Here is a 230,686-nt window from a genome sequence, read left to right as displayed (position 1 = left end):
TCGTCATTAATATGCATAGTGAATAAGAATAATGTATCCACTATGCATAGGCCCTATACTTTTTTGCGTTCATTGCCACCCATTGTTGCTTTAATTGTTGTGATAATAAATAAACTACCAGTGCATATTGAGGACTTGAATTATAGCGAGTAATTACAAAGAAGTTTGGATAAGCAATCCAATATTCATTGCCTTGAGCTGTAATTAACTCCATCAGTGCTGCACGTGACGGATGATTATGCGCTGTAGTTACTGGTTTTACCCCATTTGCTGCTAACTGTGAATAATTGTAATTCGCAGTTCTAGGATTTATCTGAATGTTTTTGTACCGTGTTCCTACAAGTTTCGCGTGTTGCGCTACACCTGCATTAGTCTGCCAGCCATGGGCCTTGAAATAATTAGCAATACTCGCAATGGCATCGTCATTATTATTCACTAAATCACGTTGGCCTTTATTTTGGAAGTCAACCGCAAAATTTCGGTAGCTGCTTGGCATAAACTGAGGCTGACCTATCGCACCAGCATAAGAACCTTTGTATTGAGTTGCAGGAATCTTATGTTCACGACAAAGCAGTAAATATTCTTTTAACTCATGTTTAAAGTAGCGGCTACGCTTGGGATAATCAAAGGCTAGAGTTGCAAGGGCATCGAGTACTCTGTGGTCACCTTGACGTTCACCATATAAAGTTTCTACGCCTAAAATAGCCACGATAATTTCTGCAGGAACGCCATATTTTTGTTGAGCCTTCTCTAAGGTCTTTCTATTGGCAGTCCAATAATCAATACCGCCTTTCACACGAGCAGAGGTTAGAAATATATCTCGGTAAACATCCCAATTTTTCTTCTCATATGGTTTTTCCATGGATTCTATAATTTGCGGCTGCAACTTGACTTGGTTCATCGTGGCGGTCAGTTGTCTGGCATTAAAATGGTGTGTTTTAACCATTTCTTGAATAAATTGCTGTACATCTTTACGTTTGGTGAAGGCAGTATCTAGTGCATACGACGCAAATGAAAAAAGAGCGAGCATTAACGCGGTAAAACCCATTCTGATTATTCGTTGCATTGTAAGTCTCATCTATATTGAAGCGGAAGAAAAAAATTCTATTAAAAAAGTGGAATATTAGCAAATTTTTGTAATCACTTTAAGCTGGCGCGTATTTAAGCTAAAATGCGCTATTTGCAAAAAAGGTTAGCTGAATTGAGTGATTTAAAGCGGATTCGCAATTTTTCAATTATTGCCCATATTGACCATGGAAAATCGACTTTAGCAGATCGATTTATTCAGGTGTGTGGTGGGTTGACTGAGCGTGAAATGAGTGCGCAAGTACTTGATTCCATGGATATTGAGCGTGAGCGCGGTATTACCATTAAGGCTCAGTGTGTTTCATTAAATTATAAAGCCCAAGACGGTAAGACTTACCTACTGAACTTTATTGATACTCCAGGACACGTAGATTTTAGCTACGAAGTATCGCGTTCACTAGCCGCTTGTGAGGGTGCCCTCTTAGTAGTTGATGCGGCTCAAGGGGTTGAAGCACAGACTGTAGCGGTGTGTTATACCGCGATTGATCAGTCTTTAACTGTATTGCCTGTACTAAATAAAATTGACTTGCCTCAAGCTGAACCCGATCGCGTGATCGCTGAAATTGAAGATATTATTGGTGTGGATGCCCATGATGCCATACGCGCCAGTGCGAAAAGTGGTTTGGGTGTTGAAGATGTTTTGGAAGCTTTAGTTGTTAATATTCCTCCACCAGAAGGTAATATTGATGAGCCTTTGCAAGCTCTGATTATTGATTCGTGGTTTGATAGCTATCTGGGCGTGGTTTCTTTGGTACGTATTGTGAATGGTTCCATTCGCAAAGGCGATAAGATGCGAGTGATGTCTACTGGCCGTTCTTATGAAGTGGATCAAGTCGGTATCTTTACCCCTAAACGCACTAAATTAGATGCGTTAAATGCCGGTGAAGTGGGTTATGTTGTCGCTGGCATTAAAGAAATTCAAGGTGCTCCAGTAGGGGATACATTAACTTTGGAAAAAAATCAGGCTGCTAGTGTTTTACCTGGATTCCAACGTGTTAAACCTCAGGTATATGCGGGATTATTTCCAATTAGTGCGGATGATTTCGAAGCGTTCCGTGAAGCATTAGCTAAATTAAGCCTGAACGATGCCTCTTTATTTTACGAACCTGAGTCTTCAGAAGCTTTAGGTTTTGGTTTCCGTTGTGGCTTCTTGGGTATGTTGCATATGGAAATTATTCAAGAGCGTTTAGAGCGTGAATATAATCTTGATTTAATTTCAACAGCACCTACAGTGGTTTATCAAATTGTTACCCAAAAAGGGGAGACCTTATTAATTGATAACCCATCGCATTTACCTCCTTTACCACAAATTAAAGAAATGTATGAGCCTATTGTGCGGGCTAATATTTTAGTACCCCAAGATTATTTAGGGCCCATTATTAATTTATGTATTGAGCGTCGTGGTGTGCAAGTCAACATGACTTATAGTGGTCGCCAGGTTTCTGTTACTTATGATATACCGATGAGTGAGGTAGTTTCTGACTTTTTTGATCGCTTGAAATCAGTCAGTCGTGGTTATGCTTCTTTGGATTATAATTTCTTACGCTTCCAGGAAGCGGATTTGGTAAAAATGGATATCTTAATTAATAGTGAACGAGTTGATGCGCTTTCTGTTATTGTTCATCGTTCCTCATCTCATAGTCGTGGAAAAGCGATTGCTGAAAAAATGAAAGATTTGATCCCAAGACAAATGTTTGACGTAGCAATTCAGGCTGCCTTAGGAAGCCATATTATTGCGCGCCAAACCGTTAAAGCCCTACGTAAAAACGTGACTGCAAAATGTTATGGAGGAGACGTATCACGTAAGCGTAAATTGCTAGAGAAGCAAAAGGCAGGTAAAAAACGCATGAAGCAGGTTGGTCATGTCGAGATACCTCAAGAAGCGTTTATGGCGGTATTCCAGACAGACAAAAAGTAATGGTCGTGGGAAATTAAGGAAATTTTGCAATGACTTGTAGGTTGGGCCCATGGCCCAACATTAAGTTCTGGTGTGGCTCAATGTGTTGTTGGGCCATGGGCCCAACCTACATTTATTAGGATGTGATTTATGAATTTTGCTTTAATATTGGTTATATTATCGTTAATCAGTGGGTTAATCTACCTATTAGATATCATCTTTTGGGCTAAGAAACGTACACCTGATGAAAAACCCAATAAGATTATTGAATACGCACGTTCGTTCTTTCCCGTATTTTTTGTGGTGTTGATTCTGCGCTCTTTTCTCATTGAGCCGTTCCGTATTCCTTCAGGATCACTAGAGCCAACATTATTAGTAGGGGATTTTGTTGCTGTAAATAAATTTGCTTACGGTTTCAAATTACCTGTTATAGAAAAAAAGGTAGTGTCTATTGCTGATCCTAAAACGGGTGAGGTTGCTGTGTTTCGTTGGCCGCCCGATCCTTCTTATGATTATATTAAACGAGTTATTGGTGTTCCGGGCGATCGAATTAGCTATCACAACAAGGTATTGACCATTAATGGTAAAGAAGCAAAACAGACTTTTGTTGAATATGCTATAGATGAAAGTTCAGGTAAACCTGTGTCGAAATATACAGAAGATTTAAATGGTGTGGTGCATAATATTTTCGTGCGTACGGATGTTCCTGCAATAGACTTTGACATCGTAGTCCCAGAAGGAAGTTATTTTATGATGGGCGATAACCGAGATGACAGCGCCGACAGTCGTTTCTGGGGATTTGTTCCTAATTCTTATTTCAGAGGAAAAGCCTTCTTAGTCTGGATGAGCTGGGATAGTAAAACGGGTACAGTTCGTTGGTCTAAGATAGGTAAAATGATTCATTAAAGAGGTGTACTAGGTAGTGAAAATTAATTTAGAAAGATTATGCAGGCGTTTAAATTATCAATTTAGTAACCAAGCTTATTTGAAGCAAGCCTTGACGCATTGTAGTGTTGGTAGTGACAATTATGAACGCTTTGAGTTTCTAGGCGATTCCATTTTAAGCTTCGTCATTGCTAATGAATTATTCCATCGTTTTCCCCAACAAAGCGAAGGGCAGCTCAGTCGCCTCCGTTCTTTTTTAGTTCGGGGGGATATGCTGGTTGAAATTGCCCGAGAAATTGATTTAGGTGATTATCTCTACTTAGGCCAAGGTGAATTAAAAAGCGGCGGATTTCGCCGCGCTTCCATTCTTTCTGATGCTTTAGAAGCGGTATTTGCAGCTATCTTTTTTGATGGTGGTGTGGATGCTGCTAAGGATGCAATTTTAAAGCTATATAAGTCTAGGCTCGAAGATCCTAATTTAAACGATTGTTTAAAAGACTCCAAAACCCAACTTCAAGAATATCTGCAAGCTGAGAAACTGGCACTTCCTGAATATGCTTTGACCAAAGTTGAAGGGGAAGAGCACGATCAAATATTTTATGTTACCTGCATCGTTGATTCGGTAAAGCAAATGACCCAGGGCCAAGGCCCCAACCGCCGCAAGGCAGAGCAAATAGCAGCAAAATTAATGTTGGAGCAATTAAAATCTAGGGCCAAAAGATAAAGTGTCGGGCCATCGACTTGAGGGATCCTCAACTTTTTATTCATACAGGATCCCCCAATTCTCCTATTGTATTTTCATAAGAAAATGGATATGTTAATTTTCTTCTAATGATTTGGCATCCCAGGAAAAAAATGAGAGCACTCCTCGGTGCCGATAAGACCTGAAAGTGATAGTGGAGGTTTAATAGTTCCGCTGAATAACCAACAATCTAAACAATATAAGGTTGTGCATCGAGAGTGACATTCTCATTAAAACTTAGGCATATCGTTGGCTTTTTAACATCTCGAGCTTCTTGCCTGCTTTATTACGGTGCCCTCGATCTTATTACTGCATTTCGTGTAATGATTTTTTGCAAAGCCACATTGTTTACTCCTACAAATCGGTTCATTTTTCAGGGACAATTTTTTTTGCGATGATCGGAGTGGTAATTATTTTCAGTGAAAATACAACTGTTAATCAAACAACCTAAAGATTTCATCAAATTAATCACTAATTTCTCACCAGATCCAAAACGATTCATCTCCGTATAACAAATTATTTTAGGGTGTTCCTAGCTTTTGAATAAAGAGGTATATAATCAAAAGCTTGGGGACTACTCTCTGAGCCACATTCATCGTAGGTATTATCGGCACAAAGAAAAAATTCCTCTGCTCCATATTCTGCTGCTTGAGACATAGCCTCGCCAATAGAGTCGAAATGTCGTAGATCTTTGCCTTCATGAATAAATTCATCAGAATTTTTAGCGATAATTTCGACAATATATTCATGAAGCTCGATTGGTGAGTAAATTAAAGCAATTGCTTTAGAGCCACTCTTAGCCTGATTAATTAAACCCTCTCGCGTTTGATTTGCCATAGTTCTATCCCTCATGAAAGACTATTAGTTAAATTATAGCTGCCATTTTGCTTATGCATTGGCAATTATCTAATGGAAACGCGTCTCTAGAAAAGAATAAGCATGTAAGGATATATCGGTAACAAAAAGTTTTGATTTTGGAAAATAGAACTTTCTTAATTAGAAACTCAAACAAAATTAAGCCAAAACAAATACATTATGTTCAATATGTGGTCTGATATTCGGGGTATGAGAGGAAAGTTAGCATTTTTCCTGACATCCGAAATCCAATCTAATCGATGCAAATTAAAACACCATGTTACAATGTTGATCGAATTGACATCTAGCCCGGAGGTAGCTATCAAGCTATATGTAATATCAACTAAACGAATAAAGGATTTAGCGGGTTCTGAGTGAGTACACAATTAACATTACGATATAACTTTTCTGATTGAAAATTAATGTTGTAATTTGGAGTATTAAAATAATTGAGGTTAGCAGCATGCGAATAAAAGTCGATCCAGCCTTTGTGCAAAAGAAAAAAGAACGGAAGTTAATTAAGGTAGAGCTAATAAGAAAGAAAGTCGAAGTTTACAACTACCAAATTCAGAGTATTGAATCAGATATCACTTCCCTGAATGAGTCTTTAATAAGTCTCAATCTCGTAGAAAATATTGATGTAAGTGCGATAATTGAAACTATAAATTCTAAATTATATTCTCTAACATTAGATAAATATTCTTTGGAAACAAAATCTTATAGACAAAATCAAAAGATTTCTGAGTTACAAGGACAAATTGAACGATTATCCTCACAGTTGTCATGGGTGAAAGATGGCGAAGATGAGGAGCTAAGACCTAGTTCTATAAATAATATTACTGGCCTTGAAAAGCTGCCCTTAGTTGGAGATTGCGAGGAAACGGATGAAGAGGGCGAAGAAGTCCCTACATCAATGGAGCATAGCGATCCGGACCAGGTTCAATTTATGTCATTGACTACTGCTGCCCCACAGCATCCTTACCCCTTTACCCCCCCCACTTATACGCTAGAAGAAAAAACAAAGATCTTAAGTCTAGCAAGCTATGTCACTACTGATAAAAGTCCAAGATTAAGTTATGATCTTCATACGGGTGTATCCGTATTGGTTCCGTTAGGTGTAACCATATATTGTACTAATGATCGACCCAACCAAAAAAAATATTTTGCCAAACATGGAGATGAAACCATATTACAGGTCTTTACCCATAATGCGATTCGTAAACGGCAACTATTTCAGAATGATATGAGTGGTAGGCCGATAGATATGAGTACGGTTAAAAAAGTTCATTTTAAAAATGAACAACTGCATCGAACACCTTATGCTATTGATCTGATTGATGGTACTTGCAATGTTTCAGTGATAACCAAAACTCACTTTTGGTGGAAAAAGAGTGGTAGCCATTCAAATAAAAGACAACGAACTGAAACTCATTCAACTTCTAAAAGTCCACGTAATGTTGCATCAGAAAGCTTAAGAAGTGTAGCCACGTCATTACACGCTGATCAACCATCGACGATGACGATTAACAGAAATAGTTTCTTTCAGAGAGTAGTTAATGAGGGTATTCTCACTAGATCTATCGAATCAATATCCGCGATTTCCGGGGTTCAACAAACTGAAAGTACTCAAAACAATTGCTCTTAAAGGGCATCATTTTCATAGGGAAGTAAACGGTGCGCCCCTCCCGTTATATTTCCCGTATTATTGACTATAGGCTTTAACCTATAATGAACAGGAGAGCTCCTGTGGTTTAATAGAAACGACATACACCTTCGGTATTGGCATCAATGATAGTACTGTGGCAGAAGGGGCCTATGTTATCAAGATCCGGGTCGATAGGATAAAAGGAGCGTGTCATAACAATATGAGGGAATGAATAGTCCAAAGTCAGGGTGAACCTACTCGCGCATTTTTTGCTTTTGAGTCAGAACGGAAAGGTTTTTTATTGTGCGGGCAATAAAATGGGCAATGATAAACTATTTTATGATAAAACTTTTCCACTAAATCCTTCTAAGACATTAACTGTAGCGGTTAATTTTTTAAATTTAAAAGTTGACGATGCTGTACAGGTATATAGGTCAACATGTTTTTTCCATAATCATTTTAAGAAATCCAGAACAACTTAAGGTTTAGGTAAGAATTATTTAGTACAATAAGTATATATTTTGCTCTAGGTGATTAAAATGTGGAAAAAAGCGGAAAAGGTATTTATACACTCATTAAAAGATAAAGCGCTTTCGGCAGCCAAGCATAGTTGGGCTTTGTTTTCGGTAACAGCCTTAACCGGAGTTAGCGCAAATTTTTTTAATACAAAGGAGGAGTCTTCATCTCCTGTTGAATCGCTTCCAACACGAAAAAAAGGGCCCATATCATACTCCATCATGGCTTCAGGTAGTGCTGAGGAAATTCGTATGCTCGCTGAAGATTATGCTCAAAACCAAGCTGAAGAAGAATTTAACGAGTTGCTAAAGACGACTACATGTAGAGGCAATAATCCCTTGCATCTTGCTGCACAACACAATACATACGAAGGAATCCTTGAGTTATTAACTATAAAGGGGGAAGAGATACTCCCTTTAACGACACAAATCAATCATTCAGGAAATCCGCCTGTTCGCTTACTTAACCAAAATAAAACATTAGCCACCAAAGACAAAGAAGAGATTGATAAATTAGCTGGCATGATGTTTACGCTGACTCGGAGTGCACCAACTTCGGAATTAACGCAGTTAATTGACCCTAATGCATTGCTCTCTGAGCGTTACTCACATATTGAAAACGAGCATTTCAAATATAATTTAAAAACGACTGTAGATGTCATTAATGAAATACGGGGGATTGTTAAAAAATCCTCGACGCATCATGCAGTTAATTTACCTTATTCAAAAACAAAGCAAGATGAAATGAAAGAGGTTACTGGAGCAATTATTTCTATGCGCCGACGAGCTATTTTTTCGAGTATATTCTCCTTTAAAGAGCCAGTAGAAATTATATCTGACTACGCGCTTCAAAGAGAGGTTGGAAATTGCGGTGAATTAGCTGCGCTTGTTCATGTCAGTTTAAAGAGAAAAGGATTTAATTCTTCTTGTGAAATTTTTCAGATTACAAATGGTGATCATATGTTTAATGTGATTGATCGCATTCCTGGAAGTGATATAAATGATCCAAGCACTTGGGGAGAAAATTCATTAGTGGCTGATGCATGGAGTGGAGATGTTTATCTGGCAAGTGAATTGCCTCTTCGTCTAAAAGCATATCATTCTGTTGATTATATGAAAAAAGAGCAGTACTACCTTGCACCATTTAATCCGTATTTTCATAAATTTAAAATTCATAATTCATATTATCCTGATGTAGAAAAAAAAGAACATGCTGAAAATCCAGATTCTACAGTAAATAGAATTTGATAAAACATCATGAATGCCGACAACTTTGCTACTTGTAACGGCTTGTAATTAGCACATGGAATCCGTCGCGAATTAATTGCTAACACTGGGAATGATGAGTTTAATAAGTCAGAGTGTATTAAGTTAACTGACTTTTAGATTGGTTTTTTGTAATGGTGCGGCTCTAGAGACGCTATAAAATATAATAAGTTGGGTTAATCGGAAGATAGGGGGGCTTCGCAGTATTCGCTGATCATGTCAAAACACAATACTGTGTCCATTAGCTCCTATGCCGCTCATAAAAAAGCATCCCATTAATGCAGTATACAACGCAGGGCCTCACCAATTTGATAGATGAGCAAGGGAATATAAGTTTTTCAGTGGTGTGTCGCAGTGAGTTTGTTATTTTTTATAAAGCGTGACACTAGGTCCCTGAGCGTAGGGAATTCATAAATAACGCTCACGAATATGCATTAAATAATACTGCGGATTGAGCTCCTCACCGGTTGCCTGGTGTAAAAGCTCCTGATACGGCAATAATCTGGCTTTTTGATGGATATTCTCCCTTAGCCACAGCAATAAAGCTTTAAAATTGCCTTGTGCAATATGCTGTTTAATATCAGGGATTGCCCTTTTTACTGACGAAAATAATTGCGCAGCAATTAAGGCACCTAAGGTATAAGCTGGGAAGTAACCAAAAATTCCTGAGGGCCAGTGTACATCTTGCATAACCCCATTTTTATCATCGCCTTTAGTTGAGAGGCCTAGATACTTTTGCATATAGGAATCCCATACCTCAGGCAAATCATCAATCGTAATATCACCAGAGAATAACAACTGTTCTATTTCATAGCGTAGGATTACATGTAAAGGATAAGTAACTTCATCGGCATCAACACGAATAAAATCAGGTTTCACCTGGGTATAATGATAAAACAGATTCTCTTCTGTAATATTTTCTGCTTCGCCAAAATAATTTTGTGTCAAAGGCACTAAGAAGCGCATAAATTCAAAGCTACGGCAAATTTGCATTTCCATAAATAATGATTGGCTCTCGTGTACCGCCATACCTAATGAATGCCCAACTGGTTGAGTCAGCCACTCTTTTAACAAACCCTGCTCATACAAGGCATGTCCAGTTTCATGGGCAATTGCCATAAGTGCTGAGAGAAACTCATGCTCCTTATAACGTGTGGTGATGCGAACATCCGTAGAAATTCCACCACAAAAAGGGTGATGACTTACATCCAGGCGTCCATAGTTAAAATCAAAGCCTAAGCGAGACATAATGTCTAGGCCTAACTGCTTTTGGGTTTCAAGCGCAAAACTCCCGGCGATGGGGGTTATATTACGAGACTTTTGCTTTTCCATAATTTGGGGAATCAAGGTTGGTAATTCTTGCTTCAGAGAATTAAAGATAGGTGTAATTGTTTTGCAGTCTAAACCGGGGGAGTATTCATCAATCAATACATCTATGGGCGATTTTGTAAACAGCTGTGATTTGATTTCGGCAATGGTTTTTACCTTACCAAATAGCTTTTTTAAATAGGGTTGAAAGGTTTTCCAATCATTTTTTACTCGCAACTCTCGCCATGCCTGAGAACAAATCAATGACTCATTTGTAAACTCTTCTACCAGTATGGAGGGGATGCAGGTTGCTTGTTGGTACTGTTTTTCAATCCAATATACATTCCTATGTTGCCAGTGGGAAAGCTCTAAGTCTCGGCATTGCTTAAGCCATTCACCTACGATTTTATCCGTTAACCAATCGTGCTGTATTGTGCTTAAGGTGGCTAATGCTTCTGCACGTGCCGGACCACCGCCAACAGGCATCATGGCTGCTTCATCCCAAGAAACGATCGCTGCAAGATTTTCAAAGTCGTAATATTTTTTAAAATGCTGCTCTAATTTTTGGTAAGCATTCATTTCTAGCTCCTTCTTAGGATGTAACCGATCGGTGAAACTATTTCATCCTGAAGAGTTAACTGCGAAGGAGCTCCTGAATAGGGGCATTAAGCTCATTTCAACATCTAGGTCTCATTCAGGAGATCGCTCACTGTGTTCAGGATGATTTTTTTATGCCCTTTAGTACTTAGGTTAAATCTTCCAAAGTTTCACTAATTTCCAACCATTCTTCCTCAACCTGAGCCAATGAAGAATGAGCCTGTGCACGTTTTTCCACCAATTGATTTAGCTTATTCTGTTGGGTGCTGTCTTCATAAAGACTAGCATCACCAAGTTGAAGATCCAGTTTTTCTAGCTCTCCATGGTATTGTTCAATCATTTGCTCTAATTTTTTTAAACGATTTTGCAATACCTTTTTTTCTTTATAATCATTTGCAGGACTCGAGGTAGTATTAGTGTTTTCTTTCACTGCATCTTTAGATTGTAGCCAAGTATAATAATCATCTAGGTCGCCATCGAAGGGCTGTACTTTCTTTTGATAAACCAGGTAGAAATTATCTACGGTGGTTTTGAGCATATGTCGATCATGAGAGATGAGAATTAAAGCCCCCTCATAACTTTGTAGTGCCAATTCGATGGCTGAGCGCATGCCTAAATCCAAATGGTTGGTTGGTTCGTCAAGCAATAATAAATTAGGTTTAAGCCAAACCAATTTTGCTAGAGCCAAACGGGCTTTTTCTCCACCAGAAAAATGATGAATAGGCTGTACTGCCATATCTCCCACGAAATTAAATCCACCTAAAAAATCCCGGATGCTTTGTTCCCGTGCTTCTGGAGATAAGACTTGAATTGTTTCTACAGGACTTAGTTTGCAGTCTAATTGCTCCAACTGATGTTGTGCATAATAACCGATTTGTAAATGTGTGGAGCGGTGAATCGTCCCATTTAGAACGGGCAAGGAACCAGTCAATGTCTTAATCAGGGTGGATTTACCTTCACCATTTGGACCTAATAAGGCAATGCGGTCTCCCGGACTAAGCGATAGATTAATTTTTTTAAGTATTGGGTCTTGCCTGGCATATCCTGCATCAACTTGATTACATTGGATTAAGGGATTACCTGCGCGAGGGCAGGGGAAAAAATCAAAAGAAAATGGCGAGTCTGCTTGAGCTGCAGCAATAACTTCCATGCGTTCAATTGCTTTGAGACGTCCTTGCGCTTGCTTGGCTTTCGTTGCTTTAGCTTTAAAACGGGTAACAAAACTCATCATATGGTTAATTTTGGTCTGTTGCTTGTCATACATAGCTTGTTGTAAGGCTAATTGCTGAGCATGAGTTTTTTCGAAGCAACTGTAATCGCCACCATAAAGGGTCAAGTTTTGCTTTTCAATATGAAGAATATGGCTAACAAAGGCATCAAGAAACTCTCTATCGTGAGAAATCAGGATAATCGTGCTGGGACTTTGTTTTAAAAAGCGTTCCAGCCAAAAAATAGCCTCCATATCCAAATGGTTGGTTGGCTCATCAAGTAATAATAAATCAGCTGGTTTCATGAGACAACGCGCCAGGCTCAGACGCATACGCCATCCGCCGGAAAAACTATTCACCGAGGCATTTTGTTCATCACTACTAAACCCCAAACCAGACATAATTGTTGCAGCTTGTGCAGGTTTACTATACCCACCTGAGTGACTTAATTCTTCATGACAGGCGACTACCTCATCATGATTATCTTCTTTTTCTGCTTTTTCTAAACGTTGTAATAGTTTGATGTATTCCGAATCACCACTAACGACAAAATCCAGGGCTTTTTCGTCACTATCAGGTAATTGCTGCGATAAGTGGCTGATACGCAGGTGAGGATTAATTAAATACTCCCCTGTGTCTGCAATAAGCTTACCCAGGAAAAAATCAAACAAAGTGGATTTACCACAGCCGTTATGGCCGATAAGACCTATTTTTTGTTTTTCATAAAGAGTGACGCTGGCTTTGTCCAGCAAGACTTTATTGCCGCGTGATAAGGTGATTTGGCGTAGAGTTAGCATTTTTAATTATTAGCAACAAAAGAAGAGGAAGAATTCTATCATAGATATAAAAATATAGAGTCTAATAAAATGAAAAGAAGAATGTAAATTTATACGAGATACCGCCATACGTTGCATATCAGTCTCACTATAAAAAGCAAAATGACGTGTTTGTTTTCATGCATTATAATTAATATTATATCAATATGGATAATTTGATTCCCTTTCTTGTTTGCATTTGGTTTTTTCTTGGAGATTTAAGATGCAATCGAAACCCCAGCTAATGGATGGCGTGGAAGATGATGCGGGTCAAGAAAAACCAACGTTATCTGCTAGTCCCCCCGCTAATGCATCTGTCGCCGCCAGTGCTGCTCCTGTTGCCAATGCTGTTTCTGAGCCTGCCGCCTCCGGGACTAGCACTGGGGCTACCGCCGCTGCTGCCGCAGGGGCTGGTGCTGGGGCGGCTGGATATCCATTAAAAAGGAGCCCAACGCAGATACAAATAACGAACAATTTAGCAACAAAAAGCAATAGCGTATTTATCGATGTTTCTGGTTTATCTGCACTAATAAAACCTGAGCAGCGCCTTTGGGTAGGCAATACTCCTGCTCCCAATGTTTGGAAATGGACAGATGGACTTAAAATAGCGGTGTTCTCTCAGGAGGCTTCTCGGCATTTTTCTATTAAATATTGGGTTTCCGGAGCAGGACGCTATCAACCCCATAGTGGGAGCGCTAGGTGCTCTATGGATCAAGCCGCTCAAGATACATTAATATCAAAAATTGGTTATTACACTAATGTAAGTACCTATGATGATGCATTAACAAAGTTATTTGAAAATAGAGGGATTCCTCATGTCGTTGCTATTATAGAAGGCAAAAAAGATAACCTGCCAGAAGAATTTAGTTTGACGGGGTCTCAATACCCCGCTAGTGTTGCTTCTGCTACTACGGTAGCTACTTATAAATTACATGATCGCGGGGTCCAAGGAATAAATTGTCGGGGTTTTAAGGATGCCAAACAAAATATGCATTTTTATGTAAGAGATGACATGGTAGTGGCAATTACACCTGAGGAAGTAAGGATAACTGATAATTTTAAAGTAGGTGAGGTCCACTTTGAAACTGGCAGCGGGAAATACAGTGTTCTAGTTCCTCATATCCCTAATGATATCGCAAAAAACGCAAATAATGCGGATAAATTATTAAGAGCCTATGCTCAACAAGTAGCATCAGAGAGGACTGTGGTGGGATATATAGGAGATACCAATTATAAGAAAATGCTGCAAGAACATTCTAGTCCATCAGCGGGGGGGCAACAAGCTGGAGTTTTTATAGTCCCAGCCTCTTCTGGTGCCGGAACATTTTCCTATTTCATGCAAGCAGCTACTTTCGGTCCTGACCAGGGTAATACTTTTCGTATACAACAGCCTACTCTATTAAATCATGTAGAACTTCGGCTTGGTGAGAATGATAAGACAGCAACGGATCATCCTTCTATTCAAACCACTATTTTTCTCGACAGTGCCATAAAAAAAAGAATCTATTCTGATATTGGTGTTCATCCTAATACCGTTCGGAATTTGCAGTGCCAATTAAAATATTCGGCCGCAGTTGTAGCCGCAGCTGTTGCTGCTCCTAATACCGTTCAGTATGCACATCAGTATTTTCATCAAGCGGTCGTAAATGCTGCTGCTTCTGCTAATGGACTTCAGAGTCTACCACCGCATTCTCAACAAGCTGCCGCATCTGCTGCTACCTCTACTGCTAATCCTACCGTGGTTGCTGCTATTGCTAATCTTAACACAGTTCAGTATGCACATCAGTATTTTCGAAATTCAGTTGTAATTGCTGCCACAGCAGCTGCTAATTCTAAACCATTTCAAAATCTACAGTCGCATTCTCAACAACCTGCCGCAGCTGCCGCTTATCCTAATCCAGCTCAAAATACGAATGATATATTTCGACGGTATAAAGCAGAACTCCAAGCTCAATGCGGTAATCGACAGATAGCAAAAGATAAAGGAAATAACCATGATGACGAAAACGGAAACAGTGACGGTTGGGCTCCTATGTTGTGAACCTCCTATCACAGACCTTTTCATCAGCATATGTATCTTCTGATGCCTTATTATTTCGGCGCAGTTGTTCCAGTGGGTACTAATACTGGCCCATGAGAAATTTGGATTTTCATCATGTGCAGTACTATTGAATATTTATCAATGTCTCTGGCCCGTGACCAGCGCTTGGCGTCGAAAATCGAGTAGACCTGAGAGGTCACGATTATTCCTCAGTAGATATCGGATCAATAACTTTATTTCTTGCTGAACGATAACGCTCTTGTTTTTCAATATCAATATAACGATCTGTAGTAGCACTGGAGCTATGGCCGGCATCGTCACGCACGTGTTCACGAGGACGGATTTTTACATCCTCTGAAATTCCGGTATGTCTTAACCAGTGCACCGTTGCTGCAGCGAGGTTATCGGCCTCTTCGCGCTTGCCTTTTATACGAAGCTCTTCCGCGGCCAAATCAAAACAATGCTGAATGATGCGGCGGATGGGGGCGGTGTCACTCATAGGACCATTTCCTCTAATTTTAGGAATTAGTGGGGAGTTATCCGCTGCTGAGGGGAGTGGGGTTAACCCAAGAAAACTGCGCCAGCGCATTAAGCTATCCAGCATGGCATCACTAACGGCAACTTGGCGTTCTTTATTTCCTTTTCCTACCGTAGTAAACCACCAATGACCATTACTATCTTTCGCAAAGTCATTCATGCTGGGAATCCAGCGGTCATTTGCTACCAATTCGGAAATACGTAAGTACATCCCGAAGAGCATACTTAACATAAAGCGTGTGCGCTCATGCTTTTCAGGCGATTCCTCCGCCAATGTTTCTGCAGCATTAAGTACAGCACTCCATTGATCAATACTTAGCCGACGAATAGGGGCGTTTTGCTGGCGCTTACGAATGAACTTACTTTTTTGACGAATAAGGGCTACTGGATTCGAGACTAAATATTCTTCTGCAATTAAAAAATTAAATAAGGTACTTAATATAGCAAATATCTCTTGTGTGGCACCTTGAGATAGACTGAATTGTTCTATTTCCGGTTTCTGCCCATTTTTTATCGCTGCTTTACTTAGTGTAACCACAAATGGGCGCCATTCTTCATTAGGAATGCGTAGTCCTGCTTTTTCAATAAAACGGGGGACTTTTTTTAAGTTTATCCAATTTTTAGGTGGGTTTTGGCAAAAACGAATGTATTGTTCGATGTCATCTCGTTTTAATTCGGTGAGCGGGGTGCCTTTAACATGCCATGACCATTGCAACAAACGTTCAGCCTCACGACGGTAACTATTAAATGTTCCTTGACTACCAGTATAGCTTTTTAAGAAATTTAAGGTGTAATGGAAATCATTTTTAAATTGTGGATCGGGTAATACCGCATTTTCGTGATTCTTATGTAAATGGTTTAAATTATCAAAAAGGGGAAGCAACTTAAATTTCATGGTGTTTTAAATGAAATAAATGATGTCGCAATGCTATCTGAAAAACTATTAATATGTAACTCTCTATTAGGTTTGGATTACATTTTATGGCAAACAAGGTAGAGATTTATTAAAATAAAAACCAACTGAGTCGCAATTTGTTCAATATGGTTATTTTTGCGCTAAGCAATTTAAAAATATTAAAAAAATGTGATTTTAGGTATTGACCTTATGCGTCTAGATTAGTACCATGTGCGCACTGTCCTCGGGACGGGTAAGTCGGGGTATAGCGCAGTCTGGTAGCGCGCCTGCTTTGGGAGCAGGATGTCGGGAGTTCGAATCTCTCTACCCCGACCAAATTAAGCGCCCGTAGCTCATCTGGATAGAGCATCGGCCTTCTAAGCCGAGGGTAGCAGGTTCGAATCCTGCCGGGCGTGCCAGCCCATAGTGAAATCTGATGGCAATTTATACTAAGTTATGGTGAGCGTAGCTCAGTTGGTAGAGCCCCGGGTTGTGATCCCGGTTGTCGTGGGTTCGAGTCCCATCGTTCACCCCATGTGATGAAAACTAAGGTTTTTCGCTAAAGATTCATCTGAGTCTTTACAAGACCGAATTACTGATTGATAATCCAACCTGATTGCGAAAGTGGCGGAATTGGTAGACGCACTGGATTTAGGTTCCAGCGGGGTGACCCGTGAGAGTTCGAGTCTCTCCTTTCGCACCATTTCATTATAAAAATCCAAGAGGTGAATTGATGCAAGTTTCTGTTGAGACCCTAAACGGTTTGGAGCGCAAGGTAACTATTTCTGTGCCTACAGCGAAAGTTGAGGAAGAAGTAAGTTTGCGGCTCAAAGATCTGGCTCATAAAGTTAAAGTTGATGGTTTCCGTCCTGGCAAAGTACCTATGCACATTGTTACCAGCCGTTATTCAGATAGCGTTCGCCAAGAAGTTGCTAGAGAAATGGTTCAATCAACCCTATTCGAAGCTTTACAACAAAATGAATTAGTTCCTGCAGGGTACCCATACATCGAGCCTGAAGAAATAGAAAAAGGTAAAGATTTTAAATACACGGCTACATTTGAAGTAATGCCAGTGTTTGAAGTTGCTGAATTAAATCAAGCGACTGTTGAATTAGCTCGTTCAGAAGTAACTGACAAAGATCTTGAAGAAATGTTAGATAAACTACGTGAGCAAAATAAAGAATGGCATGATGTTTCACGTGCTGTTAAAAAAGATGATAAAGTTGTTATCGACTTCCAAGGCTTCTTGAACGATGAATTATTTGATGGTGGTAGTGCAGAAGGACACGAATTAATTATTGGCTCTGGCGCAATGATTCCTGGTTTCGAAGATGGAATTATTGGCGGTAAGAAAGACAAGCCTTTTGACATTAAAGTTAATTTCCCAGAAGATTATGGGCATAAAGAATTAGCGGGTAAAGAAGCTGTATTCAAGATTACTATTCATAACATAATGGAAGGTAAGTTACCTGAACTTAATGATGCTTTTGCTGAAAAGTTTAACATTAAGGAAGGTGGTGTTGATGCTCTGAAGAAAGACATTAAAGAAAACATGACTCGTGAGTTAGAGCGTCGTGTTAGTATGATGAACAGAGAGAAGTTATTTGATAAATTAATGGAAGTTAATGCTATTGATTTACCATTAGCCTTAATCGACAAAGAAATCGAACACTTAAAACATGACATGTATCATCGTCTATTTGGCCATGAGCATCATGAAAATGAAAAGATTCCTGATTTCCCAAGAGAATTGTTTGAAGAGCAAGCTAAACGCCGTGTTCATCTTGGCTTACTGTTCTCAGAATATGTTAAGAAACATCAAATCGTTGCAGACAAAGACAAAGTGAATGCAATGATTGAGAAATTTGCTGGTGCTTACGAAAATCCTGATGAATTACGTGCTTGGTACCAAAGCAGCAAAGAACATCTTGCTGAAATTGAAGCGTTAGTCATGGAAGAAGTAGTTGCAGATAAAATAGCAGCTGATGCTAAGATTAAGCATAAATCTATGGACTATGATTCAGTGATGAATCCTAAAAAGGCTGAGAATACAAAAGGAGAGTAATTATATGTCGGGATATTCAGATAACATAATTCGCAATGCCAGTGGATTGGTACCAATGGTTATTGAACAAACTTCACGTGGTGAACGTTCTTATGATATCTACTCAAGATTATTGAAAGAGCGTATTATCTTTCTATTGGGTGAAGTTGAAGATCATATGGCTAATTTAGTGGTTGCTCAATTGCTGTTCCTTGAGTCTGAAAACCCTGAAAAAGACATTTCTCTCTACATTAATTCTCCGGGTGGTGTGGTAACGGCTGGTTTAGCAATTTACGACACCATGCAGTTTATTAAACCTGATGTCAGTACTTTATGTATCGGTCAAGCCGCAAGTGCCGCGGCTTTACTGCTTTGTGCTGGTGCTGATGGTAAGAGATTCTGTCTGCCAAACTCACGTGTAATGATTCACCAACCTTTAGGTGGTTATCGAGGTCAGGCAACTGATATTGAAATTCATGCTCGTGAAACATTGGCCGTAAGAGAGCGCTTAAATAACATTATGGCGCAGCACACTAAAAAAACTCCTGATCAAATTATGCGTGATACAGAGCGTGATAATTTTATGAGTGCTACGCAAGCAGCTGAATATGGTCTTATCGATAAAGTCCTTTACGATCGAGAAGTAATAAATAGTTCAGCAGAGCAGTTGTAATTCTCACTTGCTGCCCCAATATGCAGTGAGATCTCTTGATTTTAGCTTTTTAAATCAAGCTTTAACCAGAGATTGATATGTTATTGCGGGGCGCAAAATAAATTTGTTCTTAATTTGTAGTGGCATATCTTTTTCTGATTGACTAATATTTTACATGTGTTACCTATTTCCCGGTAATGGCTGTAAGAAGGGGTTGGATATGAGTAAATCCAGTAATGGAAGTGGTGATAAGGTTCTTTATTGTTCTTTTTGTGGTAAAAGCCAGCATGAAGTAAAAAAATTAATTGCTGGTCCTTCTGTATTTGTGTGCGATGAGTGCGTTGAATTATGCAACGACATTATTCGTGAAGAAACACACGAAGCTCATGAAGAAGCAGAAGTGCATTTACCCTCACCAAAAGAGATTTCAAAATTCCTTGATGAATATGTCATCGGTCAGCCACATGCCAAAAAAGTGTTGTCTGTTGCCGTGTATAATCATTACAAGCGATTGCAGCATAAAAACGAAGATGGCGTAGAGCTTGGAAAAAGTAATATCTTATTGATTGGGCCGACGGGTAGCGGTAAAACTCTTTTAGCGCAAACTTTGGCGCGAATTTTGAATGTTCCTTTTGCTATGGCTGATGCAACAACGCTAACCGAAGCAGGATATGTCGGTGAAGACGTTGAAAATATTATTCAAAAATTATTGCAGAAATGTGATTACGACGTTGATAAAGCGCAGCAAGGTATTGTCTACATTGATGAAATTGATAAGATTTCTCGGAAATCAGACAATCCATCAATCACTCGAGATGTTTCTGGGGAAGGTGTGCAACAAGCCTTACTAAAACTCATCGAAGGAACAATAGCTTCTGTTCCACCACAAGGTGGCCGTAAACATCCGCAACAAGAATTCTTGCAAGTCGATACCTCAAATATTCTATTTATTTGCGGTGGAGCATTTGCTGGTTTGGATAGAGTAATCAGAGAACGTAGCGATAAATCAGGTATCGGCTTTTCAGCACAATTGAAAAATAAAAAAGATACTAATGATGAAGTATCGAAAGTATTAAGCCAATTAGAGTCCGATGACTTGATTAAGTATGGATTGATTCCTGAGTTTGTAGGTAGATTACCGGTGGTAACTACATTACAAGAACTGGATCAAGCCGCGCTTATTGATATTCTTACTAATCCCAAGAATGCACTTACTAAACAGTTCCAATCGCTTTTCAAAATGGAAGATGTTGGACTAGAATTTAGAGAAGAGGCTTTGGTTGCGATTGCTAAAAAAGCCTTAGAGCGAAAAATGGGTGCTCGCGGTTTACGTGCAATACTTGAAAATATTCTTTTAGACACCATGTATGAATTACCTTCTCTTGAAGGAGTAAATAAAGTTGTAATTGACGAGGGTGCAGTGAACAATTCGTCGAAGCCTATACTTATTTATGAACATGATGAGATGAAGAGTGCAGCAGGTGGTAAAGAATAGCTAATTAATTTTGCGACTATTCTCTATGTTAGTCTCTGCGCCTTTATCCAGTTACTGGTTCAGAGACTTAAAATGTTGAATAGTTGCATATGTCTTTTTATTTAATCAATTAAGTCTTTCAAACAGGTAGCTGATAGGGCGCTTGTATCTAATTTAGATAAGTTGTCATATTAATTCCCCATTCTTATTAAGTACTTTGTTCATTTCCTTAAATACCGTTATACTCAGTTAAAGAGCAGTAAAAATTTGTTGTAAAATTATAACTATAGCTTTTGTTTGAATAAGGGTTCGTTATGTCTATTGAAAATAAAGTGACGCCTAATGAGACTGAAAATGTGTCTATGATTCCAGTGCTACCACTGAGGGATGTGGTGGTTTATCCTCATATGGTTATTCCCCTTTTTGTTGGCCGAGGAAAATCCATTAAAGCCCTTGAAGCCGCTATGGTTGATAGTAAGCAAATTTTTTTAGTCGCCCAGAAAAAATCATCTAATGATGATCCATCTCCTGAAGATATTTACCATGTAGGTACTTTATCGAGCGTTTTGCAGTTGCTTAAGTTACCTGATGGTACTGTAAAAGTTTTGGTTGAGGGAGAGCAGCGTGCGCAAGTTAAAGGATACAGCCAGGAAAAAGGATATCTGGAAGCTTCTCTAGAAGTTATGGAGGAAGTGAATGTTGCTGTACAAGAACCTGAAGTTGGTATCTTAATGCGTTCTTTAATGTCGCAATTTGAACAGTACATTAAATTGAACAAAAAGATTCCTCCCGAGGTATTATCTCCTTTAGCAGGAATAGAAGAGCCAGGTCGTCTGGCAGATACCATTGCTGCACATTTAACTTTGAAAGTTGATGATAAACAAGAATTATTAGAGACCTTAGATGTTGGTACGCGCCTTGAACGTTTAATGTCAGCCATTGAAACTGAAATTGATTTATTACACGTTGAAAAGCGTGTGAGAGGTCGTGTAAAACGCCAAATGGAAAAAAGTCAGCGTGAATATTACCTGAATGAACAAATGAAAGCTATTCAAAAGGAGTTGGGTGAGCTTGGTGAAGAAGGTAATGAAATTGAGCAACTTGAAAAATCTATTGATAAAGCTGGCATGCCAAAAGAAGCTAAAGAAAAGGCGATGGCCGAACTTCATAAATTAAAAATGATGTCACCAATGTCTGCTGAAGCAACAGTCATCCGGAATTATCTTGACTGGATGCTGATGGTTCCATGGAAAAAGAAAAGTAAAATTCAATTTGACTTGCTCAAAGCAGAAAAATTATTGGATAAAGAACATCACGGTTTAGAACGCGTGAAAGAACGCATTATCGAATATCTGGCAGTTCAACAACGAGTAAAACGTTTGAAAGGACCAATTTTATGTTTAGTTGGACCTCCAGGGGTGGGTAAAACTTCCTTAGGACAATCGATTGCGAATGCAACAGGTCGTACATTCATTCGTATTGCTTTAGGTGGTGTACGTGATGAAGCAGAGATCCGCGGCCATCGTAGAACCTATATTGGCTCAATGCCTGGGAAAATAATTCAAAAGTTATGCAAGGCTGGCGTGAAAAACCCATTAATTATGCTTGATGAGGTTGATAAGATGGCTATGGACTTCCGTGGTGATCCCGCCTCTGCGCTACTTGAAGTATTAGATCCAGAGCAAAACCATACGTTTAGCGATCATTACCTTGAAGTTGATTATGATTTAAGCGATGTAATGTTTATTGCAACTGCGAATTCATTAGAAATTCCTGCCCCTCTATTAGATAGAATGGAAGTCATTCGTCTAGCAGGTTATACAGAAGATGAAAAAGTCAGCATTGCTGAACAATATTTAGTGCCTAAGCAGATTAATCTTAATGGTTTAAGTAACGATGAGATTCATATCAGCGAAGGAGCTATTCGCGAAATCATCCGACACTATACTCGTGAGGCTGGGGTTCGTAATCTTGAGCGGGATATCGCTAGTGTTTGCCGTAAGGTAGTGAAGGAGATTTTATCAAACAAGAAAAAGTCTAAGCGTTTAACTGTTACTGTAAATAATATTGAAAAATATTTGGGTGTTAAAAAATACAGATATGGTCTTGCTGAAGAGTTTGATCAAATTGGCCAAGTAACTGGTTTAGCTTGGACGAGCGTGGGAGGGGAGTTGTTGACTATTGAATCTTCCATGATGCCTGGTAAAGGTAAGGTGATTCATACAGGGCAACTTGGCGAGGTAATGCAGGAATCAATACATGCTGCAATGACCGTTGTCCGTAGCCGCGCTAAAAAACTACAGCTTGCTGATGATTTCTTTGAAAAAAATGACTTCCACGTTCATGTTCCTGAAGGAGCGACACCGAAGGATGGTCCAAGTGCTGGTATTGGTATGTGTACCGTATTAGTCTCTGTTGTTACGCAAATTCCTGTTAAGGCAGATGTTGCCATGACAGGGGAAATTACTTTGCGGGGACAAGTATTACCCATTGGTGGACTAAAAGAGAAGCTATTAGCAGCTCATCGGGGTGGAATTAAGCATGTAATCATCCCTGAGGAGAATGTAAAAGATCTGGAAGAGATACCTGATAATGTGTTGCGTAAGCTAACAATACACCCAGTGAAGACTATTGAGCAGGTGCTTGAGCTGGCTTTACAACGCAGTCCTTGGATAGATAGTCCAGATAATATACAGTCTGCCGTTTTAGCGGGTAAAAAATCAAAAAAAATTAAAAATAATGATTTACATACCCATTAATTAAAGGTATATTTCCTTTCGTGGCCCGCTACTGGCGGGCGTTGCAAGGAAGTAACTACTTGACTGGTTAATTTGATTAAGTTTAAGTTAGATTAGCTTGGAGTATGGAAGATTAACTGTATAGGGGAAGCAATGAATAAGAGCGAATTAGTTGATGCTTTAGCAAGTGGTTCTGGTTTAACTAAGGCAGATGCAAGCAGAGTGCTTGAGACTTTTACTAGCACTATTACTGATGCCTTAAAGAGTGGCGATCAAGTGGTAATACCTGGATTTGGATCGTTCTCTACTGGTAACCGTTCTGCTCGTACTGGCAGAAACCCACAAACTGGGAAGGTCATTGAGATCAAAGCATCAAGAGTAGCTAAATTTAAAGCAGGAAAAAACCTGAAAGAAGCGGTTCAAGAAGCTTAAAGATTTGGGGTGCTTAGCTCAGCTGGGAGAGCATCGCCCTTACAAGGCGAGGGTCGTAGGTTCGATCCCTACAGCACCCACCATAATTGGAGTGGTAGTTCAGTTGGTTAGAATACCGGCCTGTCACGCCGGGGGTCGCGGGTTCGAGCCCCGTCCACTCCGCCATATTATTAAAACGCGCTCAAAAGCGCGTTTTTTATTATAAGTGAGAGCACCAAGTTTATGCAATGCATAGTTGGTGAGTAGAAAGCGAAATTTATAAGATTTCGGGTGCTTAGCTCAGCTGGGAGAGCATCGCCCTTACAAGGCGAGGGTCGTAGGTTCGATCCCTACAGCACCCACCATATTGGAGCGGTAGTTCAGTTGGTTAGAATACCGGCCTGTCACGCCGGGGGTCGCGGGTTCGAGCCCCGTCCGCTCCGCCACATCCTAAAAGATGCCCTCAAGTCTGGGGGCATCAATCAAAAAATTAAAATAGTATAGTTATGGTTGATTACAGCCTAGCATTCATTATTAATCGCACATTTGTCACAGCCATTACTGTTCATGGGAAAACTTGCTGCTAGAACAGACTACGCGGAATCGTCAACTTAACTTTCGCTAACGAAAGAACGAGTTCTTATCGAATTTTAGGCTCCAAGAATTTCAGAAGATGCTTCTTACCAAATTTCTTTAGCCTTTTGAAATTGATTTCTTCGTTGATGAGCGCAGTAGGTGTAACGCCTAACAGCGACCGCGAAGATATTTTTGTTTTCCCCTGAGTGTTATGACGCATTTTTCTTTTCTGCATGGTATTTTCACCCCGTTATTGAGTCCTTTATGTGAGCGATGCTCGCGCTGCCTTGACACATCTGCCGAATTGGTTTTGTGTAACTCATAGTTTGTTCGTTATTATAACCTGGGGTTGGGATAGGCGTTTAATAGACCAGCCCGGAAGCGAATTGCAGCCTATTTATTGCGCCGATTTTGTAGAAACACTTCCAGTTCATAACCGTCTTCATCAATGGCACGCCATAAATATAGGTCTCGCCATGGATGCGTAGCTGTTGCTCATCTAAAAGGCATTTATCTGATGGCCTGGCTTTGCATTTATTAATCACGTTTTTAAAATGAGGGCCAAATTTAATGCACCATTGACGTACTGGTTAATAACTCACTTCATTGCCCCAATACAATAAGCGCTCCGAAACATCTCGATAACTGTCGTTAAAACGATGATAGCTCCACAGCGCAATGCTTAGCAGAGCCCCTTGGTACCAGGTATCTTTCGGTTTTCTTTCCCGTATGACGAGCTTCCTGCAAATAAAATACAGTCTAGGTTAAAGGTTAAGTAGACGATGCAATTAGCATTTCTCTTAAAATCATGCTCAACAAAAGGGGTTCAATATTAACTCCAATCAATTGTTCAGGCATCAGAGCTTAAATTAAAGTATCTTATTTTGAGGCTGCTCCGGTTGTAGTTCTCCTTGTTTGACTGGTGGTGGTTGAAATAAAGAGAATGAATGGTATGGTTCTTCAGTATCCATTCTTTCATTGTTTGCCCTTGAGTTCTCATCAGCTAAATTTTTATACATTATTGCATGAGAAGCAGGGACTTCTTTTTTCACAATATGAGTTTCCTCTTTGGGGGTAATCACCCACCGGAAGAACGCCTGCTGACTGAGCAAATTTCTAAATGACAGTTGTCCTGCCCACCATGCACGAAAATTAGGGAATAGAATTCCCTCTCCTCGCCATGCCGCACGGAAATCAGCAATAAAGCTGCTGATCAGGCTTGGATTTTTTACAATTTGAACACTACCCGCAGCAGTAGGATCATAATGCTCTTGCAGACGTACTTTTTTCACATCGTCCACAATTACAGAATCCTGTTTGATTTGTTGCAATTCACTGAACCATCGCTTTAACAATCTGGGTGTTTTGATGTTTTGAACTGGACTGATTTGATCCAAAGTTTTTTGTTCTTCAGGCAGGTGCTCGGCAAAGACTGCCCAGATTTCCTGTGCTTTTTGATTATGTTGTTTTAGTTGCTCTTTGATAATCTCGATGTTGGGATTATTTTGTTGCAATTGTGCTTCGATTACCTGAAGAGTCAGATCTTTACTGTGATTGTATTGTTCTAAAAACTCACTCCAGGTGTGGGTTAAATCATTATCTTCGGTTTGCAGTGCTGAGTAACGCTCTGAAAAATAGTATAAGTAGTTATCATAGGCACGGTGAAACAAACGTCGAAGCTCTTTAGTATGGGTTGCAAAAATTTGCAGCTTTTTAATAAAGTCTTCGGGATTAAGATAAAAATCAGTGTTCACCTGGTCAATACCAAAATCTTTTTTAAGTTCTTCCAGATTTAGAACCATTTGTGTTTCACCTATAGCTGAATATCTGCCCGAACGGCCGATAACTTGCCCATAACTTCGTTCTCCATGGGGAAGATAAGTCAGTAAGACTTTAAGTCCGGCATTATGCGCATTTTCTTTTAGTTCAATATCAACTCCGCGTCCTTCCATTTCAGTCGTAATCGTTACCTGACCTGGTTTACCTGCTTCGTTTTTGATATAGCTTGCTTCTGATATGGATTCATCATAGTCAATTCCCGCATGGATACGAGTTAACTTGGGTAATCCATTTTGATCGCGCTTTGACTTTAAGCGTTCTTCTAGTTTTTCATTTAGTATCTTGGATTCATTATCATTTTTACAAATCAACAGTATGGGTTGGTTTTTCTTTCTTGCTTCCAGAATATGTTCAACCAATGCATCTAATTGTTTGACTTCATTTTGAGTAATGCGGGTAGGGCGATCAAAACGACGTAAACCTTTATGTCTTGGTACATGGATGAATTGTGTCCCAAATTCAGACTGAGCTTCTTTTTGCTCCATTTTTGAGCCTATAGTCCCAGTTACAGCATGTAAACTGCCCTGGCCATATGCTTTAAGTAAGGTATTAGACGAACTACTAAAGGTGATCTTTCTTATAGGATCAATATTAAAAAAGCGCTTCTTGTTTTTACAGAGTTCAATCGCTTCTTTTAAATAGGGATTTTCTATGGTGGGGTTTTGAGCTTTTATCAGACGATTCAGCTCAGCATGCAAACATTGATGCACGCCATCATCAAAATTGGAATTCTTACTAATACGTGAGCCGATAAGGCACATTGCCGCAGCTACTTTTTTATCGCCAAACGGAGTGGGTTTGGTAGCCTCAGATACAATGGTATAATCATCATTATATTCCAGATGGCGAGCTGTATAGGCTGCATCTTGCCATTTTTCGAGTTGTGCTATGGGGATTGATTTTATCAGCTGGAATAACTTGGGATTTCTTGCCTCAATGAATGACAGTAGTTGCTCATTGCAGCGTTGCTTGTTTTCTGCGTAGGTTTTTTCCGTGTCACTCTGCGCAAAAAAATCCATGAGTAATGGGAATAAGGGGAGTAGCTCGATATTTTGCTTGGGTAGTGTCGATGAGTAATTGTATTTTAAGTTGGCAACATCAAAATAGGTTACATCGGCCTCATCTAGCAGTAACGCTCTTTGTTCCGGATCTTTATTCAGAACCAGATCCGATTTGTTTTGGCTAAATGCTTTATTACGAAACAAGCAAAGGTTTTCAGGATCAGAGAAATTAATCCCGCCCATTTTATAATCTTCAACATTGGATGAGGACGTAATGAAATTAACTTCAGCACCCAGAGAATTAAAGAAGGGTAGCGATTCCAGATAGTCGCGCTCGGCAAGAGCTAAATTGCTCGTCAGGAAATCTACTGTTTTGCCTTTAAGGAACTGGCAGGCATTCAAAATCATCATGATTCGTGATTTGCCTTCGCCCGTGCCTATTTCAGCGGTGACTTTATTCCCGGTTTCAAGAAGGGACAGGATGGCTATAATCTGAGTGGTATTTAACTCATAAGAGCGCCCTGGTACATGGCTTTTACCGACAAACTCTGGGGGACGTCCTTTGCATCGATGTAATAATTCAGCGGCAAGCATAACCATAGCAATATGGTTTGCCGGTGGATTGTCTTTAAATGTCTTCAGTTGATCCAATATTTGTCGGGTCGATAAACTTTTTACCCTTTCTTGCTCCTCTGTTACTTTGGCAAGATAGTCCGAGGTAAATATTTTTTGAACTTCAGGCATTTGCGACAGTGTTTTTTTCGCTGCATCAAGCTTGAATCCATTATTTTTTTCACGTCCGTCATGTCTATTGATGGCGCAAGGGTTTTTGTCGAAATATTGATATTTTTCATCAACAGCTTGAAGAGACTGCACTGAGCGCGAATGCACAGATTTGCTCCAAAGCATGAAGATAGTCAACGGTGGATATGGGGCATGCTGGTAATAATTGTGCAAAAATTCGGTAATGGAGCTATTTTCCTGATGTTTATGAATAAATTTAAGGAATGTATGAACATCTACTTTGCTGCATTTCACCGAATTATTCATTTGGGTGATGATTGCATTAATAAAATCTTTTTGCAGATTTTGCGAGAGTTCATTGTATTCCCTGGAGTTAAACAACTCGATTAAATCTTTAACACCGCGATCCGCCAGTCCTCCCGAATAGTGGTACATAAGACTTAAAACAAGATTTTGATGATCCAGAGCGACAAACTTATCGATCAGCTGACACATATCGTTGTGGTTTTTACTTACATCATCGGGTGAACCCTTTAATGCCTTGCTGATATAGTGATTCGCACGCGTAGCAATATTGCTGTATTTTTGCGTTAACTCTCTTTTTTTCGCCTGAAGATGAAGAACAACATTTTGGAAACTATGATTTTCTTTATCTCTGATTGCCTGCAACTCTTTGTAGGTATCTGATTGTTGTCCCACCAGATCAAGGTCAAGACCTAATGATCGTAGGCTATTTAATTCTTCAGGTGTTGCATCATCTTCGGTAGAAGGGTTATTCCAGAAATAGCTGAACATAGTTTGCAGGAAATTTTTATTTTTTTGTTGGGGGGTACGCTCTTCTACAGCTATAAGAATGTCAGTAATACGTTCATTAATTGCCCGGCATTCTTTAAAGTACTCGTTGTTATTTACCGCAAGCAGTAAAATAGCATCAATATCCTGCTTAATGTTTTTTAATTTATCGAGAGCCTTAAGGTCGGAGTTAACGTTATCGATTAAATCGACAATCGAGTCGTTGAGATTGTTTAACTCTTGTGGATAATCGACCGCTGCAGCTACTTTTGCTTGAGCATGATATTCATGGAGGGCATTGGCTTTAGTTAAGCACACGAGCTCGGCTGAAAATTGGAATGCTTCTTTTCGAGAGATGGGGCCTTTCATCAATTGTGGGTAAAGAACATCCAGTAAGTAGCTGCATTTTGACAGGGTGTTGCTCACATCACCTTTATTGGCACGATGTTCCTGAACAATATTCATATACTGTTCAAACTCATCAAAAGAGTTATTTGTGATAATGCTTTCAACAAGACCTTTAAATTGAGTCAGATAGCCAGGAGGCCCTGGATGTTGGGTGCGCGAGAGAATACCATTCGTTTTAAAAGCTTCCTGACAGAACTCAAAAAATTGTATTTTTTGAGCAGGGGTTAACCTTTTGGTGAGATTTACCAAACTTCTGACCAAGGGTTCATGCTGATCTTTTTCTTCCTCATTATCAAAATTACCCACCAACTGCTCAATTGCAGCGCATGTTTCTTTTTGCGTGCAGTGAAGCTCCCCAAAAAGGGCGCTAAAATTAACCGCATCTTTAAGATCGAGTAATATTGTGCCGCTAAAATGCTTTCCATAATGCTGATGCATCCACTCTCTGATGTCTTTTTTAGTCGTTGGTTGCGCTCGGCAAATAAGTTTTATTAAATCATCCTGGATTTTATTCAGGACGGTATAGTCGAGCTTATTGGGGATTGTTCTATTTTCAAGCAATTGCAGTAACGATAACCCATAGGGTAATAAGTTATTAATTTTTTCCTGATATTGGGCGATATTTGGATTAGTGAGCCTTTTTATATAAGGAGTTATGACGTCATTGGCTAAGCGGATGCTATTTTCATATTCCAAATGAAATGAGGTCAGTAAAGGCAGCAACACTTCTTTGGGGTTTAATCCCGGAGGGTTCATGCTATTGTGGTTGGGTGCGAGCAATGCTTCACAGGCGCTAATGAATTGTTCCAGTAACGTGATATCGTGAGGTTCGGGAAAATATTGGCCATTACTATTGGCTGTAATTGTTTCTGTTTTTATCAGGCGAATGGCATACATCATGCTTTCTGGATAATCTTTATAAAGCAACGCAGCCTTATCCATTTTGACCATCATGTCTGTTTGAACTTTTTGTAGTTCAAGCAAGCTTAATTTGGGATCGAGATATTTATATTCAGAAAGCTTTAACAGCTTATTTAAATAACTCATGGGTGGCGTCATAGGCATATCCATTATTGGTTTCAAGGTTTGAATCCGTGCAGCCGGAATTCCTCCTTGTGCCTCGATACCTTTGGTAAATAATGCCTTACCTATCGCACTGCGATTTGCTTTAATGCGCTCAAGAGAATCAAGCTTAATCATTCTTATCTGAAAGCTTTCCCATTCTTCAAGTACTACTTTGGAATCAAAACCGGTTTTGGCGCTGGTGCTGGTTGATTTGGCTAAAATATAAAGTAAGCGTATTTTTGCTTCATTATTGAGCTCGTGATTTGACAACAACTCATCAATAATTCGTTTATATTGCTCCAAAGGCAAATGTTGCTCCTGGGTGGCAAGATAACGATAAAAAGCCGGTTTAACTAATTCGGGATTGCTGTTTTTATCTTGGGCTAATAGTCTTTTTATCCATTCAATATCCCCTCGCTCGCCTAAATTAGCTTCTGTTTGCATTTCCGGAATGATGAAATGGAAATTATTAGGCTCAGGTATGCTGATTTTATTGATACATTCCCATTGAACAGCTTGATCCTGTGGGTGGCATTTATTTAACAGCGCAACCATATCAGTCAATGCGAGGGGAAGAGTTTTTTCCTCTTTGATGCTGGTGATCTCGTGAAAACTTAACCCCATCTGTTCGATGAGGTTTACGGTATCAGTAAACTGTTTAAATAAACCGTGCAAGTCGCTATAGCCTGTTTTACGGCCATGACTCTGGATGAGCGCCATCCACCAGCTACGATGTTCTTTACTGAGGTTTGCTATTTTAGCAAGGGTATCCTGGAATTCCTGATTCTCAATAAAGGGTAGAAACGTAGGCATATATTTTAAAAATGAAACATAGGTATCAATAAATGCTGGTCCTTTATAGGGATCCTGATTGTATTCATCCCAGGTGCTGAATAATTGTTTTAAACCTGGCGCCCCATATTGCCCATAAACGTCGAGAAGAGCATTGTATTGTTCTTTTTCAAATTTAAGTTTGTTGTCCCACATTGTAAAACTTTGACTTAACTCCCCATCCTTTTTAACAAGTTCAGGAAGAGGGTGGTTCTCTTTATGAAAGAGGTTGCCTAAATCTTTTTTAAATTGTTGTGCTTCGTTGCGGTTTATTAATTGATTCCAGCGCGACAGATATGCTTGTTGACCGGGTAGTGACAAACTCTCCGTGATCACCTGGGCTGCTATCGGTGAGCGCTCCAGTATGGGAAAATCATTGGTCAGCTGTATGGCGGATGGCTCTTCTAACTCGTTCATGGGCACAGGATCTGGATCAATGTCTGGCTCCTCATGCAGCGTAATTTCAATTTTGGGTATGATCTTGCCTTTAGGAAGTATTCTTCCTTCCGGTTTTTTCGTAGACTGAACAGTTTGGGGGAGATTATCGGCCCATTTTTGTTTATTTTTTTCCAAACGATGATTGGAACTAACATTATCCAGTTCAATCTGAATTTTCGTATTTTCCAAATGCTCCGGCAGATGAATACTTTGGATTATCTGTGGATGGGTTTTTAGATAATCTGCTATTTTTTGTGCCTGAAGGGCGGTCATTTCACCACCCTGAATTATTAGATTTTTTGCAGGGTTGTCGATAAGAGCGGTTAATGCCTGAGTGATGTATGTATCAATATCAGTGGATACTTTGCTTAAATCCAGTAATGCATCATCGTTGTGATATTGGAGAAGTTCATGATCTGTTTTCTCAAGCATATGTACTCCTATTTGAAATAGACAATGATGGACACATGTTTATTATATTTATTATTTATTAACTTAGCCTTAAGATTGAGCAAACTAACAAATAAAAGTTCTTTTTTTGATTCCCTTTGAAATAAATAAGATGTAACTGAGTGATTTTAAATTAATTTAACATGCTGGCTTATATGCTCATTTTTCAATATTGTAAACAGATGCTTCTTAAATCGTATGGATTTTTGTTATTCAGTGCAGTTGATGATGTATAACCCCTCTTTAATATTGCCGCTTATAAAGGCCATGTTGATGCAGTTGAATTCCTTTGCACGTTAAAAACGGAAAGCAATGGAGGCAGCAGCTCAAAACGATCACGCAGTAGTTATACGTCTATTACAACAGCTGGTGCAGATTTGAATATACCTAGTTTCCAGGGATTAACTCTGGCATATATTTCTGATCAAAATGGTCATTCAGAAGTCATCTGGGTTTTATATAAAGCTGGTGCCGATATTGATTTGACTCTTGCTGAAAATAAAATGGCACCTATAAGTATTGCTGTGGATGTGGGATCCAGACAAACAGTTCGAACTTTAGCTGAATGTGGTGTTGATTAAGCTAAAGCCGTGAAAGGCAAAATAGTACTCGAATTAGCAAAAGAACAAGGGCATGAAGAACGCGTTACATATCAATGAATAGTACCAAAATAAGCAAACTCAAATATCTGAGTCGTCTTGCTCCTTTTTCTCAAAAAACTAGCGCACTTCAAAAAAGAGCCTCATTAGGCATAACAGCAACGAACATCAAGAACAGCCAAAATTAATAAGTTATTATATAAAATAAACGTTTTGACAAGGATACAAACCGCAGAACTTTGGCGTGATATATTTCAATAATTGGTTAACTAGTTCGTATCTTGATGTTTTGATACACTTCAATCATGCTATTTAAATTTCCTGCTAAATAAGTGGAAAACTTACACCTAAGCATTCACTTTGATATTCATTGATTTTTAAATGGAGAATCTCACCCCTGCAGTTATTTGTAAAATTTAGCGGTTATTGTTTAGATTTTTGTCCGATTAGGTTACAATCCAACTTCATAAAACTTTGTTAATACTAAATGGATCTCGGGACATGTTGCAGAAGTTAAATGAGCGCATACAAGGTGTTGTTGCTTGGCTGGTTGTTATTTTAATCGGCATTACGTTTACTCTTTTTGGGGTTGATTACTATTTTCAATCGCATCAAACGTCAAATGCGAAAGTGGTTGTTAATGGTGAATCTTTAACTTATCAAGCGTTTGAAACAAATTACAGACGTGCACGCGGCATGCAAGATGCGGCGCATATGACTGCTGAAGATGAGAAAAAACTACAAAGCCAAGTCCTAGATCAAATGGTGGCTAATGAAGTGATGGTGCAAGCAGCGCGTAAAAATGGGTTTGATGTTAGTGCAAATCAAGCGAACGCAGCCATATTAAGTATTCCACAATTTCAGGAGGATGGGCATTTCTCTGCTGAAAAATATCAACAAGCTCTTAGTGCAGCTTTATTTACTCAATCCAGTTTTCAAAATGAGGTAAGTCAAGGCATGTTGTTGAATCAACAGCGATTTGCTTTTATAGGTACTTCATTCGCGTTACCTGATGAAGTTGAACGTTTCGTTCGCTTATACATGCAAAATAGAGATTATGATTATCTAGTTGTTCCTGCTTCGCATTTTGCAAAACAAATTAATGTATCTTCTGAGGCCGTGGCTGATTATTATAAGGAACACCAAAAAGAGTTTATGGCTCCTGAGCAAGTAAGCCTTGAATATGTAACTTTGTCTATGAATGATATTAAGAAGCAAGTAAAAATATCAAAGGATGATGTAAGTCGTTTTTATAAAGAAAATCAAAATAACTATTTAACTCCAGCACAATGGCATGTTGCTCACATTTTGTTTGCAATTCCTGAAGGTGTTTCCAAAGATGAGCTAGACCAAATTCAGAAAAAGGCTGACGATGCCTATGCTGTGTTACAAAACGATCCTAGCCAATTCGATAAGCTTGTTGCTTCGCAGTCTGATGATAAGCTTTCTATAGCAGATAAAGGAGAGCTTCCTTGGATTACGGCCGGACAAAATGATTACGATAAAGCTTTATCGAATCTAACTAAGGCTGGTGAAATATCTGCTCCGGCTCAAACCAAACACGGTTTTGAAATTTTTAAGTTAATTGCCTATAAACCAGTAACCATCAAACCTTTATCTGAAGTAGAGACAACGATTAAAGAACAATTGATGACTGAAATGGCTCAAGCTAAATATGCTCAAGCTTTAGAGCAATTATCTGATTTAAGCTATCAATCACCAGATTCTTTGAAGCCAGTTTCTGATGCAATGAAATTAAAAATTGAAACGACACAACCTTTCTCTCGTGCTGGTGGTCAGGATAACTTAACTAAAAATCCCCAAGTCATTAATGCTGCATTTAGCCATGATGTATTAGAGTTAAGTAACAATAGTGAACCTATTCAATTAGACAATGACTCGGTTATTGTTGCACGTGTTAATGAGCATACTCCTGAAAAGGAACAATCATTAAATGAAGTAAAGAGTCAAATTCACAATACATTAATAAAACAGGGTGCGGAAGCTAAAGCTAAAGCCTTTGGAGTGAGCTTGCAAAATCCGGTTGACGACAAAAAGCATGAAGAGCTTCTTAGTGCCAATAAACTATCTTGGATTACAGTAGAACAATCAGCTCGAGATAGTGATAAAGCAGATCCACAAATTAACGAATTGGCATTTAACTTATTACGACCAGAAAACCGTGATGGCGCAGTATTGCCTAATGGTGATTATGTTGTTGTAAGACTAAAGCACATTAATGATGGAAAATTAAGTACTTTAGATAAAGAACAACAGGAAAGCCTCATTCAACAGATCGAAGCTAGTTATGGCATGATGGATTATGATTTGTATGCAAAAAGTTTAATTAATCAAGCCCAAATTGAAAGGCATTAGTACGAGTTCTATTTAATTTTGACTGGTATGAATATGAAAGGGGCTGAATTTAGCCCCAGTCAAAAGCAAAGGACTGCTGAATAAGGGATGCAATAAAATGCAAAAAAACCCTAAGTTAAATGGGATTAGTGCTACTTAATTTTAGGAGTAGCTATGGCAAATATACGTAAATTTACTGATCATAATTTAATGCTATTTTATGGCAATGTCTTACAGCATTATAAAGATTGTACCACTCGACATAATGATGTTACATCAATTTATAATGAATTGTTTCTTGCTGTACAGTTTTCCCTTGAATCACCCCATGGTAATCTTCACTACTTAGACTCTGTCGAAAAAGCTAAAGTTTATAAATTCTTTAACGCTATTTTTTATGCTCTACCTATTTATAAAGATCTTTCTGAACGAGAGCAAGAAAATTTTAAACCAGAACTTCCCAAGTTTAACGCGGAAATTAAATTTGTGTATAACAATTATAATCACAATTGCCATGATTCATTTTTGTTTGATTGGTTGCTGATAAATTCAATTATTCACGATTGTCACGGACATCCTGGATTTCCTCATGGCGGATTTCCCCATGGAGGATTCCCTGCTGACCATGGCCATGGTGGTAATTGTTTTGACACTGATTCAGAGGTTCTCGCTGCATTGGCATTATTGATTATGGCTGCGGTTGCTGCTGTGTTGGCGAGCATCGCGGTTTATTATATGCTTAATCAATTCTTGGAAGGTGCTGAGCGTTTTTACTATAACGAAGGTTGGTTAAAAGCGGCATTAGTATTGGCGAATTCGCTTGCTTTTGGTGCGGGCTCTACAGTTCTTTCTCTAACGTTTGCGGCGGCTCCTTTAACTAGTTTGGCAATTATGGCTGGTTTTAATCCTGCCATTGTCGTTGTAACTGGTGCAGTTCTTCTAAGCATTATTGGTGCTGGTATCGGCGCATTTGCAATGAACCTACTGTATAGACCTTTGCAAACGGATAAAAATGCCATAGATCCTAATGATCCACTTCGTTTTAGGTTAACGGCTAATGAAGAATATAATTTAGCCAGTAACGGAATTGATCCCTCTATGGTGAAATTAGCTATCGTTGCTCTGCGCTCTGAAATCGCTAAACATTTAAATAGCAACAATGCGGAAGTCCCATCGTTCTTTTCGCGTAAAGATAAGGGTATGGCTAAAGTTAATGAGTGTCTTCAAAAGGTTAGGGGGCTCCGTAGTGGTACTTTAACTTGTGTTGAAGTGGGTGGTTTGATTTTTGATTGCCAATTAAAAACGCAGTATTACTTACCGCCACAAGTATATGTATATGTCCCCGTGGTAGAACAACGTTTTGTATCAGCTCCCCCACAATCTTATTTAGAACAAGAGCAAAGCCATAGTGTACTGCAGGAGAATAGAGGAGTTTTTGATATACAATATCAAAGTGTGGACGGTATGCCATTACCAACAGCACCAATTATGGATGAGCACTTTCCCCCTCCGTCGTATTCTAGTACCTCTAACGGTCAGTTCGGATATTCACAATAAGCTGTTAAAGGGTATGCTGGGCTTTTAAGCCCAGCATACCCTCATCTCCCTAGGTAAAATCTTCCAATTTCCAAACTTCATATGCAGGTGTTTCATAAGGATGAGCATTTTTTAAAGCTACAATCACTTCATGGATGCAATTAGAAGCACAAATCATTTCAACCTTATATTCGGAAACTTTTTCTACTTTATTTATTTGACCAATAAATGGTTCACTTCCATTTAATGGCATAAATTGGCCTTCACCTAAAACTTCCCATGCACATTGAGAATAATTGCCGATAGTGCCTGCTCCAGCGTTAAAAACAGCTTCTTTAACCCTACTTACATGGGATGCAGGGACGTAAAAACACAGTTTATACATGGGTTAGATCCTCCTGTAGTTGAATATAGGTCTGGTTGCAAATAATTAATAATTTAAGGGAAACTAAGATAACTATTATGTGGGTATAATATAAGACTGAATTATTGCGGTTTGACCGCAGTAATTCGAGCGCATATATGGAACAAGAAAACCTTAAATTAGGGCATTAATTATTTGCAACTGATATTTTAACTAGGGCAAAGTAAGGCTTCCATCAAAGGGTTCTATAGAAGTTTCATCTTTCAACTCATGAATTTCTTTACGTAATACCATTGTTGGATTAAATAAGGTTTCAGCTTTTTTAGAGCTAAAAACAATGGCAAATTGATAGATGATTTCATCGATTAGCCGCTTAAATACATTGCTCTGGTTGGATTGGATTGTATGTTTTATCTCTTTATCGCGATAGCTATTTTTAAAGGCGGTTAATTTTTCAAATGGAGATTGCTCTTCATTAGTACAGCTAATGGTGTTTTGTAGTGTTTGGACTGCGTCATAGCTTTTAGCTGCTGCTATTAATGCAGGGCTAGGATTGCGTAGCTCGTTATTTAGTACCTGAGCTACTATAGCGGTTGTATCGAGGGACTCCACAGCATCAACGCTCTCATCTCCATCTATTTCTAAGAGCTGAATATAACACTCATTTTGCTTCTTCATTTCATCTAAAATTTGTTTGCTTAGATATTCGATGCAATCATCACATCGTGTATTAAGACTTTCAATCATCGATAAGTACTTTTTCTCGTGTTGATATTCTTTATTCGTATAGTATTTAAAGTAATTTATAACCTTGTCTTCATGTCCTTCATTGAGCCAGGCTAAACATTGATTTGAGGTAGATTTTGATATTCGTTGTACTTTTTGCACCAGCCCTTTAAGTTCAACCTGTTCCCGATTTCTTTTAATGCAGTTGATTATTTGCCCTTCAGCAATATGGCGTAATACCAGATTAGGTGAGGTTTTTTGGGCATAAATGCTGTCTTTTTGTAAATTCTCAATTAACTTATCTACATTACTATCTTCCCAACTAATGCCAGAACTTAATGGAGTATTCTCATTAGCGTCGGCATGATGAATGAGTACAATTTGTTCAGGATTATGTGACATTGCCATTTGCTCCATCACACTTAAACCACCGCCACGGGTAACAACAATATTGCTACGAGTCATTAAGGCAGAAATTTCTTTATCGCTTTGATTGTCCAAACGCACAATGCGATCTTTATATTCTTGATGCGAATTAATTAACTCCTCGATTTTATCACTAATACTTTTATTTTTACCGCCAAATACGAATACACGTTCTATTCCGCATTTGAGTAGCGGTTCAATATATTTCACTGTATCAGCACTTGCCTGACTTCCAAGCATAATTGATGCGATTCGTTCCTCGGGGGCAATTGTGGATGGTACCTCTTCTTTTTGAAATCTTAGCGTTACTTCTTCATGAAATTTGTCGCTGTTGTCATAAGCACTATCTTTAAATGCCACGCGAACCATAGGGTTTTTACTGGCAGGTACATTATAAATTTTATTGAAATGATTACCGTGCGGGAAGAAATGTTGAATGACATCATCTTCCATGTTCACCCCATATAATCTCATTTGTCGTTGTTGAGTTGGTGTTAATGCCGCAAGAACATTAAAAAAATGTACTGCCCCTAAAGTAGGGAGATCAGTGAGATATTGATTTATTACTATATGATTTTCTGCGGGGCGATTGGCATTGTAATCATTAACCACATTACATAATGCAGGAAGTGCCATAGCTTGGGTACTAATTATTTCAGTGTAAGGTGCTCCCATTAATTCTGCATCTTGTAATTTTTTCATGAAATAATCATATACAATCTGGTAATTGAATGTATCGCTCATGCTTTGGAGGGCAATTAATTTTTTCAAGGTGCTGGTTTTTTCATTACGTTGTAATATATTCCAGACCGCCGCACTTTCATAACCTTCAGGATAAACATCAAGTAGCATGTCAATATAGCAACGTAAACCATTGGCTTGCTCTTTTTTATTTAGGCTTCTAATCTCCTCATCTAATGCATTGGTATGAGGCAATAGAGGGATAGGAGTTAATTCAATTATTTTTTGAAGAGGTTTTCCTACTCCATACGCGTGCATAATATTAGCACCAGTATGGATCGATGCGGCTGGAGGTTTGTGTTCCGCTAGGACTGGTGTATACAATGGAAGTTCTAGTTTATCCGAATCATAGGTTTGTTTAAGTGATTGTTCAATACCGAGGATTGCAGATATATGGCCGCCACCGCCACTGCATCCTATCATTAATGGTTTTCTTTGTTGGTTTTTATGTTCCTTGCTCAACTTGATATTATAGTAGGGTTTACTATGGTTACTCATCGACACACCTCAGGATTTAAAAAACAGGCAAATTAGTCTTATTTCAACCACAATGTACCATTATTTTGTTAAGGTTTTATTAGGTTAGGACTATTATGCATCATTTAAACGCAAATTTTACAATCAATCCACATAAGTCCTAATCATAAAGGCCAGGTGTGAATAAGTACAATTGTTAGTAGTTAATAAAGTGATATTGGATTTATATGATACAAAGGGGTTTCTCCAAGCGCTGCGTTTGGCTTTAAAAGAGGACTCTAAATTGAACACGCCAATTTTCTAAAGATAACTCATACCTTAGAGCAAATCCTTGGACGCAACTTTGGAGCTCAATGTCGGAACGATTTTCGATTTGCCAAAGAATGTTTCTATTTATGTCCGGTAATACAGGCTTTATTTGATGCATTTGCAAGGTTTAATTAAGGCTATGATGGGTCTCGAATTTCTTTGTTGTTTACCTATATTTGATATACTGATTTAGGATTATATGAATTTAAGGTAGGCAGTTGGCGGAGAGACAGGGATTCGAACCCTGGGAAGGTTGCCCTTCAACGGTTTTCAAGACCGCCGCATTCGACCGCTCTGCCATCTCTCCGACAGGCGAGAATACTATCGCAACATAAAAAAATTTGCAAATACTTTTTTGATTTCATTGCAAATTAAATCCGCATAAGAATGTTCTCAAATTAGATAGTCCTAGGTATAATGGTCCAAATTTTTGTTACTGTTTGTGGATGCGGCAGATATAATTCAATAGGTGTAGTTTATGAAACGAATTCAAGTGTTATTCCTGGTTGGTCTTCTGATTTCTTTATCTTCCTGTAAGACCTGGTGGAATAAGGATGATGACGATAAAAACCCGTTTAAAGGCATGAGTGCTGAACAGCTTCATGAAGAGTCGCAAAAGGCTATGCGTAAGAAAGAATACGTTAGCGCGATTAAGCGATTAGAGGCAATGGAAACAATGTATCCCTTTAGTGATTATACTGAAAATTCACAAATGGATTTGATTTATGCTTATTATCAAAATGAAGATTATCCTTCTGCTGCAGCGACGGCGGAGCGATTTATTCATCTGTATCCCCGTGCAAGACATGTGGATTACGCGTATTACATGCGTGGCTTAGCAAATTTTCAACAAACCCGCGGTGTCTTTGCTAAAATGTTGCCAATGGATGAGTCTTGGCGTGATCCTGGAACTCAGACGCAAGCATACTCTGATTTTGCTGTCTTTATTCAAAAATTCCCTGAAAGTAAATATCGCGCGAATGCCTTACAACGTATGATCTATTTACGTAATATGTTTGCGCAAAAGGAATTAAACATTTCTAAGTTTTATTTCAAACGTAAAATGTATGTCGCGGCCATTGAGCGGGCGAGTTATTTAGTAAAGAACTACCCTCAAGCACCAAGTGCACAAGAGGCATTAGTCGTGATGTATGAGTCTAATGTTGCTTTGGGATTAAACAGTGCAGCTGAAGAAGCTAAGAAAGTTTATGAAGCCACTTATCATACAATAAAAATGAAAAAAGTGTCTTAGAGATATAAATATGTAACCTGGTTGCGTGCAACCAGGTTTTCCTAACCATACAGCTCTTGAATACGCTAAGCTGTATCATGGCTCCGAAAATCCAACTAACGTTATCGTTTTACAACTACATAGCACTCTGGTCTTCTTCCGAAGTATCCTGCCTACTCATTTTACGATGTTTATGTCTAGCACTCTTTTTCCTCATTAAGTTCTATAATTTCGTGTTGATTACAAACTATTAATTGGTTGACAATATTGAATGCACAGCGGGATTGATGTAACTAAAATACTCCCATTGAGAAGTGCTAATGTGAATGGGTAAATTAAGGGTATTTTTGATGATAAGGAGACATACTTAATTACAAGGATAGACCCAATAAATTAGATTTTGAACAACTTGGTTTATTAGTGTAATATATTCAAATTTAATGGCCGTTGGTTATAATGAAAACTCTATGTTCTATATTGGACCACAAGTCCGCTGAGGAAAAATTCGAATTTCTCTATAAATTATTTGAGATACTCAATACAGAGGTAAAACAAATTTTATCATTCGGTCCTAGCAATACGGTGCAAGCCCAAAAGGCTAATGATTTATATCATTTTTTAAAGGATAGGAAAAATTTTTTTCCAATCCAACTACACAAAGATGAATTTGCGAACCTACCTACTGTATTTGCGCAAAATCTACTTTATGCAAATGATTTAAATAAAGCGGATAAAGCGAATAAAACGGATAAAGCGAATATTTATGAACATTATTTGCAACTAGCGCTATATTACGGAACAGGGACGTGCGAATTTTTTTCCATAGTCGGAGCGTATTTTCTAGCTAAAAAATATGACATAAATCTATCCATTGAAACGATCTTTTCTGATGAAAGTCATACCTACATTCGTCTCCATACCAATCCTGAATACATCCTGGACTTTTGGTCCGAAATGGTATGTGAATATGATGACGAGGTTACCTGGCTGGAGGTTTTGGGACCGAATTACCAACGTAAGGACGCTACCTTTAAAACTGAGTTGATATTGAATAGTAACGATTTAATAGCCATGGGTGACCGTGTATTCACGGAACAGAATGCGCGTATTCGTTTAGAAATACAGCATATTATCGAGAATAAAGTAGCAAATTTTCTCTCTTCAAATTCCGGTATTTCTTCGGAAAAAAAACAGTTTTCTTTCCTTAATCGTTTTCAAGTGGATGAGGAGAGTCCAACAGATTTCGATCTGGCGTCAAAGGGACTTTGAACCATAATCATCCAAGCTCTAAATCTATATGAATGATGCCTTAGGTAGTTCTTACATTGAATCAATGAATATTAGTACTACCTGAATGGGTTTTTGTATTCCAAGATGCTCTACGCTTTCAAAAGGTGGGGGATGATTTATTGAGTCCTAATCTAACTCGCTATACAGATGTGAAAATCGAAAAGCAGCTTATGTGATTGAGGTTAAAGTTGCTGATAAGAGCTCCTACGAATAAAGATTATCAAATATGCTGGATGGTTAATATTTGGTTAATATTCCTATTGTATGATACCTCAAATGCTAGTTCGTTGAGGTACTTAAATGTTTACAAAGTTTACAAAATCGCCAATGTGGTCAAAAAGATCGACAACGCTAGGGGGTAATACCACTATTGTTCGGTTTTACTCTAATTACGATTGGCAAAAACATAACGAAAGTTCTTGTTCTCTTGAAACGAGACTTCTCTTAGACAAGCAATTGTATCCCGATATATTTCAAACAAGCTCTGTCGAATTTACAGTTTTAACCCATGCGGTCCAAACGACAGAAGAATTAGTACAGTTACTGAAAGGCTTTGGACGCTATAATAATCATTCTGGTAAATCCGTAGCTGATTTGATTCTTTTTGAAATGGAACGGCGCTCCTTGCAAATAACAGGCGCATTAATCCCGCTGTTATTAAAAACGCCGGCTAAAAATAATGATTTTGGCATTTTTGTGCGTGATTTTCATTCACAATATATTTTTAGAGATCTTCCTAATATAGATATGCGAATTGAGCGGAAAAAATATTTGGACTTGATCTATTCATTTGTAAATGAAAGCAAATCTAGGAAAGAAAATCCATTGGTATTAATGCGTTTTAATCAATGCATAGAGATACTTACCAAGCGAAGGGAAGAAAAGACTATTGATTTATCAAATTCGGAAATCACCGAGTTGGCTTTATGTCATGTGGCAGATGAGTTGCTTAAAGAGGAAATGGATAGGAAACTGCATGATATTGCAGAAGAAAAAATAGATTCTCTTATTCAAAAAGGAGTATTTGAGTCACTACCTTTAGTTTCTGCAATCGAAGCAAATACGTTCATTGGTGTGCCCGAAAAACCGGTTACAACTTATCCTAATCGCTTTACTGTCTTAATGGCAGGAGGGCCTGGGAGTGGTAAATCAATCTCAACGGAAAGCTTGGCGTTGCAATTAGAAGAAGCAACAGGATATGGGTTAGACGACTTAGCTCTACTTACTGTTGATAGAAAGCGAACCATTTATTATGCCGATGAGTGTGTCAAAGAAACAGAATCAAAACATATTGGTACCTTAACTCACGATGAAGCTGTTTTGACTTACAATATGAGTGGTCAATTTCTATCGAAGCGCATGGATACTGGTAAAAAAGTACCGAATGTTTTTAAAGAAATGTGTAACATCTGGTCTAGTTGGCTTGATATCGGATTAAAAAAAGATGGTACTTATATGATAACAGTTTCAACAAGAAAACCTGAGAATGCAGTTGATGGGGTTATTGCCAGAGGTCTTGCCCATAATGATTTTGTTACTCCTCCAGAGTATGTATTAGAGTCATATCGTAGTGTTAGTGAGCGTTTTCCGTTGGTTGTTCAAGAAAGCCAGTCAAAAAAAGTAATAATTAATGTGGTCAATACTGAAATGGCTATCGCAAAAAAATTCAGCAACGAACAGGAGCTAGAACCGGAGAATAGTAAACCATCTGTTGTTGTTGATTGTGAGACAAATACAATCTACATAATAAATTTATTAGAATATGTGGATTTCCTGAATCAAAGCCAGCTCAATAGCAAAGCAACTAATCCGCAACAACTACACGAGAATGCAGATATTTCAATTGTAAGCAGCATCAATAGAGCCATTGATCCAAAGAAATTTGGTTCTGCTAAAATAGCTTTGGTTCGGCAAGATATTGAGTCAACATCGATTAATTACTTAGAGGATAACGTAGTAGGAATTGTTCAATATAGCGAACTTGAGATTTATGATGAGGAGCAGTTCGAGAAGTTGCGTTCAAAAGCACCTGAGCATTTTGAGGCATTAGAAATGTTGACACATCATAAAGCCTCAATTTCGTATACTAAACTATAAGAGCGGAAACTAAGGATAGTTTCTTTTTAGTACAGGCTCTTGAGTATCACAAGATGAACTATTTTCAAGTTCATTTACAATAGTTTGAGATGATGAACTCAATTTCTTCCCGTTAGGATTGGTTTTCGTCAAAGACCAATTTATGTCTTTAAACCCTGGAGTTTTACTTTTTGGTATTTCTTTTATGAGTTGCGAGGAGCGTATAATTTTGAAAAACATGATAAACAATCCTTAGTTTTGGTAAAAATAGTACAGAATAACTTTCATATGCAATCGCATAAAATGAATTTAATGGCTCAAAATTGAGTTATAAATTTTTCCTTCAGATTTATTTGCTCTTAGTTATGCATGAGGTGAGTCTCTGCATTTTTTATCCTGATGGAGTGGCTTATTATTATTATATTGCGGCCTTTCGTCCAGCTCTTTTTGCCAGACCGCATATTTTTATCAATTCCCTTGATCATAAAAAGAGGCCTTTCGGTTAAACCGAAGGGCCTCTTTTTCTATTAATTCTCTTTAAAAAGTAACACTTAGCTCTTATTGTTGTTATTTTCTGGATTTAACTCATCTTTATTCGGAATAGGGTTTTTATCTAGCTCATTAGCGATTATTTGGATATTTTTGCTGAGTGAGTGTATTCTTTTTTTATCAGAGGTTATATTCCAATTAATCGACTTGCTAAAATTCTTGCGTATTTTATGAGACATTTTAATTAACTCCAAAGCCTGTTGTGCTCAAATCATGGAATATGGTCTTTAAATTAAGCATTTTATTATGGTCGATCCAAAATAGAACTATTTGTTTATTTTATCACATTTCAATGCTTGATGTTTCCATGGCAGAAAAAAAATTTGTCCACCTATTTTCTTCTGCTTTGCCCGCGGGACGCCGGTAGATTACCTAGGCTTAAGAAGCCCTGGTTGCAAACAACCAGGGTATGTGAATTAGATTGCTTCTTCCAGAGCTTTAGTTTTTACTGCGAATGCAGCTAAAAGATCATTCGTTAATTCGCGTAACTCGCCAGCTAACAAGGTAAGTGCGGCATCTCGTTGTTGTAGTTCTTCGTCTAGTGCTTTAATTTCATTAAAATCGTCAACTAAATAGTCAAGGCTTTTCAATTTTTTAAAGGTGAAATCATGAGTTAAGGTAAATTGAATACGTTCCTTCCAAATTAATGAAATTTCGGAGGTGACCATGCCTTGCTCAAGCAAAGTCAAAATTTCATCTGCAGGTAATTCATAACCTTTGCAATGAATTCGTTTCTTTTCATTATCTAAAGAAAAGAGGACACAATCAGAAGCTAATTGGAAATTTGCGGGAAGCGTAGCAGGGGACTGTATCCATTCTGCAAAACGTACTGCCAGATTTTCAGTATGAGTGATTGGGTCAATGCTAATACCTGGAACTGATTTACGTAGTAATGATGTTAGCTGTGATGCTTGGTTATTACTGGAGGCATTAATAATAATTCGTTTACTTGCCGTATCCAAAATGGCTAGTAATCTTTTTTGAATACAAAATGACTTAGGAAGTAATTCAAACTCAATATCTTCTGCCATTTGTGCTTTTTCGGCACGCTTAATCATACGACCATGTTGGTTTTCAAGTGTTTGTACGCGTTCTGCAAGCATTTTATTAACCACGCCACGGGGTAGTAAGCGCTCTTCTTTGCCCATACAAATAAGAGAGGTTCCAGCAACTTCCTGAACTAATTCATCAGAAAAAACTGGACTCCAGCCATAAATAAACCGTGCATGCGGGGGGCAGGGTTTGAGAATATTTTCAACTAAAGACGCTTCTAAAACGCTTGCGTCCTCAAGTTCGAATTGATAAATAAGTGCGTTATTGAACCACATGAACAACTCCTGATTTACATAATATAATAAGTGCCAATTGCCATGGTCCTATTATACGGAAGTTTATAAAATTCGATATTTAAATTGGCAGAATAATTACGAATTAAGAAAGCAAACAACTTTTCTTGCCAGAAAAAGGTTAATGATTTCTTGCTTTTTGAAGCCAAAATATTAGGAATTTCAACCATATAGGTTGCTCGATCTTTATTAAACTTGAATGGCAAAATATTTTTATCAGATGCTCGTTCTATAGCACGAGGAATGGAAACATTTTCCATAAATCCATAATGCAAGGTTAAGGAATAGACTCGCTCATCAAGACAGGTTACTTCATAACGCTGGCTGTAATGTACATAAGGAATATTATCCACAATGTAATTTACAATGAGCACATGTTCAGGCACTGAGCGACTGAGTTTTAGAAAATGCAGAAAGCTGCCGCCGCTTTTATCATAGACATCGGTAATAAAAATTGCTGTTAAATCAGGAAGTTGATTTAAGTTTTTATACTGAAGTTGCTTTAAAATTTTAGAAATATCTTCTTTATTCATATAGAAATTGCAACGGAGATATTCCAGTCCGTATTTCCAGGTGTACATAATGCTGGCTAATATGAAGGCAAGGGTTACGGGTACCCAGCCACCGGTTAAGAACTTGTGTGAGTTCGAGCCTAGGAAGGCGAAATCGACAAGAAGGAATAAACCAAAAATGGCCGAGGTTTTAATTTTTGACCATTGCCAGATGGAAATCGCGGTATATGCGACCATAAAATCAACCATGAGCATATAGGCATTCACAGCTATTCCATAGGCATGTGCCATTTTGTCCGAGGTTTGGAATGCAAAGGAAAGGGCTATGGTGCCTACGAATAAGATGAAATTGATTTGTGGAACATAAATTTGCCCTGAATGTTCTTTTGATGTTTGTACTATAGGTATACGTGGGCATAGACCTAACAATACGGCCTGTTTGGTTAAGGAAAAAGTTGCAGAGATTACCGCTTGTGAGGCAATGATGGTAGCAAGAGTTGCCAGAATGATTAATGGCAAATAAAACCAACTTGGTGCAATCATATAGAATGGATTGCTAATGGCTTCCGGGTGTAAGAGCAAATTAGCGCCTTGGCCAAAATAGTTTAATACCAGGCAGGGTAGGACAAGGAAAAACCAACTGGTGCGAATGGGATTCTTTCCAAAATGGCCAATGTCTGCATAAAGGGCTTCACCCCCGGTAACAACAAGAAAAATACCGCCTAATAATAAATAACCCTTAAAACCGGTCTCACGTAGCATCACAATGGCATAATAAGGATTTACTGCCTTAAGCACTACGGGGGCAGAAATAATTTGAATAATACCTAGTATTGCAATGGTTAAGAACCAGATGAGGGTTAATGGGCCAAATAAATAACCTATACTGGAGGTGCCTTTTGATTGAATCATAAAGAGAAAAACCAAAATCACCGTGGCTGTGGGTAAAATATAAGGCGTAAATGAATGGGATAAGGTGCTCAACCCTTCTACAGCACTAATGACTGAGATGGCGGGGGTGAGCATACCATCTCCTATGAGCAGCCCTGCGCCAAACATAGCGAGGATGTAAAACAGGGGGACGTATTTAGCATCTTTATGCTTGAGCAATGCCAACAAGGCGAGTATACCCCCTTCACCATCATTATCGGCGCGAAAAATCATTATTAAGTACTTAAATGAAATAATAATAATTAAGCACCAGAAAATAAGTGATAAAACCCCTAAAATATGCCCCTCATTTACAGAGAGGTTTTCTAAAGTTACCTTTAATGCATATAAGGGACTGGTCCCTATATCGCCGAATACAACACCTAAAGCAGCTAGTGTAAGTCCATAGGAGAATTTATTTGTTTTTTCCATAAAAGCAATGCACCTTGTTAACAGAGACTATTCTCATGTTTTATTACCAATAAGCATTAACAGCTAATACATAAGCCATGAAGTGCGAAGTATTTTTCCCGGCAACCGGAAACCACACACCACCAATAATACCTACATTAGAATTAAAATTATATTCAAGTGCTGGAGCGAGCCCATATTCAACATATTGTTGGGAGCCAATCGCTGCTAAATCATTGTTCACAATATCTAAAATACCATTAAAGCGGCTTGCTTGTCCCTCAGAATAATAACCTTCCATTACGGCGACCCAGTTTTGCGTCAGGGTATACTCAAAAGCTAAATCTACGTTATCTTCAGCACCAGGATTGATCCGGCCACGTGTATTGGCTGTTCCGCCAAAGCTATTTATTCCTGTAACATTTACAGAAGATGAGTAGAGGCGTGAGACCATGAAACGAGTCCGTAAATAATGTGAATCATAGATTTCTTTTAGGTATTGAAAGTTTGCTGCAATGAGTGTTCTGTAGCTGCCTAATCCGGTGGCATCAGTGCCTAAAAATGCGGGGTTTAGCATATCATAGGTTCCAGTAGGGAATGTTTCTTGAACAAAAAAACGAATGTCAGGGAGCCATTTTGATTTTTTTTGTTCGACTAGCTGAACTCCCACACCTACAGAGCTATCTGTAACTCGGTTATAGTGTACTCCCCGCGTGCTGTTAAAGGCATAGGGTACTGAAAGTTGTATATCAAGCCAGTCGGTAAATCCATGGGTCAGGAGCGGGTTTAAAAGTACGCTGTTAAATAGAGGGGTTCTGCGAAACTTTCCGGAACCGTTATAGAGGCCATCGGTTTCTACATCAATACCGTAAAATTCAAAGTTGGTATGGCCCTTGGGTACGGTATGTCCTGCTGGAGCTAAGATGGGACCTGTGAACCAGGGACCGGCATAAGTGATTTCGCTAAGACCAGCACAAAGGAACAGAACGAATATTTTTACATAATGTGACATAAAAGCATCCCTATATTTTTTTTATTTAGCAAATTGCGATAGCCTGATGAAAAGACTAACCATTATCTTAGAAAAAGCCATTTAGCGAGTGGCGCCATTAGGTGTTTTTTAAGTAGTGAGCTAGCCTGGGAGTACTTGTTTCGAAGTATATCTATTGCAGGTCTACGGTTCTTTGTGTAGATTAGCCGATTTTTGTCCGTTGGGAAATAGATAATGAATGCAAAAGTCATTTTGCTTGCTGCAAAGCAAAGCACCGTATTACGTGGCCATCCCTGGATTTTCCCTAAAGCAATAGCACGTACTTCTGGGAAACTTATTACGGGTAACCTAGTCGATATTTATAACGCTGATGAAGAGTTAATTGGAGTGGGGGCTTATAATGAGCACTCCTTATACCGAGTGAGAGTTCTAGCATTAACGAATGAACACATTGATCGAAGTACTTTTTATACTTTAATTACCCATCGTCTAAAACAAGCGCATTTAGTAAGACAAAGTTTAAATTTACCTAATGAGCAAACAACTGCATATCGTTTCTTTAATAGTGAAGCAGACGGATTATCTGGGTTAACTATTGATCGGTTTAATCAGTTTTGTGTGGTAGCAAGCTCGGCTTATTGGGTTGAAGCAAATAAGAATGTGATTAGCAAAGCTTTACAAGAACTATTTCCCAATGATCAAATTATTTGGATGTCACAAGCTAAGCCTTTGGGGCAAGATGGTTGGAAGCAAGTAAACTCTCAAGTAGTGGAGCAGAGTGCTCAGGTGCTTGAGGCCGGTGTTCTTTATCAAGTTGAATTTGCTAATGCGCAAAAAACAGGTTTGTTTATTGACCAACGCGAAAATCATCAACGTATTGCTCAATTAGCTAAAGGGAAAAAGCTATTAGATTTGTATAGTTACACCGGCGGCTTTGCTTTACATGCTGCTAAAGCTGGAGCATCTAAAGTAACCGCGGTTGACAGCTCTGCCCAAGCAATAGCGCAGGGAGGTATTAATGCCGCGTTAAATGGTTTGGATAATATTGAATTTATCGAAGCTGATGCACGAGATTATTTGATGAAAGCAGGGGAGTATGACATTGTTGTACTTGACCCACCAAAGCTGGTTCCATCTCAGCAACATGTTCAGCGGGCAAAAAACTATTATCGATTTTTACATCGCGAAGTGTTTAAGCACATGAACTCCGGTTCTTTATTAATGACCTGTAATTGCTCTTCGGCGCTTTCATCACAAGAGTTTTGTGCTTTAGTCAGTGCTCAAGCAGGGGCGGTTGGTAAGCAAGCACGTGTTTTAGGGGTTTATGGCCCAGCAAGTTGTCATCCTACTTTAGCTTCTTTTCCAGAAGGAAATTATTTAACGGCTGTGTTGTTAGCTGTAGTCTAAGAAACGTTTTAGCCCGTATTAGACGAGGTCGTAATACGGGATCTTGTAGTATATGGGGTGTGACAATCATTGGAGTTGGGTAACTAACCCCTATTATTGGGAGCAGTTCTCTAAGAACCGTGCATGCAAGTTTCCTCGCACACGGCTCAATTTTTTAAGGCCGCATTGGCATCTGCGCACGAAGTATGTAAATTACTTCATTGCGAACAAAGTGAAGCCCCTGGAGTTCAGAGCACGGAACCTTAGGGTGCTTCACTTTGTTCACCATGACTGCTTTTTAAAGTAAAGAATGTGAATTTCTTTAGGTATGAACAGCCCTATCCCGTTTTTTTAAACATTCTAAAACATCATAAAAACTCAATTCACTGGCTTTTAAAAGGACTAATAAATGGAATATTAAATCTGCGCTTTCATTAATAAACTCTTCATTATCCTGATTCACGGCGGCAATTACGGTTTCAACAGCTTCTTCCCCAACTTTTTGTGCACAGCGGTTAATTCCTGAATCTAACAATTTTGCCGTATAGCTATTTTCATCTTGCGTCTCGGCGCGTTCATTTATGATGTCAATTAATTCACCCATAAAGCCCAATGCACTATTGCAGTCGGGTTGATAGCAGCTGCTAAAACCTAAATGGCAGGCTGGACCTTTGGGGAGGACTAAAATTAATAGGCTGTCACTGTCGCAATCTGTACTAATTTGTTGAACGGACATCGTGTTGCCGGACGTTTCGCCTTTACGCCACAAACGTTTGCGGCTGCGGCTATATAGAGTAAGTTGGCCTGTGGTCACCGTAGCAATTAATGCTTCTTCACTCATGTAACCGAGCATTAATACCGTACCTGTTTCCGCATTTTGAATAATGGCAGGTAATAAACCATTCATTTTTTGCCAATCTAAGGCGCTAATTTCCAATTGATTCATAATCGTACCTCAATATTTTGTTTCTTTAGTGCAGATTTAACTTCCGTAATGGTTCGTATTTTGTCATGAAAAATACTGGCTGCTAAAGCACCACTAACTCCTGATTGCATAAACACTTCACTGAAATGTTCTAGAGTCCCTGCACCCCCAGAGGCAATAAGAGGGACCTGGCATAAAGAACGCATTTTGCGTAATTGCTCGATATCATAACCAGTCCGTACTCCATCGGATTGCATGCAATTGAGTACAATTTCTCCCGCCCCTCGCTCTTGAACTTCGCTTATCCATTCACAGGTTTTGCGTTTCGAGTTTAAGGTTTTGCTCTCATCGCCGGTGTATTGGTAAACATAATAATCATCATTAATCCATTGACTATCAATACCAACAACTACGCATTGAGTACCAAACTGGCGACTTAATTCATTAATTAGGCCTGGGTTTTCTAACGCTGGGCTATTAATTGATACTTTATCTGCTCCAGCATTTAAAATTGATTTTGCCTGATTGCTCGAACGAATTCCACCAGCAACAGTAAAGGGAATATTAATTGTTGCGGCTACTTGGTTAACCCAGTCTGGGCAAACAGCCCGTTGCTCGGCACTGGCGGTAATGTCGTAAAACACTAGCTCATCTGCTCCGCCCTCAGAATAGTAGGTGGCCAATTCCAATATATCGCCAATAATACGGTGATTGCGAAATTTTATGCCTTTAACCACTTGATTATCGCGCACATCTAGGCAAGGAATGATTCGTTTGGTTAACATCATTCATACTCCTTGAGGCTTTGCGCTAAATCAAGAGTACCTTGATACAACGATAATCCTAATATTGCTCCTGCGACACCTAGCTTATTTAGGGTGGCAAGATCCTCTTGGTTACGAATTCCTCCAGAGGCTTGCCAGGCAATATTGGGAAAACGTTCTACGGCTTCTTGATAGAGCTGAAAACTTGGTCCTTGCATCATGCCATCACAAGCGATGTCAGTGCATAGGATTTGTTGGATTCCTAGCTGTTGATAATAAGCTACCACATCCCATAGATTGGTGTTTGATGCTTCTTTCCAGCCATGGGTTGCAGGAATAGGTATACCATTGATAATGCGGACATCCAAAGCCAAAATAATATTTTCAGGGGCAAGTTCAGCACTAATTTTGGTGGTTAGATTACGGTCTGTCAGGGCAATGCTGCCAATAACTAAATTAGAAACACCCGCAGCATAACAGTTCCTTGCTTGTTCTAAAGAACGAATCCCACCGCCTGCTTGAACTTTAACACCTGTATTTTGCATGGAGCAAATTAAAGGAAGTTGCTGCATGCTGCCGGTTTGGGCTCCATCTAAATCCACAATATGTAAGCGTTTTGCTCCTAACTGAGCAAAATAGGCGGCGCGTTCAATTGGTGATACCTCAAAGGAGGTAACTTGATCAAATTGTCCTTGTTTGAGACGTACGCAACGCCCATTTTGTAAATCAATTGCTGGAATAAGAATCATATAGTCTCCAGTTCTAAAAAATTTTTAAGCAAGAGCATTCCTGTTTGTGCCGATTTTTCGGGGTGAAACTGCATTCCCCAAACGTTATCTTTGTTTACAATCGCCGTAAATGGTTCATTGTATTCACAGCGAGCAAGCGCATATTCTTCACTACCTAGGGCATAACTGTGAACAAAATAAACGTAATCCTGTTCATTTAAGCCACGCTGCAATGGTGAATCTTGGCACCATTGCAGTTGATTCCAACCCATGTGGGGTACAGGGAAATCATTTTTTTGAGCGAATCGTTTTACTCTGCCTGGAATTAAACCCAAACAATCAACTTCTGCTTCTTCACTGGAGTCCAATAATAATTGCATGCCCAAACAAATCCCTAGCAGTGGTTGTGTTAATGATTTGAGTACCTCCACTAAGCCATGGCTTTGCAATGAGTTCATGCCATATTCTGCAGTGCCAACTCCTGGAAGAATCACATGGCTGGCATTAAGGATTTGGTGAGCATCATGGGTTAATACATAATTAAATCCCAATCTGCTTAAGGCGTTTCCTAGAGAGGTCAGATTATTGCCACTGACATCAATTACCGCAATCATAAAATCCCCTTGGTGGATGGCATGGCATTATTGGTTTTCGTACATGCTTGCCGCAGTGCTCTTCCTAATGATTTAAAGCACGCCTCAATCATGTGGTGGTGATTTTTCCCACTAACTTGCAGGTGCACAGTAGCCCCTAGAGCACAAGCCAGAGACTGAAAGAAGTGGGAGACCATTTCAGTCGCCATTCCACCAACAAATTCTCGCGTAAATTCAGCTTTAAAATCACAAAAACCGCGACCACTAATATCTATAGCAATGGAGGCTAATGATTCATCCATCGGCAGGGTAAAGCCATAGCGATTAATACCCCATTTATCACCTAGAGCTTGTTTTAATGCTTCTCCTAAGGCTATCGCCGTATCCTCTATTAAATGGTGGTCATCGACTTCTACATCGCCCATCGCTTCTAAAGTCAGATTAAATCCACCGTGTTTGGCGATCTGCTCCAGCATGTGATTAAAAAAGGGCAGTGGCGTGGCAATAGAGCCTTCTTGATCAGTATCTAAAACTACCTTTAAGTTGATCTCGGTTTCCTTCGTTTTTCTTTGTATCGTTGCTGAACGGCTCTGATTTAAAATTTTCTGAGCAATTATTGTCCATCCATGCTCCTCAGAAACAGGTAAAAATTTAAGACCTAAATTATCAGCTAATTCACGATCGGTATCGCGGTCCCCAATGACCCATGATGATGGGAGGCTAATCGCAGTTTCCTTCATAAATTGATCAAGCAAGCCAGTTTTCGGTTTACGACAGGAGCAATTATCTTCGGGCATGTGCGGGCAAACAAAAATGCTATCAAAAAAGATTCCCTGAGATGAAAACAAATCCAAGGTAAATTCGTGGCAAATACTAAAGTCTTCTTCGGGGAAGGAGAGTGTACCAATTCCATTTTGGTTGCTTACCATAATGAAACGAAAACCCGCTTCCTTCAACTGGAGTAGCGCGGGGATTACCCCAGGAGTTAATTTAATTTTATCCAATGAATCCACCTGGAAATCAAAAGGTTCTTCAATTAAGGTACCGTCACGATCAATAAATAATATTTTTTGCATGTTACAACCCCGAAATTCTATTTTTAAACGAAGATAAAGCAGTCATTATGAGCAGATTTTGTTGTTCATCACCTACGGTAATACGTAAGTGATTATGTAAAATTGAATTGGCAGCAAATCCTCTAATGCTGATGCCCTGTTGGCTTAGCCAATTCACTAACTCTTGGGCATAAGCTGTTTTCACCAAAATAAAATTGGTTTCTGATGAGTAGACTTTTTCAATTAACGAATTTGCAGCTAAATCAGCACTCAGCTTCAAGCGCGCCTTTTTAATGCGTTCGATTGCCGTAGTAAACCAGGCATCATTACTAAGTGCTTGTTGTGCTAAGCGCATCACCACGCTGGATAGAGGATAGGGCGCCATAATGTTATTTAAAGCCTGAATGACCTGCGATTGCGCAATTACGATCCCCAAGCGTAAAGCAGCTAAGCCATATGCTTTAGATAAAGTGCGCAACACAATCAAATTATCAAATTGCGAAATCAAAGACACTGCACTTTGACGATTAGCAAATTCAATATATGCTTCATCCACCACAATAACTGAGCGATTTTTATATTGTTGGCACAGAGTGGCAATGAACTCTAAATCAATGGCATTTGCAGTAGGATTATTAGGGCTACACAGCATAATCATTTTGCAATTTTCTTGCCAACATCCGTTGATTTGCTCAATGCCTAAGACAAAATTATTTGCAGGATCTAAGGGGCATTGAATTATTTGTGCTTGCTGCAATTGCACATAAAATTCATACATAGAAAAAGTTGGGGGAAATTGCATGAAAGCATCTTGTCGGGCTTTTAAAAATAAACGCACTAGAAGATCAATGCCATCATCAGAACCTCGTGTTAATGCCAATTGGTCCGATTTTATTTGATAGCGTTGAGCTAACTGCTCTTGTAGCTGTATTTTATATTCTGCTTCCGGATAAAAATTTAAATCAATAGAATCTGCATTGATTGCTGACCAAGGCAATTCATTAGCGTGCAGCCGATTTTTTATTTGCTCAGTGCCTGCAATGTACGTCGGAATTTTCAAAAGTTCAGGGCGTATTAAATTAAGTATGGACATTCAAACCTCCAGAGAATTAAGTCTAATTTCTACCGCATTCGCGTGTGCGCTTAATCCTTCAATTTGTGCTAGCGTAATTGCTGCTGGTCCTAAATTTTTAATCCCTTCCTGGTTAATTGTTTGCACGCTAAAACGAATTAAAAAATCTGCGGTGCTAAGGCCATTATGATTTCTAGCAAAACCATTTGTAGGTAATACGTGATTGGAACCAGTTACATAATCGCCTAAAGTTTCTGCTGCCCATGAGCCTAGGAACACTGTACCTGCTGCATTGATTTGTTGTATCCAAGTATCTGCATCCTGGCGGTTAATAATTAAGTGTTCAGGTGCATAGCTATTAATAATATTAAGTTGCTCATTTCGTTGATTACATAAAATGATGAAGCTATTCGCTAATGACTCTTTAATAATTTGTGTACGTGTTAATGTCTTGAGCTGTACTTCTAATTGTTGATTCACCTGTTGGGCTAGAGGTTCACTTTCACAAATTAAAATGACTTGAGAATCAATACCATGCTCGGATTGGGCTAATAGATCAGCTGCAATAAAGGCAGGATTTGCCTCATTATCCGCAATAATCATTACTTCTGATGGCCCTGCAGGCATGTCAATTGCAGCCCCTGCAGGATCATTAGCAACTAAAGTTTTGGCTTCAGTCACGTGACTGTTTCCAGGACCAAAGACTTTATCAACTTTGATAACACTTTCGGTCCCATAAGCCATAGCGGCAATCGCTTGCGCTCCACCTAAGGTGTAGATCGTATCAATACCGCATAAACGTGCAGCGACTAATAAGTGCTCATTGATGCCACCGTTTGCATCCGGAGGTGTGCAAAATACTTTAACTGGACATCCTGCAACTAATGCGGGTATAGCTTGCATTAATAAGGAGGAAATCAGAGGTGTTTTATTACCCCCAGGAACATATAAGCCCACACGTTGAATAGGGCGATACACTGTTTGGATGTTTACTCCATTTGCAGTGCATATATTTTGGCTTTCTGGCAAAAGAGACTGATGGTATCGAGTAATGGTTTCGATGGCAGTATTTATTGCTGTTAAAGCGGATTGGCTTACCCGTGCCTTTTGGATTTTTGTCGTGGGTATTTGTAGTCTCTCTAGTGTAATCCCATCGAATTTTTGGGTTAATCCAATAAGTGCCTTATCACCGAAGTTTTGTACCTGTTTAATGATCTCTAAAACCCCATTTTTAGCTGCTGAGGTTTGCGGGGGACGTGCCAAAGCTAATTTTTTTTCTGCCTCAGTAAGTGATTGCCAATTTTTAATTGCTAACATTGTGACTACTCCAACATCTTTTCTATTGGTAAAACCAGAATGGAACTGGCACCTAATTCCTGAATGGTTTCCAGGGTGTTCCAAAAGACCCGCTCACTGGAAACGACATGCACAGCTACCTTATCCTGACTACCTGGTAAGGGGAGTATCGTTGGTGATTCTGCTCCGGGCAGTTTTTCAGCGATACGCTCCAACGCAGATTTAGGTGCATGAAAGACAATGTATTTGCGTTCTTGGGCTTGCTGCACGGACTGAATGCGACGCGCTAGCATGGCAAATAAATCTTGAAATTGAGGTGGGCATTCGAGCTCGCTTTGGATTAAGACTGCCTGGCTTTGGAGTAGGGTATCTACTTCATAAAGCTTATTGTCTTCCAGAGTTTGTCCACTAGATACCAAATCACAAATGGCATCGGCCATGCCCATGCGGGGGGCTACTTCAATAGAGCCCGATAAAAACAGAATTTCCGCACAAATTTTTCGTTCCTGTAAATACTGATTCAGAAGGTTTGGGTAACTGGTTGCAATTCGTTTGCCATCTAAGCAGCCTGGACCTTGATAATCAAAAACTTCAGGGACGGCAAGCGATAAGCGGCAGGTACAACTTCCTAGTTTTGCAGTGGTTCTATATGATTTGCCTGGATTAGCCAGTGAGGATTCAAATAAGACATTTTCCCCAACAATTCCACCATCACAAAGTCCATCAAATACCAGAGTAGGAATGTCATCATCACGGACAAATAATAAGTCTATAGGAAAATTATCTACATGAGTAAGTAAGGCATTAGGCTTGATACGAAACTTTAAGCCACAACGTTGTAACAAATTCAGCGATTCTTCCGATAAGCGCCCCTTTTTTTGTAGTGCTAAACGTAAACGATTTTTCACAGCAACTCCGATCGATTTGCGATTAATTCATAACCGCCAGTACCAAAACTTAAACAGCGTGCAACTCGAGTGATGGTTGTAACACTGACTCCAGTTTGTTCATGTATGGTGCGATAAGGAATACCTTGTCGCAGAAGGGGAACCACCTGCCAACGATCCGCCATTGCTTCTAACTCAGCGGGGGTACAGAGGTCAGTAAAAAATTGCAGTGCTTCCTCTTTATTTTCCAGCAAGCTGATTGCTTGCATTAAATCAGGAAGAGCAGAATGTTTTACAGTAGTATGTGTTTTCATGGTAATGTATTAGCGTAGTGTAACATTGTTACGATATTAGGGGAGAATTGAGAGGCTGTCAATAGAAGTGAGATAAAACAGTGGCCTGTACTAGTTGAGGATATAATATAGGAGTTTGACAAACAAACTGCCCAATTAAGTCAAAATGAAACTTAAAACTACGTGGATTTACTGTATGTTGGGCCATGGGCCCAACATACAAAGAACAAACTGAGATGATACACGCGAATTTTTTGGTATTTAATAACCATAAACCTGTTGGTACTCTTCTAATCTTTTCACTTGTTCTAACTCATCGGTTGCTTTTAAATAATCAATTAAATCAAACAAATTAATAATCGAATAGACATTAATTCCCTGGGCTTTAATTTCAGAGAGTGTGGACTCATGAGTTAGTCCGCGTTCACAACGATCGAGTGCTATGACCACGCCGGTAAGATTTCCGCCATGTTCTTTAATTAATTTCTGTGCCTCACGAAAAGCAGTTCCTGCAGTGATTACATCATCAACAATAATGGTATTACCCGTTAATGGTGCACCAATTAATTGACCACCTTCACCATGATCTTTGGCTTCTTTCCGATTAAAGGTCACGGTTGTCTCTTTGCCTAATTCTGATAAGGCAATGGCGGTTGTAGTTGCTAGAGGTAATCCTTTATAAGCAGGACCAAATAAATGTTCGAATTCAGCCTGATGTTCTAATAAGGTTTGGGCATAAAATTGGCCAAGTTCGTGGAGCGCGCTGCCTTGATAAAATAATCCCGCATTAAAAAAGTAGGGACTTTTCCTTCCTGACTTTAAAGTAAACTCGCCAAATTTTAAAACTTGGCAATTAAGCGCTAATTTTATAAAAGATGATTTCGTATGGTTCATAGTGTTTTTCCAGTAGCACGAAAAGAGGTTAATTATATTGAATTTAATAAAAAAATCTTAACAATACATAAAAAACTGTTATGCTAATCTAGCTGTACGAAATTCTTGAGTACAGAGTAAATGTTTATTATAACGCAGTTCTCTTTAGTGAGTTAACTTTTTACCACTTGAGCTTGCGTGACAATAAGCATAAATAAGTAAAAAGTTTAAAGACAAAGGGGATACTAATGTCACAGAGAGAGACAGGCCATGTAAAATGGTTTAATGAAAAAAAGGGATTTGGATTTATTATTAATCAGCAGGGTGATGACATTTTTGTACATTATAAAGATATACAAGGTGTAGGTTTTAAAACTTTGCACGAAAATGATCCTGTAACCTTTGTTCTTGATAAAGGACCTAAAGGCTTAAAAGCTCAAGACGTTGCATTAATTAATGAAGCTGAGTAAGTAAAAAACCGAGTACATTATTAGCTATCGCCGAGCGTTTTTTTTCAGCATAGGCGGAGGTTCGGTTTTAATGTTGGGTTAGTTATCCTAAATTAGGGTCGTCCTTTCGCTTTTGCCTTTTTTATCTATATATCTGTCTATATAAAACGCGGTTGTTGAACGTGCTGTGCTTGAGGCTCTGTTATTACCTGATTTACAGGTATCAATTTTTCGTCTAATTTATCTATTACCTCCTGACGTTGTTCTTGTTGGGGCAATTGGGTGTGTATTTTTTTAAACAAGTTTATTTGATATTGGCTCAACTCCGAACCGTTGAAATTTTGCTGATCAAGCTCAAGCAAATTTTGGGTAAATGCCTCAACTAAGCTATTAGGTATTGATACAATTCCTTGTCTTAGGATTTGAGAAATATTCTCGGCATAAGTCTCTAATAACTTACATTGCTTTTTATTGGGATGAGATGAACGATGAAAAAGTGAATTTGATTCTGCAATAGATACTTTTATGAATTTATCAGCGAGCACTTTAAGACGCCCATTGATTATCTCTAACTGGGCTGGTGAAAACTCTTTATTTTCAACCAAGTTTTTTACTTTATTAATTTGCGCAAACCAGTAGTTAAAATCTACATAATCACCAATAAGAGTTTCATAGGGATGAATTTTTTTTATAAATTTTTTAAATACCTCTAAGTTTGTATCATCAAAAACTATGATTTTTGCCAAGGGCTTTGTAAAGAGGGCGAGTTCATTGCTTGTAAGCCTTCGTTGGGCAGCCAACCACTGACCGAATTCTTCTTGAGGGTTTTCTCCTAAACGTATGGCTATGTTTAAAAATCCAGTGAAATCTCTTCCATTTAATGTAGTTATCTTTTTTCTAAGCTGATTGTATCCATGGTGAATTATCTCAAGATGTTCAGGGTGAATAGCTTTCGCCTTGAATAGATCAACAATTGTATAGCTAAATCGACATACATCTCCCTCATTCTTAATCAGCAGATCCATTTGACGTTGAAGGGTATCTAATAAAAATTGGTCAACCTGACCCAATGTATTTTCATCAGCATTTAGGAGCTGCAATGATTGTTTTAAATTCAATGCCTTAGATAAGTAATTAAAAACATTAAATGAATAATCGTTTTGTCCCCATTCTTGTATTAATGATTTAGCCGATGCACATGCTATAGCGCTAATTTGTTGCGCCTCATCTTCCAAACTATATTGTTTAGCCAAAAAGTAGGCTTTACCTAGCTTATTGTTTCCCAGTTTGACCGGGCTTATCTCATTAAGCGCTGTAATTGGAGTAAAGTGTACTGTATCTTCGATAATGACATCACCGGTAAACGATGCCTCAGGTGCTGACTGAATAAAATCACGAAGCTCTTCTTTTATTTTTTGAGCACTTAATGCTTGGAGTTTAGGACTGTAAATTAGGGAAATAAAATATTCTTTTGAAAAGACAGAACGCTCATTATTATTAACTTTTTCCCATAATTCGGCTTCATGTTCAGCAATTAGATGCTGTCTTTCTATTTCAATTGCAGATGAGATTTTATCTCTTAGACCCTGGGGATAGTTTAAGTCGGCAGGTTGATTTACTTTAGCGAGATAATTTTCTTTATACTTATACATGCTTAACACCTTGATTTCATCAACACTCATTGTATAAAGCGAACTTTCCTCAATAGCCTTTAACTGCTGCCCCATAAAATCAGTACACATAGTAAGCCACATTTCTACAATGTGTTCTTCGCTTAAGTCTTTAGGATCCACCTGCACTAAGCGATTATTTTGTCCTGAATATTCATAAAGCGGTAAGGTTTTGTTAGAACCAAACCGCTCTAAGAAAAGTTTCAAGCCTTCTATTTCTCCGTATTCTATGAGAAAAGCCGCCTTTGTTACTTCATATTGCTGTTCGTATTGTTGTTGCAAATAAATAGCTTGTAACAGCGGTGAGAATCGATGGAAAGGATCTGGGTCATTATGTGCGATCTCATTAGCAATTACAGGATCATTAGTATAAAAAATAGCATCATAATGATTTATATCATACAAAAGTTCCGCATAGTTTGAAGCTGCAGTATTCGCTTTACCAAATAAACCTAACTTCATTTTTCCAATAAGCGCTGTATATTCCTCTTCTAATAAGGAAGCCGTTTTTCTAAATTCTTTTTCCTGTAAATGAGCTATTTTTTTCTTGCTTCCTCGACCACTATCAAAGTCTTCAGCAGAAATTTTTCTAATCTGTGCCACATTAGGATTAAAAATTAACATTCCAGCGGAAGGATAAACACCACTGCCGTAGCCCAAAATGGATACGGAGCGCATGGGGTTATTATGTTGCGGAATGGGTTGGGTTTTTCTTCTTTTAACATTAATTAGGTCTGAACGCATGGTTTTGCGTATCTCTTTCTCCGCCAAAGTTGCATCCGCATAGGCAGCCTTGTGAGCGCTGGTTTTAGGCTGGGCACTTGGGGTTGCAATACCACGTACTAATATGCGTCCTTCACGTAAGGCTGCTCTTAGGTTATTTCCTGATAATTCTGCTGTTTTATCAAAAGTGCTGAGGTCGATTAAGGGAGAGTCTTTTAATTCATCTTTATCTAATAATCGCTCGTATAAAGCAAAAAGAACTGGATAAGTTTCGGGATGGATGTCGGCGGTTATACTGGAATAAGCCGCCTCATGTTCGTAACGCTTTTTCACGTCTAATTTAAGTTTAATTCGCGCATCACCTTGAGTATAAATCAGGCTTCGGGCCTCCATGATGAGTTCAGCCATTTCTTCCAAGGCGATTTCATTGCCTGGTTTACTAGCGATTTCTTTATAAAAGTCGAGATAGTGCGCGTCAAATTGATTTCGTGCTCTAATAATGTCTAAGCAATCACAATCATGAATGATTTTTTGAAAAATATTTTTTTCTGGGAAGGAGTTTTCTTCGTTCTTGATAAATTGCCAAAAAATTTCACTATCTTCATGTTCAATAAGCTCAAAATATCCTTTTTCAGGGCTGGGATCTTTATTTGCAGTTGCCTCAGCCACAAATTTAGCTTTTTTGATGTCGACTCCAAGTACCCGAGTTAGGTAGTAGTATAAAAATATAGCGCTTTCATGATCCCAGTGGTCAATTTCCTCATCTTCACGCGCAGAATCATGAAAGATTAATGCGATTTGTATTAGCGTAAGATCTTCTTCACTTAAATTTTCGGCTTCTAAATCTCCATACTTCCGGTAAAGATTCGCAAAAACTTTGGCATATACGGCAGCACGACTGACGTGCTCAATTCCATGATAAATCCGGGCTAGTGTTTCATCTTGAGCACCATCAGGGTATTCATAATTATAAATATGGTTGAACGCCCAGCGCACGTGCTCACCAATGTCATCTTCCAGTTGAAGTTGATTTTCTTCTTCACTATAAAAAGTATCTTGAGGTAGATTCTTTTGGAGCAGTAATTCTTCAATATAAGGCACAGCCCATTGTTCATTCTCCTCATAAGGCTCTTCTTCTCCTGACAATATTTCTATTGGTGAAGGCTCGATAATGCTGCTTTCTCTCATGGAAAAATAATTAGAACCTTCATCAAACAGTATATTGTTTAGTAAATCGTGTAATTTGCTTGTGGGAGTAAGGGCTTTCGATGCAGGGCCTAAAATAGCCAACAATTCTAGCTGAGTATTTGCTGTTTCACCTTCTGTTTGGTAGATTTCACTGTTTTTTAATGCGTTTAAATTTGCAATTACTTGATCGATTATAACCAGGGTTTCGGGAGAATTTGACTTCGGGAGCGAATCTTTAAAAAAACCAAACAAGCCATCTTTAGTCCTACGCAAGATAGAGTGCAACCACGATGATTGCTGTTTTTCTGTGTCACTTTTTAATCGTTCTAAAGTTTCTATCAATGAATCAATCGTATCTTTCTGCTCATGGTACTTATGCTCTTGATAGATTTCGATGTATTCATTACTCATGATCGATCCTTATCAAAACAAGTTCTATATCCTATTAATTTTAGCATAGGGGTTGGTCTGTTTTTGAACATTTATTAAGAAATATTTTATTGTATTGCACAAAGATAACGATTATGTAAGCCAGAAATTCAAGCCACAGAACCTTGGGCTATTTCAATGACGAAGGGAGGATTAAAGATTAATTTATAGTTCGTTATTGCTAGGAACGAGGAAGCAAACCAGGGGGCACGCTGCACGGAAAGCATTTACTTTCCGGTAATACATGATTATTCTTAGCCAATTTTTCTGGTAGAACAGAGGGATACCTTATGGGTGTAGGTATTATTTACCTTTTTAAAGAACGGCGATTTTTGCCTTTCTTCTTTACTCAGTTTTTGGGGGCCTTTAATGATAATGCATTTAAATTAGCAATGCTTACCATGATTAGTTATTATTTAACTGATTCTCAGGCGCAGTCAGAATATTACCAAGCATTAGCGGGTGCTTTATTTATATTGCCATTCTTTCTACTTTCCGCCACTTCAGGGCAAGTTGCTGATAAATACGATAAAACAAAAGTTATTCGCATCATTAAAATTTTTGAAGTAATTTTAATGATTATTGGCAGTTTTTCGCTTTATTATGGCAATATTTTTTGGATGATGTTTACGTTAACCGGAATGGGGACTCATTCAACATTTTTTGGGCCAATAAAATACGCAATTTTGCCTGATCATCTGCCTAAAAAGGATTTGCTGGGAGCAACAGGGCTGGTTGATGCAAGTACCTTCATTGCGATTCTATTGGGAACCACCTTAGGGAGTTTAGCTATAGGCATCAAAGGTTCTACACCTTATATCGCTATTTTTATGACCATTTTAGTTGCTCTATTAGGCCTATTGTCTGCTTTGTTTATTCCTAGTGCCCCAGCCACTTCATCAAACCTCAAGATTGATATTCAGTTTTGGCGTGCCACGTATCGCTTGATAAAACAGGCAACAGAGCATTTTGGTATTTTAGTGGCAACCTTAATCTTGTCTTGGTTTTGGCTTTTGGGAACGGTTTTATTAACCAAATTACCGGATTATACCAACTATGTTTTAGGCGCTAATACTAGTGTTTTTGCTCTTTTTCTAGCACTATTTTCTCTTGGTATAGCCACTGGTTCTGTGACTGTTAATTTCATTTTTCGAGGCCGAATTGCTCTAGCTTTAGTTCCTTGGGGAATGTTTGCTTTTACTTGTTTTACCGCGGATCTCTATTGGGCTTCATCCTATGTTCAGGAACATGAATTTTTATTAACATTCAAGTCCTTTTTTAACAATAAAACTCATTGGCGTATTGCGATTGATTTGTTTCTACTGGCTTTTAGTGCGGGCTTATTTGTAGTGCCATTATATACTTATTTACAGGTTGCCAGTGCGCCAGAAAATAGGGCGCGGGTTATTGCTGCAAATAATATTTATAATGCATTATTTATGGTTTTAGGCTCATTAATGGTCATGTTGTTTCTGCATTTTAGTGCAGCCATTCCGCAAATATTTTTGATTTTAAGTGGATTGAATGCGATTGCCGCATGGCTTGCATGGCGATTTTTAAAACGTGTTCCGATAATTGGTTTGGTATAGCTGGTTGCAAGCAACCGGCTAACCCTAATAATTATTTATTAACACCCAACCAATCTCGTGGCGGAAGAAAATCGCTGTAAAGCTTAGCCTCAGAACTATTTACTTCAGGTTGCCAGTTATACGCCCAGGAGACATCAGGTGGGAGCGACATCAAAATTGATTCAGTCCTGCCTCCAGATTGCAAACCGAATAAAGTACCGCGGTCATATACCAAATTGAATTCTACATAACGTCCACGGCGGTAATTTTGGAAGGTTTTTTCTTGAACTCCAAAAGGATGTTCTTTTCGACGCGATACAATAGGTGCGTATGCTTTTATGTAGTGATCGCCGATACTTTGCATTAGAGCAAAACTATGTTCAAAGTTGATCTCATTATAATCATCAAAGAATAAACCACCGATACCTCTTGCTTCATTACGGTGTTTAATGAAGAAATACTCATCACACCATTTTTTAAAGCGAGGATAAATGTCCTCACCAAAAGGTTGGCAGGCATTTAGCGCCATTTGGTGCCAATGTCGACAATCTTCTTCAAATCCATAATAAGGTGTTAAGTCAAACCCACCCCCAAACCACCAAACTGGAGGGAAACCTTCTTTTTCTGCAATAAAAAAGCGAACATTCGCATGAGATGTCGGAATGTAAGGATTATCGGGATGTATCACCAGAGAGACGCCAAGGGCGCTAAATTTTCTACCTGCTAGCTCCGGACGATGCGCGCTAGCAGAAGGTGGGAGCTGTTCTCCAGAAACATGAGAAAAATTTACTCCAGCTTTTGCGAAGATCTTACCTTGAGTCAACACACGCGTGAGACCACCGCCACCTGCAGGGCGCTTCCACGCATCTTCAATGAATCGCGAGTGACCATCTAAATCTTCAATAATAGTACAAATATTGTTTTGTAATTGCAAAAGATAGGCTTTTACTTGTTCTATAGCATCTACAGGAAGTTCATAAGTATTTGACATGGCGAGTACTCAAATTTATATTAGATCGACTATTGCTAGATGTTGCATGTAATCTTCGAGGATTGTTGATTAGCTGCAACGGGTTATTTTCTCATTTATTTAGAATTGGCACAATGTTTGTGCTGAGGGATGTAAAGTTATAAGGGAGTATGTATGTCACGAAATCTTGACTCTTATTTTGGCATTCACGCCAAGGCCTTAATTGGGCGAGATCAGAGATCCTCATTGTTAGCCAATAACCTGGCAAATGCCAATACACCGAATTTCAAAGCACAAGATGTTGATTTCAATAGTTTTTTGGCAGAGCAAATGGCAGCAAGCGCACAGCAAATGGCCGTTACTTCAGCGAATCATATCACTAAGAACGGTGATCTTGCGGCCAATACGAAGTTTCGGGTTACGGCTCAAACTGCTTTAGATGGAAATACGGTTGATAAAGATTTAGAAACCATGGAATTTGCTCGTAACTCTCTGAATTATCAGGCAAGTTTGACTTTTCTTAATAATAAAATTAAAACTATGATGCTTGCATTGAAAGGAGAGTAGGGATGTCTATCGGTTCTATTTTTGATATTGCAGGTTCAGCGTTAACTGCTGAAACTGCACGTTTAACTAGCAGTACATCAAACTTAAGTAATGCCAACATAGAAACGGGTGATATGGATGATGTTTATCGAGTGCAATACCCTGTATTCAAAGCCATACAAGAAGGTGCAAATCAATGGATGGACGATCAGGTAAAGGCCGGCGTGCAACTAAAGGGAAACTATGTTAGCAACGCAGATCCTATTAAACATTACCAACCGGATAATCCTATAGCAGATAAGGATGGTTATGTTTATACGCCGAATGTCAATTACGCAGAAGAAATGGCCAACGTTATTTCCGCTGCCAAGTCTTATCAAATGAATCTTCAATTAGTTAGTCAAGCAAAACAATTAATGCAACGTACTTTGCAATTAGGTGAGTAAGGGGAAAGGGAATGACAACAAATTCAATAAATGGAGTAAACGGCGCGGCTCAGATGTCAGCGGGTCAAATGGCTCCCCAAAATTTGGGACAGCAGGATTTTTTGCGGTTAATGGTCGCTCAAATTCAAAATCAAGATCCCATGCAGCCGCAGGTAAATGGTGAATTTTTGTCACAACTCGCGCAATTTAGCACAAACGATGGCGTTAATAAAATGCAAGAGTCCATGCAGCAAATGGCAAACTCATTGCAATCAAATCAGGCACTACAAGCTTCTGCATTAGTAGGGCGTAAAGTTTTAGTCAATAGCGATAGCCTTAAATTGGATAAAGAAGGCGAAGTAAAAACGGCTATTGATATTCCACCCGGAGTAAGCGATATCAATGCATTTATTTATGGTGCATCGGGCGAGCTGGTAAAAACTATTCCTTTAGGTCCACAAGTACCAGGATTCTATCAGTTCGCTTGGGATGGCATGGGGCAGGATGGAAACCGCTTACCAGAGGGGCAATACAAAGTAGCAGTACATGCTAAGTATATGGGCAAAGAGGTTGCATTTAGGACGATGACCTCTGCCAACGTAGATAGCGTGAGCCTTGGCCAAAATGGCGATGGTTTAAAACTGAATGTTGCTGGGGTCGGAGCAGTTTCATTAGACCAGGTAAAACAAATAACGGTATAGGACGGAGACTAAAATGATTTTTGATACTGGTATAAGCGGACTGAACGCGGCATCAAGCCATTTGGATGTAATCGGTAATAATATTGCAAACTCTTCAACCGTTGGTTTTAAAGGGTCACGTGCTAATTTTGGTGATATTTACTCTTTTGGTGGTTATAACTCGGGAGGAAGTACCACTGTGGGTGGCGGGGTGATGCTCACCCAAGTTCAGCAAATGTTTAAAAATGGTACCATTACCAATACCAATAACACTTTAGATCTTGCTATTAGTGGTAACGGCTTTTTTATTTTGAATGACCAAGGTACCACCGTATATACACGTGCTGGGCAATTTGGCCTAGATAATCAAAATTACATTACTAATTCCACTGGCCAATTTCTTACCGGCTATTTGGCTGATGCTTCAGGAAATATCACTGGATCAACTGGTAAAATTCAAGTGAATCAGGCAAATCTGGCTCCACAGGCAAGTAGTACAGTAACTGCAGGACTTAACTTGAATTCGGGTAGTACACCCCCTGCAGCTGATTGGGCTGGAGGTGCTGCCCCTGTCAGTGATACTTATAATAATACAACCTCAATGACGATTTATGACAGCTTAGGTAATTCACATGTGTTGAGCATGTATTTCATCAAAGCGAATGCTGCGGCTGCCGCAGGAAGTCCTGATGCTGCTTCCCCTCCAGGAACTGAAAACCAATGGTATGTGGCGTTCCAGATCGATAACCAAGATGTCCCTGCCATTATGACACCAGGCAATAGCGCGAACCTCTATGCGGTTAATTTTAATTCTGATGGTTCTTTTTCATTGGCCCAAGATACCACTGGAACACCATTAGCAAGTAATTTGATTCCTTTATCAATGACATTAACTAATGGTGCTAATCCACTGAATTTAAATGTTGATTTATCAAATTGTACTCAGTTTGGCAGCCCATTTGCAGTTCAGTCAGCTAACTCGAATGGATACACCACGGGTAATTTATCAGGATTACAAGTTGCTGCTGATGGTACGGTTTCTGGAAGTTATTCTAACGGTCAAACCTTAGCTATGGGGCAAATCCAATTAGCTAACTTTGCAGATCTTGAAGGCTTACAAAATATAGGCAATGTTTGTTGGTCTGCCACAGCAGCTTCAGGCCAGCCATTAATTGGAATCGGAACAACCGGTAGTTTTGGTGATATTCGCTCTGGTAGTTTAGAACAGTCGAATGTTGATTTAACCGGGGAGCTGGTTAGTTTGATTGGGGCTCAACGTGATTTCCAAGCCAATGCGCAAACAATTCGTACTGGTGATGCCATCACGCAAACGATTATCAACATGCGTTAAGGGGCTAATTAATGGATCCTATTTTGTATAATGCTGCTAATGGCGGGCGTAGTAATTTCGCCCGTCAGGAAGTGATTGCAAATAATTTGGCAAATGTAGGCACTACCGGTTTTAGAGCCGATATGTACCAAGCACAAACACTCTATGTTCAAGGCGCCAAGGGCGGCAATAATTACGGTCAATCTTTTACTGTCCAAAATCCTTCTGCTGCTGATTTTACTCCCGGGCCCATTGTTGTAACAGGGCGCAACCTGGACGTCGCGGTTAATGGTAAAGGGTGGTTAGCCGTGCGCGGCAGTGATGGAAAAGAAGCCTATACCAAAGCAGGAAGCCTCAATATCGATGCAAATGGTTTCTTAGTTACTGCATCCGGTAAACAAGTCATTGGAAATGGTGGTCCGATTTCTATTCCCCCTGCAACCAATATTGACATCGGTACTGATGGCACCATAACGATTGTACCCACCGGAAACGGTCCTCAATCTGCTACCACAGTGGATAGAATTAAAATGGTTTCTTTAGATCCTGCCGGCATCACTAAAGGTAAAGATGGTTTATTCCAATTAAAGAATGGGGGGGTTGCTCCTGCGGATAATACCCTTAAGTTGACCAGTGGTGCGCTTGAAGGCTCTAACGTTCAGGCGGTAGAGCAAATGGTTGCAATGATTAATGCTGGACGAGATTTCGAAACTCATATGAACTTGTTATCCACTATGGGGGAAAATGCTCAAAAGCTAACCCAACTATTGGCTGATTAACTAAGTTTTTAATTTTAAGTAATGTGGATTATTTTTGAATAAATGTAGGAGATTTACATGCAACCAGCATTATGGGTGAGCAAATCGGGCTTGGAAGCTCAAGAAAAAACTATTGGTACAATTGCAAATAACTTGGCTAACGTAAACACTACTGGTTTTAAGCGTGATAGGCCTCAATTTGAAGATTTACTCTATCAAACTTCTAGTCAGGCTGGAGCTCAATCATCAGAAAATTCCATTGTCCCAACGGGTATTAATACAGGAACAGGGGTCCATTTGGTTTCTACCCAAAAAATGTTTCAACAAGGAAGCATTCAGAATACTAATAACGCCTATGATATTGCAATTCAGGGACAAGGTTTCTTTACTATTTTGATGCCAGACGGTACTCAGGCTTACACCCGTAATGGGGCGTTTACAATTGATAGCACAGGGCAGATTGTGGATAGCCACGGTTATTTATTGCAGCCTGCAATTACCTTACCTGCACAGACTCTGGGTGTTACGATTAGCCAGGATGGGGTGGTTAGCGCTACTGTAGCAGGCTCTACAACTCCCACTAATCTTGGCACAATCCAGCTTACTAATTTTATGAATCCAGCAGGACTTCAGCCATTGGGTCAAAATTTATTTGTTGAAACGCCCTCAAGTGGAAACCCAATTCTTGATAACCCTGGAAATAACGGTCTAGGTACCTTATTACAGAATAATTTGGAAGCATCAAACGTCAATGTTGTCGAAGAATTGGTGAATATGATTCAGGCTCAGCGTAGCTATGAAATTACTGCGAAAGGAATGCAAACTGTAGATAATATGTTGCAATACTTAAATCAGACTGTTTAAGAAGATTAGACCAATGAAATTACTTAACTTTTTAACAGTTGGTTGTATAACACTTTTTTTAGGCGGATGTGAGGCTTTAAATCCGCCTGTAGCAGGAAAAAGTCCCGATTATGCACCCACTTATCCCGTATCGCCTGATCCCAAACAGTTGAGAAGGCAAACCGGAGCTATTTATGATCCTGAAACTGCCCTACCTCTATTTGAGACCAATCGAGCCCGGCATGAAGGGGACATATTGACGGTGCTTTTAATTGAAAATACAAATGCGACCAAGAATGCGACACTCCAGCAAATGAAAAATGATACCAATAAGGTAACCAATAAACTATTTCTGGGGCGTCCTATTTCTCTTGGAGGCGGTTACAGTATGGATTTTGACTTAAATAATCAGCGCCAGTTTAACGGTTCAGCACAAGCGGTGCAAAATAATAAGTTGGCTGGTAATGTTTCAGTAACCGTAGCCAAAGTTTTAGCTAACGGTAATTTGGTTGTTCAAGGAGAAAAGTGGGTAAAAATAAATCAGGGCGAAGAATATGTTCGCCTTTCTGGTATTGTGCGGCCCCAAGATATTAAAGGCGATAATACGATTACATCAGATCGTGTTGCCAACGCACGAATCTCTTATGGCGGAACAGGTCAGGTTAATAATACGAATGCTCAAGGGTGGTTGGCTCGAATTATGTGGGGACCATTATTCCCAACCTAATTGTGTTATTTGGGGTTGGGCTTGCGTGCTCAACCTGATCAAGCTTGCTTGGTGGCATTAATATTTGGATATTTATAATAATGAAAGGAACAGTAATGCGGCGAGTGCTGATGGTTACATGCCTGTTCGCAATAAACCTGCTGTTAAATCAGGTTTATGCTGAACGGATCAAAGATTTGGCAACGCTGGCTGGTGTGCGTACTAACCAATTAATCGGCTATGGCTTGGTAGTTGGTTTAAATGGTACCGGTGATAAAAATGGCACACGTTATACTGAAGATAGCTTTGCAAACATGCTGACGCAGTTGGGTGTTAATATTAGACCAGGTACCAAACTTAACTCAAAAAATATGGCAGCAGTTATGGTAACAGCCAGTTTGTCTTCGTTTATGAAAAAAGGACAAACTTTGGATGTTAATATTTCCTCCATAGGTGATTCGAAAAGTTTGTTAGGTGGTACTTTATTAATGACGCCTCTAAAAGGAGCTGATGGCCGTATTTATGCAATCTCTCAGGGAAACGTCATCGTTTCAGGTATTAGTGCCTCAGGAAGTGATGGTTCGAGTGTTACAGTCAACGTTCCAAGTGGGGGGCGTATTCCCAATGGTGCGACAATAGAAGCGGATATTCCTAACCCATTTTATTTTACTAAAAACCTCACTTATAACTTACATAGCCCTGACTTTACTACAGCTAAAAGTATGTCGGATGCAATTAATCAACAATTAGGCCCAGGTACTGCTAAGGCTTTGGATGCGACTTCTGTAGTGGTGACTTCACCTGTTAAAATGTCACAACGAGTGGATTATGTTTCCGTTATAGAAAATATAGAATTTAAGCCTGCCGAGCCGATGGCCAAAATTATTATAAATTCGCGTACAGGTACGGTGGTAATCTCATCAAATGTTATTGTTAAATCAGCTGCAGTATCTCATGGTAATCTCGTATTAAGTGTTACTGAGACACCAGTAATTAGCCAGCCGAATGCATTTGCAGGTGGCAGAACAGTGGTTAGACAGCAATCCCAGGTAAATATTGCCCAGAAAAATAATCACGCGTTTGTATTACCTAAAGGCACCACACTTAAAGATATTGTTAGAGGTATTAATGCTGTAGGGGCAACACCAGCGGATGTAATTGCGATACTTGAAGCTTTACAGCAGGCTGGTGCATTGAATGCAACCTTGATCGTGATATAAGATAGGTGATTCATCCTTAGTTTTACGATAACCCTAATTACCGTGGCAAGCCGCGGTAATTAGGTTGTTTTGAAAGTCGAATAAAACTTAGGGATAATTGGAAGCCTTTCGTTTTAGGCAGAAATAAAAACGCATCAAAATACTTGGAAAAAAGAACTTGCTCTTTTTTTGAGCTAGACTTTAGGTTAATTGAAAAGGATAGTTATTATGTTACATGGCATTGCAACCAGTGATTTTTCAGCCTTGGCTGATTTAAAAGCGAAGGCAGCTACTGATGCCAAAGGAGCTGCACCTGAAGTAGCCAGACAATTTGAAGGGATTTTTATACAGTCCATGCTAAAAAGTATGCGTATGGGACAACATTTTCTTGATGACTCCAGCCCTTTTAGAGGCAAAAATCGAGAAACCTTTGAGGATATGTTGGATGCGCAATATGCGAGCAATATTTCTGGATCAAGAGGTATTGGTGTTGCTGCGATGCTTACCCGGCATTTAGAGTCGGTTAATAACCCACAAACTCCAAGCCAGAATGCGGCACCGATTGCTATGCCAACAGCATCTTCCCCCATACAGTATATAACTCCGCAGCAACTGACCACTATTGACACAAATAAACCAGCAACTACGGTAGATGATTTCGTGAAATCCATTTGGCCCAAGGCTAAAGAAGCAGCTTCTCTTATTGGCTTGGATCCAAAGATTTTAATGGCTCAGGCAGCTTTAGAAACTGGATGGGGCAAATTTATTACGAAAGATGCTGAAGGAAATAGCAGCAATAACTTATTTAATATCAAGACAGGTGCTAATAGTAACTATGATTCGGTTAATGTTAAAACAACGGAATATATTGCCGATACACCTATTAAGGTAAATGCATCATTTAGGAAATATTCTTCAATAGAGCAAGGTTTTGAGGATTACATCTCATTGATTCAGCGAGATGGACGTTATCAAGGCGCTTTAGCGAGCGCGGCTAACCCTGAAAGTTATGTACGTGAGTTACATAAAGCAGGTTATGCTACGGATCCAGAATACAGTACAAAAATTTTATCTATTTATCGCGGAGATGAATTAAATCAGGCAATCCAACGTTGCGATTTATCCGCCCAGGTTTAATAATAAAACTATGATAATATTAGAATTATTATGGTAAGCTAATAAATACTAGGGACAGTTTGCGTTTCGCTAACGTAAGGAAGACAGTTCCAAGTTTAATGGTAACGAAATAATAGGTCAGGGAGTGAACAGTTATGTCGATTTTGAGTATCGCGTATTCAGGCTTAAATGCCTTCCAATATGCGTTGGATGTAACCGCTAATAATATAGCAAATCAGAGAACACCCGGTTATTCCAAACAAAGTATATTGTTAACCGATGCGATGTCAGAGCGTTATGGTGGCGTTTATGTAGGGACAGGGGTTTCTATTACCTCTATTTATCGCAATGCCGATCAATTTGCCAATACTCAAATGAGAGCAGCATTAAGCACTCGTAGTCAATATGAGGCCTTTTATAACCAAGCAAGCCAGATTGATCAGCTAATCTCTCAAAATGGCAGTAGTATTTCTGCCGCAATGCAATCATTTTTTGATGCATTTAATCAATTAAACAACGCGCCTGACAGTGCAGCTTCACGAGGCGTGGCTTTAAGCCAAAGCCAATTATTGGTGCAACAATTTAATTTCTTGCAATCTAATTTGGATCAAATTCAAGAAAATACGACCTCCCAAATTACTATGATTGCCAATCGAATTAATCAAATCGGCGCAGATTTGGTTGCATTCAATGAAGAAATCATGGGAAATCCTACTTCACCTGAACTTTTAGATCAGCGCGATCAACTACTTAAAGAGTTGGCCGAGTTCTCCGATTTAACGGTCATCGTCCAGGATAATGGTACAGTAAATGTTGGAATTGGCTCTGGGGAAATGTTGGTCGCTGGCCCAAACCAAAGAACGTTATCTGTACAGTTTGATCCATTGAATACACTAGGTACTCGCGTTTTATTAGGCAGCGGGGCAGGCCAGTTGGATATTTCTGCTGAATTAACTACTGGAACCTTAGGTGGTCTAATGAGTTATGAGAGCAATATAATTGCGCAAACTAGCCAAACAGTAGGACTGATGGCGATTGGTTTGGCGCAAAGATTCAATGCTCAAAACAAATTAGGTATGGATCTCTATAATCAAGTCGGACAAGATTATTTTACTGACTATAACAGCAGTGCGGCGCAGTTAAAGCGTTCGATTTCTTCTACAGAGAATGCAGGCACTGGTGTATTGTCCGTGGCTATTTCTGATCTTTCACAAATGAAATTAAGTGACTATCAGTTAGTTGTTAATGATACCGGAACAAATGAGGTACGTGTTATTCGTCAGTCTGATGGCACGAGTATGACGCTTAATTGGTCAAGCAATCCACCAGCTCCTCCAGCAGGGCAAATTGAAGTTGATGGAATGACAATTACGGTCGATGACATTAGTAAATTAGTTAATAATGATTCTTACTCATTAATCCCTACACGTGGCGCTGCGCGTGATTTAGAGCTCTTAATTAGTGATCCTAATTTAATGGCTTTGGCGTCACCCGTTAGAACTTCTGCAGCCACAAGCAATACTGGAGTTGGAAATATAGCTTTAGGTACGGTATTTAATACCTCGGGCGTATCGGATCAATACGCGATTAATTTTACTTCGCCTACCGAGTTTAATGTGGTTGATGTAACTACAGGCACTACTGTTGCAGGTCCCTTACCCTTTACTCCTAACATGGACAATGTGGTACAAATTCCTGATGCAACAAACCCTTCTTATTCGGTTGTTCTATCTGGAATGCCTAATGCGGGAGATAGTTTTACTGCTGAATATAACCAAGGTGGCTTTGGTGATAACACGAATGGTTTATTACTGGCAGGTCTTCAACAAGCACAATTATTTGATGGTGGTAATGAGTCACTTTTTGATTGTTATTCGGACTTGCTTTCCAGTGTCGGTAGTCAAACTCGCCAATCAAAAACGCGGTATGAAGCTTTTGATGTGTTGTACAAACAAGCGCTTTATTTTCAAGAAAGTAAAAGCGGGGTGAACTTAGACGAGGAAGCCGCAAATTTATTGAGGCTCGAGCAGGCTTATGCAGCTGCAGGAAAGTTAGTTGAAGTTTCTAATCAAATGATGCAAGTGCTGTTTGAGATGATGAGGTGATAAATGCGTATTTCAACAAATCAGGTGTATCAGACTGGATTAAGTAGTTTATTAACTCAGCAAATGCGTGTGTCAAAATTGCAAGAAATGCTTGCCACGGGGGTTAAGGTACAATATGCCTCTGATGACCCCATTTCATATGCGCAAATTCAGTGGTTGAATCAGCGTGTGAGCACGACTGAATTATTACAGACGAATTGCGTTAATGCTCAAAATGCATTGGGTTTAGAAGAATCGCTGTTAACGAACAGTGTTAGTAGTTTGCAACGTTTACGTGATATTCAGGTTTTGGTTGGAAACGGTACTTTATCTGACATCCAACGTAAAGCTTACTGTGTTGAAGTTAGTGACATATTGACGCAATTACAAGCGTTTGGAAATACCAAAGATAATAATGGTAATTACCTTTTTGCGGGTGGCCAAACCTCTACGGAGCCATTTTCTTTAAATGCCGCAGGAGAGTATGTCTATAATGGCGACAGTACTACTCGCTATCAGGTTATTTCCGGAAGCTTACAGATCGCAATTAATGATCCGGGCAATGGGATTTTCATGAATATACCAGGTGGAAATGGTAGTTTTACTGTGAGTCAAACCGCAACCCCTAATACAGGTACTGCTTCGACAAGTACTGGATCTGTAACGAATGAGGCTGCGTATATTCCTGATAATTATACGATTAATTTTGTATCAAACTCTGCTGGTGAATTAGTTGTCATGGTGAGTGGGGCTGCAAGTGGTAATGTGATTCCTACCTCCGGCTCACCGGATGATGCACCCTTATATCAAGAGGGAATGTCCGTTAGTTTCAATGGTATGACGATAGATGTGTCTGGTATGCCAAACCCTGGGGATGCCTTTGCCATTAATCCTGCAACGAATACGTCTATTTTTGCTACGATTCAATCTATGGTGAACAATTTAAATTTGCCTTATTCTACAGCGTCAGAAAAGGCTTCTGCCGTAACTGAGAATAACCAAATATTAGCTCAAATAGATAGCGCGTTGACGAATTTTACCAATATGCTTGCAAGTATTGGTTCTCGAATGAATCAGGTTTCTCGATCATCTGATTCGAATCAGGACTTGATCGATATGAGTAAGGAAATCTTAAAGACCTTAACGGATACTAATCCTGTTGATGTTGCAACGGAGTTCAATCAAGAGTTAGTAAATTTACAAGCAGCACAAGAAAGTTTTGTGCGTTTGCAAAATTTATCGCTATTTAATTATATTTAATTTTAAATAGGCGGTCATGCCAAAGGTAGAATGCCATTGCCAACGAAGTGAGCACCCAGGATTCGAGATACGAACTCTTGGGTGCTTCCTTTCTAGCTTATACAACGGGAAACTCCTTCAACCAATAGTTAGCAATACTAATCCGCTGAGTTATCCATATATCTTCATACTGTAGCAAATAATCCAAAAACTGTTTAATCGCTTGGCAACGGGCAGGCCTACCACTGAGTCTAGGATGTAATCCTACCGTCATAATAACCGAACGGTTTTCCTCATAGAGATAATTAAAGCTAGCGATCAACTGCTCATAAAAGGCTTGTGAAGTAACAAAACCAGGATTGGTGGTAAATTTAAAATCATTACAATCAAGAGAATAAGGAATAATTAAATGCTGATCATGATAATAGGGCAACTCATCAGCATAACTATCTGAATCATAAGTAAATCCACCAATTTCTAAAAGCAACTCGCGGGTATTTTCACTCCGTCTTCCGGTATACCAGCCCTTTGGTGTTTGCCCAGTTAGTTTTTCCAAAGTTTCAATGCATAAAATGATATGTTCTTTTTCAACCTCTCGTGGTACACGTGAGTAATCAATCCAACGCCAGCCATGGCTCGCAACTTCATGATTATTTTGAGCAAGGTAAAGCGCAAATAAAGGATTTAAGAGCAATGCTTGACCGGTAACAAAAAAAGTAAGAGGAATTTGATACCGATCGAAAAGCCTAAGTAATCGCCAGAGGCCAACACGGCTTCCGTATTCATAGAAGGATTCGGCACTGAGATTACGTATTCCTTCATCTTTGGAAGCAAAGGGGAAGTCCATTCCCTGTGTTTCAGCATAGACATCACAGTTAACAGGGCTCAGCTCAGAGCCTTCCTCATAGTTAATAACGAAGTTAATCGCTACTTTAGCATTATTTGGCCAATAGAAATTAAATCCATCTGGGCCATAACCTATTAAGTCACGCATGGTTTATGCCTGTGAAGCCCTATTAATTTGATTATAGCCTTAATAAGTTAACTGCTTGAAATGAATTACATAGTCACGCTTCCATAACCAACTATGTTCATCCTCGGTAGAAAGAGCTAATGAGACGACATTCTTTTCATTTAAGTAGCTATTTTTCACATACAATAAAGTGAATTCTGTGGTATTTTCGATCAGAGGGGATAATAAAAAGCCTGATTTTGCCATATTCGCCACAATACGATATTGTCTGTTTATGCCATTTTCCAATGTAAATGTCATATATAGTTGGCTGGGTTTAAAAAGCAGTGTTGCGGCACGTCCTAGAAGGGTAGGGGTAATTTCAATTTCCACATAAATTGGGGCCTGTGCTTTTGGAACGGGTACTGACTCTCCAAGTAAATGCTGTTCTTTGGTTAATAAAGTAAGAGCATTTTTTCCCCTTACAGGAGCTTTCTTTTTTCGAAGGTATAAAAAATCATCTTTCAAATCAATTGGTTGATAGTTTGCTAAAAGCAATGGCCAGCTTTTGCCATCTTCCAAAGCAGGAATGCGCTCATCGATTGGTTCAATTTTAAAAATAATATTATCGGGCTGAGCTTTTCCTTGTAAATGTTGTTTATTTTTTTCCGCTAAACTGGCATTAAATACTGAATAACTCTGGAATACGGGCCGAGGAGCCCATCGGTTGTTTGAGGCAATTAAATAAGACTGGTTGTATGAATAGATATCCGTAGTGCCTTGAAAAACGGGAAATTCTGCTTGTTGACCCAGAAAGTTCATTGAGAGGGCAAAGTCTTGCTTCAATGAATTGGGATTGTTTATTCGATTTTTAAGTCCATGCCAGGCAGAAGAATAATTTGATTTAAAGTTATCACTAATCGATAAATGGGTATAGTGATTATTAATAACATACCAGGTATTTAGGGAAATACAGAATAAGGTAATCAATAGCTTTGTATTATTAATTAGTAAAGACAAAAATAAGGTTGCCATCATGATGGAGGTTCCCGGAATTAATGCATGCCCATAATGACGGGCGAATCCTGCTTTAAAAGACATGAATAAAAAGACAAACAAAATGCAGAATAAGAATAATTTTTTCGTTCCGCGAATATTCTTTTGCCAGACGATGCTTCCCACAAGAGCGAGCGCATTAAGGCAATATAAAATAATTTCATCCTTATTGCCGTTTACTGACATCGCTTCCGTAAAATCTGAGGCAAGAGAGAGGCTACCACCCAAAAATGAGGGGAGATTCGTGATGGATTGTCCAATGGCAATCCAAAATAACATCATAGAAAAAAGGGGGACAAACATCGCAATTAAAGCCAGCGGAGCTTTCTTATGGCTAACAAAAAATAGGCCACACAAAATGCTCATAGTAATACATAACAGTAATAATGAACCTTTGACTAAAATCATTAATCCAAATGGAGCAAAGAATAGAACTGACCAGTAGGGAATGTAAGGGGAGTGCTTTGCTGAGACTTGGGTTTTATAGCAATAGATCCCAACAAGTAAGGGATAGGAAAAAAGCAACGAGTCTCGAGCATAGACCATAATAAACAGGAAAAAGCAAAAGGATAAAGCCCAAGACCAACGAAGTTCTTTTATTAACAGAAGCAAACAAAGCCAATAGCTAAGGGCTAAATACAAGCTCCCACCAATCATTAACCTATCTAATTCAGGATGATAGGTTTTAGTATAAATAAAGGAGTATGGTCCCAAGGTAAAAATAATTTCATTACCAAAAGCAAGTCCTTGAACTACCGCCTGATTTAAGCCCACAGCCCATGACGAATCAAGTGTTGATGCGGGCATTTTGGGTGCAAAAGGAACATAGATACTGATGAGAATAAGGAGTAAAAGAAATTTTATAAATAAGCCAACAGAGTAATTTATATTCTTAGCGAAAGGGTTCATATTTTCCATTGCTCCCACAACCGATATTGGCTTAGATTAATGGCGAATCTTGACCTTAAATAAAGGGGAAGTCAATTTGTTTTAATGGAGTAGGGCTCAGAGAATAAGTAGCCATATTACGCTGTGCTAATACGGCTTACTTGGTTTTTTATCCCAACTCAAATGACGTAATTCCATAAATACCTTCAATAGATAAATCAGGAGCTCCTTTTAAATACATCCGGGCTGTAGCAAATACTTTCGTCATATCGTACTGCTCAACTAAATCAACCGCAAAAGGGTTATTTTCAGGAATATCAAGAAAGACTATTTCGCCTTGGGCATGGGCTACCAACTGCTCAAATAAATTGGTTGCAATTGCAGGGGTGTCTGCAAATAACGGACCTATTTTATATCCTTGAAAACATTTTCTAATTATGCCATAACCCCGCAGCTGACTTTCTGTGACATAGGCTAAAGCCAAAGCTTGGTCTTGTTTAATCCAATTTACGAGAAATTTATCTCTAGGAGCCGGGAAGTGATGGCGGTCGTACTCAGCCAATTGCTCAAAAGGAATTTTTTTTAAATCAACAAGATGCTCTAGAGTCTTTGGCATGATTTGCTTATTATCTAAGGCGTAACGCGCATTATTATGAGCAAAACGATAGCCAATACGTGCATAATTATCCGTCATTTCCAAAACACCATCAATACCTGCATTGCGATTACCAATATAGGCTAATCTGGCTTGAGTAAGTTGCATGCCATATCCCTGAGCACGATATTTTTCATCAACAATATAAAAACCACAAAAGGCAAAATGCTCATCATAAATGACAGCAGAGCCCACAGCGATTATTTGGTTATTAAGCTTACCTGCAAAAAAGCCATGGGGATCGGCTTGATAAAAGCATTCTGCATCATGGAGACCGGGATTCCATCCTTCCTGTCTTGCCCAATCTACAGCCAGTGTCACTTCATCACGGGTCATCTGTTCAACATGATAATTAGACATGATATTTGCAACAATCTAGATAGGTATATTAATTAAAGGATAGTATTAGGGCTAAAGCAAATAGGTACTATTTACATTGCAGATGATTCACTCATACATAATGGATTAATTTAATAAGGGCGGGAACTAAAATGCCATTGGCAGTGATTATTCTTTTTATTACCCTCGTTGCCATTGCATTACGTCGGGTTGCTAGAACAATTATTCCTATTTGGGCAATTATGGCTTTTGGCGCTATTGTCGCCTTATTATGCCAACAAATAACACCAGCGCATGGAATTGCAGCGATTGATCCAGAGGTTATGGCTTATTTATTGGGTGTTTTTTTTATCGCGCAAGCTGCCGAGGAAAGCGGGTATTTAGAACAATTAACGAATGATATTTTTTATCATGCGCATACAGGAAAACAAGCCTTATTCATTATTGTTTTTATACTCGGAACAAGTGCTGCATTACTTATGAATGATACTATTGCGATTATTGGTACGCCAATTATCCTGCAATTATGCAAATCACATAAAAGTTTAATTAAACCTTTACTCTTTGCTTTAGCCTTTTCCGTGACAATTGGAAGCGCCCTAAGTCCGGTGGGTAATCCACAAAACTTGCTTATCGCGGTTAAAGGAGGGATGTCCTCACCCTTTCTGGATTTCATTAAACCCTTAGCCATTCCAACTAGTTTAAATCTTATTATCTGTTATGCGCTTATTTATTTTGCTTATAAAGAACAACTGGATGAACCTATCGAAAAAGTAATACCTGCTCAGATTCGCAATTCTAAGGAAGTTATTTTAGTAAAGTTAAGTTTAATTATTATGCTTTCCCTGGTATTTACTAAAATTATTATGGATTTCTCTCCTTCATCATTTAGGATTAATTTCAGTTATATAGCACTTATTTCTGCAGTCCCTTTATTATTAAGTAAACAGAAATGGGTGTTTCTAAGGAACCTAGATTGGGGAACATTAATTTTCTTCGCGAGCACTTTCGTGCTGATGCAAAGCGTTTGGGATAGTGGTTTTTTTCAGGAGAATATTCATCGTTATCATATTTCGCTAACTAGTCCAATTGCGATTTTAGGAATTAGTATTCTTTTAAGCCAATTCATTTCTAATGTTCCTCTAGTAGCGCTTTACTTGCCTTTATTGTTGCACTCAGCTCACACAAGTTCTCAATTAATAACCTTAGCATTTGGAAGCACGATTGCCGGTAATTTATCCATTTTAGGTGCGGCAAGTAATATTATTATCATTCAAAATAGTGAAAAACGAGGAATTAAGGGCTTTGGTTTTTTTGAATTTATTAAATTAGGCTTACCGTTAATCGTATTGAATATTTTGGTGTATGTGTGTTTTTTTAAAAATTAGTGAGTGAAATTGATAAAAATAGAAAACCATAAATAAATCAAAAGCGCTGCTATAATTTAGTACTATATTAGACATAGTTGTTTTTAAAACTTAATTAGAGATGCAAGAATGCCTGAAGCCCCTTACTTGCCCAATGAAGAACAACGCCTTGCTGCTGTTCAAAAATCGCAGATGTTAGGTACACCTGCTGAGGAACGGTTTGATAAAATTACGCGATTAGCACGTAGGATTTTTAACGTGCCAGTGGCTGTGATTGATATTTTGGGTGAGAAAGTAGCCTGGATTAAAAGTGCTCAGGGTTTAAAGGCAATCATGGGGATAAGAAAAGACTCTTATTGCCATCATACCATTTTAGAGGAAGAGGTTTGTGTAACCTTTGATGCGCGCAAAGACCTCCGTTTTTTTGATAGCGCCTATCGCCTATACTGATACCTGGGTTTTTTATGCCGGCGTTCCCATCCATTTTGAAGGTGAACGTATTGGTGTGCTTTGTGTTGGTGATAATAAACCTCGTAGATTCACTGGAAAACAACAAGAAACCTTGCGAGATCTTGCTTCATTAGTGGAGCAGGAGCTAAATTTTCATGCGCTGTCCGAGGCATAAGTTAGACTAGCACAACAAAATGAAGAGCTCGAGCTGAAGAGTCGCATTGATCCTTTAACCCACTGTTGGAACAGAGCCGCTATTTTTGACATTGTTACAATGGAGTTAAAAAATATTCAAGATAGCTGCCTTGCAATATTGATGATTGATGTCGATTGTTTTAAAGAGGTAAACGACACTTATGGGCATCCAGCTGGAGATGAGGTTCTAAATACTATTGTGGAAAAAATACGTGCAATACTTCGTCCCAAAGATGCATTAGGACGTTATGGTGGAGATGAGTTTTTAGCGGTATTAGCAAATGCCGATCTAAACGAAGCTCTGAGAATTAGTCGGCAAATTTGTGATGTGGTTGCGGCAATTCCTTTGCCTTTTGATGGATCTAGCTTTCACGTTACATGCAGTATTGGTTGTGCAATTTTAACTCATTTAAATGATATCAATTCATTAATTAAACATGCGGATGAAGCTTTGTACCAAGCTAAAGGTGCTGGACGGGGTAATGTGGGTTTTTGATGCGCTAACTCAGGAAAGTAACCCCAATAGTCTTATTGGTGCTTCTGTCCCATCACGTACCTTAAGTGGGCAAATCATGACAAAAGCCCCTGTTGGTGGCATATTATCCAAATTTGCCACATTTTCTATCAATATTTTGCCTTTTCCTAAAAAAGCTTGATGGACTTTAAAACCATATTCCGGACAATCTGGCGATAAGGTATCAATACCCAGTGCAGCCACACCACGTTCAAGCAATAAATTAGCGGCTTCAATTGAAACAGAAGGAAACACATGGTTGTTATGGTATTTTAGTGACTCCCTCCAGAATCGTTCCCAACCTGTTTTAATCATAACGCATGTACCCTGCCTAATTGGGCCATACAGACTTTCAAAATCACTAATATCCTGAGCGGATACACGATAATGCTCATGGGCTTTACTTGAAACATCAATGACCATACAGGGCATACATAAATCGCTCACATCAAACTCATCAATGCATTTTCCGCCCGTAATACAGTGACTGGGAGCATCCATATGGGTGCCAATCCCCGCATCCATACTTAGTTTCATCACCCGGAATTTATCTTCACCATGGCAATCAGAATAATCCATTTGAACATCATGATTAAAGCCACAACCACCATCCCAAGCTGGCATGATGTTTTCTAGTACATGGGTTAAGTCAATGATTTTGTAGGGAAATTTCATGTGATGACTTACAATAGGATTCTAGTACTACATTCTACAACATAAAAAGAAGGGCGCGTAGCCCGTATTCGCTGAAGTCGTAATACGGGGGGCTCAATGATTAAGAAATAGAATCAGTTGCAGGGGGAGCGAGGTAATCTCTTACTTTAATTTTAGAGTGATTAGGTACTAAGCCGTCGAAGAAAACATCAGAAAAGATGCTTTTGGACATCTTAACGCGTACTTCATCTATTTCTACCTCATTGCTATACAAACGTAGCGTGAAGCCTTTTATAAGTAACTCTACATGTCCATATACTGATACCCAAACACTTCCATCGCTATTATTATGTATAAAGATTTCTGTTTTTGCTGGTTCTTGCTGAGCTGTTTTAACTTGATTTGTACTTGTTACTTCAGTGAAGAGTGTACTAGCATTTGCATTGAATACCAGCGATGACAGAAGAAGGCAAATAAATAGTATTTTATTTTTCATTATTATTATTCCAAATTGTGGTCAAAAAAAAGGCATCGCACTGTATCATAATTAAAATAAATATTAAATATTATTAATTTCTCATGGATCTTGGTACGTACTTCTAGTTATCAGGAGACTAACCAATAGCTATAAATGAGTTTAATTTCAACACGGTGTTTTTTATAATTCCGATATTGAAAAAAAGAACTCCTAAGTGTATTCTCCGAATTCTTCAATCTTAAACCAATATGGAAAGGCAACCCTCTGAGTCTGTTGTGAATGGAAAATTATGGAAAAATCATTTTTATTTAGCAATCTTACAATCATCTGTTTTAACTCAAACCACTCAGAAACAAACCGATACCATTCCCGAAAATGTAAATACTCTTTTATCGAAGCATGGTTTACACAGCTCAAATCAAAGTGAGGATAGCTAACCATCAGATGCTTCATCTGCAAAGAAAACTCCTACAAACATTATGAATGTAACAAATAGATTTATGTAAATTTCATTCCAACTATTAGCAAGCAAGGAACTAAGGAAAATGGCAAGCGCAATTAAAATTTTAACCATTGGCACAAATGATCTTGGAGTATTACCTCGCGAAGTAAATGGTGACTATATATCTGAGATTGATTGGTTTGAATCGAATCAGAAATATGCTCGGGCTTCAATTCAGGCTGATCAAAATGGTGAATATAATATTACGGATAGTGTAATTGGAACGAACAATCATGGGGAACTTTATGACAATGGCACTAAGATTTTAGAATGGCACTCTACTCCGGATGGAAAGTTAATAGTTCAATCTTATACTGAAAAACAAATCAATTTATTTGCTGCCCTTAAAACAAAAGAATGTTTTATTAATGCAAAAGGTCCTGTATTTATTAAAGGTTCTTTAGAGTGCGAATCAATACTAGCTATTGATGCAGAAGCGCTCTGGTTGGATGATGAAATTACCTCTCAAGGCTCTATTCTCTTAAAAGCCCGTCAAGGTATTGGTCTTTTAGCACCTGTTAAATCAGAGAATTTAGTTATCGATGCCGCTTATGTTCATCAAGCTGCAGATGTACAAACCTCGGGGCAATTTGATGTTTGTGCGCAATTTTTTAAACAAGATACTTCAGTTAAAACAGTAGTGGATAAGTTGCGCCTCATTTCTACTAAGAGTGAAATGAAAGGGGATCTTACCGCCAATAATGAATGTTTTTTAACCTCAAAATCATTAATTTTGGGACATGAAACGGAATTGTCTACCTTTAGATTTCTAGGAGCCAATCATATTCATACGGGTAATTTACATTTTCGAGGTGATACTCAGGTTCGTATCGGAAACTCGGCTCTGCCTCAGGAGGGGTTATTTCTAGTTGATGAACAATTAGTTATTGATGAACAAGCTGTAGCTCTTCTGTTTAATACAAAATCCTCTTTAAACGAAATAGAAAATAAAGGCGAGTTGGTGCTTGATCAATGTCATTTAGAAGCGCAACACGTTGGGCAGCAAGGTTTTTTTGGTGCGAATAGCTCATTAATAAAGCTTTCGGATTATTTTACTCATGATAATAAAGCACTAACAACACTTAAAAATTGTCTCTTTATTGCCCCAATAACTTATGTGCATGACAATGATTTTTCTATAAATGATAGCGTTTATAAAGGAGGGTTATGCGCTATATATGGAGGATCTTTAGAATTTAATAATCATTCAGTAATTGAAATTGCAGAGTTATTTGTGGATGAAGAGGCTGAAGCGATTATTCATGATTCTAAGCTTAAAGCACACACTTCGATAAAATCGATGGGGCGATTGTTATTTGAAAAAGCTGATATACTGCGGGGGATCTAACAGTCAACTTTGCTTTAAAAGCAGTTACTGGTTCTTTTGCCGCTCCTATTGCTTGGGGTTTAGTTGGGATAGGGGTTTTGGACACGCTGCTTTATGATGAAAAGGTAGTAGAGTTATGTATGGCTCAAAGTAAATCTTTGGGGGAAGAAGGTCTTAAACAATTAGGTGAAGGCAACTATACAGCTGCAGCAACTTTCATGCATTCTTCTCAGGTTCAAGCTCAGGCATATTGGAGTGCACAAGTAACACATTATCTAGCGGGTTTATCCTCACATATTGTTGATGGGGTAAGTCAGGTTTGGGATAAGATGAAACCTAAGCCTAGGTCTCCAGCAGTGGAACCCGTTATTCTGGAGCCTAAAAAGGTGAATAGGCATTCATTTTTTAGTTCTAGAGATGCCGCAATGGGGGATGAGCAAACGGCAGATAATCTTTCTGTAAATGAAGTAGGTAGAACATGCGAATTCAAGTAAACAAACAAATAGTTGTTGCTATAATCTTATCTTTATTTTTAAGCGAGGGCTGGGGACAAAAAACGCCTTGGGAAAATATAGATTCTCAGTATTGGGAATCTAAAAGGCAGGGCTACAGTAAAAAGGCTTTGGTGTTCGCGAAGCAAGCTTACATCATAGCCTTAAATAAAGAGATCAAACATCTACCCATGAGCTGTTTTAATTTAGGATACGCCTATTATACTCAAGGAAATTTTAAACAGGCAGACAAATTTTTACGTAAGGCTTTGCTTTTTTTTGAAAAGTTATATGGTGAGGATAGTTATTTTGCGGTTGGGGCATTAAATCTTCTTGCCAAAAATTATAGTGAACAAGGGCAATATGATAAAGCAGAATATTATGCTGTGAGAGCTTTGAACCTTTTTGATAAGAAGCATCGAAAAGATGACGTTAAGCGGGTTCCATTTTTAGCTGTTTTAGGTACCGTTTATCGAAATCAAGATAAATATGCTAATGCGGAACGTCTCTATAAAGAGGCCTTGGAAAGTTTAAATAAAGAGCCGATAAAAAACTTGAGATTACGAGCTGGTCTCTTTTCTAATTTTGCTGGTCTTTATGAAGAGATGGGTTATTACGAAAAGTGCGAACCCTTGTACCATCAAGCAGTGGCTTTGGAGGAGCAATTGTATGGAAAAAGCCATCCTGAGTTGGCATTGATTCTCAATAACCTGGCTACTTTTTACACTGCAAGCGGTTTGTATCACAAAGCAATACCTTTACTTTTACGCTCTATAAAAATTGGTGAACAATATACTGATTCTAAAAATTATACACTAACAAAAAGTCTGGATAATCTTGGCTTAGCTTATGCAGGAGTAGGAGATTATGAGAATGCAAAGCATGCCTATGAACGGGGACTGGCAATTAAAAAAGAGCTGCAAATTAATGGTCCTGATTATGCTACGAATTTAAGTAATTTGGCCGCATTATATCAATTACAAGGTCATTCTTCGGAAGCAGAAGAATTGTATCTTCAAGCTTTAGCGATCGATCAGAGGTTTCTTCCCGCAGATCACCGCTCAATTGGTGGAGATATGAATAACTTGGCGGGTGTTTATAGCGCGCAAGGGAAAGAGAAACAAGCAGAGGAGTTATACCAAAAGGGCGCAGCACTCTATCAAAATAAGCTGGGTAATGAACATCCGAGTACCGCCACCGCATTATTAAGCCTTGGGACTTTTTATGAAGAACGAGGTAATTACATAAAGGCAGAATCTTTATATCAACAGGCACTTGTGATTTATGAAAAAAAACTTCCAGCAGAAAGCCCTTTAATCGCTAATGGGCTAAACAATTTGGGGGGCTTGTATTTGGAAGAAAAGAAATACAGTAAAGCGGAGGCAATTTATCAACGCTCATTGGCTATAAGAAAGAAAGCATTAGGGGAGGAGCATCCTTTATACGCTCAAAGTTTAAATAACTTAGGCTATGTTTATGGTGAATTAAAACAATATGATAAAGCCGAGCCGTTATATTTGCAGGCTATAGCCATCATTGAAAAAAAGCATGGCGAAGACCATCCGCTTTTAGTGACGTATATGAACAATTTAGGCACGGTGTATTCTGAGCAAGGTAAGAAAGAGGCAGCAAGGTTTTATTTTGAAAAGGCCATAGCGATTGGTACAAAGAAATTAGGTGCTTCCCATGCAACTGTTTTGGCGGCTAAGAATAATTTAAGGATATTGTAATTTCCCATGCTTTCTAGTGCAGTCCGTATTATGATGTCGTCGAATACGGGCGCTCTAACTTAACTCAAAGGAAGTAATTCCCTAAATATCCTCAATAATAAGCATTCATTTTTTAGTGCTGGAGAGGTCGTAATGAGGGATGAGCCAACGACACTTAATCAGCCTGTAAACGAAATAGGTAGAGCATGCGAATTCAAATAAAGAGGCAAATAGTTGTTGCTTTAATCTTATGTTTATTTTTAAGCCTGGGTTGGGCACAAAAAACGCCTTGGGAAAATATAAATTCTCAGTATTGGGAATCTAAAAGGCAGGGCTACAGTAAAAAGGCTTTGGTGTTCGCGAAGCAAGCTTACATCATAGCCTTAAATAAAGAGATCAAACATCTACCCATGAGCTGTTTTAATTTAGGATACGCCTATTATACCCAAGGAAATTTTAAACAGGCAGACAAATTTTTACGTAAGGCTTTGCTTTTTTTTGAAAAGTTATATGGTGAGGATAGTTATTCCGCTGTTGCAACGTTAAATCTTATTGCCAGGAATTATAGTGAACAAGGAATTTATGATAAAGCAGAATATTATGCCTTAAGATCATTGAACCTTTTTGATAAGAAGCATCGAAAAGATGACGTTAAGCGAGTCCCATTTTTAGTTATTTTAGGTGCATCTTATCAAGATCAAAATAAATATGTTCAGGCTGAGCATATTTATAAACAGGCTCAGGAGATTTTAGACAAAGAGCCAACTAAGGAGTTGAAGTTAAGGGCTGGTCTTTTTTCCAACTTTGCTTTGCTCTATGAAGATATGGGTTATTATAATAAATGTGAACCATTGTACCTCCACGCGTTGGCTCTGGATGAGCAGTTACATGGAAAAAGCCATCCTGATTTAGCACTTACTCTTAATAATCTGGCTTCTTTTTATACATCCAATGGCTTGGATCACAAATCAATACCATTACTTTTACGCGCTATAAAGATTTATGAACAACATACTGACTCTAATAATTATACGCTAGCAGCGAGCCTGGATAATCTTGGAAAGGCCTATTCTGGAGTAGGAGAATATGATAGTGCAAAACGAGCCTATGAACGGGGGCTGGCAATTAAGAACAAACTGCAACTTAATAATCCTGATTATGCCACGAACTTAAGTAATCTGGCTGGCCTGTATAAATTACAAGGGCGCTATTTTGACGCGGAAAAATTGTATCTTCAAGCATTAGCACTCGATCAGAAAATTCTTCCTAAAGGTCATAGTTCAATTGGTCGAGATATGAATAATTTAGCAGGTGTTTATAGCGCGCAAGGGAAAGAAAAAAAAGCAGAGGCTTTATATCAAGAGGCAGAAAACATATTTCAAAATAAGCTAGGTGATGAACATCCAATTACTGCCTCGGCATTACTGAGTCTTGGAACTTTTTATGCAGAACGCCATGACTACAGAAAGGCGGAATCTTTATACCAGCAAGCACTTGCTATTTATGAAAAAAAACTTCCAGCAGAAAGCCCTTTAATCGCTAATGGGCTAAACAATTTGGGGGGCTTGTATTTGGAAGAAAAGAAATACAGTAAAGCGGAGGTAATTTATCAACGCTCATTGGCTATTAGAAAGCAAGCATTAGGGGAGGAGCATCCTTTATACGCTCAAAGTTTAAATAATTTAGGTTATGTTTATGGTGAATTAAAACAATATGATAAAGCGGAGCCGTTATATTTGCAGGCTATAGCCATCATTGAAAAAAAGCATGCCGAAGACCATCCGCTTTTAGTGACGTATATGAACAATTTAGGCACGGTGTATTCTGAGCAAGGTAAGAAAGAGGCAGCAAGGTTTTATTTTGAAAAGGCCATAGCGATTGGTACAAAGAAATTAGGTGCTTCCCATGCAACTGTTTTAGCGGCTAAGAATAATTTAAGGATATTGTAATTTTAAGTGAGGTTGTAATGTGAGTTTTTAGGTTGACAAAGAACTCTTAAAATAGCATTAATTGGCCGTGGCTTTGGTACGAACTTTCAGTTGAAAGTAGTCTTTATTTTTTTCAATCTGGATTTAATGTTATTACCATTGACAAAAATAAATCACCGAGGTGCGCTGCGCGTTCTCCGACCTTGATCTGAATATGGAAAAGCACTTTTTACTACTCTGCTGTGAATGGAAAAATTATGGAAAAATCATTTTTATTTACCACGCTTAAAACCAGTTGTTTTAATTTTCCCCCTATCATTGTCAAGTTATTGTCTTGATATAAAAACTATTGTGTGAGGCAGGAATGAGCAAGTTTGAGAATTTCTCCGAAGTAGAAAGAAACCATTTAAATGAATTAAAATTAAATGAATTAAAAACCAATCTATGGGAACATCCTGTAGAGTATTTTTTTCATCGTTATCGTGATTTTAATGATTTTAAAAAAATAAATTATTCCATGTGGATTGGGCAGTGGCAGTATGTGAGTTCTGGTTTTTCACTGATACTTGAAACATTCAAAATCCTCGGTCAAGTAGCAAGTTCTTTGTTGGCATTGAATTTTTCTAATGCAGCGTCCTTAGCTTATGATGCCTTTCAAGAGTGCAAGACTGCTTTAACTAAATTAACGTTAGCTCTGGGATTGTTGTGTTTAAATCTCTGTCGCGCTACGACGCTTTTTGTGGCAACTTTTTACCCTCAGCTATTATTCGCAAGTTTGACTGTATGTTCGGCTTATCTTTATTTTATGGTTTTAGGACAGTCTCTACTTGAAGCAGCCACTTTAATATCGTTTAGTCTGTTTTTAGGTATTTTTGGGGCATCTATTATAGGACCCTTAAAGGACAATAATGAAAGTAAACTCACAAAAAAAGAAAGAGAAGCACAGCATGAGTGCTCGTTTTTTATAGAGTTTTATAAAAAAATGACTGCTGAACAATGGCACGTATATGAGTTTCTTAAAGAGTTCAAAGATAAACATAAATTAGCATTCCAGGAATTAAAACAAGATCAGAAATTTTTCTCTGTTGGTGATCAGTGTTTAATAGATCAATGTATGCGCGTACATATTGAAACGACAAAGGTTTGTGTCGATCTTAGTGAATTACTTACCTCTTACCCGGAGTTTTCATTTGATTTGGCTTCAAAAGATAGGATCTATGCCAATATGACTTACAAGGAACTAGTAGAACATCATTCCAGGGTCATGAGCATAGCTGACTTATTAGCTCAAAAGATGAATAACAGACCTGAAAATGAAGCCCAAGAGCGTAATTTATTAAGCTCGATGTAAAAATGCTATCACTGTTTAAAAATAATCAGTTAGAGGTATAGTTATGAAGAAAAAAGTAAGTCCTGTACGGACCGGGAGTGTTATTAGTTTTGGTATTTTATCACTCGGAGCCGTATTAGCAGTTTGTGTTGCCCCTCCATTAGCTATACCTCTTGGCGTTAAACTTGGAACTGGCATCATCGGGATTATTGGTGTCGCTTTTTCTGCAGGGGATACTGCGATTAATCATTTTAGCAGTTGTGGCGATGGGCAAGATAAAAGAGCTGATAATGAGGAGGAGAAAACAAAGGAAGAACTAAAAGAAGAGCTAAAGGAAGAGCTAAAGGAAGAGTTAGACGAAATAAAACGCCGTCAAAACACGATAGAACTGCAAAGCAAAAAGGAGAAGAAGGAACAAAATGCCAAAATAACATTGGTTCGTGAGGACGTTGATTCGAACACTCGTAGAATCAGTACTCTTGAGCGTCGAAAAACCACTTCTCATGGAAATAATGAACCAACGACCTCCTCTAGCACCACAAGCTCTCCGACTCAAGCTATCCAGGAACAAACAGATACTATTCCCGAAAATGTGAGTACTCTTTTATCGAAGCATGGTTTACACAGCTCAAATCAAAGTGAGTACAGCCAACCATCAGATGTTTCATCTGCAAGAAAGAGAAGAAATCCAGCAAATCTGAGATTCTAATAAATAGGTTTTCTGCAACAATGCGCTGCATCTAGGCTACATTAGATTTGGACGGGATGAATGTTGGTGACATATGAGTGTGCAAAATTGCCGCCATTGCGAACTTCTTGAAGCAACCAAGATTGGAGCTCTAATTGAGCATATTCTTAGAAAGCTTCATGATTGTTCGCAATAATGATGAAATTTTTGTTTACTTAAAATAGACCTAATTCCGACGACGATGGTTCTACCTCAGTTTCAAATGTCACATCTTTTTGTATAAAGGCATCGACTTGTTTTCTAAACGCCTCTAACCCGCCATCGGTATAGGGTGGTACGTAGCTACGAAATGTTAGGCAGCGTAAAAAGTATAGATCTGCTAGGGGGGCGTTTTTTGCTTGAAGCCAATAGTTATTCCCGGCAAGCGCATGGGGATATTGTTTTCTGGTGTAATCCATAGCCTTTTTATAAGCATCCAGTTTATTCGCAGTAGTGTCTCCATTATTGTGATTTATTTTAATGATAAAGTAGTTAAATGTTGGGCTTTTGGATGGGTCGATTTTTAGCTTCATGATATCTCCTTATACAATGCTCATTTAATTTAAAGCGAATTAAGTTAATTGGCAAATACAAATAGAGATAAATTTAAGTAAGGAATGCTTAACTATTTTTAACTTCCTGATTTTAATATTATTGCCGCTCCTTTTTCTGCGATCATGGTTGTAGGGGCATTGGTATTGCCGCTAACCAACGTTGGCATAATAGAGGCATCAATCACTCTTAACTTATCTACCCCATATACTCTTAATTGTTTTGGATCAACCACAGCCATCGGGTCGACCCCCATTTTACAGGTGCCTACGGGATGATAAATGGTTTCTGATTTTTGCTTAATATACTCACGAATTTGCGCTTCTGTTTTTATTGTTTCTCCGGGCTCAAATTCTTTTGAAAAATAAGAGCTAAAAGCTTGTTGCGATAAAATTTCTCTCCCTTTTTGAAATCCAATAACCATGGCATCCAAATCTTCTTTTTCAGATAAATAATTAGGGTTGATTAAAGGCATGTCCATTGGATTAGCACTACGTAATTTAATTGTGCCGCGGCTTTTCGGATGTAAAAAACAGGTCATTAATAAATAGCCGTAATGGCAAAACAAATCCTTTAATTGGCGGGCACTATTGGTATACATGGATGCTGCAAAATGCCATTGTACATCGGGGACTGTTAATGTGGGGTTCGTTTTGGCAAAACCTACAGCCTGCGTATAATTGCTAGTTAATTCACCTTGGTGTTTAAATAAATAAAGCCCTAATGATTTAAGGTGTCGCCACAAAGCGCTCGGAAGAAAACTAAAAGAAGTATGTGTTTTATCCAGGCAGGTGATGTGAATATCCAAATGATCTTGTAAGTTTTCTCCTACACCTGGTAAATCATGTACTAAAGGAATGCCATGTTTTTCTAACTCTGCTTTTGGTCCTATACCGGACAATAATAAAAGATGAGGAGAGCCGATACTGCCTGCTGACAGAATCACTTCTTTGCGGGCTAGGATGTCCTGAGTTGTTCCTCGCCTTATAATGCGTACTCCTTGAGCGCATTTATTTTCACACAGAATTTTAACCGCATGGGCATGGGTTATAATGGTTAAATTGCTTCTTTTTTTAATTGGCTTTAAGTAACCGCGAGCATTGCTCCAGCGCTGCCCGTTTTTTTGGGCTACCTCAAAATACCCCACGCCTTCTTGCATCACTGAATTATAATTCGCTAAAACCGGATATCCTGCTTGCTCTCCTGCATGCACAAAAACACGCATTAAAGGATTTAAATATCTAGGCTCATCAACATGAATTTTTTCTTCGCGCTCAAATTTTTCAAAATAAGGTAGTACTTCTTGGTAAGACCATCCTTCATTGCCTAACTGTGCCCAGTGATCATAATCATGAGCATGTCCGCGCACATAACACATTGCATTAATAGCGGAACTCCCTCCAAGTGTTCTTCCTCTCGGCCAGTACATGCTTCGATTGTTGCAATTTGCTTGGGGTGTGGTCCATAAATGCCAATTTAACTTTTTACTCCGTATGGCCATGATAATTCCCATAGGCATACGAATAAAAGGACTAGTATCTGCAGGACCTGCCTCGAGTAGGCATACTGTGTTATGGGGGTTTTCGGAAAGTCTATTTGCTAAAACGCAGCCTGCGGAGCCGCCACCTATGATGACGTAATCAAAGATTTTAGGAATTTGGGTCATGATATGCTCTTTGCATTTATTTATATTTTATTATGGCCTAAAAAATCAGACATCTGTGATGCGTATTAAAAGCTGCCCGCAACCGCTCTTTTCCATTAGCTTTAAGTTTTAATGACCAAACAACCCTTATGTCTTGACTGCCGAAATTCGGCATACCCGTAGACAAGTTACGGACCTAGATATCTATGGATACAAGTCATCGCTGTAAGCAGCTCGATTTTTATGAAACAACATAACCTGAACCGGAGTTCAATATGTTAATTGCTCGTGCAGCGAGCATTACGACAATCGCTAAGGAGATTATTGCTTGTAGCATACACATGCACTTTGCCCAGCGAGTTAATACTGGGGTGTCTGTTGGGGAAAATGCTGTGGTAGTATTGAAGGCTAAGAATAAATAATCCACAAAATGAGGTTTCCAGTCTTTTATAGATTTCGGAACGCCTGCGGTTTCAGTTAAGGCAAGTTGTGTTTGTGGAAATAAAAAGGCAGTTGAGCCTGCGCTTTCTGGAAGCTCTCTCTGTACGGGCCCGCCAGCATCTAAGCTCCAGTACCATAAGGCAAAAACCAGGATATTGGTTGTCCATAAAATTATTGATGAGAAAAGCAAATGGTTGGGGCCAATTTGTCCCTGGAATGTGGCGATAAGTAAGCGACATACAGAAGTAATGGTATATAGCGTAATCAGAATATTAATTGATAAAGCAAGAATGCGATTAATTTGTGAGCTACCACGCCATTGGCTAATTATCAGGGGAATTAATAGTACGGTCACCAAGCCAATAAGTAAGCCTCGCGGGCCCCAATAAAAGACTTTAGGAAGAGCTTCATAGAGCAAGGCCACCACAATAAGCGCAAGCCAGGTTGGCCAGCGCGTATTGAGTTGATTGAAATGATGTGATTTTGTTTTATTGCGATGAGATCCTTTCATCATTGCTCCATTGGAGAATTATCCTTTTTTTACAAATTCTGATTTTAATTTCATAGCGCCAATACCATCAATTTTACAATCAATGTCATGATCGCCATCAACCAGTCTAATATTTTTTACTTTAGTGCCTACTTTTACTACTAAAGAAGAACCTTTTACTTTTAAGTCTTTAATTACAGTGACGGTATCCCCATCATTTAATACTTGACCATTGGCATCTTTAATGATTCGTTCCTCACTCTGGCTGTCATCCGCTTCGTGCTCATGTTTATTCCATTCATAGGTGCATTCGGGACAAATCAATAATGAACCATCTTCATAAGTATATTCTGAGTTGCATTTGGGGCAGGGTGGTAGTGTATGCATGTTTTTTTAAGTCAGTAGTGAAAAAATCAATTATAACATAAACACCTTGATTAGTCTCAGCTGACTAATGGAATGGCAGGTCTGAAGTACAGCATCGTGGCTAGAGAAAACTACTTAGCCTATGATTCATTAATACAGTTCATCCCACAGAAGTAATTGTTTGCCGCCATTCATTTTTCGTTCGAACTGGGTCACATCAAGAGCGAGTGCCGGTGTTTTATTTAAGTGATAGCGTTGGCAAGCCAAATGGAAACGTTTTTTTAATAAATTCGCGAAAATCCCTTCGCCAGACATCCTTTTACCAAATGTCGCATCATAATCTTTACCACCGCGCATTTGCTGAATTAAACTCATGATATGCGATGCCCTTTGAGGGTAGTGTTCATCGAGCCATTCTCTAAATAAATCCTTAACCTCATGGGGTAGTCTGAGTAAGACATAATTGGCATGTTGAGCACCCGCGTGGTTAGCAGCCTCTAAAATTTTTTCAAGTTCGACATCATTGATCATCGGAATGACTGGAGCAACCAGTACGCGGACGGGAATACCGTGCTCAGTAAGTTGCTTGATTGCCCGCAACCTGGCTGTTGGCATGGAGGTGCGTGGTTCCATGATTCTTTTTAACTCTTTAGAAAGCGTAGTGATACTGATTGCTACACTAACCAAGTTGTCTTTCGCCATTGCTGCTAATAGATCTATGTCACGTTCAATCAGAGAGTTTTTAGTGATGATACTTACCGGATGCTTATATTCTCTGAACACTTCAAGTAAACTGCGGGTGATTTTTAGCAAAGCCTCTGCGGGTTGGTACGGATCTGTATTAGCGCCTAAGACAATCGTTTTACAGCGATAGCTGTTTTTTTCAGAAGTTGTGCTGCGTTTTCTTTATAAAAAATTTTGGTTTCAAAGTCGATGCCGGGGGATAAATTAACATAAGCATGACTGGGGCGCGCATAACAATAAATACAACCATGCTCACAGCCACGGTAGGGGTTGATGGATTGCTCAAATGGCAGGTCAGGAGAGTCATTATGAGAAATAATGGATTTAGCTGTTTCTTCTAAGAGCAAAGTTTCAATTTCTGGCAAAGTTTCTTCTTCTAAATCCCAGCCATCATCAAAACGTTCATATTGAGTCGTTTCAAAACGGCCTTCGGGATTACTCAACGCGCCTCTATTTTTGGTTGTAAATTTATCTTCTAAGGGCATCTTTACATAATCCAATAAAGAGCAAAGCAAAGGTGTTTTTTTACCATACTGCATAGAAAAAGACAAATCTGTCTTTGCCTCATCATTTTAATCTTAGGTTCCCCACTAAAAAATCTCATGCGCTATGGGTTCTAATATTTCTTGTGTTTTTGCTCAACTTATTTCAAGATGGATTTAATTTAGAACTGAAAATCGAATTCATAAAAATGTCTGAAAAAATGATTCAGGTGGAAATAATTCCAATAACTGAAGAATACATCGAAGGATTTTGGTCGGCTGTTGATAGCGTTGCGCGTGAGCGTAAGTACCTAGCTTTTCTAGAAGGCCCGCCAATACATACTACGCGTGATTTTGTTCTCCAAAATATTGAAGGAAATTGGCCTCATTTTATTGCAGTATGTGATGGTCGCGTAATTGGATGGTGTGATATTAGTTCACTTGATCGACCCGTTTTCGCTCATGTTGGTTCTTTAGGGATTGGCATTTTAGCGGCTTATCGAGAGCAGGGAATTGGCAAGAAATTAATGCAAGCCGCAATTCAACAAGCAGAACAAAAAGGATTAACACGTATCGAGCTTACTGTGCGGGAGCAAAATAAGCCTGCTATTGCCTTATATAAAAAATTGGGATTTGAGGAAGAGGGCGTCCATAAAAATGCTGTGTGCATCGAGGGAAAATATGAAAATCATATTTTTATGGCGCTGTTATTAGATGATGCAAAAAACTAAGAACTTTGGTTTGGAAAAATAGCTTCGCGTACAGCAAAAAAATCCTACATGGTTAAGAGATTTCTGAATAGCCTTGATTCATTACCTGTTAATGAGGATATTACTCTTATTTTAAAACTAGATTGCCTTCAAGATTTTCTAAAACAAGTAGCTGAAGTGGCATAAATCTCTGAAAACTTATTTCCTCCTGGACAATTGAGCATGGCTTTTGATAATAAATGTAACCTGATAGTCGAAGGCAAGTGATTCATGCACATGATTTTATATAGGGAAGTGCGGGCTTCTATTTCATGCCGTGCCCGACTGTAATCTTGGTTACAGCCCTTAATCTACCTTACCAAACATAAGTCCTTAAATAAATTAAAAAGAAAATATTTTTGACATAGTACCCTTCTGCGCTACACTATACATATAGAACGTGCCCTTGAACATTTTATTCATAAGAGAATTACTATCACTAAATGAGTTGAAATGGTTGCCATATCAGGTTATGCATTACAAAAGAAAATGCGTAATAATCATAATATCGATACTTACTATGCAATTAGAAGTAAAGATAGGTGTCCTGTTTTATTAAAAACACCAAATAATCATCATGTTACAGCTGAAAATCTAGCCGTTTTGCAACATGAATTTAATTTGTTACAGCAACTTGATGCCCCCACAATCATCAAAGCTTATGATTTTTTACAAGATATTCCGGTACCCATTTTAATTTTAGAAAATGTCGAGGGGCTCCTTTTACATTCCTACCTTAAAGATAATCGATTAGATATCGGTGATTTCTGTAAGTTGGCTTTACAGCTAGTAGATATAATAGGTGAGCTGCATCAATTAAAAATTATCCATAAAGAAATAAATCCGTCGAATATCATCATAAACCCAGATAAGTTAACCCTTAAATTAATCGATTTAAGTGTCTGTTCTCAAATTTCAGAAGAAACTTTTGAGTATATGACATTAAATAATCTTGAAGAGGATTTGGCTTATATTTCACCGGAGCAAACAGGACGCATTAATCGCCCTATTGATTATCGTACTGATTTTTATTCTCTGGGGGTTACTCTGTACCAGATGTTAACGAATCAATTACCGTTTCAAAGTAATGATCCGTTGGAGTTAGTTCATTGCCATATTGCAAAAAAAGCACCGCCAGCATTTGAAAAAAGATCGGATGTTCCGGAAATGCTTAATGCGATTATTGATAAGCTTCTGAATAAAATGCCAGAATCACGTTATTCAAGTATCATTGGTTTAAAATCGGATCTTCAGGCATGCCAAGAGCAGTGGGAACGTCAACACTGTATTAAACCCTTTACACTAGGTTTAAATGATACTCGGGATTATTTAAGTATTTCGCGTAACCTATATGGCCGTAATGCTCAAGTCGGGCAATTATTACAAGCCTTTAATCGTGTCAGCAAAGGCAATAAGGAAATTGTGTTAATCGCTGGCTATTCCGGTATTGGAAAAACCTCTTTGGTTAATGAAGTGCACAAAGCCATGGTGCAGCATCGTGTTTATTATATCCAGGGAAAATTTGATCAGATACAACGAAATATTCCTTACAGTGGGATTGTCTCTGCATTTCAAAAATTGGTGAAGCAAGTCCTTGCTCAAAGCGAAGAGCATTTAAACGATCTTAGAACCAATTTATTACATTCTTTAGGCAAAGTAGGTCAGGTAATTATCGATGTTATTCCTGAAATAGAATTAATTATAGGAGCACAACCATCCGTTCCTAAATTAAATCCTAATGATACACAAATACGATTTAATCTGGCAGTCCAAAATTTGATTCGCGTATTTGCGCAACAAAATCATCCTTTGGTTATTTTTCTTGATGATTTGCAATGGGCGGATAATTCATCCCTTCATTTTATCGAAAACCTATTACAAGATCAGGAAACCAATTATTTATTGCTGTTAGGTGCTTATCGTAATAATGAAATTAGCGAGGAACATCCTTTACAGCAAACATTAAATAACATCAGCAATAATAATGTGGCGCGAACACAAATTACACTAGAGCCCTTAGAGTTAAAAAATATTCAGCAATTATTACACGATACATTATTAAGCTCGGTGGATAAGATTCAAGAGTTGGCACAATGCGTTTTTGAAAAAACCGAGGGCAATCCTTTTTTTATTAATGAATTCATTAAACTACTTTATCAAAACAAATTATTGCACTTTTCCTATGAGCAGGGCTGCTGGGAATGGGATTTAGCTAAAATATTGCAACAGAGTGCTACTGATAATGTATTAGACCTACTGACGACTAAGATCCATTGGCTGCCGCAGACCACACAGGAAATTTTAATGCTGGCGGCTTGTTTAGGCCATAAATTTGATTTTGCAACTTTGGTTACCATTAGTGAAAAGACGATTAGCCAAACTGCAGATGGCTTGTATCAGGCAATTAAAGCTAATTTAATTTATCCGATAGACGGAGCCTATCTAACAGAAAATCTGATGAGTTTAGAAGGCATTGTGAATCATGAGCAATTAAGTACTTTATATTATCGATTTGTCCATGATCGTATTCAGCAAGCAAGCTCTGAATTGGTAGAAAAAGATGAGTTGCCCTATCTTCATCTGAAAATAGGTAGATTATTACTCAAAGAAAAAGAACTAACAGAAAATGATGAGCGCTTGTTTGAGGTGATGAAACATTTTAATCAAGGCCTTGCTTTAATCAAAGGCTCATCCGAACGTCTGCAATTGGCCAAATACAATTTATGGGCTGGTCAGAAAGCTAAATCAGCTTCAGCCTATTATGCTGCTAATGAATATTTTTCTGCTGGTATTTCTTTATTGCCAGAAAATTATTGGCAAAATGAAGACGAGTTGGCTTTCCAACTTTATAAAGAGCTGGCTGCATGTAAATATTTGATTGGAGATTTTATAAACGCCAATGACTATTTTAATCAATTGCTTGATCAGGAAAAAAATCCTCTTAAGATTTTAGAAATCAATCGACTTAAAATTGAAATGCTGGCGACCCTAGGTAAACATCGAGAAGCGCTCAACTTAGGATTAAACGCTTTAAAAAGTTTTGGTATTCAAATTCCTAAAAACCCAAAGAAATATCATCTACTAATAGCCATTTATAGAATTAAATTTCAATTGAAAAGGACGCGACCGGAATTTATAGATTTACCTTTAATGAGCGATTTAAAACAAAAGGCGATAGTTAATTTAATCGCGCAGTTACTTAATAGCGCGTTTATTATCGAGCAAAAAATGTTTATTTTGCTTACCTGCATTAATGTACGCTTGAGTTTAAAGCATGGTTATACCGAAAGCACCTCCATGTGTATTCCTGTTTATGCATTTGTACTAATGCATTCTTTGTACTTACACGAGGAAGCACTGTCTTTTGTCAGACTTTATAATAAGTTAAAACAGAAATATGGGGCATCAAATTTTGAAGGTAGGAATCAATTTCTTTTAGGAGAATTTATTGAACCATATCAGTTACCCATGAGCGAATGTAACAAAACAATCATAAATGCCTTTAAGCTAGGCTGTGAAGCGGGTGATTTAGGTTATAGCAATTACAGCAACCTCGCATTGATATCTCATTCATTTATCATAGTCCAAACACTGGACGAAATAAAAGGTTATGTTGATGCTACCTTGTCATTTATGGCACGAACTAAGATTTCTGATTTTGGCAATGTGACACGATTTTGGGGTTATTCCATTCAATGCTTAAAAAATTTGGAGGCTATTCAGCCGGAGCAATTAGCCGCTTTTGAACAACGCATCATTCAAGGAGAGAACAAAACGGAACTGGGCTTTTTCTACTGTTCCATAGCGCGATTACATTTTTTATTCGGCAACATCGACCAAGCCGTGCAAATGGGGCAAAAGCATGAGATTTATTCTGATTATGATAAAGGATTAATAACTCATTTTGATGGTAAGTTTTACTATGCTCTGGCTTTATGCCAATACCTCCATCAATTACCGAAAAAGCAGCATAAACCGATTTTAAAGAAAATAAAGCAATTGAAACAATTGGTTGACAGGTATACTGTCTGGTGTCCTGATAATTTTAAAATGCATTCCTTATTACTTGAGGCGGAATTAGCACAGCTCAATAATCAGGATGCACTTCCTTTTTATGATGAGGCGATTAATAGGGCATTATCTAGCAAGTCGATATTAATTGCCGCGATTGCTAGTGAGCGTGCGGGTTCTTATTGCATTACTCAAAAAGTTGGGCGTGTGGCGCAACTTTACTTACAGAATGCGTATCAATTGTTTAAGAAGTGGGGGGCTTTAGCCAAAGCCCAGTGGTTGGAAGATAGCTATCCAACGTACATTACTAATGAAACTGGATTAGCCAAACCATTACTTTCTCAAAGGGGAGGCCAAAATTTGGACATGCTGGCTATGTTAAAATTTACCCAGTTACTGTCCAGTGAGATCCGTTTGGATAAATTATTACAAAAATTTATCACCATTGTATTGGAAAACTCAGGGGCTCAGAACAGTATTATTTTAACCCGAATCAATGCTAAATGGATTATTGAAGCAGAAGGAAATTCCGAGGAACAAAACATTTATTTAAATAACCTCAAAGAGACTGATCCTGGAGTAAAATATCCCCTTTCCGTTTTGAACTACGTACAGCTAACAAAAAAAGCAATTATTATCAATGATACAAATCAGTCAGATCTTACCTTCAACGATATTTATGTACAAAAAGAAAAACCCAAATCTATTCTTGCAATGCCGATTTTTTATCAAGGTCAGCTCTGTCATATTTTGTACTTAGAACATAAAGACAGCAATGATACTTTTACCTCAAGTCATATAGACAGTTTGCAATTACTTAGCTCTCAGGCTATGACTTCGTTGGAAAATGCAAAGCTTTATTATCAGGTTTCTCACGATCCGCTCACCGGTCTTGCTAACCGCAATATGTTGTATGAACTATTTCAACAAACCGCTATAAAGGCGAGTCCCTCTGGAAAGAAAATCGCCTTATTATTTTTGGATTTAGATTATTTTAAAATGGTTAATGATAATTTAGGTCATGATTATGGAGATAAACTGCTGATCCATACAGCAAAAATATTAAACTCTATTTTAATGGAAGGCGATATTGCCGCACGGATGGGGGGGGACGAGTTCGTCGTAATGCTGACCCATTTTAATTCTAAAGAATATTTAACCTCGGTCGTTGAATGGATATGTCATGAGTTATCTAAGCCTTTTCATGTTGGTGATCATATTTTGCAGACGACAACTAGTCTTGGAATAAGCATTTTTCCTGACGATGCGGAGGACATACAAACGTTGCTTAAATTTGCAGATACCGCGCTGTATCAGGCCAAAGAAAAAGGGCGAAACCAGTTCTATTATTATTCAACCCAATTACTTGAAGATTATCAACGCACACACGGCTTAGATAAAGAATTACAACGAGCTTATGAGAATCAGGAATTCTTTCTGATGTATCAACCTTTTTATGCTTTGGATACCGGAGCAATAATAGGCCTCGAGGCATTGATAAGGTGGAAACATCCTGAGAAAGGAGTTTTAGAAGCTAAAGATTTTATTACGACATTAGAATCAAGCCCTTTAATTAGCCCGGTAAGTGAATGGGTTCTTAAAACGGCTTGCCAACAAGCTAAAATATGGCAGGAAAAAAAGATTTTTTCAGGTTTTATTGCGATTAACTTATCAGCGACACAATTTCTTAATCATTCAATTAGTTCTGTCGTTGCCGATGTTTTAGCAGAAACTCAGTTTGATCCTGCCTTTTTAGAACTTGAAATTACTGAAACTATTGTTCTTACTCATAATGAAAACTTATATAAAGAAATTAAAAAGTTACAACAATTAGGGGTAAATTTAGTTCTTGATGATTTTGGCACTGGTTATTCAGCCTTATCTTATTTAAAACTTTTGCCGGTTAATAAAATAAAAATTGATAAAATGTTTATTGATAATTGTGCTGAAAACTCTTTAGATCAAACGATTATCCACGCGATTACTACCATGGCCCATAAATTAAATATGAAGGTGATTGCTGAGGGTGTTGAAAATGAACAACAGCTTAATACGCTTCATATCCAAGGGATTGACGGCTTTCAGGGCTATGTTTATTCCCGGCCACTTACCAGCGAATGTTGTGAAACCTATCTGGATTCTAAGAAAAAGAGCTGATTTGGTATCAATTTAAGAAATGTTCGTCATGCTTCATCTGAGGGAAGTGAGGATGAAGATGAGGAAGTCTTTGATATTAATTCGTTTTTATTGAACAAGCATTTGAAATAACAGGCAGTTTGAGGTGACCCTAATAGGGAGCATTTTTCTTATCAAACAAAACCGGGCCTTTAAAGAAAAAGGTCGATGATAAAATAATGAGTAAAGCAATCAAAATCCAACTCATTAAATAAAAACAGTCATCCAAAGCAAGGGCGGTTGCCTGGCGATTAAGGTATGAACTGAGCTGGGCAAAGGCATGTTTCCCGGGAAGTGGCACTTGATGTGCTTGTTTCAAAAAATCATTAGTTACGGCAGAGAACTCTGTTAAGCGGCTGCCTAAACGCTCATAATAAAATACTTGCCGACGGTGCCATAGTGTTACAAAAAGTGCGATGCCGATACCGCTACCCCCAAGCCGGATAATATGAAATAAGTTTAAACATTCATGTAGTTTTTCTTTGGGGTAAACCTGTGCTGATAAGCGAAAGAGTGGCGCGAGGAAAAGGCTAAGACCAAAACCAGTTAAAATTCGCGAAATTGCAATGCGGCTAAAATTAATTTGTGCATTAAATTGAGTGGTATATAAACTCGATGCAATTAAAAAAATCAGGGCGATAATCAACGGAAAACGCGGATCATAGGCTTTATAATGAATCATAATTGGCAGCCAGGCTCCTAAAAGCGTTACACCAATTGAAAGAAGCACCCAGAACGGGCTGTAATTAACATAGAGGTGCAGCCATAAGGAAAGCAATATAATCATGCCAAAATAGATGGCAAAGAGCAAACTCACATGCAACATTGCTAAGCAAAAGTAAGCATTTTTCAATAATCTCAAATCGATTAGAGGATAACGATGATTAAGACAACGGAGAACAAAAAATAGGGTGCTGACGCTGCCTATAATTGCTAGAGCACAAACAATAGGGGAGCGAAACCAATCCAACTCTTGGCCTGCAGCAATTACCGTGCCAAAGCAGGTTATTAACATAGCGTAGAAAAAATAACCTGGGTAATCAAATCGGACTCTTTTAACTGCTGGATAGTGTTTTCGGTAACGATAGCCCACAAAAATAATTAAAAAGAAACAATAGATGATGTGAGATAGAAACAACAGTCTCCACTGGTGGTAAAAGGCGATCCATCCCCCCCAACTGGCTGCCAGAACTGGACCTAAAGAAAAGCAGAGTAGCAATAACGAGGTGATAAAGGCTTTATCGCGATTGGGAGCCAGGTCTGGAATAAGCGTATAAGTAATCAAGATATATAAGGGTCCCGAAGCAATACCCTCTAGAAAGCGATATGAAATGAATGAGATATAGTTCGTCGCAAACGCGCATTTCCAAGAAAAAAAGATCATGAGCGCTAAGCACAGGATATAGAGCTGGATAGGTTTCAAGCGAGTACTGTTTGGTTTGCCAAAAGGCACCCCTAACATATTACCAATACAAAAGAAACTGATTGCATAAGAACTGATGTAGGTACTACCACCAAGATTATCAACAATAAAAAGCCCTGCCATAAGTGGCAAGGTCAGGTTAAAAACAACAGCTGCAAGAGAAAATACAAGAGCATAAAGGATCATTGGGCTCTCGTTTTTTTATGGGCTAATTCATTATAAGCAAAGGCGGTTTGCGCATATTTTTGCAGATTCGGATCGATATTGGCAGCAATAATATGGGTAAGTAATTCCTCGACCCCAACTTCTTCCTGTTGAAAAATATCTGTTGAATAACGCGGTGATTCAGTTGTCGCCGTATTATTGAATCCGCCGTCTAGGTTTGAGATATCCGTAGTGGCTTCTAAGGATAATCCCACCCGTAAGGGATGTTTTTTTAGTTCCTCGGGATCAAGGGACACTCGCACTGGAAGGCGCTGCACAATTTTAATCCAGTTTCCCGAAAGGTTTTCGGGAGGCAACAAGGCAAAAGCATTTCCGGCGGCACCAGGTAGGCCGGCTATCTTTCCATGAAAGACTACTGAGCTACCATAAAGGTCAGAGACAATTTTTACCGACTGCCCAAGACGAATATTATTCAACTGGGTTTCTTTGTAATTCGCATTTACCCAGATTTGGTTAAGCGGAATAACCGACATAAGTCCATCGCTGGGAGAGAGCCACATACCGACCTGCACGCTACGTTGGGCGATAATACCATTCACGGGTGCGTAGATTTTGCAACGATAAAGCTGTACCCAGGCATCACGTACTTCCTGAGCTGCAGATTGGACTAAAGGATGTTCAGTGATGGAGGTACCTTGGATAAAAGCAAGTGTTTTTTGGTAATTGTTTTGAGTGCTTTCCAGTGATGCGGCACTAGCGCGTAAATCATCGGCTGCATTTTGATAATCTTCTAATGAGACGCCTTTCATTTGGATTACATCATAGCGGTGTTTAAAGTTTTGTTTTGCTTTCATATGTTCTGCTTTTTTCATTTTAATGTCTGAGGCAAAAACAAAAACATTATGAAATGCCTGACACACATCACGTACGGTTTGCGCTAATTTTTGCTTTGCCTTCTCTAGCGCGATAATTGAGTCCGTTTCATTTAGGGTAACCAAGAGTTGTCCCTTTTTCACATAATAGCTGTCATCAGTATAAATACCGGTTACAAAACCAGGACGTAAGGGTTTAATGGTCACTAAATTGCCTTGAACATAGGCATCAGTTGTATATACTTCGAAACGCCAGATAAAGAGCCAATACAAAAAGAAGCATAAAAAAACGACGCAAAGTGCAATAATCAGCGCAATATGCTGCTGTTTAGCTTTTTTCTTCATGTTGCTGTACCAGTGGAACCTGGGATTGATAATAACCACCACCCAAGGCTTTTGTTAATTTAATTGAAGCGAGATATTGGTTATACAACAAGGTGCTATCCACCAATTGTTTTTGAATCACTTCTTCATGCAAATAATACACATCAAATTGGCTGTCTAAGCCTTTTTGTTGACGCAACCGCACCAGACGATAACGCTGTTGGGCCTGATGGATGATGTCCGCTTGTTCTGCTTTATTCTGATGAATCGTGTCGGCAAAAACCAGTGTGTCCAGGACTTCCTGAGTACTGCGTAAAAGCAAATTATTATAAGCATAAATTGCTGCATCAAATTCTGCTTGCGTAGTTTTAATATTGGCGCGAATTGCTCCTGCAGTAAATATGGGTAAATGAATTGCTGAGGTGAGGCCACCAGTGCCATTGGCAATTTCAAACAATTTGGTCCAAGTCACACTTTGCAATCCAATAAAGCCCTTTAGATTTACATTAGGGTAATAAGCAGACATTGCTGCTCCTGTTTTATAAGCCCAGGCTTTAGCCCGCCAAATTTGTGCCATTAAATCAGGCCTGCGTGCAAGCAGATCGAAGGAAATATTACGCGGGATTTCCAACTTCTTAGGGAGTTGGGGGAATGTTCGCTCTGTTGATAGGGGATGAGCTGGGCTTCGTCCTGCCAGTACATTAATCAAATGGGTATTGTTACTTAATTCTTCATTGATACTTGCCAGCCATTTTTTCGCTTCCATTAAATTTTCTGCAGCAGTAAGCGCTGGCAACTCTGAGGAAAGTCCTTTACGCACCATGAGTTTTTGCAAAGTAACTATGTTTTGCCGTATACGGACTAATTCCTCATATAAATGTTTTCTTAGTAAATTGGTTTTATAGGCGAAATAGGCCTGACTTAGGGCTGTAGTAATAATGAGCTTTACTTCTTCGGCCTCTGCTTCCTGGGCTTTGGCCTTGCCCAATGCCTCGTTCAGCAGATTTCGGTTTTGCCCCCAAAAGTCAAATTCATATATAAATGAAAGTGACAAATCTAATAACGATGTATTGAGAGGAAGTTTGGGATTAAAGGCTCGATATAATCCATGCTTGCTTAAATGCTGTTGCGTGTCTGCTGCATCAAAAAATACCAAGGGGAATAAAGTGGAACGTGTCACATTGGCTTCTTGTTGCGCCACGGTAATTCGGCTTTGTATTTCCTGAATTGATGGATTGTTCGTCAGAGATTCAGCGATTAGTGTATTTAATTCAGATGAGCCATAATTTAGCCACCATTGTTGTTGCGGCCAATTACCCATTAAAAAAGTGGTTTTATTTAGCTGCCCTTTAATTTCATGTTCGATCTTCGGTAGGGTTTTGAGATGTTCAAGTTGGCGTTTTTGCGGTAATGATACAGTGCAACCCAGGAGCACTACTCCCAGACTTAGACAAAGAAACATCCTTATGATAAACCCCATGCACGTATCCTTCGTACAAATTTCTGAGGCATGTGTCCCAGAAGTCTTCTTAATATGCGAGTTACAGTGTAAACGGATATACCGTGCGGAACAAGCGGGTCTATTTTAAGTTAAGGATTATATTTACAATAATGTAGGTTGGGCCCCATGACCCAACATGGAGTTCTGACTCGACTAGATGCCTTGTGGGGACAGGGGCTCGATCTACAAGTCATTTTTCTTATGGCATCCGAAATGTTATTTTTTTGTCAATTTTTCGGTACAATGGACACTATTAATATAATTTAGATTTGAACCAGGAATATTGCTGTGCAAGAAAAAAAATTTAGTCAATTAATTGAGGAATATAGTTCTTCAGCGGAAGAAGAAACCACTCAAGATCAAATAAAAAAAAATTATTTTCAAAGTGTTGAACAGATCGTACACAAATTAAGTCAAGTTAAGGAAGAGGAAAAAGGGGCCTTATTAAAGCAGCTCAAAGAAGTGGATCAGGTTTATCTCAATGAGCAGAAACTGGAAATTAGGGGACATGTATTATTTAGCCGCCATGGAAAAAGTGCCATCTGGGCCCAAAAACGCTTGGGCATGAGTCCTAATGCGCCTATTGCCGCATCAGCAGAATCTAGCATGAGCAAAACCAATCAAGTTACAGGGAATTTATTATTTTATCCTGATCATAATCAATCATTCATCGCAATTTCTCCCATGAATAGGGCGATGCAAACTGCTGGATTATTAATTCCCGAACATATTTGTGAGGCTGAAATATCTATTGAACCGGCATTAACAGAAAATAGTAATCATCCTTCTGGATGTGATGTTCGCTCAACAGCTGATATGAAGAAAATATATGAAGCTACTTCTTTTTGGCGAGAACCATTCAAAGTGATTCTTTGGTTCTTTTCTATGTTGTTTTGTAGCCAAAAGGATTTTAATCATCTGTATGAAAAAAGAATGCAAGCCCTGGAAAATATAAAAAAGCATGGTGCTGTTGAGCCTCAAATAATTGATGAGCGTATGGATGTAAAACAAGATTTGGGTTATGCCGGAGATAAAGTCAGTGAGATTAAGAGGCTTATCGAAAAAGCTGAGGGCCGCGATTGTTGGTTCTTTGGGCATGGGAAAAATTTCCAGACTTTTTTTGCTGATCTTTTTGGGATTAAGTCAATTTTTGCTTATGCAGAAACCCGAAGTGTTTATAAAATAAGAAATGAGCAAAATGAATTATCATTGTTTACTCCTCCTTATGTTTTGCAGGTTAACCAGGAGACAGGAGCAATTGAAGGAAAATTCACTGCTACGTTAGGCATTTCTGATAGATTTGACCTAATAAAAACAAGCCCAGATTCTTCTAAAACGATTAGTTTACTTGGAGGGCCAATAGTACAAAATAAACCGCAGCTGGATCCAAATAGTAAGGAGCAGGCATCGCCTTCTTTAGTTTTTGAACTAATGGAAGAACATCACCAAGTTAGAGCAGATTACAGCACTGGCACTGGTAATTTAGGTCAGACAAGTTAACCCTGATCTATCCGCATGCTTGGTTGCTTACAACCAGGCTACGCCTATGAGAGTCGGTACGGACCCTGAAGCCAAAAGGTGTTTATTATTTTCCCCTATAAAAGCCCATTGAATTACTGTGTGTATTAACCCCCCTTTAATGCTTATTTTAACCCTTGAATCTTACATTTATTACGCATATAGTGGAATTTAAGCCATTTATTGAGAGGGATTTATGCCAAGAGGATCACCGCAAAACACTACATCGGACTCTCTGAGTGAGTACGATGATTTTGAAGATTTAGATGACTTTGATGACTTTGATAATGAGGATGTTGATATTTATGAACTTGAGGCTGATGTTGAGGATCTTGAGCCTTATGTTGAGGAGATCAATGAGTCTGAACTTCTCAAAAAAGATCGACGTGAACTAATAAATATTTTAGTTCAAGGAGACGAGGACGCACTAAATAATTGGTTGATTAAATTGAATAGATCTTGGAATCAAGAAGAAATTATTAGTGATGTTTTATTTTTGGCTTTGCAATGCAGTTCATTTCCGTTTCTTTCATTATTATTTACAAAAGTATTCCGTGAATTAAGCCTGGCTCAGATGGATGACTCACCTATTTTTATTAAAGAATTAGATTTACTGACTTATCACTATAATGCACGTAACTTTACAATTTCCTTTAATGAATTTATACAAAAAGCTCTTTTACCATCACCTAATATAGGCCTGCTTACTATTCAAGAAGAAAATGCGATTAAGATCTCAGCAGAAGTGCTTACTGAACTTTCTGATGTGTCCAGCGCTCAGGGAGTTGCATTGGTGTTTAATACATTATTTTCCTGGGTGAAGGCTGTTGGGGAACAGGGAGAGCGATTTATGATGCTTAAAGATAGTGCATTAGATGAGGATGCATCAAGACGTCCATATTGGAGTAGTTTTTTTGGTGGAGCTACTTCTAAGAAAGAGGAAATTGATGGCTATTTTCATAAGCATGATGTGGTCACTGCTCTTGCACTTACTTTTTTTAATGGCAGGCTTACCTCAACTGCGAGCGAGCATTTGTTTTTAAAAATTATCCAAGAAATAAAAAAGGATATTAAAAAGGAGCCTGAGCTAGTTAAAGAACCAGGATATGCTTTAATTGCCTTATTTAATGAGGAGGCTCATAAAAGGTTGTATTTTAGACATTTCCACGATGCAATAATTGAGTCTCGAATTACAGAGAAAACGGAACCGAAGTTATTGTCTCAAAGTAGCCCGTATTAGCGTCGCATAACATGGGAGCAACCCCTGATTCGTGTATGGCTCCCGTATTACTTCGTACTAGCGTAGTCTCCTTCCCCTATGCTTTTAATGGCATAAAACGTCGTGGTAAAGGACCTGGCCTGGGGGGGCTCAATACCGATGTAATTCATTTAAAAAATAAGCTAAATCGATAGTGAATTGTTCGTACTCATTTTCTTTTCAAACTTTGGACTATACCCTTGGGGATGTTCCAGAACATATTCCTGTTTGGAATGTTACTGGAAAAAGAGGCATCTCGAGCTAAGGCTCCCTTCAGATTAGAAACCTATGATCTTGTTTCGATTTAACAGGAGAACGTGATGCCCCATAAAAATAATGCGATTGATGAATTATTGAGCACTGAAAAAAATTATAAAGTTGCCTTAGAGAAACTTATAAAGATTCATAATGACAACCGCAATATGCATGATGAGTTTTATTCTACTCCTCATCCGGAGACGCATAGAATTTTTAATTCGTTAATTGGTTTTGAAAGAATTTCTGAGCGTTTAATTAAAAATATAGAAAAGAGTATAAAACATAAAGATAGTCCTGAAAAAGCAGAAGGATATGCTAAACAGCGAGGATTAATATTAGACAGCTTTGTAAGTGCTTATTCTGCATATATTTCATTATATTCTACGTTTCTTCAGGAAATAGAAGATAAACCTGAGATCTTAGAATATTTTAAACTAAAGTTAGAGGCTGCCCAGAACGATGCTCTACGGGCCATTACCGCGCAGCCTTTTCAGCGTGGCCCTAAGTATCTGTTTTTATTGAAAGAAAGTTTAAGACGAGAAGGGCTAACCAATGAAAGGAAAGAAGAAATTCGTATTTTATACGGTAAACTTAAAAATGGGATAGATGCGGCTGCAGAACGGATGCCAATGGTAACTGCAAAAATAGAAAAAGATGAGTATTATGTGGGTAAATATGTGCTCACTTCCGCCTCTTCTGTAGCGTCGGCTATGGCTAACTATAGACCCGGAGATATTTCACGCGCTTTAACCTCCTTCAGTTTTTGGAATAAAAACGAAGAATTACAACAGACAGAAAATTATTCGCCTTATGAAGACGAAAATGGTTTTACTCTTTTATAAGCGCTATTTTCTTTTCCGGAGACTTGTTAGGGAGGATGGGCTCCGTTGAAAAAAAGGTTCTTTATATTCTTCCGTGTTTATCCCCAAATTAATGACGCCTTCTAACAGAATCATCAACCCCGAGCCGGATAAATATAAATAAAGCATGGTAACAAAAGAGGCATTATTTGCGTATCTTTTCTAATTTGACAATAAAGGAAGAAATCCATAGTGCAGTTCCATATAACTTGAAGTTCTTTTGACCAAGTACTCGTGATCTTCTAAAAGCGACAACTACGTTTGCAAACAGGACACAAATCTCGAACACAAATGCCGACATTGTGTTCTGTAAGCGCTTCATTCAATGACTGAGGTCATAAATGTTTTCCTGAAATAGGATGCTTATTCTTTAACGTTATTGGGCATGAACATTATTCCCGCCGGTTTAATCTTTCCTTAAACCCTGATTGCCATAATAAATGATATAGACGCATTAAAACCTCGGAGATTAACATGCCTAAACGACTCTATGCTGACACTTATTTCACTATGATTAAAGAAAATCATAAAAAATATTTAGAGCACAATATGGTAAGCCATTTAGAAGCTGCTGGAGGTGGAAATCCGGAGCTAATTGAAAAATACACAGAGAATTTAGCCTTTTATCATGGTAAGAAAAAACGTTATCTAGATGAAGCAATTCAGCAATTATCTACTAGTGCGAAGATTGGGCATGGTGCCTTAGCTGCATTAATAGGAGCAGGAACCGGCGGTTTGGCCTATTTGGCTATGAATAATAATTTTTCGCCAATAGCTTTTCTCAACCCATTAGCAGGTGCGAGTACTTTAATTGCAGGTGCATTTAGCGCTGCCTTAGGTGTTGGGGTTACGACGTTAGCCTATAAAACCTGGCAAGCGAGTGTAGAAAACCAACCTGGTGTTGATTTGGCAGACTTTCAAAGGATGATGAATGACGCGGGTTTTACCAATGAACAATATGCTCAACTATCAGAAGAGTTGGTTCGATTATTTCACTTTAGAGAATGTGTTCTTTTAGGGTTAGCCGATAATGGCGGGGTGAATATGCGGGTCGAATTTAAGAAAGAATACCCTGCGGATTACACCGATGAGGCCCTAAATGCAGCTATCGAAGTATATTTTTTAACTCAATTAAATAAGTTATTTAACAATGCGTTTCAAGACATTTACCAGATTCATGAACAAGAGATCCAGGAGGATAAAAATGAGAATCCAATTTTAAGGTGGATTAAGAGCTATTTCCAAAATCCTCAGGAAAGACATAAATTTACTCAACAAATGCAAATTGAGTTTATGGAACAATGCCTCAATTATTTAAGCAAAGAGATGTCAGAACCCAGTTTTTTTGCTAAATATCCTTCTGCAGTGGCAAGTATTGGTGGATTAATCGCCGGTGCTGCTGTACTTGGTTTAGCAATGGTTATAATCGGTGGCCCAATTACCCTAGGTATTGCCTCAATTGCTTTAGTTGTGGCTTGCCTAACTGCTGTGCCAATCTACTTCTCTATTAATAATATCGACTCATTAAAATTTACACGCAGTGCAGAAAATCGCAGTGCTATTAAAAACACTATAGAAAACATAAGTAAGGAAGTTGAGCGTTTAAATAGACTAATCCAAGAAGTTGTAGAAACTCGCCCCGAAGATATAGCACAAGCAGGGAAGTTTAAAGCTCAAGGCTCCGAGAAAGGTTGGGTAGATTATATTTTGAATCGAAATACTGAGGTAGCGATGGGAGCTGGTACGGCCTGGGTGAGGGACTATGCTTCACGTTACCGACATAGTAAAGCCATTGAAATTGATTTGCAAAATGAGCAAAAAGATATAATTAATAAGGCTGTGGATCAAACCAGCACATTACAAGATGCCCTAAAGCAAGTTCAAAGTAGCGAGCGGGCGGAGAGGATTCCAGCTAAGCTACGAGATTATATTGTTAATACTAAAGCTTATTTAAGTAAGGCAGATAATCAAGAATTCATCAAGAGTTTTGGGCTGGTGGCAAAAATTAAACAACAAGTTTTGGAGGTTGTGGCGATTGTTCCTGCTGGAGGATATATACCTCCAGATCTCATTGTTTTCTATACTAGCCCAATTGAGGAGGGTGGACTTGGTGGATTAGCTCAAGACTTGTCTCAAGTAGGTAAAATGGCATCCGTTGTTGAAGATGATGTAGCGCCAGACAAAAATCATCCATATTCTTTAATGCTGGCTGCGGCACAACGTTTCGATGATGCCTTGCATAAGATGGAGAAGGAGTTTATTTTACTTGGTGATACTCAATATCGAGCTATGTTAGGCTTGCCAATCGAGAGTCAGTCGGAGCGAGTGGAAAACAAAATAACTTCCGCCAATATAGAGGACTATCTGAATACTTCCTTTGATTTTCTTTATTCGCTCAATAAAAGCTCAAAGATTGACCCTTCAGCGAATTTAGATACCCCGTTTAACAATAGCAATGAATTCATTTTATATCGTACCTTATTAATTAAACAGCTAGCGAATTTATACGACTGGAATTCTCAGGTTGATATCGAGATACGTAGTAAAATTGAAAAATTTGTTCAGAAAAAACTACAACTTGATCCCAAGACCGTACTGGATAATGCATTAAGCCAAATGCTCTTCATTGAGTCTAATAAGGGTGGTCCTCGCATTGAAAATCCTTTGAACGTTTCGCTCTCCGTAGCACAGCTTGGTTATGTAGCAGATGCAATTCGAGTTGATTTAGCTTATGCGTCCAAACCGATCACCCCTAAAATGCTAATTGAACTTGAAGCCAGCAGTTTCTTAAGCTCCAAGGCAAAGAAAACTATTTTTAGCCATAATAATTCCTCTGATGAATTGAGAGTGATGCGAAATCCTAAATATGCTGAACTAATAAAACAAACCATTGAGACCACACATGAATTTATTTCGGCAATGTCTGAAAACAATGGATTAGTAAAATCTGGTGCATTGACGAGCTATCTCTACAGTGTTCTTCGTGAAGTTCAAGCATTAAAAGTACAAATCAGTACATATGAGCAACTGCAGTTGAAGTCCGGTCGTGAACCATTTGAACCATTTATACACGCTAAGGCATTACTGCAAGAGTATGAAAATGAATTAAATGTCATTCTTTTCAATAAGCCACCTGTCAATATGTTAAATTCCTTTCTGAACCTTAGCGAATTTGGTAAAAACTCCATTGATTTAAGTTCTCTCGTTAATGATTTCGACTTTTTAGAAGGTTCTCTAGCGTTGTCAAAAGATACTCCGAAGCAATCCGACAAGGGCTTAAGCTCTACTTGGGTATCTATTGAAATCACTGATAATTTACAAGAGGCACTGCTCCCCCCTTCAATGGAGACCAATATAGCGATGGAACTTTCGGAAAAGGTTAATGTTCAGACGCTAGACACCAACGGTTTAAGCTCGAGTGAATGGGTTATTATGAGTAACTCGGTAGTGCTACCGAAAGAGGCCACCGATGGTGTGGAGGTATCTTCAGAAAAGCAACTGGATAATTTTATAGCCTCTCTTGGAGCTTATATTGAGGCTGTTGCTAGTGAGCAGGATAATCATTACACGAGTTTCTTTGCTGGCTATAGCAAAGGAGCAAAAATAAAAAGTGCGAATCGTCTTCATACTGCTTTAAATGATCTTAGAGAAGGTAATTTTGTTGATACGACATTTCTAGCGGATAAAATTTATACGGATGGGAGATTAAACGATTGCATCCAAAATAACCTTAAACAACTAGGATGTCCCTCATTGAACCATCTTTTTGAACAACAAGTTTCCCAATGTCAATTTAACTCTTCACCTCGCTAAATTCTATTAACCCTTATCTCTTTCTGAGATAAGGGTTCACCTAGTATCTTACTCTCCGCATAAATTAAGTTTCAATTTATAGTGAATTAAATTTTACATGATCGACTTTAAATGCCACATCAATAGGCTCTGCTCATTTATATGGATTTAGGTTTGTCCAAAATTACCCGAGGGGATTTTAGTCTGGTGAGTAGGGTGGAGAAGAAGGGTTCTCTATTAATATTCTTGGATGCTCCGATCGATGAAAACCAGTATTCTCCTAGGCAGTAACCCAGACCTTGATTATAACTTACTCGAAAATTTCCTGCATACCCACCTGCAGTATTACTCTTGCAGCTGTCCACAATAAATGTCTCTGGTGTAACGTTTTCCAGATATTTCATTCATGTATTGAGAAACATTCCTATCAATTTTTCTGGAAATAAACTGAGCAATACCTAACAATATCAATATAAATAAATTTTTCAAAATCTGGAGTGATTATATTTACGATAATAGACGTATCCATTTCATGAACCGAGTACTTTTTACATCGTCGCTTAGACGTATCGAAATGGACGTATTATAACTTGAAAATAGGAAGGTATTTCGTGAAGGGAACATCAAAGTTTTGATTAATATAAATTTGAAACGCTTCATTATTTATTTATATATGGTTTAGCTCATGGCAGGAAGAACTACGTAACCGAGATATGCTTAGTTATGTCGTGATGGTAAAATTGCTAAGGATTTTTTGAAAAAAATCGGAAGTCTCTAGGTCATGGGTGGTGATTAACTCGTGGTTTTAGTTCATAGCATGCTAGGCTGTGGAATAAGTGGGTTAGATTATGGGTATAAGCATAAGCCGGGAGTTAAAAATATGCATATCGATGCGTGCTTTATTTTTATTTAGAGATACATCCCGGCATTATTTAAAAGAGAATTATTAGCTATTGTCAGATGACTCCTTACCTTGGTGAAGGAGCACAATTAGCTAAATATTCATCGTCTTCCTCTATATCAATCCTATTTGCTCTTACGGTACTGGGGTTATTGGATACTGCCTCACTGACGTTGTTGGATACTACCGCGCGAGTGTTATTAGTTACTGTCGCAGTGGGTTCGTTGGTTACTGCGACTCCATCGGTTAATGCAGAGATCATTTGCACTGTTGAATTATTAGTGCTCGCCAGCTCCCCTTGAGCTGGAGTTTGACTACTTACTCGATTTTTTATTGTTTCGTAAATAAAACTTGCTGCCTTAATACATGCAGGAGTAATGGTTAATAGGCCTCCAGTAATTGATGTTGTTGCAAGTACAACAAGACCCGCGGGAGGAAAAAAAGGAACTAAAATAAGTCCGGTCAGAGCCGCTAGAGATAAGGTTATTCCCACTGTGTTCCCAATAAAACGAGAGGCCCCTAATTCAGATAAAACAGATTCATTGCTTTGTTTAAGTTCCTTTAATTGTTTAATAGTTTCCAGCTGTTGCTTCATGGATTCGTTGTTTTTTTCAATATCGGCTTTAAGTTCCATAATTTGAGGCTCATCTAGGGCAGGGGTTTCTAGTTGAGATAGCAAATTTTGGGTATTTTTTAGTAGGTTTTCTAATACTTCACTCGTAGTTTCTATCTTGTTATTTAATTCATTAGCTTCGCGTGTGGCTTTATAACGACTGTAGATATCTTGGCCTAAAAAAAAGAGGCTTGTAGCTATACCTAAGCCTGCTCCTGTTAATGCGATTGGCCATCCTGCTACAGCAGGAGCGAGTATTCCTGCAAGTGCTAAACCAAACACAACCCCAGAATATGCCCATTTCATTGGGGTAGATATAGGAAAGGGGGGCTTCTCTCCAGTGAGTAGTGTGGAAAAATAAATAAGTGGCATGCTAATAAAATTAATACCAGATAAAGTAGCGTCAATAATGCTAAATGCGTTACTTGCTTTGGTAGCTCGGGGAAGATGTTTCAATTGGGCAATTGATATTAATCCATGTCCGAGAGTCGTGAGCTGCTGTAATAGACCAATAAAGCCAGGAATTTTTTCTGATGTTGGAGTGGTAGATAACGGGGTTCCTAGAGTTTTATTGGTCTTCGCATTTGAAATCTCTTCTGTAAGCTCCTGTGTTTTTTGTTTCAGTAAGGAGTGTATTTCTCTTGCTTGCTCATTCATATCATTCTCCGCATAGGTTTCTTATTTTTAATATTAGCGCCACAGTCTTTTGACAGGCTTAAGCTGCTTTGAATAATAGGAATGGCATGTGCTCGGAGAGAATGAGGGATTTTGGGATGGAAAATTCCTATTTTCATTATCACATGAAAATGTTATTAGCAAAGGAAAAAATGGAATGAGCTATTCTAATATTTCATGAGAATTTGAATTGAGTTTTCACTTGGAACGTCTCAAAATCAGGGACAGGATCTTGTCAAACCATTCGAAGACAATGGGGTCTGCAGTCCTGATCAAGAGTTAAGTGTAATTCCTGATGAGCATCACAGGCCCGTACATTTTGTAATGTCCTAGATTGAAATGACATGGACACTCATAAAGCAAGTAATTGTTTCAGGCTAGGAGTCATTGTCATGTGTTTATTAAAAAAGTACAGTTTCTTAATGATCTATTTATTATTAGTACTTCCCTTTATTGGCTTATATTTTAGGGGATGGTCGACTTTTTTTCCTTTTCTTATTGTTTTTGCTTTTATTCCATTCGTTGATATTTTTATTAGAGATCCTTCGAATCCCACAAAAGAACAGGAAAAGAAATTAATCAATGATAATTATTTCAAATATTTAACCTATGCTTACGTATTTGCGCAAATCATCATGCTTGCTTATGGCGCTTATATAGTGAGTACCCAGCATTTACTATGGAATGAATGGTTAGGTTTTACTATGTCACTAGGTTTAATATCTGGAGGGGCTGGTATTAATTTAGCTCATGAAATGATGCATAAAAATAACCCTGTAGCGCAATTTTACAGTAAAGTTCTATTAGTTATCGTATGTTATGGGCACTTTTTTATTGAGCATGTTAAAGGTCATCATGTTCGTGTTGCTACGCCTGAGGATCCAGCTACTGCACAATTAGGTGAAAGTTTCTATCAATTTATACCTAAGACATTAATAGGCTCATTGAAATCAGCCTATCATCTGGAAAAAAAGCGCCTTACTCAGAAAAAATACTCACTATGGGGGATTCACAATAATTTCTGGTGGATAATCGGTATTCCTGTCGGGATAAGCTTTAGCTGTTTGTTATTCGGGGGGATAGGAACCCTCATCTTTTTTTTATTGCAATCATTCATGGCCATAACGACATTGGAATTAGTCAATTATATAGAGCACTATGGCTTAGAAAGGAAAAAATTAGCAAATGATTACTATGAAAAAGTCAGCCCTTATCATTCATGGAATGCTAATCACTGGTTAAGTAATAGCATTTTATTCCATTTGCAACGCCATTCAGATCATCATACTTATGGAGCTCGTCCATATCAAATTTTACGTCACGTGGAACAAAGTCCTCAACTCCCATCGGGATATTTAGGCATGATCGTTCTCGCCTTAATTCCCCCACTTTGGCGTGCAGTGATGGATAAGCGAGTGATAGAATATAGAAAACACCTTGATCATCAAGGAGGGTGTCAGGAAAAGACGCTTCATGCTTAACTTTAATAAAGCTCGAGGGAGCGCCACGACGCTCCTTCAAAGATTAGCCTAAGCAAAAAAACTATGCGATAGCGTTAGCTATGTTGGTTTTTTTGCCATTTATTAAAATAATTAAGAAAGGTCTGAATGCTCACCTCATGGCTTCTGCGTTTTTGATAGTGGGCGTTAAAATTGAGACTGATATCTACTTCATTTATTTTTAGTTCACATAGCTTTTCAGAAGTTACATTTTTAGGTAAAAAACTCCAACCTAAACCATGTTCTACCATTGCCCTAATGCCATCTACAGTTGATATTTCATAACCTGTATTTAAATCAACAGAGTTTTCTTGAAATACCATTTCAATTTTATCGCGTAACGAAGTACTTTGCTCATTTAATACCGCTGGAAAAGGTGCTAAGTCAGAAAGCGATATTTCCTTTTGTTTTGCTAAATCGTGGGTTTTATTTACCTTAAGTGAATAAGTCTCATTCCATAGGTTGGCTGTATTAAATGCATCAGAAATCTCTCTTTCTGGACTAATTACCACATCAACTAAACCATGATTTAAATAAGTTTCCACATCATATTCGGCCATGGTTTTTATATAAACTTGTAACCGAGAGTCTGTATTTTTTAAAAAACTTATAAACTGGGGTAATACATAATGGGACACAAATACTGTAGCACCAATTAATAAATGGTGTTCAAAAGAAAGAGCTTGTTCTTTAAATGACGTGACCATATTATTATAAGCTGCAACCATTTGGCGGGCATAGGGAATAAAATGATGTGCTGCCTCTGTTAAAATTAGGCGTGCTCCATCCATAATAAACAAGCGAGAGCCTAGTTCATCTTCCAGCCTACGAATTCGCTTACTCATAGTAGATTGGGTAACATACACTCTTTTTGCGGCTAATGTATAAGAGCGGTATTCAACTACTGCGAGAAAAGATTTAATTTCTACGATATCCATCGAGAGTTCCTGAAACTATTTCTATTCAGTAATAATAGCATGGAAAACCTTGTGCAATCTCCTACGTAGGCAGTTAACTTAATGATGTTTTCGGACTCCTTTATTCAATATAAGAATGGTTCAGTATTTTCTTTCATTCCATCCTAATTTCCGCTTAAGCCTAATTGTATATTCTGTAATCTCTACGCTACATTATAAATCACAAGAGAGGTTGTAATCATGTCTGATAACGATAACAAAACAGAAGTTCCAAGAGTGTCAACAATCATGGGCACAATTACGATGAACGCATTATTTCCACGGGTTGAGCCAAACTATAAGCATACCTTTCCTCGGAGAGAAATTTTGCATGAGCAGGCCCCCCCTCATATTCAATCAGTTAACCAGGGCCTTGATAAAGAAGGAGTTGATTTACGTCAAAATCACATTGAACATTTTAAAAGAGGAATGGAAATAGATAATCACAAACCGCTAGCCAATCAGTGGGTATATTTTCATAATTTCATTAAAAATGCCAAAAGTATAAAAAATGAAACCAAAATTGCAAATTCCTTTTACGAAGAATATAAGGATGAAGTACAAAAAGAAGGTGCTAATCTAAAAACAAAGGTGTACGCTGAAGCTGGTGTACATTGCCATACCTTGTTTGGCGCAGCGAAAGCAGCTCAAAATCCTTACATAGCTCATGAAGATGATCTCGCGATAGGTGCCACTATGGATTACTATCGTAGCCATAAGTCTTAACATCATTTTAAATTCTAACTGTGAAAAGCAGTTAGAATTTTTTTAAGAGATATTAAAGAGCATTATGAGATAATTTTAAAAACATCATACCAGGAGAGTTATTTTGAATTTATGGCATACATTTTTTTCCGGTACAACTACCCAGAAGAAGACTCCTTTCACTAATCAAGGTGAAATTTTAAAAAAATATGACCAAGGCGTTAATGATAATGGTGAGTTTGTGGGAATGTGCAGACCTATGAGTAATGTTTATCTAGACCTTATTTTAAAGAAAAAAAACCCGACGGAGTATTTAGCAGACGATAAAGAGTTTTTAGTATTATCAATTAATGAGGAAAATAAAGAATTACATGCCACAAAAGCTGGGGAGACAGATATTGAGCATTTTTCCTTTAAAGAAAATAATATTTTACATACCGATATAAGCTATAAAAAAAAGGATTTAACCCAAGAAAAATTGACTAATCTTTTGGAGCATAATCAGCATCTTTTAATTACTTTTCCCCAAGAGAGATATGCTCATGAAGTATATTTAGGAAAGAAAAGTAAGCAAAGTACCACTTGTCGTTTTTTTGATGCCAATTTAAAAGGTGGGGAACGGATTGATAGCTGCCAAGATCTCATTCCGAAAGTAGTTAAATTAATAGAATCACAGTATTCGCAGGAGGATAAGCCCTTTAGCATTGGGATGGGTTAAAATGCTAAGAGATCCTTATTTTCATAAGGATCTTTCTATTCTCTTGTTGTCTATCTTTCGTGTAGTAAATACTTGGTGTCTAGGTTTTTTTACCCTGATCGAATAAAATTTGTTTTGCTTCCTCGGATAAAACTTGGTCAACGTTGATGTCTTTTTCTAAATCGTATGCACGCTGAACTGAGGGGCGTTCTTGGATTTTTAAGAACCATCTTTTTAACGAAGGAAAATCATTTAAATCTTGTTGCTGTTTTTCATGAGGGACAATCCAAGGATAGCAAGCCATATCAGCGATTGAGTAGTCACTTCCTATAAACTCACGGTCCGTTAAATGCTTATTCAAAACACCATATAATCTGGCTGTTTCTCTAACATAGCGCTCTGCTGCATAAGGTACATCTTTAACGTAAATATTGAAATGATGATTTTGTCCAGCCATAGGCCCTAATCCTGCAACTTGCCAAAATAGCCATTGCAGAACTTCATAACGAGAATGTAAGTCAGCAGGTAAAAATTTACCTGTTTTTTCAGCTAAATAAAGTAAGATCGCGCCTGATTCAAATATAGATATAGGTATCTCAGAATCTTGGGGATCTTGATCAACTAATGCAGGCATTCGATTATTCGGGGATATTTTTAAAAAATTTTCAGTGAATTGCTCTCCCTTAGAAATATTTATGGGAATAAGGTTATATGGCAAATCAGCCTCTTCTAAAAAAATAGTAATTTTATGTCCATTTGGCGTAGGCCAGTAATAAAGATCTATCATGGTATTTAGTCCTTTAATTTGCTTATATCACTACTCAATTTATATAGTACGTACAATAGTTCTAAATGTTAAATTAATTCTAGGCATGCATGTTATTTTTGTTGGCGGTAAACGGTGAAGCCAATTACTCTGAGTTGAATCTTTCATCACTAATAAACTTCCATGCTGCAGGATTTTTGAAACAATTTCATGTGTTTTTTTGTGCTTAAATGAAAATTTACGTTCTGCACCAAAACTAAGAGAGCCTATTGCCCCATTTTGCTTTAAATCTTTTTCCGCATCACTATGCCAAGCCATACCTTCGTTGCCATCATGATATAAATTAAGTAAGCATGAGTTATAGGTTTCTCCACTTTCTTTTTCCACAATTATTTTTAGTTTGTGGAGAATAGGCAGCCATGGCTGGGCTGTTTTAGTTATTTTGGAATATGTATAGGAAAAAGGCTGATCGGCATACCATGCTACCTTGCGTTTAGTAATTATTTTTTTTCCATAAATAATTGCCTCATCATTTTTCCACTCGATGGTTTGCATCAACACATCATAAAAATCATCAGCTATCTGTTGGGTCATAATAGGGCCATAATAATGCACTGTACCTTCATAAGGGAGTAAATTATGTAATTCCCCATTGATTTGTTCGATAAGATCCACGTGATTCACCTTTAACATCTATATCTCAATTTTAGCTGCTTCCCACCCTATAATTGCTTTTTTCTTAGTTTCCCCCCAAAGATATCCACTTATTTTTCCACTGCTTTGAATGACACGGTGGCAAGGAATGAGGAAGGCTACAGGATTGCTTCCAATCGCAGACCCCACTGCGCGTGATGACTTGGGTTTTCCTATATCCTTGGCAATGTCACCATAAGTAACCAATGCTCCTAAAGGGATTTTTAAAAGACTTTCCCAAACCTTTAATTGAAAGGGTGTTCCTGCTAAATGCAGTTTAATTTTATGAAGATTGTTCCAATCTTGCTGAAATATCAGTAGGGCGTCTTGTTGAAATTGATCAGTAATATAATGATATGTTGCATTGGGAAAGCGCTTTTTTAAATCAAATAAGGCTTGGTTTTCGTCTTCCTCAAAAGACATAGCACATACTCCCTTGGAAGTAGAGGCTACGATAACCTTTCCAAATGTACTTTCAGCAAAACAATAATTAATCGTTAAATCAGCCCCTCCATTTTTATACTCTCTAGGAGTCATGCCTTCAATATTTACAAATAAATCGTGCAAACGGCTGCAACTGGATAAACCTGTTTCATAAGTGACGTCGAGTAATGGCATACGATTCTTTAATAAGGTTTTGGCATAATTAAGACTAATATATTGCATAAATTTTTTGGGGCTAACTCCAGCCCATTCACTAAATATGCGTTGAAAATGATAGGGGCTAACATGAATTGCTTTCGCAATCTCATCTAATGAGGGCTGTGACTTAAAATGCTCATTAATATAATTTATGGCTATTTCTACTCGCTCATAATTGCTTTGTTTCTGTTCTATCATCCTCGTAAACTCCCTTGGCTCGTTTTTGATTGGTCTGTACAGAGCCCTTCATAGTCTTTTAATTAATGATAGGTTTTGAGCAAAGTTTATTCTATCCATTTCTTGCGAAATTGTAATTAAAAATTACATTGTGTAAGCACCTTGAAAAGGATTTAAAATTTTTATGGAGGATTGTTTTGGGAATTTTACAGCAAATTAGAAGAGATCGCACTGTAGTAGAGAGTAAAGGGTTCGTTTAATAGGGCAAAATTATTATCCTTCGGAAGATGAATTACATCAAAAATCAGAGATGATCTTACCGATTACTAAGCATAGCTTCTTCTGTATTAAAAGTTCCAGAAATAAAAACGGCTTTACCTCATTTGACTTATAAGATAATAAGTGACGATGTAAATCCAATTCTTAGTTTTTTATGGAGCATAAAGAGGACAAAAGTTATCCCGAGGGTAGCTTTGGAAAAGTTAAACAAGGCAGTTTAGAATCGTCACCATTTGCTCCAAAATTTGCCATAAAAATTTATCATAAAAATATGTTTTCTGGTAATACCCTCCATGAATTGAGATGAGCCATGCGCGCCGCTTATTGTGCCAAACAACTTGATCTCTTAATACCGTAAAAAACACGGTACTTTAAATATCTAAGGTGTAATAAAATACCAATAATGCAAATTATTAATCAAAAAAGCTGTATTGTAGTTCATTAATCAATGAATTATAGTTCGGCCGCTAGATGTTAATGTCTTTATAGGATACAAAATGCTTGATAAAAATGACCCAAGCTTAAAAAAAAACATTTCGTCTCATCCACAAGAGTTATTCTCATTAGAACCTATCACGTTAAGGACTCTAGGGAATGCGCTCCTGAGGGTGGCGTCTGTCACGGAGAGCTGCTCACCCAGTTCACTTTTATCGCATTTTAATTTAATACTTACTTAACTTTAATACCTTAAAATACCGATTTTTATCCGTTGTTTTATCACTGTAAATCTGCCAAAAATTGAGAGTAAACGCATGCCTATTATAATCAATCGCAAATTATTTAAAGATAGATTGTCTGACCAAGCAATGAGTGAAATGATTGAGCGAGTAAAAAAATTACCTGAGCCAGAAATAAGTTCCGATGAGATGCTTGTCTGTAATAAGCATGAAATTGGTTTATGTTTGCAAAGAGAATCCTTCTACCTTGATCAATATTATGCTCCTAGCGAGATAAAGTATGTGGGTTCAAAAAATGTAATAGGTTGTATTGTTGCTTACATTCATAGTGAAACCGATCATTTAATAATTCATTTTGATAATACGAATAATATTAATCTTACGGATTTAATAAAACGGTTCAATTCGAAACATGATATTAAGGTAAGCTTGGTGGGCGGCATACCGAGTAAGCAATCAGAGCAAACTTTAAATAATATAGTAAAAAATATTTTTGAAGCAGCAAAAACCTTAGCTATTAATATAGAAATAACCCACCAGAAATTAATTGAGAATAATAAATTTAGTTCAGAAGATAAACCTGCCTTTATACTTAATAAAATTATTGAAAAGGCTGATATCACGTTTCGCCGGCTTTATAACCGACCACTCAATGAACAATATATTTTAGGAAAAAAAGTTAGCGATTTGAAAAGTAAATCAGTGGAATGCACTTCTAAGTTGCAATTAATGGCTGCTATGCTCTCTCAAGCCAAAGAAGCATTTGATATGACAGATAGACATAAAATTTCTATGCTTGATGCTCTATTTAAAAAAGAGATTAAGGATGAAAAAGAGTTCATCGCTACTTTGGATTTAATGTTTAGTAGGCAGGGTTTTGAGTTATTAGATTTAGGCTATCAGAAAAACGCTTTATATGGAGATTCTAAACTTCGTGATTTTGTTTTTGATATTAATACTGGAAAAATGTTTATTATTAGTTCTCAAACAAAAACACCCAACGAAGAGATTCGAACAGTAAGTATCTACGATAGTCATCAAACATCTTTTTACTTTCTTTGCTATGATGGAAGTAAAGGCACTTATTTTATACCTGACTTAAGTGAAAATTTTGTGAGGGGTTGTCGAAAAATAAGACCTCTATTGCAATCCACTACATTCTTAGACAATAGCGCCATTCCAACAAATTTCGATGTAATATTGTCTATCCCTGAAACAAACAAGCTAATGAAATTCATAAGGTCGATGAGTGAAAAGAAACCTACGGTTAGTACTTTTTTTACTCCCTCAGCAACAATTGCCACACAAACTTATCAACCTAATGAGGTTAGTAACCAAAATCTTCTTTTAATACAAGAACTAACAGGTATTTCTTTTAAAGGAAAGTTGCGTTATTACCCTGAATATACCGTTGATGCGCTAGTGGAATGTGCTACAGAAAATGAAGCTTTGAAAGTTAAAGAAAACCTTGATGAGTTCTCTCTTAATTCTTTAGTTATAAAATATGAAAATAAATTTACTGTATGCATCCCTGCAATTAATGTAGGCCATTATGCTCAAGAGATTTACGAGAAGAAAAAATACTTAGGAATGTGATTGAGTGAGGGCGAAGGGTAAAGCTCCGCGTGCTCTTAATTTCTCAACGCTCCGATTTTTGGACGAGTTAAGTCAATCAGATTAAATTTATTTAAAAGGACAGGAGACAGTCTGGGACCGTCTCCATTGCTCTTGAGGGGTTAGAATGCGTAATTTCCACTACTACTGGCATCATTGTGTACCATCTTTTGCAAGCACAGGGATATTCATTTTATTTTAGCCTCGATGAGGATGGTCTTGTTCAGGCATTATAGACTCTGGATTTACAGTCTCATTTTCTCTGGAGGAGCATTTTTTATTAATTTCAAGGAGTTCGTACTATGTAGGCATAAATGCTCTCTTAATGATAATAAGATTATTTATGGAGCTTGTTATGCTGGAAGTAAAGTTACAAACCTATAAGCTAAAGAATAGGGGCTTCTATTTAATCGGGTGATATTGATCAATAAATGCTGGGCTTATCAGCCCAGCCTATGTTTGCTGCTGCTTTTTTGCATCCAGTGTTACAATGATCTCATCAAATTTTGTTTGGATGTACATGAAAAAGGTTACTTTGTTTTCGGCATTTTTAGGAACGTTGATTGAGGTCTATGATTTTACAGTGTTTCCTTTACTTATTCCGATTTTATCAGAAGTATTTTTTTCTTCTCAGGAAAAAAGTACTGCTATTAGTTTTACTATTTTGGCGTATGTTGTCAGTTATGTTGTTAAACCTTTAGGGGCGATTGGCTTTGGCTATTTAATCGACCATTTGGGTCGGAAACGAGTATTAATTTTTTCAACGTTATTTATGACCTTAGCTACATCAGCAATTGGTTTGCTGCCTGTGTCTATTATGAGTATGTATTATGGTGCTGGCCTTATCATTTGTAGAATAATTCAAGGATTATCCATTTCTGGAGAATATTCTTCGGCGATTATTATGTCTGTAGAGCAGGGGAAAAAATCTCCTGCTTTTTCTGGAAGTTTCGCCTTTGTTGGTGGTAGCGTCGGACTTTTATTAGCTAACCTTAGTATTTTTATTCTTCTTTATTTGGTGCCTCATGAGCAAGTTATTCAGTATGCTTGGCGCATTCCATTTGTAATTGGCGCATTGAGCTGTGTTATTTTGCTCTTTATTAGGAACCAAATTGAGGATTTTATTCCTAGTGAGGTTCAGGTAATTCCGAGTTTTAGAGATCTTATTAAAAATTATAAGCGGGAATTATTAGGAGCATTTATAGTCACCAATTTATCTGCATCTGCTTTTTATATTACTTTTATTTTTATGCCTACCTTTTTGTCCACTTCATTAAATTTATATTCTCATAAGCAATCGATTTTAATCACATTTATTGCCATTTTAACCTATCTTAGTGCTTTACCATTTGCTGGGATTTTAGCGGATAAATTTGGCGTAATGAGACAAATAACTATGGCCTCATTACTTTACTTATCCTTTTCCTATGTTGTTTTTGCCGTATTGCCTAGGGTTGATAGTACGTTTTGTATTGTTGCGTTAATTTTTTTCGCCCTCATACAAGCATTACTTAATGCTGCACTGCCGGCCTACATGGTCACACAGTTTCGATTAAGCCAACGTGGTAGGGCGCTTGCTGTCTCTTATAATCTGAGTTTGACTCTATTTGGGGGCTTGATGCCTTCGTTAATTATAACTTCTGAAAACCATTTAAACCCGGGTATTCCAATAAGCATTTGCGCTGTTTTATGCTTGATCTTTATTTATTTTACGGGGAAAAAATATGGGGATTTACGCAGTGAACTTAGCTATTAATGTGCATCATGCAGCTCGTATTACGCTGCGCTAAGACGGGCTATGTCCACTTACCTTACAAATACTCTAGTCTCCGTCGAGTGAATTCCTATATCGATGAGATAGCTCTGCTGCTCTGAGTGTGGTTTCCCAGGAGCTGATGGCGGAAAAAATCGATGTTCCAAGGTAGCTAATTTACTCAAATTGGCGAGTGTATTATAAGCATTTGTATCGGTTACATCTTGGTTGTCAATGTTCTGGCAACGTTCCCAGAATGAATTTAATGACTCCTCCTGTTTTAAGGTGCCAAGATTTTTGCTAAAACGTGCTGTTCCTGCTTTGATAAATAGGTTGCGCTCAGTAGTGGCGTCTAATAACAGAGAAGCCCAAAGCTTAAATTCGTCTTCGTCCTGATAGGCATTATTTAACAGAGGCAAATCTTTATACCAAGAACTGATTCTTTGCATGTTTTCTTCATTTAGTAATCCTGCAGATTCAAGCTTCAGGAGTATTACGAATTGGGAGTGAGGAAAGGAACCTAATTTTTTCCATTCACCCTGAGGAACTAGTTCTCCTGGCGTAATCAAGCCATACTTATGTAAAAGCTCTACTAATTTGACGTCGTTATGGGTATATAACAATTCTTTGGGGAGTTTTTCTGGAGAAGACAGCCAATAATCTAAGCCACTCATTGTTATTAAGCGCGCATCTAACAACCACTTTAATAGCGGTGCATGTTCAATTAATAGGGGAATAATGTGATTGTATTTGTTGTATCTTAGAAAAAAATCATCTGGAGAAAGGGTGTAAGCGCGAATGGCTTCATACCCGGCAATGACTGTATTGGTAGGAAATTTTTTTTTCCTTAATAACCAATCCACCAATTCTCTAGTAAGCATATTATGCTCAAACAGAGCATTTATCCCTGCCCACAGACGAGGCTCAGTCGCTAAGCGTCCCCAGATGGGGTCATAAAGCCGACTAATGGCGTATAATTTTTCAATTAAAGGTAATTTATCTGGATGTTGATTAAGAATGGAGTAAGCATATTCCTTATTCCATATATAAGTGGTTGTTTGAGAGATTAAATACCATTTTCTGAAGCTAGCAATTGGGTGAAATAAGAAATTAAGCATGTCCGTATTCGAATAAGATCCTGGATTGTCACTATAACATGAGTTAGTGTTATGACGAAATCAGTGAGTTTTCTAGCCTGGATTATACTGTGCACTGCACCTCAAGCTACAATGAATTATCCGGGTGGGGTCAGGGCTTGCTCATTACTCTCACTTAGGCTATTTTCTCTGCACATGCTGTTATTTAGCTCAGTAGATGGTCTTTGAGGTTGTATTTTTTGCGAGAATACTCCTATGGAGATAACAAGAGAGACAGTAGCTACTGTTGTTGTAATTATGGCTGCAACTAAAGTTATTGGAATCAAGTGTGGAACTGCGATGGCCAGTATGCCAACCGCTAATGCTTGCGCGCTGAGTGCGGCTAGTGCCCCCAGACACTTTAGCTGGAATGATTGGTTATAAGAAAATTGAGCATCAAAATCAATTTCATAATTTCTTCTAATTTCTTTTTGAATCGCATCGATGACCTCGGGCTGTTTTATCCCATTGCTATGTAAGATGCGGATTAGATTGGCTAACAAATTTATTTTATGTTCATAGCTCACATTGACTAATTCATTATTGTACTCATCAATGCTCTTTTTAATCGCTATGGGCAATTCATCATATTTTGATTCGCCTTTTTTGAAGACTTTTAAATAATTAGTATCTATCGTATCCAGGGGTTTAGGAATAATACCTGCATTTCTCATTAAGTCTCGAGCTTGTTCATTGAGTGCTATTATTTTGTCCTGAACTTTAGCAATGTAAGCGCTATATAAGGCCGGATCTGTTACACCGAATTTTTCCAGTTCGTGGGTGGAGCAAAAGGAGGTGATACCCCCTTGTTCCAGTAAAAAACGAGAATATCCTGAGCAATTATGATATCGACTAAAAAATTTATAATAAGTCTCATGAACGCCGTGGTGAATAATGTTTTGTGGGTTTTCAAATTTTTTTATACCACTTTCTATTCCTTTTATACTTAATCCAAATAAGTTTAGATGCTCAAGATAATCATTATCGTTATCATCTAAGGTAAGTGAATTTCCCGCGGGTATAACCCATTCTATAATAGGTAATTTACCATATATGGGCTCTTCATCACCGCCTTCTAAATCCATGCCCAGGCCTTTTTGAACTTTTAGTTGCTCAACACAGTTTAAAATGAGGTATTTTTTTTCAAGGGCAGTTTTCTCATTTTGCAGTTGCGCTATTAGAGGACGTAAGGCTTCATGCTGTTCTGCTTTAACTAAAGATTGAGCACGTTTTTCTGAGCCAGTTGTTGTATCCATTCCTAATTGCTTTAATACGTTAATTTTATTTGGCGAGGGGTCTTCATCATACCCATCTTCCAAATCTTCATCATCATCAAATACCTGATGCGCAAGCATAATTTGATACAGAGATTTTAATAGTTCTATCTGATTTTCACGAATGTAAAGTGAACAATCTTCCCAAAAATCGTCGATTATTGAAGGGATTTTGGGCTTTTTATTGTCAAACCATGTGTTAATCAAATCCTTAAGTATTTCTGGGGTATGATTGGATGTACATCGTAACTCTGAATCACTATTATGAGTAAGCGCACGGAAATTGTCAGCATGAACTATCTTACCGTTTTCGTCATACTCAGCGAAAAATTGACCATTTTCATAAGCATGTTCGGCTTGCGTAACATTAAGAGCAATATGATTTGCACTCCAATAATAGACTGTAATACTTTTTAAATATTTCATGATAAAAAATGAAGTGTTTTTCTAGTTGCTTGGATTATAACGGATTAACATTAAGGCAACATGAGCTAATTTGTGATGCGATGACTATAATGGGGGCATTGGGTTTTAATGTGATGTATCAAGGGCTTTTCAAGCTATTGCTTAATGCATCTTTAGTTTCAGGAATGTCTTCACATTGTTATAAAGTGGTTCAAAAAATTTGAATAACAGTATTAGTGATAAAACAATTAATCTTAAGCCAAGATGCCGAGCGGATGTTTTATTGGGAATAGATGCGAGCACAATCTATGAAATGGAAGCATGAATAGTATTATAATTTCTCCCATTCTTTCTTCTGTTATGTGCTGCGCCATTTGTTTTTTATCCTAAATAGCAGTCGAATTTTTAGTTTCAAATTGCAAGCCAATTATTTTCCAATCTTTAATTGGTTTAAAGTCATTTTCTTCAGAAAATACGTGAATGGTGTTTTTAGGATCGATTGCAAATAAAGGATAATTTACATTACTTTTTGCTTGATAATCTTCAAAAGAAAATTGCTCCGTAATTGTAGTGGTCTTAATTTTTGCCCCTTCAGCTAATAGCTTATCTATGTTTTGGTAGGTTAAAGTCGAATTAAAAAGTACTCTGCCACTGTTTTTAAAATTAAATTTATCTTCCTTTTGTCCTGGTTGTGGTATTACGGTTTGAATAGAAAAAATATCTTTTTCAGAGAAAATAGAGCGATAATGTTTCGCAGTAAGAATATTTAAATCTAAATAGGGAGTAATAATTAATAATTGTTTAATTTGAATTAAATTTATTTTCTCTTCAATGTATTGTGATACAGGATTCCCCCATAATGTCGCTAGATCCTTCATTCGTGCTTCATTAAGTTGATCCCATTGCTCATCAATCAGACAAGTATAAATACTATTTTCTTTAAGTTGCACCGCAATTGCTTGGGCTACTTTATTAGCACCCACAATAAGAAATCCTTGTGGCTTAGGTTCTGCAACCTTTAATTTTGTGGCTATTGTTTTTGCTGTGAGGCTTTGTAATACAATAGTTGAAATGATCATAAAAAAGGTCAGAGGCACTAATTTTTCTGCGTCAGGATAATTGAGCTGAGCTAATTTTATGGCAAATAAGGAGGAAATAGCTGCTGCGATAATACCACGTGGGGCTATCCATGATATTACATGCCTTTCAGGGATCGTTAAATCAGAACCCCAAGAAGAAATATAAACGTTTAGAGGGCGTATTAAAAACTGGATTATAAGAAAAAGAACTAAGGCCGAGTAGCCTAATTCTATAAACGAGAATAAATTAATTCGTGCGGAGAGCACAATAAATAAACAGGACACTAAGACAATACTGAGGCTTTCTTTAAAATTTAAAACATGTTCCAATTCAATTTTTTTAAAATTCGCTAAAGTTACCCCCATTATTGTTATCGCTAAAATTCCTGATTCTGAAACCAAATAATTGGCACTTGAGAATATAATTCCAATCATTGCAAGAACAGCGAAATTATGTAAATGCTGGGGAATCCAGAATTTTTTAAAAGCTATTCCTAAACACACGCCTCCTATTAGCCCGAAAAAGACCCCCATAAGCGATATTTTTACAAAAACTAATAATCCTGCAGCAATTCCTTTTGCAAGGCTATTAGAAATAAGCACTTCAAACACTAAAACAGCTAAGATGGCCCCTATAGGATCAATTAATATTCCTTCCCAATGTAATACATTGGAAATATTGGAATTGGGCCGCAATATTCTTAACATAGGAGCAATAACAGTAGGTCCAGTTACGGTCATTAATGAAGCAAATAAACAAGAAATCGCCCAAGAGATGTTCATTATTAAATGAGTACAAACTGCCACCGAAACAAATGTTATCAAGGCTCCCCAGCTAATTAAATTGCGTATAACGCTACCTAAGCCCCTAATTTTGGAAAAAGAAAGAGTCAGACTCCCTTCGAATAAAATGATAGCCACTGAAAACGAGACGAAAGGAAATAATAACTCACCAAGTTGTTTATCTGGGTTAAGCCAATGAAAGATAGGTCCTACAGAGATTCCGATAAGTAATAAAAATAAAATAGCGGGTACCTTTACGTAGGATGCGATCCACTGACATAGAAAACCCGTGACTAATATTAAGGAAAATGCAAGGACTAAAGTTTCAGACATAGGATTATGATTATTATGTTAAATTTTAAATCTATAGCTTTCATTAAATAATAGCTAGCAAATTAATATTTTAAGTTCAATTAATTATTAAGCTCTGTATTCTTCACAAGAGCACATGAGGGAAACTATTATTCGCTTTAGTAATTTCTTGAATTTATTTTAAGTTTTATTATGAAGGATAAATTTCCTTCAGCCATAGAAGTAGAAGTTCATCTGTTTTTTTTGTTTGAATATTTTTTTGGTTTTTCCTTTTCCATTGCATCAATTTTCCATTTTTTAACCATTCAAAAATTTGGGGGTGAATGTAACTTGCTTTGCAAATAGAGGGAGTATGTCCTAGTAATGTCGCAACCTCAAGCATACTATGTTTAATATGAGTTATTTTTAAATTTTTCATTTCTAATAATGAAATAGCACGAACAAAAAATTCTCTTGTGGCAATCCATGTTCTGAAATCTTTTGCAGTAAAAGGATGTTGCGTGACTCGCTGCAAATATTCATTAACATCTTGTGAAGTAATGACCGAAACATGTTGTTGTTCATTATAATATTTAAATAGTTCATATCCTGGAATATGAGTGCAATGTTTCAAAATTTGAATGAGGTTTTTTTCTGTTACGTCAAAGCTCCAAGGATGCTTGTTTTTTCCTAAAAATTCGAAAGAAACAGCATTTTTTTTGTGACGCAGATGTTTTTTTCTAAGCGTAGTAATACCATAGGTTTTATTTTGCTTAGCATAAGTATTATTTCCTATCCTTACAGAGTAATTATCTATTAAAAAAAGAACAGAACAAATGATTTGATTCTTATCAAGGGTAGGAGGTTTGCTTATCTCTTCATTGATTTTTTCTCTTAAAGTAGAAAGAAAATCACCAAAATCAAGTAGTGATTTAAACTTTTGTTCTTGCCTTATTTGCACCCATGAAGCATGGTAAATATACTGTTTTCTATTCTTATTGTCTCGTCCTATAGCTTGAATGTGTCCTTTCTCATTAGGACATATCCAGACATGTGTATACGCTGGGGGAATAGCAAGTAGTTTGATACGTTCTAAAGTTTTTGAATCGGTTATTCTTTTTCCTTTGGAATCGTAGTAAACAAAGTTTTTCCCTTGTTTTTTTCGTGTAATCCCAGAAGTCTGTTTTACATATACAAAAGAGGTATTTTTCATATAGCTTTTTCTCATAAAAGAAATTGGAGCTATTAAATAACCAAAATTAATTTTCCCTTCCCAAATATTTTAAGTTGAGGCTCCTTCTCAACTTTATATTAGGTAAGTAACTTAATAAATGCCCTGGTCTCCTTTGATAAGTATATTTTAGACTATAATAATAGTGTGGTGTATTGACTAGGAACTCGAATGTTTTATCGTATCCTTTTATCCTATTTTCGTCTTAAGCTTATTCGAATGTTTTTTGCAAAGCTCATGACTCATTCGAAAGTAAAAAACTCCAATTTACTCGTGAGTTTTTTAAGTTTGCTTGAGGTCTTTGTCTCTCAAATAGGACATAAAAAGATGAGAACAAAGTGAAGTGATGAATAGTTTTGCTCAATTACTCAGCAACTTATTTTTTACCTTCAGTCAATTAGATAAAAGGGCATTAATTGAGCATTATTTTAGGGAGATTCCTGATCCGGAGCGTGGATATGCTGTGGCGGTGATGACCAATTCGCTCACGTTTCCACATTTTAAGCGTTCTTTAATTAAAGAATTAATTGAAGAACGAGTGGATGAATTCTTATTTTCTTTATCTTATGACTATGTGGGAGATTTTGCGGAAACTGTTGCATTACTTTGGCCGGAGGAAGAAAGCTCACAAGAGTTACCTCCCCTATCAGAAATTATCATAGCGCTTCAAACATTATCTAAAACTGAAGTTAAAACCTATCTTGCCCAATTATTAAATCAAAGCAGTCCTATAGAGCGTTGGGCATTATTAAAATTAGGATTGGGTAGTTTAAGAATAGGCGTTTCTGAACGATTTTTAAAAAATACTTTAGCCCATTATGGAAACGTTCACGTACAAGAAATTGAGCAAATATGGCATGGATTACAATTTCCTTATATTAATCTTTTTGCATGGCTGGAAAACCGAGCCGACAAACCTCCTTTAGAAGATGTCATCTTTTTTCATCCCGTGATGTTATCCCATCCTTTAGAAGAAAAAGAAATAAGTTCCTTTATTCCTAGCCAATTTTATTTTGAAAGAAAATATGATGGAATTCGAGTGCAAATTGTAACAACCCCTCACAATAAAGCTCTTTTTTCTCGAACTGGAGATAATTTAAGTCATAGTTTTCCTGATGTATTAAAGTTGATTGATTCCAATGTGGTTTTAGATGGAGAGCTGGTGATTATTAAAGAGGGAAAAGCGAGCACTTTTAATGACTTACAGCAACGCTTAAATCGCAAAACGCTTTCGAAAAAAATGATGAATGACCTTCCTGCTGGAGTCATATTATATGATATTTTGTCCTTGGAGCAGGTGGATCTTCGAGACAGGCCTTTCCATGAACGAAGAAGCCTATTGGAAAAATGGTTTGCCAATCATTCTAGGCCAAATCTATTGCTTTCGGATTTACTAACTTTGGCTCCTCAGCAAAATATTCATGAATTAAAAAAACAAGTTTTGGATGAAAATCATCCCGCAGTTGAAGGATTGATGATCAAACATAAAGATAGCCCTTATTTAGCTGGAAGGCCTAAAGGACATTGGTATAAATGGAAAAGAAACCCGCTCATGGTCGATGCAGTATTGATGTATGCGCAAAGAGGTCATGGTAAACGTTCTTCTTATTATTCAGATTATACTTTTGGTTTATGGGATAAAGGGCAACTCACCCCAATTGGGAAAGCATATTTTGGTTTTACTGACCAAGAGCTGATCGCCCTTGATAAATGGATCCGAAACCATACTGTTCAACGCTTTGGTCCGGTGCGCGAGGTAACAAAAGAGCTTGTTTTTGAGGTTTCTTTTGATGCAGTTAATTACTCATCTCGCCATAAATCCGGTGTAGCATTAAGATTTCCCCGGATTAATCGGATTCGATGGGATAAGCCTGCAGCAGAGGGGGATCATTTAGAATCCTTAATTCAATTAATTAAACATTAGGAAAGGAAATGGCTCCTGCACGTCAATGGGTAGAGGTTAGAAAAGAAGGATTATATTGCCTTGCCGCTCAATGCTATATCGACCCGAGTAGTGCGGTAGAGTGTGCAATTATCACTCATGCACATGCTGATCATGCTGTTTTTGGTCATAAAAAAGTAATTGCTCATCCCGATACTCATGCCCTAATGCAAATACGCTATGGAGAGGAATACACGTGTAATATTGTCTCATTAAACTATTTTGAGAAGATTCAAGTAAACAAGGCAGAAATCTATTTGTTGCCGGCAGGACATATTCTCGGTAGTTCACAAATAGTAATCAGCCATGGGGGAGAGCGCTTAATTATATCCGGTGATTATAAACGCACCTTTGATCCTACATGTGAGCCGTTTATAAGCGAACCCTGTGATGTATTTATTACTGAAGCTACATTCGGATTACCTGTTTTTAAACATCCCCCTATTGAACAGGAAATTCAAAAGCTTGTTGTCTCGTTAGCTACCTTTCCTGAACGCTGCCATTTAATTGGTGTGTACGCTTTAGGTAAATGCCAGCGCCTTATTAAAGTTTTACGAATCTTGGGTTATCAAGACCCTATTTATTTACATGGAAGGTTAAAGAAATTTTGTGAATTTTATCAAAATAAAGGCATTAATTTGGGGAGTTTAAAGCCAGCTTCCGAATTAGATCTTAATTCTTCTAAAGGCGCACTTGTTTTATGTCCGCCCAGTGCGCTACATGATAAATGGTCGAGACGATTCGCCAATGTGTTGGTAGGGATGGCTTCGGGATGGATGCAAATTAGAGCACGAGCCAAACAAAAAAGAGTCGAGCTTCCTTTAATTATTTCAGACCATGCAGATTGGGCAGAATTAACCCAAACGATATTAGAGGTTAATCCAAAAGAAGTTTGGGTAACTCATGGACGTGAAGAGGCCTTAGTGTATTTTGCCCAAAGAGAAGGATATCAAGCCCAGGAGTTGCATCTATTAGAACACGACACCGAGGATTGATTCGGAAGAAGCTTTATAAAAGATGGTTGTTTCCAGTGTATGGAGCAAGCGTTAACAAAGCGTAGGCTCCCAGTATTTACCCAAGGGATTCCTATTCCCCCAATCCCCTTCATTACATTTATAGCTGCAAGCCCAATCAACCGGAAGTATTCCCATTTGAATAAACCGATGCATACTTGAATAGGGCCATTTAGCGTGACTAGAAACATAGTGATGTTTTACGGGATTGTAATAAATATAATTAACATGCTGTTTATAATCCTCCTCATCGCGAATACGATGCTCCCAAAATCTTCTTTGCTAAATACCTCGCTCACGCTTTTTCTATTTTTGTAAATTTAATGTGAAGTAATAAGTTGCTCTTGCAACAATAGAGCGCTTGTAGTATCGCATTGGACCTAATTTGCTGTTTATATTTCCGTTGATATTTTTATATATGGCTCATGGGGTTTTTGCAAGCGATGGGATGGATAGTGGGGGGAAATGCTGGTTTTCTTCTTTATGCTGTGAAATCACCGAAAGAGACGATCAACAACTAGCTAATTTAACAGCGTTATTAACGCTGAGCCAATTAGCTTTGTTAGAGTGTTTTAAACCGGAAATACTAAATCTTACTGCTCAAAAAGGACAGACTAAAGATGTTCGATTCCGGCTACTTACCGCGGAATGGCGTTGTTACCTGGAGAGGTATTATATCGATTCGACAGCACAGATAACACCTACCAGCCAGTGGCTGAAGTACCGCCACATTATCTGCCACAATATAGTTTTTTTGCGGTTAAGTTGTTACATGCTAACCCCCGAGGGGTTTTATATTCGCTTGATGTTGAAGGAGATGTTGTAATAGGATGGACTATGCAGGGTTCCAATTTATTCACGCGTAATTACCGTAATGAAACTACAGAAAGCTTTGCCTCCCTGGCATTCCGTTGCTTAGCTGCTGGTGGTTTTTATTCAGCATTAAAATCCAAAGCATCATCTCAAACCTCAAGTATAGTTACACCTGACGATTTGTTACGTCATGTAGTTGCTTATAAAGAAAAGGAACTACAGTCTTGCCCAGAGAGTGCTTCATGGGAAACTGATGGTATGGATATATCTTCATTTGAGAATGCTAAAGTCGCATATGAAAAAGAAGGGCTCAACGCAAATGCCGAGGATGATATTATTTCATCGTTGATGCCAACAATACCGAGATGTGTTGTACAGTAACTAAAAGCACTCGGCTTATTATTTTGACCGAGTGATTAAAAATTTGATAAAATTGGTTGCAAATATATGCTTATTAAGCATTCTGTAGGAGTAAGCTAAATGTCACAAATAAGCCATCAACAAGCAAGAAGCATGCTTCGTCAAGCGTGTACACGTTATATCAATCATAAAGAACGGCAGTTGAATAAATTAATTGGAGAAAGTCTATATCAACCTGAATGTGTTTCTTTTGAAGAAATCCTTGGCGAGGATGCACCGGAGCCTGGTTTTAATGACTGGGTACTTTGCAATTATTATTTTTTCTTGAAGAATATTTTTCGTATGTCTTCTACAATGGACTATTCAACTTACCTTATAGGCCAATTATTTATTGATACAGAGGATGGAACGCGCCAGCCTCTTAAGCCAATGAAATTGTATGGCCGCTTTGAGGAAAATCTTGAGCACAATGATCCAGATTTGGTTTTATATAATTTAGAGGTATTGGTTGAGATTTTACAGTTATTTATGAGTAAGAGTCATCGTGATTGGGCAGGAATAAAAGAGAATAAGAACTTTCAAGAAAGTGACTATACTTATTCAGATGATGCGCCATGTTCGTTAAAAATAAGCCAAACTTTAAAACACTTTCATGCACTCCTTGCTCTTATTGAAACTTTACCAAATTATCAGTCCAATCTTGATTTGTTTGTAATAAACGCCCGCTTAGGACGAGCTATGCCTGTATTTGATAGTTACCTTAAAAAGCTTGCAGCCCAAGAGCTAAAAGATATTTTAGACAACACCTCTTTAGAGGATAACGAAGCAATCGAGCAAGTTGAATTTCAACTAAAGAACCATTCGACCTTAGCTCTTTTAAATAAAAACAATCAATCTGCCTCTGAACAAAACTTAAAATTGCTATCAGTAATTGGCATCTTAATCGTTGTAGGGATATTTACTTCTTTAACGCTAATGGCAAAAAGGTTATATGATTCAGGTGGAACCAGTATTAACTTTTTTAAACCGCTATCAACAAACTTGCGTGAAGATTTAGAACATATTACGCAAAGCACAAGACCTACTCAAATAAAAGTTTGATAAGCACTCATTATGAAAAAAATACCTAGAAAAATAACTACACAGAAGAAGTTTTCGTTTTTTAGCGCTCTAAATCCAGCTTCATGTAATTCAGGAGTTACTTATCGTTTTGGTGGCAGCGATGACCCCTGTCAGGGAAAAGAAATGATTGATTCCCTGGTTTCTGAAAATATATATAAAGCTTGGAATAGTAATTTAGATTTTCAATCGGCTCTTTATGCCACCTATGATATTCTCATGGGTGAGCATTATGACTTATATTTTCATGGCCACAATGATTGTCGTGGTGGAGCTAAAGGCGCATTGGATTATTTGATTTTCCCTTTAGTTGCTCGCAAGCTAATTACTGATTTTTATTCTGAGACGAACATCACTTTATCAATTTTTAATGTATTAGTCTGGTCTATAGCCGTGCCCTTAGAAGTTGCTCGTTTTAGTGCTGCAGTAGGATTAACATTACTCCTTACACCTGTTATCGCTTTAGTTCATCTTCTTAGAGGATGTTTCTCTGAAAATATTCAGAATCCAGTAAACGAAGTACAACAAAGTGCAGTAACTGATAGTGATGTAGCCCAAGAAGAGAATATACCCAGTCAAACAGCTGAGGCCCCCCAAAAGAAGGGCTATGTACGAAGATTAAGTCCACATGTTGAGTTTGCCCGTAACCACCGAGAGCTACTACGTAAACTGAATGAGCGTAAGCATAAGCATGCTACAGTTAATTCAGAGGAAATTAGTGCATTGCCTGAAGTTCTTGATAATCCTGTGAGTGATGAAAGAAGAACTTATAACTGTTGAGCTAGAATACTTAATGCCTTATCTTTCCTATATCATTCAACCTATCTTGCTTGGGTGGAATGATATAGGCAAAATCTCCTTAAAACGCAAGAGCACTTTAGCGCGAGTGGCAAAAAAGTTATATGACACAGGTGGAACAAGTATTAACTTTTTTAAACCGCTGGCAATAAACTTGTATGTAGATTGAGAACATATTACATAAATCACAAAACCTACTTTTTAACATGATTAAATAAAGATTTTGTGAGCGCTTCTTATTATTTACCTTGATTAAAAAGAATTTTTTTCGCTTGCTCTGTTAAAATAAGATCTATCATAATATTTATTCCTTGGGGCTGTTCATATCGCTAAAGCTATTTTAGGCTTAAAAGCTGGATTTATATGCTCTTACTTTCTTTCTAGGCTCAGGCACTTCTAATGCTGTAATTTGAATAAGATGGGATAACCATTCTTGTTCATCCCATAGATCAGCGGAAATTAATAAATGGGGCTTGGCATTAGGGTAGGGAGTACCTTCAACATAATTCTTAATAAATGCTTTACCCGCATTGGTAGGCTTAATAAATAATTGGTCATCGCAAACCAAAGCAACAACTTTATTATTGTAATAGATAGCATATTCGCCAAACATTTTTTTCGCTGATACTTTTCCTGTCCCTGCAATTTGATCAAGAATAAAATCAATAGTGCTTTGTGTGGAGGCCATTTAATTACTCCTAAGTTAATCCGGTTTTATAAATTTCCATCGATGCCAGATCACTGGAGTGGCTGATAAAATTTTCTTTGTAAAAAGAATAGGATCTTCAATCGTTGTCTGAGGATTTAAACAAACTAAAGCATAGCCGTTTTGTCTTTTCATCAAACGCCGAAAATAAATGCCTTCGCCAATTTCTACAATACAATCATAGCCTGAGCATTCCTCTATATCCGAAGGATTTAGATATTGGATGCCTCCAACAAAATCACCTTTATTGTAGGTTGGCTCCATTGTGTCATCAGAAACCATAACAACCATAGGATTAGGGTTATTGGTTTTAAAAACTCAATTTCTTTTTGAATAGTATTTTCTTTAGTTAATAACGCATAATGATTCATTCAATTTGCACCCGGATAGCACTACAAAACGCGCGAATTCCAACTAGAAGTGCGACAGACAAAAATTCTGTATATTCAAATTGTTGAATAGGAGAATATCAAAGCAAAGGAGTCTGTCACATGAGGGATTATACTCATTTAACGAAGAATGATCGACAACGAGTATATACCTATCTTGATATGGGTTTATCGATAAGAGCGATATCGAAAAAATTATTAAGGCATCCATCTACATTATATAGAGAGGTTAAACGTAATAAAGAGCCTGTATATTTGCCTGTTATAGGCCATCAGAAAGCGATATCAAGAGCATCAAATGGTCGTCGAAGCAAACTGGATAAGGATGGCTATTTACGAGACTATGTATGCAGAAGTTTAAAGAAGGGCTGGAGTCCTGAGCAAATATCAGGAAGGATGAAATATCAGAAGCTCACACTATATGTTTGCCCCGAAACATATTTATCAATATGTCTATAAATCAAGAAATAAAGAACTCTATCATTGCTTGCCTTATAAACAACCTAAAAGATATAAACGCTATTCTAGAAAGCAGCATCAGTGCCGCTTTGGTGGAGATATGCGCTTAATTACAGAAAGACCTATTGATGTTAATTCAAGGACACGTTTTGGTCATTGGGAAGGAGATACCATTCAATTTATGGGTAACAAAAAACAAGTTGTTACCACATTAGTTGAGCGTAAATCGAGAATGGTTTTTCTTATTAAAAATAATAGCAAGCATTCCCAAGGTGTTATGGAAAAGATAGGTGCTAAGTTTCAAAACTTACCTCAACAAATGTTTAAGTCTATAACCTTCGACCAAGGTGTTGAGTTCGCTAATTATAGGCATCTTGAGGATAATATGAAGTGCAATGTTTACTACTGTGAAACCCATTCTCCTTGGTAGAGGGGAAGTAATGAAAATATGAACGGTCGGTTAAGACGATATTTACCAAAAACAGCTCCAATTGATAATGTAACGCAAATAGAGCTTGATTTATTAGCTGATAAAATGAACCTATGTCCAAGAAAGTGTTTGGGATTTAAAATGCCTAAGGAACTGTTTATACAGCAGTATAAAAATGACTGTCGCACTTGGAGCTAGAATGCGCCCTGATGAAATATATGTAACTTATTGATTTTATTGGCGTCCCGGAGAGGATTTGAACCTCCGACCTGCCCCTTAGGAGGGGGATTTAATTGAAGTCTTGGTGTATCTTCATGTATGGTCATGCAAATAAAATCCTTATAAATAAAGGGCTTATTAGGTTTTTTATTGCATAGAAATACATTGTTATATAACTATACGCAATTAATTTGCACCCTATATGCACCCTAAATGAAAAAGTATATACTGCCTCTATGATTTTTTAAACTGAAGATCAAAATAATAATTTATGGATAGAGACCAGTTATGAACGATTTATCACTCCAAGATTTACCAGAGTACCAGAGCTTTTTAATACAAGCTATGCAACAAATTACTCAGGCTCGCATTAAAGCAGCTTATTCTGTTAATAAAGAACTAATAATGCTTTATTGGTGGCTTGGTGAGCATATAGTAACCCAACAAAATACTTATGGTTGGGGAAAATCGTTTGTAGAAAAGTTTTCTTTAGATTTAAAAAAGCAGTATTCAGATGCCAAGTTTGGGTTCTCTCCACAAAACTTATGGTACATGCGTCAGTTTTACCTTGAATATAAAGATAAGCCAAATCTCCAACAGCTTGTTGGAGAAATTCCTTGGAGCCAGAATTTACTTATTTTAAGTAAAATAAAAGATGACAATGAAAAGTTATATTATTTATCTGCTGCGAAAGAACAATCTTGGAGTAGGGAAACACTAAGGGAGCAAATTAACTCACAAGCTTATCAACGACATTGTTTATCAGAAAAAAAGCATAACTTTAAAAACACGTTACCTCAAGATTTAGCCGCCCAAGCTCAACAGTCAATGAAAGATATATATATGTTTGACATGCTTGGTATTACTGAGCCGGTAGTTGAGGCTGAAATTGAACGTAGGATGGTAGAAAAGATCAAAGATGTTATTTTAGAACTTGGCTATGGTTTTAGCTTTATTGGTAATCAATACCGTATTGTTACGCCAGACTCAGAATATTTTATTGATTTACTATTCTATCACCGTAAACTGCAAGCACTTGTTGCTCTAGAGCTAAAACGATCAAAATTTAAGCCAGAATATGCTGGTAAAATGAATTTCTATTTAAATTTGTTAGATGATTTTGTTAAAGAGCCTCATGAAAACCCCTCTATTGGCATTATTTTATGCGGTGAGCATAGCAAGTTTGATGTGGAGTATGCATTACGAGGAATTGATAAACCTGTCGGAGTAGCAGGGTATCAATTAACACGTGATATACCCGAACAGTTGAGGGATTCTTTGCCAGATGCGGATCAATTAGAAGAAAAAATCATGTTTGAATTGGGGCTGGATAATGAAAGCCAAAATTAATAATACCCTAGTAAAAAAGCTAATTCCTGAAGACAAGGAGTATGAGGTACATGACACCGATTTAAAAGGCTTTCTTCTTAGAGTCTTTCCATCTGGCACAATGCGTTATGTCTGCCAATATAAAAGAGGGGGCAAGATAAATATTGGTACCGTAGGGGTCATTACCCCAGCCCAGGCTCGGGAAAAAGCTGTTGGGATCTTGAATGACTTTAATAAAGGGATTGATCCGAAAGCTAAAAGAGGGAATAACAAGCCTAAAACTTTAGAAGAGTTCTTTGAAAACGAATATAAATCATGGGTGTTAACTCACCATAAAAGAGGGAATAAAACCCTTGCCACAATTATACGTTGTTTTGATAAATTATTTTCTAAGCCTTTAGAAGAAATAACGTCTTCAATTATAGAGCAATGGCGCATCAAGCGTTTAAATGATGGCATTTCGAATGCCACACTAAATCGAGATATTGGTACATTAAAATCTTTATTTACCAAGGCAGTAGAATGGGGATTTATTAAAGAAAATCCATTAAAAAACTTAAAGCTCTCTAAAATAGATAGGGCACCTAAAGTGCGTTATTTATCTTTTGATGAAGAAAAAAATTTACGACAAGCTTTATTAGAGCGAGAAGAGCAATTAATACAAGATCGGAAACGAGGCAACGAATGGAGGCAATCACGGGGATATGAGCTGCTTCCTGAGCGCGAAGGAGAGGCGTTTTGTGATTATTTAGCACCTATGGTTTTAATTTCAATTAACACAGGATTGAGACAAGGTGAACTGTTTCATTTAACTTGGGAGATGATCGATTTACAAGAACACTCCATTATTATTGCTGGTCAAATTACAAAAAATAGTAGCTCGCGCTATATACCTCTAAATAACGAAGCTTACAAAATAATAAAGCAACTTTATGAAAAAAGTAACTTAAAGAAAGGATTAGTATTTCTCAGTAAAGATAATAAGCCTTTTAATAATATTAAACGATCGTGGACTACTATTTTAAAAAAAGCACAGATAACCGATTTTCGATGGCATGATTTACGACATCACTTTGCTAGTAAACTGGTTATGGCTGGTATTGATTTGAACACGGTAAGGGAGCTATTAGGCCATTCTGATATAAAAATGACGTTAAGATATGCACATTTAGCACCAGAGCATAAAATTAAAGCGGTGAATAAAATCAATTGGATTGATTAAAGTATTCTATGCCGCCTAGAACTCGCCAATGATGTGTACTAATTCTTGGCTAGGGGACCATGTGGTCTTCTCTCTTACAAAAAGCCTAAATAACTGAATTTCGATGGCATGACTTAAGGTATCATTTTGCGGTAGGCATCGATCTGAATAGTGTTCGAGAGCTATTGAGGCATTCTGATATCAAGATGACAATCAGGTATACGCATTTGGAACCGGCACGTAAGATTAAGGAGGTGAAGAAAATAGATTGGTCATTTCAAAAAAATACATAAATATAACCACTAGCTGTTAGCTATCGTAATTTTTATATGTAACTTTACTATTTAATTACTCTTTTAGCAGGAGCTAAACAGGGAAAATGTAAATGAAGTCCTATTTTTTTATAGATTGATGATTCGATGGTATTTCTATCAAATCCCTCTCCCTCTTTAATGGAAATTATTTTAAGCGAGAACAAAAATGGAAATCACGAGTGTAAAATTCGAGGATAAAATTATTATTAGTAAAAGTAATCAACATATTGTACTTACCCCATTTATAACTAATGAGCAGGGCAATATTAAGTTTGGTATCACTGCCCCCAAGGGGATAGTTATTGATCGCGAAGAGATTTATCTTTTAAAACAACAAAAACGCCACCAAGATGGACTCTCCGAAGAATAGTGATGTTTCAGTGATAGTCTAATCGTACCTTTACCATAATCTAGCGTTAAACTATAAATTTTCTTATATATCAAGTAAATGCTGAATGATTTTTCATTACTAAATTCTTTTAGATTAATATTTTACTGAAAAGTTTTGCACTATATATCTTGAAACAACACGTTTATTTTTCAGGAAATATTATTATTTTTTTTAATGGAAGAAAATCAATGGGTTAATTCTTTTATAGCAGGAATTTATATTTTTCCTGAGGCTTTTCTATTTATTTTAGTGATTAATTTTTTTATAATTGCGCTCAAATTAACACAGGGTAATGATGGAACAAAGTGTATGACAGCAGTTTTAGATGCCTCCAAAACCGGAAATTTAAATGAGTTAAAGCGACTGAAAGAGGCGGGGGCTTCATTCCAGGAAGCTGATGTCGATGGAAATACCGCGCTCTTATGGGCTGGGAGTCTTGGGCATCTAAAAGTTGTTCAGTGGTTGTTGAGTGCTGAAAATGGTAGTTCTAGTATTACTGAACGTAATAACAATGGAAATACCGTTTTACTATTAGCGGCAACATTCGGCCATTTAGAAGTGGTTCGATGGTTATTGAGCCCTGAGGGTGGGGCTAATATAGAAGAATGTAATAGCTCCAGTAGAACGGCTTTATTGCAAGCAACAGTCCATGGCCAATTACCTGTCATAGATTATTTGATCAGAACTCATTATCTCGAACAAGGGATTGATGAGAAGCTACGCCAGCAGCTCATTTTACATACAAAGCATAAATCTGTTCATTATTATTTCGAAGCTTTAGATATTTTTTCGCAAAAGAAGGTTGATGAAGGCAAGCTGTCATTATTATTAGCTAAAGCATCTTCGCAACTTAAATTTGAGGAGCTATCTTATATCTATCTTATCTGTGGTTGGATGCAGGTACTATCTAACTCAAAGATAACAAATAGTTTTAATCAAGACATTGTTCCTACTCATCAACATTTTATGACTCAGTTGATTGGAGACCATCAGCAAGAGCTTCTCATAAAGATGTTCGAACAAGGACATATCTTGCTTGATTGGTTTATTGATGAAAATAAATTAGCTGTAACAGATATTCGTTTGGATGACAGTTTATGCCAACTCATCCAAAACCTGCTTAATCAATCTGAGCATGATCGCTTTTTAAAGTTACAATCCGCAGGAAAGCAAAAATCTTTATTTCTTGATTCCTATTTAAAACCTATCTACTACTCGATGTTATCAGCTGTTCAACGCAAGTCCAGTGTGGAAAATGCTCTTCAAGATCCATATACCTACCACTTAAACTGCCATGAAGATTTGAACATTGAGCCAGATTGTGCAAAATGGACTGCATATCATTTAAGTCAACGACTTCATGCATCCATGCAAACCCATCAGAATGCTTATGGCCGTATGAGAGGGTTAAGCCGCCAGATTTATTATGATACTGTTAAAGAGGTAATGTGTGAAACGGCCTATATACTCTGTTTAAAATCTGACGATTTTATAATTAATGGAAATCATGTGGCTTTGGAGTTAGATAGGGCGGGGACACTTAAGTATGTCGTTTTTAATGCTTCAGATAGTTCGAATATTAATGGTGAAATTCCAGGAAACCTTCTGGGCTTTAGTCCTGGAGATTTGTTAACCTTTGAGCAATTGGTGGTTTTGAAATCAGTAATTTTAGAACTGATATCCAATAACGGTCACATACCGCTACAAAAAAAATCATTATTATTAACTCTAGGCAATTTACCAGAAGTAAATGGTGAACGTTTGCAATGGGCTAAAGAATTTCCTAATTGGCGAAGAAATCTTAGTCGAGAGCTCAGCACTGAAAATCATGGGCAGGATAATCTAGCTTTGATTGGAGAAGAGCAACAGGTCTCACTCCATCATCGTTTTGTCCAACAAATTTGGGATAGTGAACAACATGTACCTCGTCCCACTGAGTTTCCGGGAAATCATCCTGTTTATAAGTTAGAGCTTTCTTCTGGAAAATTTGTATTCTGTAAACTTTACCCAGGCTTACCTGGAATAAATGATTCACTTCAGTATTTGTATCGCCGACTTTTTGGGGCTCAAGGTGGATTGCCTTGGAGCGTAACTGGTCTGTTAAAAATCGATAATCAAACGATACCTGTGCTGTTCTCGGAAGATGTCGGTAGTATGGTTGAGGAAAATGATTTACGTTTGAGCAACTTAGATCGCAAAACGCTGAGTAAGCTTATTTTATTTTGCCTACTTACTAATCCTGAAGATGGAAAGCTTGCAAACCTTACCCTAATCAGAAATTTACGCGGTTCATATGATATTTTCAGTGTGGATAATGACCAAGGTCTGGTTGAACCTACTAAGGAAAATTATTCTTGGTTTGGATATTCGAAAAAACCAAGCCTCTTTGTGAAAAGTTTGCTATTTTGCTTAGATGCTATGAAAGAGCCCTTGGATGAAGAGGTCGTAAGAGAGTTTCTAAGCCTAGATTCGATGGAAACCTTAAAAGCTTGGTTAAATGATTTAATTCCAGTTGCTGAAGCGTACGAGGCTTTATTTGATGGCTGTAAGAGCCCAAATGAAGAGCCGAACCCTTATCGAAAAAGTTATTTAAACTTAGCCTTACCTGTAGTAACGGTTTTTCATATTGCATATAAAATGCAACGTATAAAAACACTCCTTGAGGAGTATGACAAAACAACACCATTAAAGCTTTTAGAATCTGTTGAGCCGGTGGTTTTTTCGTACTATGACCCCGTTTTGCAATTGCCATTATCTGCAACAGACCGCTTTGATAAGTTAGTTAAAGAAGGCAGCCTATATCGTTGGTGTGAAAAAACTAAAAGCTATAGTAGTACAGTAACTTGCGCTAATGAAGTGTTCGATTTCTTGGTGTCTGATAACCGAGGGAAGGATGTCAATCCAAAAATTGCTTTAGAAGAATTAGAGCAGTTTCATCAGCGATGGGAAACATTCGATCTAGGGGCGATAGGCGTTATAAAAGGAGAAATTGCGAAGTTACTGAGTCTCAAAGTTGAAGACCAACAGGCTTTACTGAAGCATACCTTATTGAATCAAATGAGTACGCAGCGTCGCAAACTATTGCTAGAGGTACTTGCCAAACAGAAATATTTTAACGAGCTTTATTTGCGTTACCCTCAAGATTCATTAACAGATAGTCTGTTGATGTTTTTATTAACTAATAATAAGACGCTTGAGCATTTATCTATAACGAATGGGTTAGCACTGACTTCCTTAAGTGCGTTTAATGGGGCTTCTGCTTTAACTCATTTAAAGTTGTCTCAATTGCCTCAAATTAAAGAATTCATAGTAACACTACCTAATGTGACCGAATTAGTATTGAAAGACTTACCGCAATTAAGCTTGATTCAAATTAAGGCGCCTCATCTTAGAAGTTTGCGAATTATTGATTGTATGAATCTGGAAAAAATTGAAGCTCCAGAAAGTAAGCAATTATCACATGTTGAAATACAAGGTTGTAGAAAAATTGTTTTGGCTAATTTTTATATGCAATGGCCAGGATTTCTTTGTCGTTGGCATAATGTATTGCCACAATTTCGTGAGCGGGTAGTAAATTGCATTAATTCTTTGGATATTGGGACAGTATCAAAAGAGGATGTTTATAGTATCGTTTCCGATTATTTGGAACCATTGAACCAATTCTGTCAGTCTTTATTTGTAACATTAGACTATCGCTCTCATGGACACGCCATTTTCTCATCATTGCTTCGTGGTATTACTTTCGTAAATTTAATGAACATAAGAAGAGCAGATGTACTTTATTTTCAACATAATGGTATTTCTGCATTCGCTGCACCGCAACGAGAGGAGCGACGAGTTATTAGTGAATTAAAGAAAATACTTGGGCAAGATGATCGTTGTGCAGTAGAAGCAGCGGTGGCGTTAGCCACTTTTAATGTAAATGATGAACGAATTATACCTATATTACTTCGCAGATTACGCTACTCTTTACGTAGTAGTGAGCGTATTAGCTCGGCCATAGCATTGGGGATTATTCATACTAATGATAGCCAAGTAATTCCAGCATTAATAAATGCATTGGACGATGAAATCATCAGTGTACGTATAGCGGCGATTATTTCACTAATAACACATCAAGCTAAGGATGAACGTGTCATTTTGGCTGTTAGAGAACTACTAACAGATAAAAGAAATTTTTTAGATTCTAATTATTCAGAAGAACTCATGGTTTTAGCTCAGAAATTAGATCTATCTCTGGAGGAACCAGTAGTTCAGGGGCTACTTATGGCGCTTGGAGGTGGTATAGTAAGGACGTTAATGGAACGATATATAAGCCTTGCTACACGCGTTCACAGCACACAATTGCTAAGCCTCATTGACGAGATGTTACCTAATTATCTGTTCATTGATTCTATCATTTCTTTGGTAAATTATTATCAAAAACCTGAAGCAGCTCTAATAACTCAGTTGCAGGCATTAAATCTAAAAGAAAATATAAATAAAACAGATTCAGTAATTTCCCTATCTGTAGATAATCAAATCGTTGTTGTCGATGAGGAATATGAGGGCTTTATTTTAATACCGAGCGAGGATGAAATTAGAAGCACCTCGATTATTGAAGAACATGTAGTAAGTAGTCCTGTAGCAGCTCTTGTTATGGAAGAAATTCATACTTCGCCACGGCTAATCATAGAAGATGAACAAGACGAGATAAACAGTGTTTCTCCAATTGCTCTTGTTGCCGAAAGCTCTAACGAATTCACTGTTAGTGAGCTGATGCCTAAGGGTAGTTCCCTTGAGAATAAGAATAATTTTTTCAACCGACATGGATATCATATCAAGGTAGGGGTTGGGGTTTTACCAACAGATGTTCCACCTGATTTATTTTCTATAGCAGAACGAGGTGATTTAACTCAACTCGTGAAAGATTTGAGTAAAAAAGATGCCGTTAATGTGTTTACCAGGGATAAAGAGGGAAATAGTGCTTTAGTCATTGCAGCAAAGAAAGGTCATTTGGCAGTTTTAGACCATTTAATTAGACATTACTATGTCACCTCTGGATTTGATGATAAAGAAAAGCAAGCGCTTAAGTCATCGGAGCATCTAGCAATTCGTCATTATCTTGATTTATTTGCGGCCTGTTCGGAGGCATCAGCTTACGATGATGTACTTCAATTATTAGATAAAGCCGTAGGAGAACTCGGTGAAGAGGAGCATTCATTTATTTATCTGATGTACTTGTGGATGCAGGTACATCATCGAGCACATAGCCCCTCACATGCACCTCAAATGCATCAATTGCAACGTCCTCATCAAATGGAATTAATACAATATATGATCCAGGAGGGGCATGTACTAAATGACTGGGCTATTAATTCCGAAGAGTTAGTTATTCGTGACATGACACTTGATGAACAGCGAGTCGATGCATTGGCTCCATTGTTAGAACATAGTGCGTATGAGTTTTCATTGATGGATCAGGGCGGTTTAATAGAGCCAAACAAAATCTATCTAAAACTTATTGGCCAAGCACTGCAATATCAAGTTATGACGTGTTCTGGAGCCGTTGTAACTGATCAAATTGATGGCAATCTTTTAAAGTGCAATCTAACTCATCCATTTAGCCTTGATCAATTAAAGTATATCCCTGAGCTGTTAAAAATAATATCAAGTAGAGGTCATATTCGCTCGATTATCAACATGCTAACTTTCGATAATGTTCATTTCACAGAGGGGGGGTATGAATCCTTTTTAAAACTCTTGAAAAACCCTTTATTTATTCCATGGATGCAAACACTTAAGCTAAATCATTGCCATTTGAATGATAAAAAAATTGAAAAATTATCTACTAATTTAATTAATCGTTCTGAGTTGACTCATCTCGATCTTGATAACAATAATATTACACGCAAAGGTTTAAAGGATTTATTTGATGCGTTCAGCCCGAGTGAAGCCTCTGTAAAGTTGAATACGTTATCTTTGTGCTTTAATAATATTACAATAACTGCTCTACGTACTTTAAATGACTTAGAGGTTGATGATTGTAAGATTAAGATTAAGTTAAAAGGCAACATGATTGCTGATAATGATGAACTAGGATTTGAACGTAAAAAAGCGCATAAAAGACGTGTAAATGTATTGCGGTCACTGTTTTCTCTTATATCGAATCAGGCCCCTGATTTAACTATTGATGATTTTTTAACGGCTACTAATTTATCTTTAAAGCGAGGCCAAAATGAAGATGACTATCTATTACGCTTGACTCTCAAAGATTTAAGAACTATTGAAATTCTAACAGATAGACCACTATTTGATTCCTATAATAAGCTGCTACCTATTCAAGAGTCATCTCATGATTTGCATGAAAATGTATTAGTAACTAGGGCGCAAAAAATATTTTCTTATTTAAAAGCTGGCATTATAGAGAAAGATATCCCGCAAGGATTACGTCATTTTCTTCTTTCTCAAGGTGCACAGCAAAAACGAGTATGTAAACAGCTCTTAGATTACCATCCAGACGCTCGTTTAAAGGGGCATTTAATGACACATTCTCTTTTTAGTAGCTCGAGGATTGAGGCAGCGCCTAGCTATTTGCTCCCTGAAATACAATTAACCTTAGAACAAGGTGTTGTGTATTTTTTCTCTCGTAAAGATACACAACATTCTATGTTGGGTTATGAATATTTAACAGGATATGGTCAGAGGATTTTAAAAATAGTGCACTTGAGAAAGGTAAGGGAAGAAAATGATGGTGTTATACAAGAAAAAATGAAAATTTTACTGTTTGACAGAACCGATCTACCAAATCTTATTAATACCTTACATGAAGAATGTGACATTGCTTGGATTCCTGCTAAGACTATAGGGATTAAACGTATGCGGGATACTATTGAAGAGGATCTCACTAAAAAGGCACTCAGTGGACAATATAAAAAAGCAATTATGCCCTCATCACGAGATGAAGGAGTTGAAGAAAAGGCTCAAATTAAAAATTGCGTTACTTATTGCGTTGATAAAATAAATGAACATCAGTCATTAGGTTTCAAGCTCATAGTAAGTGGCTATTGGTTTTTTGAACCAAGTAGTATTGTTAACGCAATTAAAAATGATCCAGGTAGCATAATAGAATTTAATAGTCCGATGCTTCAAATGAAACAATGAATTTGGAGACAGCGCACTCCATTAAATTAAAAGGAAATCAAAGAGTATTACGTGATAAGGACGTTTATTTTTAACGAATGAAATGAGGAGCATAACTAGATGCCAGACCAATTAATAACGAATCTAGTATTTCAAGGTGGCAGCGTAAAAGGCATTGCTTATGTTGGAGCTATGGATCGCCTGGATATGAGCAAGATCAAAAGGGTTGCAGGTACTTCTGCAGGTTCAATTACAGCAGGATTATTAGCTGTTGGTTGCACCCCAAAAGAAGTTAAGGATTTACTGGATGAATTTGACTTTGAAGCAATTCTGGATGATGGTGTTGGTGCTACTTATACAAGAGGTAAGGTTTTGAAAACTGTTGATAAGGTGTCTAATGGGAAATCAACTGTTTTAGCCGTTAAGCCTCTTAAAGTTCCTAATCCAGTGATTGTTAAACCTACATCATCAGATGAGACTGAAACGTCTAAATTAGTTAAGCCTACTGAAACGGTTAAAATGTTTAAACCTGTTAAAAAGGTTGTTGCACATCGCCTTATTCAGCAGTCTGGGTTATATGAAGGAGAATACTTACGTCTGTGGGCAGAGGAGCTAATCAAAAAACAAGTACAAAAATTAACAAACGGTGCTCATTCGGGTGAATACCTTACTTTTGCCGAGCTTCATCAACTAACACTTGATTATCCTGATGCGGGATTTCGCGACTTAAAAGTAGTTTCCTCCAATTTTACTAGAGGTGAAAAGAAAGTATTTAGTTGTGATGATGCTGAATATAAAGATGTCATTATCTCCGATGCTATTCGTATGTCGATGTCAATTCCTGGTCTTTTTAAGCCATATCAAGTCTATGCAAAAATTGATGGAGTTCGTTGCATTCTTAATGCTGAAATGTGGGAAGATGGTGGCGTTTATGATAATTACCCAATTGATTGTTTTGATGAAGAACGCTATATGGATGAGGGCGAAGAAATGTTCGAAGCTGAAGATGGGCGACGTTATAATCAGCAAACTTTGGGTTTCAGATTAGTCTCTGCTGAACATAAAAAATACTGTGAAGATTTAAGAGATAATGGAGAAGGGGAAAAACCTAGAGAAAATAAGGAAGGGTTTATTGGAGTAGTTTCTGGTTTATTGAGTGCGAGAACTCCTTTACAAGAAGAAAGGTATAATCGTAAGGAGAATCTGGAGCGTACGATTTATATTGACCATTTAGGAGTTAGTATGTTTGCGTTCAATCTTTCTGACGAGAGGAAGGCTGCATTAGTGCAATCAGGCGAAGAGGCTGTAGACGCTTATTTGGAGAGACAAGCTCCCGTAGCTATCCCAGTGTTCTAATTAAAGTAGATTGTTCAATACAAAAAATAGAGGAAAAAATATGCCTGAATTGTCAGTACATAAAAAACAGTATGTGATTATTAACATATGGACGTCTGATCGTAATAAGGCCCTTCCGGGGGCCAATGTAGGGCATATGTCATTTACGACATCAACAGGCCATGGCAGTTTATGGCCTGGAGATGCGCAAGTAGCGATACCCTATAAAAAGAAGGCCTCAAGAGGCGGGCAGAGCAAGTTTTTTGCTAGTGCACCCAACTATTTAGAGGATTATGAACAAGATTGTATGCGTGAAACCATTAGTGAAAGTGGTGAATATGAGTTTTGTTTGATGGGATATGAGCTTTGTTGGCTCGAAGAGGAAGCACTAATAGAGGAAAACAAACTCTATATAGAATTTATTAATGCTTATAGTCCCGCCTTAATGCGAAATAATGTGGATTTGGTTAAAGGCTCATTATATTTTGATCTATTAGAGGATGGTTCTCTTTCCTATACAGCACTAACGCCTTCTAATCAACGGATTGTGGGTAGCATAGATAAAGAGATTATAGAAAGCATTAGTTCTGAACTTGCCTTACTAAAAGCTCCGTTAAATGAAATTCAATTAGAACATATTCAGGCATTTTATCCTGATATAATAAGTATGATGCCCGAAGCTCACCAAGAGTTATTTGCTAATTTACTTATTCAATACACAGTGAAGGCTCCATCTGGACAAGTTGTAAAAGCAACTATCCCTGATATTCAGTTGGAAAATGGTCGCAAATTGGTAGGTGTTTTATATGAAGGTGTTGATGCCAATGAGATGCAAACCTTTCTTCCTGATATGCTGGAGATTACTTCCAAAAGAGGCCATACTCGTACGGACTCTCATGACTCTGTAATCGAATCAAGAAAAATCTATTTTGATCTTACGGAAGAGGGCTCTCTCCTTTATGCTGTGAAATCATCTAAAGAGACAGTAAGAGGGAGCATTGATAAAAGTGAGTTAATAAAAATTAATCCCCAACTTGGGAATCTGACAGCTCCATTAACAAAGAACCAATTAGCTTTGTTACAGCGCTTTACACCTGAAATATTAAATCTTACTGCTCAAAAAGGACATACAAAAGAAGTACGATTTCGGCCTGCTTATCGTGGCATGACTTTGTTGGCTGGAGAGGTGTTTTATCGATTCGACAGCGCTGATAACACATATCATGCAGTGACTGAAGTACCACCACATTATCCGCCACAATATAGTTTTTTTGCGGTTAAGTTGTTGCATGCCAATTTTCGAGTGGTTCTTTATTCATTAGATGATGAAAAAGTTGACCAAAAATTTGAAGCGTTACGACTACCAGGAGCTGTTGTAGGGTGGACTATGCAGGGTTCTAATTTATTCACCCGTAATTACAGTAATGAAACTACCGAAAACTGTGCATCTTTGGGGTTCCGTTGTTTGGAGGCAGGTGGTTTTTATTCAGTATTAAAATCCAATACCTCATCCCAAACCTCAAGCATAGTTACTCCTGACGATTTGTTACGTCATGTTGTTGCTTATAAAGAAAAGGAATTAAAGTCTTGTCCAGAAAGCTCCTCCTGGGAAACTAAAGGTGTAGATATCTCTTCATTTGAAAACGCTAAAATTGCATATGAAAAAGAAGGGCTAAACGCAAATGCTGAGGATGATATTATGCCATCGTTTATGCCGACTATACCGAGATGTGTCCTGCAATAACTATTTATTAAATGCACTCGGTTTTATTATTTTGACCGAGTGTTTAAAATTTGTTAAAGTTGATTGGAAATATACGCTTATTAAGCATTATGTAGGAGTAAGCTAGATGTCACTACTAAGCCATAAACAAGCAAGAAACATGCTCCATCAAGCATGCACCCGTTATATAAGCCATAAAGAAGAGCAGCTAAATAAGTTAATTGGGCAAAGCTCATCTCTTCCAGAAGCTGTTTTTTTTCTAGATGCGATGAATAAAAGTGCTCCAGAGCCTGGTTTTAATGACTGGGTGCGTTGCTGTTATTATTCGATCTTGGAGAATATTTTTTGGATGTCTTCTTCATATAGATTAGGAACGTATATTACTGATGAATTATATATTGAAAAGGAAGATGGAAGACCTCAGCGTTTTAGGCAAATGAAATTGCATGGATCCGATGATGCAAATTTTGATCAAAATGATCCTGCCGTGGTTTTATACAATTTAGAGGTTTTGGTTGAACTTTTAAATTTTATTATGAGCACCAATGAATCTAGTTGGGACCAACTAAAAGCGAACGGTGATTACAAGGCAAGCGATTATGATTATTCAGATGATGCTCCATGTTCACTAAAAATAAGCCAAACCTTGAAACACTTGGGTGCGCTAGCTGCGTTTATTGAAACATTGCCAAATTATCAATCAAACTTTCATCTCTTTTGCATCAGTGCTCGTTTAGGCCGATCAGCAGCTGTATTTGACAGTTACCTAAAAAAACTTGCTGCCCAAGAGTTAAAAGATACTTTAGAAAACACCTCTTTAGATGATAACGAAGCGGTAGAGCAAGTTGAATTTCAATTAAAGAATCATTCTACCTTAGCTCTTCTAAATAAAAATAACCAATCAGCATCTGAACAAAACTTAAAATTGTTATCGGTAATTACTGTTTTAATCGGTGTAGGCATATTTACTACATTAGCGCTAGTGGCAAAAAGATTATATGACTCAGGGGGAACCAGTATTAACTTTTTTAAACCTCTATCCACAAACTTGTGTGAAGATTTAGAACATATTACACAAAGCACAAAACCTACTCTTTAACATTGAAAGATCAAATAAAGGTTTTATAGGCACTCATTATAAGAAAAATAACTACCCATAAGAAGTTTTCGTTTTTTAGAGCTTTAAATCCAGCCTCATGTAATTCAGGAGTTACTTATCGTTTTGGTGGCAGCGATGACCCCTGTCAGGGAAAAGAAATGATTGATTCCCTGGTTTCTGAAAATATATATAAAGCTTGGAATAGTAATTTAGATTTTCAATCGGCTCTTTATGCCACCTATGAAATTCTCATGGGTGAGCATTATGACGTATATTTTCATGGCCACAATGATTGTCGTGGCGGGGCTAAAGGCGCATTGGATTATTTGATTTTCCCTTTAGTTGCTCGCAAGCTAATTACTGATTTTTATTCTGAGACGAACATCACTTTATCAATTTTTAATGTATTAGTCTGGTCTATAGCCGTGCCCTTAGAAGTTGCTCGTTTTAGTGCTGCGGTAGGATTAACATTACTCCTTACACCTGTTATTGTTTTAGTTCATCTTCTTAAAGGATGTTTCTCTGAAAATACTCAGAATCCAGTAAACGAAGTACAACGAAGTGCAGTAATTGATAGTGATGTAGCCCAAGAAGAGAATATACCCAATCAAACAGCTGAGGAACCCCAAAAGAAGGGCTATGTAGGAAGATTAAGTCCACATGTTGAGTTTGCCCGTAACCACCGAGAGCTACTACGTAAACTGAATGAACGTAAGCATAAGCATGCTACAGTTATTTAAACACTCCCTTCATGAGGGGCAACTAAGTAACTCTCAAGTCTCTCACTTTAATATAATGCATATTGATCAGATCTTAAGATTTCTCGGTACTCTAAAGAAACAAACTGCCGATTTACAACGGAGGGTATACATTATCTGCTGTTAAAAAATTGGGAAGTTGGCGTATTTAAAGAGGTTGAAGCCGCAAACTATATTTGTATGAGCCGTTCTTTTCTTTCTCAGGATAGAGTAAATAGTGCTTTAAAAAACAGAACTCCAGGACCTAGGTTTATTAAAATAGGCCGATCTATTCGTTATTTAAAAGAAGATTTAGATCTTTGGTTGGATCAACAAAGAAAGCCGTAGACTCAGCGGCTTTTTCATGGTTATTGCTTTAAAAAGTGAAAGTTGTTTTTGATGCTATTTATAATCCCTCTAGCTTCAACTATAGTGCTAAATAAGGTCTACTTTTTATATCGATCAATGTTTGGATTTTATCGGTAAATAATTGTGCTTTCTGAGTTAGAAGCTATTAAGTTTTTCTAATGTGTTGTTGCCATTCGGGTAATGTTTTAAAAATTCTTCTTCAAACTCAGCTTTTGAAATAGGCTTGCTACATTTACTAAAAAATATTTCTGCATTAGCATTATACCCTGGGGAAAACATATTCTTTTGTGTCGAAATATACAGAATATCCAGTTTTGGAAAATAAGAGACTAAATATGGGGCTTTATTTAGGATTCCAATCATAGCTATTTGATTTTCATCTTGAATAATATAATCTAGCAAAGCAGTATAAGACCCAGAGTCTGCTAGAAGTTGAGTACCTTGCAAAATAAATAAGGCTTTATTTTTTGAAAAATATACTAAAGGGTAGGCTCCAGAGATTTTATCTGCTGATGGTAGAAATTTATTATTTTCTAATCCAACTGAATTGGCAAAATAATAATCAATTCTTAGCCCGTTTGGATCATTACATTTAATCAAATAATCAAAGCAATTACCATTTATCGAATAAATGAGAATGGCTACCCTTATAATATTTTTCATTTTAAATTCCCTTTCATATCTAAGTATAGCCCTCATTCATCAAATAAAATTCGTAAAATATTGATCCTCCAAATCATATTTCGAAGTGAAAAATAGTAAACAAGGATATTTTATAAAAGATGTGATGAGTGTTTTTATATGTGAACGTTCATTATTTTATTATAAGGCACATTCAATTTGCACCCTGAACGCACCCTTTGAGCTTATCTTGAAATGATGGCATATATGTAACTTATTGATTTTATTGGCGTCCCGGAGAGGATTTGAACCTCCGACCTGCCCCTTAGGAGGGGGCTGCGCTATCCAGCTGTGCCACCGGGACTTAATCGAATAGTCTACCTTTATCAGGGCTAAATGACAACCTGCTTGTAAATTAATGGGCAAATATTTTACAGTTGTAGTATACTGACGCGACCCTGGATTTAGAGCGTCTTATTATGGACAAGTCTGCTGATATTAGTTATCCGTTTCATTCTCCTTGGCACTTTCTATGGCAAGTAATTAAGCCTTACCGTTGGTGGTATGTCTTGATGCTGCAAGCTCCTATTTTTACTGCGATTTATATTTTTGCTAATAATTACTCCTTTAAACTACTGGTGGATGCGTTTTCAGGGACGGATGTTTCCTCCTATTCTAACTTGCTGTTTCCTATCGTTTTATTCGTTGTGGCGCAGGTTTCTTTAGATTTGTTTTGGCGGTTGAGCGATTTTGCGGAGTGGCGGGCTGAGCCTTATGCGCGGCAGCGTTTGTTGTCTACGGCTTATGATTATGTGCAGCATCATTCTTATAATTACTTTCAAAATACACCAACGGGTACGGTCATTAGTAAGTTGAAAGGGATTTTAGATGGTTATGACAGTGTTTTTGCGAATTTGCATCATATTGTCGGTAAGCATTTTTGTGTGGTGGTTGTTTCTGTTTTTGTCCTTATGATTGTTAATCTTAGCGTATTTTTCTTTATGCTTGCTTGGTGTGTTTTGGTTATGGCGCTCATGCTGCCTATGGCTTTGAAGTTGAACACCCTCTCTAATCGAGCTGCTGAAAGTAAGCATCAGGTAATGGGGACGTTCTCTGATAATATTACCAATATCTTTTCCTTGTTTTATTTCGCGAAGCGGCGTGCGGAGTCTACGCGGATTAACGGGATCATGGCTGATGATTTTGTTCCGCGCCAAGTAGAGCTTTACCAATATGATTTTAAATTTAATCTGGTCGGCTCGGTACTGTATTGGTTTATGCTCATCTCAGTTTTTTTCTTTATGATTTATCTGCGTAAACAGGGCAGTATTTCAACTGGTGATTTTCTTTTTGTAATGCTGACCTCACTGACGATTTCTTTTGATTTGTGGACTTTGATGAGCGGTCTTTGTACTTTCTTAAAGGAAATCGGAGACTTTAAGTCTTCATTTACCATTTTGCAGACCCCGCATGATGCAGTGGATGATTCTCAAGCGCGTGCGTTTCAAATTCAAAAGGGGGCGATTGAGTTTCAACAGGTGTCATTTGCCTATGAGCATGCAGCCCCGGTTTTTTCTAATTTGAATCTTTGCATTAAACCAGGTGAGAAGATTGGCTTGGTGGGGCATTCTGGTGCGGGAAAGTCGACGTTAATTGCCCTCTTGTTAAAGAATTTTAAAGCGCCCTCAGGGCAAATTTTGATTGATGGTGAGCCTATTTTAAAAATTACTTCCGACGCTCTGCGCCAGCAAATTTCGCTTATTCCGCAGGATATTATGTTGTTTCATCGTACGATTGGTGAAAATATTGGATATGCAAAAGAGGATGCGACCTTAGCGGAAATTAAACAGGCTGCAGAAATGGCAAATATTGCCTCCTTCATTGAATCATTACCGGAAAAATACGATACCATGGTGGGAGAGCGAGGAGTTAAGCTTTCTGGTGGACAACGCCAACGGATTGCCATTGCACGCGCTTTCTTAAAAAATGCGCCTATTGTGGTGCTTGATGAGGCTACTTCAAGTTTGGATAGTATTTCTGAGCAGGAAATACAGCACTCCATTAATGCAATGCTGGAGCAAAATAATGCAACCGTAATTGTCATCGCACATCGTCTTTCCACTATTCGACATATGGACCGAATTATCGTAATGGAGGGTGGGGCGATTATTGAAGAGGGCTCATTTGATGAACTGATTCGGAATGAGCAAAGCTATTTTAAAAAATTATGGGATAGCCAAGTTAATGGGATGGTTTTGTAATATGAAAAAAAAGATTTTATTTTTTATTGTCTTGTGGGTTATAACTACACAGGCATGGACTAATGATGATTGTTTTATTGCAAAAGAAAACGGAAAGGTAGTGAAGCAAGAGGGGGCGTGCTCGTTGCATCAAGCGCCTTGTTCAACTTTTAAAATTGCGATTAGTTTGATGGGATTTAATGAGGGTATTTTAGTCGATGCACTCCATCCCGAATGGCCTTTTAAAGAAGGTTATGCTGATTATTTGGAGGTTTGGAAACAGCCCCATACTCCAACGACTTGGATAAAAAATAGTTGTGTATGGTACAGCCAGGTTATTACACACAAGCTGGGCATGGAGCGATTTAAACGGTATGTGCAGGCTTTTAATTATGGAAATGAGGATGTATCGGGGGATAAAGGGGCAAATAACGGGTTAACTCGTGCTTGGTTATCCAGTTCATTACGCATTTCACCACAGCAGCAAATTGAGTTTTTAACCCGCTTAGATGAGGGGAAATTACCTGTAAGTTCCCACGCTATGGTCATGACCAAAAAGATTTTATTCGTAGAAGAATTGCCAGGAGATTGGAAATTATTTGGTAAGACTGGTGCGGGCTATCTTTTAAATGAGGATGGTTCGAAACAATTAGATAGACAAATTGGTTGGTTTGTGGGATGGGCTCAGAAAGAGCAACGGACCATTTATTTTGTCCAATTTGTGGTGGAAAAAGATAATAAAGACTTTACTACTGGGAAGCATGCCCGAGAGTTGGTGAAGCAAAAGATTGCTCGATTGATGTGATAAAATGGAATGTTATAGGATACGTAATCTCGAGCATGGCGAAGGACCTCCTAATTGCGGCATGGAGTTGAGAGTGTGCCACATTGGAGTGAACCTTCGTCATAAACATCCCCAAGATATAACGTACCCTATCTGAGCTAGTACTTTAAATAACCTACTTTGTGAACGTAGCCTTACATTCTATGGCCATGTGTTGTTCCATGATTACCATGCACCTCTACTCTTGCTCCACCGCCATGGCTATGTACATTTCCGCTGGGGAAATGACTATGTATATTGCCACTAGAAGATGAGGGGTGACTATGGGTTGAGCTACTGGGTACGTGTATATGCCCCCCATGATTATGTACCTGCCCGTCATGATGATGTCCAGTGTGATGCACATGAACATTTGGCGAAGATCCCCAGCCATAAGATGATCCCCCCCAGAAGCTACCATATGGTCTGGTTGGAACAACTCTGACGGTCGTATTATTACTTCCACAATTATTAAACAACGATAATAGGAGAGCAAATCCAATTGCACCTATAACAACCATTGGGAGAATGGGGGAAGAGGCTGCAGCCAATGAAGATGCAAACATCATGTTGGTTGTTGCTAATCCGGATGCTGTCGCACCGAATTGCAGTACGGCAAGGGCTGTGATTGCCGCGGCTGTTAATGCGGCGACAGTGATTCCAGCCATGCATTGGAGTAGGAAATAATTATTAGTTTCATTCTGTTGGCGTAACGGTTTTCCCATTTTTTCACCTCGGGTGTAATTAATCCGTATAGAAATGTAACAGTTGTGTAAGTAAAAGGGAAGTGTAATTTGGTGGGTGTTTACGCAATAATATTAATTTAAGTATTTAATGAGTACTACTTTCGCTAATTTTGAATGTAGGCAGGGTTGTAAGGCGTAGCAATAAATTGGTGCTACTTTTTGTGCTGGGCTTTGCAGCCCAGCCTATATTTCCTGAGGAAATTTACTTATTCGTCATCATCCCAGCTTAGAGTACCGCCTGCTTGATATTCAATAACGCGGGTTTCAAAGAAGTTTTTCTCTTTCTTCAAATCTAGCATTTCACTCATCCATGGGAATGGGTTTTCAGCGCCAGGGTATTGCTCTGGTAACCCAATTTGGCTTAAGCGACGGTTAGCAATGAAGTGCAGATATTCTTCGAACATTTCTGCATTCATGCCTAAGATACCATGTGGCATAGTGTCTTTAGCATATTGGTATTCTAACTCAACGCCATGACGAATAAGTTGAATGATTTCTTCTTTGAATTCTGGAGTCCATAGATATGGATTTTCAATTTTAATTTGGTTAATCACATCAATACCAAAGTTCATGTGCATTGATTCATCACGTAAAATGTATTGGAACTGTTCTGAAGTTCCTACCATTTTATTACGGCGTCCCATAGAAAGGATTTGCGTAAAGCCAACGTAGAAGAAAATTCCTTCGAAAATAACGTAGAAGGCAATTAGATCTCTGAGTAAACGTTGATCATTTTCAAGCGTTCCAGTATGGAAGGTTTCATCTCCTAAACTTTGAGTAAAGGGTAGAGCCCAAGATGCTTTTGTTGCCACCGATGGAATTTCACGGTACATGTTGAAGACTTCAGCTTCATCAAGTCCCAAGCTTTCAATAACGTATTGATAAGCATGAGTATGTAATGCCTCTTCGAAAGCCTGACGTAACAGATATTGTCGGCATTCTGGGTTAGTGATATGTCGATATACTGCCAACACCAAGTTATTTGCAACTAATGAATCTGCCGTAGAGAAAAATCCTAGGTTACGTTTGATAATCAAACGCTCATCTTCAGTCAGTCCATTCGGATCTTTCCACAGAGCTACGTCAGCGCTCATGTTAATTTCATTGGGCATCCAATGGTTTGCACATGCAGAAAGGTACTTATCCCAGGCCCATCTATACTTAAATGGGACCAGCTGGTTTAAATCCGCACGGCAATTAATAATTTGCTTGTCATCTACGTGGATGCGAGCAGCGCCCATTTCAAGAGACTCAAAGCCCGTTGCACCTACGGCAGGGGCTGTTTTTTGTGTATCTAAATTTTGCATTCATATTCTCCTGATTTATTGGCAGGCTTCACAGTCTGGATCGAGTATGGAACATACTTTAGGCTGTTCATCGCTGATAATTTTAACCGCATTTAATGCGCCATCAGTGATGGTGGATTTTTCAGCATTCGTTGCTCCTAAACTACGTAAATAATAAGTAGTTTTTAATCCACGTATCCAAGCATGCATGTACAGTTGATCCAGTTTTTTACCGGAAGGCTGAGCCATATAGATATTGAGTGATTGAGCTTGGTCGATCCATTTCTGGCGGCGAGAAGCTGCATCCACTAACCACATTGGGTCAATTTCAAATGAAGTTGCATAACGTGTTTTTAATTCAGCAGGAATACGGCTGATTGGTTGCACGCTACCATTGAAGTATTTTAGGTCGTTAACCATTACTTCATCCCAGAGATCAAGTGCCTTTAAGTCGGCAACCAGATATGGGTTAATTACTGTAAACTCTCCTGAGAGATTTGATTTCACATACAAGTTTTGGTACGTAGGCTCAATAGATTGTGCTACACCACAAATATTGGAAATCGTAGCTGTAGGGGCAATTGCCATCACATTAGAGTTGCGCATACCTTGAGTACGTACTTTAATACGTAAAGACTCCCAATCTAAGCGCTGTGAACGGTCTTGCTCTAGGTATTTGCTTCGAGCTTGTTGCAATAAGTTAATGGAATCAATCGGTAGAATTCCCTTGCTCCATAAAGAGCCTTCATAACTTGAATAGCTGCCACGCTCTTTCGCTAAATCACAAGAAGCTTCAATTGCATAATAGCTGATTAATTCCATAGAGGCGTCAGCAAATTCAACGGCTGCTTGAGATGCGTAATCAATTTTCAACTCGTATAAGGCATCTTGGAAGCCCATTAAACCTAAACCAATTGGTCTGTGTTTCAAGTTTGAGTTACGTGCCTGTGGTACAGAGTAGTAGTTAATATCAATTACGTTATCCAACATACGAATCGCTGTGGTAATCGTACGTTTTAACTTATCCTTATCCAGCTGACCATTCTTAATGTGTGCTGGTAAGTTAACACTACCCAGATTACATACTGCAATTTCTTCTTCAGACGTGTTCAGTGTAATTTCAGTACATAAGTTTGAACTGTGAACCACACCAGCATGTTGCTGTGGTGAACGCAAGTTACAGGGATCTTTAAATGTCATCCATGGATGGCCTGTTTCAAACAGCATGGAAAGCATTCTGCGCCATAATTTCACTGCAGGGAGTGTTTTGCTATTTTTGATAACGCCTTGACGTGCCTTAGCTTCATACTCTTTGTATAGAGTTTCAAATTCTTTACCGTAGCAATCGTGCAGCTCTGGCACTTCATCAGGAGAGAATAAAGTCCACTCGCCTTCTTCACGAACACGCATCATGAATAAATCTGGAATCCAAATTGCGGTATTCATATCATGAGTACGGCGGCGATCGTCCCCAGTATTTTTTCTTAGATCGAGGAACTCTTCTACGTCTTTATGCCAGCATTCTAAGTATGCACATACAGCACCTTTACGCTTACCACCCTGGTTTACAGCAACTGCTGTGGCATCGGCAACGTTCAAGAAAGGTACAACACCCTGAGATTTACCATTGGTGCCTTTAATGTGTGAACCCATGGCGCGCACTGGAGTCCAGTCGTTACCCAATCCGCCCGCAAATTTTGAAAGTAGGGCATTGTCTTTAATCGCACTGTAAATACCATCTAAATGATCTGGTACTGTAGTTAAGTAGCAACTTGATAATTGTGGGCGAACAGTACCTGAGTTGAACAGGGTTGGTGTAGAAGACATGTAGTCAAAAGAAGAAATTAGTAAGTAAAATTCAATAGCTTTTTCTTCTTTATTTTTCTCACGCATTGCAAGACCCATAGCGACACGCATGAAAAACGCTTGAGGTAATTCATAACGTACACCGTGATCATGTAGGAAATAACGGTCATATAATGTTTGTAGACTTAAGTAAGTAAATTGCATATCACGTTGTGGTAACAATGCTTTACCTAATTTATCTAAGTCAAAATCTGCCATTTTGGCATCGAGTAAGCCTTGTTGAATCCCATGACCAATGTAGGTTTTGAAGTAGGCTGGATAAAGGGCTGACATTTCATCAAAGGTAGCATCTGCTTTAATGTTCAATTTGCCGAGTGCTTCCATACGTAAGGTGTCTAATAACAAACGAGCACTTACAAAGGTATAGTTGGGTTCTTTTTCAATTAGGGCACGGGCTGACATAATTAATGCTTTATGCACATCTTCAAATTTAGCTTGATTATAAAGATTGCGCATCGCATCTTTAATTACTGGTTCCGCAGTAACATGAGCGAGGTCACGGCATGATTCATTAACAATTGTATTCACACGCTCCATGTCTAATGGTCTTAATTCACCATCAGGCATAGTAATTAATAGTGTTTTGTTGTCGCTAGCTTGTTGGGTTAGTTCTACTTGGCGCGCAAGACGGTGTTCTTCACGATAAAGTACATAAGCACGAGCAACTTTGTAGTGACCACTACGCATTAACGCTAATTCAACTTGATCTTGAATGTCTTCAATATGAATTGCACCACCAGTAGGTAAGCGGCGTTTAAACGCTTGAGTGATTTGACGAGTTAATTCTTCGATCTGTTCATGAATACGATCTGAAGTAGGAGCAGTACCACCTTCATTGGCAATAAATGCCTTGGTAATTGCAACTTTAATTTTAGAGTCATCGTAATTCACGACTTTGCCGTTACGTTTTATGGTTTTAAGCACACCTGGAGCATTAGCTGTCAATTCCAGTTGACTCGTTAGCGGCACATCATTTACCGGATCAAGAATTGCGGACATTTTTTCTCCACCTCGTATGGTTGTTATCAGTTGTCGAGCGAATTTTATTCACTATTAATTAGATTATAGCAGAAAACCCAATATGTAGATGTTTTTCGCGCCTTAGATACAAGATAATGTGTTTTCGTGTAAGGGTCAATAGAATAAATTGGGAGTATATTGTGGATAACTTGTGTGTTTTTATATTTTTTTATTAAAGCTACAATTTATCCCCGATTTACTACTTTTGAGCTCATTCCCTCCCGCGGTTTGTCCATGGGACATCGATGTTGATTTTGGTTGAGCTCAAACCCGGGGCGGCGATTCTATGCTTTTTTTACAATAATTGCATCACTAACATTCGAAAAACTATGAACGTTGAGCTGAAAAGAACCAATATGGGCATAAAGTTGGCTTGAACTTCCACCGTCAAGATTGATGGCATCAACACAAGATAAAGGAGGGGCTTTTAGTAAATGAGCCAATTTGTTGGTAGACATGGTGGCATTAGTTGAAACGAGAATAATAACTTTTCCTTTGGCAGTGATGCCTAAGGCAGAGCGATCAGCTTCTCCTGGTTTTAGTGAAGGGATTTTGCCCTTAATTAGTAACCGAGGTCCGCTTTGCATGGCAAAGCTAATTTCATCATCTTGACGAAAACGATTAAGGCTAGAGATATAGGCTTTATTATTTTTGACGTAGAAAACTCCCCACCAGCTGATGCGTTTTAAAGGATTTTCTTGTCGATAATTATTAATTCTCAATCCTAGAGGATTAAATTGATGATCAAAAAAACCACCATTAATGCTCAGTAAGGCTTGGCTGTGTTCAGCAAATTGATCGGCTGAAGCATTTTTAAGCGATAAGGACTTGGCACTGACAATTGCCAGTTTATTTTTATTAAGATCAATGCGAAAAGCATATATATGAGACCAAGGCGCGAGTAATCCCCCCGCAAGGTCTTGATATTCAATACCAGGGCTTAATTGGTGCCAATTTCCTGCTGAATAAGAGTAAACTGGAGTCAACAGGCTGACCAGAAAAAACAGCAAATAAAACAAAAATGATTTGTTTTCAGCATAATTATTGGTTTGCGAAGACATGTTATTGTATCCTTATTTGCATCATTCAACACCATGGAAATTTTATGCAAATTAGAACGCAACATAACAATACTGAAGTACATAAGTCAACAATAGAATTAACTCAATTGATGAAAGACGTGCTGGAGCTTGCTAAAAAAGAGGGCGCAACGGATGCTGCGGTGGCTGTGAATAACGATCGGGGTTTTTCTGTCGACGTACGCATGGGGGCAGTAGAAACTGTTGCGTTTAGCGAAGATAAGGGTGTGGGTTTAACTGTTTACATTGGCCAGCGTAAAGGTGGGGCTAGCAGCACCGATATTTCACCTGCTGCATTAGAAGCGATGGTGAAGGCAGCTTGTGATATTGCTCGAGTCAGTGCCGAAGATCCTTGTTTTGGATTGGCGGATAAAGAGTTAATGACTACAGAATATCCCGATTTAGATTTATACCATCCTTGGGATATCAACCCCGAGCAAGCTATTGAGTTAGCAATAAAATGTGAGTCGCACGCTTTGTCTTTAGATAAACGGATTACTAATTCTGATGGAGTGAATGTTTCCAGCTATGAATCACATCATGGTTTTGCCAATACTAATGGTGGCTCAGGCTTTATTCACAGCACCCGCCATAGTTTAAGCTGCTCACTGATTGCTGCAGAAGGTGATGAAATGCAAAGGGACTATGACTACACCACAGTGCGTAATGCCAAAGATCTTATCGACCCCCACCATATTGCACGAAATGCGGTAGAGCGTGCTCTGAGTCGTTTAGGAGCAAAGCAGGTTGAAACACAAACAGTGCCTGTTATTTTTTCCTCGCGTGTTTCTAGTGGTTTATTTGGCAGTTTGATTAATGCAATTAGTGGTTCGAATTTATATCGCAAAAATACCTTCCTATTGGATTCAATTGACCAACAAATTTTCCCTGAATTTATAAATGTTTATGAACAACCGCATTTGCCAGGAGCATTAGGTAGTTCACCTTTTGATGGGGAAGGGGTTCCTACTCGTCCCAATCATATTATTGAAAAGGGGCGAGTAAAGCAGTATGTATTGGGAAGTTATTCTGCGCGGCGTTTAGGATTAAAAACCACGGCAAACAGTGATGGCGTTCATAATTTGACCATTGACCCTACTGCGGGTGATCTTACTGATTTATTGAAAAAGATGGGAACAGGCCTATTAGTTACTGAATTGATGGGGCAAGGGGTGAATGGGGTTACTGGTGACTATTCACGTGGCGCGAGTGGTTATTGGGTAGAGAATGGTGAAATTCAATTCCCTGTGGATGAGGTTACCATCGCAGGTAACTTGAAGGAAATGTTCCAATCTATTTTGGCGGTGGGTAATGATATTAATCCGAATATCGCAACACGCTGTGGCTCCATATTAATCGGAAAAATGATGCTTGCTGGGAAATAAGGCACAGGCATTGCGCGAAGAAAAGCAACCCAGGGTTCAGTGAGTCGTACTCTAGGGTTGCTTCGTTACTACGTTTCCTGCAATGATTGGTTATTATTGAGTGTGCCTCTAGGCTTTAGCCTCCTTGTCCTTTTAAGCTGACCTGTCATTGCGAACGAAGTGAAGAAACCCCAGAGTGGAGACCGCTGAACTTTGAGATGCTTCATACTACACTCCCCCTAAGGGCGGGATATAAACTAATATTAATAGTTTCCTTGTTTAATTTAAACCCGCCACTATTATGGGAACAAACCATTAGTAAGTTTAAATACTTGCTTTGTTGGTCCAATACTCTACTATTTTAATATGGGGACATGAATGGAGTCGGTATGCGCAATCTAATTTTCGCAATGTTATTAATGGTAAATGTTGCGTATGCAGATGAGATTGTTGGTTTTACAGCTTTTGAAAATGGAGACTACACCACGGCCTACCCCCATTTGATGCAAGCAGCTCGGGGTGGTAATGTTGAAGCGATGTATTTAGTAGGGCGTATGTTTCAATATGGACAGGGTATCAATAAAAACCCTGCAGAAGCATTAAGCTGGTATCACAAATCAGCAGAGAAAAATTATGCCTTAGCCCAGTTAAGCTTGGGATTTATGTATGATTTGGGTGAAGGAGTGAAGCAAAATTTTGATGAGGCGTTCAAATGGTACATGAAGGCTGCGCAACAAGGTAATGCTGTGGCGCAACGTAACGTAGGATTAATGTATTCTACGGGAGATGGGGTTAAAGAAAATCCTAAAAGTGCATTGCTATGGTTTAAAAAATCTGCACAACAAGGTTATGTCAAAGCTCAGGTAAATCTTGCATACGCCTACGTGATGGGTATTGGTACTGAGAAAAACGTGAATCAGGCTCTTTATTGGTATCATAAAGCGGGTGAACAGGGCGATGCACGAGCGGAGTATAGTCTAGGTTTGCTTTATACAGGGCAGCAACCTGGCGTTGCTGCGGATGACAGCTCCGCCTTTTATTGGTTCTCCCAGGCGGCTAATCAAAATCATCCTAAAGCAGCCGGCTATTTAGCTTATTACTATCTAAATGGACTCGGTGTTGAGGCAGATCCACAGAAGGCTGCTTATTGGTATCAGATTGCAGCTCAGGCAGGAGAGGCGGATGCTCAAGCGCAATTAGGACAATTATTATTGACAGGAACCGGAACTGATAAAGATTACGAACAAGCTGCTTATTGGTTTACTAAGGCTGCAGCCCAAGGTAATCCGATGGGACAGGCTAAATTAGGTTATCTGTACCTGGCAGGTCTTGGGGTAGAAAAAAACTGGGTTACAGCTTATGCATGGTATAAGTTAGCAGCTGATGGCAAATATCCTCCTGCACTTAAAGAGCTGAAAGGACTAAAAGGTAAATTATCCGAGCAGGATTTAAAAGAGGCTGACAAGTTAGTTAAGAAATTAGTCCCTCCGCCTCCTAAGGATGAGGAAGATAAGTAATAGTATTCAGATGGATGTGTAGGCCTGGGCTGTGAAGCCCAGCACCCGGAGTTGCGCAGTTTTTAGACTCACAGCCCAGCTACGGCTTCGGAATATAGGTCACCAATCCATATCGTTGATCATAAGCTTCTTGCGCCTCAGCAGATAAATCTCGCACCTCAGACAGCACCTCTCCGGGTAAATGTTGGAAAAAGCTAAGTCCTTTTCCAGTTGCCCCTTCATGGCGAATTTTCTTAATCAACAGTTCATTATTTAATTTTTGCATTCGCTCATTAATTTCAGAGGATAATCGATGCTCCATGAGTAAGGGTAATGAAAAAATGGGAACAGAGGTTTGAATGACATGCTGTACATCACGTTTGGGGGTTTCTTGTTTTAAAATTACTGAGTCAGCTAGTTCGGTTTCAGTTAAGGCGATGGCATAAGGCCCAACAAAAAATGAATCTCCATGAATCACATTACTGCCAATTTTCAGGGTATAACCAAAGGGTATTTCAAAGGCAGCAAAATCAAAAGTACCATCATGTTGGTCGACACCTAAAATTAATGCACCTTTACAGTCAGGAGATAAGGGCGCGAATACATGAGGGAATGGGTGAGTTTCCACGAATAAACCGCCACCACCTTGTAGCTTCATTACATAGTTTTGAATGTAGTCTGGATCCCAATCATATTGAACCAGGTAAAGATTTTCTAATTCTTCATCTTCTACGGCATCTAAGGTAAAGGATTGACTGAGTGGAATAAGCTCTGCTCCGTATTTTTCTAAGAACGAGGAAGGTACTGCTAACGCATTCATTGTGGGAATATCAATAGTTTTCACGCTAGGGGGGATCAGCAAGACTCCTAAATTGCCAAAAACACTGGCATTTCGTCCACTTTTGGCTGTTTCTTCACTTTTGGTTTTCCATGCGGCTTTTATCGTTAACTCTTTAGGGGGGGTAATTTTGATGTTACCACTTCGATCAGGCAATAGATCCTCAGAAATTCCTGTTGCATCTAGCATATTTATGGTAGTTCCTGCTTTAAGAATGGCATGGGCTTGGGTTGCTTTCATTAAAGGCTTACTGCCTTCTACATCAGGATCTCTTCTATCAACCATAGTCGCTTTTAAACCTTTAGTATGCTCCTGTGCGATTGCGTCAGGTATTTTACTTTTCATACATAAAGTACAACGACAAATGTCACTGTGTAGTTTAGGCTGGCTTGCTCTTCCATTTCCAGTTGACTCATATAAAGCTTTCATGATAAGTCTCACTTTATAGATTAATAAGAGTGGTCATAAAATGATCATTATATATGAATTATAGACTTCGGATGTGGGCTTTTGGGGTTTGTCATTCCCGCCAGAACAGGAATGACACTATTTTTGAGGGGAAAGAGATATGATTTTATTGATTCTTTTTAATTCGATTAATTAAACCGCGCAATACCACACCAGGGCCAATTTCTTCGAAATTATGTTCTCCAAGGGCTAGCAAGTATTCTACTCCCTGAGTCCAACGGACAGGATGATTTATTTGTTCGGTTAAATTATAATGAACATTATTTTCCTTGTACGGTATGGCATTAATATTCGCAATTACGGGTGTTTTAGGGGCTGAAAAAATAAAAGGTTGTAGAAATTCAGCAAACTGATTTGAGACGTCATCCATTTCTGGAGAGTGAAAGGCACCACTTACTTTAAGTGGAATATAGAAGGCCCCCCTATTTTTAAAAACCTCTCCAGCTTGATCAATAAGATGTTTAGGGCCTGAAAGGACGATTTGAGTATGGGAATTGTAATTAGCGATGGACAGTGCATTGAAGTTGCTTTCTTGCAAAATTTGCTCAATTTCATCCTCATTTTTTCCAATAACAGCAGCCATAGAACCATTATTTGCCGCACTCATTAGCTCCCCGCGCTTTTTAACAATTTGTAATCCGGTTGCAAAATCAAATACCCCTGAAGCGAATAGCGCATTATATTCACCTAAACTATGCCCCATAAGAAAATCCGGTTGTTTATCAGTTTCTTGTAGTTTCTTTAAAAAGGATAGGGCGTTTATGGTAAACAGTGCAGGCTGGGTATATTGAGTATTAGTTAACATTTTTTGCGGATCTTCCAAGCACAATTGGGTGATGGAATAGCCAAGAATTTCATCTGCCTCATTAATAAGATGTGTAAAATCATTGAATAAGTTTTTTCCCATACCTAGAGATTGGGAGCCCTGTCCTGGGAATATATATGTCGTCATGAGTTCTCCAGAGTAAATGATGTGCTTCATCAAGATTATTTATCAAATTGTAGTATAAATATTTTGCATTAAGGCTTATTAATTTTCTTTAAGTGGTTTTTGCAATAATGAGCTCTTGGAGTATCAATTTATTAACTTCTAGGGGAGTGAGAGAAGAGATTTGTCATAGTTTTACGTTGATATTTTAGGGCGCCCCGGTACATCGAACGGTTTTTTAGTCAATTTGGTGGACTCATTTCGGTATTTTCCGATTCAGGTTTATGAATATTGGAATTATTACTCGTATTTCTTGTTGTTGAATTGAAAAAAGAAAAGGTAGCTAAATCGGAGGAAGACAATGAATTTAATTGTTCGCTGCTTAGCATTTGCGTTAGGGTGATTCCATAGTCTGGGCTATCAGGATTGTTAGGGGACACATTAAAATCAATAGCTGTCTGTGGTTGTTGGGCTTTGAGATCTTGCAGTAAATTGATTTGATTGTGTTTAACGAGCCACCAGGCCAAGGTGACCCCATCGTCTTCGAGCTTGGAATTGGTGGGCGCCATATTTAAATTGATTACTTGTGGTTGTTGGGCAATGAGTGCTCTCAATAAATCAATTTGATTGTGTTTGGCAAGCCACCACGCCAGGGTAATCCCATGACATTGATGATTGGAGTGAGTTGGTCCGGCATTTAAATTAAGGACTGTGTCGGGATGACGATCTATCAGTGTTTGCAGTAAACCAATTTCATTGTTTCCAGCAAGCATCCAAGCCAGGGAAATGCCATGATCCTGAATATCAGGATCTGGAGGGAACGCATTTAAATCGATGATTGCGTGTGGTTGTTGGCCAATAAGGTGTTCCAGTAAGTCAATATCGGTTACAGCTAGCCACCAAGCCACATGGATACCATGGTACTGACCATTATGTTGAATTGGTGCTACGCATAAATCAACGAGTGTTTGTGGCTGTAAGATTATCAGATGTTTCAGGAAGTCAATTTGTTTGTTTGCAACAAGCCACCAAACTAGGTTAATCCCATAGCAGGGGTGATTTGGATTCGTTGGTGCTGCATTTAAGTCAATGAGTGCTTGTGGATTCAGAGCTATAAGTTCTTTCAGTAAATCGATTTGGTTGTATTTCGCGAGCAACCAAGCTGGAGTGATTCCATGGTCAGGATGATTGGGAGAGGTAGGTGTTGTATTTAAGTCAATGAGTGTTTGTGGATGTAGAGCTCTAAGCTTTTCTAGTAAATCTATTTGATTGTATTTAGCTAGTAACCAATAAAACGGAACACTGAAATCAGTTTCCTTTCGAGGCATCCAAGAAGAGTTTAGAGTAAATTCCTGGCACCAACGACTTGAAAATATTTTCTTTGTAAGAGTGTTTTTTTTAGATGTTTTACGTACAAGCTGGAGCAATTCATCGATTAGAGCGTAATCATTTAAGTGAGGGCATTTCTCCATCCAGTCAATAAATTCTATGGCATAATTAGATAACCAAGGAAGCTGTTTAGGTGATAGTTCAAGACTGTTTAGCGTATGGAGGTAATCAGCTAAATGCTGTTGTTCTACTTTTCTCAGTACTAGGTGGTTAAATTGGTATGCTATTTTTCTCTTAGGATTAATAGCGGTTAAAAGCCAAGAGTCGTGGTATTGCTCTGTGATAAAGTTTTGCCAATCCTTGCTGGAGTTAAATAGGCAAGTTAATTCCCCAACAGAAAATGTTTCCAATAATGAAGGACAAACTTGAGCGGTTTCAAGTAAAGTAAGGGATTGCAAAGTCATGAGGTCCTTTCAGTTTAAAATTTATATTTCCATCAAAATCTAATGTCTAAAAAATTTTGATGGGTCAACATAAGAAATTTTATTTCCATGCTGATTTCGCTTTGTTCTGACTAAGTATTTGTCTTAGGGGGCAGGAGTGTATCGCGCCGCCTTTTATTTTGTCAATTTATCCAATAAAAAAAACAACTTACGTAAATTTAAGCGGAACGACAAAAAAACAGGCATGACTTCGGAAGAGCATTCAATTTAAGTTGTATTGATTCTCTTCAAGAAGACATTAGTATTGCCTCGATTAGGAGATTAGCTCATTTCATTACACTAGAACTAGGCGGCCAACGGCCGAAGCTAAGGTGTGAGCTGCAGGGTTGCTCTGACACGAGCAAAGCGTGTAGGGGTGTAGGGCTGCACCAATGACTTAACGCTTGCATAAAGATTTACTCTCATCAGTTCGGGCTGTTTGTGTAAATCGTAGCCTATGCGTTTTGGCGGTAGCCTTCCTTGGCGCGCCGCGTTGGTGGAATCTATGCCATTACCTCATGGGTAATAGGAGCGAGCTGCTATGATTAGTTAATTAGACCAAAACTATCGCTGGTGTTTCATCATCATCCACCCACTTGTCTGCGTAATTCTGTAAATTACTTGCCGTTGAGGTTTTGGATTTAATACAAAAGAAGGAATAACGTGTTTGAGTCGTATTGAGGTTAAATCCTTCTTTATCCTGTCGGTGCGTTTCTGCAACCTCCATAAAACTCTTTTCACAGGTCTTGCCATCGGTAGAAAAAATGTATTTGCGATTGAGTGCTTTTTCGAAAGTAAGCGTTCCTTCCGACTGTTTAACATCCAGTTGAATTTTTTGCCATAAGGACTCTAGCACCGTACCTTTTAGATTGGCACTCACCGAATCACTTCCCAACAAACGGGAGATACTATTTTCCACTTTGATTTTTAATAAGTCATCTCCAATCGCATGGCTATCCGTATTAGAACAGCTAGCAATGCTACGAGTAACCCAAGGTACAATCAGGGCAAAAAAATGTTTTGGCCATTCCACCGTTAATTTCAAACCAAAATGAATCACTGCTTCTATAGAATGTATGACGAAATAGAAATTCGCTAACAACCAATGGCTTAATGCAGTTGAAGCCAAGGTATTAATTTCAGTAAGTGACCATGATGTACCGAAGACAGCGCTCGAAGCCGCGATCAAAGCAGCCAAAACATAACAACCCAGATACACTAATTCAAGAGTAAGGATCCCAGTTATAAAAAAAGTCGGGGCAGAAAGCGCTATAATAAATAACGCAAGATTGACAAGCGGGTTGAACTTATTATCCAACCAATTATTAATAATCACTGATCCTCCGTAAAGCTGGAGCATCCAAAGCAAGAACAGTCCTCCTGTATAGGCAGCAATACTATTGACTATAAATAGTAGGTAAGGAGTCAAATAGAAATCAATCAAAGGAGGTAACAAAGTAACCGCGTAGTTTAGGCCCAACCTTCCCAGAACAAGTAGTGATTCACCGATAGATTTCAAAAATGAAAAAGCAATCCGGCCGGTTAATTTTAATTGATCCAACACATCTTCTGATCCTGAAAACGGCTTATAATACACAGGAATTTGTTTTTGAAATGCAAAAAATGCAGTCAGCCATTGATTGGAGCGAGCAACACATCGCTGTGCCAGCTCTTTATGGTATCTTTGGTTGAAAGAAAAGTTCAGGTCTAAATGCTGACTGTTTGGTGGTATTGTGCGTTTGAAATTCAGGTAATTAGGCTCCCATCCTCTATCTCTTAGTTCCAGAGCTTCAATAAATTGATTTAATCCCTCTTCAGTCAATTCAGGTAGATTTTGTAACCCTCTTTGTTGACGTGCTTTGATTATCCATAACAGTTCACTTGGAGATAGAGATTGGGCAAGCTGAGTGAGTGTTGATAGGGACACAAATTCTGTTTCAAGCAAGCTTAAAACACTTTCGGATTTATCTATTCTCTCAACGAGACTACTATTCGCCCAATTGTTGTGAAATTCTACTCCCAAATTGATTAATTTATCTGTATTACTATTTAACTGTAATTGTCTATTTTCTGGAAAATACTTACTAACTTGTGGATTTTGTTCTAATGCATAATCCATTACCTGTTTATTATTTTGAAGTGCTGGACTTAAATATTTATAAAGAAAACCATTTTTTGCTACTAGTTTTAATGCTATTTCTATGTTGCTTAAAAAGAAAGAAGAAGAATATCCCTTTAAGAAATCATAGTTCGGTTTAATCATCATCAGCAATAATTCAATCTGAGAGTCAGTGTCATCCGCATTGCCATTTTGAATCTTTTCTTGAGTAACAAAGTCTATTTTGCCGATGAGAGAATCCAAAAAAGCACTATGATTTCTTAATGTTCCGGGTAAATAACGCCATAATTTAGGGTTAGCTAATACCGCGCTCGCGATCAAACAGGGATATTTTTCAACTAACTTCCTGTTGTCCGTTAAAATCTGTCGTATCTGTTGGGGATTATCTTGGGCGTTTTGCAGCGTTTCGTTTAAAGTGCAAAGCATTTCTACACTAATGCCTGTAGGGAGACGTAAATTATAGTGCTGGGCATTTTCTTCAGTTAGCTTGTTAAAATTAACCAGGAAGTTTTCCTGCTCTAATTTTTTTTCAACAAGTATTTTTAACTGAGCTAAAACATCACTCTTCTTAAATATGGAAAGTGCTTCCTCGTATTCAACAATAGATTGCCGATCATTTGTGGCAAAATAAAGGCTAAAAAATTCGCCAAGTTTTGGATAAATACTATTCGTCTCTGTCTCCGTTAATACCAGTGCGTTGTTATCCCAGTCGGAAAGATCGAGTTCTGCTAAAGGGTCTATTCGCAGGTTTAATAAGGCCGATTCAGCTAGATTGTTTATTAGATTGGCCTCATACTGCGTAAAATATTCTTCGTATACAGATTCAAAGTATGCAGTCATCGATTGAGTTTGAGTAAGATAGCTATATGCATCCTCGATTTCCTTTTCATTATCCACGCCCAGTGACTTATTTTTGGCCAGAGAAAACATATGCATGACCGTATGTATCGACAGAGCTTCATTGACATGGTTTATGGCATTGTATTCATCTGCGATGCGCTGAATAATGTTACAGCGTTGCTCATGAAGCTCGACTAAAATCCAATTGGTATCTGACCGATATTTTCTCAAATGCGTATTAAATTCTGTGGCAATACCAGGTTCGCATACACCTGGGCACATGGCTCTTTTTAATTCCTCAAGAAATTTAGCTTGGGTTGATTGTGAAATACAAAAATCTGCATTATCGCCGTTGTATAAAAAATAAAAATTTTCAAAAAGCACCAAGGTATCTTGAAGCGATAAATTAAATCGGTTGCCATCTACACTCTGTTTGCGTCTTTCTTTAAAGGATTCAAACAGTTCGTGGTATTCTTCTGGAACCTGTCTTTTAAACGATCCCATTAATAGGTCCCATTTGGTCTCAACTGGCATCGTTTCATCAAAATATCTTTCGCCGAATTGTGATTGAAGATAAATCTTCATGGCTTCATTATGTTTCGTAAAATCAGGCTTTTGATAGAGCATCGCCAGGGGTAAATAAAAAACCGGGTTATTCATAATAAGAACTCTAAGGGAATTTAGTAGGCATATTGTACTACAGAAAGGCTTTAAAGTCAGGGCTTCATCACTTAAGGTGGGAGGGTAAACTTAACTGTAGCTTGATATTTATCAGGATTAAAGAAATGCTGGAAAGAAAGCCGAAAGATCTCGTTAACCTTTATCACCCTGTCTCTATATTGGTCAATAATGTTTTCTCCTTGTTGAGTGAAATGGAGCAATAATCTTAAAAAACATTAAAACTTTCACGAAGAATGCTTACTGTAATTTTTCCTTTTTTATCACGATTTCTTTTAAGCAAGGTATACACAGTAAAATTAAAATTATCTATAGACGCATGGGCCACGCTAAGGAAATAAGCGCTTTCTAAAGTAATTTGGTCATTGGAGACATTCAATTTTTTTAATAAATTACTCGCTTTTTCTATGCTCTTAAAACCATTTTTTCCACGAAGCTCAATAAGTTCATCGACCTTTTGTTCATTCATTGTATTGTTTAACGACATCAGTACTTGTTTGGAGGCTGTATTGATGTTGATGGCGGTTAAGTCAGGCAGAGCTGTCATATAAGGTTGTAAAGCTGCAAAAATTTTCGGGCTCACGTCTTTAACTAAACGAAGCTCAGAGCTGCTGATCATGAATTGGCGGCTGGGGTGGTAGGGGGGCTTTTGATGTAGGTAATAAGAAAGAAAATTGTCTTCGCCTACCCCAAGCTCATAAGGGGATACCCAGTTATTAATTGCTAATGCCAAATTCATTTTTTCAGCAGCAGTCATTTGAGCCCCTGTCGCACTAACAAAATTAATAAAACCTAATATGTATTTTTTATTGGTCAGATTATTGAGGTTAAAGCGACCTTGCAAATCATAAATCCCCCCACTTAAGGTGACGGAAGGGTAGATTGAGCCCATGTTTCTGGGGTAGAAACTGACCATCCCTTCAGCGTCCACGGCGGAAAATTTTTTCTTTACATCTCCCAGTTCACTCATTGCCCAGAAAGTAACCGCTTGAGAGGCTAAATAGAGCTTGTCATGGTTGATAATCAGGCGAGTGCGGTAGATATCAACTTGGAGTCGAGAACTCATGGCAGTTGCAACAATAGCGACCAGGGTCATAATAAATAAGGCGGTAAGCAACGCGCCACCCCGTGATTTTGAGGGAGCCGTTGGAGCAGAAAATACCGGTGGTGAATTAACTATTGGCATAAAGTGCCCCAGGGATCGTAAATAATAAATTAAGTTCTCCTAGCTTTTTCACAGTAAGATTGATTTGGACTGCCTTAGGTAATGACTCTTTATTTTGATCTTGATTTACTGCATCAGCCCTCCATTCAGGAAATACTTGTAAGCTTTGGTTTAAAAAACCAAAATGGCAGTCGCTTAAATTCGAAACAAGCACTTTGTCCGCATGAGTATTTCGATCAAATGGATCTAAAGTGTCCCAGGTTCGGCGCAGCAATGAATTATTTTGGCAGACCAATGCAACTCGTTTGAGGGAGCTGCGTTTTTCTACACTTCCCGGATTTACATCACCATCTCGGGTAAATTCTACATAATCCGGGCGACCGATAAAAATCGGAAATAAACGCATATCATTACCACGAATCGCACGTTCGGCTGTTTGGCTGATATCTTGTTGAACGATGCTAATTGTAAGTTGTAGAGCACTTAGACGTTCACTTTGTTCATTAACACGAGTACGTGTATTAAAAGCGTAATATAGAGTAGATGAGGTAATAGAGGCCAAAATCGCAAATACCGCTAAGGCAATTAAAACTTCAATGAGCGTAAATCCCGATTTTTTCTTCATGGTACATACCTAAATGCGTGTAATTCTTCTCGGAAAGGCCCTGCTTTTTCCGTACTAACGGATATAGTGATGAGTTGTATCGATTTGATGGGGGTGGTGCTGGTTTTTGCGCGCCAAAACCAATGCTCACCTAGCATCGTTGTATCCTGAGTGCTTTCTTGGCTTTGATTAATTTGCAATAAGCCTAATTGCACCATAGCAACACCTTGCATCGCTACCCAATGACTTATGGTTTTTTCTTTTATACGTTGCGTATGTTCTACATTTTGCGCAATTGCTTTAAGCAATGCCGTTAGGGCTACGGCAATGATCGTAAGAGCTAATAAAACCTCAATGAGGGTAAAACCAGAGGTTTTGCGATGCATCATCATTTTGTATTTGCTGCCCTAATTGTTAAATCACCGTTACGACGACCTGTAAGTACTACCTGCTGACCTTCTTTCGTACTACCAAAACCTAAAGTAAAAGGCGTCATATCGCCCGAGGCAGTGATGATAATAGAGGGAGTGCCAATAGGAGAGCGACTAGGCGTATTCAATGTAATTAGGGTATTGTGTGGAAAATAAGTTATTTTAAAAATTCCTTTATTAGACATAGGACTCCATTGAGAACCTTGCAATTGCAGAATTTGATAACTCTTACTATCAATGCGCAAGCCTAATGTGCTTGTTTCTAAAATAGCTTGTTGTTGAGCAAGGCGCATACTATTTACTAATTGTTCCGCAGCAAATTGGATGCGCTTGCCCTCACCGAAATCACCAAAAGCGATTAAGGCAAAACCAACGGTAATGCCTATAATCACAATTACGACCATAATTTCAATTAGGGTGAACCCCCGGTTATTTCTCATCCCAGTTACCAATTTCTGCATTAATGCCTGTACCACCCGGTTGACCTTCAGCCCCATAGGTAAAGACGTCTACATCACCATGTTGGCCTGGATTTAAATAGAGGTAATCTCTATTCCAAGGATCTTTGGGTAATGATTTTAAATATTGTTTCCAATTATGAGGAATCGGGTTGGACGCTGGTTTTTCTACCAATGCCATCAAACCTTGATCCGTAGAGGGGTAATTACCATTATCGAGCTTGTATAAATCAAGGGCATTTTGAATAGCCAGTACGTCTTGTTTTGCTTTTACGCGCCGCGCTTCATCGGGACGACCCATAATTTTGGGAACAACAATGGAGGCAAGAATACCTAAAATGACCACAACCACCATAATTTCAATTAAGGAAAAACCTTTTTGTCTGTTCATGTTACTCCTGCTATTTAAATAAAACGCTATTTAGTGGAAATCCACTCTTATGTTATCAATTGTTCCATTGAGAAAATAGGTAATAATGTTGCTAAAACGATAAATAGAACAACTGCCCCCATTAGTAAAATAACTAAAGGTTCCAATAAGGTTAAAGACGTGTCAATAAGACGTTTTACTTCATTATCTAAGTGGCTCGCTGAACGTTCCATCATGGGTGAAAGCTGCCCACTTTTTTCACCACTGGAAATCAAATGAATGGCCATAGGACTAATATAGCCTGTTTCTTTCAGGGCTTCACTTATTCCAGAGCCTTCTCGTACCTTGATTGTTGCTGTATCGAAGGCTTGCCTCATTACTAAGTTCGTTACCAGACTTGCAGAAACCCGCATAGTTTCCAAAACGCTGACCCCGGCGGCAAATAAAATACCGAAGGTATGAATGTAGCGCGCGACATTAATGGTTTTTACTAAATAGGAAACCACGGGTAATTTAAGCAGAAAACGATGCCAAACTGTTTTAACTTTTATATTGCTGAGGCTTTTCTTAAACGCATAAATAAGCAAAACAATGACAACTAAAGCATATAAGCCATAGGATTTTACGAAATTACTAATACTAATTAATACTTCGGTCATTGCGGGTAGGGTTTGCCCACTACTGGTAAATACCTCAATAATTTTAGGGACTACAAAGCTGAGCAAAAAAGAAATAATGCCTATAGAAACAATGATCATAATGGCAGGATAGATCAGTGCTTGTTGCACTTTTTGTCGAGTTTGCTGCTGATTTTCAGTGTAATCGGCAAGCTTTTCCAGGACCACATCAAGGTGTCCAGTTTGCTCTCCTGAACCTACAGTAGAACGGTATAATTCAGGAAATGCTTGGGAGTATTGGGACATTGCCTGGGCTAAACCATAACCTTCAAGTACTTTGGCCCGTACGCCGATAATTAGCTCTCGTACTTTATCTTTTTCTGTTTGTTCGCTGACTCCCCGCAACGATTCTTCAACAGGAATTCCCGCAGCTAATAAAGTAGCTAATTGACGAGTAAAAAGAGAGAGGTCTGCGGCAGAGATTTTGCCTTTGCTGCCACTACTCCCGGATCGTTGTTGGGTTAACACCTGGACTTGGGTAGGAATCAATCCTTGATCGCGTAATAATTGGCGGGCATGGCGCTCTGAGTCAGCTTCTAGCACTCCTTTACTTGTGCTGCCATTTTTTTTTAATGCTTGATATTGATACGCACCCATTCTTTTTTATGCTTTAAAATTAAAATAAAACTAGAGTCTAATCTATTGGGTTTAATAAGTCACTTAAGGTACACTACATTCAGACTATCCTGGAGAATGATAAATGAGCAAAAAATTATTACTTGAGGCAATTACGGAACATGATGCCAAGTTTATAGATTTACGATTCACTGACATACGTGGAAAAGAGCAACATATTACTGTTCCTATTTCCTGTGTTGATGATGATTTAATTGATAACGGTAAAATGATTGATGGTTCTTCGTTCAAAGGTTGGCAAAAAATTCACCAATCAGATTTAGCGTTAATTCCCGATTTGGAAACAATTAAATTTGATCCGTTCTTCCAGGATAACACCTTATTTATTCGTTGTGATGTGGTCGATCCCAAAACCATGATGGGCTATGAGCGTTGTCCCAGATCACTGGCAAAACGTGCAGAAGCTTATTTGCAATCTACAGGTATTGCGGATACAGCATTCTTTGGGCCAGAACCTGAATTTTTTATATTCGATAGCGTGCAATGGCAAACAAATATTTCTGGTTCTTTTTATAAAATTGATTCAGAAGAGGCTGAGTGGAGTTCATCTAAAGAAATGGAAGGTGGAAATATTGGTCACCGCCCATCAATAAAAGGTGGTTATTTCCCTGTACCGCCAGTAGATTCATCCCATGATATTCGTTCTGCCATGTGTTTGACTCTTGAGTCACTTGGTGAAGTAGTTGAAGCGCATCATCATGAAGTAGCAACCGCAAACCAATGCGAATTGGCAACACGTTTTAGCTCATTAACGGATAAGGCAGATCGGTTACAAATTTTAAAATATGTGATTCATAATGTGGCTCACAACTATGGAAAAACCGCAACCTTTATGCCTAAACCATTGGTAGGTGATAATGGAAGCGGTATGCACTGTCACCAATCTTTAGCTAAAGACGGACATAATTTATTTTCTGGCGATCAATATGCGGGGCTTTCTGAAACAGCATTGTATTATATCGGCGGTATCATTAAGCATGCTCGTGCATTAAACGCATTTACAAATCCATCAACAAATAGCTACAAACGTCTTGTTCCAGGTTTTGAAGCGCCTGTATTGTTGGCTTATTCTGCGAGAAACCGTTCTGCAGCGATTCGTATTCCGCATGTAAGTAGTCCAAAGGCACGCCGCATTGAAGTGCGTTTCCCAGATCCTACTGCGAATCCATACCTTGCCTTTGCTGCGATGTTGATGGCAGGTTTAGATGGTATTCAAAATAAAATCCATCCAGGTCAACCAATGGATAAAGATCTTTATGATCTACCACCCGAAGAGTTAGTAGATGTACCTACAGTGAGTGCTTCTTTGGAACAAGCTTTAGATAGCTTGGCTGCAGATCATGAATTCTTATTACAGGGCGATGTCTTTTCGCGTGATTTTATTAATAATTACATTAATATGAAAAGAGAAGAGGTTGCTAAAATTAGAAGCCTAACTCATCCTTATGAGTTTGAGTTGTATTATAGTTTGTAACAGCGTAGGCTGGGCTGTAAAGCCCAGCAAACATTATTCTCAATGCCGGGCTTTACAGCCCAGCCAATGTCAAGATGGAACAGATATTTAATCATGTAGCATCAAATCGTACTCACTACATCCAGGTATTAAAAAATGCTAATTTTATTATCGCCAGCAAAAAAACTAATCAAAACCTCAAAACCTTATTCTGGTACAACCTCAAAACCCTTATTCCCTGAACAAACTAGGACCTTAGTAGAATTAATGAAATCCAAGTCAGTTGAAGATATTGCTGCATTAATGGATCTATCTAAAGATTTAGCAACTTTGAATTTTGAACGGTACCAGGAATTTGTTTTTGATGGGCATTCCCCCCATGCTTATCCAGCGTTATTTTTATTTCAAGGTGATGTTTATCAAGGGTTACAAGCGGATACTTGGAAATCAGATACTGTAACTTACGCTCAATCACATTTGCGTATTTTATCGGGGCTTTATGGTTTATTAAATCCTTTAGATGCCATCCAACCTTATCGACTAGAAATGGGCGTTCGTCTAGCTAATCCTGCAGGTAAATCATTGTATGATTTTTGGCAGAGTATTATTGCTGATACACTGAATCAACAGTTAGCAACGCAGAAAAACCCAGTCATAGTAAATCTTGCTTCTACTGAATATTTTAAGGCCGTAAATGAGAAAAAATTAAACTACCCTATATTCACCATAAATTTTTATGAGCATAAGAATAATCAGCTCAAAATGATTGGGATTCACGCTAAAAAAGCACGAGGGGTTATGGCTAAATTTTTAATGGAAAATAAAATTGACAATCTTGAAGGAATCAAAGAGTTTAATGAATTAGGCTACCAATTTAATCAAGCCAGCTCTTCGGAAACGCATTTTGATTTTGTTCGCCGTTAAGTCATGTGGAATTTATCTAGTAGAACTCATCGTTTAAATCAATTTCCTATGAATGATGTTACTTGCTATGTCAAAAGGGATGATGAATTAGGTTGTGGCATTAGTGGTTCTAAATTACGTAAATATGCTTCGCTAATGCCTTATCTTGTCGAACAAGGAATTAAGCATTTATTGATTATTGCAGGTCCTCAGTCTAATAATTTGCTCGCTGCATTACAATTAGCGCGAGAGTTTAATTTAAAAGTTACCGCATTTCTTATTAAACCGTGGAAATTAGAACGAAAAGGCAACTTTAAGTTGAGTTCTCTTTTTTTAGAAGAGCATGAAATTATTTGGGTAACTCGCGAAGAATGGGCGCAGGTAAATGAACAGGCTCAAAATTATTTAGAAACATTGAATGAGCCTGGATTTGTTTTGCTGGAGGGGGGGAGTGTTCCGCAAGCTATGCCAGGTGCGATGAGCCTTGCCAAAGATGTTTGCGACAATGAGGTATTTTTAAATTGTCGTTTTCAGCATATCTTTATTGATGCAGGAACGGGTTTTTCTGCTGCAGCACTAATAAAAGGCTTAAATGCTTTAGAGCATAAGGCCAAAGTTCATGTGCTTTTACTTGCCGATGACGAGAAAATCTTTAAATCTAAATTAAATTTATGGCTTAATTTTGAGCCTATAAACTACGATTGTTTTTATCCATCTACGGCAAAAGCATTCGGTTCAGTAAATCAGACTGTTAAAAATGAAGTAAAGCGTTTAGCGCGAGAAGAGGGGATTTTGGCTGATCCCATTTATGCGGCAAAACTATTTTATGAAACAAGGCGATTTATAGAAAGTAAATCACTTAAAGGAAATGTGCTGATTATCCACTCTGGAGGAACGTTGACTATGCCAAATTTTGATTATTACCCTTGAAATTCTGTAATAAACCCCTATATGACCTAAATAACAAGTACATATAGGAGATTTTAGATGGTCGGTAACCAACAAACGATGGGCTTTCAAACAGAAGTGAAACAAATGTTGCATTTAGTAGTGCATTCACTTTATAGCAACAAAGAAATCTTTTTACGAGAGCTAATTTCTAATGCTTCGGATGCCTTAGATAAGTTAAGATTTTTAGCATTGTCTGACAGTGCTTTATTTGAAAATGATTCTGATTTAAAGATCAGCATTCATGTTAATGAAAAATTAAAAACCATAACCATTACCGATAATGGTATCGGTTTAAGTTGGGATGAGGCTGTTGCTAATTTAGGTACTATTGCTAAATCAGGTACTAAAGAATTTATGAGCCAATTAACCGGTGAAAATGCTAAAGATTCACAGTTAATTGGGCAATTTGGAGTAGGATTTTACTCCGCATTTATTGTTGCCGATAAGGTTACTGTTAAAAGCCGACGTGCTGGCCTTAAACCAGAAGAGGGTATTGTTTGGGAATCTAACGGTGAAGGTGAGTTTTCTATTGCTTCTGAAATAAAAGCGACTCGTGGAACTGAAATTACTCTCCACATTAAAGCTGAAGACGATGAGTTTCTCAGTGACTGGCGCATCCGTAACATCATTAGCAAATACTCTGATCATATTTGCTGGCCAATTGTTATGGAAAAGCGTGGTGAAGAGAATAAAGACAAGCATGAAATGGAAACAGTGAATAAGGCTACTGCCTTATGGACCATGCAAAAATCTGAAATTAGTGAAGAAGATTATAAGTTACTCTACAAGCATATTTCTCATGATTTTCAGGATCCATTAACTTGGTCTCATAACCATGTAGAGGGTAAGAACGACTATATTTCATTATTATACATTCCTGCCCATGCACCTTATGACTTATGGCAACATGAGAACAAACACGGCCTGAAGCTCTATGTAAAACGCGTCTTCATTATGGATGATGCTACGCAATTTTTACCAAGATACTTGCGTTTTATCAAAGGGATTGTTGATGCCAGTGATTTACCACTAAATGTATCGCGCGAAATTTTACAAGACAACAAGCAAGTTGAAAGTATTCGTTCTGCATGTACTAAGCGTGTTTTATCAATGCTTGAAAAGATGAGTACACAAGATAAAGAAACATATCAGAAGTTCTGGAATGAATTTGGTTTGGTACTAAAAGAAGGCCCAGTTGAGGATTTTGCAAACCGTGATGCAATTGCTAAATTATTACGCTTTGCTTCAACTAAATCAGCTTCCGAGAAACAAGAGGTAACTCTTGAAGAATACGTTAGCCGTATGAAAGAAGGGCAAGATAAGATTTACTATATTACTGCCTCAAGTTACAACGCAGCTAAGCATAGCCCACATTTGGAAATCTTTAATAAGAAAGGGATTGAGGTATTGTTGCTTAGCGACCGCATTGATGAGTGGTTAGTTGGCTACCTGAGCGAGTTTGATGGTAAAAAACTGCAATCTATTTCTAAAGGTAAGGTAGAACTTGGTGATGAATCTGAAGAGCAAATCAAAGAGCAAGAAAAAACCTTAGAACCTATGTTGAATCATATTAAGAAGGTTTTGGATGCTAAGGTTAAAGATGTATTGGTAACCAATCGTCTCACTGATTCTCCTGCGTGTATTGTGGCTGATGAGCAAGATATGAACCTGGAAATGCAACGTATTCTTCAGGCTGCAGGACAACAGGTTCCTGAAAGCAAGCCTGTTTTTGAAATTAACCCTGAACATGCTTTAATCAAACGTCTGCATGATATTCAAGATGATAATCTTTTTGAGTTATGGGTAACTATGTTATTTGAACAAGCCGTTTTAGCTGAGGGTGGACAATTAGATAATCCAGCCGATTTTATTAGCAGGGTTAATAAATTGTTGGTTTTATCTTAAATTGTAGGTTGGGCCTCTGGCCCAACCTGTCCCTAAGCTTACTCGCCAGTGGCGAGTAAATAGTTATTTATAATCGATAGCTAATATGGTCTGTGTCTGAGCTAAAGCTATAATTTTTATCAAATGAACGCTCTTCTAAATCAAGTTCTGGAGATGTACTTGGATTTGGATAAATATTGTTTGTTTTGCTAAGAGTGACTTGATTTGCTTTGCTTCTATATAGCTCTTGTACCTTTTGTAACTCTTCGATCTTTTGTTTAAGCTTTTCTATCTTTATATGCGCTTGGCTTATCTGTATTTTTAATTCTGGTATTATAATTTTTTCTAAATTACTGATTTGCTCAGTTTGAGTTGATATTTTTTGTGAATTTTTTGTGATATTGATTTGATTCTGCTTGAGTTGATATCTATCTGAGTTATTTTGGGCTGTATAGATTAACGAGGTAACGAACAGCCCTAATGTTATTGTCGCACATAAGGCAGACGGAGTGAAAAATATAAGTTCTAGTCCCCCAATGAAGGCTAAGAGGGCTGTTATAAGAGTTAGCAGAAGTATACCGGCACCAATTTTGAGGAGTTGGTTTCTATCTTGAAGACGTGCGCTAATTGTTTGCGCTAGCTTTCTATTGTCTTCGTCAAATCGTGAGTTTTGGTTGGTTAGCATGGGGTTGGCACGTTGCAAACCAAGAAGCTCCTCTTCATTGTTACTAAGTATATTATCTAAACCCCACTTAGTTTCCTGTTCAGCTTTTAATGTAGCGCGTTTGTCTCTTACTTCATCAGCTAATCCAAGACATTTTTGCATGAGTTGAGCAATTTGTTTTAAGGAGGTAATTTCATAAAAATTTAACCTGGGTGCTTGATTCATTCGTAAAGCGTTGATAAGGCAATTAATGTATTCACTATAAGAGTACTTTTCGGCTGTCGAAATAGTTTGTTTGCCTTGGTATTCTTTTAGGGCATTGAATTTATGAATTAACTCAAACAACAATAAATAATTTTGGGGTGATAGTTGTGTTTGTATCGATTCTTGATTTAAACGAGCCGATTCACGGAGTTGTCGTGCACTGAGGCGCTCTCGTCGAGCTTGTTGTTTTTGAGGAATTTCGCTCGTCATTTTGACATTCAGTGCACATCGTTTTTGAGTTAATTTTTGGATTACACAGCTGCAATCTTCAAATTTTTTTCGTGCGGCATTATATTGAAACTCCATTAGCTCTTTTTGTAATATCAGTTGACTGTAGGCTTCTGCAGACACAAGGGGGGGAGTAGTGATTAGTTCTTTATGAGCGGGTGGGTGTAGTGAATGAGGGTGGTTATGTACCCGAGTTGTATTCGGAGGGGCGTGCTCTTGGTTTGTCTGTTGGTCGCTGTATTTATGTTGTGTATTTTTATGCCCATTCTCAGAGTGACTATATTCATGGGATGATTTAGCTGCTTCAAGTAGGTGAATTTGTTTTGATAGAATATCTATTAATGGACTCAGCTTATTTAAGAGTTCTTCTTGCTTGTTTTTCTCTTGTCGCACTAGCTCAAGTTCATCGTTAATATCAGTGAGTTCTTGATCTAATCTGATGCACAGACGTCGTTCTATTTCTGCTTCTTCAGCATCATGTCTATTTTCTTCTGTATCTTGTTGTTGCTGTCGCGAAGAAGCTATAGACAGTTGTGTAGCAATGTATTCTCTTTTCTCATTTTCAATTAGCAGGCCTACATCACTTTGAATTTGCTCTAGGATAACAGGAAGTGCTCGCTGCTCGAGGCAATGTTGGCGCAGGACGGAATAGTTTGCAACGACTAGATAAGCATAGGTTTTTATATGAATTAATTCGATAATCTTATCATCAGATAGCATAGCAGTACTCCTAATATTCTCAGGATGTATTTTATACAATCATATTAAGTAGTCAACAAATAGTTCATCTTAAATATAAGAAAGGCCCGATTATCGGGCCTTTCATTAGATGCTGTTTTTCTTCCTACTAATGAAGTGAAAACAGAGTAAGACATTAACTTATTATTCATCAGTTAATCGGAAGTACTTTGTTCCGAAATATCTTTGTAATTTCTTTCTAATTGTACCGCGGCTAATACCCAGCATTTTTGCTGCTTGTAGCTGATTACCGCGTCGCTTTTCCATTACTGCTTGTAATAATGGAGGTTCAACTTCAGACAAAATCATGTCATAAAGGTCGTCAATACTTTTGTTTTTATTTTCTGAAAGAAAACGAGTAACCAGATTATAAACCAAATCCTGGAGACCTTGGTCTTGCTTGATAATTGACTGGGTAGCTTCAGGTGTTTCAATGACATTCATCTTAACTTCCTTATTATTAATTAAATCAACAACAGTCCAATTGCTTACATATGCAATGAAAGCAACATCGATTGTACATGAAGGATAATTGATATTCTATATTTTCAAGCTAAAAGCATGCATTTTTTTCGAGCAATTCGCTCTCTACTAGGTTGAATAGCGAGCAATCAGATTCTTCTGATGACAATGAGTTCCTAAGTTTTCCTAATTGGTCCAGCATTCTTGCTTGACGTGCATGATCATTAAAAAATTGAGTCACATAGTGTGTCAACTCGTCAACATTACAATCATATTGTAGAAATTCCGGAACGATCATTTTATTTGATAGAAGATTGCATAGACCTAGAAATTTAACTTTAACGAGTTTGGCTGCCAATACGTACGTAATAAATGATGATTTATAAATAATACACATTGGTTTTTTTAATAAGGCGCATTCTAAAGAGGCTGTTCCTGAGGCGACGATGACAAAATCCGCAGCTGCCATACAACTTAATGCCTGTCCCTTCACAAAGGTTACAGGTAAATTACTTTGAGCAAAATAGTTAGTAATTTTTTCTGAGTCAATAGTTTCTGCGATAGGGATGACAAATTGCCAGTCAGGATATTTTTGGTGTAATCGTTCCGCAGTATCCCGAAGTATGGGCATGTGGCGTTCAATTTCATTATGGCGGCTTCCAGGAAGTAAACCAAAAATTTTAGCACCTACAGGAATATTTAATGCCACTCGTTGTGAATCACGCTCACCAACGGCCTTAATTTTCTCAACTAATGGATGGCCAACAAAACTTACTGGAACTTGAGCATGTTCATAAATTGCTTTCTCAAAGGGTAAGATAACTGCCATGTGGTCCACGCATTCTTTAATCAGATGAATACGCTTCGCTTTCCAAGCCCAAATTTGCGGGCTGATGTAATAGAGGATTTTAATTCCTAATTTACGTTTCGCATATTTCGCAAGTCGTAAGTTAAAACCAGGGTAATCCACTAAAATAAGCAAATCAGGTTTTTGTTGCTGTAAATGCTTTTTAATTGCCTGAAATGCTTTACGAATGACTTTGAGATGGCGAATTACTTCCGTGATTCCGGTCACTCCATAACGAGCCAAATCCGAAATTAACTCGACCCCCGCATCTTGCATGTGCTTACCACCAATACCGCTTATTTCTATATTGGGATAGTTTGCTTTTAGTTGCTTAACCAGTGCAGAGGCATGAACATCACCAGACTCTTCGCCTGCAATAATAACGACCCGCTTAGCTTTGTGCATGACGCTCCATAAGATTATTGTGAATCAATGCAGTAACTTGCTCCGCAGTAAGAAGGGCTGCAAGTCCATCTTCACCCGTAACAAGTGGGGTACTGTCTTCGTTAATGCACTTTAAGAATGCTTTTATTTCTTCAAGTAAGGCATCGCCATTTTCAAGTTCTTTTTGCTCATGGACAATATCTGGGATTCCAGGGAACATCTCGCCTGTCCCTTTTTTAAATACAGAAAGGCATTTGCTTTGATAATCAATAGATAAGAAACAATCCTCCTGAAATATTCGCGTTTTTCTAGACGAATTGAAGCTGACTCGGCTTGCTGTCAGATTGGCCACGCAGTGATTTGCAAATGTAAGGCGTACATGAGCGATATCAATGGCTTTAGTCAGTATTGGTGTTCCTTGAGCTAGGATGGAGACGATAGGACTTTTTACCATGTTTAGGATCAAATCTATGTCATGGATCATCACATCCAATATCACATTCACGTCAGCACCACGAGGTGTGAATGGGGCTAGTCGTTCAGCCTCAATGAACAGAGGCTTTTCTAAGTAGGTGTCCAGGGCCATGCGTGCTGAATTAAAACGTTCAAGATGTCCTATCTGTAGCTTTGCTTTATGCTTTTTCGCTAATTGAATTAACTCTTCTGCTTGAGCTGTGGTTTCCGTCATAGGCTTTTCTAGTAAAACATGGATGCCTTGTTCTAAAAAGGCTTTAGCAAGCTCATAATGCATGCTTGTTGTGGCTGCAATACTTACTGCATCAACTTTATCAAATAAGTCACGATAATCAGTATAAGCTGGAACGTTTAGCTCCATACCTACTCTTTTTGCTGCGTCTTCGTGTAAGTCGCATACAGCAACTAATTCGGCATCAGGAAGTAGTTGATATTTTTGTGCGTGAAAACGACCCAGATAACCAACACCAATCACGGCGCAGCGAATTTTACTCATACAATGCTCATTTGCTAATTATTTGTGCGTGATGATCGCATTTCCTGAATGATAAATCAATTTTTAATCATAAAAAGAACAGTTGCAAACGGCGTATGTCTAGGTATCATTAGGACAATTTTTAAGGCATCTGGAATGATAATGAATAAGATGAGATTGCTCGCCGGCGTTGATGAAGTAGGGCGGGGGCCTTTAGCTGGGGCAGTAGTGACTGCGGCTGTTATTTTAAAAGAACCTATAGAAGGGCTTGCTGACTCTAAAAAATTAAGTGCTAAGAAGCGTAAGTTATTGTCATTGCAAATCCAGGAACAGGCTTTGGCATTTGCTTATGGGCGAGCCGAGGTTGACGAAATTGATGCCTTGAATATTCATCAAGCTACGTTACTAGCAATGCAGCGAGCAGTAGAAGCTTTGCCTATTAAACCGGAAGAAGTACTGGTTGATGGAGCTCATGCTCCAAAATTAAGTGTACCGTGTCAGGCGATTATTCAAGGGGATGGGTTGATTCCTGAAATCAGTGCTGCCTCCATACTTGCAAAAGTATTGCGTGATGAGGAAATGGAAGCACTTGATGTCATTTATCCTGGGTATGGATTTGCTGTCCATAAGGGATATCCTACCGTTGCTCATAGAGAGGCTTTAGTCCGATTAGGGCCTTGCCTGATTCATCGCAGAAGTTATGCGCCAGTGGCGGCCTTACTCTAGGTTGCATTGAGGATTCGCATATTTTGTCAGCACAGTCCTATAGGCTTACCTATGCGTTTGTTTTATCGATATTTGTGCATTATTTATTTCGTCACCGGAATGTGTTGGCTTTCTCTCTGGCGCAAATAGAGAAAGTGGTGCCACTGAAGGTTTCTCTCTAAATCTTTGCTTGATGGCTGATGCAAGTTCGGTAAGCCCGAGTACTTCAGTGAGTTCAAGCAGTCGTTCTGGAGATGTTGTCACATGAGACTCTTTAGCATCTAATGCTACAGGCTGAGTGCTTAAATCGCTAATAAGTTTTTGTAGTATCTCTGGCACAGCACAATTCTGGGCTAAACATTCATGCCTGGCCAGTAGAGTCATAAGTAGATCTAACAGGATACCCGGCTCTTGCTTGGCAATCAGCTGAGGAGAGCTTAGTAATTCAGTAAAGCCATCAATACCAGTTGCATGTTTATGAATGTGATAGTGCGGACATACTTTTGTTCTTAATTCAGCTAAATAGAGATTATAAGCGACAGGATTGGAGGGTGCATTCTTGAATGAACGATCAGGATGTCTGTCGAGGTTCCATAAACTTCCCATAACTCGAGGTATTAATTTAACTCCTGGGCAGCCTATGCGAATTAACGGATGAATGTCAGCTCCTTCGGGTAGTTCAAAACCACGAATAGGCGGATAGAATGTACCATCGACGATACAATATACTTTTGTTCCTGTGATCCCAAAGGAGACCTTTGAACCCGAATGTGCTGGCTTGGTATAGGGATATTCCATGTGCATATCATTTTTCGCATCGAAAAAGCGGATGTTTCCGGTCGCGATATCTAGGCTAATCGATGTTGCCGTAGTTCCTGGGATAGATTTTTCCCCATCCAATGTTTTATTCGAAGTTAGGCCAATGAGTACTGAATTGAAGTCACCAGCATCAGCTATGTGTACTTCAATCATTCCTTGGGTACCTGTATTTTTATTTTGTACCGTGCAAATACGTTGCGCGGTAGTAAGTGTTGTGGGGATGAATGCTTTATTTAATTTTTTTAATTCATCAGATTTTATGGTTTGTAAAATTGTTTTATCAATAATATTTTTTTCTATATCGTGACGGTATTGAACCTGTTTATTTTCTGGTAAGGAAAAAATAAATTGTGTGATATCTACAGGCGCACCCGCAGTGGATGCATTTGGAAGAAAGTGGCTGGAAACTTTGTGTTGATGGGACGAATCAAATCCTATAAGGTGGTGAGGGCTAAGTGCCAATTTTCGTTGCTGTCGTTTAGACACTGCTTGTGGTTGACTTATAGATGTCTGTGCTGCATCAACGAGTTGTTGCATGGAGTGTACACGAGGTTTTATCGGTAACAAGGGTTTTGATTCATAAAATACTGTTTGCTGGGGCTTCGTAAAAATAATAGCTAGAAAATAGCTGATATAGAGTGATTGGAAAGAAGCATTAGTTACTTGCTCGTGTGCACGCCAAGCAAAGGATTTAAGATAACTAAGGCTGGTACGCAGCTGTTGTTGTTCGCTGTCACTCAATGAAATTTGAGCGGATTTTTGAATTAAGCGGTTAATGTGTTGTTCTAATTTTTTCTCAATGAGTTTAGTCGTCTCATCAGATAGTGATTCACGGTAACAAGGCAGGCCAAAGTCTAATAGAAGTTGAAGGTCTATAGTGTTCCAGAGCGTTAACAGTTTTGCCTCAATATCTTCTGAAGTTAGTGCATCTTGTTTAAGCCAACTGCCAAAATCGGACATGATTAACATCATCAGGATGTATTGTTGACTTTCATGGGCACTCATAGACGGCACTTCATCTCTCTGTCCCTCTTCCTTCGTCACCACATCGAATAACATTTGTGCCATTCTTTTAACATTTCTATCAAAAATAAAGCGTGTTTTAAGTGTAGCAAATTGGAACGCCATCCAAACCGAAACTTTAACTACCGGCACCAAAACACTAAGCGCGAATTTTCCATTATGATCAGCCAAGTTACTGCCAAGGTGTTTTCCTATTCCTCCTTCCAATAGGCGTTGTTGTGTTTCATGCAGGGCTTCATAATCTCCCTGATGCTCTAACTCTTGTAATAAAGCACTTATTAAATTCATCCGATTTATCCAATGCATACTTTTGGATTTTGAATCTGGATCTGTCAATTTAGACTGTTCACTTGGTATTAATAATTCAACGCTTTGGGCTAGGTGTTTGGTCATCTCTAACTTTTCTTTGGCGCTGCTGTTTTTATATAAGTTAAGTAATGCATCAGCAGATACACTGCTTATTGTTCTCGAATGATTACAGGCTACTCCCGAAAGCAGGGTTGAGAACTCGGTTGCATTCCAGGTTTGGAGTTTATCTAAACGAATCTTATGAAATGCACCAACAGTAGGTGACAGCTGCTGGAGGGACAGAGTAGGCCCCTCTTGAGTTATTTCTTGGGTGTCGGTTGACTTCCATAACTCTGTAAATGCTGCAATAAAGGCTGGGTATCTTTTTTGTGCTTCAGTTATTTTTTCAGTGAGCAGGGGCTCATGTAAATTTGGTGTTTGGGTGGCTATGTGCAAAAAGAGTTTTGCAGTCATTCGCCTGTGTATTTTATCGCGCTTCAGATCAGGAGCTAGTTCTTCAGTTAGTAATAAAGCGGAAGGACATAATTGAAATGCTAAGGGTTTATCTGAACCAATTTTTTCAGGGCTGGTAATGAAAATAGTATCCAGCGAAGGATAAAAAACAACTGTCGGAGGTAACCAATCCATTTCGGCGGTTATTTTAGTCATCAAGTCAACGAGCTGGGTCATCGTGGGCTTATACTGCTTATCATTGAGTATGGTGCGTAAGCTAATAGGTGGCTTAGCGCGAGTGGTACCTTCTGGATATTTGAAATAAAGTGTTACCTTGGGAGGTTGATTGGGGTGGGGAGGGGATTTTGTAACAGTAATAAAACCGCTCGCTTGTAAGAAAGATGGAGGGAGAGGGGTAATTGGTAGAGTGGATGTTGTCGCACAAAAATAGTGAACTGTTTGGTTAGATTTTATAATTAACGATCCCTGTTTGGGACTGGTTTGTTCAGGAGTTGATGTGAACGGCTTTATTTGTTGTTGTTGTTGAGGTGCAGCGACATAGGTCCAGGGCTTAGGTACATGCAGTTCTTCAATGTCAGCATCTTGAAAAAGATTGGTTGGGGACACGTCGCTTTGTCCCGTGGAATGAAATGCGGTATGAGAGGTAATAAACTCATTTAGTGGCTTGTGCTCGGGGGCTCTTATATTTGCTTTTAAAGATAGGTTTGCTTCGGTAATCGTTTTAGCTAATTCCTTATTTTTAGATTGTAATATATCTAGAATAACGCATCCCTCTGTGGTGCAAGAAAGCCAATATAAAGGAGGTGTATTAGCTCCTGTGCGCGGTAAGCACAAGGCTTTACTGCTGATTTCTGTAGCCAATTGAGGGTTTTCTCTCAGTAGCAGGTATAGGATTTTTTGTCCTATCTCTGACGAGCAAAGCCAGTATAGAGGGGAGGCATTTGCATAAATTACACCATTTTCCGGGCGTGCTACACACAGCATTCGACCACTAATTCCTTTGATTAATGGAGGATAAGCTTGAAGCCATTCGTACAGGAGGTCGATTCCAATATCCGAAGCAGTCAATGAATAGAGAAAAGAGGCGTATACGTTATCTACCAGGACGGTTTGGTTTAGTGATTCTTTAAAAAACCGAATTCCCTCTTCACTTTGTGAAATAAAATTAAGGATTTCCGCGCATACAGCAGGATCTTGATATTCTATTAAATTATTTAATGAGCAATTGCTTCCTAAGTAACTAAGAATCATGGGTTGGTATTCCGCATCGCCCATAAATTTCATGGCTAAGCAAGTATTGGCCAAACTTGGTGAATAAAACAAATAACGTATAGCCTGAGGATGGCTAAGTAATTTTTTCAAATTGGTTTTTAAATTGGCTTTGGCGTCATTAGTAGTTCCTTTTGCAAAAGCAGCATTCAGTTCCTTCACCACGGCAATAATTTCGAGTTGAGATAAGGTGTCTATTGAAGGGGCTGATACTACAGGAACAGTTATTGCAGTAGCTGCTGCGGAGGGAGTAGCTCCTTTTTTCGCAGCACTGGGTGTTTTTGTTGTTACTTTAGGCTGACTTGGTTTTGCTACCGGCACTGGTGCACTTTTCTTAGGCTTAGTCTGATTTTTATTTGCCTTGGGGCGTGATTCTTGGGGTAGTGAACTTGGCTCTGCAGCAGGACCTAGCTTGTGTATAATTTGTTCTTCTGTAAGATGGAGCTGATTGCGCATCAAATCAATGGCTAAGTCTTTATTCCCTTCAGCCAGATGTTCCTCAATTTTCTTCTTCCAAGCGTCATCCTGAGCTTTTTTATCATCGACCGGCGCGACTTTTAAGGCGCCATCAATAGGCAAGTTATTACCAAAGCATAATTCTCCTTTGGTGCGAAAATGCTCTTCTGGCTCATACATGAAAATATTCTCTTGCGCACGACCCAATGCGATTTGGATGGCATTAAGAGAAATCCATTGCTCCAGAGTTAAGGCGTTAATCTGTTCTTGAGCAAGCAGCTTGCGTACACAGGGGTTCAGTGAGACGGGCTTCCACAAGATGACGGTTTTAAACGTCATGCCAATGGCCTCGGAGGCGGATAGAATTTGATGGGTGCCCATTTTTTTAATAATCTCTTGGCGTTCCCGTTCGCGAGCCTTGGGTTCTTCGGGTAATTCGGCAATGACTACCGTGGAGGCATGTTGGGCATGATTTCTTAATTTATCCAAAGAGGCATTAGTCACCCAAGAGACTTGTCCTCCTGGGGCTTGCGCGGAGCGAATGGCCTGGTAAGGGCGTTTGTGGTGATTGCCTTCCCAATGGTGTTTTTGTGCCATTAAGCAATTAATCACCTCCACCACTTCTGGTCGATTACGCCAGGTTTGTTCTAGCAGGCGTTCTATTTTGGAGTAGCCTTTACTATTAAGCCGTTGTTTGACGAAGGCATAGGTAAAGGGAGAGGTTAGGGATTGCTCTGGGTCAAAGCTAATGTAGAAGTGGTTATCTTGTGCTTGTTCAATGAGATAAGCTAGGGCTGACGGGGGAAAGTTTTGTCCTTCATCGCAATAGGTTTTTACTTTAACCGCAGCAGGCGGAGGCAGACTGGTCATGGGGTCATAACTGGCATTGGCATGCAAATGCTTTTGCCAAGCCTTTAAAATAGTGATGCACTGCTGTTGCTTGGCTTTATTCCCACTGTAGTAGGTTTGTCGTGCTCCCTCCAGGCCTAAATAGGCGCTCTCACCGTAAGCCACAATCAAACTCAATTCAAAATGCACTTGCTCGGCATCATCCCCGGGGAAATTTTTGGTGAGCCATTGTTTAAATGCTGAGTGGGTTATTTTACTCTGGCCTTTAAAATGAGCGGCCAGCATGTGCTCCCAAGTGTTAAAGTGGGCTTCAGGGACATCGCATTCTTTTCTTAAAGACTCAAGTAACAGTTCGGATTGCGAAACAAACAAACTGGTGTCGGAAGCGGTGCTGGAACTGGCTTGATGGATATCTACTTCAGCACTAGTGAGGTGATTTGCCATAAAGGTTTCTAAAACCAAGGTTTTTCCGGCACCTGCAGGACCTAAGAACATGAGCGGGGTTGCGGTGTGATTTAAGGCCTGTTGTTGGGATTCATCTAAAAAAGCAATATGCGGACGTTCTTGAGTTTCTGTAGGGGGCTGCTCATCAAGGAGGTCTAGGAAACGCTCATCCACCATCTCGGCATTCACCAGCATGCTACCCACCGTGGTAATCCCGGTTGTTTTTAGCCACCGAGCGACTTCGTTATAGTCATGATGAGTTTCACCTAAGAGAAATAAACATCGTTTGCCCTGGGCGTTTCTAAGATAAGTAAAAATAAGCCTTTGTCCATGTTGTGCGCGATCAATGCGTGCACTGCCCACGCGCTGACCTTCGTATAGGGCATTTTCCAACCACTCGATATGAGGATGGGTCCCAGAAATGATCTTTTGCAGGGTTTCCTGGTATTTTATATTAGAAAGGGTTTCTCTATGGATTCGTTTCGCGTGAAATAGGACTTGGGCTTGTAGCATGAGATCTTTCATGTCGATTAAAATGGAACATATTCTATCATTTTGTTCTCGTATTATTCAATGCTGTCTTGAAATAAAATTTAAGACAGCTGCTGCATGATGCAATCAAGCTACCGCAAACAATTAAACAAAATCTTATGCGAACTAATCGACATTAACACCCCAAACCCAGCCAGAAAGGTAACCATGGCCGTTCCACCATAACTCACTAAAGGCAAAGGGATACCCACAACTGGAATAATTCCCATAACCATGCCTATGTTTACAAAGCCTGACATAAAAAATGACATGGCGAGGCTTGCTGCAAGGAGCCGTGTATAGGTCGTTTGTGCATTGGAGGCTATATTGAGGCTTCTTAATGAAATTAAGACAATTAAGGCAATAATGGCAAATCCGCCTGCAAAACCAAATTCTTCGCCACTTACAGCAAAAATAAAGTCTGTAGCATGCTCAGGTAGGAAGTTAAGATGCGATTGGCTGCCTTGTAACCAGCCTTTTCCAACAAGCCCCCCAGAACCAATAGCAATTTTGGATTGAATAATATGATACCCCGAACCTAGAGGATCTTGTTCTGGATCAAGTAATGTATACACGCGTTGTTTTTGGTAATCATGCATCACATGCCAAACAGCGGGGATTGCAGCACCAATTAAGAGGATTAGCATTAAAATTACTTTAAAGCGAATACCGGCGAGGAATATAACGCAGAAACCTGCCGCTGCCACCATAATTGCAGTACCTAAGTCGGGTTGTTTCGCAATAAGTAATGCGGGGATGCCAATGATAATGCCTGCAACGGAAATCGCTTTTAAACTGCTAGGGCGGGTTTGACGATCAAAATACCAAGCGGCCATCATTGGGACGGCTAACTTCATAATTTCAGAAGGCTGAAAACGAAATAGCCCTAACTCCAACCATCGTTGAGCCCCTTTACCAATTTTACCCATCAGCATTACGGCAATTAGTAAGCCTAATCCAATGCTGTAAATCCATGGAGTCCAGATTTTGTATTTATGAGGAGGAATAAAACCTAACACAATCATAATTAACGTAGCAAAAACTAAACGCATCGATTGGCGTAAAATCATGCTTATATTCGCATTTGAGGCACTGTATAGAATTAAAAGGCCTAAGCTGATCAATAGTAGCAAAAGACCTAACAAGGGGAGGTCTAAATGAAGCGATTTTGTAGTAAACCGATAAACGGGTTTATTGTGTCTTCTGTTCATGAGTTGTTTTCATCGGATAAAGTTCGTAATAAGTATCCAGTATCTTGCGCGCAACCATGGATGCCGTAAAATCATTTTCAACCACAACGGCTACGGCAATCTCCGGTTTATCTACTGGAGTAAAAGCGATAAACAAAGAGTTATCGCGTAAAGCCTCAGGGATATCTTCATATTTGGCCTTTTCATATTGTCGACCACTAAATACTTGTGCTGTACCTGTTTTACCTGCTACAGGGTAGGGTGGATTTCTGCCAAATCGATAGCCAGTTCCTTCATTGCTGGTTAGTACGCTATGCATGGCTTCTTTAACAATATCCCAATTAGCCTCGTCTTTAAGGTAAATAGGATACTCTTCAACAAGCTTATATGGTTTTACTTGACCGGTATCACTGTTTACTGTTTTTGTGAGTAGGTGAGGACGAAAACGTTGCCCATGCTGGCTTAGCGATGCGGTTGCATTTGCTATTTGCAAGGGTGTGGCAAGCATAAAGCCTTGGCCAATGGAAGTAATTAATGTATCGCCAGGATACCAAGTCACCCCTTTAGTTTGTTTTTTCCAGCGAAGGCTAGGCACAATACCGGAAGCCTCTTCATAAAGATCAATATGGCTTAAATGGCCTAAGCCAAATTTAACCAACATGTCTTCTATATTAGAGATTCCCATTTTATTACCCAGCTGATAATAAAATGTATCACAGGAAACCGTGATGGAGCGCTTAAAATTAATCATTCCATGGCCACCTTTTTTCCAATCTCTATAAATATGACTGGAGTTCGGAAGTTTATATTTGCCTGGATCATAAATTGTACTGGATGTTGTTATGAATCCTTTATCCAGGCCGGCTAATCCCACAAAGGGTTTAATGGTTGATGCTGGAGGATAGACACCACGTACAGCTCGATTAAATAAGGGTCTTTGGAGCGTGTTCGATAGAATTTTGTAGTCTTTAGAGCTAACCCCTCCAACAAAAATATTGGGGTCAAAGCTTGGTGAACTCACCATGGCTAAGACTTCGCCATTTTTAGAGTTGATGACTACGGCTGCTCCGCGTTTGCCTTGAAACGCTTCATAAGCTGCTTTTTGGAGGCGGATGTCGATGCTTAGATAAAGTTTAGCTCCTGAGTGAGGGTTCATCTTGTCAATTACGCGCAGGGTACGCCCACTCACATCTGTTTCTACCATCTGATATCCTACAGTTCCATGCAAGATATCTTCGTAGTATTTTTCAATACCGGCTTTTCCAATAAAGTTGGTCGCTCGGTAATTAGTTGGATCAACAGATTTTAATTCTTGGATATTAATGCGCCCTACATAGCCTAATACATGAGCAGTAATTTCACCAAGAGGGTAATGACGCATCAAGCGCGCTTTAATGCTGACGCCTGGAAAGTGATATTGATTAATTGCAAACAGAGCCACCTCTTCCTGTGTTAATTTTAATTTAATCGGAATGGGCATAAATGAGCGATTCTGTTTGCGTGCTCGATTGAAGCTGATTTCATCATCTTCCGAAATAGAGGGAAGTAATTCGCGCAGCTGTTTTACGGTTCGGTTGATGTCTTTAACATGTTCAGGAATTATTTCAAGGACATAAACTGGGATATTCTCTGCTAACAAGACCCCATTCCTATCAAGGATTACTCCGCGAGGAGGAGCAATGGGGGTAATGCTCATCTGATTTTTTAAGGATAGGGTTTGGTATTTTCTAAATTCGGAGATTTGCAGGTATGCAAGTCTTAACACCAGGATTAAAGACAAAATAATAATAAATGCGACCAGCAAATTAAGTCTAAAACGTTGATTCTGTGAATCTGATTGGTAATTATTAAATGATTGATTCAGACGCATCGCATACAGTCAGCTAAGGGGGTTAAAAAGGATGCATAGTATATTAAAAACCAGGTTTTTGCCATTGGGGCCTGTACATTTCTACTCTCTTGAGCAAAATGGATTTTATTTTCAGGGGACTTGGGTATGGTTGGTTAATATTGAGCCAGACTCGGGATGCTTGTAGTTATTTATGATAAGGATGATTATTCATAATCGACCAAGCCCTATATAAAGTTTCTAACAAAATGATCCGAACTAAAGGGTGTGGTAAGGTGAGTTTTGATAAAGACCAGCGCTCATTGCATAATTTGAGCACTTCTTGGGAAAGCCCTTCGGGGCCACCAATTAGAAAACATAAATGACTGGACGTTTGCTGCAATTGAGTAATTTTTTGGGCTAATTCTTCACTACTAAATGTTTTGCCCTCTATTTCTAAAGCAATAATTCGTGCGCCAGTAGGAAGCGCATCTTTAATCAACGCAGATTCTTTTTCCATGATGCGTGTGAGATCAGAGGACTTACTACGGCGAATAAGAGGAATTTCAATTATTTTTAACTGAATACCGTCATTAAATCGTTTAGCATAATCGTTACTCCCTTGAGTAACCCAATCTGGCATTTTATTGCCTAAAGTAATAACGGTAATTTTTAACATGGTAATTACTTGTTGGGTTGCTCTTCCCAAAGTCCTTCTAGGTTATAGAATTGTCTGCTTTCAGGTTGCATAACATGGACAATAAAGTCACCAAAATCAATGAGAACCCAGTCCCCTGTTTCAAGTCCTGTACAATGTAACGTAGGTAAACCAGCTAACTTCATATCTTCCATTACTTTTTGACCAATTGCTTTCACGTGACGTGAAGCACGGCCCGAAGCAATAAGCATATAATCCGTGATGGTTGTTTGTTTACGTACATCGATTACTTTTATATCGGAAGCTTGAATATCTTCAAGCGCGTGTAAGAGTTTAGCTAGCATTGGGTTTTGATCAGACATAAGAAAAGATATCTTCTAAAAAACCCCGAATGATAACAGTATTTTTTCAATATAAAAAGGGTTGTGTTTAAATACCAAAGAATAACTTTATTTAAGCTTCATTGAGAGTTAAGTGAAGCAACCGAGGGTTCTGTTTGTCCAGAAGTTTCGGGTTCGATGCTGAAACTAAAGATTTCTTGCTCAAGCTCTTTATAATATGAAAAAATTTTTGGATTATACTGCAGAAGTCTGCTAACAACTTCATTGTTTAAGCGCACTAATAATTCAATTTTTGCTTCCTTGTTGCTTATGGCGCTAATGTCATTATGTAAATCATAGAGTTTGGAGTAGGGGAACTTTTTTTCACCCAACTTATAATCAGATAGCGCTTGGAATAAATTATCAATTCGATACGCCAAAAAAGTAAATTGCGCTTTAATTGCTTTATGAAACATGGTTAATGTTCTCTAAAATTAATGAGGTTTATTATAGAGCGCATAGTAATCGTTAAAACTTAAGGGAATCTTAAATAAGGTCAAATTGCTTTATTTTCTTTGGAAAAGTAAGCGTATATTTTTTAATTAATTTTTGCCGTCATCGGGAATGAGACGAAGCAACTTTTGTAGTGCTTCGTCACGGCATTCTTCATAATCACAGAAAATGAATGGGCTATACGTTAATCAGTAAGTTTCACGCGCGTCAACAAAAACTTAATCACGGCGAATAAAACAAGACAACCAAGAGCCGCAATAAAAAGGATTCCCAGTTGTTGGGTAAAGGCCGCGGCATATAATGATTTAAGTACCGCTATATTGGTCTCACCCGTAGGAATTGAAGTTAAAGAAGCTAGTTTTCCAGAAAGAAAGCCGCCAATTCCTAAGGAAACAAAGAAAATACCCATCATCGTACTTACTTTATTTTTGTCAGCAAGTAAGGTAATTGCAGATAAGCCTACAGGCGAGAGCAATAATTCAGCCAATGAAAACATTAAGTAAGCGGGAATAATCAATAAAGGGAACAGTAATGTAGTACGGTCGGTAAAGTTAGTTACTAAAACAATGATCGCATAGGCTGCTGTAGTAATAAAGATAGCGAGCAAGAATTTTTTGCCAATACTTAGCCCACGTTCTATCAAGTTAAGCTGTTGATTTCTTTTCGCTAAAAAATAACCGATGACGAGCATCCCAATACTCTGGATGGTCACATAATAGGGAGCCGGGAATTGAATACCACAAAAGGTCGGCTCTACCACCCGCGAAATGAAAAGCGTTAAGGACATAAACATTTGGAAATAGAAGGCCCAAAACACGACCGAAATAATGCACAATAAACCAATCACCAGGGTTTGTCGTGATTGATTGGCATTCTCTCCACTCACTGCATAACTAATGTAGCCAGCAGAGAATAAGACCACTAATCCAAAGACCACATTTGCTAACTTGGGGGAGTTTAAAATGTAAAATGATAAGCCCCAAAGAAACACTAATAATAGAAAGGCAATACTAATTTTTTTAAATTGAAATACAAAAGGATTATAGTCTTTGATGTGATATTTCTTGATACCAAAAGAAAACACTAAAAAGGCAATGACCATGCCTATGGCAGCACTGGTAAACGAAGCAGTCCAGCCAAAATGCTCATTGAGTATGCTTGGCAGTGTAGTGCCTAAGATAATACCAGAGGTAATCCCCATATAAAAAATGGTAAAGCCGCTTTCACGACGTGCTGAACCTTGTAAATATTCATTACCTAGCAACGAGGAGATATTGGGCTTTAATAAACCAGTACCTACGGCGATGCCTGCGAGTGAGGCAGTGAGTATGTTGACACTATCTACTGAAGAAAGAAGACAATAGCTGATAAAAAGTACGATTGCACCTAGTAGTACAGCTCTTTTTTGACCAATTAATTTATCGGCAATCCATCCACCAACCACTGGTGAAAGGTAAGTTAGGGCGGTAAATGAACCAACCAGCGCATAAATTTGCTTGTCGGGCCATTTAAAATGCAAGGCTAAATAGAGGGCTAAAAGTGATTGTACGACATAAAAACCATAACGTTCCCACATCTCAGTAGAAAAATAAATTCCCAGAGATTTGGGATGTTTTTCAGAATGAATTTGCACTTTTTATATTCGCAATTAATCAAGATTGCACTGAGTATATCATAGCATATTTTAGGTGCCTATATTGGCTATAAAGGCTATGTATTATACCAAGCCCTATGTTCTAAAAGCTCTCTAGTGTATGATTCACTTAATTTTTTAGCTAATGGAGCAAGCTTATGAATGCGAACACCTCTAAGCGGGTAATACGAGCAAATCACGGTACAGAAAAGCAGGCCAAAAATTGGTTAGCCGAAGCAGCATTGCGCATGCTTCATAATAATCTGGATCCTGAGGTTGCTGAAAATCCTGATTCATTAATTGTTTATGGTGGGTTGGGAAAAGCTGCACGCAATTGGGATTGCTTTGAAAAAATTGAAGAAGTACTAAAATCATTAGACGCAAACCAGACTCTGTTGGTCCAGTCGGGTAAGCCAGTAGGGGTCTTCACCACTCATGAGGATGCGCCGCGCGTATTAATTGCCAATTCAAACCTTGTTCCTCGTTGGGCCACTTGGGATCATTTCAATGAGCTCGATAAAAAAGGCTTAATGATGTATGGCCAAATGACTGCGGGAAGTTGGATTTATATTGGTTCACAGGGGATTGTTCAGGGCACTTATGAGACTTTTGTGTCGGCTGCCAGCAAACATTATGAGGGGGATCTATCCAGTCGCTGGATTCTTACAGCGGGTTTAGGTGGAATGGGTGGGGCGCAACCTTTGGCGGGTACCATGGCTGGCGCTAGTGTATTAGCGGTAGAGTGTGATTTATCGCGCATTGAAAAGCGTTTGAAAACGCGTTATTTGGACCGATACACCACCAATTTGGATGAGGCCTTAGCCTGGATTAATGAATCCTGCACCCAGAAGAAGCCCTTATCTGTGGCGGTATTAGGTAATGCTGCTGAAGTTTTCCCTGAATTAGTTGCCCGCGGTGTTACTCCTTCATTAGTGACTGATCAAACCAGTGCCCATGATCCACTTAATGGATATCTGCCTGCGGGTTGGACTTTAGAATATGCAGAAAAAATGCGGCAAACGGCTCCTGATGAAGTGGTTCAGGCCGCGAAAAAATCAATGGCAATTCAAGTTCATGCAATGCTTGAGTTTCATAAGCGAGGAATCCCTGTTTTTGATTACGGTAATAATATTCGCCAAATGGCTCTTGAAGCTGGGGAACAACATGCATTCGATTTTGAAGGTTTTGTGCCGGCATACATTCGTCCACTGTTTTGTGAAGGTATCGGCCCCTTTCGCTGGGTTGCTTTATCTGGAGACCCTGAAGATATTTATGCAACGGATGAAATGGTTAAAAAGCTGATTCCTGATAATAAACACTTACATCGCTGGCTGGATATGGCTAAAGAAAAAATTGCCTTCCAGGGATTGCCTGCGCGTATTTGTTGGGTGGGATTAAAAGATAGGGCGCGGTTGGCTTTAGCCTTTAATGAAATGGTGAAGACTGGGGCAGTTAAAGCACCGATTGTTATAGGTCGTGATCATTTGGATTCGGGTTCGGTGGCGAGTCCTAATCGAGAAACTGAGGGCATGATGGATGGAAGTGATGCAGTATCTGATTGGCCTTTATTAAATGCATTACTAAATTGTGCGAGCGGAGCCACTTGGGTGAGTATTCATCATGGTGGTGGTGTAGGTATGGGGTTCTCACAGCATGCAGGGGTAGTTATTGTTGCTGATGGAACGGAGAAGGCGGCTCAACGTTTAGCTCGTGTGCTGCATAATGACCCAGCTACTGGGGTGATGCGTCATGCTGATGCCGGTTATGAGCTTGCGAAAAACTGTGCAAAAGAAAATGGGTTGTGGTTGCCTATGATGGAATAAGACGGCAAATCGTCAGAGCCCATGGTCCAACATGGAGTTCGGATGTGGCTCCATGTCTCGTTGGGCCATGGGCCCAACCTACAATACCGCACTGGGGTGGGCACAGGCCTCACCCCAACATGTTATCACGTTGTAAAAAGGAGTTAGTTTTATGTCTGAGCATTTTATTCTCGAACCGGGGCAATTAACATTACACTCAATCAAACAAGTATTGAGTAATCAATTACCCTGTTCTCTTGCAAACCATGCATTTGAAGCAATTGATACCTCTCATCAAACGGTGAAAAAGGTAATTCAGGATAAGAAGACCGTTTATGGTATTAATACTGGTTTTGGTTCTTTAGCGAACCAAACAATCCCCACAGAAAATTTAAAGCAATTACAGCGCAATATTGTTCTATCACATGCCTGCGGTATTGGAGAATTACTAGCAGATGATATCGTCGCCATGATTATGCTGCTAAAAATTAATAACTTAGCCCAAGGTTATTCAGGCGTACGTCTGGAGTTAATTGAGGCTTTACTTGCTTTGTTTAATCATCAAGTGTATCCCTGCATTCCTGGTAAAGGTTCGGTTGGGGCATCAGGTGATTTGGCACCTTTAGCACACATGTCCTTACCTTTACTTGGTGTGGGGGAAGTACGGCATAAAGGCAAAATAATTAGTGCCATAGATGGTCTCAAAATAGCGGGGCTTAAGCCACTTGAGTTGGAAGCCAAAGAGGGTTTGGCTTTACTCAATGGTTTGCAGGTTTCTACCGCTATTGCAATCAAGGCACTCTTTGTTACCGAAAGTTTATTTGAAGTAGCTGTTATTACGGGAGCTTTGTCAGTTGATGCAGCACAAGGCAGTGATGTTCCTTTTGATGATCGCATTCATCGAGTTCGTGGCCATCAAACCCAACGTGATGTTGCCGCATTATATCGGGAATTATTAGCAGGAAGCCAAATTCGTGAATCACATCGTGATTGTTCACGAGTCCAAGATCCTTATTCATTACGCTGCCAACCGCAAATTATGGGGGCTGCTTTACATCAAATTAGTTTTGTTCGCGATACATTACAAGTTGAAGCAAACGCTATTTCAGATAATCCTTTGGTGTTTAGTGAGCAGGGCGATATACTTTCAGGGGGTAATTTCCACGGGGAAATTGTTGCCATGGCTGCGGATAATCTGGCTTTAGCTATTGCGGAAATTGGGGCAAATTCTGAGCGGCGAATTGCCTTATTAATTGATAAGAATTTCAGTGGATTACCTGCATTCTTAATTAAAGAAAGCGGTTTAAACTCAGGTTTTATGATTGCTCATGTTACGGCCGCTTCATGTGCTAGTGATAACAAGGCTTTAGCTCACCCCCATTCAGTAGACAGCTTGCCCACGTCAGCCAATCAGGAAGATCATGTATCCATGGCAACGAGTGCTGCTCGACGTTTACATGAAATGAATGATAATACGGCGACTATTTTAGCGATCGAAATGTTAGCCTCTTGTCAGGGAATAGAGTTTCATAAACCGTTAAAAACTTCACCCTTTTTAGATGATGTGTATAATATGGTGCGAGCTAAGGTGGCTGCTTATGACCAAGATCGTTATTTTGCGCCGGATATTGAAGCGGTAAAAGATATGATTTTGCGTGAAGAGTTTTCTCGGTCTGAAATGTAAACACGTTAAGTTAACGAGGTTTGAGTGAGTATAGAAATTTATACAGATGGGGCTTGTAAAGGGAATCCTGGACCCGGTGGTTGGGGTGTTTTGCTTCGCTATAAAGGGGTGGAAAAAACCTTACATGGCGGAGAGGCGCATACGACCAATAATCGTATGGAGCTAATGGCCGCAATTAAAGGTTTGGAGGCGCTTACTCGTCCTTGCGAAGTTGATTTGTATACTGACTCTCAATATTTAAGACAAGGAATGATGAGTTGGTTGCACGGCTGGAAAAAAAACGGCTGGCGCAACTCGAAAAAAGAGCCAGTGAAGAATGCAGATCTGTGGACTCTTTTAGACGAATTGGCATCACGCCATCAAATAAAATGGCATTGGGTTAAAGGACACTCAGGGCATGCGGAAAATGAATTGGTTGATGCATTAGCCAACCAAGGTATTGAAGAACTAAGTGAGTAATTGATGCGACAAGTTGTATTAGATACAGAAACCACCGGAATAGGGCATGAGCAGGGCCACCGTGTTATTGAAATTGGCTGTGTAGAACTATTTGATCGAAAATTAACTGGAAAACATTTCCATGTTTACCTTAACCCTGAACGTTTGGTTGATGAAGGAGCATTTCGGGTTCATGGAATCAGCGATGATTTTTTAAAGGATAAACCCTTATTTTCGGATGTTGTTTCTGACTTTCTACAATTTGTTGGTGGTTCAGAGTTAATAATTCATAACGCAGCGTTCGACGTGGGATTTTTAAACTCTGAACTAAGGCATGTGCAATGGAAGAAGAAACTAGAAGAGTATTGTGATGTATTCGATACTTTGATTTACGCGCGAGATAAATTTCCGGGGCAACGCAATAGCTTGGATGCCTTATGTAAGCGTTTTGGTATCGATCATTTTAATCGCGAATTCCACGGAGCGTTACTTGATGCGGAAATTTTGGCCTTTGTATATCTGGCATTAACCGGTGGGCAAAGTAGTTTGTTTGGTGAGGTTGAAGAGACTGCCAATAAGAAAGAAATCCAGATACAAGAAATAGCCCCACTTCGATTAGCAAACCCTATTGTGGTACAGGCTCTAGCCGATGAGATCGAGTCACACCAAAGTTTTATTGAGTTTTTGAGTAAAAAATCTGGTATTAATCATTGGGAAGAAGTGTAGGATTATGTATATGAATGCTGTGCTTTGCAGCCCAGCATACGATTAGTCTAAATTATTCTTTAGCGAAATATAGGTTTCGAGTCAACCAGAGCTTCAGGTTGGGCATGGGCCCAACCTACAAGGTTTTACTCTTTAGAGCACTATTTTAATTGTTGAGTCATCCTCTTCTTTATCGACAACTGTAGACGATGGGGCTGTATTATTCTCCGTAAATACACCGTGGCGACGCATCGTTTGTGCATGTGAATGAGTAGTAGGACGTCGATAGTCGGGGACAATTACTGGTGTTTTTCTGTGCTCTACTTCCGCATCATTGGCAGGCTTAGTCCCCGTAACTGGATTTAGTTGATTTAACGGCCCAGGTTTAGTAAAACTCACCATACGATTGCGTGAGGGGTCGCCGTTACGAACGAGAGGAACATCTGGACCATCCACTGCGTAGCCAAGCCCATGTTCTTGTAATTTCTGTCTCCAATGATCCATTGAGTGGAACTTACGTGTTTCCTTCATCTCCTCTTCCAAAGAGACTCCAGTAACGACATTAAATATAGTATGGGCCATATGAGCCATGCTCATCGTTTCTTCATCAGTAACATCATGATCTACGACCAAGAAACGCCCATTAGGGCGTAAAACACGTCTTACTTCGTCTAGGAAATGCTCTAATTCAGCATCTTCAAAATGGTGTAGGCCAACGTAGCAGGTAACTACATCAGCACTATTATCTTTAAGATTAGCTAAATTAGGATGATTATAATCTAACTGTTCGAAGCGATCATAGGGACGTGGAAAACCAGTTTGAATGTAATCTGTAATTGATTGTTGTTCATAGACCGCAACAATTTCGCCGGTAATTTTGTAATGTTGTTTGAATCCATTAACAAAACGACCTGGATAACCAATTTCAACAAGACCATTAATGGTTTTCATTTCCTGCGGCAGTAGGCTGTGTGCTTGTTCAGCCAAGTCGGTTTTAATTGCTGACAATGAATCCAGAATACGGCTTAAATCACCCAAAGTACCTGGCGCGATTTCCGGTAAACGCCGTGCTAATTCCTGGTATATTTCCTCATGACTGTCGTTGTATTGCATAATGTCTTCTAACAAGACAAAAAACTTATCACTATCTAGGCGGTGCAATACATTTTTCAAAAAACCAGCAAATTTTGTCTTAGTTTCCTCGTTTGACATAATCGCTTTAAAGTGATTCTTGGTTTCGGGTTTTGGTTGCATGAAACGTTGATAGAAACCACTGACAAATAAATGGTGCTCATCTTCTTTATTTTTTGCCCGTAGAGCCTCATCTACATGAGGGTATGCTGCATGAAAATCTTCTGGGTTCGAAATGTGTTGGTAAGGAAGGTAATAAGCGCCGCCTTTTTCAACAGTAAGATGCTGTGCTTGACGTATCCATTTACGCGCTTTAATGACTTCTTTCTCGTCCAGTGATTGGTTAAAGCAAAGCACTACCGCAAACCGGTCGCCATCATAAGCATAGGACATGGGTGATTGGTTATTTTGCTTAACGAAACGCACCGAGGCATTAATCAGGGCAACATTGTTGTCTTGCAGCAATGTACCTAAGTCTTTAAGAAAATCTGCCAAGTTTTCTTCGGGTAAGAAAAATTCTTGCAGCCATTCGGTCTCACTTTTTGAGGAATTAAACATGGCATTAATAGCAGGTTGCATAATTTTATTTACGCTCATTGCCTCACTATCATTGGCAAGTAGGCGTGAGCTTTCCATCTCCCAATATTTTTGACGAGCCCATGAAGAATGTCGAGCCATGTTAATCATGACGCGATCAAATCGAGTACCATGTGCCGCTTCGGGACGTAAATCATCTTTAATTGGTTTTCTGTCATCTTCTTTCACATAACTTACCGCAACGCCTGAGCCTAATAAGTTATTCGGGTCGAGCGATAAGCGATATAGGTGCATGCGTGTATTGGGATCCGTTATTACGTTGTCGCGAAAATGTCGAACGTATTCCCCAGGCTCAACTGCAACACCTTTTTCTTTAAGTAACTCGTTATCGGTAAGCTTAATAGTAGCCGAAACAATAATGCCATACAGCCCTAAGCCACCAGTCACATTATGGAATTTAGGATTAGCTGGGGTAAGGTCTTCTAATTCGCCCTCTGCATTGATAATCGTAATTGAGGTTACAACAGTAGATAACATACCATCATGAATGTTCCAGCCATGGATATTGGTCCCCAGAGAGCCACCTACTGAAAACACATCGGAGGCTTGCATTACTTTTAAAGCCAACTTAAATTCGTTCGCTTTTTGTTTTATATCCGACCAAATTGCACCAGCCCCTACAATGGCTTGTTTTTCTTTGGAATGAATTTCAACGGTATTGAATTTGCTTAAATCAACCACAATTAGATTTTCATCGCCTTCAGGAAGAAACTGCTTCCCCTGACTGAAGCCTGCGCCGATAGGCATTATTTTTTTGCCTTCCCGGGCTGCCTTTTTAACAAGTTCTTGTAAGTCTTCAATTGATTCTGGTGATTCCATCACAGCATTATTCGCATGATAATAATCCCCACCTGCACTAACTCCTGTTTGTTTGGTGTCAGGTATGAAGTACAAGCTAACCAATTTCGGGCTAATCAAACCAAAGGGGGCTGCGAGTAGGGCATAAAGGTTTTTACTAAAATTGCTAGCATAGGTTTTCATTTGTCCTAAGTGCGCTTCTTGTGTTTCATCGGTGGTGAAGAATGCACGAAATGAATAAATGCTGGCGGTAATTCCACTTACAACCATATCCATTAATGATAAAGGAGCAAAACCAAGGGCAAAAATTACTCGTTTTTGGACAAATTGAAAGGCTTTTCCAAAAAAACTGGTTGCTTTTTCACGATATATTCTATCAATAATCCCCGCTGGAATTTCGTTGAAGTATCCAAGTCTAGGTAATTTGTTCATAATAGTACTCAATACGGGCATGGTAAATATCCTTTAAAAATTATGTATAAAACTTACTTTTACATCGTCTTGTTTTTCTAAACGTTCAAGGGTTTTATGTAGATTTCTAACAGGAACATCAAAGAGGCAAATTTTGCGGTGGCTATGAATATGATCCCCATAGCTATAGAGCGCTTCTGCTTTTTTAGTTTGTTTTAGGGCTTCTTCTTTAGCTAAAAGTTTATCTGCGCTATCTGTATTAATAGTACATTTGACCTGTACGCGTTTTTCGCCAGCAATCTCCCGTAAATAAATTTTTTGTTCTCCAAGAGCTCTTACCACCGGTTGAAAGTCTGCATAGCGGGGGGCATTAAGGCGTGCATAAACAGATGTATAGGAGGTATGCCCATCTTTCGTTTTCGGGGTGTCTTTGGCATAAATATGGCTATCAACTACATGAACGGCATGTCCTTGCTCAACTTGCGCTAATTGTTGTTGGAATAGGCGTTTCGCTTCTTCTGGATTCTCGACGTCTTGAGCATCAAATTTGACTAAAATATCAGTTGTTGGAGATGCTTCATTATTCTCTTGGTGATACCAGTAACTTAGCGGTTTAGAAATCCATTTTCTAGCCCATAATTCACAGGAAACGACAGTCCAGGAAAACCAATCGACCCAGGTTTTATTTTCAGATTGGTGGTATTTTTCTGCAAGATCAGCAAGCATCTCGCTGTACTTATGATCATAGAATGGTATCGTTTGTAAGTTAGCAGCATATTGTTCAAAAGTCGTTGCTAAATGCTGTTGCATTTCGGTTTCATTGTCTTTCTTTAAAAAGGGATAAAGTAAAAGCGATATAATGCCTTTAGGGAGAAGTTCCATCGTTGTGAACGTTGCAACAAATAGGGACATGATCATATATTCAGAAAACAATATTGAGCTGATACTGTCGTATTTTCGTGCTGAGGAGTAGGAGTTGAATACAACCGTCCATAAATCAAAAATCTGTCGGAAGTAAGGGAAGTGAAATATGGACTTATTGTCGCGAAGAAGTCCGGCATACTCTTCGGCCATTTCTACATTGCGCCATTCCGGGCCGGTCATAAAGGTTTGGTATTGTTCTCTTCGGTATTTTTCTTTATCGGTTAACTGGAGGCGTTCATTAAGCTTGTCAGTATACTTACCCATAAAAATCCTTAAGTTGTTAAACTCGAATCGGTTTAATGTTTATTAATTATACCAATCGTTTCTTAAGTAAGTATTAATGTAGGTGTTAAGAAATAGAAAAAGCCTGAACGGGAAAAATCCATTCAGGCTGGTAGTGAAAAATTATTTTATGAGATATTTCATTGCAAAATCTTTACCAATACATTCACCTAAAGTTTTCCCCCAAGTAGATGCGTCCGTATTGCTGATTTTTGCTGGAATTGATGCATAAAGTTGATTTTGACATTTATCCACACTTTCAGGAATTACGCTGACACATTGATCATAAGTCATTTTGATTGTCTCAAGGCGTTGCTTCAAGTCTGGATCATTCATGAACCCTTTACAGATTAATGTTGGTAGCATAGGACCAATAGTTTTTAGCCATGCGTCTTTCGTCATTTCAGAAGTAACATCTGATGATGTTTCTGGTGCTGCAGGTGTAGCTGGTGCTGCATTAGCGGGAGCTGGGGCAGGGGCTACTGGTGTGACAGCAGGGGCTGTAGGTGTTGTACTACTGGGCGTTGTATCTGCACAAGCAATACTGCTTCCCAATAAAATAGAGACTGCTATAAGTGTTTGTTTTTGCATAGTCTATTATCCTTAATCTGTTTCCCTCAATTAATATAGTAGAACAAATAATCTCATTTTGCCGTAAAATAATTTATTTTGCATTTTATTTGAACTAAACTAGAAATTAAGGTAACTCCTTATCCTTGCCATGATGTCACTGTGTAGGACTAATAAGGGTAGTTACGTGCTGAGATGGAAATAAAAAGGAACAATTATGGAAAAACAATCGGCTGTATTAGCACCTCGTTTTTTACCCCTGGCTTTATTTGTCTTGTTTATGTTTCCTGTATGTTCTGCATACTCTGCAGGAAATACCTTCATTTTTAATCCGAATACGTTAAGTTGGAAGGCAATTAATGAACATGGGCAGGTAGTTCGCACAGGAAGAGGTTCTGCGGGTAGAAAGTATTGTTCAGATATTCATCGTAGTTGTAAAACCCCCAGTGGTGTATTTCGTATCTCAAGTAAAGGCGGTCCAGGATGTCGTTCTAGTCGTTACCCTGTAGGACGAGGCGGGGCACCAATGCCATATTGCATGTATTTTAGTAAAAACTATGCGATCCACGGTTCTTATGAAGTACCGAATTATAATGCGAGCCATGGATGTGTACGTCTATTGCCAAGCGATGCGAAATGGTTAAGTCATAATTTTATGAAGATTGGAACTAAAGTAGTGATTAAGCCTTACTAAAAAGCAAATTAATAGTTTAGCCTGGTTGCAAGCAACCAGGCTAAACTATTTACTCATCTTCATCATCCATACTAAACGAAGAACCACACCCACAAGTAGTTTTCGCATTAGGATTACGAATTACGAATTGCTCTCCTTGAATACCTTGAATATAATCAATTTCTGCTTCATGAAGATATTGGTGGCTCATGGAATCAACAAGCAATTTTACTGATGAAACGCCATCAGAGCATTGTTGAATAACTACGGTATCGTCTTCATTAATTTCTTCATCAAAACTAAAACCATACTGAAACCCAGAGCAGCCACCACCGCTAATCGAAACGCGTAAGTTCAGATTGGAATTATTTTCTTCTCTAATTAACTCAGCTACTTTATCTGCGGCATTAACAGAAAAACGAATGTCGCTGTCAGTTGGGGATATATCTATAGCAGCCATTATAATAACTCCGATTTAGGGACTGTTGCCGAAATGTAACAGGCCTTATTATAAATAATATATTATACCTATATTTTCGTCATTGCGTTCACAATGACGAGGTTTTCTTTGGAACTGGATTATCTAATAATCTGTTCGATAGTGGCTCCGCCTAGGCACTGGTTTTTATCGTAAAAAACTACATATTGCCCTGGGGTCACGGCTCTTTGTGGACTTGAAAACATCACATAGTGCTGACCATTATCTGGAGGAGAAATCATACACCCTTGCTCCGGTTGTCTGTATCTGGTTTTTGCATAGCAAGTAAGTGGTAATTGGTTACTGCATTCAGCCAACCAATGTATAGGACCGCAAATGAGGCCTTGTGAATAAAGCATAGGATGGTGGCTTCCTTGAGCTACATACAAGGTATTCGTAGCTACGTCCTTATCTACCACATACCAGGGTTCATCTGAAGAGCTATGCATACCGCCTATGCCTAAGCCTTGTCGTTGGCCTAAGGTATAAAACATTAGCCCATCATGTTGGCCTAATACGGTGCCGTCAGTATTCTTCATCTCTCCTGGTTTGGCCAGAATAAATTCTTTTAGAAACGACTTAAAACGCTTTTCACCAATAAAGCAAATACCGGTTGAGTCTTTTTTAGCTTGGGTGACGAGGCCTAATTGAGTTGCAAACTCCCTAATTTCAGGTTTGGTGTAATCGCCAATAGGGAATAGGGTTTTTCCCAGGGCTTCTGGTTCTACAGCATGCAGAAAATAAGTTTGATCTTTATCGCGATCTTTGGCTTTATAGAGATGTCCCACATTGCCTTCAATTTTATTGCGGGCGTAATGGCCCGTCGCAATATAATTGGCGCCAAGTTCCAGAGCATAATTTAAAAAGGCATTAAATTTAATTTCTTTATTGCAGAGCACATCAGGATTAGGGGTCCGTCCTTTTTCATATTCACTTAAAAAATGAGTAAAAACGCGCTCCCAGTATTGGTCAGCAAAATTAACGCTATGTAGTGGGATATCTAATTGATTGCATACTGCTTGGGCATCAGCAAGATCTTGGGCTGCCGGACAAAAAGTATCCGTATCATCCTGCTCCCAATTTTTCATGAATAATCCTTCAACTTGGTACCCTTGTTCTTTTAATAACCAGGCAGCAACAGAAGAATCAACTCCTCCAGACATTCCAATAATAACTTTTTCTTTCATAAAATCCAGATACCGCTTATATTAATGTGTAATAGTGGGTTGGCACTAAAAAGTGCAGATTGTAAACAGAACATTATGTCATAAAAGTAGCTTAGGTGAAAGTCATGCCATAATGCAACACACCAAGGAATATGAGAAAATGCTTTATTTACAAGAACTAGCCAAACAAGGCGAACAAAGCAAAATAGTAACGCTCACCGAACGATTGCCGCATTTTGTGGCATCCCCTTGTGAGTTGAACGTCAACTATCATGTTGAAACTAGAGAGGATTTCTATTTAGTTAACCTTCATGTTCGTGGGGAACTGAAGCTGCAATGTCAGCGTTGTCTTGATGAATTTAATCTTCCTTACGATAATAACACCATTATTGCCGTGTGCCGTGATGATGAGCGTGCAGAGCAGCTTTTAGAGCGCTATGAATGCATCGTAGCACCTAACTTACAAGTTAGCCTCGAAGATCTTATAATTGATGAGTTGCATCTCTATGCACCACAGTTTCATTCGGAAATTGGGGATTGTAGCAATGAAATAAATCAATTTTTAACCTAAAAAAGCAGGTAATCTTAATATTTTATTCAATAAATACTTGGATTGATGTTAAAATATGGGTAATATTCCCGCTTTATGAAAGCAAATTGTTTAGGAGTAATACAATGGCCGTACAACAAAATAAAAAATCACGTTCACGTCGTGATATGCGTCGTTCGCATGATGCTTTAACAGCACCTACTTTATCTGTTGATTCTACTACAGGTGAAACTCATCTACGTCATCACATGACTCCAGATGGTTACTATCGTGGCAAAAAGATTCTTGATGCAGATACAGCTTACGAATCAGACGAAGAGTAATATTTCTTGAAAAATATCACCATTGCAATAGATGCGATGGGTGGGGATCATGGCTTGAGTGTAGTGATTCCTGCCTGTGTGCGCGCAGCGAATAACAATCCTGATTTAAAGCTAATTCTTGTTGGTGTTCATGATAAGATTGATGCATATTTAAAAAAGTTAGGTGTTTCCTCGTCGAAGCAGTTTTCTATAGTTCATGCCTCTGAGGTTGTTGCTATGGATGAATTGCCTTCATCTGCTTTGCGCAATAAAAAAGATTCGTCCATGCGTGTAGCGATTAACCTGGTTAAAGAAGGCATAGCACAAGCGTGCGTTAGTGCTGGAAATACGGGTGCATTAATGGCTACTGCACGTTACGTCTTAAAAACGCTACCTGGTATTGATAGACCTGCGATCGTTTCTGAGCTTCCTACAATGAAGGGACGAACCTGGGTTATTGATTTAGGGGCAAACGTGGATTCCTGTGCTGAGCATCTGTTTCAGTTTGCAGTTATGGGGTCTGCGTTAGTTCAAGCAGTTTCAAACAAAGAAAATCCCAAAATTGGCGTATTAAACATTGGCGTTGAAGAAATAAAAGGAAATGACCAAGTCAAACGAACTGCACATATGCTTGAAGAATGTTCTATTATGAACTATGTTGGATATGTGGAGGGAGATGATTTTTATTCAGGCGAGATTGATTTGGTCGTTTGTGATGGCTTTGTTGGCAATGTTGCCTTAAAAGCGAGTGAAGGTCTTGCTCGACTTTTCCTAGGTCTGTTCAAAGAGTCTTTTACACGAAATATATTTACTAAGTTAATTGGTTTAATTGCAATGCCTGTATTAAAACCATTAAAGAGCCGTTTGGATCCCTCGAGATACAATGGTGCCAGTTTATTAGGGCTGAATGGTATTGTCGTTAAGAGCCATGGCGGAACCAATGAAGTAGGTTTTCAACATGCAATAGAGCAAGCTGTTCTTGAAGTAAAGAATGATGTCATTGATTTAGTTCGCGCTCGTATAAACGACTTTATGAATCAAGGGTTGCTTTTATGAAATATGCTGTAATTAGTGGTACTGGGAGCTATATTCCGGAGAAACAGCTTTCCAATGTTGAACTGGAGTCAATATTAGATACCAGTGATGAATGGATTGCTTCGAGAACGGGTATTCGTAATCGCAGTATTGCTGAAGGTCACGAAACAACTTCATATATGGCAGCTAAGGCTGCCGAGCAAGCTTTACTTGCTGCAAATCTCGATGCAGATCAGATTGATTTAATTGTTGTGGCGACGTGTACGCCCGATAATTTTTTTCCTAGCGTTGCTTGTGCTGTGCAACGTTCTTTAAACATTAAAAAACCAATCCCCGCCTTTGATATTAGTGCTGCATGTAGTGGTTTCGTTTATGCTATGGATATAGCAAAGCAATACATTACAGCCGGCACAGTACATAACATTTTAGTAATCGGTAGTGAGCGTATGTCTCATGCGGTTAATTGGAATGACCGTGCCACCTGTGTCTTGTTTGGTGATGGGGCAGGTGCAGTTGTGTTAAGTGCAAGCAATCGTGAAGGAATTATAGGAAGCGTACTCCATTCTTCTTATGATGAAGAAAAATACTTAGACCTCCAGAACAATTCCTTTAAAGAAGAGCGTTCAGTAGTTTCCATGAGAGGTAATGAAGTATTTAAACTTGCGGTTAATATCATGGGTAACGTAGTTGATGAGGTTTTAGAACTTTCCCAACTGAAAAAGTCAGACATCAAATGGTTAGTACCTCATCAGGCTAATCAGCGTATTATTCAAGCTATCGCTAAAAAATTAGAGCTACCCATGTCTCAAGTTGTTGTTACTATTGGTAATCATGGCAATACTTCAGCAGCTTCTATTCCTTTGGCTCTTGATCATTCCATCCGAAACAATCAAATTCAAAAAGATGATTTATTCTTGATTGAAGCTTTTGGTGCCGGGATGACTTGGGGTGCAATGGTGATTCGTTATTAATAATTTTATCTTGAGTGTAATTTTAATGAGACCGACATCTTTAGTTTCGGGGCTTATTTAAATTACTATAGATTGGAGTTGATTTGATTATGGTTAAAACAGCGTTCGTATTTCCTGGACAAGGATCACAATCAATAGGGATGTTGGCTGACTTTGAATTACAATATCCTATTATTGTAGATACTTTTGCAGATGCTTCTGAAGCTGTTGGCTATGATTTATGGCAGCTTGTTCAGAAGGGGCCTGCCGAACGACTTAACCAAACAGAATATACTCAGGTTGCTATGCTGACTGCAGATGTTGCTGTTTATCGGTTATTAGAGCAAGAAAATCTTGCCACTCCTGAATTTATGGCTGGCCATAGTTTAGGTGAATATCCTGCATTAGTTTGTGCTGGAGCATTAACATTAACAGAAGGCGCTCGTTTGGTTGCACGTCGTGGCCAGGTAATGCAGCAGGCTGTTCCTATAGGTGCGGGCGCAATGGCTGCAATCATTGGTTTTAATGATGAGCAAGTAAAATTATTATGCCAAGAAGCTAGCCAAGGACATGAACTCGTCACTCCAGCGAATTATAACTCACCTGAGCAAATCGTTGTTGCAGGGCATACGGCTGCGGTTAACCGAATGATTGCATTAGCTGAAGATGCGGGGGCTCGACTAGCTAAAATTATACCGGTTAGTGTTCCATGTCACTGCCCTTTATTAACTGATGCCGCAGAATCTTTTGCAGAGTATTTGGCAGAAATTAATTTTAAAAAACCTAATATCAAAGTGGTAAGTAATGTTGATTTAAGTATTTACGAATCAGCACAGCAAATAAAAGATCGTCTAAAAGAGCAACTTTATAGCCCCGTGCGTTGGGTTGAGACGATCCAACTCTTTAAAAATCAAGGTGTTGAATTGATCTTAGAGTGTGGCCCAGGCAAGGTTCTCAATGGTTTAATTAAAAGAATTGATAGAAGTTTAAATACAATTAGTATTTACGATACTATTAGCCTAGAGCAAGTGGCAGAACAATTGGCATAAATACGTCGCTTAAACGAGGCGGCAACATTATATTAACTGTTTGCTTGAAGCTATTTTTATTTTAAGGAACATCCATGCATAATTTAGAAGGTAAAGTTGCCTTAGTAACTGGTGCAAGCCGTGGGATAGGCCAGGCGATTGCTATTAAATTAGCTCAAAAAGGCGCTTTTGTTTATGGTACAGCAACTACTGAAAAAGGTGCTGACCTCATCACTGAATATTTAAAAAAAGAAAATTTAAATGGTAAAGGTCTGGTTCTTGATGTAACAAATAGTGAGCAAATAGAACAGGTTATAGATGGCTTAGCTGAAGCAAGTCATGCACCAGCAATCCTAGTTAATAATGCCGGAATTACTTCTGATAACCTTTTATTGCGTATGGACGATGATGAGTGGTTCAAAGTTATCGATACAAATTTGAATTCCATATACAGAATGTCTAAAATTTGTATAAAGTCTATGTTTAGATCACGATGGGGCCGAATTATTTCTATTGGCTCAGTTGTCGGATCAAGTGGGAATACAGGCCAAGTAAATTATACAGCAGCAAAAGCAGGTATTGTGGGTTTTTCTAAATCTTTAGCGCAAGAAATAGGCAGCAGAAACATTACAGTAAATGTTGTAGCGCCAGGCTTTATTGATACCGATATGACTACATCTCTACCCGATATGGTAAAGGATGAAATGATGAAGCGCATCCCTTTGCGCAAATTAGGTCAGCCAGAAGACATTGCCAATGCAGTTGCATTTTTAGCCTCAGATGATGCTAAATACATTACAGGTAGCACAATCCATGTGAATGGCGGCATGTATATGGATTAAATGCACTTGCGTTATCTGTATAAATGAATAAACTATACCCTCCTATTTAACTTTGACCTTTTGGGGGTTTTTTAGACAAAGTGCTAAGCGGTTAAAGTTAAATGGGTGTAGTGTTAATTATCCGGAATAATAAGAAGTTTCTATCAACCGAAAGAGGAAAATTAAGTTATGAGTACTGTTGAAGATCGTGTACGCAAGATTGTTGTTGAACAATTAGGCGTTAAAGAAGAAGATCTAAAAAATGATGCGTCATTCGTTGATGATCTGGGAGCTGATTCTCTAGACACAGTAGAATTGGTTATGGCTCTTGAAGAAGAATTTGAAACAGAAATTCCTGATGAGAAAGCTGAAAAAATTACTACGATTCAAGAAGCAATTGATTACATTGAATCTAATTTAGATAAAGAAGAAGCATAATTCTTCGAGGAGTCTTGATTGAATAAGCGGCGTGTAGTTGTCACAGGCATGGGTATGCTTACTCCTGTCGGACTGAATGTGAAAGATACTTGGCAAAATATTGTAGCTGGTGTTAGTGGGGTATCTGTAGTAGAGGATTTTGATACTGCTGAGTACAGTACACGAATCTGGGCTAAAGTTAAGAATTTTAACATTGAAGACTACATGCCAATCAAGGAAGCTCGTAAGATGGACGGGTTCACCCAGTTTGGTGTTGCTGCAGCAGATGAGGCAATACGTGATTCTGGGCTGAACCTTGACGACAGCGAGTTACAATACCGCGCAGGTGTTGCTGTTGGTTCCGGGATTGGTGGTGTGCAAACAATAACCAACAATCAGGATAAACTCGTTGCCGGTGGACCGCGTAAAGTTTCTCCATTTTTTATTCCTGCAGGTATTATTAACCTGGTTGCAGGACAGATTTCTATTCGCCATCACCTAAAAGGACCGAATATTTCTGTGGTAACTGCTTGTACTACAGGTACTCACAATATTGGTTTGGCAGGACGAATGATTGCCTATGGTGATGCTGATGTTATGGTTTGTGGCGGCGCGGAAATGACGTTGACCCCATTATGCCTGGCTGGTTTTTCGGCTGTTCGCTCTTTATCTAAGCGTAATGATGAGCCAGAAAAAGCGTCAAGACCTTTTGATAAAGACCGCGATGGTTTTGTCATGGGTGAAGGTGCAGGTGTTCTTGTGTTAGAAGAATATGAACATGCTAAGGCCCGTGGCGCGAAAATTTATGCTGAATTAGTTGGTTTTGGTATGTCCGGTGATGCCTATCATATTACGGCTCCGGATGAGGATGCGGATGGCGCAACTCGTGCAATGGAAGCAGCGATTCGTGATGCTCAAATCAATCCCCAGCAAATTGATTATATTAATGCACATGGAACCTCTACTTATTTGAATGATTTGGGTGAAACAAAAGCAATCAAGCGTGTGTTCAAAGAACATGCCTATGATTTAGCGGTGAGTTCAAGCAAATCGATGACTGGTCATTTATTAGGTGCCGCAGGTGCTGTTGAAGCAATCATCAGTATTATGGCAATCCAAGATCAGCTTGCTCCACCAACGATTAATTTAGATAATCCTGATGAAGGCTGTGATTTGAACTATGTACCTCATCAAGCTCAAAAACGCACTATTAATTATGTATTAAGTAATTCTTTGGGCTTTGGTGGAACAAACGGTAGCTTAATCTTCAAGCGAATCGAGTCAAGCGAATCTAAATGACCTCTTCAAGACACAAAAAACTCATTCTTTCTATAGTAATGCTGTTTTTTGTGTCTTTTGCTTTTTTAGGTTGGAATTTCTATAACATCATAGTAACTCCTCTTATTCCTAAACAAGATCCTGCTCAAATTATTAATTTGAGTCGAGCGGCATCTGCTTCACAATTCGTACAAACATTAAAAGATAATAATTTAATTCAGTGCCGTAGACCCTTACTGCTGATTATTCGTTTTACAGGTCTTTCTCAAAAGCTAAAGGCTGGAGTCTACCAAATCAAACCCGGTGAAACGGCAGTAGAACTGCTTTACCGTGTTGTTGCCGGTGATGTTTTGACGCAAAACTTTACGATTATTGCAGGAACCACGCAGCAGAAAATTTCACAGGATTTGGCAAAAGCGAGTTATTTAGATTATCACCAGGAAGATTGGTCCTTAATTAAGGGAAACTATAAGAATGCTGAAGGGCTAATCTTAGCCGATACCTATCAATATCAAGGTGGAAGCAGCAGCAAAAAGCTATTAGAGCAAGCCCATCGCAATTTACAAAATTACCTCAATAACGCTTGGGCTAATAGAGCGCCTAATTTACCTTATAAAAGCCCTTATGAATTGCTCATAGCGGCCTCAATCATTGAAAAAGAAACCGCAATCCCGCAAGAGCGCCAATTAATTTCGGGAGTTGTTGTGAATCGTTTAAATAAACATATGCCTTTGCAAATGGATCCTACGGTTATTTATGGCTTAGGGAATGCATATACGGGTAAGTTATCGCATCAAGACATGCAGGTTGATTCACCTTATAACTCGTACCGATACCGCGGCTTACCTCCCACACCTATTGCGATGGTAAGTAAAGAGGCACTTGATGCGACGGCGCATCCTCAATTATCTAATTACTTATATTTTGTTGCTAAAGGTGATGGCAGCCATCAATTTTCAGAAACCTATGAGCAGCAAAGGCACGCAATCAATCAATATCAACGCAAGGGTTCTTAATGTTATCCTCAATGGGGAAGTTAATTGTTATTGAAGGCTTGGAAGGGGCTGGAAAGTCTACTGCAGTAAACACAATCATTGAATTTCTAACCCAGTTAGATATTAATACCATCACTACCCGTGAACCCGGCGGAACTGTCATTGGTGAAGTACTCAGAGAGCTGATTAAAAATCCAGAATATAAAGATGTTTTGGATGATAAAAGCGAGCTATTGCTTTTATACACGGCGAGAATACAGCTATTAGAACAAGTAATTAAACCTGCCTTAAAACAAGGTACTTGGGTTATCGCAGATCGCTTTGAGTTATCTACCCTGGCTTATCAAGGTGGCGGTAGGGGTTTGGATCAAGAAATGATTCAGCGTTTGTCTGCCTTTGCATTGGATGGTTTCAAACCCGATTTGACTTTATATTTAGATATTAGCCCAGAAGAGGGAATGCAGCGAGTTCGTTCACGCGGAACCTTTGACCGTATCGAACAGCAATCCATAGATTTTTTTAATCGAGTCCACGACAGCTACTTACACCATGTACAAAAAAATCCTAATGCAATAACGATTGATGCAAGTCGCCCACTGTCCGTAGTGCAACAGGCAATTCAAGACGCATTGCAGGCTTTTATAGAGCAATAAGGCATGAGTATTTATCAATCTCAATGGGATCATTTGCGTTTGGCTTGGGAACAAGGGCGCAATCCGCAATCCATGCTGTTTGTGGGTGCTATGGATCGTGCTTTAGCTGAGTTTACCACGCAATTTACGATGCTGGTTTTATGCAAAGTATCTTCTGCCAATCCATGTCGCAAATGTATTGATTGCCAAATGGTTGCACAGGGCGAGCATCCTGATGTTCAATGGATTAAGCCGGAAAAAATTGGTGGCCCGATCAAAATTGATCAAATACGCGAACTACAAAGCTATTCCTATTTGACACCTCAGAGAGCCGCTCATCGTTTAATTATTATTGAGGCAGCGGATAGAATGAACATTGCTGCAGCCAACGCTTTATTAAAAGTGTTAGAAGAACCTGCAACACATACCTTATTTTTGTTAATGGCTCAACAGTTAAGTACAGTACTTCCTACGGTTTTAAGCCGTTGCCAAGTATTTCATTTTACGCCAGTTATGGATTTGGCGGCTACAAACCTTCTAACTCTGGGAGAACGTTATTCCCAGGAGTCTGAGCAAGCTCTAATTATTCATCAGGCAGAATCGATTTTAGATGGATTAATTGCGGTAATTGAAAAGAAAAGCCACCCATGTGTTGTAGTACCACAATGGGCTGAATTTGAGCTTAATACCATCTTATGGTTTCTTTATTTGGTTTATGCGCAAATTCAGAATATGTGGATTAATCAGCCGATACTAACTGGGCCAGCTGTTCAGCAGTTACAAAAATTGTCCAACTTGCTGAATCCTCTCGTTATTTTTTCTCAAATTGATAAAATAAACTTATTACGGCGCAAATTAAGCCATAACCTGAATGTAAATTCTACATTGGTTTTGGAAGATTTATTACTCGATTTATAGTGTGACAGGATGCAACAAATTAATTGCGTATTTGATAACCTTTTTTCTTTATATGCAGCTTACATGCCTTTTATAAAAGGCGGAGGCTTATTTATTCGTTCGCAGCATCATTATGAGTTGGGTGCCGAGCTCAGTTTGGTTGTAAACTTAATGCAGGAGGATGAACTTTATTGTGTTGATGCTAAAGTCGTCTGGATTACTCCGATGGAGGCTCAAGCCAGTCGATTTCCAGGAGTTGGCGTGCAATTTATCAATGAGCATGGCTGTGATTTACGTAGTAAAATAGAAATCTATTTAGCAGAAATGCTAAAATCACAGCAGGCAACAGATACTATCTAACACGGTTAAGTTTTAATAAGGTGATGGCAGTGAGTTGTACTTACACTGAAGCTACTTGGTTCCAAATGTAGGTTGGGCCGACGTGTTATTCATTATATTTACTTAAATTTTTGAGGTTATCAGCTTATGCTAGTCGATTCACACTGTCATTTAAATTTTCTGGATCTCACTGAGTTCAATCAAGATATGGCTAATGTTTTAGCACGAGCAAAAGAAAATGATGTACAGCATTTCCTTAGTGTTTGTGTGGAGTTAACCGATTATCCTGCACTGGAAAAGCTAGCAGCCGAATATTCTAATATCAATATTTCAGTAGGTGTTCATCCAAACACAGAGATGGACCAGCCGGTTACTGCAAAAATGCTTTGTGATTTAGCCGCAAATCCAGCTTGTATTGCGATTGGGGAAACTGGACTTGATTATTATCGCACCCATACAGAAGATGCACAGGAAGAGCAGCGTGACCGTTTTCGCGAGCATATTAAGGCGTCTTTAATTACTTCTAAGCCTCTAATTATTCATACTCGTCAAGCAGCGGAAGATACCATTAAATTAATGGCTGAAGAACATGCCCAAGATATAGGTGGGGTAATGCATTGCTTTGCTGAAAGTTTGGACATTGCAATGCAATCAATTGATTTAAATTTTTATATTTCATTTTCAGGCATTGTAACCTTTAAAAATGCAACTGCATTACAAGAGGTTGCACGTCAAGTGCCTCTAGATAGAATCCTTATTGAAACTGATTCGCCTTATTTGGCGCCAGTACCATTTCGCGGTAAGCAAAATCATCCTGCCTTGGTAAAGCATGTGGCGGAAGCTATGGCTCAGTTGCGTGGTATCAGTTATGAAGAGGTTGCCGAAGTGACTACTAGAAATTTTTATGAGTGTTTTAAATTAGCATAGGTTATAGGTTGGGGTTCTGTCCCATAATCAAGGTAAGAAAAACTATCTTGGCCGAATTCTCGCCGCTTGGGCAGATCAATAGACCAAGAGGATCCACCTATATTCAAAGAGAGCCTGAACAGAGGCGGACGGTCAATACCAATCTTAATTAGTGAGGAACTAATGACTCTATTTATAGGATTAATGTCGGGAACTAGCATGGATGGCATCGATGCAGCAATTGTTGATATTCCCTCAAATAAATTAATTTGCGGTATTACTAAAAAATACAGTGATGAGGTAATCCTCGGCCTAAATAAGCTACTCGATGGTTCTGATTTAAGTTTGGCTTTGATATGCCAATTGAATACCCTAGTCGGTCGCGATTTTGCACACGCAGTCAAGGAGGTTTTGCACGAAGCGGCCTTGAGTGCTAAAGATATTTGTGCGATAGGAAGTCATGGGCAAACCGTATGTCATAATACGGAAAGCAGTATTCCTTATACATTACAATTAGGTTGTGGGCATACCCTTTCTTCATTAACGGGCATTACTGTAATTGCAGATTTTCGTACGCGCGATTTAGTAAATGGGGGGCAGGGAGCACCTTTTGCACCTCTGTACCACCAAGAGCTATTCAGCAAACAATTTTCCCATGTTGCTTTAGTTAATATTGGTGGAATTGCTAATATTACTTTTATAAATGCTGGGCACGCCACGCGTGGCTGGGATGTTGGACCTGGAAATTGTTTGATGGATGCTTGGATTACTAAACACCAAGGTAAGTCATTTGATGCGAATGGCACTTGGGCGCAACAAGGAATGGTGATTCAACCTCTGTTAGATACGTTATTAGCTGATCCTTTTATTCAATTAACCGCTCCCAAAAGTATAGGTAAGGAATATTTTTCATTAGCTTGGTTAGAATCGCATTTAAAGCAAGCTTATAAAGCAGCGGATGTGCAGAAAACTTTATTGGCATTTACGGCACATCCCATTGCCGATGCAATGACCGATATGCATAAAGAGGTAAAAGAACTATTTTTGTGCGGAGGCGGCACGCATAATCTTGCGCTGAAGCAAATGATTCAAGATTTGCTACCGAAGGTTGTAGTAAAAAGTGTGGCCGAGGTAGGAGTAAGCCCCGATTATTTAGAAGCCATGTTGTTTGCTTGGTTGGCTGCGCAAACTGTCAATCAGCAACCAGTCGACCTAGGTGCTATAACTGGCTCACAAAAGCCTGCAATTTTAGGCGCGATCTATCCGAGTAGCTAGAGAGACGTAGCCGGTATTAGACGAAGTCGTACTACGGGCTACTCTTGTTTTATCAAGGTAAACCCATCAAATCTAACAAAATCATATTGACAAAGTAAATCGCTATAGGCTTAAATGAATGATCCACAACGGAGTGATTTGAAATTGAGCGCATATTACACTGAGAACACACATCAAAAAGAAAAGGGTAGTTTAACAACAGCTTATTTTATATTTTTCTTGGCGGCATCCTTTTATCTATACGAATTTATTTTGCAAGTGGCACCAAGCGTTATGGCAGAGCCCATGATGAAAACTTTTGGTGTGACCGGCGAAGGATTTGGGTTTATCTCAGCCTTTTATTTTTATGCTTATGCTCCTACCCAACTGCCAGCGGGGGTTTTATATGATCGTTATGGCCCTAGAAAGTTGATGACGGTTGCTATTCTTTTATGTGCTTTAGGGTCAGCCTTTTTTGCTTCGACAGATAGCGTATTTACTGCCTGTATTGGTCGTTTCCTCATTGGAATTGGCTCTGCATTTTCTTTTATTGGTGTCCTCGTACTGTTATCACGTTGGTTCCCTCCTCATTATTTCGCTATTCTGGCAGGTGTTGCCCAGCTAATGAGTTCAGTTGGGGCTATGTTTGGCGAAGTGCCTTTAGCTTATTTAATTCAGGGTGTTGGCTGGCGTAATGCAAGCTTTATCTTAGCCTTTGTTGGTTTCGTTTTAGCCGCATTTTTCTGGATGTATATTCGTGATTACCCGGATCAACAAAATCAGAAGGTCCCTGGGCATTACCTTCGCGATGAATGGAAGCGATTAGTTGCTGTGTGTAAACATGCGCATACATGGATTATCGGTAGTTACGCATTTGCAATTTGGACTCCAATTGCTGTATTCGCAGCCTTATGGGGTGTTCCTTTTCTTCAAGAAAAATTCCAAATTAGCGTAGTTGCGGCCTCAGCTTTATGCAGTATGATTTGGATTGGTATTGGAATTGGTAGTCCGCTATTGGGATGGCTTAGTGACAAGATTGAGAGCCGACGCATTGCGTTGATTACCAGTGCCGTTTTAGGATTAGTAGCCACGTTAATACTTCTTTATTTGCCTGGGCTTACTTATGGTTGGGCGCCTTTTGTTTTATTTGTTTTAGGCTTAGGTGCTGGTGGTCAAACTGTAAGCTTTGCGGTTGTAAAAGAAAATAATACGGCTGAATATGTAGGAACCGCGTCTGGTTTTAATAATCTGTCTGTATTAATTGGCGGTGCAATATTTCAACCTTTAGTGGGGTATATTTTACAACATACTAATTCTGGACATGTTGTGAATGGAGTACATGTATACAGCATATCAGGTTACCAAACTGCGTTATTGGTTATGCCATTATGTTTCTTAGCTAGTTTGCTAATCGCAACCTTCTTACTTAAAGAATCCCATCCAGCAAAGCAATGATGAACAATGATTAAGCCTAGCCTGGTTGCTTGCAACCAGGCTACATTATTTTAACGAATTATAATCCTAGCAGGCTTCTGCTGCTTCAGTTTTTACCGGTTTATGCATCCAAAATGCCAGCCCAGCAAAGGTAAAGAATACAAGCTGCATTAGGTTGCAATACAGTGCGAAGTGTAAGTTATTATGATCTTTATAGATGATATTTGCTGCTTCGGTTCCAAGTGCGCCAATAACCATAACACTTAAGCTCACTAATGCGGATGTGGTTCCTTTGCTTACGGAGGTAACAAAGAGGCAGAATCTATTGAGTGGTGCGTTAATCACACTTAAAGCAAAGAAATAAATAATGATCCCTGGCATCAGATAATGGTAATCATTTCCATACAGATAGGGTAAGACGGACGTTAATGCCGCCCCAATAGTCATAATTCCACAGCCTAAGTAAATGATTTTTTTAATTTCATACTTATAGGTTAACCTATGTAAAAACCAGTTACCTAATATTGTGGCGCCAAAAACGGGCAGCTGCCAAAGCCCATATTGGATTACAGTTAGT

Annotated in this window: 178 protein-coding genes, 11 tRNA genes and 2 pseudogenes (2 of these 191 cut by a window edge); 105 read left to right on the top strand and 86 right to left on the bottom strand. The window is 38.5% G+C overall.

Annotated elements, in window-relative coordinates:
- A protein-coding gene (gspL, locus tag E1P08_RS03305) for a type II secretion system protein GspL (protein ID WP_133135577.1) crosses the window boundary here: on the bottom strand, nt 1-41 show its 5' portion. 1,099 nt of this gene lie to the left of the window's left edge; 41 of the gene's 1,140 nt are visible here — the first part of the coding sequence; it begins with the start codon at nt 39-41; its stop codon lies off the left edge, out of view.
- Entirely contained in the window at nt 41-1,066 is a 1,026-nt protein-coding gene (mltB, locus tag E1P08_RS03300; RefSeq protein ID WP_133135576.1) for a lytic murein transglycosylase B, read from the bottom strand. Before mltB ends, gspL begins: the two co-directional genes overlap by 1 nt.
- Before the next feature lie 105 nt (nt 1,067-1,171).
- Between mltB and lepA the strand changes: the two genes are divergently transcribed.
- The 3 genes from lepA (at nt 1,172) to rnc (ending at nt 4,592) form a co-directional block, all read left to right on the top strand.
- On the top strand, nt 1,172-3,004 hold the full coding sequence (gene lepA, locus E1P08_RS03295; RefSeq protein WP_133135575.1) for a translation elongation factor 4: 1,833 nt from the start codon (nt 1,172-1,174) through the stop codon (nt 3,002-3,004).
- 129 nt (nt 3,005-3,133) lie between these two features.
- The gene (gene lepB / locus E1P08_RS03290; RefSeq protein ID WP_133135574.1) at nt 3,134-3,889 is read left to right on the top strand and encodes a signal peptidase I; all 756 of its coding nucleotides are present in this window, start codon (nt 3,134-3,136) and stop codon (nt 3,887-3,889) included.
- A gap of 16 nt (nt 3,890-3,905) precedes the next feature.
- Nucleotides 3,906-4,592 carry a ribonuclease III gene (gene rnc / locus E1P08_RS03285; RefSeq protein WP_133135573.1) on the top strand — a complete coding sequence of 229 codons (687 nt, stop codon included), beginning with the start codon at nt 3,906-3,908 and terminating at the stop codon, nt 4,590-4,592.
- 534 nt (nt 4,593-5,126) lie between these two features.
- Here rnc and E1P08_RS03280 read toward each other — a convergent pair.
- Nucleotides 5,127-5,447 (bottom strand): hypothetical protein, encoded by a 321-nt coding sequence (locus E1P08_RS03280; protein WP_133135572.1) that lies wholly within the window; start codon nt 5,445-5,447, stop codon nt 5,127-5,129.
- 481 nt (nt 5,448-5,928) lie between these two features.
- On the opposite strand from E1P08_RS03280, the gene E1P08_RS03275 reads away from it, so the two are divergent.
- On the top strand, nt 5,929-7,110 hold the full coding sequence (locus tag E1P08_RS03275) for a hypothetical protein (RefSeq protein WP_133135571.1): 1,182 nt from the start codon (nt 5,929-5,931) through the stop codon (nt 7,108-7,110).
- Nucleotides 7,111-7,636: 526 nt separating this feature from the next.
- Here the strand turns inward: E1P08_RS03275 and E1P08_RS03270 are convergent.
- The gene (locus E1P08_RS03270) at nt 7,637-7,834 is read right to left on the bottom strand and encodes a hypothetical protein (protein WP_133135570.1); all 198 of its coding nucleotides are present in this window, start codon (nt 7,832-7,834) and stop codon (nt 7,637-7,639) included.
- 43 nt (nt 7,835-7,877) lie between these two features.
- Between E1P08_RS03270 and E1P08_RS03265 the strand changes: the two genes are divergently transcribed.
- Nucleotides 7,878-8,873 carry a hypothetical protein gene (locus E1P08_RS03265; RefSeq protein WP_133135569.1) on the top strand — a complete coding sequence of 332 codons (996 nt, stop codon included), beginning with the start codon at nt 7,878-7,880 and terminating at the stop codon, nt 8,871-8,873.
- Between the two features lie 426 nt (nt 8,874-9,299).
- Here the strand turns inward: E1P08_RS03265 and E1P08_RS03260 are convergent, their stop codons facing one another.
- Together E1P08_RS03260 and E1P08_RS03255 are read right to left on the bottom strand one after the other, a co-directional pair.
- Nucleotides 9,300-10,778: a carboxypeptidase M32 gene (locus E1P08_RS03260; protein WP_133135568.1), complete on the bottom strand. Its 1,479-nt coding sequence runs from the start codon at nt 10,776-10,778 to the stop codon at nt 9,300-9,302.
- 166 nt (nt 10,779-10,944) lie between these two features.
- Nucleotides 10,945-12,801, bottom strand: a complete 1,857-nt coding sequence (locus tag E1P08_RS03255) for an ABC-F family ATP-binding cassette domain-containing protein (protein WP_133135567.1) — start codon at nt 12,799-12,801, stop codon at nt 10,945-10,947.
- Between the two features lie 241 nt (nt 12,802-13,042).
- Here E1P08_RS03255 and E1P08_RS03250 point away from each other — a divergent pair, with 241 nt between their 5' ends.
- Nucleotides 13,043-14,860, top strand: a complete 1,818-nt coding sequence (locus E1P08_RS03250) for a hypothetical protein (RefSeq protein ID WP_133135566.1) — start codon at nt 13,043-13,045, stop codon at nt 14,858-14,860.
- A gap of 202 nt (nt 14,861-15,062) precedes the next feature.
- Here the strand turns inward: E1P08_RS03250 and E1P08_RS03245 are convergent, their stop codons facing one another.
- Nucleotides 15,063-16,292, bottom strand: a complete 1,230-nt coding sequence (locus E1P08_RS03245; protein WP_133135565.1) for a tyrosine-type recombinase/integrase — start codon at nt 16,290-16,292, stop codon at nt 15,063-15,065.
- 259 nt (nt 16,293-16,551) lie between these two features.
- Between E1P08_RS03245 and E1P08_RS03240 the strand changes: the two genes are divergently transcribed.
- The 13 genes from E1P08_RS03240 to E1P08_RS03180 all read left to right on the top strand — a co-directional run bounded on the left by E1P08_RS03240 (nt 16,552) and on the right by E1P08_RS03180 (nt 24,057).
- Nucleotides 16,552-16,628 (top strand) — tRNA-Pro (locus E1P08_RS03240).
- Between the two features lie 6 nt (nt 16,629-16,634).
- Nucleotides 16,635-16,711, top strand: a tRNA-Arg gene (locus E1P08_RS03235).
- Between the two features lie 40 nt (nt 16,712-16,751).
- Nucleotides 16,752-16,827 (top strand) — tRNA-His (locus E1P08_RS03230).
- 83 nt (nt 16,828-16,910) lie between these two features.
- Nucleotides 16,911-16,995 (top strand) — tRNA-Leu (locus E1P08_RS03225).
- 30 nt (nt 16,996-17,025) lie between these two features.
- Nucleotides 17,026-18,357 (top strand): trigger factor, encoded by a 1,332-nt coding sequence (tig, locus tag E1P08_RS03220; RefSeq protein ID WP_133135564.1) that lies wholly within the window; start codon nt 17,026-17,028, stop codon nt 18,355-18,357.
- Between the two features lie 4 nt (nt 18,358-18,361).
- Nucleotides 18,362-19,009: an ATP-dependent Clp endopeptidase proteolytic subunit ClpP gene (clpP, locus tag E1P08_RS03215; RefSeq protein ID WP_133135563.1), complete on the top strand. Its 648-nt coding sequence runs from the start codon at nt 18,362-18,364 to the stop codon at nt 19,007-19,009.
- 199 nt (nt 19,010-19,208) lie between these two features.
- A complete protein-coding gene (gene clpX, locus E1P08_RS03210) occupies nt 19,209-20,483 on the top strand; it encodes an ATP-dependent Clp protease ATP-binding subunit ClpX (RefSeq protein WP_133135562.1) in 1,275 nt (424 codons plus the stop codon).
- 293 nt (nt 20,484-20,776) lie between these two features.
- Nucleotides 20,777-23,221 (top strand): endopeptidase La, encoded by a 2,445-nt coding sequence (lon, locus tag E1P08_RS03205; protein ID WP_133135561.1) that lies wholly within the window; start codon nt 20,777-20,779, stop codon nt 23,219-23,221.
- Between the two features lie 132 nt (nt 23,222-23,353).
- Nucleotides 23,354-23,632, top strand: coding sequence for an HU family DNA-binding protein (locus E1P08_RS03200; RefSeq protein WP_133135560.1), 279 nt, complete (start codon nt 23,354-23,356; stop codon nt 23,630-23,632).
- Nucleotides 23,633-23,639: 7 nt separating this feature from the next.
- Nucleotides 23,640-23,715: transfer RNA gene (locus tag E1P08_RS03195), tRNA-Val, on the top strand.
- 5 nt (nt 23,716-23,720) lie between these two features.
- Nucleotides 23,721-23,797 (top strand) — tRNA-Asp (locus tag E1P08_RS03190).
- Nucleotides 23,798-23,900: 103 nt separating this feature from the next.
- Nucleotides 23,901-23,976: transfer RNA gene (locus E1P08_RS03185), tRNA-Val, on the top strand.
- Nucleotides 23,977-23,980: 4 nt separating this feature from the next.
- Nucleotides 23,981-24,057: transfer RNA gene (locus E1P08_RS03180), tRNA-Asp, on the top strand.
- Between the two features lie 999 nt (nt 24,058-25,056).
- Here the strand turns inward: E1P08_RS03180 and E1P08_RS03175 are convergent.
- On the bottom strand, nt 25,057-31,737 hold the full coding sequence (locus tag E1P08_RS03175) for a preprotein translocase subunit SecA (RefSeq protein ID WP_133135559.1): 6,681 nt from the start codon (nt 31,735-31,737) through the stop codon (nt 25,057-25,059).
- A gap of 395 nt (nt 31,738-32,132) precedes the next feature.
- On the opposite strand from E1P08_RS03175, the gene E1P08_RS17880 reads away from it, so the two are divergent.
- The 3 genes from E1P08_RS17880 to E1P08_RS03160 all read left to right on the top strand — a co-directional run bounded on the left by E1P08_RS17880 (nt 32,133) and on the right by E1P08_RS03160 (nt 36,266).
- A complete protein-coding gene (locus E1P08_RS17880; protein WP_133135558.1) occupies nt 32,133-32,336 on the top strand; it encodes a hypothetical protein in 204 nt (67 codons plus the stop codon).
- A gap of 519 nt (nt 32,337-32,855) precedes the next feature.
- Nucleotides 32,856-34,730: a SurA N-terminal domain-containing protein gene (locus E1P08_RS03165; RefSeq protein ID WP_133135557.1), complete on the top strand. Its 1,875-nt coding sequence runs from the start codon at nt 32,856-32,858 to the stop codon at nt 34,728-34,730.
- A 153-nt stretch (nt 34,731-34,883) separates the two neighbouring features.
- On the top strand, nt 34,884-36,266 hold the full coding sequence (locus E1P08_RS03160; RefSeq protein WP_133135556.1) for a hypothetical protein: 1,383 nt from the start codon (nt 34,884-34,886) through the stop codon (nt 36,264-36,266).
- Nucleotides 36,267-36,315: 49 nt separating this feature from the next.
- On the opposite strand, the gene E1P08_RS03155 is transcribed toward E1P08_RS03160, so the two are convergent.
- From E1P08_RS03155 to E1P08_RS03145, 3 genes are all read right to left on the bottom strand, one after another.
- Nucleotides 36,316-36,630, bottom strand: coding sequence for a YqfO family protein (locus E1P08_RS03155; protein ID WP_133135555.1), 315 nt, complete (start codon nt 36,628-36,630; stop codon nt 36,316-36,318).
- A 192-nt stretch (nt 36,631-36,822) separates the two neighbouring features.
- Nucleotides 36,823-39,000, bottom strand: coding sequence for a hypothetical protein (locus tag E1P08_RS03150; RefSeq protein WP_133135554.1), 2,178 nt, complete (start codon nt 38,998-39,000; stop codon nt 36,823-36,825).
- Nucleotides 39,001-39,507: 507 nt separating this feature from the next.
- Nucleotides 39,508-39,595: transfer RNA gene (locus tag E1P08_RS03145), tRNA-Ser, on the bottom strand.
- Nucleotides 39,596-39,766: 171 nt separating this feature from the next.
- Between E1P08_RS03145 and E1P08_RS03140 the strand changes: the two genes are divergently transcribed.
- The 3 genes from E1P08_RS03140 to E1P08_RS03130 all read left to right on the top strand — a co-directional run bounded on the left by E1P08_RS03140 (nt 39,767) and on the right by E1P08_RS03130 (nt 43,906).
- Nucleotides 39,767-40,540 carry an outer membrane protein assembly factor BamD gene (locus E1P08_RS03140; protein WP_133135553.1) on the top strand — a complete coding sequence of 258 codons (774 nt, stop codon included), beginning with the start codon at nt 39,767-39,769 and terminating at the stop codon, nt 40,538-40,540.
- A gap of 435 nt (nt 40,541-40,975) precedes the next feature.
- Nucleotides 40,976-41,788, top strand: coding sequence for a hypothetical protein (locus E1P08_RS03135; RefSeq protein ID WP_133135552.1), 813 nt, complete (start codon nt 40,976-40,978; stop codon nt 41,786-41,788).
- Nucleotides 41,789-42,109: 321 nt separating this feature from the next.
- On the top strand, nt 42,110-43,906 hold the full coding sequence (locus E1P08_RS03130) for a hypothetical protein (RefSeq protein ID WP_133135551.1): 1,797 nt from the start codon (nt 42,110-42,112) through the stop codon (nt 43,904-43,906).
- A gap of 9 nt (nt 43,907-43,915) precedes the next feature.
- Here the strand turns inward: E1P08_RS03130 and E1P08_RS03125 are convergent, their stop codons facing one another.
- From E1P08_RS03125 to E1P08_RS03110, 5 genes are all read right to left on the bottom strand, one after another.
- Complete coding sequence (locus tag E1P08_RS03125; RefSeq protein ID WP_133135550.1) at nt 43,916-44,125, bottom strand: hypothetical protein; 210 nt, start codon at nt 44,123-44,125, stop codon at nt 43,916-43,918.
- 311 nt (nt 44,126-44,436) lie between these two features.
- Complete coding sequence (locus tag E1P08_RS17110) at nt 44,437-44,613, bottom strand: hypothetical protein (protein WP_165485072.1); 177 nt, start codon at nt 44,611-44,613, stop codon at nt 44,437-44,439.
- A 237-nt stretch (nt 44,614-44,850) separates the two neighbouring features.
- The gene (locus tag E1P08_RS03120; protein ID WP_133135549.1) at nt 44,851-45,762 is read right to left on the bottom strand and encodes a recombination-associated protein RdgC; all 912 of its coding nucleotides are present in this window, start codon (nt 45,760-45,762) and stop codon (nt 44,851-44,853) included.
- A 14-nt stretch (nt 45,763-45,776) separates the two neighbouring features.
- Nucleotides 45,777-47,654: a potassium transporter Kup gene (locus tag E1P08_RS03115; RefSeq protein ID WP_133135548.1), complete on the bottom strand. Its 1,878-nt coding sequence runs from the start codon at nt 47,652-47,654 to the stop codon at nt 45,777-45,779.
- 43 nt (nt 47,655-47,697) lie between these two features.
- The gene (locus tag E1P08_RS03110; protein ID WP_133135547.1) at nt 47,698-48,645 is read right to left on the bottom strand and encodes a hypothetical protein; all 948 of its coding nucleotides are present in this window, start codon (nt 48,643-48,645) and stop codon (nt 47,698-47,700) included.
- Between the two features lie 213 nt (nt 48,646-48,858).
- Here E1P08_RS03110 and E1P08_RS03105 point away from each other — a divergent pair, with 213 nt between their 5' ends.
- Nucleotides 48,859-50,031 (top strand): class I SAM-dependent rRNA methyltransferase, encoded by a 1,173-nt coding sequence (locus tag E1P08_RS03105; RefSeq protein ID WP_133135546.1) that lies wholly within the window; start codon nt 48,859-48,861, stop codon nt 50,029-50,031.
- Nucleotides 50,032-50,332: 301 nt separating this feature from the next.
- Here the strand turns inward: E1P08_RS03105 and hisIE are convergent, their stop codons facing one another.
- The 10 genes from hisIE to pyrE all read right to left on the bottom strand — a co-directional run bounded on the left by hisIE (nt 50,333) and on the right by pyrE (nt 58,517).
- Nucleotides 50,333-50,956: a bifunctional phosphoribosyl-AMP cyclohydrolase/phosphoribosyl-ATP diphosphatase HisIE gene (gene hisIE, locus E1P08_RS03100; protein WP_133135545.1), complete on the bottom strand. Its 624-nt coding sequence runs from the start codon at nt 50,954-50,956 to the stop codon at nt 50,333-50,335.
- Nucleotides 50,953-51,720: an imidazole glycerol phosphate synthase subunit HisF gene (gene hisF, locus E1P08_RS03095; RefSeq protein WP_133135989.1), complete on the bottom strand. Its 768-nt coding sequence runs from the start codon at nt 51,718-51,720 to the stop codon at nt 50,953-50,955. The genes hisIE and hisF overlap by 4 nt, the downstream gene beginning before the upstream one ends.
- Entirely contained in the window at nt 51,720-52,448 is a 729-nt protein-coding gene (locus E1P08_RS03090; RefSeq protein ID WP_133135544.1) for a 1-(5-phosphoribosyl)-5-[(5-phosphoribosylamino)methylideneamino] imidazole-4-carboxamide isomerase, read from the bottom strand. Before E1P08_RS03090 ends, hisF begins: the two co-directional genes overlap by 1 nt.
- Nucleotides 52,445-53,041, bottom strand: a complete 597-nt coding sequence (gene hisH, locus E1P08_RS03085) for an imidazole glycerol phosphate synthase subunit HisH (protein ID WP_133135543.1) — start codon at nt 53,039-53,041, stop codon at nt 52,445-52,447. Before hisH ends, E1P08_RS03090 begins: the two co-directional genes overlap by 4 nt.
- Nucleotides 53,038-54,096, bottom strand: coding sequence for a bifunctional histidinol-phosphatase/imidazoleglycerol-phosphate dehydratase HisB (gene hisB / locus E1P08_RS03080; RefSeq protein WP_133135542.1), 1,059 nt, complete (start codon nt 54,094-54,096; stop codon nt 53,038-53,040). Before hisB ends, hisH begins: the two co-directional genes overlap by 4 nt.
- 1 nt (nt 54,097) lies before the next feature.
- Nucleotides 54,098-55,168, bottom strand: a complete 1,071-nt coding sequence (gene hisC, locus E1P08_RS03075) for a histidinol-phosphate transaminase (protein WP_133135541.1) — start codon at nt 55,166-55,168, stop codon at nt 54,098-54,100.
- A complete protein-coding gene (gene hisD / locus E1P08_RS03070; RefSeq protein ID WP_133135540.1) occupies nt 55,169-56,464 on the bottom strand; it encodes a histidinol dehydrogenase in 1,296 nt (431 codons plus the stop codon).
- Between the two features lie 5 nt (nt 56,465-56,469).
- Nucleotides 56,470-57,351, bottom strand: a complete 882-nt coding sequence (gene hisG, locus E1P08_RS03065; RefSeq protein WP_133135539.1) for an ATP phosphoribosyltransferase — start codon at nt 57,349-57,351, stop codon at nt 56,470-56,472.
- The gene (locus E1P08_RS03060; protein ID WP_133135538.1) at nt 57,348-57,644 is read right to left on the bottom strand and encodes a YerC/YecD family TrpR-related protein; all 297 of its coding nucleotides are present in this window, start codon (nt 57,642-57,644) and stop codon (nt 57,348-57,350) included. The genes hisG and E1P08_RS03060 overlap by 4 nt, the downstream gene beginning before the upstream one ends.
- Nucleotides 57,645-57,884: 240 nt before the next feature.
- Complete coding sequence (gene pyrE / locus E1P08_RS03055; protein ID WP_133135537.1) at nt 57,885-58,517, bottom strand: orotate phosphoribosyltransferase; 633 nt, start codon at nt 58,515-58,517, stop codon at nt 57,885-57,887.
- A gap of 227 nt (nt 58,518-58,744) precedes the next feature.
- On the opposite strand from pyrE, the gene E1P08_RS03050 reads away from it, so the two are divergent.
- Nucleotides 58,745-58,966 carry a cold-shock protein gene (locus tag E1P08_RS03050; protein ID WP_133135536.1) on the top strand — a complete coding sequence of 74 codons (222 nt, stop codon included), beginning with the start codon at nt 58,745-58,747 and terminating at the stop codon, nt 58,964-58,966.
- Nucleotides 58,967-59,103: 137 nt separating this feature from the next.
- Here E1P08_RS03050 and E1P08_RS03045 read toward each other — a convergent pair whose 3' ends face one another.
- Nucleotides 59,104-62,937 carry a SidE phosphodiesterase domain-containing protein gene (locus E1P08_RS03045; protein WP_133135535.1) on the bottom strand — a complete coding sequence of 1,278 codons (3,834 nt, stop codon included), beginning with the start codon at nt 62,935-62,937 and terminating at the stop codon, nt 59,104-59,106.
- Nucleotides 62,938-63,245: 308 nt separating this feature from the next.
- Between E1P08_RS03045 and E1P08_RS03040 the strand changes: the two genes are divergently transcribed.
- The gene (locus E1P08_RS03040) at nt 63,246-64,544 is read left to right on the top strand and encodes an MFS transporter (protein ID WP_133135534.1); all 1,299 of its coding nucleotides are present in this window, start codon (nt 63,246-63,248) and stop codon (nt 64,542-64,544) included.
- Nucleotides 64,545-64,575: 31 nt separating this feature from the next.
- Here the strand turns inward: E1P08_RS03040 and hemF are convergent, their stop codons facing one another.
- On the bottom strand, nt 64,576-65,514 hold the full coding sequence (gene hemF, locus E1P08_RS03035) for an oxygen-dependent coproporphyrinogen oxidase (RefSeq protein WP_133135533.1): 939 nt from the start codon (nt 65,512-65,514) through the stop codon (nt 64,576-64,578).
- A gap of 153 nt (nt 65,515-65,667) precedes the next feature.
- Between hemF and flgB the strand changes: the two genes are divergently transcribed.
- From flgB to flgL, 11 genes are all read left to right on the top strand, one after another.
- Nucleotides 65,668-66,060, top strand: coding sequence for a flagellar basal body rod protein FlgB (gene flgB, locus E1P08_RS03030; RefSeq protein WP_133135532.1), 393 nt, complete (start codon nt 65,668-65,670; stop codon nt 66,058-66,060).
- Between the two features lie 2 nt (nt 66,061-66,062).
- A complete protein-coding gene (gene flgC / locus E1P08_RS03025) occupies nt 66,063-66,485 on the top strand; it encodes a flagellar basal body rod protein FlgC (protein WP_133135531.1) in 423 nt (140 codons plus the stop codon).
- Between the two features lie 11 nt (nt 66,486-66,496).
- Nucleotides 66,497-67,165, top strand: a complete 669-nt coding sequence (locus E1P08_RS03020) for a flagellar hook assembly protein FlgD (RefSeq protein ID WP_133135530.1) — start codon at nt 66,497-66,499, stop codon at nt 67,163-67,165.
- Between the two features lie 13 nt (nt 67,166-67,178).
- Nucleotides 67,179-68,495, top strand: a complete 1,317-nt coding sequence (gene flgE / locus E1P08_RS03015; protein ID WP_133135529.1) for a flagellar hook protein FlgE — start codon at nt 67,179-67,181, stop codon at nt 68,493-68,495.
- Nucleotides 68,496-68,506: 11 nt separating this feature from the next.
- A complete protein-coding gene (gene flgF, locus E1P08_RS03010; protein ID WP_133135528.1) occupies nt 68,507-69,253 on the top strand; it encodes a flagellar basal-body rod protein FlgF in 747 nt (248 codons plus the stop codon).
- Between the two features lie 57 nt (nt 69,254-69,310).
- A complete protein-coding gene (gene flgG, locus E1P08_RS03005) occupies nt 69,311-70,096 on the top strand; it encodes a flagellar basal-body rod protein FlgG (protein ID WP_133135527.1) in 786 nt (261 codons plus the stop codon).
- Between the two features lie 13 nt (nt 70,097-70,109).
- Nucleotides 70,110-70,802, top strand: a complete 693-nt coding sequence (locus tag E1P08_RS03000; protein WP_133135526.1) for a flagellar basal body L-ring protein FlgH — start codon at nt 70,110-70,112, stop codon at nt 70,800-70,802.
- 95 nt (nt 70,803-70,897) lie between these two features.
- Complete coding sequence (locus tag E1P08_RS02995) at nt 70,898-72,001, top strand: flagellar basal body P-ring protein FlgI (RefSeq protein ID WP_133135988.1); 1,104 nt, start codon at nt 70,898-70,900, stop codon at nt 71,999-72,001.
- A gap of 207 nt (nt 72,002-72,208) precedes the next feature.
- Entirely contained in the window at nt 72,209-73,117 is a 909-nt protein-coding gene (gene flgJ / locus E1P08_RS02990; protein ID WP_423202184.1) for a flagellar assembly peptidoglycan hydrolase FlgJ, read from the top strand.
- Nucleotides 73,118-73,251: 134 nt separating this feature from the next.
- Nucleotides 73,252-75,201, top strand: a complete 1,950-nt coding sequence (flgK, locus tag E1P08_RS02985; protein WP_133135525.1) for a flagellar hook-associated protein FlgK — start codon at nt 73,252-73,254, stop codon at nt 75,199-75,201.
- Nucleotides 75,202-75,204: 3 nt separating this feature from the next.
- On the top strand, nt 75,205-76,440 hold the full coding sequence (flgL, locus tag E1P08_RS02980; RefSeq protein ID WP_133135524.1) for a flagellar hook-associated protein FlgL: 1,236 nt from the start codon (nt 75,205-75,207) through the stop codon (nt 76,438-76,440).
- A gap of 97 nt (nt 76,441-76,537) precedes the next feature.
- Here the strand turns inward: flgL and E1P08_RS02975 are convergent, their stop codons facing one another.
- The 3 genes from E1P08_RS02975 to E1P08_RS02965 form a co-directional block, all read right to left on the bottom strand.
- On the bottom strand, nt 76,538-77,413 hold the full coding sequence (locus E1P08_RS02975) for a polysaccharide deacetylase family protein (protein ID WP_133135523.1): 876 nt from the start codon (nt 77,411-77,413) through the stop codon (nt 76,538-76,540).
- Between the two features lie 39 nt (nt 77,414-77,452).
- Nucleotides 77,453-79,345, bottom strand: coding sequence for a hypothetical protein (locus tag E1P08_RS02970; RefSeq protein ID WP_133135522.1), 1,893 nt, complete (start codon nt 79,343-79,345; stop codon nt 77,453-77,455).
- 139 nt (nt 79,346-79,484) lie between these two features.
- A complete protein-coding gene (locus tag E1P08_RS02965) occupies nt 79,485-80,333 on the bottom strand; it encodes a GNAT family N-acetyltransferase (RefSeq protein ID WP_242602376.1) in 849 nt (282 codons plus the stop codon).
- 128 nt (nt 80,334-80,461) lie between these two features.
- On the opposite strand from E1P08_RS02965, the gene E1P08_RS02960 reads away from it, so the two are divergent.
- The 4 genes from E1P08_RS02960 (at nt 80,462) to E1P08_RS02945 (ending at nt 82,817) form a co-directional block, all read left to right on the top strand.
- Complete coding sequence (locus E1P08_RS02960) at nt 80,462-81,697, top strand: anion transporter (protein WP_133135520.1); 1,236 nt, start codon at nt 80,462-80,464, stop codon at nt 81,695-81,697.
- Between the two features lie 108 nt (nt 81,698-81,805).
- The gene (locus tag E1P08_RS02955; protein WP_133135519.1) at nt 81,806-82,126 is read left to right on the top strand and encodes a hypothetical protein; all 321 of its coding nucleotides are present in this window, start codon (nt 81,806-81,808) and stop codon (nt 82,124-82,126) included.
- Nucleotides 82,101-82,301: a GAF domain-containing protein gene (locus E1P08_RS02950; RefSeq protein WP_165485071.1), complete on the top strand. Its 201-nt coding sequence runs from the start codon at nt 82,101-82,103 to the stop codon at nt 82,299-82,301. The genes E1P08_RS02955 and E1P08_RS02950 overlap by 26 nt, the downstream gene beginning before the upstream one ends.
- 33 nt (nt 82,302-82,334) lie before the next feature.
- A complete protein-coding gene (locus tag E1P08_RS02945; RefSeq protein ID WP_133135517.1) occupies nt 82,335-82,817 on the top strand; it encodes a GGDEF domain-containing protein in 483 nt (160 codons plus the stop codon).
- A 9-nt stretch (nt 82,818-82,826) separates the two neighbouring features.
- Here E1P08_RS02945 and E1P08_RS02940 read toward each other — a convergent pair whose 3' ends face one another.
- Both E1P08_RS02940 and E1P08_RS02935 read right to left on the bottom strand, forming a co-directional pair.
- Nucleotides 82,827-83,510 carry a cyclase family protein gene (locus tag E1P08_RS02940; protein ID WP_133135516.1) on the bottom strand — a complete coding sequence of 228 codons (684 nt, stop codon included), beginning with the start codon at nt 83,508-83,510 and terminating at the stop codon, nt 82,827-82,829.
- A 100-nt stretch (nt 83,511-83,610) separates the two neighbouring features.
- Nucleotides 83,611-83,985, bottom strand: coding sequence for a hypothetical protein (locus E1P08_RS02935; protein WP_133135515.1), 375 nt, complete (start codon nt 83,983-83,985; stop codon nt 83,611-83,613).
- A gap of 257 nt (nt 83,986-84,242) precedes the next feature.
- On the opposite strand from E1P08_RS02935, the gene E1P08_RS17105 reads away from it, so the two are divergent.
- The 7 genes from E1P08_RS17105 to E1P08_RS02905 all read left to right on the top strand — a co-directional run bounded on the left by E1P08_RS17105 (nt 84,243) and on the right by E1P08_RS02905 (nt 91,963).
- On the top strand, nt 84,243-84,404 hold the full coding sequence (locus E1P08_RS17105) for a hypothetical protein (protein ID WP_165485070.1): 162 nt from the start codon (nt 84,243-84,245) through the stop codon (nt 84,402-84,404).
- Nucleotides 84,405-84,512: 108 nt separating this feature from the next.
- Entirely contained in the window at nt 84,513-85,817 is a 1,305-nt protein-coding gene (locus E1P08_RS02930) for a hypothetical protein (RefSeq protein ID WP_133135514.1), read from the top strand.
- 119 nt (nt 85,818-85,936) lie between these two features.
- The gene (locus E1P08_RS02925; RefSeq protein ID WP_133135513.1) at nt 85,937-86,290 is read left to right on the top strand and encodes a hypothetical protein; all 354 of its coding nucleotides are present in this window, start codon (nt 85,937-85,939) and stop codon (nt 86,288-86,290) included.
- Complete coding sequence (locus E1P08_RS02920) at nt 86,275-88,017, top strand: tetratricopeptide repeat protein (RefSeq protein ID WP_133135512.1); 1,743 nt, start codon at nt 86,275-86,277, stop codon at nt 88,015-88,017. The genes E1P08_RS02925 and E1P08_RS02920 overlap by 16 nt, the downstream gene beginning before the upstream one ends.
- A gap of 185 nt (nt 88,018-88,202) precedes the next feature.
- On the top strand, nt 88,203-89,945 hold the full coding sequence (locus tag E1P08_RS02915; RefSeq protein WP_133135511.1) for a tetratricopeptide repeat protein: 1,743 nt from the start codon (nt 88,203-88,205) through the stop codon (nt 89,943-89,945).
- 343 nt (nt 89,946-90,288) lie between these two features.
- Nucleotides 90,289-91,275, top strand: coding sequence for a hypothetical protein (locus tag E1P08_RS02910; protein WP_133135510.1), 987 nt, complete (start codon nt 90,289-90,291; stop codon nt 91,273-91,275).
- A 43-nt stretch (nt 91,276-91,318) separates the two neighbouring features.
- Entirely contained in the window at nt 91,319-91,963 is a 645-nt protein-coding gene (locus tag E1P08_RS02905; protein WP_133135509.1) for a hypothetical protein, read from the top strand.
- Nucleotides 91,964-92,157: 194 nt separating this feature from the next.
- On the opposite strand, the gene E1P08_RS02900 is transcribed toward E1P08_RS02905, so the two are convergent.
- From E1P08_RS02900 to E1P08_RS17670, 5 genes and pseudogenes are all read right to left on the bottom strand, one after another.
- Nucleotides 92,158-92,514, bottom strand: a complete 357-nt coding sequence (locus E1P08_RS02900; protein ID WP_133135508.1) for a hypothetical protein — start codon at nt 92,512-92,514, stop codon at nt 92,158-92,160.
- A gap of 98 nt (nt 92,515-92,612) precedes the next feature.
- Nucleotides 92,613-94,199, bottom strand: coding sequence for a GMC family oxidoreductase (locus E1P08_RS02895; RefSeq protein WP_133135507.1), 1,587 nt, complete (start codon nt 94,197-94,199; stop codon nt 92,613-92,615).
- Between the two features lie 220 nt (nt 94,200-94,419).
- The gene (locus E1P08_RS02890) at nt 94,420-95,133 is read right to left on the bottom strand and encodes a hypothetical protein (protein ID WP_133135506.1); all 714 of its coding nucleotides are present in this window, start codon (nt 95,131-95,133) and stop codon (nt 94,420-94,422) included.
- 15 nt (nt 95,134-95,148) lie between these two features.
- Entirely contained in the window at nt 95,149-95,496 is a 348-nt protein-coding gene (locus tag E1P08_RS02885) for a zinc ribbon domain-containing protein YjdM (protein ID WP_133135505.1), read from the bottom strand.
- Between the two features lie 129 nt (nt 95,497-95,625).
- Nucleotides 95,626-96,704: pseudogene (locus E1P08_RS17670) on the bottom strand (PA0069 family radical SAM protein).
- Between the two features lie 206 nt (nt 96,705-96,910).
- On the opposite strand from E1P08_RS17670, the gene E1P08_RS02875 reads away from it, so the two are divergent.
- The gene (locus E1P08_RS02875) at nt 96,911-97,432 is read left to right on the top strand and encodes a GNAT family N-acetyltransferase (protein WP_242602350.1); all 522 of its coding nucleotides are present in this window, start codon (nt 96,911-96,913) and stop codon (nt 97,430-97,432) included.
- A gap of 471 nt (nt 97,433-97,903) precedes the next feature.
- On the top strand, nt 97,904-103,618 hold the full coding sequence (locus E1P08_RS02870; RefSeq protein ID WP_133135504.1) for an EAL domain-containing protein: 5,715 nt from the start codon (nt 97,904-97,906) through the stop codon (nt 103,616-103,618).
- Between the two features lie 130 nt (nt 103,619-103,748).
- Here E1P08_RS02870 and E1P08_RS02865 read toward each other — a convergent pair whose 3' ends face one another.
- From E1P08_RS02865 to E1P08_RS02855, 3 genes are read right to left on the bottom strand one after another with little or no spacing between them, the layout of a single operon-like run.
- Nucleotides 103,749-105,245 carry an MFS transporter gene (locus E1P08_RS02865; RefSeq protein ID WP_133135503.1) on the bottom strand — a complete coding sequence of 499 codons (1,497 nt, stop codon included), beginning with the start codon at nt 105,243-105,245 and terminating at the stop codon, nt 103,749-103,751.
- Nucleotides 105,242-106,441: an HlyD/EmrA/EmrK family protein gene (locus E1P08_RS02860; RefSeq protein WP_133135502.1), complete on the bottom strand. Its 1,200-nt coding sequence runs from the start codon at nt 106,439-106,441 to the stop codon at nt 105,242-105,244. The genes E1P08_RS02865 and E1P08_RS02860 overlap by 4 nt, the downstream gene beginning before the upstream one ends.
- A complete protein-coding gene (locus E1P08_RS02855) occupies nt 106,425-107,900 on the bottom strand; it encodes an efflux transporter outer membrane subunit (RefSeq protein ID WP_133135501.1) in 1,476 nt (491 codons plus the stop codon). Before E1P08_RS02855 ends, E1P08_RS02860 begins: the two co-directional genes overlap by 17 nt.
- 309 nt (nt 107,901-108,209) lie before the next feature.
- On the opposite strand from E1P08_RS02855, the gene E1P08_RS02850 reads away from it, so the two are divergent.
- From E1P08_RS02850 to E1P08_RS02835, 4 genes are all read left to right on the top strand, one after another.
- Nucleotides 108,210-109,421, top strand: a complete 1,212-nt coding sequence (locus E1P08_RS02850) for a histidine phosphatase family protein (protein WP_133135500.1) — start codon at nt 108,210-108,212, stop codon at nt 109,419-109,421.
- Between the two features lie 214 nt (nt 109,422-109,635).
- Entirely contained in the window at nt 109,636-110,679 is a 1,044-nt protein-coding gene (locus E1P08_RS02845) for a hypothetical protein (RefSeq protein WP_133135499.1), read from the top strand.
- Between the two features lie 338 nt (nt 110,680-111,017).
- Nucleotides 111,018-111,797 (top strand): RhoGEF domain-containing protein, encoded by a 780-nt coding sequence (locus tag E1P08_RS02840; RefSeq protein WP_133135498.1) that lies wholly within the window; start codon nt 111,018-111,020, stop codon nt 111,795-111,797.
- Between the two features lie 492 nt (nt 111,798-112,289).
- Nucleotides 112,290-115,628, top strand: coding sequence for a hypothetical protein (locus E1P08_RS02835; protein WP_133135497.1), 3,339 nt, complete (start codon nt 112,290-112,292; stop codon nt 115,626-115,628).
- A 947-nt stretch (nt 115,629-116,575) separates the two neighbouring features.
- Here the strand turns inward: E1P08_RS02835 and E1P08_RS02830 are convergent.
- Nucleotides 116,576-117,778, bottom strand: a complete 1,203-nt coding sequence (locus tag E1P08_RS02830; RefSeq protein ID WP_133135496.1) for a hypothetical protein — start codon at nt 117,776-117,778, stop codon at nt 116,576-116,578.
- 410 nt (nt 117,779-118,188) lie between these two features.
- Between E1P08_RS02830 and E1P08_RS02825 the strand changes: the two genes are divergently transcribed.
- Nucleotides 118,189-119,277 (top strand): alkane 1-monooxygenase, encoded by a 1,089-nt coding sequence (locus E1P08_RS02825; RefSeq protein WP_133135495.1) that lies wholly within the window; start codon nt 118,189-118,191, stop codon nt 119,275-119,277.
- Nucleotides 119,278-119,351: 74 nt separating this feature from the next.
- Here the strand turns inward: E1P08_RS02825 and E1P08_RS02820 are convergent, their stop codons facing one another.
- Nucleotides 119,352-120,233, bottom strand: a complete 882-nt coding sequence (locus tag E1P08_RS02820; RefSeq protein WP_133135494.1) for a LysR family transcriptional regulator — start codon at nt 120,231-120,233, stop codon at nt 119,352-119,354.
- A 219-nt stretch (nt 120,234-120,452) separates the two neighbouring features.
- Here E1P08_RS02820 and E1P08_RS02815 point away from each other — a divergent pair, with 219 nt between their 5' ends.
- Nucleotides 120,453-120,977 carry a hypothetical protein gene (locus E1P08_RS02815; protein ID WP_133135493.1) on the top strand — a complete coding sequence of 175 codons (525 nt, stop codon included), beginning with the start codon at nt 120,453-120,455 and terminating at the stop codon, nt 120,975-120,977.
- Between the two features lie 103 nt (nt 120,978-121,080).
- The gene (locus tag E1P08_RS02810; protein WP_133135492.1) at nt 121,081-121,674 is read left to right on the top strand and encodes a hypothetical protein; all 594 of its coding nucleotides are present in this window, start codon (nt 121,081-121,083) and stop codon (nt 121,672-121,674) included.
- A 79-nt stretch (nt 121,675-121,753) separates the two neighbouring features.
- Here E1P08_RS02810 and E1P08_RS02805 read toward each other — a convergent pair whose 3' ends face one another.
- The 3 genes from E1P08_RS02805 to E1P08_RS02795 are packed head-to-tail and all read right to left on the bottom strand — an operon-like array spanning nt 121,754 to nt 123,952.
- Nucleotides 121,754-122,440 carry a glutathione S-transferase N-terminal domain-containing protein gene (locus E1P08_RS02805; RefSeq protein ID WP_133135491.1) on the bottom strand — a complete coding sequence of 229 codons (687 nt, stop codon included), beginning with the start codon at nt 122,438-122,440 and terminating at the stop codon, nt 121,754-121,756.
- Between the two features lie 39 nt (nt 122,441-122,479).
- A complete protein-coding gene (locus E1P08_RS02800; protein ID WP_207387330.1) occupies nt 122,480-123,094 on the bottom strand; it encodes an alpha-ketoglutarate-dependent dioxygenase AlkB family protein in 615 nt (204 codons plus the stop codon).
- Nucleotides 123,095-123,112: 18 nt separating this feature from the next.
- Nucleotides 123,113-123,952 carry a bifunctional transcriptional activator/DNA repair enzyme AdaA gene (locus tag E1P08_RS02795; protein ID WP_133135489.1) on the bottom strand — a complete coding sequence of 280 codons (840 nt, stop codon included), beginning with the start codon at nt 123,950-123,952 and terminating at the stop codon, nt 123,113-123,115.
- A gap of 1,010 nt (nt 123,953-124,962) precedes the next feature.
- Between E1P08_RS02795 and E1P08_RS02790 the strand changes: the two genes are divergently transcribed.
- A complete protein-coding gene (locus E1P08_RS02790) occupies nt 124,963-126,483 on the top strand; it encodes a hypothetical protein (RefSeq protein WP_133135488.1) in 1,521 nt (506 codons plus the stop codon).
- 538 nt (nt 126,484-127,021) lie between these two features.
- A complete protein-coding gene (locus E1P08_RS02785; RefSeq protein WP_133135487.1) occupies nt 127,022-128,257 on the top strand; it encodes an MFS transporter in 1,236 nt (411 codons plus the stop codon).
- A 50-nt stretch (nt 128,258-128,307) separates the two neighbouring features.
- On the opposite strand, the gene E1P08_RS02780 is transcribed toward E1P08_RS02785, so the two are convergent.
- A complete protein-coding gene (locus tag E1P08_RS02780) occupies nt 128,308-129,372 on the bottom strand; it encodes a hypothetical protein (protein WP_133135486.1) in 1,065 nt (354 codons plus the stop codon).
- Between the two features lie 116 nt (nt 129,373-129,488).
- Nucleotides 129,489-131,090, bottom strand: a complete 1,602-nt coding sequence (locus E1P08_RS02775) for a hypothetical protein (RefSeq protein WP_133135485.1) — start codon at nt 131,088-131,090, stop codon at nt 129,489-129,491.
- A gap of 8 nt (nt 131,091-131,098) precedes the next feature.
- On the opposite strand from E1P08_RS02775, the gene E1P08_RS02770 reads away from it, so the two are divergent.
- Nucleotides 131,099-131,293 (top strand): hypothetical protein, encoded by a 195-nt coding sequence (locus E1P08_RS02770; RefSeq protein ID WP_133135484.1) that lies wholly within the window; start codon nt 131,099-131,101, stop codon nt 131,291-131,293.
- Between the two features lie 162 nt (nt 131,294-131,455).
- On the opposite strand, the gene E1P08_RS02765 is transcribed toward E1P08_RS02770, so the two are convergent.
- Together E1P08_RS02765 and E1P08_RS02760 are read right to left on the bottom strand one after the other, a co-directional pair.
- Nucleotides 131,456-133,264 carry a cation:proton antiporter gene (locus E1P08_RS02765; RefSeq protein ID WP_133135483.1) on the bottom strand — a complete coding sequence of 603 codons (1,809 nt, stop codon included), beginning with the start codon at nt 133,262-133,264 and terminating at the stop codon, nt 131,456-131,458.
- Between the two features lie 169 nt (nt 133,265-133,433).
- Nucleotides 133,434-134,435, bottom strand: coding sequence for a DNA topoisomerase IB (locus E1P08_RS02760; protein ID WP_133135482.1), 1,002 nt, complete (start codon nt 134,433-134,435; stop codon nt 133,434-133,436).
- A 364-nt stretch (nt 134,436-134,799) separates the two neighbouring features.
- Here E1P08_RS02760 and E1P08_RS02755 point away from each other — a divergent pair, with 364 nt between their 5' ends.
- The 5 genes from E1P08_RS02755 to E1P08_RS02735 all read left to right on the top strand — a co-directional run bounded on the left by E1P08_RS02755 (nt 134,800) and on the right by E1P08_RS02735 (nt 140,480).
- On the top strand, nt 134,800-136,377 hold the full coding sequence (locus tag E1P08_RS02755) for a cisplatin damage response ATP-dependent DNA ligase (RefSeq protein ID WP_133135481.1): 1,578 nt from the start codon (nt 134,800-134,802) through the stop codon (nt 136,375-136,377).
- Nucleotides 136,378-136,385: 8 nt separating this feature from the next.
- On the top strand, nt 136,386-137,390 hold the full coding sequence (locus E1P08_RS02750) for a ligase-associated DNA damage response exonuclease (RefSeq protein ID WP_133135480.1): 1,005 nt from the start codon (nt 136,386-136,388) through the stop codon (nt 137,388-137,390).
- A gap of 672 nt (nt 137,391-138,062) precedes the next feature.
- Entirely contained in the window at nt 138,063-138,602 is a 540-nt protein-coding gene (locus tag E1P08_RS02745) for a hypothetical protein (RefSeq protein WP_133135479.1), read from the top strand.
- Nucleotides 138,603-138,782: 180 nt separating this feature from the next.
- Entirely contained in the window at nt 138,783-139,682 is a 900-nt protein-coding gene (locus E1P08_RS02740) for a hypothetical protein (protein WP_133135478.1), read from the top strand.
- 12 nt (nt 139,683-139,694) lie between these two features.
- The gene (locus tag E1P08_RS02735) at nt 139,695-140,480 is read left to right on the top strand and encodes a hypothetical protein (protein WP_133135477.1); all 786 of its coding nucleotides are present in this window, start codon (nt 139,695-139,697) and stop codon (nt 140,478-140,480) included.
- A gap of 364 nt (nt 140,481-140,844) precedes the next feature.
- Here E1P08_RS02735 and E1P08_RS02730 read toward each other — a convergent pair whose 3' ends face one another.
- Together E1P08_RS02730 and E1P08_RS02725 are read right to left on the bottom strand one after the other, a co-directional pair.
- Nucleotides 140,845-141,186 (bottom strand): TfoX/Sxy family protein, encoded by a 342-nt coding sequence (locus tag E1P08_RS02730; protein WP_133135476.1) that lies wholly within the window; start codon nt 141,184-141,186, stop codon nt 140,845-140,847.
- Nucleotides 141,187-141,201: 15 nt separating this feature from the next.
- Nucleotides 141,202-141,495: a S24 family peptidase gene (locus E1P08_RS02725; protein WP_278042024.1), complete on the bottom strand. Its 294-nt coding sequence runs from the start codon at nt 141,493-141,495 to the stop codon at nt 141,202-141,204.
- Nucleotides 141,496-141,695: 200 nt separating this feature from the next.
- On the opposite strand from E1P08_RS02725, the pseudogene E1P08_RS17715 reads away from it, so the two are divergent.
- Nucleotides 141,696-142,680: pseudogene (locus E1P08_RS17715) on the top strand (IS30 family transposase).
- A 40-nt stretch (nt 142,681-142,720) separates the two neighbouring features.
- Here E1P08_RS17715 and E1P08_RS17100 read toward each other — a convergent pair.
- Nucleotides 142,721-142,782, bottom strand: a tRNA-OTHER gene (locus E1P08_RS17100).
- Between the two features lie 207 nt (nt 142,783-142,989).
- Between E1P08_RS17100 and E1P08_RS02715 the strand changes: the two genes are divergently transcribed.
- From E1P08_RS02715 to E1P08_RS02675, 8 genes are all read left to right on the top strand, one after another.
- Nucleotides 142,990-144,051 carry a PDDEXK nuclease domain-containing protein gene (locus E1P08_RS02715; protein ID WP_133135474.1) on the top strand — a complete coding sequence of 354 codons (1,062 nt, stop codon included), beginning with the start codon at nt 142,990-142,992 and terminating at the stop codon, nt 144,049-144,051.
- Nucleotides 144,035-145,252 (top strand): site-specific integrase, encoded by a 1,218-nt coding sequence (locus tag E1P08_RS02710; protein ID WP_133135473.1) that lies wholly within the window; start codon nt 144,035-144,037, stop codon nt 145,250-145,252. Before E1P08_RS02715 ends, E1P08_RS02710 begins: the two co-directional genes overlap by 17 nt.
- A gap of 459 nt (nt 145,253-145,711) precedes the next feature.
- Nucleotides 145,712-145,915: a carbon storage regulator gene (locus E1P08_RS02700; RefSeq protein WP_133135472.1), complete on the top strand. Its 204-nt coding sequence runs from the start codon at nt 145,712-145,714 to the stop codon at nt 145,913-145,915.
- A gap of 330 nt (nt 145,916-146,245) precedes the next feature.
- The gene (locus E1P08_RS02695; RefSeq protein ID WP_165485069.1) at nt 146,246-153,079 is read left to right on the top strand and encodes an ankyrin repeat domain-containing protein; all 6,834 of its coding nucleotides are present in this window, start codon (nt 146,246-146,248) and stop codon (nt 153,077-153,079) included.
- 99 nt (nt 153,080-153,178) lie between these two features.
- Complete coding sequence (locus E1P08_RS02690) at nt 153,179-154,414, top strand: patatin-like phospholipase family protein (protein ID WP_133135470.1); 1,236 nt, start codon at nt 153,179-153,181, stop codon at nt 154,412-154,414.
- Between the two features lie 40 nt (nt 154,415-154,454).
- Nucleotides 154,455-156,137 (top strand): hypothetical protein, encoded by a 1,683-nt coding sequence (locus E1P08_RS02685; protein ID WP_133135469.1) that lies wholly within the window; start codon nt 154,455-154,457, stop codon nt 156,135-156,137.
- A 106-nt stretch (nt 156,138-156,243) separates the two neighbouring features.
- A complete protein-coding gene (locus E1P08_RS02680; RefSeq protein ID WP_133135468.1) occupies nt 156,244-157,215 on the top strand; it encodes a hypothetical protein in 972 nt (323 codons plus the stop codon).
- Between the two features lie 158 nt (nt 157,216-157,373).
- On the top strand, nt 157,374-157,955 hold the full coding sequence (locus E1P08_RS02675; RefSeq protein WP_133135467.1) for a hypothetical protein: 582 nt from the start codon (nt 157,374-157,376) through the stop codon (nt 157,953-157,955).
- Between the two features lie 501 nt (nt 157,956-158,456).
- On the opposite strand, the gene E1P08_RS02665 is transcribed toward E1P08_RS02675, so the two are convergent.
- Both E1P08_RS02665 and E1P08_RS02660 read right to left on the bottom strand, forming a co-directional pair.
- Nucleotides 158,457-158,984 carry a hypothetical protein gene (locus tag E1P08_RS02665; RefSeq protein ID WP_133135465.1) on the bottom strand — a complete coding sequence of 176 codons (528 nt, stop codon included), beginning with the start codon at nt 158,982-158,984 and terminating at the stop codon, nt 158,457-158,459.
- Between the two features lie 245 nt (nt 158,985-159,229).
- Nucleotides 159,230-159,306 (bottom strand) — tRNA-Arg (locus E1P08_RS02660).
- A gap of 115 nt (nt 159,307-159,421) precedes the next feature.
- Here E1P08_RS02660 and E1P08_RS02655 point away from each other — a divergent pair.
- Nucleotides 159,422-161,203: an ABC transporter ATP-binding protein gene (locus E1P08_RS02655; RefSeq protein ID WP_133135464.1), complete on the top strand. Its 1,782-nt coding sequence runs from the start codon at nt 159,422-159,424 to the stop codon at nt 161,201-161,203.
- 1 nt (nt 161,204) lies between these two features.
- Nucleotides 161,205-161,987 carry a class D beta-lactamase gene (blaOXA, locus tag E1P08_RS02650; protein ID WP_133135463.1) on the top strand — a complete coding sequence of 261 codons (783 nt, stop codon included), beginning with the start codon at nt 161,205-161,207 and terminating at the stop codon, nt 161,985-161,987.
- A 173-nt stretch (nt 161,988-162,160) separates the two neighbouring features.
- On the opposite strand, the gene E1P08_RS02645 is transcribed toward blaOXA, so the two are convergent.
- The 4 genes from E1P08_RS02645 to E1P08_RS02630 form a co-directional block, all read right to left on the bottom strand.
- Entirely contained in the window at nt 162,161-162,730 is a 570-nt protein-coding gene (locus tag E1P08_RS02645; RefSeq protein WP_133135462.1) for a hypothetical protein, read from the bottom strand.
- Nucleotides 162,731-162,957: 227 nt separating this feature from the next.
- Nucleotides 162,958-164,058, bottom strand: a complete 1,101-nt coding sequence (locus E1P08_RS02640) for a ribonucleotide-diphosphate reductase subunit beta (RefSeq protein ID WP_133135461.1) — start codon at nt 164,056-164,058, stop codon at nt 162,958-162,960.
- A gap of 15 nt (nt 164,059-164,073) precedes the next feature.
- Complete coding sequence (locus tag E1P08_RS02635) at nt 164,074-166,902, bottom strand: ribonucleoside-diphosphate reductase subunit alpha (RefSeq protein ID WP_133135460.1); 2,829 nt, start codon at nt 166,900-166,902, stop codon at nt 164,074-164,076.
- Between the two features lie 305 nt (nt 166,903-167,207).
- The gene (locus E1P08_RS02630; protein ID WP_133135459.1) at nt 167,208-167,984 is read right to left on the bottom strand and encodes a phosphodiester glycosidase family protein; all 777 of its coding nucleotides are present in this window, start codon (nt 167,982-167,984) and stop codon (nt 167,208-167,210) included.
- A 44-nt stretch (nt 167,985-168,028) separates the two neighbouring features.
- Here E1P08_RS02630 and pmbA point away from each other — a divergent pair, with 44 nt between their 5' ends.
- Nucleotides 168,029-169,387: a metalloprotease PmbA gene (pmbA, locus tag E1P08_RS02625; RefSeq protein WP_133135458.1), complete on the top strand. Its 1,359-nt coding sequence runs from the start codon at nt 168,029-168,031 to the stop codon at nt 169,385-169,387.
- A 368-nt stretch (nt 169,388-169,755) separates the two neighbouring features.
- The gene (locus tag E1P08_RS02620; RefSeq protein WP_133135457.1) at nt 169,756-170,883 is read left to right on the top strand and encodes an SEL1-like repeat protein; all 1,128 of its coding nucleotides are present in this window, start codon (nt 169,756-169,758) and stop codon (nt 170,881-170,883) included.
- A 79-nt stretch (nt 170,884-170,962) separates the two neighbouring features.
- Here E1P08_RS02620 and E1P08_RS02615 read toward each other — a convergent pair whose 3' ends face one another.
- From E1P08_RS02615 to lspF, 10 genes are all read right to left on the bottom strand, one after another.
- On the bottom strand, nt 170,963-172,129 hold the full coding sequence (locus E1P08_RS02615) for a hypothetical protein (RefSeq protein ID WP_133135456.1): 1,167 nt from the start codon (nt 172,127-172,129) through the stop codon (nt 170,963-170,965).
- 145 nt (nt 172,130-172,274) lie between these two features.
- On the bottom strand, nt 172,275-173,120 hold the full coding sequence (gene fabD, locus E1P08_RS02610; protein ID WP_133135455.1) for an ACP S-malonyltransferase: 846 nt from the start codon (nt 173,118-173,120) through the stop codon (nt 172,275-172,277).
- Nucleotides 173,121-173,338: 218 nt separating this feature from the next.
- Nucleotides 173,339-174,889 carry a hypothetical protein gene (locus E1P08_RS02605; protein WP_133135454.1) on the bottom strand — a complete coding sequence of 517 codons (1,551 nt, stop codon included), beginning with the start codon at nt 174,887-174,889 and terminating at the stop codon, nt 173,339-173,341.
- A gap of 571 nt (nt 174,890-175,460) precedes the next feature.
- Nucleotides 175,461-178,526 carry a DUF4116 domain-containing protein gene (locus E1P08_RS02600; RefSeq protein ID WP_133135453.1) on the bottom strand — a complete coding sequence of 1,022 codons (3,066 nt, stop codon included), beginning with the start codon at nt 178,524-178,526 and terminating at the stop codon, nt 175,461-175,463.
- Nucleotides 178,527-178,752: 226 nt separating this feature from the next.
- Nucleotides 178,753-179,730 (bottom strand): type II secretion system minor pseudopilin GspK, encoded by a 978-nt coding sequence (gene gspK, locus E1P08_RS02595; protein WP_133135452.1) that lies wholly within the window; start codon nt 179,728-179,730, stop codon nt 178,753-178,755.
- Entirely contained in the window at nt 179,717-180,334 is a 618-nt protein-coding gene (gene lspJ, locus E1P08_RS02590) for a GspJ family T2SS minor pseudopilin variant LspJ (protein WP_133135451.1), read from the bottom strand. Before lspJ ends, gspK begins: the two co-directional genes overlap by 14 nt.
- Nucleotides 180,331-180,705, bottom strand: a complete 375-nt coding sequence (gene lspI / locus E1P08_RS02585; protein ID WP_133135450.1) for a GspI family T2SS minor pseudopilin variant LspI — start codon at nt 180,703-180,705, stop codon at nt 180,331-180,333. The genes lspJ and lspI overlap by 4 nt, the downstream gene beginning before the upstream one ends.
- Nucleotides 180,702-181,184, bottom strand: a complete 483-nt coding sequence (gspH, locus tag E1P08_RS02580) for a type II secretion system minor pseudopilin GspH (protein WP_133135449.1) — start codon at nt 181,182-181,184, stop codon at nt 180,702-180,704. The genes lspI and gspH overlap by 4 nt, the downstream gene beginning before the upstream one ends.
- Nucleotides 181,174-181,593, bottom strand: a complete 420-nt coding sequence (lspG, locus tag E1P08_RS02575; RefSeq protein ID WP_133135448.1) for a GspG family T2SS major pseudopilin variant LspG — start codon at nt 181,591-181,593, stop codon at nt 181,174-181,176. Before lspG ends, gspH begins: the two co-directional genes overlap by 11 nt.
- 47 nt (nt 181,594-181,640) lie before the next feature.
- Nucleotides 181,641-182,846, bottom strand: a complete 1,206-nt coding sequence (lspF, locus tag E1P08_RS02570) for a GspF family T2SS innner membrane protein variant LspF (RefSeq protein ID WP_133135447.1) — start codon at nt 182,844-182,846, stop codon at nt 181,641-181,643.
- Between the two features lie 103 nt (nt 182,847-182,949).
- On the opposite strand from lspF, the gene glnA reads away from it, so the two are divergent.
- The 4 genes from glnA to htpG all read left to right on the top strand — a co-directional run bounded on the left by glnA (nt 182,950) and on the right by htpG (nt 188,097).
- Entirely contained in the window at nt 182,950-184,359 is a 1,410-nt protein-coding gene (glnA, locus tag E1P08_RS02565) for a type I glutamate--ammonia ligase (RefSeq protein ID WP_133135446.1), read from the top strand.
- A gap of 135 nt (nt 184,360-184,494) precedes the next feature.
- Nucleotides 184,495-185,262 (top strand): peroxide stress protein YaaA, encoded by a 768-nt coding sequence (yaaA, locus tag E1P08_RS02560; protein ID WP_133135445.1) that lies wholly within the window; start codon nt 184,495-184,497, stop codon nt 185,260-185,262.
- A gap of 3 nt (nt 185,263-185,265) precedes the next feature.
- Entirely contained in the window at nt 185,266-186,171 is a 906-nt protein-coding gene (locus E1P08_RS02555; RefSeq protein ID WP_133135444.1) for a pyridoxal-phosphate dependent enzyme, read from the top strand.
- 57 nt (nt 186,172-186,228) lie between these two features.
- Nucleotides 186,229-188,097 carry a molecular chaperone HtpG gene (gene htpG, locus E1P08_RS02550; RefSeq protein ID WP_133135443.1) on the top strand — a complete coding sequence of 623 codons (1,869 nt, stop codon included), beginning with the start codon at nt 186,229-186,231 and terminating at the stop codon, nt 188,095-188,097.
- A 67-nt stretch (nt 188,098-188,164) separates the two neighbouring features.
- Here the strand turns inward: htpG and E1P08_RS02545 are convergent, their stop codons facing one another.
- The 4 genes from E1P08_RS02545 to E1P08_RS02530 all read right to left on the bottom strand — a co-directional run bounded on the left by E1P08_RS02545 (nt 188,165) and on the right by E1P08_RS02530 (nt 192,633).
- A complete protein-coding gene (locus tag E1P08_RS02545; RefSeq protein ID WP_133135442.1) occupies nt 188,165-189,952 on the bottom strand; it encodes a hypothetical protein in 1,788 nt (595 codons plus the stop codon).
- A gap of 162 nt (nt 189,953-190,114) precedes the next feature.
- On the bottom strand, nt 190,115-190,414 hold the full coding sequence (locus E1P08_RS02540) for a helix-turn-helix domain-containing protein (protein WP_133135441.1): 300 nt from the start codon (nt 190,412-190,414) through the stop codon (nt 190,115-190,117).
- A 109-nt stretch (nt 190,415-190,523) separates the two neighbouring features.
- Complete coding sequence (gene lpxB, locus E1P08_RS02535) at nt 190,524-191,684, bottom strand: lipid-A-disaccharide synthase (RefSeq protein WP_133135440.1); 1,161 nt, start codon at nt 191,682-191,684, stop codon at nt 190,524-190,526.
- Nucleotides 191,671-192,633, bottom strand: a complete 963-nt coding sequence (locus E1P08_RS02530; protein WP_133135439.1) for a Gfo/Idh/MocA family protein — start codon at nt 192,631-192,633, stop codon at nt 191,671-191,673. Before E1P08_RS02530 ends, lpxB begins: the two co-directional genes overlap by 14 nt.
- Before the next feature lie 141 nt (nt 192,634-192,774).
- Here E1P08_RS02530 and rnhB point away from each other — a divergent pair, with 141 nt between their 5' ends.
- A complete protein-coding gene (gene rnhB / locus E1P08_RS02525) occupies nt 192,775-193,338 on the top strand; it encodes a ribonuclease HII (protein WP_165485068.1) in 564 nt (187 codons plus the stop codon).
- Nucleotides 193,339-193,383: 45 nt separating this feature from the next.
- Here the strand turns inward: rnhB and E1P08_RS02520 are convergent, their stop codons facing one another.
- From E1P08_RS02520 to E1P08_RS02490, 7 genes are all read right to left on the bottom strand, one after another.
- Nucleotides 193,384-199,452: a DEAD/DEAH box helicase family protein gene (locus E1P08_RS02520; RefSeq protein WP_133135437.1), complete on the bottom strand. Its 6,069-nt coding sequence runs from the start codon at nt 199,450-199,452 to the stop codon at nt 193,384-193,386.
- A 110-nt stretch (nt 199,453-199,562) separates the two neighbouring features.
- Entirely contained in the window at nt 199,563-200,681 is a 1,119-nt protein-coding gene (rodA, locus tag E1P08_RS02515) for a rod shape-determining protein RodA (protein WP_133135436.1), read from the bottom strand.
- Nucleotides 200,662-202,530, bottom strand: coding sequence for a penicillin-binding protein 2 (gene mrdA, locus E1P08_RS02510; RefSeq protein WP_133135435.1), 1,869 nt, complete (start codon nt 202,528-202,530; stop codon nt 200,662-200,664). Before mrdA ends, rodA begins: the two co-directional genes overlap by 20 nt.
- 166 nt (nt 202,531-202,696) lie before the next feature.
- A complete protein-coding gene (gene rlmH / locus E1P08_RS02505) occupies nt 202,697-203,167 on the bottom strand; it encodes a 23S rRNA (pseudouridine(1915)-N(3))-methyltransferase RlmH (protein WP_133135434.1) in 471 nt (156 codons plus the stop codon).
- Between the two features lie 5 nt (nt 203,168-203,172).
- Entirely contained in the window at nt 203,173-203,508 is a 336-nt protein-coding gene (gene rsfS, locus E1P08_RS02500; protein WP_133135433.1) for a ribosome silencing factor, read from the bottom strand.
- A 98-nt stretch (nt 203,509-203,606) separates the two neighbouring features.
- Entirely contained in the window at nt 203,607-203,942 is a 336-nt protein-coding gene (locus tag E1P08_RS02495) for a hypothetical protein (RefSeq protein ID WP_133135432.1), read from the bottom strand.
- A 221-nt stretch (nt 203,943-204,163) separates the two neighbouring features.
- Nucleotides 204,164-205,612 (bottom strand): peptide MFS transporter, encoded by a 1,449-nt coding sequence (locus E1P08_RS02490; protein ID WP_133135431.1) that lies wholly within the window; start codon nt 205,610-205,612, stop codon nt 204,164-204,166.
- 158 nt (nt 205,613-205,770) lie between these two features.
- On the opposite strand from E1P08_RS02490, the gene hutU reads away from it, so the two are divergent.
- The 4 genes from hutU to dnaQ all read left to right on the top strand — a co-directional run bounded on the left by hutU (nt 205,771) and on the right by dnaQ (nt 210,262).
- Entirely contained in the window at nt 205,771-207,435 is a 1,665-nt protein-coding gene (gene hutU, locus E1P08_RS02485; RefSeq protein ID WP_133135430.1) for a urocanate hydratase, read from the top strand.
- Nucleotides 207,436-207,586: 151 nt separating this feature from the next.
- Nucleotides 207,587-209,098, top strand: coding sequence for a histidine ammonia-lyase (gene hutH, locus E1P08_RS02480; protein ID WP_133135429.1), 1,512 nt, complete (start codon nt 207,587-207,589; stop codon nt 209,096-209,098).
- A gap of 24 nt (nt 209,099-209,122) precedes the next feature.
- Nucleotides 209,123-209,557, top strand: a complete 435-nt coding sequence (rnhA, locus tag E1P08_RS02475) for a ribonuclease HI (RefSeq protein ID WP_133135428.1) — start codon at nt 209,123-209,125, stop codon at nt 209,555-209,557.
- Nucleotides 209,558-209,560: 3 nt separating this feature from the next.
- The gene (gene dnaQ / locus E1P08_RS02470) at nt 209,561-210,262 is read left to right on the top strand and encodes a DNA polymerase III subunit epsilon (RefSeq protein ID WP_133135427.1); all 702 of its coding nucleotides are present in this window, start codon (nt 209,561-209,563) and stop codon (nt 210,260-210,262) included.
- Between the two features lie 132 nt (nt 210,263-210,394).
- Here the strand turns inward: dnaQ and E1P08_RS02465 are convergent, their stop codons facing one another.
- The 3 genes from E1P08_RS02465 to E1P08_RS02455 all read right to left on the bottom strand — a co-directional run bounded on the left by E1P08_RS02465 (nt 210,395) and on the right by E1P08_RS02455 (nt 214,975).
- A complete protein-coding gene (locus tag E1P08_RS02465) occupies nt 210,395-213,199 on the bottom strand; it encodes an FAD-binding protein (protein ID WP_165485067.1) in 2,805 nt (934 codons plus the stop codon).
- Nucleotides 213,200-213,232: 33 nt separating this feature from the next.
- Nucleotides 213,233-214,366 carry a hypothetical protein gene (locus E1P08_RS02460; protein WP_133135425.1) on the bottom strand — a complete coding sequence of 378 codons (1,134 nt, stop codon included), beginning with the start codon at nt 214,364-214,366 and terminating at the stop codon, nt 213,233-213,235.
- Nucleotides 214,367-214,507: 141 nt separating this feature from the next.
- Nucleotides 214,508-214,975: a hypothetical protein gene (locus E1P08_RS02455; protein WP_133135424.1), complete on the bottom strand. Its 468-nt coding sequence runs from the start codon at nt 214,973-214,975 to the stop codon at nt 214,508-214,510.
- 196 nt (nt 214,976-215,171) lie between these two features.
- Between E1P08_RS02455 and E1P08_RS02450 the strand changes: the two genes are divergently transcribed.
- On the top strand, nt 215,172-215,648 hold the full coding sequence (locus E1P08_RS02450) for a L,D-transpeptidase (RefSeq protein ID WP_133135423.1): 477 nt from the start codon (nt 215,172-215,174) through the stop codon (nt 215,646-215,648).
- Nucleotides 215,649-215,697: 49 nt separating this feature from the next.
- Here E1P08_RS02450 and erpA read toward each other — a convergent pair whose 3' ends face one another.
- Nucleotides 215,698-216,087 (bottom strand): iron-sulfur cluster insertion protein ErpA, encoded by a 390-nt coding sequence (erpA, locus tag E1P08_RS02445; RefSeq protein ID WP_133135422.1) that lies wholly within the window; start codon nt 216,085-216,087, stop codon nt 215,698-215,700.
- A 119-nt stretch (nt 216,088-216,206) separates the two neighbouring features.
- Nucleotides 216,207-217,292, bottom strand: coding sequence for a tRNA 2-thiouridine(34) synthase MnmA (mnmA, locus tag E1P08_RS02440; protein ID WP_133135421.1), 1,086 nt, complete (start codon nt 217,290-217,292; stop codon nt 216,207-216,209).
- A 139-nt stretch (nt 217,293-217,431) separates the two neighbouring features.
- Here mnmA and E1P08_RS02435 point away from each other — a divergent pair, with 139 nt between their 5' ends.
- From E1P08_RS02435 to E1P08_RS02365, 15 genes are all read left to right on the top strand, one after another.
- A complete protein-coding gene (locus tag E1P08_RS02435; RefSeq protein ID WP_133135420.1) occupies nt 217,432-217,842 on the top strand; it encodes a YceD family protein in 411 nt (136 codons plus the stop codon).
- A gap of 104 nt (nt 217,843-217,946) precedes the next feature.
- Nucleotides 217,947-218,144, top strand: a complete 198-nt coding sequence (gene rpmF / locus E1P08_RS02430; protein WP_058535299.1) for a 50S ribosomal protein L32 — start codon at nt 217,947-217,949, stop codon at nt 218,142-218,144.
- 6 nt (nt 218,145-218,150) lie between these two features.
- Nucleotides 218,151-219,179 (top strand): phosphate acyltransferase PlsX, encoded by a 1,029-nt coding sequence (gene plsX, locus E1P08_RS02425; protein WP_133135419.1) that lies wholly within the window; start codon nt 218,151-218,153, stop codon nt 219,177-219,179.
- Complete coding sequence (locus tag E1P08_RS02420) at nt 219,176-220,129, top strand: beta-ketoacyl-ACP synthase III (protein WP_133135418.1); 954 nt, start codon at nt 219,176-219,178, stop codon at nt 220,127-220,129. Before plsX ends, E1P08_RS02420 begins: the two co-directional genes overlap by 4 nt.
- 89 nt (nt 220,130-220,218) lie before the next feature.
- Complete coding sequence (gene fabD / locus E1P08_RS02415; RefSeq protein WP_133135417.1) at nt 220,219-221,157, top strand: ACP S-malonyltransferase; 939 nt, start codon at nt 220,219-220,221, stop codon at nt 221,155-221,157.
- Nucleotides 221,158-221,231: 74 nt separating this feature from the next.
- On the top strand, nt 221,232-221,978 hold the full coding sequence (gene fabG / locus E1P08_RS02410; RefSeq protein WP_133135416.1) for a 3-oxoacyl-ACP reductase FabG: 747 nt from the start codon (nt 221,232-221,234) through the stop codon (nt 221,976-221,978).
- 168 nt (nt 221,979-222,146) lie between these two features.
- The gene (gene acpP / locus E1P08_RS02405; RefSeq protein WP_006871648.1) at nt 222,147-222,395 is read left to right on the top strand and encodes an acyl carrier protein; all 249 of its coding nucleotides are present in this window, start codon (nt 222,147-222,149) and stop codon (nt 222,393-222,395) included.
- 18 nt (nt 222,396-222,413) lie between these two features.
- Nucleotides 222,414-223,673: a beta-ketoacyl-ACP synthase II gene (gene fabF, locus E1P08_RS02400; RefSeq protein ID WP_133135415.1), complete on the top strand. Its 1,260-nt coding sequence runs from the start codon at nt 222,414-222,416 to the stop codon at nt 223,671-223,673.
- The gene (mltG, locus tag E1P08_RS02395; protein ID WP_133135414.1) at nt 223,670-224,668 is read left to right on the top strand and encodes an endolytic transglycosylase MltG; all 999 of its coding nucleotides are present in this window, start codon (nt 223,670-223,672) and stop codon (nt 224,666-224,668) included. The genes fabF and mltG overlap by 4 nt, the downstream gene beginning before the upstream one ends.
- Nucleotides 224,668-225,300: a dTMP kinase gene (gene tmk / locus E1P08_RS02390; RefSeq protein WP_133135413.1), complete on the top strand. Its 633-nt coding sequence runs from the start codon at nt 224,668-224,670 to the stop codon at nt 225,298-225,300. Before mltG ends, tmk begins: the two co-directional genes overlap by 1 nt.
- A 3-nt stretch (nt 225,301-225,303) precedes the next feature.
- Nucleotides 225,304-226,197, top strand: a complete 894-nt coding sequence (locus E1P08_RS02385) for a DNA polymerase III subunit delta' C-terminal domain-containing protein (protein ID WP_133135412.1) — start codon at nt 225,304-225,306, stop codon at nt 226,195-226,197.
- A gap of 9 nt (nt 226,198-226,206) precedes the next feature.
- Nucleotides 226,207-226,536: a PilZ domain-containing protein gene (locus tag E1P08_RS02380; RefSeq protein ID WP_133135411.1), complete on the top strand. Its 330-nt coding sequence runs from the start codon at nt 226,207-226,209 to the stop codon at nt 226,534-226,536.
- Nucleotides 226,537-226,662: 126 nt separating this feature from the next.
- Nucleotides 226,663-227,442, top strand: a complete 780-nt coding sequence (locus E1P08_RS02375) for a TatD family hydrolase (protein ID WP_133135410.1) — start codon at nt 226,663-226,665, stop codon at nt 227,440-227,442.
- Nucleotides 227,443-227,604: 162 nt separating this feature from the next.
- Entirely contained in the window at nt 227,605-228,696 is a 1,092-nt protein-coding gene (locus tag E1P08_RS02370; RefSeq protein WP_133135409.1) for an anhydro-N-acetylmuramic acid kinase, read from the top strand.
- A gap of 114 nt (nt 228,697-228,810) precedes the next feature.
- Nucleotides 228,811-230,130: an MFS transporter gene (locus E1P08_RS02365; RefSeq protein WP_242602347.1), complete on the top strand. Its 1,320-nt coding sequence runs from the start codon at nt 228,811-228,813 to the stop codon at nt 230,128-230,130.
- Nucleotides 230,131-230,196: 66 nt separating this feature from the next.
- Here the strand turns inward: E1P08_RS02365 and E1P08_RS02360 are convergent, their stop codons facing one another.
- On the bottom strand, nt 230,197-230,686 hold the 3' portion of the coding sequence (locus E1P08_RS02360; RefSeq protein WP_133135408.1) for an MFS transporter. The gene runs 770 nt beyond the window's last position; only the last 490 of its 1,260 coding nucleotides appear in the window; its start codon lies off the right edge, out of view — the gene reads right to left on this strand; it ends in the stop codon at nt 230,197-230,199.

Origin of the sequence: Legionella rowbothamii (assembly GCF_900639985.1) — a bacterium.
Lineage (GTDB): Bacteria > Pseudomonadota > Gammaproteobacteria > Legionellales > Legionellaceae > Legionella > Legionella rowbothamii.
This window is presented reverse-complemented; position numbering and strand designations above follow the sequence as displayed.

What these genes read in the sequence shown, in the direction of transcription:
- mltB (WP_133135576.1), bottom strand. Translation starts at nt 1,066, where the DNA reads ATGCAACGAATAATCAGAATGGGTTTTACCGCGTTAATGCTCGCTCTT.
- lepA (WP_133135575.1), top strand. Translation starts at nt 1,172, where the DNA reads ATGCGCTATTTGCAAAAAAGGTTAGCTGAATTGAGTGATTTAAAGCGG.
- lepB (WP_133135574.1), top strand. Translation starts at nt 3,134, where the DNA reads ATGAATTTTGCTTTAATATTGGTTATATTATCGTTAATCAGTGGGTTA.
- E1P08_RS03280 (WP_133135572.1), bottom strand. Translation starts at nt 5,447, where the DNA reads ATGGCAAATCAAACGCGAGAGGGTTTAATTAATCAGGCTAAGAGTGGC.
- E1P08_RS03275 (WP_133135571.1), top strand. Translation starts at nt 5,929, where the DNA reads ATGCGAATAAAAGTCGATCCAGCCTTTGTGCAAAAGAAAAAAGAACGG.
- E1P08_RS03270 (WP_133135570.1), bottom strand. Translation starts at nt 7,834, where the DNA reads ATGGGCCCTTTTTTTCGTGTTGGAAGCGATTCAACAGGAGATGAAGAC.
- E1P08_RS03265 (WP_133135569.1), top strand. Translation starts at nt 7,878, where the DNA reads ATGCTCGCTGAAGATTATGCTCAAAACCAAGCTGAAGAAGAATTTAAC.
- E1P08_RS03260 (WP_133135568.1), bottom strand. Translation starts at nt 10,778, where the DNA reads ATGAATGCTTACCAAAAATTAGAGCAGCATTTTAAAAAATATTACGAC.
- E1P08_RS03255 (WP_133135567.1), bottom strand. Translation starts at nt 12,801, where the DNA reads ATGCTAACTCTACGCCAAATCACCTTATCACGCGGCAATAAAGTCTTG.
- E1P08_RS03250 (WP_133135566.1), top strand. Translation starts at nt 13,043, where the DNA reads ATGCAATCGAAACCCCAGCTAATGGATGGCGTGGAAGATGATGCGGGT.
- E1P08_RS03245 (WP_133135565.1), bottom strand. Translation starts at nt 16,292, where the DNA reads ATGAAATTTAAGTTGCTTCCCCTTTTTGATAATTTAAACCATTTACAT.
- tig (WP_133135564.1), top strand. Translation starts at nt 17,026, where the DNA reads ATGCAAGTTTCTGTTGAGACCCTAAACGGTTTGGAGCGCAAGGTAACT.
- clpP (WP_133135563.1), top strand. Translation starts at nt 18,362, where the DNA reads ATGTCGGGATATTCAGATAACATAATTCGCAATGCCAGTGGATTGGTA.
- clpX (WP_133135562.1), top strand. Translation starts at nt 19,209, where the DNA reads ATGAGTAAATCCAGTAATGGAAGTGGTGATAAGGTTCTTTATTGTTCT.
- lon (WP_133135561.1), top strand. Translation starts at nt 20,777, where the DNA reads ATGTCTATTGAAAATAAAGTGACGCCTAATGAGACTGAAAATGTGTCT.
- E1P08_RS03200 (WP_133135560.1), top strand. Translation starts at nt 23,354, where the DNA reads ATGAATAAGAGCGAATTAGTTGATGCTTTAGCAAGTGGTTCTGGTTTA.
- E1P08_RS03175 (WP_133135559.1), bottom strand. Translation starts at nt 31,737, where the DNA reads ATGCTTGAGAAAACAGATCATGAACTTCTCCAATATCACAACGATGAT.
- E1P08_RS03165 (WP_133135557.1), top strand. Translation starts at nt 32,856, where the DNA reads ATGTTGCAGAAGTTAAATGAGCGCATACAAGGTGTTGTTGCTTGGCTG.
- E1P08_RS03160 (WP_133135556.1), top strand. Translation starts at nt 34,884, where the DNA reads ATGGCAAATATACGTAAATTTACTGATCATAATTTAATGCTATTTTAT.
- E1P08_RS03155 (WP_133135555.1), bottom strand. Translation starts at nt 36,630, where the DNA reads ATGTATAAACTGTGTTTTTACGTCCCTGCATCCCATGTAAGTAGGGTT.
- E1P08_RS03150 (WP_133135554.1), bottom strand. Translation starts at nt 39,000, where the DNA reads ATGAGTAACCATAGTAAACCCTACTATAATATCAAGTTGAGCAAGGAA.
- E1P08_RS03140 (WP_133135553.1), top strand. Translation starts at nt 39,767, where the DNA reads ATGAAACGAATTCAAGTGTTATTCCTGGTTGGTCTTCTGATTTCTTTA.
- E1P08_RS03135 (WP_133135552.1), top strand. Translation starts at nt 40,976, where the DNA reads ATGAAAACTCTATGTTCTATATTGGACCACAAGTCCGCTGAGGAAAAA.
- E1P08_RS03130 (WP_133135551.1), top strand. Translation starts at nt 42,110, where the DNA reads ATGTTTACAAAGTTTACAAAATCGCCAATGTGGTCAAAAAGATCGACA.
- E1P08_RS03125 (WP_133135550.1), bottom strand. Translation starts at nt 44,125, where the DNA reads ATGTTTTTCAAAATTATACGCTCCTCGCAACTCATAAAAGAAATACCA.
- E1P08_RS17110 (WP_165485072.1), bottom strand. Translation starts at nt 44,613, where the DNA reads ATGTCTCATAAAATACGCAAGAATTTTAGCAAGTCGATTAATTGGAAT.
- E1P08_RS03120 (WP_133135549.1), bottom strand. Translation starts at nt 45,762, where the DNA reads ATGTGGTTCAATAACGCACTTATTTATCAATTCGAACTTGAGGACGCA.
- E1P08_RS03115 (WP_133135548.1), bottom strand. Translation starts at nt 47,654, where the DNA reads ATGGAAAAAACAAATAAATTCTCCTATGGACTTACACTAGCTGCTTTA.
- E1P08_RS03110 (WP_133135547.1), bottom strand. Translation starts at nt 48,645, where the DNA reads ATGTCACATTATGTAAAAATATTCGTTCTGTTCCTTTGTGCTGGTCTT.
- E1P08_RS03105 (WP_133135546.1), top strand. Translation starts at nt 48,859, where the DNA reads ATGAATGCAAAAGTCATTTTGCTTGCTGCAAAGCAAAGCACCGTATTA.
- hisIE (WP_133135545.1), bottom strand. Translation starts at nt 50,956, where the DNA reads ATGAATCAATTGGAAATTAGCGCCTTAGATTGGCAAAAAATGAATGGT.
- hisF (WP_133135989.1), bottom strand. Translation starts at nt 51,720, where the DNA reads ATGTTAACCAAACGAATCATTCCTTGCCTAGATGTGCGCGATAATCAA.
- E1P08_RS03090 (WP_133135544.1), bottom strand. Translation starts at nt 52,448, where the DNA reads ATGATTCTTATTCCAGCAATTGATTTACAAAATGGGCGTTGCGTACGT.
- hisH (WP_133135543.1), bottom strand. Translation starts at nt 53,041, where the DNA reads ATGATTGCGGTAATTGATGTCAGTGGCAATAATCTGACCTCTCTAGGA.
- hisB (WP_133135542.1), bottom strand. Translation starts at nt 54,096, where the DNA reads ATGCAAAAAATATTATTTATTGATCGTGACGGTACCTTAATTGAAGAA.
- hisC (WP_133135541.1), bottom strand. Translation starts at nt 55,168, where the DNA reads ATGTCCATACTTAATTTAATACGCCCTGAACTTTTGAAAATTCCGACG.
- hisD (WP_133135540.1), bottom strand. Translation starts at nt 56,464, where the DNA reads ATGTTAGCAATTAAAAATTGGCAATCACTTACTGAGGCAGAAAAAAAA.
- E1P08_RS03060 (WP_133135538.1), bottom strand. Translation starts at nt 57,644, where the DNA reads ATGAAAACACATACTACTGTAAAACATTCTGCTCTTCCTGATTTAATG.
- pyrE (WP_133135537.1), bottom strand. Translation starts at nt 58,517, where the DNA reads ATGAACCATACGAAATCATCTTTTATAAAATTAGCGCTTAATTGCCAA.
- E1P08_RS03050 (WP_133135536.1), top strand. Translation starts at nt 58,745, where the DNA reads ATGTCACAGAGAGAGACAGGCCATGTAAAATGGTTTAATGAAAAAAAG.
- E1P08_RS03045 (WP_133135535.1), bottom strand. Translation starts at nt 62,937, where the DNA reads ATGAGTAATGAATACATCGAAATCTATCAAGAGCATAAGTACCATGAG.
- E1P08_RS03040 (WP_133135534.1), top strand. Translation starts at nt 63,246, where the DNA reads ATGGGTGTAGGTATTATTTACCTTTTTAAAGAACGGCGATTTTTGCCT.
- hemF (WP_133135533.1), bottom strand. Translation starts at nt 65,514, where the DNA reads ATGTCAAATACTTATGAACTTCCTGTAGATGCTATAGAACAAGTAAAA.
- flgB (WP_133135532.1), top strand. Translation starts at nt 65,668, where the DNA reads ATGTCACGAAATCTTGACTCTTATTTTGGCATTCACGCCAAGGCCTTA.
- flgC (WP_133135531.1), top strand. Translation starts at nt 66,063, where the DNA reads ATGTCTATCGGTTCTATTTTTGATATTGCAGGTTCAGCGTTAACTGCT.
- E1P08_RS03020 (WP_133135530.1), top strand. Translation starts at nt 66,497, where the DNA reads ATGACAACAAATTCAATAAATGGAGTAAACGGCGCGGCTCAGATGTCA.
- flgE (WP_133135529.1), top strand. Translation starts at nt 67,179, where the DNA reads ATGATTTTTGATACTGGTATAAGCGGACTGAACGCGGCATCAAGCCAT.
- flgF (WP_133135528.1), top strand. Translation starts at nt 68,507, where the DNA reads ATGGATCCTATTTTGTATAATGCTGCTAATGGCGGGCGTAGTAATTTC.
- flgG (WP_133135527.1), top strand. Translation starts at nt 69,311, where the DNA reads ATGCAACCAGCATTATGGGTGAGCAAATCGGGCTTGGAAGCTCAAGAA.
- E1P08_RS03000 (WP_133135526.1), top strand. Translation starts at nt 70,110, where the DNA reads ATGAAATTACTTAACTTTTTAACAGTTGGTTGTATAACACTTTTTTTA.
- E1P08_RS02995 (WP_133135988.1), top strand. Translation starts at nt 70,898, where the DNA reads ATGCGGCGAGTGCTGATGGTTACATGCCTGTTCGCAATAAACCTGCTG.
- flgJ (WP_423202184.1), top strand. Translation starts at nt 72,209, where the DNA reads ATGTTACATGGCATTGCAACCAGTGATTTTTCAGCCTTGGCTGATTTA.
- flgK (WP_133135525.1), top strand. Translation starts at nt 73,252, where the DNA reads ATGTCGATTTTGAGTATCGCGTATTCAGGCTTAAATGCCTTCCAATAT.
- flgL (WP_133135524.1), top strand. Translation starts at nt 75,205, where the DNA reads ATGCGTATTTCAACAAATCAGGTGTATCAGACTGGATTAAGTAGTTTA.
- E1P08_RS02975 (WP_133135523.1), bottom strand. Translation starts at nt 77,413, where the DNA reads ATGCGTGACTTAATAGGTTATGGCCCAGATGGATTTAATTTCTATTGG.
- E1P08_RS02970 (WP_133135522.1), bottom strand. Translation starts at nt 79,345, where the DNA reads ATGGAAAATATGAACCCTTTCGCTAAGAATATAAATTACTCTGTTGGC.
- E1P08_RS02960 (WP_133135520.1), top strand. Translation starts at nt 80,462, where the DNA reads ATGCCATTGGCAGTGATTATTCTTTTTATTACCCTCGTTGCCATTGCA.
- E1P08_RS02955 (WP_133135519.1), top strand. Translation starts at nt 81,806, where the DNA reads ATGCCTGAAGCCCCTTACTTGCCCAATGAAGAACAACGCCTTGCTGCT.
- E1P08_RS02940 (WP_133135516.1), bottom strand. Translation starts at nt 83,510, where the DNA reads ATGAAATTTCCCTACAAAATCATTGACTTAACCCATGTACTAGAAAAC.
- E1P08_RS02935 (WP_133135515.1), bottom strand. Translation starts at nt 83,985, where the DNA reads ATGAAAAATAAAATACTATTTATTTGCCTTCTTCTGTCATCGCTGGTA.
- E1P08_RS02930 (WP_133135514.1), top strand. Translation starts at nt 84,513, where the DNA reads ATGGCAAGCGCAATTAAAATTTTAACCATTGGCACAAATGATCTTGGA.
- E1P08_RS02925 (WP_133135513.1), top strand. Translation starts at nt 85,937, where the DNA reads ATGGCTCAAAGTAAATCTTTGGGGGAAGAAGGTCTTAAACAATTAGGT.
- E1P08_RS02920 (WP_133135512.1), top strand. Translation starts at nt 86,275, where the DNA reads ATGCGAATTCAAGTAAACAAACAAATAGTTGTTGCTATAATCTTATCT.
- E1P08_RS02915 (WP_133135511.1), top strand. Translation starts at nt 88,203, where the DNA reads ATGCGAATTCAAATAAAGAGGCAAATAGTTGTTGCTTTAATCTTATGT.
- E1P08_RS02910 (WP_133135510.1), top strand. Translation starts at nt 90,289, where the DNA reads ATGAGCAAGTTTGAGAATTTCTCCGAAGTAGAAAGAAACCATTTAAAT.
- E1P08_RS02905 (WP_133135509.1), top strand. Translation starts at nt 91,319, where the DNA reads ATGAAGAAAAAAGTAAGTCCTGTACGGACCGGGAGTGTTATTAGTTTT.
- E1P08_RS02900 (WP_133135508.1), bottom strand. Translation starts at nt 92,514, where the DNA reads ATGAAGCTAAAAATCGACCCATCCAAAAGCCCAACATTTAACTACTTT.
- E1P08_RS02895 (WP_133135507.1), bottom strand. Translation starts at nt 94,199, where the DNA reads ATGACCCAAATTCCTAAAATCTTTGATTACGTCATCATAGGTGGCGGC.
- E1P08_RS02890 (WP_133135506.1), bottom strand. Translation starts at nt 95,133, where the DNA reads ATGATGAAAGGATCTCATCGCAATAAAACAAAATCACATCATTTCAAT.
- E1P08_RS02885 (WP_133135505.1), bottom strand. Translation starts at nt 95,496, where the DNA reads ATGCATACACTACCACCCTGCCCCAAATGCAACTCAGAATATACTTAT.
- E1P08_RS02875 (WP_242602350.1), top strand. Translation starts at nt 96,911, where the DNA reads ATGTCTGAAAAAATGATTCAGGTGGAAATAATTCCAATAACTGAAGAA.
- E1P08_RS02870 (WP_133135504.1), top strand. Translation starts at nt 97,904, where the DNA reads ATGGTTGCCATATCAGGTTATGCATTACAAAAGAAAATGCGTAATAAT.
- E1P08_RS02865 (WP_133135503.1), bottom strand. Translation starts at nt 105,245, where the DNA reads ATGATCCTTTATGCTCTTGTATTTTCTCTTGCAGCTGTTGTTTTTAAC.
- E1P08_RS02860 (WP_133135502.1), bottom strand. Translation starts at nt 106,441, where the DNA reads ATGAAGAAAAAAGCTAAACAGCAGCATATTGCGCTGATTATTGCACTT.
- E1P08_RS02855 (WP_133135501.1), bottom strand. Translation starts at nt 107,900, where the DNA reads ATGGGGTTTATCATAAGGATGTTTCTTTGTCTAAGTCTGGGAGTAGTG.
- E1P08_RS02845 (WP_133135499.1), top strand. Translation starts at nt 109,636, where the DNA reads ATGCCAAGAGGATCACCGCAAAACACTACATCGGACTCTCTGAGTGAG.
- E1P08_RS02840 (WP_133135498.1), top strand. Translation starts at nt 111,018, where the DNA reads ATGCCCCATAAAAATAATGCGATTGATGAATTATTGAGCACTGAAAAA.
- E1P08_RS02835 (WP_133135497.1), top strand. Translation starts at nt 112,290, where the DNA reads ATGCCTAAACGACTCTATGCTGACACTTATTTCACTATGATTAAAGAA.
- E1P08_RS02830 (WP_133135496.1), bottom strand. Translation starts at nt 117,778, where the DNA reads ATGAATGAGCAAGCAAGAGAAATACACTCCTTACTGAAACAAAAAACA.
- E1P08_RS02825 (WP_133135495.1), top strand. Translation starts at nt 118,189, where the DNA reads ATGTGTTTATTAAAAAAGTACAGTTTCTTAATGATCTATTTATTATTA.
- E1P08_RS02820 (WP_133135494.1), bottom strand. Translation starts at nt 120,233, where the DNA reads ATGGATATCGTAGAAATTAAATCTTTTCTCGCAGTAGTTGAATACCGC.
- E1P08_RS02815 (WP_133135493.1), top strand. Translation starts at nt 120,453, where the DNA reads ATGTCTGATAACGATAACAAAACAGAAGTTCCAAGAGTGTCAACAATC.
- E1P08_RS02805 (WP_133135491.1), bottom strand. Translation starts at nt 122,440, where the DNA reads ATGATAGATCTTTATTACTGGCCTACGCCAAATGGACATAAAATTACT.
- E1P08_RS02795 (WP_133135489.1), bottom strand. Translation starts at nt 123,952, where the DNA reads ATGATAGAACAGAAACAAAGCAATTATGAGCGAGTAGAAATAGCCATA.
- E1P08_RS02790 (WP_133135488.1), top strand. Translation starts at nt 124,963, where the DNA reads ATGCCTATTATAATCAATCGCAAATTATTTAAAGATAGATTGTCTGAC.
- E1P08_RS02785 (WP_133135487.1), top strand. Translation starts at nt 127,022, where the DNA reads ATGAAAAAGGTTACTTTGTTTTCGGCATTTTTAGGAACGTTGATTGAG.
- E1P08_RS02780 (WP_133135486.1), bottom strand. Translation starts at nt 129,372, where the DNA reads ATGCTTAATTTCTTATTTCACCCAATTGCTAGCTTCAGAAAATGGTAT.
- E1P08_RS02775 (WP_133135485.1), bottom strand. Translation starts at nt 131,090, where the DNA reads ATGAAATATTTAAAAAGTATTACAGTCTATTATTGGAGTGCAAATCAT.
- E1P08_RS02770 (WP_133135484.1), top strand. Translation starts at nt 131,099, where the DNA reads ATGAAGTGTTTTTCTAGTTGCTTGGATTATAACGGATTAACATTAAGG.
- E1P08_RS02765 (WP_133135483.1), bottom strand. Translation starts at nt 133,264, where the DNA reads ATGTCTGAAACTTTAGTCCTTGCATTTTCCTTAATATTAGTCACGGGT.
- E1P08_RS02760 (WP_133135482.1), bottom strand. Translation starts at nt 134,435, where the DNA reads ATGAAAAATACCTCTTTTGTATATGTAAAACAGACTTCTGGGATTACA.
- E1P08_RS02755 (WP_133135481.1), top strand. Translation starts at nt 134,800, where the DNA reads ATGAATAGTTTTGCTCAATTACTCAGCAACTTATTTTTTACCTTCAGT.
- E1P08_RS02750 (WP_133135480.1), top strand. Translation starts at nt 136,386, where the DNA reads ATGGCTCCTGCACGTCAATGGGTAGAGGTTAGAAAAGAAGGATTATAT.
- E1P08_RS02735 (WP_133135477.1), top strand. Translation starts at nt 139,695, where the DNA reads ATGAAAAAAATACCTAGAAAAATAACTACACAGAAGAAGTTTTCGTTT.
- E1P08_RS02730 (WP_133135476.1), bottom strand. Translation starts at nt 141,186, where the DNA reads ATGGCCTCCACACAAAGCACTATTGATTTTATTCTTGATCAAATTGCA.
- E1P08_RS02725 (WP_278042024.1), bottom strand. Translation starts at nt 141,495, where the DNA reads ATGGTTGTTATGGTTTCTGATGACACAATGGAGCCAACCTACAATAAA.
- E1P08_RS02715 (WP_133135474.1), top strand. Translation starts at nt 142,990, where the DNA reads ATGAACGATTTATCACTCCAAGATTTACCAGAGTACCAGAGCTTTTTA.
- E1P08_RS02710 (WP_133135473.1), top strand. Translation starts at nt 144,035, where the DNA reads ATGAAAGCCAAAATTAATAATACCCTAGTAAAAAAGCTAATTCCTGAA.
- E1P08_RS02700 (WP_133135472.1), top strand. Translation starts at nt 145,712, where the DNA reads ATGGAAATCACGAGTGTAAAATTCGAGGATAAAATTATTATTAGTAAA.
- E1P08_RS02695 (WP_165485069.1), top strand. Translation starts at nt 146,246, where the DNA reads ATGACAGCAGTTTTAGATGCCTCCAAAACCGGAAATTTAAATGAGTTA.
- E1P08_RS02690 (WP_133135470.1), top strand. Translation starts at nt 153,179, where the DNA reads ATGCCAGACCAATTAATAACGAATCTAGTATTTCAAGGTGGCAGCGTA.
- E1P08_RS02685 (WP_133135469.1), top strand. Translation starts at nt 154,455, where the DNA reads ATGCCTGAATTGTCAGTACATAAAAAACAGTATGTGATTATTAACATA.
- E1P08_RS02680 (WP_133135468.1), top strand. Translation starts at nt 156,244, where the DNA reads ATGTCACTACTAAGCCATAAACAAGCAAGAAACATGCTCCATCAAGCA.
- E1P08_RS02675 (WP_133135467.1), top strand. Translation starts at nt 157,374, where the DNA reads ATGATTGATTCCCTGGTTTCTGAAAATATATATAAAGCTTGGAATAGT.
- E1P08_RS02665 (WP_133135465.1), bottom strand. Translation starts at nt 158,984, where the DNA reads ATGAAAAATATTATAAGGGTAGCCATTCTCATTTATTCGATAAATGGT.
- E1P08_RS02655 (WP_133135464.1), top strand. Translation starts at nt 159,422, where the DNA reads ATGGACAAGTCTGCTGATATTAGTTATCCGTTTCATTCTCCTTGGCAC.
- blaOXA (WP_133135463.1), top strand. Translation starts at nt 161,205, where the DNA reads ATGAAAAAAAAGATTTTATTTTTTATTGTCTTGTGGGTTATAACTACA.
- E1P08_RS02645 (WP_133135462.1), bottom strand. Translation starts at nt 162,730, where the DNA reads ATGGGAAAACCGTTACGCCAACAGAATGAAACTAATAATTATTTCCTA.
- E1P08_RS02640 (WP_133135461.1), bottom strand. Translation starts at nt 164,058, where the DNA reads ATGCAAAATTTAGATACACAAAAAACAGCCCCTGCCGTAGGTGCAACG.
- E1P08_RS02635 (WP_133135460.1), bottom strand. Translation starts at nt 166,902, where the DNA reads ATGTCCGCAATTCTTGATCCGGTAAATGATGTGCCGCTAACGAGTCAA.
- E1P08_RS02630 (WP_133135459.1), bottom strand. Translation starts at nt 167,984, where the DNA reads ATGTCTTCGCAAACCAATAATTATGCTGAAAACAAATCATTTTTGTTT.
- pmbA (WP_133135458.1), top strand. Translation starts at nt 168,029, where the DNA reads ATGCAAATTAGAACGCAACATAACAATACTGAAGTACATAAGTCAACA.
- E1P08_RS02620 (WP_133135457.1), top strand. Translation starts at nt 169,756, where the DNA reads ATGCGCAATCTAATTTTCGCAATGTTATTAATGGTAAATGTTGCGTAT.
- E1P08_RS02615 (WP_133135456.1), bottom strand. Translation starts at nt 172,129, where the DNA reads ATGAAAGCTTTATATGAGTCAACTGGAAATGGAAGAGCAAGCCAGCCT.
- fabD (WP_133135455.1), bottom strand. Translation starts at nt 173,120, where the DNA reads ATGACGACATATATATTCCCAGGACAGGGCTCCCAATCTCTAGGTATG.
- E1P08_RS02605 (WP_133135454.1), bottom strand. Translation starts at nt 174,889, where the DNA reads ATGACTTTGCAATCCCTTACTTTACTTGAAACCGCTCAAGTTTGTCCT.
- E1P08_RS02600 (WP_133135453.1), bottom strand. Translation starts at nt 178,526, where the DNA reads ATGAATAACCCGGTTTTTTATTTACCCCTGGCGATGCTCTATCAAAAG.
- gspK (WP_133135452.1), bottom strand. Translation starts at nt 179,730, where the DNA reads ATGCCAATAGTTAATTCACCACCGGTATTTTCTGCTCCAACGGCTCCC.
- lspJ (WP_133135451.1), bottom strand. Translation starts at nt 180,334, where the DNA reads ATGAAGAAAAAATCGGGATTTACGCTCATTGAAGTTTTAATTGCCTTA.
- lspI (WP_133135450.1), bottom strand. Translation starts at nt 180,705, where the DNA reads ATGATGATGCATCGCAAAACCTCTGGTTTTACCCTCATTGAGGTTTTA.
- gspH (WP_133135449.1), bottom strand. Translation starts at nt 181,184, where the DNA reads ATGAGAAATAACCGGGGGTTCACCCTAATTGAAATTATGGTCGTAATT.
- lspG (WP_133135448.1), bottom strand. Translation starts at nt 181,593, where the DNA reads ATGAACAGACAAAAAGGTTTTTCCTTAATTGAAATTATGGTGGTTGTG.
- lspF (WP_133135447.1), bottom strand. Translation starts at nt 182,846, where the DNA reads ATGGGTGCGTATCAATATCAAGCATTAAAAAAAAATGGCAGCACAAGT.
- glnA (WP_133135446.1), top strand. Translation starts at nt 182,950, where the DNA reads ATGAGCAAAAAATTATTACTTGAGGCAATTACGGAACATGATGCCAAG.
- yaaA (WP_133135445.1), top strand. Translation starts at nt 184,495, where the DNA reads ATGCTAATTTTATTATCGCCAGCAAAAAAACTAATCAAAACCTCAAAA.
- E1P08_RS02555 (WP_133135444.1), top strand. Translation starts at nt 185,266, where the DNA reads ATGTGGAATTTATCTAGTAGAACTCATCGTTTAAATCAATTTCCTATG.
- htpG (WP_133135443.1), top strand. Translation starts at nt 186,229, where the DNA reads ATGGTCGGTAACCAACAAACGATGGGCTTTCAAACAGAAGTGAAACAA.
- E1P08_RS02545 (WP_133135442.1), bottom strand. Translation starts at nt 189,952, where the DNA reads ATGCTATCTGATGATAAGATTATCGAATTAATTCATATAAAAACCTAT.
- E1P08_RS02540 (WP_133135441.1), bottom strand. Translation starts at nt 190,414, where the DNA reads ATGAATGTCATTGAAACACCTGAAGCTACCCAGTCAATTATCAAGCAA.
- lpxB (WP_133135440.1), bottom strand. Translation starts at nt 191,684, where the DNA reads ATGCACAAAGCTAAGCGGGTCGTTATTATTGCAGGCGAAGAGTCTGGT.
- E1P08_RS02530 (WP_133135439.1), bottom strand. Translation starts at nt 192,633, where the DNA reads ATGAGTAAAATTCGCTGCGCCGTGATTGGTGTTGGTTATCTGGGTCGT.
- rnhB (WP_165485068.1), top strand. Translation starts at nt 192,775, where the DNA reads ATGAATAAGATGAGATTGCTCGCCGGCGTTGATGAAGTAGGGCGGGGG.
- E1P08_RS02520 (WP_133135437.1), bottom strand. Translation starts at nt 199,452, where the DNA reads ATGCTACAAGCCCAAGTCCTATTTCACGCGAAACGAATCCATAGAGAA.
- rodA (WP_133135436.1), bottom strand. Translation starts at nt 200,681, where the DNA reads ATGAACAGAAGACACAATAAACCCGTTTATCGGTTTACTACAAAATCG.
- mrdA (WP_133135435.1), bottom strand. Translation starts at nt 202,530, where the DNA reads ATGCGTCTGAATCAATCATTTAATAATTACCAATCAGATTCACAGAAT.
- rlmH (WP_133135434.1), bottom strand. Translation starts at nt 203,167, where the DNA reads ATGTTAAAAATTACCGTTATTACTTTAGGCAATAAAATGCCAGATTGG.
- rsfS (WP_133135433.1), bottom strand. Translation starts at nt 203,508, where the DNA reads ATGTCTGATCAAAACCCAATGCTAGCTAAACTCTTACACGCGCTTGAA.
- E1P08_RS02495 (WP_133135432.1), bottom strand. Translation starts at nt 203,942, where the DNA reads ATGTTTCATAAAGCAATTAAAGCGCAATTTACTTTTTTGGCGTATCGA.
- hutU (WP_133135430.1), top strand. Translation starts at nt 205,771, where the DNA reads ATGAATGCGAACACCTCTAAGCGGGTAATACGAGCAAATCACGGTACA.
- hutH (WP_133135429.1), top strand. Translation starts at nt 207,587, where the DNA reads ATGTCTGAGCATTTTATTCTCGAACCGGGGCAATTAACATTACACTCA.
- dnaQ (WP_133135427.1), top strand. Translation starts at nt 209,561, where the DNA reads ATGCGACAAGTTGTATTAGATACAGAAACCACCGGAATAGGGCATGAG.
- E1P08_RS02465 (WP_165485067.1), bottom strand. Translation starts at nt 213,199, where the DNA reads ATGAACAAATTACCTAGACTTGGATACTTCAACGAAATTCCAGCGGGG.
- E1P08_RS02460 (WP_133135425.1), bottom strand. Translation starts at nt 214,366, where the DNA reads ATGGGTAAGTATACTGACAAGCTTAATGAACGCCTCCAGTTAACCGAT.
- E1P08_RS02455 (WP_133135424.1), bottom strand. Translation starts at nt 214,975, where the DNA reads ATGCAAAAACAAACACTTATAGCAGTCTCTATTTTATTGGGAAGCAGT.
- E1P08_RS02450 (WP_133135423.1), top strand. Translation starts at nt 215,172, where the DNA reads ATGGAAAAACAATCGGCTGTATTAGCACCTCGTTTTTTACCCCTGGCT.
- erpA (WP_133135422.1), bottom strand. Translation starts at nt 216,087, where the DNA reads ATGGCTGCTATAGATATATCCCCAACTGACAGCGACATTCGTTTTTCT.
- mnmA (WP_133135421.1), bottom strand. Translation starts at nt 217,292, where the DNA reads ATGAAAGAAAAAGTTATTATTGGAATGTCTGGAGGAGTTGATTCTTCT.
- E1P08_RS02435 (WP_133135420.1), top strand. Translation starts at nt 217,432, where the DNA reads ATGCTTTATTTACAAGAACTAGCCAAACAAGGCGAACAAAGCAAAATA.
- rpmF (WP_058535299.1), top strand. Translation starts at nt 217,947, where the DNA reads ATGGCCGTACAACAAAATAAAAAATCACGTTCACGTCGTGATATGCGT.
- E1P08_RS02420 (WP_133135418.1), top strand. Translation starts at nt 219,176, where the DNA reads ATGAAATATGCTGTAATTAGTGGTACTGGGAGCTATATTCCGGAGAAA.
- fabD (WP_133135417.1), top strand. Translation starts at nt 220,219, where the DNA reads ATGGTTAAAACAGCGTTCGTATTTCCTGGACAAGGATCACAATCAATA.
- fabG (WP_133135416.1), top strand. Translation starts at nt 221,232, where the DNA reads ATGCATAATTTAGAAGGTAAAGTTGCCTTAGTAACTGGTGCAAGCCGT.
- acpP (WP_006871648.1), top strand. Translation starts at nt 222,147, where the DNA reads ATGAGTACTGTTGAAGATCGTGTACGCAAGATTGTTGTTGAACAATTA.
- mltG (WP_133135414.1), top strand. Translation starts at nt 223,670, where the DNA reads ATGACCTCTTCAAGACACAAAAAACTCATTCTTTCTATAGTAATGCTG.
- tmk (WP_133135413.1), top strand. Translation starts at nt 224,668, where the DNA reads ATGTTATCCTCAATGGGGAAGTTAATTGTTATTGAAGGCTTGGAAGGG.
- E1P08_RS02385 (WP_133135412.1), top strand. Translation starts at nt 225,304, where the DNA reads ATGAGTATTTATCAATCTCAATGGGATCATTTGCGTTTGGCTTGGGAA.
- E1P08_RS02380 (WP_133135411.1), top strand. Translation starts at nt 226,207, where the DNA reads ATGCAACAAATTAATTGCGTATTTGATAACCTTTTTTCTTTATATGCA.
- E1P08_RS02375 (WP_133135410.1), top strand. Translation starts at nt 226,663, where the DNA reads ATGCTAGTCGATTCACACTGTCATTTAAATTTTCTGGATCTCACTGAG.
- E1P08_RS02370 (WP_133135409.1), top strand. Translation starts at nt 227,605, where the DNA reads ATGACTCTATTTATAGGATTAATGTCGGGAACTAGCATGGATGGCATC.
- E1P08_RS02365 (WP_242602347.1), top strand. Translation starts at nt 228,811, where the DNA reads ATGAATGATCCACAACGGAGTGATTTGAAATTGAGCGCATATTACACT.